General features: G+C 62.3%; 181 protein-coding genes and 8 pseudogenes (2 of these 189 running past the window's edge). 75 read left to right on the top strand and 114 right to left on the bottom strand.

Annotated features, from left to right (window positions below; translation table 11 throughout):
- The 3 genes in view from NR126_RS02245 to NR126_RS02235 are tightly spaced (at most 47 nt apart) and all read left to right on the top strand, a layout consistent with a single transcriptional unit that may run on beyond the window.
- Positions 1-192, top strand: partial view of an LLM class flavin-dependent oxidoreductase gene (locus NR126_RS02245; protein WP_256829592.1) — the end only. The gene continues 1140 nt to the left of window position 1, outside the view; only the last 192 of its 1332 coding nucleotides appear in the window; its start codon lies off the left edge, out of view; its stop codon occupies positions 190-192.
- A gap of 19 nt (positions 193-211) precedes the next feature.
- A complete protein-coding gene (gene mgrA, locus NR126_RS02240) occupies positions 212-1249 on the top strand; it encodes an L-glyceraldehyde 3-phosphate reductase (RefSeq protein ID WP_027620790.1) in 1038 nt (345 codons plus the stop codon).
- 47 nt (positions 1250-1296) lie between these two features.
- The gene (locus NR126_RS02235) at positions 1297-2235 is read left to right on the top strand and encodes an aliphatic sulfonate ABC transporter substrate-binding protein (protein WP_033866473.1); all 939 of its coding nucleotides are present in this window, start codon (positions 1297-1299) and stop codon (positions 2233-2235) included.
- Positions 2236-2251: 16 nt separating this feature from the next.
- Here the strand turns inward: NR126_RS02235 and ribBA are convergent, their stop codons facing one another.
- Positions 2252-3361: a bifunctional 3,4-dihydroxy-2-butanone-4-phosphate synthase/GTP cyclohydrolase II gene (ribBA, locus tag NR126_RS02230; protein WP_027620792.1), complete on the bottom strand. Its 1110-nt coding sequence runs from the start codon at positions 3359-3361 to the stop codon at positions 2252-2254.
- A gap of 69 nt (positions 3362-3430) precedes the next feature.
- On the opposite strand from ribBA, the gene NR126_RS02225 reads away from it, so the two are divergent.
- The gene (locus NR126_RS02225) at positions 3431-3727 is read left to right on the top strand and encodes a DUF1330 domain-containing protein (RefSeq protein ID WP_027620793.1); all 297 of its coding nucleotides are present in this window, start codon (positions 3431-3433) and stop codon (positions 3725-3727) included.
- A 119-nt stretch (positions 3728-3846) separates the two neighbouring features.
- Here NR126_RS02225 and NR126_RS02220 read toward each other — a convergent pair whose 3' ends face one another.
- The 8 genes from NR126_RS02220 to NR126_RS02185 form a co-directional block, all read right to left on the bottom strand.
- Complete coding sequence (locus tag NR126_RS02220) at positions 3847-4410, bottom strand: NUDIX hydrolase (RefSeq protein WP_027620794.1); 564 nt, start codon at positions 4408-4410, stop codon at positions 3847-3849.
- A 2-nt stretch (positions 4411-4412) separates the two neighbouring features.
- Complete coding sequence (locus NR126_RS02215; RefSeq protein WP_027620795.1) at positions 4413-5165, bottom strand: GntR family transcriptional regulator; 753 nt, start codon at positions 5163-5165, stop codon at positions 4413-4415.
- A gap of 74 nt (positions 5166-5239) precedes the next feature.
- The gene (locus tag NR126_RS02210; RefSeq protein WP_027620796.1) at positions 5240-5629 is read right to left on the bottom strand and encodes a carboxymuconolactone decarboxylase family protein; all 390 of its coding nucleotides are present in this window, start codon (positions 5627-5629) and stop codon (positions 5240-5242) included.
- Positions 5630-5688: 59 nt separating this feature from the next.
- On the bottom strand, positions 5689-7140 hold the full coding sequence (locus tag NR126_RS02205) for an NAD-dependent succinate-semialdehyde dehydrogenase (protein WP_256829591.1): 1452 nt from the start codon (positions 7138-7140) through the stop codon (positions 5689-5691).
- A 93-nt stretch (positions 7141-7233) separates the two neighbouring features.
- The gene (locus NR126_RS02200; protein WP_027620798.1) at positions 7234-7719 is read right to left on the bottom strand and encodes a flavin reductase family protein; all 486 of its coding nucleotides are present in this window, start codon (positions 7717-7719) and stop codon (positions 7234-7236) included.
- A 12-nt stretch (positions 7720-7731) separates the two neighbouring features.
- Positions 7732-9213, bottom strand: coding sequence for an aldehyde dehydrogenase (locus NR126_RS02195; RefSeq protein ID WP_027620799.1), 1482 nt, complete (start codon positions 9211-9213; stop codon positions 7732-7734).
- A complete protein-coding gene (locus NR126_RS02190; RefSeq protein WP_027620800.1) occupies positions 9210-10043 on the bottom strand; it encodes an alpha/beta fold hydrolase in 834 nt (277 codons plus the stop codon). The genes NR126_RS02195 and NR126_RS02190 overlap by 4 nt, the downstream gene beginning before the upstream one ends.
- 42 nt (positions 10044-10085) lie before the next feature.
- Positions 10086-10676, bottom strand: coding sequence for an amino acid synthesis family protein (locus tag NR126_RS02185; RefSeq protein WP_027620801.1), 591 nt, complete (start codon positions 10674-10676; stop codon positions 10086-10088).
- 310 nt (positions 10677-10986) lie between these two features.
- On the opposite strand from NR126_RS02185, the gene NR126_RS02180 reads away from it, so the two are divergent.
- The gene (locus NR126_RS02180) at positions 10987-13113 is read left to right on the top strand and encodes a TonB-dependent siderophore receptor (protein ID WP_256829590.1); all 2127 of its coding nucleotides are present in this window, start codon (positions 10987-10989) and stop codon (positions 13111-13113) included.
- Positions 13114-13254: 141 nt separating this feature from the next.
- On the opposite strand, the pseudogene NR126_RS02170 reads toward NR126_RS02180, so the two are convergent.
- Both NR126_RS02170 and NR126_RS02165 read right to left on the bottom strand, forming a co-directional pair.
- A pseudogene (locus NR126_RS02170) lies at positions 13255-13341 on the bottom strand (outer membrane lipoprotein carrier protein LolA); the annotation flags it as partial.
- A 56-nt stretch (positions 13342-13397) separates the two neighbouring features.
- Positions 13398-13484 (bottom strand): annotated as a pseudogene (locus NR126_RS02165) (outer membrane lipoprotein carrier protein LolA); the annotation flags it as partial.
- A gap of 245 nt (positions 13485-13729) precedes the next feature.
- On the opposite strand from NR126_RS02165, the gene NR126_RS02160 reads away from it, so the two are divergent.
- Positions 13730-14593, top strand: coding sequence for a DMT family transporter (locus NR126_RS02160; protein ID WP_256829589.1), 864 nt, complete (start codon positions 13730-13732; stop codon positions 14591-14593).
- Positions 14594-14642: 49 nt separating this feature from the next.
- Positions 14643-15185 (top strand): DinB family protein, encoded by a 543-nt coding sequence (locus tag NR126_RS02155; protein ID WP_105755197.1) that lies wholly within the window; start codon positions 14643-14645, stop codon positions 15183-15185.
- Here NR126_RS02155 and NR126_RS02150 read toward each other — a convergent pair.
- A complete protein-coding gene (locus tag NR126_RS02150) occupies positions 15182-15973 on the bottom strand; it encodes an SDR family NAD(P)-dependent oxidoreductase (protein WP_105755198.1) in 792 nt (263 codons plus the stop codon). The genes NR126_RS02155 and NR126_RS02150 overlap by 4 nt on opposite strands.
- Before the next feature lie 312 nt (positions 15974-16285).
- On the opposite strand from NR126_RS02150, the gene NR126_RS02145 reads away from it, so the two are divergent.
- From NR126_RS02145 to NR126_RS02125, 5 genes are all read left to right on the top strand, one after another.
- On the top strand, positions 16286-17536 hold the full coding sequence (locus NR126_RS02145; protein WP_256829588.1) for an OprD family outer membrane porin: 1251 nt from the start codon (positions 16286-16288) through the stop codon (positions 17534-17536).
- 55 nt (positions 17537-17591) lie between these two features.
- On the top strand, positions 17592-18947 hold the full coding sequence (locus tag NR126_RS02140; RefSeq protein ID WP_027620807.1) for an MFS transporter: 1356 nt from the start codon (positions 17592-17594) through the stop codon (positions 18945-18947).
- Positions 18948-19030: 83 nt separating this feature from the next.
- Entirely contained in the window at positions 19031-20005 is a 975-nt protein-coding gene (locus NR126_RS02135) for an AraC family transcriptional regulator (RefSeq protein WP_256829587.1), read from the top strand.
- A gap of 96 nt (positions 20006-20101) precedes the next feature.
- Positions 20102-21211: an NAD/NADP-dependent octopine/nopaline dehydrogenase family protein gene (locus NR126_RS02130; protein WP_256829586.1), complete on the top strand. Its 1110-nt coding sequence runs from the start codon at positions 20102-20104 to the stop codon at positions 21209-21211.
- The gene (locus tag NR126_RS02125) at positions 21208-22206 is read left to right on the top strand and encodes a 3-hydroxybutyryl-CoA dehydrogenase (RefSeq protein ID WP_256829585.1); all 999 of its coding nucleotides are present in this window, start codon (positions 21208-21210) and stop codon (positions 22204-22206) included. The genes NR126_RS02130 and NR126_RS02125 overlap by 4 nt, the downstream gene beginning before the upstream one ends.
- A 191-nt stretch (positions 22207-22397) precedes the next feature.
- Here NR126_RS02125 and NR126_RS02120 read toward each other — a convergent pair whose 3' ends face one another.
- Both NR126_RS02120 and NR126_RS02115 read right to left on the bottom strand, forming a co-directional pair.
- Positions 22398-23963: an arylsulfatase gene (locus tag NR126_RS02120; protein WP_105755202.1), complete on the bottom strand. Its 1566-nt coding sequence runs from the start codon at positions 23961-23963 to the stop codon at positions 22398-22400.
- A gap of 337 nt (positions 23964-24300) precedes the next feature.
- Entirely contained in the window at positions 24301-25440 is a 1140-nt protein-coding gene (locus NR126_RS02115) for a HAMP domain-containing sensor histidine kinase (protein ID WP_256829584.1), read from the bottom strand.
- 174 nt (positions 25441-25614) lie between these two features.
- Here NR126_RS02115 and NR126_RS02110 point away from each other — a divergent pair, with 174 nt between their 5' ends.
- Positions 25615-25992: a response regulator gene (locus NR126_RS02110; protein WP_256829583.1), complete on the top strand. Its 378-nt coding sequence runs from the start codon at positions 25615-25617 to the stop codon at positions 25990-25992.
- 320 nt (positions 25993-26312) lie between these two features.
- Here NR126_RS02110 and NR126_RS02105 read toward each other — a convergent pair whose 3' ends face one another.
- From NR126_RS02105 to NR126_RS02095, 3 genes are all read right to left on the bottom strand, one after another.
- Positions 26313-27038, bottom strand: a complete 726-nt coding sequence (locus NR126_RS02105) for a Crp/Fnr family transcriptional regulator (RefSeq protein ID WP_105755206.1) — start codon at positions 27036-27038, stop codon at positions 26313-26315.
- Between the two features lie 76 nt (positions 27039-27114).
- On the bottom strand, positions 27115-35769 hold the full coding sequence (locus NR126_RS02100) for a GH36-type glycosyl hydrolase domain-containing protein (RefSeq protein WP_372825563.1): 8655 nt from the start codon (positions 35767-35769) through the stop codon (positions 27115-27117).
- A gap of 245 nt (positions 35770-36014) precedes the next feature.
- Positions 36015-36860 (bottom strand): SDR family NAD(P)-dependent oxidoreductase, encoded by an 846-nt coding sequence (locus tag NR126_RS02095; RefSeq protein WP_256829582.1) that lies wholly within the window; start codon positions 36858-36860, stop codon positions 36015-36017.
- A 148-nt stretch (positions 36861-37008) separates the two neighbouring features.
- On the opposite strand from NR126_RS02095, the gene NR126_RS02090 reads away from it, so the two are divergent.
- Positions 37009-37923 carry a LysR substrate-binding domain-containing protein gene (locus NR126_RS02090; protein ID WP_256829581.1) on the top strand — a complete coding sequence of 305 codons (915 nt, stop codon included), beginning with the start codon at positions 37009-37011 and terminating at the stop codon, positions 37921-37923.
- A gap of 3 nt (positions 37924-37926) precedes the next feature.
- Here the strand turns inward: NR126_RS02090 and NR126_RS02085 are convergent, their stop codons facing one another.
- Entirely contained in the window at positions 37927-38094 is a 168-nt protein-coding gene (locus NR126_RS02085; RefSeq protein ID WP_256829580.1) for a DUF2986 domain-containing protein, read from the bottom strand.
- Positions 38095-38237: 143 nt separating this feature from the next.
- On the opposite strand from NR126_RS02085, the gene NR126_RS02080 reads away from it, so the two are divergent.
- The 10 genes from NR126_RS02080 (at position 38238) to NR126_RS02035 (ending at position 49889) form a co-directional block, all read left to right on the top strand.
- Positions 38238-39965, top strand: a complete 1728-nt coding sequence (locus NR126_RS02080) for a PAS domain-containing sensor histidine kinase (protein ID WP_256829579.1) — start codon at positions 38238-38240, stop codon at positions 39963-39965.
- 7 nt (positions 39966-39972) lie between these two features.
- Positions 39973-41319: a sigma-54 dependent transcriptional regulator gene (locus NR126_RS02075; RefSeq protein WP_256829578.1), complete on the top strand. Its 1347-nt coding sequence runs from the start codon at positions 39973-39975 to the stop codon at positions 41317-41319.
- A 229-nt stretch (positions 41320-41548) separates the two neighbouring features.
- Positions 41549-42865 carry an ABC transporter substrate-binding protein gene (locus NR126_RS02070; RefSeq protein WP_256829577.1) on the top strand — a complete coding sequence of 439 codons (1317 nt, stop codon included), beginning with the start codon at positions 41549-41551 and terminating at the stop codon, positions 42863-42865.
- 27 nt (positions 42866-42892) lie between these two features.
- On the top strand, positions 42893-44227 hold the full coding sequence (locus NR126_RS02065; RefSeq protein ID WP_105755212.1) for an ABC transporter substrate-binding protein: 1335 nt from the start codon (positions 42893-42895) through the stop codon (positions 44225-44227).
- A 67-nt stretch (positions 44228-44294) separates the two neighbouring features.
- Positions 44295-45194 (top strand): branched-chain amino acid ABC transporter permease, encoded by a 900-nt coding sequence (locus NR126_RS02060; RefSeq protein ID WP_027620818.1) that lies wholly within the window; start codon positions 44295-44297, stop codon positions 45192-45194.
- Complete coding sequence (locus NR126_RS02055) at positions 45194-46153, top strand: branched-chain amino acid ABC transporter permease (RefSeq protein WP_256829576.1); 960 nt, start codon at positions 45194-45196, stop codon at positions 46151-46153. The genes NR126_RS02060 and NR126_RS02055 overlap by 1 nt, the downstream gene beginning before the upstream one ends.
- A complete protein-coding gene (locus NR126_RS02050; RefSeq protein WP_256829575.1) occupies positions 46150-46920 on the top strand; it encodes an ABC transporter ATP-binding protein in 771 nt (256 codons plus the stop codon). The genes NR126_RS02055 and NR126_RS02050 overlap by 4 nt, the downstream gene beginning before the upstream one ends.
- A complete protein-coding gene (locus tag NR126_RS02045; protein ID WP_256829574.1) occupies positions 46917-47564 on the top strand; it encodes an ATP-binding cassette domain-containing protein in 648 nt (215 codons plus the stop codon). The genes NR126_RS02050 and NR126_RS02045 overlap by 4 nt, the downstream gene beginning before the upstream one ends.
- A 5-nt stretch (positions 47565-47569) precedes the next feature.
- Positions 47570-48724 carry an iron-containing alcohol dehydrogenase gene (locus NR126_RS02040; protein WP_256829572.1) on the top strand — a complete coding sequence of 385 codons (1155 nt, stop codon included), beginning with the start codon at positions 47570-47572 and terminating at the stop codon, positions 48722-48724.
- Positions 48725-48734: 10 nt separating this feature from the next.
- A complete protein-coding gene (locus NR126_RS02035) occupies positions 48735-49889 on the top strand; it encodes an iron-containing alcohol dehydrogenase (protein ID WP_256829571.1) in 1155 nt (384 codons plus the stop codon).
- A 58-nt stretch (positions 49890-49947) separates the two neighbouring features.
- Here NR126_RS02035 and NR126_RS02030 read toward each other — a convergent pair whose 3' ends face one another.
- The 3 genes from NR126_RS02030 to gfa form a co-directional block, all read right to left on the bottom strand.
- A complete protein-coding gene (locus tag NR126_RS02030; protein ID WP_256829568.1) occupies positions 49948-50394 on the bottom strand; it encodes an RES family NAD+ phosphorylase in 447 nt (148 codons plus the stop codon).
- Positions 50391-50840 carry an antitoxin Xre/MbcA/ParS toxin-binding domain-containing protein gene (locus NR126_RS02025; RefSeq protein ID WP_105755218.1) on the bottom strand — a complete coding sequence of 150 codons (450 nt, stop codon included), beginning with the start codon at positions 50838-50840 and terminating at the stop codon, positions 50391-50393. Before NR126_RS02025 ends, NR126_RS02030 begins: the two co-directional genes overlap by 4 nt.
- A gap of 106 nt (positions 50841-50946) precedes the next feature.
- A complete protein-coding gene (gfa, locus tag NR126_RS02020; protein WP_027620826.1) occupies positions 50947-51525 on the bottom strand; it encodes an S-(hydroxymethyl)glutathione synthase in 579 nt (192 codons plus the stop codon).
- A 278-nt stretch (positions 51526-51803) separates the two neighbouring features.
- On the opposite strand from gfa, the gene NR126_RS02015 reads away from it, so the two are divergent.
- Positions 51804-52535 (top strand): lytic transglycosylase domain-containing protein, encoded by a 732-nt coding sequence (locus NR126_RS02015; RefSeq protein WP_256829566.1) that lies wholly within the window; start codon positions 51804-51806, stop codon positions 52533-52535.
- A gap of 7 nt (positions 52536-52542) precedes the next feature.
- Here NR126_RS02015 and NR126_RS02010 read toward each other — a convergent pair whose 3' ends face one another.
- From NR126_RS02010 to NR126_RS02000, 3 genes are all read right to left on the bottom strand, one after another.
- On the bottom strand, positions 52543-53004 hold the full coding sequence (locus NR126_RS02010) for a hypothetical protein (protein ID WP_027620830.1): 462 nt from the start codon (positions 53002-53004) through the stop codon (positions 52543-52545).
- 74 nt (positions 53005-53078) lie between these two features.
- On the bottom strand, positions 53079-53642 hold the full coding sequence (locus NR126_RS02005; protein ID WP_027620831.1) for a hypothetical protein: 564 nt from the start codon (positions 53640-53642) through the stop codon (positions 53079-53081).
- 219 nt (positions 53643-53861) lie between these two features.
- Positions 53862-55088 (bottom strand): MFS transporter, encoded by a 1227-nt coding sequence (locus tag NR126_RS02000; protein WP_256829565.1) that lies wholly within the window; start codon positions 55086-55088, stop codon positions 53862-53864.
- Positions 55089-55327: 239 nt separating this feature from the next.
- Here NR126_RS02000 and NR126_RS01995 point away from each other — a divergent pair, with 239 nt between their 5' ends.
- Entirely contained in the window at positions 55328-56044 is a 717-nt protein-coding gene (locus NR126_RS01995; protein ID WP_256829564.1) for a cyclopropane-fatty-acyl-phospholipid synthase family protein, read from the top strand.
- 183 nt (positions 56045-56227) lie between these two features.
- Here NR126_RS01995 and NR126_RS01990 read toward each other — a convergent pair whose 3' ends face one another.
- Together NR126_RS01990 and NR126_RS01985 are read right to left on the bottom strand one after the other, a co-directional pair.
- The gene (locus NR126_RS01990; protein WP_256829563.1) at positions 56228-57256 is read right to left on the bottom strand and encodes an NADP-dependent oxidoreductase; all 1029 of its coding nucleotides are present in this window, start codon (positions 57254-57256) and stop codon (positions 56228-56230) included.
- 64 nt (positions 57257-57320) lie between these two features.
- Entirely contained in the window at positions 57321-58109 is a 789-nt protein-coding gene (locus NR126_RS01985) for an SDR family oxidoreductase (protein WP_256829561.1), read from the bottom strand.
- Between the two features lie 157 nt (positions 58110-58266).
- Between NR126_RS01985 and NR126_RS01980 the strand changes: the two genes are divergently transcribed.
- Positions 58267-58842 carry a TetR family transcriptional regulator gene (locus NR126_RS01980; protein ID WP_027620836.1) on the top strand — a complete coding sequence of 192 codons (576 nt, stop codon included), beginning with the start codon at positions 58267-58269 and terminating at the stop codon, positions 58840-58842.
- A gap of 18 nt (positions 58843-58860) precedes the next feature.
- Here NR126_RS01980 and NR126_RS01975 read toward each other — a convergent pair whose 3' ends face one another.
- On the bottom strand, positions 58861-59814 hold the full coding sequence (locus tag NR126_RS01975; RefSeq protein WP_027620837.1) for a LysR family transcriptional regulator: 954 nt from the start codon (positions 59812-59814) through the stop codon (positions 58861-58863).
- Positions 59815-59942: 128 nt separating this feature from the next.
- Between NR126_RS01975 and NR126_RS01970 the strand changes: the two genes are divergently transcribed.
- From NR126_RS01970 to NR126_RS01940, 7 genes are all read left to right on the top strand, one after another.
- A complete protein-coding gene (locus NR126_RS01970; protein ID WP_256829560.1) occupies positions 59943-61121 on the top strand; it encodes a M20 aminoacylase family protein in 1179 nt (392 codons plus the stop codon).
- A gap of 57 nt (positions 61122-61178) precedes the next feature.
- Positions 61179-62477 carry an MFS transporter gene (locus NR126_RS01965; protein WP_027620839.1) on the top strand — a complete coding sequence of 433 codons (1299 nt, stop codon included), beginning with the start codon at positions 61179-61181 and terminating at the stop codon, positions 62475-62477.
- An 83-nt stretch (positions 62478-62560) separates the two neighbouring features.
- Positions 62561-63883, top strand: coding sequence for an OprD family outer membrane porin (locus NR126_RS01960; RefSeq protein ID WP_256829559.1), 1323 nt, complete (start codon positions 62561-62563; stop codon positions 63881-63883).
- A gap of 42 nt (positions 63884-63925) precedes the next feature.
- Entirely contained in the window at positions 63926-65254 is a 1329-nt protein-coding gene (locus NR126_RS01955; protein WP_256829558.1) for an amidohydrolase, read from the top strand.
- A 268-nt stretch (positions 65255-65522) separates the two neighbouring features.
- Entirely contained in the window at positions 65523-66032 is a 510-nt protein-coding gene (locus NR126_RS01950) for a sigma-70 family RNA polymerase sigma factor (RefSeq protein ID WP_027620842.1), read from the top strand.
- Between the two features lie 16 nt (positions 66033-66048).
- The gene (locus NR126_RS01945; protein ID WP_256829642.1) at positions 66049-66984 is read left to right on the top strand and encodes a FecR domain-containing protein; all 936 of its coding nucleotides are present in this window, start codon (positions 66049-66051) and stop codon (positions 66982-66984) included.
- A gap of 115 nt (positions 66985-67099) precedes the next feature.
- On the top strand, positions 67100-69586 hold the full coding sequence (locus tag NR126_RS01940; RefSeq protein ID WP_081786422.1) for a TonB-dependent siderophore receptor: 2487 nt from the start codon (positions 67100-67102) through the stop codon (positions 69584-69586).
- A 51-nt stretch (positions 69587-69637) separates the two neighbouring features.
- On the opposite strand, the gene NR126_RS01935 is transcribed toward NR126_RS01940, so the two are convergent.
- The 5 genes and pseudogenes from NR126_RS01935 to NR126_RS01915 form a co-directional block, all read right to left on the bottom strand.
- Entirely contained in the window at positions 69638-71491 is a 1854-nt protein-coding gene (locus NR126_RS01935; RefSeq protein WP_105755228.1) for an ABC transporter ATP-binding protein, read from the bottom strand.
- 214 nt (positions 71492-71705) lie between these two features.
- Positions 71706-71894, bottom strand: coding sequence for a DUF1289 domain-containing protein (locus NR126_RS01930; RefSeq protein WP_027620846.1), 189 nt, complete (start codon positions 71892-71894; stop codon positions 71706-71708).
- A 2-nt stretch (positions 71895-71896) separates the two neighbouring features.
- Entirely contained in the window at positions 71897-72253 is a 357-nt protein-coding gene (locus NR126_RS01925; protein WP_105755230.1) for a hypothetical protein, read from the bottom strand.
- 52 nt (positions 72254-72305) lie between these two features.
- Positions 72306-72425 (bottom strand): annotated as a pseudogene (locus NR126_RS01920) (cation transporter); the annotation flags it as partial.
- Positions 72426-72458: 33 nt separating this feature from the next.
- Positions 72459-72971, bottom strand: a complete 513-nt coding sequence (locus tag NR126_RS01915) for a PaaI family thioesterase (protein WP_105755231.1) — start codon at positions 72969-72971, stop codon at positions 72459-72461.
- A gap of 171 nt (positions 72972-73142) precedes the next feature.
- Between NR126_RS01915 and NR126_RS01910 the strand changes: the two genes are divergently transcribed.
- Entirely contained in the window at positions 73143-73730 is a 588-nt protein-coding gene (locus NR126_RS01910; RefSeq protein WP_027620849.1) for a LysE family translocator, read from the top strand.
- A gap of 9 nt (positions 73731-73739) precedes the next feature.
- Here NR126_RS01910 and NR126_RS01905 read toward each other — a convergent pair whose 3' ends face one another.
- The 4 genes from NR126_RS01905 to NR126_RS01890 all read right to left on the bottom strand — a co-directional run bounded on the left by NR126_RS01905 (position 73740) and on the right by NR126_RS01890 (position 78819).
- A complete protein-coding gene (locus NR126_RS01905; protein WP_256829557.1) occupies positions 73740-74579 on the bottom strand; it encodes an AraC family transcriptional regulator in 840 nt (279 codons plus the stop codon).
- 124 nt (positions 74580-74703) lie between these two features.
- Positions 74704-77187: a TonB-dependent siderophore receptor gene (locus NR126_RS01900; RefSeq protein WP_027620851.1), complete on the bottom strand. Its 2484-nt coding sequence runs from the start codon at positions 77185-77187 to the stop codon at positions 74704-74706.
- A gap of 114 nt (positions 77188-77301) precedes the next feature.
- Entirely contained in the window at positions 77302-78288 is a 987-nt protein-coding gene (locus NR126_RS01895) for a FecR domain-containing protein (RefSeq protein ID WP_105755234.1), read from the bottom strand.
- A 6-nt stretch (positions 78289-78294) separates the two neighbouring features.
- Positions 78295-78819, bottom strand: a complete 525-nt coding sequence (locus NR126_RS01890; RefSeq protein WP_256829556.1) for a sigma-70 family RNA polymerase sigma factor — start codon at positions 78817-78819, stop codon at positions 78295-78297.
- A gap of 248 nt (positions 78820-79067) precedes the next feature.
- On the opposite strand from NR126_RS01890, the gene NR126_RS01885 reads away from it, so the two are divergent.
- The 3 genes from NR126_RS01885 to NR126_RS01875 are packed head-to-tail and all read left to right on the top strand — an operon-like array spanning position 79068 to position 82280.
- Entirely contained in the window at positions 79068-79529 is a 462-nt protein-coding gene (locus NR126_RS01885) for a (2Fe-2S)-binding protein (RefSeq protein ID WP_027620854.1), read from the top strand.
- A 2-nt stretch (positions 79530-79531) separates the two neighbouring features.
- A complete protein-coding gene (locus NR126_RS01880; RefSeq protein ID WP_256829554.1) occupies positions 79532-81700 on the top strand; it encodes a xanthine dehydrogenase family protein molybdopterin-binding subunit in 2169 nt (722 codons plus the stop codon).
- Between the two features lies 1 nt (position 81701).
- Positions 81702-82280: a hypothetical protein gene (locus tag NR126_RS01875; protein WP_256829553.1), complete on the top strand. Its 579-nt coding sequence runs from the start codon at positions 81702-81704 to the stop codon at positions 82278-82280.
- Positions 82281-82358: 78 nt separating this feature from the next.
- On the opposite strand, the gene NR126_RS01870 is transcribed toward NR126_RS01875, so the two are convergent.
- The 6 genes and pseudogenes from NR126_RS01870 to NR126_RS01845 all read right to left on the bottom strand — a co-directional run.
- Positions 82359-84311: a DNA topoisomerase III gene (locus tag NR126_RS01870; RefSeq protein WP_256829552.1), complete on the bottom strand. Its 1953-nt coding sequence runs from the start codon at positions 84309-84311 to the stop codon at positions 82359-82361.
- 66 nt (positions 84312-84377) lie between these two features.
- Positions 84378-84650, bottom strand: coding sequence for a hypothetical protein (locus NR126_RS01865; protein ID WP_027620858.1), 273 nt, complete (start codon positions 84648-84650; stop codon positions 84378-84380).
- An 81-nt stretch (positions 84651-84731) separates the two neighbouring features.
- A complete protein-coding gene (gene mgtA / locus NR126_RS01860; RefSeq protein WP_027620859.1) occupies positions 84732-87446 on the bottom strand; it encodes a magnesium-translocating P-type ATPase in 2715 nt (904 codons plus the stop codon).
- Positions 87447-87722: 276 nt separating this feature from the next.
- Positions 87723-88001, bottom strand: coding sequence for a hypothetical protein (locus NR126_RS01855; protein ID WP_081786423.1), 279 nt, complete (start codon positions 87999-88001; stop codon positions 87723-87725).
- A gap of 490 nt (positions 88002-88491) precedes the next feature.
- A complete protein-coding gene (locus tag NR126_RS01850) occupies positions 88492-90114 on the bottom strand; it encodes an MFS transporter (RefSeq protein ID WP_027620861.1) in 1623 nt (540 codons plus the stop codon).
- 181 nt (positions 90115-90295) lie between these two features.
- A pseudogene (locus NR126_RS01845) lies at positions 90296-91891 on the bottom strand (GMC family oxidoreductase); the annotation flags it as partial.
- Between the two features lie 133 nt (positions 91892-92024).
- On the opposite strand from NR126_RS01845, the gene NR126_RS01840 reads away from it, so the two are divergent.
- A complete protein-coding gene (locus tag NR126_RS01840; RefSeq protein WP_256829551.1) occupies positions 92025-92918 on the top strand; it encodes a LysR family transcriptional regulator in 894 nt (297 codons plus the stop codon).
- On the opposite strand, the gene NR126_RS01835 is transcribed toward NR126_RS01840, so the two are convergent.
- Together NR126_RS01835 and NR126_RS01830 are read right to left on the bottom strand one after the other, a co-directional pair.
- Entirely contained in the window at positions 92915-94015 is a 1101-nt protein-coding gene (locus tag NR126_RS01835) for a DNA alkylation repair protein (RefSeq protein ID WP_256829550.1), read from the bottom strand. The two genes, NR126_RS01840 and NR126_RS01835, sit on opposite strands and share 4 nt — an antisense overlap.
- A 25-nt stretch (positions 94016-94040) precedes the next feature.
- Complete coding sequence (locus tag NR126_RS01830) at positions 94041-95852, bottom strand: monovalent cation:proton antiporter-2 (CPA2) family protein (protein WP_027620864.1); 1812 nt, start codon at positions 95850-95852, stop codon at positions 94041-94043.
- Between the two features lie 147 nt (positions 95853-95999).
- Between NR126_RS01830 and NR126_RS01825 the strand changes: the two genes are divergently transcribed.
- Positions 96000-96338, top strand: coding sequence for an FKBP-type peptidyl-prolyl cis-trans isomerase (locus tag NR126_RS01825; protein WP_027620865.1), 339 nt, complete (start codon positions 96000-96002; stop codon positions 96336-96338).
- Between the two features lie 16 nt (positions 96339-96354).
- Here NR126_RS01825 and NR126_RS01820 read toward each other — a convergent pair whose 3' ends face one another.
- On the bottom strand, positions 96355-96963 hold the full coding sequence (locus NR126_RS01820) for a LysE family translocator (protein WP_027620866.1): 609 nt from the start codon (positions 96961-96963) through the stop codon (positions 96355-96357).
- A gap of 104 nt (positions 96964-97067) precedes the next feature.
- Between NR126_RS01820 and NR126_RS01815 the strand changes: the two genes are divergently transcribed.
- Positions 97068-97988 (top strand): LysR substrate-binding domain-containing protein, encoded by a 921-nt coding sequence (locus NR126_RS01815; RefSeq protein WP_256829549.1) that lies wholly within the window; start codon positions 97068-97070, stop codon positions 97986-97988.
- A gap of 56 nt (positions 97989-98044) precedes the next feature.
- On the opposite strand, the gene NR126_RS01810 is transcribed toward NR126_RS01815, so the two are convergent.
- The 5 genes from NR126_RS01810 to NR126_RS01790 all read right to left on the bottom strand — a co-directional run bounded on the left by NR126_RS01810 (position 98045) and on the right by NR126_RS01790 (position 104273).
- Positions 98045-99064 carry a branched-chain amino acid aminotransferase gene (locus tag NR126_RS01810; protein ID WP_027620868.1) on the bottom strand — a complete coding sequence of 340 codons (1020 nt, stop codon included), beginning with the start codon at positions 99062-99064 and terminating at the stop codon, positions 98045-98047.
- A 243-nt stretch (positions 99065-99307) separates the two neighbouring features.
- Positions 99308-100690, bottom strand: a complete 1383-nt coding sequence (gene lpdA, locus NR126_RS01805) for a dihydrolipoyl dehydrogenase (protein ID WP_027620869.1) — start codon at positions 100688-100690, stop codon at positions 99308-99310.
- A 3-nt stretch (positions 100691-100693) separates the two neighbouring features.
- Entirely contained in the window at positions 100694-101977 is a 1284-nt protein-coding gene (locus NR126_RS01800; protein ID WP_256829547.1) for a dihydrolipoamide acetyltransferase family protein, read from the bottom strand.
- Entirely contained in the window at positions 101978-103036 is a 1059-nt protein-coding gene (locus NR126_RS01795) for an alpha-ketoacid dehydrogenase subunit beta (protein ID WP_027620871.1), read from the bottom strand.
- 1 nt (position 103037) lies between these two features.
- Entirely contained in the window at positions 103038-104273 is a 1236-nt protein-coding gene (locus NR126_RS01790) for a 3-methyl-2-oxobutanoate dehydrogenase (2-methylpropanoyl-transferring) subunit alpha (RefSeq protein WP_027620872.1), read from the bottom strand.
- A gap of 186 nt (positions 104274-104459) precedes the next feature.
- Here NR126_RS01790 and bkdR point away from each other — a divergent pair, with 186 nt between their 5' ends.
- Positions 104460-104948: a Bkd operon transcriptional regulator BkdR gene (gene bkdR, locus NR126_RS01785; protein WP_027620873.1), complete on the top strand. Its 489-nt coding sequence runs from the start codon at positions 104460-104462 to the stop codon at positions 104946-104948.
- 7 nt (positions 104949-104955) lie between these two features.
- Here bkdR and NR126_RS01780 read toward each other — a convergent pair whose 3' ends face one another.
- Positions 104956-105819, bottom strand: a complete 864-nt coding sequence (locus NR126_RS01780) for an MBL fold metallo-hydrolase (RefSeq protein ID WP_256829546.1) — start codon at positions 105817-105819, stop codon at positions 104956-104958.
- 161 nt (positions 105820-105980) lie between these two features.
- On the opposite strand from NR126_RS01780, the gene NR126_RS01775 reads away from it, so the two are divergent.
- The 5 genes from NR126_RS01775 to NR126_RS01755 all read left to right on the top strand — a co-directional run bounded on the left by NR126_RS01775 (position 105981) and on the right by NR126_RS01755 (position 113020).
- Entirely contained in the window at positions 105981-106787 is an 807-nt protein-coding gene (locus tag NR126_RS01775) for a sulfite exporter TauE/SafE family protein (RefSeq protein WP_027620876.1), read from the top strand.
- 196 nt (positions 106788-106983) lie between these two features.
- The gene (locus tag NR126_RS01770; protein ID WP_027620877.1) at positions 106984-108168 is read left to right on the top strand and encodes a porin; all 1185 of its coding nucleotides are present in this window, start codon (positions 106984-106986) and stop codon (positions 108166-108168) included.
- A 270-nt stretch (positions 108169-108438) separates the two neighbouring features.
- On the top strand, positions 108439-109602 hold the full coding sequence (gene nosP, locus NR126_RS01765; RefSeq protein ID WP_027620878.1) for a nitric oxide-sensing protein NosP: 1164 nt from the start codon (positions 108439-108441) through the stop codon (positions 109600-109602).
- Positions 109532-112165: a hybrid sensor histidine kinase/response regulator NahK/ErcS' gene (nahK, locus tag NR126_RS01760; RefSeq protein WP_081786424.1), complete on the top strand. Its 2634-nt coding sequence runs from the start codon at positions 109532-109534 to the stop codon at positions 112163-112165. The genes nosP and nahK overlap by 71 nt, the downstream gene beginning before the upstream one ends.
- A gap of 108 nt (positions 112166-112273) precedes the next feature.
- A complete protein-coding gene (locus tag NR126_RS01755) occupies positions 112274-113020 on the top strand; it encodes an SDR family oxidoreductase (protein WP_027620880.1) in 747 nt (248 codons plus the stop codon).
- Here the strand turns inward: NR126_RS01755 and mapR are convergent.
- The 3 genes from mapR to NR126_RS01740 all read right to left on the bottom strand — a co-directional run bounded on the left by mapR (position 113017) and on the right by NR126_RS01740 (position 116388).
- Positions 113017-114426 carry a GntR family transcriptional regulator MpaR gene (gene mapR / locus NR126_RS01750; protein ID WP_027620881.1) on the bottom strand — a complete coding sequence of 470 codons (1410 nt, stop codon included), beginning with the start codon at positions 114424-114426 and terminating at the stop codon, positions 113017-113019. The two genes, NR126_RS01755 and mapR, sit on opposite strands and share 4 nt — an antisense overlap.
- Positions 114427-114546: 120 nt before the next feature.
- On the bottom strand, positions 114547-115959 hold the full coding sequence (gene ccoG / locus NR126_RS01745) for a cytochrome c oxidase accessory protein CcoG (RefSeq protein WP_105754143.1): 1413 nt from the start codon (positions 115957-115959) through the stop codon (positions 114547-114549).
- A gap of 195 nt (positions 115960-116154) precedes the next feature.
- Positions 116155-116388, bottom strand: coding sequence for a DUF3203 family protein (locus NR126_RS01740; protein ID WP_027620883.1), 234 nt, complete (start codon positions 116386-116388; stop codon positions 116155-116157).
- A 120-nt stretch (positions 116389-116508) separates the two neighbouring features.
- Here NR126_RS01740 and NR126_RS01735 point away from each other — a divergent pair, with 120 nt between their 5' ends.
- Entirely contained in the window at positions 116509-117006 is a 498-nt protein-coding gene (locus tag NR126_RS01735; RefSeq protein WP_027620884.1) for an MgtC/SapB family protein, read from the top strand.
- Positions 117007-117050: 44 nt separating this feature from the next.
- Here NR126_RS01735 and NR126_RS01730 read toward each other — a convergent pair whose 3' ends face one another.
- A complete protein-coding gene (locus tag NR126_RS01730) occupies positions 117051-117212 on the bottom strand; it encodes a hypothetical protein (protein WP_177327291.1) in 162 nt (53 codons plus the stop codon).
- 188 nt (positions 117213-117400) lie between these two features.
- Here NR126_RS01730 and NR126_RS01725 point away from each other — a divergent pair, with 188 nt between their 5' ends.
- The 3 genes from NR126_RS01725 (at position 117401) to glgB (ending at position 125183) form a co-directional block, all read left to right on the top strand.
- Positions 117401-119410: an alpha-1,4-glucan--maltose-1-phosphate maltosyltransferase gene (locus NR126_RS01725; protein WP_256829545.1), complete on the top strand. Its 2010-nt coding sequence runs from the start codon at positions 117401-117403 to the stop codon at positions 119408-119410.
- Positions 119411-119628: 218 nt separating this feature from the next.
- Positions 119629-122970, top strand: a complete 3342-nt coding sequence (treS, locus tag NR126_RS01720) for a maltose alpha-D-glucosyltransferase (RefSeq protein WP_027620886.1) — start codon at positions 119629-119631, stop codon at positions 122968-122970.
- Positions 122967-125183, top strand: a complete 2217-nt coding sequence (glgB, locus tag NR126_RS01715; protein ID WP_105754146.1) for a 1,4-alpha-glucan branching protein GlgB — start codon at positions 122967-122969, stop codon at positions 125181-125183. Before treS ends, glgB begins: the two co-directional genes overlap by 4 nt.
- An 88-nt stretch (positions 125184-125271) precedes the next feature.
- Here the strand turns inward: glgB and NR126_RS01710 are convergent, their stop codons facing one another.
- The 11 genes and pseudogenes from NR126_RS01710 to NR126_RS01660 form a co-directional block, all read right to left on the bottom strand.
- The gene (locus NR126_RS01710; RefSeq protein ID WP_105754147.1) at positions 125272-126342 is read right to left on the bottom strand and encodes an autotransporter outer membrane beta-barrel domain-containing protein; all 1071 of its coding nucleotides are present in this window, start codon (positions 126340-126342) and stop codon (positions 125272-125274) included.
- A gap of 329 nt (positions 126343-126671) precedes the next feature.
- Positions 126672-127472: an endonuclease/exonuclease/phosphatase family protein gene (locus NR126_RS01705; RefSeq protein WP_372825532.1), complete on the bottom strand. Its 801-nt coding sequence runs from the start codon at positions 127470-127472 to the stop codon at positions 126672-126674.
- A gap of 93 nt (positions 127473-127565) precedes the next feature.
- Positions 127566-129728 (bottom strand): glycogen debranching protein GlgX, encoded by a 2163-nt coding sequence (gene glgX / locus NR126_RS01700; protein ID WP_027620890.1) that lies wholly within the window; start codon positions 129726-129728, stop codon positions 127566-127568.
- Positions 129729-129788: 60 nt separating this feature from the next.
- Positions 129789-130091, bottom strand: coding sequence for a DUF2934 domain-containing protein (locus NR126_RS01695; RefSeq protein WP_027620891.1), 303 nt, complete (start codon positions 130089-130091; stop codon positions 129789-129791).
- Between the two features lie 21 nt (positions 130092-130112).
- Positions 130113-132887 (bottom strand): malto-oligosyltrehalose synthase, encoded by a 2775-nt coding sequence (locus NR126_RS01690; protein ID WP_256829544.1) that lies wholly within the window; start codon positions 132885-132887, stop codon positions 130113-130115.
- Positions 132884-134965, bottom strand: coding sequence for a 4-alpha-glucanotransferase (gene malQ, locus NR126_RS01685; protein WP_027620893.1), 2082 nt, complete (start codon positions 134963-134965; stop codon positions 132884-132886). The genes NR126_RS01690 and malQ overlap by 4 nt, the downstream gene beginning before the upstream one ends.
- On the bottom strand, positions 134958-136754 hold the full coding sequence (treZ, locus tag NR126_RS01680) for a malto-oligosyltrehalose trehalohydrolase (protein WP_256829543.1): 1797 nt from the start codon (positions 136752-136754) through the stop codon (positions 134958-134960). Before treZ ends, malQ begins: the two co-directional genes overlap by 8 nt.
- Before the next feature lie 10 nt (positions 136755-136764).
- Entirely contained in the window at positions 136765-138336 is a 1572-nt protein-coding gene (gene glgA, locus NR126_RS01675; protein ID WP_256829542.1) for a glycogen synthase GlgA, read from the bottom strand.
- 460 nt (positions 138337-138796) lie between these two features.
- Entirely contained in the window at positions 138797-139231 is a 435-nt protein-coding gene (locus NR126_RS01670) for a YqaA family protein (RefSeq protein WP_027620896.1), read from the bottom strand.
- Positions 139231-139680: a DUF411 domain-containing protein gene (locus NR126_RS01665; RefSeq protein WP_256829541.1), complete on the bottom strand. Its 450-nt coding sequence runs from the start codon at positions 139678-139680 to the stop codon at positions 139231-139233. The genes NR126_RS01670 and NR126_RS01665 overlap by 1 nt, the downstream gene beginning before the upstream one ends.
- 42 nt (positions 139681-139722) lie before the next feature.
- Positions 139723-140130 (bottom strand): annotated as a pseudogene (locus NR126_RS01660) (copper resistance protein B); the annotation flags it as partial.
- A gap of 88 nt (positions 140131-140218) precedes the next feature.
- Here NR126_RS01660 and NR126_RS01655 point away from each other — a divergent pair.
- Positions 140219-140407, top strand: coding sequence for a hypothetical protein (locus NR126_RS01655; protein WP_027620898.1), 189 nt, complete (start codon positions 140219-140221; stop codon positions 140405-140407).
- 16 nt (positions 140408-140423) lie between these two features.
- On the opposite strand, the gene NR126_RS01650 is transcribed toward NR126_RS01655, so the two are convergent.
- From NR126_RS01650 to NR126_RS01635, 4 genes are all read right to left on the bottom strand, one after another.
- Positions 140424-140804 carry a fe2+ zn2+ uptake regulation protein gene (locus NR126_RS01650; RefSeq protein WP_027620899.1) on the bottom strand — a complete coding sequence of 127 codons (381 nt, stop codon included), beginning with the start codon at positions 140802-140804 and terminating at the stop codon, positions 140424-140426.
- A 362-nt stretch (positions 140805-141166) separates the two neighbouring features.
- The gene (locus NR126_RS01645) at positions 141167-142153 is read right to left on the bottom strand and encodes a FecR family protein (protein WP_256829539.1); all 987 of its coding nucleotides are present in this window, start codon (positions 142151-142153) and stop codon (positions 141167-141169) included.
- Between the two features lie 151 nt (positions 142154-142304).
- Complete coding sequence (locus NR126_RS01640; protein WP_256829538.1) at positions 142305-146783, bottom strand: dermonecrotic toxin domain-containing protein; 4479 nt, start codon at positions 146781-146783, stop codon at positions 142305-142307.
- Between the two features lie 136 nt (positions 146784-146919).
- Positions 146920-147237 carry a YqjD family protein gene (locus NR126_RS01635; RefSeq protein ID WP_027620902.1) on the bottom strand — a complete coding sequence of 106 codons (318 nt, stop codon included), beginning with the start codon at positions 147235-147237 and terminating at the stop codon, positions 146920-146922.
- 164 nt (positions 147238-147401) lie between these two features.
- On the opposite strand from NR126_RS01635, the gene NR126_RS01630 reads away from it, so the two are divergent.
- A complete protein-coding gene (locus NR126_RS01630; protein WP_027620903.1) occupies positions 147402-147653 on the top strand; it encodes a hypothetical protein in 252 nt (83 codons plus the stop codon).
- A gap of 3 nt (positions 147654-147656) precedes the next feature.
- Here NR126_RS01630 and NR126_RS01625 read toward each other — a convergent pair whose 3' ends face one another.
- Complete coding sequence (locus NR126_RS01625; RefSeq protein ID WP_105754156.1) at positions 147657-148577, bottom strand: LysR family transcriptional regulator; 921 nt, start codon at positions 148575-148577, stop codon at positions 147657-147659.
- A gap of 84 nt (positions 148578-148661) precedes the next feature.
- Between NR126_RS01625 and NR126_RS01620 the strand changes: the two genes are divergently transcribed.
- Positions 148662-149582 (top strand): carbon-nitrogen hydrolase family protein, encoded by a 921-nt coding sequence (locus tag NR126_RS01620; RefSeq protein WP_256829537.1) that lies wholly within the window; start codon positions 148662-148664, stop codon positions 149580-149582.
- On the opposite strand, the gene NR126_RS01615 is transcribed toward NR126_RS01620, so the two are convergent.
- From NR126_RS01615 to NR126_RS01600, 4 genes are all read right to left on the bottom strand, one after another.
- Positions 149575-150120, bottom strand: coding sequence for a GNAT family N-acetyltransferase (locus NR126_RS01615; RefSeq protein ID WP_256829536.1), 546 nt, complete (start codon positions 150118-150120; stop codon positions 149575-149577). The genes NR126_RS01620 and NR126_RS01615 overlap by 8 nt on opposite strands.
- 25 nt (positions 150121-150145) lie before the next feature.
- On the bottom strand, positions 150146-150619 hold the full coding sequence (locus tag NR126_RS01610; protein ID WP_105754158.1) for an LEA type 2 family protein: 474 nt from the start codon (positions 150617-150619) through the stop codon (positions 150146-150148).
- A 61-nt stretch (positions 150620-150680) separates the two neighbouring features.
- Positions 150681-152123, bottom strand: a complete 1443-nt coding sequence (locus NR126_RS01605) for a nucleobase:cation symporter-2 family protein (protein WP_027620908.1) — start codon at positions 152121-152123, stop codon at positions 150681-150683.
- A gap of 119 nt (positions 152124-152242) precedes the next feature.
- A complete protein-coding gene (locus tag NR126_RS01600) occupies positions 152243-153139 on the bottom strand; it encodes a LysR family transcriptional regulator (protein WP_027620909.1) in 897 nt (298 codons plus the stop codon).
- A gap of 102 nt (positions 153140-153241) precedes the next feature.
- Here NR126_RS01600 and NR126_RS01595 point away from each other — a divergent pair, with 102 nt between their 5' ends.
- The 4 genes from NR126_RS01595 to NR126_RS01580 all read left to right on the top strand — a co-directional run bounded on the left by NR126_RS01595 (position 153242) and on the right by NR126_RS01580 (position 157079).
- Positions 153242-154327 (top strand): polyamine ABC transporter substrate-binding protein, encoded by a 1086-nt coding sequence (locus NR126_RS01595; RefSeq protein ID WP_256829535.1) that lies wholly within the window; start codon positions 153242-153244, stop codon positions 154325-154327.
- Between the two features lie 13 nt (positions 154328-154340).
- Positions 154341-155300 (top strand): agmatinase, encoded by a 960-nt coding sequence (gene speB / locus NR126_RS01590; RefSeq protein ID WP_027620911.1) that lies wholly within the window; start codon positions 154341-154343, stop codon positions 155298-155300.
- 77 nt (positions 155301-155377) lie between these two features.
- Entirely contained in the window at positions 155378-156487 is a 1110-nt protein-coding gene (gene zapE, locus NR126_RS01585; RefSeq protein ID WP_256829533.1) for a cell division protein ZapE, read from the top strand.
- A 100-nt stretch (positions 156488-156587) separates the two neighbouring features.
- Entirely contained in the window at positions 156588-157079 is a 492-nt protein-coding gene (locus NR126_RS01580; protein WP_027620913.1) for a GNAT family N-acetyltransferase, read from the top strand.
- Between the two features lie 135 nt (positions 157080-157214).
- On the opposite strand, the gene NR126_RS01575 is transcribed toward NR126_RS01580, so the two are convergent.
- Together NR126_RS01575 and NR126_RS01570 are read right to left on the bottom strand one after the other, a co-directional pair.
- Complete coding sequence (locus NR126_RS01575; RefSeq protein ID WP_027620914.1) at positions 157215-159461, bottom strand: TonB-dependent siderophore receptor; 2247 nt, start codon at positions 159459-159461, stop codon at positions 157215-157217.
- Positions 159462-159633: 172 nt separating this feature from the next.
- A complete protein-coding gene (locus NR126_RS01570) occupies positions 159634-161373 on the bottom strand; it encodes a phosphoethanolamine transferase CptA (protein WP_027620915.1) in 1740 nt (579 codons plus the stop codon).
- 240 nt (positions 161374-161613) lie between these two features.
- Between NR126_RS01570 and NR126_RS28930 the strand changes: the two are divergent.
- Positions 161614-163473: pseudogene (locus NR126_RS28930) on the top strand (dermonecrotic toxin domain-containing protein); the annotation flags it as partial.
- 3055 nt (positions 163474-166528) lie between these two features.
- Here NR126_RS28930 and NR126_RS01560 read toward each other — a convergent pair.
- On the bottom strand, positions 166529-166702 hold the full coding sequence (locus tag NR126_RS01560; protein WP_177327292.1) for a DUF6026 family protein: 174 nt from the start codon (positions 166700-166702) through the stop codon (positions 166529-166531).
- A gap of 245 nt (positions 166703-166947) precedes the next feature.
- On the opposite strand from NR126_RS01560, the gene gnd reads away from it, so the two are divergent.
- Positions 166948-167952: a phosphogluconate dehydrogenase (NAD(+)-dependent, decarboxylating) gene (gnd, locus tag NR126_RS01555; RefSeq protein ID WP_256351128.1), complete on the top strand. Its 1005-nt coding sequence runs from the start codon at positions 166948-166950 to the stop codon at positions 167950-167952.
- A complete protein-coding gene (gene zwf, locus NR126_RS01550) occupies positions 167949-169469 on the top strand; it encodes a glucose-6-phosphate dehydrogenase (protein ID WP_027620918.1) in 1521 nt (506 codons plus the stop codon). Before gnd ends, zwf begins: the two co-directional genes overlap by 4 nt.
- Positions 169470-169507: 38 nt before the next feature.
- Here zwf and nhaB read toward each other — a convergent pair whose 3' ends face one another.
- The 3 genes from nhaB to NR126_RS01535 all read right to left on the bottom strand — a co-directional run bounded on the left by nhaB (position 169508) and on the right by NR126_RS01535 (position 172903).
- On the bottom strand, positions 169508-171010 hold the full coding sequence (nhaB, locus tag NR126_RS01545; protein ID WP_256829530.1) for a sodium/proton antiporter NhaB: 1503 nt from the start codon (positions 171008-171010) through the stop codon (positions 169508-169510).
- Positions 171011-171105: 95 nt separating this feature from the next.
- The gene (locus NR126_RS01540) at positions 171106-172404 is read right to left on the bottom strand and encodes a hypothetical protein (protein ID WP_256829528.1); all 1299 of its coding nucleotides are present in this window, start codon (positions 172402-172404) and stop codon (positions 171106-171108) included.
- A 235-nt stretch (positions 172405-172639) separates the two neighbouring features.
- Entirely contained in the window at positions 172640-172903 is a 264-nt protein-coding gene (locus NR126_RS01535) for a hypothetical protein (protein WP_105754165.1), read from the bottom strand.
- A 456-nt stretch (positions 172904-173359) separates the two neighbouring features.
- Between NR126_RS01535 and NR126_RS01530 the strand changes: the two genes are divergently transcribed.
- Positions 173360-174685, top strand: a complete 1326-nt coding sequence (locus NR126_RS01530) for a sigma-54 dependent transcriptional regulator (protein WP_027620922.1) — start codon at positions 173360-173362, stop codon at positions 174683-174685.
- Between the two features lie 65 nt (positions 174686-174750).
- Here NR126_RS01530 and NR126_RS01525 read toward each other — a convergent pair whose 3' ends face one another.
- The 10 genes and pseudogenes from NR126_RS01525 to NR126_RS28920 all read right to left on the bottom strand — a co-directional run.
- Positions 174751-176064 carry a transporter gene (locus NR126_RS01525; protein ID WP_027620923.1) on the bottom strand — a complete coding sequence of 438 codons (1314 nt, stop codon included), beginning with the start codon at positions 176062-176064 and terminating at the stop codon, positions 174751-174753.
- Positions 176065-176110: 46 nt separating this feature from the next.
- On the bottom strand, positions 176111-176872 hold the full coding sequence (locus NR126_RS01520; protein WP_256829527.1) for a hypothetical protein: 762 nt from the start codon (positions 176870-176872) through the stop codon (positions 176111-176113).
- Positions 176873-176918: 46 nt separating this feature from the next.
- Positions 176919-177599: a C39 family peptidase gene (locus tag NR126_RS01515; RefSeq protein ID WP_027620925.1), complete on the bottom strand. Its 681-nt coding sequence runs from the start codon at positions 177597-177599 to the stop codon at positions 176919-176921.
- A gap of 64 nt (positions 177600-177663) precedes the next feature.
- A complete protein-coding gene (locus NR126_RS01510) occupies positions 177664-178638 on the bottom strand; it encodes a heme utilization protein (RefSeq protein WP_256829526.1) in 975 nt (324 codons plus the stop codon).
- Positions 178639-178704: 66 nt separating this feature from the next.
- Positions 178705-179283, bottom strand: a complete 579-nt coding sequence (locus tag NR126_RS01505; protein ID WP_256829525.1) for an adhesin — start codon at positions 179281-179283, stop codon at positions 178705-178707.
- 1 nt (position 179284) lies between these two features.
- Positions 179285-179731, bottom strand: a complete 447-nt coding sequence (locus tag NR126_RS01500) for a hypothetical protein (protein WP_105754167.1) — start codon at positions 179729-179731, stop codon at positions 179285-179287.
- A 369-nt stretch (positions 179732-180100) separates the two neighbouring features.
- Positions 180101-180625 (bottom strand): AAA family ATPase, encoded by a 525-nt coding sequence (locus tag NR126_RS01495; RefSeq protein WP_027620929.1) that lies wholly within the window; start codon positions 180623-180625, stop codon positions 180101-180103.
- Entirely contained in the window at positions 180622-181185 is a 564-nt protein-coding gene (pnuC, locus tag NR126_RS01490; RefSeq protein ID WP_027620930.1) for a nicotinamide riboside transporter PnuC, read from the bottom strand. The genes NR126_RS01495 and pnuC overlap by 4 nt, the downstream gene beginning before the upstream one ends.
- An 83-nt stretch (positions 181186-181268) precedes the next feature.
- Positions 181269-181853 (bottom strand): annotated as a pseudogene (locus tag NR126_RS28925) (methyl-accepting chemotaxis protein); the annotation flags it as partial.
- 321 nt (positions 181854-182174) lie between these two features.
- Positions 182175-182813: pseudogene (locus NR126_RS28920) on the bottom strand (cache domain-containing protein); the annotation flags it as partial.
- Positions 182814-183194: 381 nt separating this feature from the next.
- On the opposite strand from NR126_RS28920, the gene NR126_RS01480 reads away from it, so the two are divergent.
- Positions 183195-184025 carry an undecaprenyl-diphosphate phosphatase gene (locus NR126_RS01480; protein WP_027620932.1) on the top strand — a complete coding sequence of 277 codons (831 nt, stop codon included), beginning with the start codon at positions 183195-183197 and terminating at the stop codon, positions 184023-184025.
- Positions 184026-184027: 2 nt separating this feature from the next.
- Positions 184028-184411: a DUF1294 domain-containing protein gene (locus tag NR126_RS01475; protein ID WP_256829640.1), complete on the top strand. Its 384-nt coding sequence runs from the start codon at positions 184028-184030 to the stop codon at positions 184409-184411.
- On the opposite strand, the gene NR126_RS01470 is transcribed toward NR126_RS01475, so the two are convergent.
- The 8 genes from NR126_RS01470 to pstS all read right to left on the bottom strand — a co-directional run bounded on the left by NR126_RS01470 (position 184408) and on the right by pstS (position 190916).
- A complete protein-coding gene (locus NR126_RS01470; protein ID WP_372825609.1) occupies positions 184408-184752 on the bottom strand; it encodes an MmcQ/YjbR family DNA-binding protein in 345 nt (114 codons plus the stop codon). The genes NR126_RS01475 and NR126_RS01470 overlap by 4 nt on opposite strands.
- Before the next feature lie 11 nt (positions 184753-184763).
- Positions 184764-185693, bottom strand: a complete 930-nt coding sequence (locus NR126_RS01465) for a LysR substrate-binding domain-containing protein (RefSeq protein ID WP_033866481.1) — start codon at positions 185691-185693, stop codon at positions 184764-184766.
- A gap of 86 nt (positions 185694-185779) precedes the next feature.
- Positions 185780-186415 carry a hypothetical protein gene (locus NR126_RS01460; RefSeq protein WP_372825514.1) on the bottom strand — a complete coding sequence of 212 codons (636 nt, stop codon included), beginning with the start codon at positions 186413-186415 and terminating at the stop codon, positions 185780-185782.
- Entirely contained in the window at positions 186415-187113 is a 699-nt protein-coding gene (locus NR126_RS01455; RefSeq protein WP_027620937.1) for a hypothetical protein, read from the bottom strand. Before NR126_RS01455 ends, NR126_RS01460 begins: the two co-directional genes overlap by 1 nt.
- Entirely contained in the window at positions 187113-187874 is a 762-nt protein-coding gene (pstB, locus tag NR126_RS01450) for a phosphate ABC transporter ATP-binding protein PstB (protein WP_051550606.1), read from the bottom strand. The genes NR126_RS01455 and pstB overlap by 1 nt, the downstream gene beginning before the upstream one ends.
- A 79-nt stretch (positions 187875-187953) precedes the next feature.
- Positions 187954-188847 (bottom strand): phosphate ABC transporter permease PstA, encoded by an 894-nt coding sequence (pstA, locus tag NR126_RS01445; protein ID WP_027620939.1) that lies wholly within the window; start codon positions 188845-188847, stop codon positions 187954-187956.
- Positions 188847-189812: a phosphate ABC transporter permease subunit PstC gene (gene pstC, locus NR126_RS01440; RefSeq protein ID WP_027620940.1), complete on the bottom strand. Its 966-nt coding sequence runs from the start codon at positions 189810-189812 to the stop codon at positions 188847-188849. The genes pstA and pstC overlap by 1 nt, the downstream gene beginning before the upstream one ends.
- A gap of 75 nt (positions 189813-189887) precedes the next feature.
- Positions 189888-190916: a phosphate ABC transporter substrate-binding protein PstS gene (gene pstS / locus NR126_RS01435; RefSeq protein ID WP_105754169.1), complete on the bottom strand. Its 1029-nt coding sequence runs from the start codon at positions 190914-190916 to the stop codon at positions 189888-189890.
- A 280-nt stretch (positions 190917-191196) separates the two neighbouring features.
- Between pstS and NR126_RS01430 the strand changes: the two genes are divergently transcribed.
- The 6 genes from NR126_RS01430 to argE all read left to right on the top strand — a co-directional run bounded on the left by NR126_RS01430 (position 191197) and on the right by argE (position 196885).
- A complete protein-coding gene (locus tag NR126_RS01430; RefSeq protein ID WP_256829521.1) occupies positions 191197-191808 on the top strand; it encodes an FMN-dependent NADH-azoreductase in 612 nt (203 codons plus the stop codon).
- Positions 191809-192037: 229 nt separating this feature from the next.
- A complete protein-coding gene (locus tag NR126_RS01425; protein WP_027620943.1) occupies positions 192038-193075 on the top strand; it encodes a dienelactone hydrolase in 1038 nt (345 codons plus the stop codon).
- Positions 193076-193311: 236 nt separating this feature from the next.
- Complete coding sequence (locus tag NR126_RS01420; RefSeq protein WP_256829520.1) at positions 193312-194640, top strand: NAD(P)/FAD-dependent oxidoreductase; 1329 nt, start codon at positions 193312-193314, stop codon at positions 194638-194640.
- Positions 194640-195050 carry a RidA family protein gene (locus NR126_RS01415; RefSeq protein WP_003182257.1) on the top strand — a complete coding sequence of 137 codons (411 nt, stop codon included), beginning with the start codon at positions 194640-194642 and terminating at the stop codon, positions 195048-195050. The genes NR126_RS01420 and NR126_RS01415 overlap by 1 nt, the downstream gene beginning before the upstream one ends.
- 10 nt (positions 195051-195060) lie before the next feature.
- The gene (locus NR126_RS01410; RefSeq protein WP_027620945.1) at positions 195061-195735 is read left to right on the top strand and encodes a DUF1028 domain-containing protein; all 675 of its coding nucleotides are present in this window, start codon (positions 195061-195063) and stop codon (positions 195733-195735) included.
- Positions 195728-196885: an acetylornithine deacetylase gene (gene argE / locus NR126_RS01405; RefSeq protein ID WP_027620946.1), complete on the top strand. Its 1158-nt coding sequence runs from the start codon at positions 195728-195730 to the stop codon at positions 196883-196885. Before NR126_RS01410 ends, argE begins: the two co-directional genes overlap by 8 nt.
- A gap of 98 nt (positions 196886-196983) precedes the next feature.
- Here argE and NR126_RS01400 read toward each other — a convergent pair whose 3' ends face one another.
- Complete coding sequence (locus NR126_RS01400) at positions 196984-197928, bottom strand: transporter (RefSeq protein WP_033866483.1); 945 nt, start codon at positions 197926-197928, stop codon at positions 196984-196986.
- 182 nt (positions 197929-198110) lie between these two features.
- Positions 198111-199670, bottom strand: a complete 1560-nt coding sequence (locus NR126_RS01395) for a sensor domain-containing diguanylate cyclase (RefSeq protein WP_027620948.1) — start codon at positions 199668-199670, stop codon at positions 198111-198113.
- A gap of 113 nt (positions 199671-199783) precedes the next feature.
- Here NR126_RS01395 and yddG point away from each other — a divergent pair, with 113 nt between their 5' ends.
- Complete coding sequence (gene yddG / locus NR126_RS01390) at positions 199784-200689, top strand: aromatic amino acid DMT transporter YddG (protein ID WP_027620949.1); 906 nt, start codon at positions 199784-199786, stop codon at positions 200687-200689.
- Here yddG and NR126_RS01385 read toward each other — a convergent pair.
- From NR126_RS01385 to NR126_RS01375, 3 genes are read right to left on the bottom strand one after another with little or no spacing between them, the layout of a single operon-like run.
- Entirely contained in the window at positions 200675-200992 is a 318-nt protein-coding gene (locus tag NR126_RS01385) for a hypothetical protein (RefSeq protein WP_256829518.1), read from the bottom strand. The genes yddG and NR126_RS01385 overlap by 15 nt on opposite strands.
- 12 nt (positions 200993-201004) lie before the next feature.
- Positions 201005-201601: an NADPH-dependent FMN reductase gene (locus NR126_RS01380; protein ID WP_027620951.1), complete on the bottom strand. Its 597-nt coding sequence runs from the start codon at positions 201599-201601 to the stop codon at positions 201005-201007.
- Positions 201598-202452, bottom strand: a complete 855-nt coding sequence (locus tag NR126_RS01375) for a sterol desaturase family protein (RefSeq protein ID WP_256829516.1) — start codon at positions 202450-202452, stop codon at positions 201598-201600. The genes NR126_RS01380 and NR126_RS01375 overlap by 4 nt, the downstream gene beginning before the upstream one ends.
- A gap of 68 nt (positions 202453-202520) precedes the next feature.
- Between NR126_RS01375 and NR126_RS01370 the strand changes: the two genes are divergently transcribed.
- The gene (locus tag NR126_RS01370; protein WP_256829638.1) at positions 202521-203477 is read left to right on the top strand and encodes an AraC family transcriptional regulator ligand-binding domain-containing protein; all 957 of its coding nucleotides are present in this window, start codon (positions 202521-202523) and stop codon (positions 203475-203477) included.
- A gap of 5 nt (positions 203478-203482) precedes the next feature.
- Here the strand turns inward: NR126_RS01370 and NR126_RS01365 are convergent, their stop codons facing one another.
- The 3 genes from NR126_RS01365 to NR126_RS01355 form a co-directional block, all read right to left on the bottom strand.
- A complete protein-coding gene (locus NR126_RS01365) occupies positions 203483-204676 on the bottom strand; it encodes an MFS transporter (protein WP_256350776.1) in 1194 nt (397 codons plus the stop codon).
- 173 nt (positions 204677-204849) lie between these two features.
- Positions 204850-206265, bottom strand: a complete 1416-nt coding sequence (locus tag NR126_RS01360) for an amino acid permease (protein ID WP_027620955.1) — start codon at positions 206263-206265, stop codon at positions 204850-204852.
- A 94-nt stretch (positions 206266-206359) separates the two neighbouring features.
- Entirely contained in the window at positions 206360-207394 is a 1035-nt protein-coding gene (locus NR126_RS01355) for a histone deacetylase family protein (protein ID WP_256829515.1), read from the bottom strand.
- A gap of 119 nt (positions 207395-207513) precedes the next feature.
- Between NR126_RS01355 and NR126_RS01350 the strand changes: the two genes are divergently transcribed.
- On the top strand, positions 207514-208014 hold the full coding sequence (locus NR126_RS01350; protein ID WP_027620957.1) for an Lrp/AsnC family transcriptional regulator: 501 nt from the start codon (positions 207514-207516) through the stop codon (positions 208012-208014).
- A 78-nt stretch (positions 208015-208092) separates the two neighbouring features.
- On the opposite strand, the gene dapA is transcribed toward NR126_RS01350, so the two are convergent.
- On the bottom strand, positions 208093-208959 hold the full coding sequence (gene dapA / locus NR126_RS01345) for a 4-hydroxy-tetrahydrodipicolinate synthase (protein ID WP_256829514.1): 867 nt from the start codon (positions 208957-208959) through the stop codon (positions 208093-208095).
- A 564-nt stretch (positions 208960-209523) separates the two neighbouring features.
- Here dapA and NR126_RS01340 point away from each other — a divergent pair.
- Positions 209524-210924, top strand: a complete 1401-nt coding sequence (locus NR126_RS01340) for a DUF2252 domain-containing protein (protein WP_256829513.1) — start codon at positions 209524-209526, stop codon at positions 210922-210924.
- Positions 210925-210929: 5 nt separating this feature from the next.
- Positions 210930-212621, top strand: coding sequence for an aspartate-alanine antiporter (gene aspT, locus NR126_RS01335; RefSeq protein WP_256829512.1), 1692 nt, complete (start codon positions 210930-210932; stop codon positions 212619-212621).
- Positions 212622-212624: 3 nt separating this feature from the next.
- Here the strand turns inward: aspT and NR126_RS01330 are convergent, their stop codons facing one another.
- From NR126_RS01330 to NR126_RS01305, 6 genes are all read right to left on the bottom strand, one after another.
- The gene (locus NR126_RS01330; RefSeq protein WP_105754180.1) at positions 212625-214721 is read right to left on the bottom strand and encodes an HlyD family efflux transporter periplasmic adaptor subunit; all 2097 of its coding nucleotides are present in this window, start codon (positions 214719-214721) and stop codon (positions 212625-212627) included.
- Entirely contained in the window at positions 214721-216064 is a 1344-nt protein-coding gene (locus NR126_RS01325) for an efflux RND transporter periplasmic adaptor subunit (RefSeq protein ID WP_027620962.1), read from the bottom strand. Before NR126_RS01325 ends, NR126_RS01330 begins: the two co-directional genes overlap by 1 nt.
- Complete coding sequence (locus NR126_RS01320) at positions 216061-216849, bottom strand: efflux RND transporter periplasmic adaptor subunit (RefSeq protein ID WP_256829510.1); 789 nt, start codon at positions 216847-216849, stop codon at positions 216061-216063. Before NR126_RS01320 ends, NR126_RS01325 begins: the two co-directional genes overlap by 4 nt.
- Positions 216830-218365: a TolC family protein gene (locus NR126_RS01315; protein ID WP_027620964.1), complete on the bottom strand. Its 1536-nt coding sequence runs from the start codon at positions 218363-218365 to the stop codon at positions 216830-216832. Before NR126_RS01315 ends, NR126_RS01320 begins: the two co-directional genes overlap by 20 nt.
- A 43-nt stretch (positions 218366-218408) precedes the next feature.
- A complete protein-coding gene (locus tag NR126_RS01310; protein WP_256829509.1) occupies positions 218409-229712 on the bottom strand; it encodes a VCBS domain-containing protein in 11304 nt (3767 codons plus the stop codon).
- 239 nt (positions 229713-229951) lie between these two features.
- Positions 229952-230686, bottom strand: the 3' portion of a protein-coding gene (locus NR126_RS01305; RefSeq protein ID WP_256829508.1) for an OprD family porin. It continues 543 nt past the right edge of the window; 735 of the gene's 1278 nt are visible here — the last part of the coding sequence; its start codon lies off the right edge, out of view; it ends in the stop codon at positions 229952-229954.

The following is a 230686-nucleotide window of genomic DNA, read 5'->3' as shown; positions in this document are numbered from 1 at the left end:
GAACAGGGCGCGGCGGACGGCTTCAACGTGCTGGTGCCGCACCTGCCTGGCGGCCTCGAGGATTTCGCCAGCCAGGTGGTGCCTGAACTGCAGCGCCGCGGATTGTTCAGAACACAATACGAAGGCCGGACCCTGCGCGAGAACCTCGGCCTGGTTCGCCCCGCCAACCGATTTACCCAACCGTCGAACTGACGCGAGCAGAGGATTCAACATGACCTACACCGCCGCCGCAAACCGCTACCAATCTATCCCTTACCGTCGCGTCGGCCGCAGCGGCCTGGTGCTGCCAGCGCTGTCCCTGGGCCTGTGGCACAACTTTGGCGATAGCACGCCAATCGACACCCAGCGCGCGTTGTTGCGTACCGCGTTCGACCTTGGCATCAACCATTTCGACCTGGCCAACAACTACGGTCCGCCCTACGGCAGCGCCGAGATCAATTTCGGCCGATTGCTGCGTGAAGATTTCAAGCAGTACCGTGATGAGCTGATTATCTCCAGCAAGGCCGGCTGGGACATGTGGCCCGGCCCCTACGGCCAGGGCGGTGGCTCGCGCAAATACGTGCTGGCCAGCCTCGACCAGAGCCTGCAACGGTTGGGTCTGGATTACGTCGATATTTTCTACTCGCACCGTTTTGATCCAGACACCCCGCTGGAAGAAACCGCCAGCGCCCTGGCGACGGCGGTGCAGCAGGGCAAGGCGCTGTACATCGGCATTTCGTCCTATTCGGGGGTGAAGACCCGGGAGATCGCTGCGCTGCTCAAGGAATGGAAGGTGCCGCTGCTGATCCATCAACCGGCGTACAACCTGCTCAATCGCTGGGTGGAAAAAGACTTGCTGGACACCACCGAGGAGCTCGGCAGCGGGGTGATTGCCTTCACCCCGCTGGCCCAGGGGCTGCTCACTGATAAATACCTCAACGGCGTGCCGGCAGATGCGCGGGTCAATCGTCCGGGGGGCGGTTCGTTGCAGTCGTCGCACTTGAGCGAGGCCAATCTGGCCCATGTGCGGGCACTGAATCAGATCGCCCAGCGTCGCGGCCAGAGCCTGGCACAACTGGCGCTGGCCTGGACACTGCGCGATCCACGGGTGACCTCGGCATTGATCGGCGCAAGCCGGCCGGAGCAGATCATCGAGAACGTCGGCGCCTTGGCCAATCTGACTTTCAGCGACGAGGAACTGGCCGAGATTGATCGGTTTGCTCTGGAGGGCGGGATCAATCTTTGGGAAAAGCCGTCGACGGCTGAATGATTTTTTTATCCAGGACCCGCGAGCGGTCGTTGAACAGTGAGACAGCAATGAGATTGCGCAAAGCGTTGTATACCGGCCTGGCCCTGTTCAGCCTGAGTGGTGTGGTGCTGGCGGCTGATCCCGCCAGTTTGCGAATCGGCTATCAGAAAGGCTCCATTGCCTTGATCCTGGCCAAGGAACACGGGCTGCTGGAGAAGCGTTTTCCCCAGACGACCGTGCAGTGGATCGAGTTTCCCGCGGGGCCACAGATGCTCGAAGCGATCAACGTCAATGCCCTGGACGTCGGCTCGACCGGAGACATTCCTCCCTTGTTCGCGCAAGCGGCGGGTGCCGATCTCGTTTACATCGGCGCCGAGCCGCCGAAACCCGAAGCGGAAACCATCCTGGTTCGTGCCGATAGCCCGCTCAAGGACATTGCCGACCTGAAAGGCAAGAAAGTCGCCTTCCAACGCGGCTCCAGTTCCCACAACCTGATCCTGCGGGCACTGAACAAGGCCGGCTTGAATTATCAGGATATCCAGCCGGTCAACCTGCCACCGGCGAATGCGCGGGCCGCCTTCGAGCAGGGCAGCGTCGATGCCTGGGCAATCTGGGAGCCCTATGCCTCGCTGGCCATGAGCCAGGGCAACGTGCGGGTGTTGGCCAACGGCGCGGGGCTCCAGCTGTCCGGCCCGGTGTACACCGCACGTCGTGACTACGCGCAATCCAACCGGGCATTCATAGACGCCCTGCTGGAACAACTGACCGCCGCCGAAGCCCTGACTCGCAGCGAGCGGCAAGCCAGCCTCGACGTGGTGAAGAAATACATGGGCCTGCCCGATGAGGTGATCGTCCGCTATTTCGACAACCGCCCAGCGTCACCGATCCTGCCCATCGACGACAGCATCGTCCAGGCGCAGCAAACCACGGCAGACCTGTTCTATCAGAACAAGCTGCTGCCCAAGCCGATCGATGTCAGCAAGGCGGTGTGGCACAAGACGGATTGATTGGGGGCATCTGCGCTCAGCCAGTAAACGCAATACTCTCCACCACCTCCAGGTCATACCCGGTCAACCCCGCATACTTCAGCGGCGGCCCCAGGTGGCGCAGCTTGCCCACGCCGAGGTTCTGCAGAATTTGCGCGCCGGTGCCGACTTCCGAGTAGATCCGCGACTGCGAGCGGCTGAACTGGCGGGGCGCCTGGGTCAGTTGCGGCACGCGCTCGAGCAGGGCCTGGGATGATTCGTGGTTGGCCAGCACCACCACCACGCCGCGACCTTCTTCGGCCACCCGTTGCAACGCGGCCCACAGCGTCCAGTTCGACGGGCCGCTGTATTCGGCGCCGACCAGGTCACGTAGCGGGTCGATCACATGCACCCGCACCAGGGTCGGCTCATCGTGGCGCAGCTCACCCATGACCATTGCCATGTGGACACCGCCTTCGATGCGATCCTCATAGGTGATCAGACGAAAGGTGCCATGCACGGTAGGCAGCTCTCGTTCGCCGATGCGTTCGACCGTGTGTTCGTTGCTCAGACGGTAGTGGATCAGGTCGGCAATGGTGCCGATCTTGATCCCGTGTTTTTGCGCGAAGATTTCCAGGTCGGGGCGGCGGGCCATGGTGCCGTCGTCGTTCATCACCTCGACAATCACCGAGGCCGGGGTGAAGCCGGCCAGGCGCGCCAGGTCGCAGCCGGCTTCGGTGTGGCCGGCGCGGGTCAGCACGCCACCTTCGCGGGCGCGCAGCGGGAAGATGTGGCCGGGCTGGACGATATCGGCGGCTGTCGCACCGGGGGTAACGGCGGCGGCCACGGTGCGTGCGCGGTCGGCGGCGGAGATGCCGGTGGTGACCCCGGTGGCCGCTTCAATCGACACGGTGAAGGCGGTGCTGAACACGCTGCCATTGCTCGGCACCATCTGCTCCAGGCCGAGGCGCTGGCAGTGTTCGTCGGTCAGGGTCAGGCAGATCAGGCCCCGCGCCTCACGGGCCATGAAACTGATGGCAGCGGCGTCGCAGCAATCGGCGGCGAGCAGCAGGTCGCCTTCGTTTTCGCGGTCCTCGTCATCGACCAACAGGACCATTTTGCCGAGGCGGTAATCTTCGATGATTTCTTCGATGCTGTTGAAGGCCATGCTGGACTCCTGGTGTTTGTAGGAAATATAGTGTGGTATACCATAATACAAAATAACGAGGAGGTCACGATGAAGGCGTACTGGATTGCCCATGTGGATGTCAGCGACAGCGATCAATACAGCCAATACACCCAACGCGCGCCCAAGGCTTTTGCCGTCTATGGCGGACGCATGCTGGCCCGCGGCGGACGCAGTGAGGCCCTGGAAGGCCGGCCGACGCCGCAGCGCAGTGTGGTGATTGAATTTGACTCGTATGAACAGGCGCTGGCCTGTTATCACTCGGATTTGTATCAGGAGGCGAAGGGCCACCGGGAGGGTGTGGCGCGGGCGGAGGTGATTATTGTGGAGGGGGTTGCGCCGATTTGATAAGCACCATGCTGCGGCCCTCTGTAGGAGCGAGCCTGCTCGCGATGCGGTGTGACAGTCGACATTGATGGTGAATGTCAGTCAGCTATCGCGAGCAGGCTCGCTCCTACAGGAGACCGTCAGCGGATGAAGTGGATCTTCCCACTATCGTCATTGCCGATATAGATGCCGTAGACCCCTGCCTGGCGTTCGTCGATGTAACGTTCGAGGATCTGGCGGATGGCCGGGTAGTAGATGTCGTCCCAGGGAATATCCTCGGGGGCGAAGAATTGGTAGGCGAGGGTTTCCGGGCCGAACTGGCCGGTGATCTCCAGGGCGATGGCGCGGAAGATGATGTACACCTCGCTGATCTGCGGCACGCTGAAGATCGAGTAGGGCGAGAGGATTTCCCCGCGCACGCCGCTTTCTTCCCAGACCTCGCGCAACGCCGCCTGCTCGGTGGTTTCCCCGGCCTCCATGAAGCCCGCCGGCAGCGTCCAGGTGCCCGGACGTGGCGGTATGGCGCGTTGGCACAACAGGTATTTACCGTCCTGCTCGATGATGCAGCCGGCGATGATCTTCGGGTTGATGTAGTGGACGTAGCCGCAACCGCGGCACATCAGGCGCTCGTGCGTATCGCCCGGCGGTAACTGCGACTTGAGGTCAGGGCTACCGCATTTTGGGCAAAAGCTCGGGCTGAACATGATCAACGACCTATGCGAGGTTCTTTCAGGGCGATGGGTTGGGTGATCGCGGGGATCGCGCCGGTTTCTTCCTGCTTGCGCTTGAGGTATTCGAGGGCGACGTTGGCGGCGGCGCGAACGTGGTCGACACAGGCCTGGTGGGCGGCCAGGGCATCACCGCTCTTGATCGCCTCGACCATGCGTTCCATTTCCTGGTTGCTGGCGCCACGGCGGTTTTCCTGGGACACCGAGGTCGCCCGCAGGTAGCTGATGCGCGCCTGCAACTGACGCAACTGGGTGGCGGCGACGTGGTTGCCGGAGCCTTCCAGCAGCACGTCGTAGAAGCCCTGCACCGAGTCGATGACCTGCTGCAGTTCACCTTCCTTGAGCGCCTGGCGGTTTTCTTCCAGGGCTTTTTCCAGGGCCTTGATGTCCCGGGCCTTGGCACGCAGGGTGAATAGCTGGACGATCAGGCCTTCGAGCACGCAACGCAGCTCATAGATGTCGACGGCATCGGCCAGGGTGATGATCGCCACCCGTGGACCCTTGGCGTCGGCGAACTCTACCAGGCCTTCGGATTCCAGGTGACGCAAGGCTTCACGCACCGAAGTGCGGCTCACGCCCAGGCGATCGCACAGATCGCGCTCGACCAGGCGATCGCCTGGCAGAAGCTGGAAGTTCATGATGGCGCTTCGCAGTTTATCCAGCACGATTTCGCGCAGGGTAACGGGGTTGCGATTGACCTTGAAGCTGTCGTCGAGTGGCAGGCGTTTCATGGGGTACGCTCTAAAGTTGGCTGTCCCTGCACAACGGGCATCGTCCGTGGGCGTTTGGTTCAGACAGCCGAAGGTTAACTTGAGGCCTCGGCGTCGGCTTCGGCGAAGGCTTCACGGGCCAGCCGGAAACTGTCCACGGCCGCCGGGACGCCGCAATAAATGCCGACCTGAAGCAGAATTTCGCGTATTTGCTCACGACTCAGGCCGTTACGCAAGGCGCCGCGCACATGCAGCTTGAGTTCGTGCGGACGGTTGAGCGCCGAGATCATCGCCAGGTTGATCATGCTGCGCTCCTTGAGCGACAAGCCCTCGCGCCCCCAGACATGGCCCCAGCAGTACTCGGTGACCATTTCCTGCAGGGGACGGGTGAAGTCATCGGCGTTCTCGATGGAGCGATTGACATAGGCCTCGCCCAGTACCTGGGTGCGGATTTGCAGGCCTTTTTGGTATTTTTCGTTGCTCATTTCAATGTCTCCCATGAATTGCGGGGTGCAAACCCTTGCAGGCGCCGGCAAGCCAGCCCCTACAACCCACCCATCAAGGTGTATTTGATTTCCAGATAATCCTCGATCCCATACTTGGAACCTTCACGCCCCAGGCCCGAGGATTTGATCCCGCCAAACGGCGCGACTTCGGTTGAGATCAACCCTTCGTTGATCCCGACCATGCCGTACTCCAGCGCTTCGCTCATGCGCCAGGCGCGGCCGAGGTCGCGGGTGTAACAGTAGGCGGCGAGGCCGAATTCGGTGTCGTTGGCCATCTGCACGGCCTCGGCTTCGCTGCCGAAACGGAACACCGCCGCCAGTGGGCCGAAGGTTTCCTGGGTGGCGACCTGCATCCGCGCGGTCACGCCAGACAGCACCGTCGGCTGGAAGAAACCATGGCCGAGCGCATGCCGTTCGCCGCCACAAAGCAGCTCGGCGCCATGGGCGAGGGCGTCCTGCACGTGCTCCTCGACCTTGGCCACCGCGCGCTCGTTGATCAGCGGACCTTGAGTCACGCCGCTATCGAAACCGCTGCCGACCTGCAGTTGCGCGACCCGTTCCGCCAGCCGTGCTACGAACGCATCGTGGATGCCGTCCTGCACCAGGAAGCGGTTGACGCAGACGCAGGTCTGCCCGGCGTTGCGGAACTTGGCGATCAACGCGCCTTCCACCGCACGCTCGAGATCGGCATCGTCGAAGACGATAAAGGGCGCGTTACCACCCAACTCCAGCGAGACCTTTTTCAGGGTCGGTGCGCACTGCGCCATGAGCAGTTTGCCAATCGCCGTCGAACCGGTGAACGACAGCTTGCGCACCTTCGAGCTGGCGGTGAGTTCGCCGCCGATGGCAACGGCGTCGCCGGTGATCACGTTGAAAATCCCCGGCGCAATCCCTGCCTGTTCGGCCAGCGCCGCCATGGCCAGGGCCGAGAACGGGGTTTCCGGCGCCGGCTTGACGATGCACGGGCAACCGGCGGCGAGGGCCGGGCCAGCCTTGCGGGTGATCATCGCGGCAGGGAAGTTCCACGGGGTGATCGCCGCCACGACGCCGATCGGCTCCTTGCTGACGACGATGCGCGCATCGCCCTTGTGGCTGGGAATGGTGTCGCCATAGATGCGCTTGGCTTCTTCGGCGAACCACGCGATAAAACTCGCGGCGTAGAGGATTTCGCCCTTGGCCTCGGCCAGTGGCTTGCCTTGTTCGAGGGTGAGGATCGCGGCCAGGGCGTCGGCGTTTTCCAGCATCAGCCCGTGCCAGCGCTTGAGAATGTTGCTGCGTTCCTTGGCGGTCAGCCCACGCCAGGCCGGCCATGCCTTATTGGCCGCGTCGATGGCCAGGCGCGCGTGTTCGGCGCCGAGGTTGGGCACCCGGCCGATGAGTTCACCGTTGGCCGGATTGAAGATGTCCTGCTGCGCACCGTCGGGGGCGTCGAGCCATTGGCCGTTGATATAGGCCTGCTGGCGGAACAGGGGGGAGGCGGCTGGGTTCATGCGGGCTCCTGGCAAAAATAGTGAAATCTGCACGAGTCCCTGTGGGAGCGGCCCGGGCGGCGTTCCGCTCCCACAGGAGGTGGCGGGGCCGTGTCAGGCCAACGTGGGCAGCGGCCCGAGCTTGCCTTTGTGGTAGATCATCGGGGTCACCGGTTGCGCGGGCAGGATCAGGTTTTTCACCGCGCCGACGATGATCGCGTGATCGCCGCCGTCGTATTCGCGCCACAATTCGCATTCGATGATCGCCGTCGCCTTGCCGAGCAGCGGATTGCCCAGCTCGCTCAGGTGCCAGTCGATGCCGGCTGCCTTGTCCTTGCCCTTGCCGGCGAACGCATAGGCCTCGGCGGTCTGGTCGGCGGACAGCAGGTGAATCGCGAACTGCTTGCTGTCACGCAGGATCGGGTAGGTGTCGGAGCCGTAGTTGGGGCAGAACAGCACCAGCGCCGGGTCGATCGACAGGGCACTGAAGGCGCTGGCGGTGATGCCGACGATGGCGCCATCCGGGTCGAGGGTGGTGACCACCGTGACGCCGGACGGGAAGGAGCTCATGACGTCTTTGTAAATGCCGGGTTCGATCATTTTTTTGGACTCCTAGCGCATGACAAACGGATCAGGCATCGGTGCCTGGGACAGGTTGATCCACACCGTTTTCAGCTCGGTGTAGGCCAGCACCGAATCGATGCCGCTTTCGCGTCCATAGCCGCTGTTCTTGAAACCGCCGATCGGCGCCATGGCCGAGACCGCGCGGTAGGTGTTGACCCAGATGATCCCCGAACGCACGTCACGGGCCAGGCGGTGGGCGCGGCCCAGGTCGCGGGTCCAGATGCCGGCGGCGAGGCCGAACTGCGAGTCGTTGGCGATTGCCAGGGCTTCGGCTTCGTCCTTGAAACGGATCACCGACGCCACCGGGCCGAAGACTTCTTCCTGCATGATCTTCATCGAGTTGCGGTCGCACTCGAACAGCGTCGGCTCATAGAACCAGCCATCGCCGAGGCCCGCCGGACGCTTGCCGCCCAGGCGCAAGCGCGCACCTTCGGCTATCGCGTCGGCCACCAGGCCTTCGACCACCGCCAGTTGCTGCGCGGTGGCCATCGGGCCCATTTCGCTGCTGTCGTCCTGCGGGTTGCCGATGCGGATGCGCTCGGCGCGCTGCACCAGGCGGCTGACGAATTCGTCGTAAATCTCGTCTTGCACCAGCAGTCGCGAACCGGACACGCAGCTCTGTCCGGAGGCCGCGTAGATCCCGGCGATGGCGCCGTTGATCGCGCTGTCCAGGTCGGCGTCGGCGAAGATGATGTTCGGCGACTTGCCGCCCAGTTCCAGCGACAGCTTGGCGAAGTTCTCAGCGCTGCTGCGCACCACATGGCGAGCAGTGGCGGCGCCGCCGGTGAAGGCGATCTTGCGCACCAGCGGGTGACGGGTCAGGGCGGCACCGGTGCTCGGCCCGTAACCGGTGACCACGTTGACTACCCCCGGCGGGATCCCGGCTTCCAGCGCCAGGCGCGCCAGTTCAAGGATGGTTGCCGAGGCGTGCTCGGACGGCTTGATCACGATGGTGTTGCCCGCCGCGAGGGCTGGAGCCAGTTTGATCGCGGTCAGGTACAGCGGGCTGTTCCAGGGGATGATCGCGGCGACCACACCCATGGCTTCGTGCACGGTGTAGGCAAACAGGTCCGGCTTGTCCAGCGGCAGGGTGCCGCCTTCGAGTTTATCGGCAAGGCCGGCGGTGTAGTGGAAAAATTCCGGCAAATAGCTGACCTGGCCACGGGTCTCGCGGATCAGCTTGCCGTTGTCGCGGCTTTCCAGCTGCGCCAGGTGTTCCTTGTTCTCGGCGATCAGATCACCGAGGCGGCGCAGCAACTTGCCCCGGGCGGTGGCGGTGAGCCCGCGCCAGGCCGGGCTGTCGAAGGCGGTCTGCGCAGCCTGCACGGCGCGCTCGACATCGGCTTCGTCGGCGTCGGGCAACTGCGCCCAGGGCTCGGCCAGCGCCGGGTTGAGGCTGTCGAAAGTCTTGCCGGAGAGGGCATCGACCCATTCCCCGCCGATGCACATCTGGAAGCGTGCGAGTGTCATGCAACAATCCCCTTTATATGGTTTTGTCGGGAGTAGGCAAGGTCGAGGAACTCCAGCAGCATCTGGTTGACCAGGCGCGGCGACTCTACCGGCATCATATGCCGTTGCTCGTGCAGCACCGCAACCTTCGCGCCGGGTATGCAGCGAGCCAGTTGCTCGGCCATTTCCGGGGTCGAACCGGGGTCCAGTTCGCCGGTGGCGATCAGCGTCGGCACCTGGATACTCGCCAGGTCGTCGGCGCGGTACATGTCCTGGGTGGCGAACAGCTCGTAGGTGGTCAGGTAACCCTGGGGGTCGTTCTGCGCCAGGGTCTGGCGCAACGCGGCGATCTGCGCCGGATTGGCGGCCTGGTATTCGCGACTGAACCAGCGCGACAGTGCCGCTTCGGCGTTGGCATCCGGACCGTGTTCGGCGGCCTGAGCGGTGCGAGCAATCACCCCGGCGCGTTGTTCAGCGGTGCGATTGAACACGCTATTGAGCACCACCAGGCTCTGCAGGCGTTGCGGGTAATGCAGGGCGAAGGCCCGCGCCACCAGGCCTCCCATGGAAAAGCCGATCACCGTGGCCGCCGGCAATTGCAGGTGATCGAGCAGCTCCAGCAACTGCTCGGCATAACCGAGCAGGGGCGTGCCACTGGCCGGGCGCGGGCTGGCGCCGTGACCGAGCATGTCGTAGGCGATCACCCGGTATTTGGACGCCAGGCCAACGACCTGGCCGCCCCACATTTCTTTATTCAGGCCCACGCCGTGGATCAAAACCACGGGCTGGCCTTGGCCGGTCGCCAGGTAACTGGTTCCAGCCGGGGTGAGTTCAGCGGTGAGCCGAATCATGGAGCGCTCCTGCAGACCTTTTTGTTGGAGTGAACGACCGGCTTACTGGGCTTTTTCGGCGGCCAGTTCTTCCAGGTCGATGTAGCGGTTACCGATACGCGGATGCAGGCGGCCACCGTCGGCGCAGCCGAGGACGACGACGATTTCGTCGGCACGTGGCGCGTCTTCGATTTGCATTTCCAGGGTGATGTAGTGCGAGCGCAGGCCTTCGTCGTCCTTGTGCATCATCGGGATCTGGATCGAAGTGCCCGGACCACCGCGCTTGTTGGTGAAGCTCAGATAGCTCTTGGCCTTGACCGCTTCGCGATAGTGGTTGCCGAAGCGCAGGGTGTGGATCACCGCCGAGGCGTGTTCGATCTCGCCGTCAGCACCGACCACTGCTGCCTTGCCGTAAGCCTCGATTTTCTCGGCACCACCGATAATCCCCACCAGGCGCTCCACCATCAGCGCGCCGAGGTCGGAGCAGTTGGCACGGATCTGCGGCTTGAGGTCTTCGACAAAACCGTTGCCCAGCCATGGGTTCTTCATCACCACGGCGAGGCCGACCATGGTCACCGGCTTGTCGGTGGGCTTGCCGCCCTCGATGAAGGTTTCTTCGACATAGCTGACGATCTTGCGGATTTCGAAACTCATGAGCTGCTCCATACGAGAAGAAAAGTGTCTGTGCGTCTGATGGTATACCATAATACCGATCGTGCAAGCGCTTAATCCGGTTTCTCGTCGGGAGGCGATGAAAAGCAGGGGGGGAGGGATGACGCGGTTTGAACTGTGGGAGCGGGCTTGCTCCTACAGGGGGTATGGCGGCGATCCCAGGAAGATCGGAGGCAGAAGATCAAAGGCTTAACTGAGAATACGTATCAAAAACAAATGAGGTGCTATACCATGCGCCGCAATTTTCTGGCAGGTATGCCGCCCCATTTGGCTATTCAGCAAGGTTATCTCGATGCGTCGTACGCTGCTGTCGATCTGTGTGCTCCAGGCAATCTCTGCGTCATCCTGGGCCGACCAGGCCACAAACGATGAAAACGTCCTGCAACTGCAAGCGACCGACATCGTCGGCACCGCGGAGTATGAAAACCCGCTGGGCCCGGTGGACGGCTACCGCGCCACTCGCTCGGCCAGCGCCACCCGCACCGACACCGCGCTCCATGAAACGCCGCAGTCGATCAGCGTAGTGGGCAAGGACGTGGTCCAGGACCTCAGTGCCACGCGCCTGCAGGACGCCCTCGACTACGCCGGCGGCGTTGGCCGGGCCAATAATTTTGGCGGCCAGGGCCTGACCACCTTTACTGTGCGCGGTTTCACCACCGGTGAGTTCTATCGCAACGGCTTTCCGATTAACCGCGGTTATCCGAACATGCCGGATGCCAACACCATCGAACGCCTGGAAGTGCTGCGCGGGCCGGCGACCACGCTCTACGGTCGCGGCGATCCGGGTGGCACCTTCAACGTCGTCTCCAAGCAGCCGCTGGCCGAACCGACGGTGACCCTGGGCAGCCAGTTCGATGATCAGGGCATGCAGCGCGGTACCCTGGATGCCTCCGGTCCGCTCGATGAAGAAGGCCGTTTGGCTTATCGCCTGAATGTGGTGGGCGAGGGCGGCGACACCTTCCGCGACCATGTCGAGACCGAACGCTACGGCGTGACCCCGGTGCTGAGCTGGCAGGTCAACGATGAGACCAAGCTGATCTTCGAGGGGGACTTCATGCGCAACAATCACCCGCTCGATCGCGGCGTGACGCGCTACCCGAATCAGATCGGCACCGCCTCGCGCGAGACCTTCTTCGGCGAAAAAGACGTCGGCAAGTTGCACAACGACAACAGCATGGCGCAGTTGCGTTTCGAGCACATGTTGAGCGACGACTGGACCTTGGGCGGCGGCTTCCAGTGGCTGGACGGCAGCCTGCAGGGCAACGCGGTGGAAGCCAATGGCGTCGCGGCAGACGGCCGCACCCTGGGCCGCAACTTCAACTACCGCAAGCTGGAATGGACCGACAAGGACAGCCAACTCAACCTCACCGGGCATTTCAGCGCGGGCGGTTTCGATCACACCTTGCTGACCGGCGTCGAGTACGAGGATTACGACTACCAGTCGATCATCCAGCGCTCCAGCGGCGCGGTGAGCGCCTACCCGATCGACATCTTCAATCCGGTCTACGGCCAGCCACGCCCCGCCTTGACCCGCACCCCGACCGACGATCAGGAAAACCTCAAGACCTACGCCGCCTTCGTCCAGGACCAGGTAGCCCTGACCGAGCGCCTCAAAGTCCTGGCCGGCGCGCGTTTCGAGCGCTTCGAACACGACTACCAGACCTTCGTGCCAGGCGGGCGCAGTTGGCAGGCCAGCGACAACGCGGTGACCCCGCGCCTGGGCGTCACCTACGACCTGACCGACAACGTGGCGCTCTACGCCAACACTGCGCGCTCGTTCAAGCCCAACGCCGGCGCCAGCCGCGAGGGTGGCGGATTCGATCCGGAGAAGGGCAAGTCCTATGAGCTGGGCTTGAAGTGGGAGGCGCTGGACAATCAGTTGAGTGTCGACGCCGCGATCTACCAGATCGAAAAGCGCAACGTGCTGACCACCGACCCCGTGGACTCGACCTACAGCGTGGCCGCGGGCGAGGTGCGCAGCCGTGGCTTCGACCTGAACATCGCCGGCAACCTGACCCCGCAATGGCGGGTGATTGGCGGCTATGCCTACGTCGATGCCGAGGTGACCAAGGACAACGTGATCGATTCCGGCACCCGCCTGATGAACATTCCGCAGAACAGCTTCAGCCTGCTCAACGTCTACGAATTCCAGGACGGCGCGCTCAAGGGCCTGGGCCTTGGCACCGGCCTCAAGTACGTCGACGAGCGCGCCGGGCAGACCGCCAACACCGCGTTCTCCATGGCCAGCTACACCGTCGTCGATCTGCTCGGCTACTACAAGGTCAACGACAGGATCCGCCTCAACCTGGATGTGAAGAACCTGACCGATGAAGACTACGAAGAGGGCGCGTTCGGCAACGTCTACGCCTATCCGGGGGCACCGAGGACGGTACAGGTTGGGATTGCGTATACCCTTTGAACACTCCTGTAGGAGCGAGCCTGCCCGCGAAAAACCTGCGGGCGCCGCGGACATTCAGGCAGCCCGCGTCATCGTTGACGACCATCGCGAGCAGGCTCGCTCCTACAGAAACTGCGGCCGATCACACGATCTGCGGACACTGCAAATCACTGTGGGAGCAAGCCTGCTCGCGAAAAACCTGAGGGCGCCGCGTGCATTCAGGCAGCCCGCGTCATCGTTGACGACCATCGCGAGCAGGCTCGCTCCTACAGAAACTGGGGCCGATCACACGATCTGCGGACACTGCAAATCACTGTAGGAGCGAGCCTGCTCGCGAAAAACCTGCGGGCGCCGCGTGCATTCAGGCAGCCCGCGTCATCGTTGACGACCATCGCGAGCAGGCTCGCTCCTACAGGAACTGCGGCCGATTACACGATCTGCGAACACTGCAAATCACTGTGGGAGCGAGCCTGCTCGCGAAAAACCTGAGGGCGCCGCGTACATCCAGACAGTCAGCATAATCCGCGAAAGGTCTTATCTACATCTTGAGTAGTAGGCCCTCTGGCTCATTGCACGCCGGCTGTTTGTTCGTAGACACTGGACAACCCTCCATCTCCGCTGCCCATCCGAGCGCGCAATGACCGAAAACCGCGATTCACCGCAGTGGCTGTTGCTGGGCGGCACGCTGTTCAGCCTGGTGGCCTTTGCCGCCAACTCGATCTTCTGTCGCCTGGCCCTGAAAAGCGCCGCCATCGACCCCGAGTCCTTCACCGCCATTCGCCTGATCGGCGGCGCGCTGTTTTTGATGCTGCTGTTGCGCCTCGGCAACAAGGGTGAGGCGGCGGGCAGTTGGCGCGGCGGGCTCTATCTGTTTGTCTACGCCTACCTGTTTTCCCTGGCCTACATCCATCTCGACGCCGGGGTCGGCGCGTTGATTCTGTTCGGCGCCGTGCAAATCACCATGTTCGCCCTGGGCTGGAAAAACGGCGAGAAAGTGCGGCCGAAAACCGCTGTCGGGATGCTGCTGGCGTTCGGCGGCTTGATCGTCCTGCTTGCTCCCGGCGGCAACGCGCCGCCACTGCTCAGCGCCGTGGCCATGACCATCGCGGGGATCGCTTGGGGTATTTATTCGATCCTCGGCAGGCGCTCGACCAATCCGCTCAAGGATACCGCCGGCAATTTCCTGCGCAGCGTGCCGCTGGTGGTTCTCGCCGCCCTCGTAACCCTGGCGCAAGGCGCCATCTCCATCACCCCAACCGGCGCGCTCTATGCGGCCGCGTCCGGCGTGCTGGCCTCGGGCGCCGGCTATGCGGTGTGGTACGCGGTGCTCGGCAAAATGCGTGCGCAGACGGCAGCTACCTTGCAGTTGAGCGTGCCGGTGCTGGCGTCGGTGGCGGGGGTGGTGTTTTTGGGGGAGGGGTTGTCGACGCGGCTAATGATTGCTTCGGTGATAGTGCTGGGGGGGATTGGGTTGGCATTGCGAGGTGCCACGCGGCAGTGATAAAAGCCTTACAAGATCCGCTTGGCCCACCCGCAAGGACCACCCCCGCATGAACCGCACCCAGCACATCCACCTCATGGCAACCTACAACCAGTGGATGAACGCCAAGCTTTACCAGGCCGCCAGCAGCCTGCCCGATGAGGAACTCGCCGCCGACCGCAAAGCCTTCTTCGGTTCCATTCTCGGCACCCTGAATCACCTGGCGCTAGGCGACCGGGTCTGGCTGCAGCGTTTCGCCAGGCACCCGGCGAACTATCCGCTACTGGAGCCGATTCGCCAGTTGCCGGCACCGAGCAATCTCAAGGCATTGCAGTTCACCAACATCCGCGAGCTGTCCGCCCATCGCGCGTGGCTCGATCAACTGATTATCGAGTGGGCCGGCTCGATTACCGAGGCTGAGCTGGACCATCCTCTCGAGTACGCCAACATGAAAGGCGTACCGGCCCAGAAGGATTTCTTCGGCCTGATCATGCATTTCTTCAACCACCAGACCCATCACCGTGGCCAGGTGACGACCTTGCTCTCGCAGGCCGGTGTCGACCCGGGTGATACCGACCTGGTGATCCTGATTCCCTCCGAGCCTGTGGCCTAGAACGCGCTCTTGATCACTCCGCCATCGGCGCGCAACGCCGCCCCGGTGGTCGCCGACGACAGTGGACTGGCGACATAGGCGACCAGGGAGGCGATTTCCTGCGGTGAGCTGAAGCGCTTGATCAGCGAGGTGGGCCGGACCTTCTCGAAGAACTCCTTCTCGAAACCTTCAAAGGATTGGCCCTGCGCCTTGGCCAGGGTCTCGACGAACTCGCCGACGCCACGGGATTTGGTCGGCCCCGGCAGCACGCTGTTGACGGTAATGCCGGTGCCGGCCACGGCTTCTGCCAGGCCACGGGCGACCGCAAGCTGGGCGGTTTTGGTCACCCCGTAGTGGATCATTTCGACCGGAATCTGCACCCCGCTTTCGCTGGAAATAAAAATGATGCGGCCCCAGTTGGCCTGCTTCATCGCCGGCAGGAACAGTCGGGCCAGGCGTACGCCACTGAGCACGTTGACGTCGAAGAAGCGTTGCCAGTCTTCGTCGGGGATCTCTTCGAAGGGCTTGGGCTCGAAGATGCCGAGGTTATTCACCAGGATCTCCACCCCCGGAAAGCGTCGCGCGACCTCGTCGGCGGCGGCCGCCGTGCTCAGGTCGCCGGCAAATCCATGCACTTGAGCGCCGGTCTGCGCCTGCAGTTGCGCTACCACGCTGTCCACCGACGCCTGGGAGCGACCATTGACGATCACGCGAGCGCCTTCCTCGGCCAGGGTAGTGACGATCGCCAGGCCGATGCCGGCGGTGCTGCCGCTGACCAGGGCGAGTTTGCCTTGCAGGTTCAGGTCCATGAGCGAGTGCCTTCTTCGTGGGTGGAAAAAGCAGGCGACGGGGCCGCCAAGGGTGAGGAATCAGTCTAGTGCGGTTTTCCCGATTGAACGCCACGTTCGTCGTGTTCTGCGCGGCCACCGCGCTAAGGAAATCCCGTAGGCGCACTGGAGTTTTCCCCGCCCTCGATGCTGTTCGTCTCGATACCACCCCGGCCGCTACTGACTTACCTTGCACAAGCCTTATGCAGGCCGCCGGTTCGGCCGCCACTGCGTCTGGCTTGAATGCGCTCCTATAACAACAGTGCCAAGCACGTACAGAGGTGGAGAGGGTTGATGTCCAGGGATAAGCAAGCGTGCCGCGGGCTCGCAATTGCCAGCGTGATGGGGATGGTCTGTGCGCCATGGGGCGCCCAGGCGGATGTGATGGATGACAGTCACTTCAAGGTCGATACCCGCAACTTCTATTTGCACCGCAACTACACCAATACCAACGCACCGGTGTCCGAAGTGCACAGTTGGTCCCAGGGCTTCGATGCCCAGTTCACCTCCGGCTATACCGACACCGCATTGGCAGTTGGGCTGGATGTGGACGCACAGTACGCGCTGCGCCTGGACTCGTCGGGCAATGACGGTTCGTTACCCTTCAGCGTGCATGACCAGCAGACCGCCAACGACTACAGCCGTGCCGGCGCGACCCTGAAAATGCGCTACAGCAAGACCGAGCTCAAGGTCGGCGACCTGCGTCCGCAGTATCCGGTGGCTTTCGATGACCCCAGCCGGCAGCTGGATACCCTCTACCAGGGCGCGGTGGTTGAGTCGAAAGAGGTCGATGGTCTGACGCTCACCGGCGGGCGTTTCTGGTCGGCGGTGACTCGTGAATCGTCGAACCACGAGAAGCTCTACAAATTCGGTTCCACCGACAACCTCGACAGCGACGGCCTGGATTTTGGCGGCGCCACCTACGACATCACCAAGAACCTGCAAGCCAGTTATTTCTACGGCGTTCTCCACGACATCTACCAGCAGCACTACTTCGGCCTGATGCACATGGCCGAGCTGGGCAATGGCTACAAGCTCAAGACCGACCTGCGTTACTTCAACAACAACGAGGATGGCAACGCGCTCAACGGTGAAATCGACAACCGTTCCTGGGGCACGCTGTTCAGCCTGTTCAAGGGCGCGCACATGGTCGGCCTCAGCTACCAGCGCATGCTCGGTGACAGCGTGTTCCCGACCATGAACGGCTACATCCCGCAACCTTACCTGGTGCACTGGTCGTCCCTGGGCTTCGTGCGTCCGGGCGAACGTTCTTGGGCTGCACGCTACAGCTATGACTTCGCCGGGATGGGCCTGCCGGGGCTGAAGTTCGTCACCCGCTACACCAAGGGTACCCAATGGGACCGGGGCGCCAACCTCAGCGATAACCAGGAGAGCGAACGCTTCCTCGGCTTTAACTACGTGGTGCAAAGCGGGGCGCTGCAAGGCCTCGGTTTTGACCTGCGCAACATCGATGTGAAGCAGAAGTACGGCTACGACTACAACGAATTCCGCGTCGCCACGACCTACACCTGGAAGTTCTGGTAAGCCCCGTCGACCAGCGCCTTGCGTGCCCGGGCGCCCTCCAAGAGAAATAAAACCAATGAATACTCAAGTCGATACCGCGCTGTTGCAGAAGAAAAAGACCTACCTCTATGAGTGGTATGTGGTGGGTCTGTGCATGGTCGCCTACATCTTTTCCTTCGTGGACCGGCAGATCCTCGCGCTGATGATCGAGCCGATCAAGGCCGACCTGCAGCTCAGCGACACCCAGTTCAGCCTGCTGCACGGCCTGGCGTTCTCCCTGTTCTATGCGTTCATGGGCATGCCCATCGCCTACCTGGCGGACCGTTTTTCACGACCGAAAATCATCGCCGTCGGCGTGGTGTTCTGGAGCCTGACCACAGCGGCCTGCGGCCTGAGCAAGAACTTTCTGCACATGTTCCTCGCGCGGATTGGCGTCGGCGTGGGCGAGGCGGCCTTGTCGCCGTCGGCCTACTCGATGTTCAGCGACATGTTCCCCAAGGAAAAGCTCGGGCGCGCGGTGGGCATCTACTCCATCGGCTCGTTCATCGGCGGCGGTTTGGCGTTCCTGGTGGGCGGCTATGTGATTGCTCTGCTCAAGGACATGAACACCATCGAAGTCGCGGTGCTTGGTGCGGTCAAGGCCTGGCAGCTGGCGTTCTTTATTGTCGGTCTGCCGGGGATTCTTGTCGGCCTGCTGATCTGGCTGACCGTGCGTGACCCGGCGCGCAAGGGCCTGCAACTGGATGCCGAAGGCAAGCCACGCAAGGTCGGGCTGGGTGACGGTCTGCGCTTCCTCGGTCGCCATCGCGCCACCTTCAGCTTCCACTACCTGGGCTTTTCCTTCTACGCCATGGTGCTGTTCTGCATGATGAGCTGGAGCCCGGCGCTGTACATCCGCAAGTTCGGCCTGTCGCCGGTGGAGGCGGGCTACATGCTCGGCACCGTGCTGTTGCTGGCCAACACCGCCGGGGTGCTGTTTGGCGGCTGGCTCACCGACTACCTGGCCAAGCGCGGCCATCAGGATGCGGCGATGCGCACCGGGGTGATTGGCGCCCTGGGGATGATCGTGCCGGCGGTGCTGTTCCCGCAGGTCGATCAGCTGTGGCTGTCGGTGACCCTGCTGGTGCCGGCGATGTTCTTCGCCTCGTTCCCGATGCCGGCGTCCACCGCGGCCATGCAGATCCTCGCGCCAAACCAGGTGCGCGCCCAGGTCTCGGCGGTGTTCCTGCTGATCAGCAACCTGCTGGGCCTGGGGCTGGGTACAACGCTGGTGGCGCTGTTGACTGACCGTTACTTCGGCTCGCCGGCCGCCGTGGGTTCTTCGATGTCGCTGGTGATGATTGGCGCCTCGGCCCTCACCGTGCTGTTGCTGTGGCGCGGTTGCAAGTGCTTTCGCGAGAGCTATGCGCGGGAGTATCCGAATCGGCCGTGATACTCGAACTCGATGATTGACCCCTCGGCCTCGCCCCGTCTTACGGTGCGGGGCCTTGGCGTTGCAGAACCGGAGAAGTTTCTATGTTGAATGACATCCATCTGCTCGAGCGGCACAGCCTCCTGAGTTCCGCCGATCAACGCGAGATCCAGGCCAGGGTCAGCCATTACCTGTGCCCGCATCGCTTCACCGTGCTGCGCGACGCGCCGATCCACACCCGGCTCAACGGTGTGTTCTTCGGCGACTCGGCACTGCTCGACCTGCGTTACGGCGCACCGGTGGAAATCAGCATCGGCGACATCGCCGACCAGTACCTGTTTCGCATCACCTTGCAAGGCCACTGCGAGGTAGCTCACGGTCGGCGCAGTGCGGCGATGCAGGCCGGCTGCCTGAGCGTGTCGTCGCCATTCGCCAGGAGCCGGATCGTCACCGATGGCGAATGCCGCAACCTGATCCTGCGGGTCGACCGCGATGCCCTCGAAACCCAGTTGCAACGCCTGCTCGGGCGCAGCTTGCGGCAGCCGGTGATCTTCGAGGTCAGCGTCGACCGGCAGGGCGCCGGCGTTGTCAGCCTGTACCACACCCTCGATTACATCTGCCGGTTGTACGGCAGCGGCGTCGAGGGCCCGCATATCGCCGTCGGTCTCTCGGACTACCTGATGCAGCTGCTGCTGACCCAGTTGCCCCACAACTATTGCGCCGATTTGCTGCGCGATCCCCGCGCGCCGTTGCCCCACCATGTGCGCAAGGCGCGGGACTATATAGAAGAACATCTCGATCAAAGCATCAGCCTCAGCACCCTCAGCGAGCTGTGCGGCGTGTCGATCCGCACCCTGCAAAACGGCTTTCGGCAGTTCCTCCAGCAGCCACCGCTGGACTACATCCGCGACCGGCGTCTGGCGCTGATCCACGAGGCTTTGAAGCAGGCCAGGGACAACGACAGCGTGACCAGCATCCTGTTGCGCCACGGCATCAACAGCCTCGGGCATTTCTCCAGTCTCTATCGCCAGCGCTATGGCTGCCTGCCGTCGGACACGCTGCGCCGGCGGATGCATTGACGCGGCTGCGTGATCGGTCGCTTCGCTGCGCAATCGGATAAGCCTGTGGCGGCGCGCCTCGCTAGCATCGAGTCTCTAACAAGAGGAGTGTCTTAGATGAAGATCAGTGTGCTCGGTGGTGGTCATGGCTGTTACGCGGCGGCGGTGGAAATGGCCGAGAAGGGCCATCAGGTGCGCCTGTGGCGGCGGGACGGTGCGGCGCTCAAGGCGCTGCTGGAAATCGGCAGCCTGACGGTCCGCGATTACCGTGGTACGCGCCAGGTGTCGGTGGGTCAGGCGGGTGATCTGCTGACCCTGACCGACAACCTGGCCGAAGCCCTCGGCGATGCGCAACTGGTGATCGTGCCGCTGCCGTCGACCTCACACGACGACCTGGCCCAGCAGGTCGCACCGCACCTGCATGACGGCCAGGTGCTGTTCCTGCCACCGGGGACCTTTGGCAGCTATGTGTTCGCCAGGGCCATGGCGGATGCCGGCAATCACAGTCGGGTAGCCTTCGCTGAAACCGGCACCCTGCCGTATCTGGTACGCAAGCACGGTGCCAACCAACTGGTGATCAGTTGCTACGCGACCCGGCTGCCGACCGGGGTGTTTCCCGCCGAGTTGTCCGGGTCGGCCTTTGCGGTATTGCGCGAGGCTTATCCGAGTGTCGAGCCGATCGAAGACGCCCTCAGTGGTGCGCTGATGAATGCCGGGCCGATCATTCACCCGCCGTTGATCATGATGAACGCCGGGCCCCTGGAGCACTTCGAGACCTGGGACATTCACAACGAGGGTACTCAGCCGTCGATTCGCCGGGTGACCAACCAGCTCGACGCCGAGCGCATGGCCGTGCGTGAGGCATTGGGCTACGGCGCGCCGCACTTTCCATTGGCCGATCACTACAACAGCACGGAAGGCGAGGAGTGGATGTACGGCCGTGGTGCCCACGGCAAGTTGACCGACAGTGGCGACTGGCGTGAAGACATCAATCTGCAGACCCACCGTTACATGCTCGAAGACACGCGCCTTGGCCTGTCATTGCTGGTGTCTGTGGGGCGCTGGGCGGGTGTGCCGACCCCGGTCGCGCAAGGCCTGCTGAGCATCGCTTCGGCAGTGTCCGGGCGCAATCTCTACGCCGAAGGCCGGACCCTGGAAAACCTCGGTCTGGCCGGGCTCGACCGGGCACAGATGAGCGCGCTGCTGACCCAGGGTTGCCCACGATGAACGCTGTGCTGCCGAAGGTCTGCGTGGTCGGCGCCGGGCGGATGGGCGAGGGCATTGCCCTGGCGTTCATCCATGCCGGTCTGCCAGTGAGCCTGATCGATATCAAGGAACGCGCTGAGGACCAGCGCCGGGATTACTTCGAAAAGGTGCGCAACAACCTGCGCAGTGAATTGCAGATGCTGGTGCGCCTGGGGTTGCTTGAGGACGCGCAGGCGGACATTGCCCTGGCGCGCCTGACTCTGCAATCGCGGACCCAGGCAGCGGCAACCTTGGGCGAGTGCGACCTGGTTTTCGAGGCGGTGCCGGAAGTCATCGAGTTGAAGCAGGCGACTTTTGCCTGGGTGAGCCAGCAGGTGCCGGCATCGACCATTATTGCCTCGACCACCTCGACCTTCCTGGTTACCGAGCTGGCGGGGATGGTCGACGCGCCGCAGCGTTTCGTCAACGCCCATTGGCTCAATCCCGCCTACCTGATGCCGCTGGTGGAAGTCAGCCGCAGTGAGACGACGTGTGCGCAGGTGGTCGAGCGCCTGCTGCAGTTGCTCAAACGCATCGGCAAGGTGCCGGTGGTGTGCAACCCGGTGGCCGGCTACATCGTGCCGCGCATCCAGGCGCTGGCGATGAACGAGGCGGCGAGGATGGTCGAGGAGGGCGTGGCCAGCGCCGAGGATATCGACACGGCGGTTCGGGTCGGCTTTGGCTTGCGGTTTTCGGTGTTGGGGCTGCTGGAGTTTATCGATTGGGGCGGCGGCGACATTCTCTACTACGCCTCGCGCTACCTGAGCCGCGAACTGGACCCGCGCTTCGAGTCGCCGCAGGTCATTGCCGACAACATGCAGGGCGGTCGCAATGGCTTGCGCGATGGGCAGGGGTTCTACGATTACCGGGAACGGGATGTGGAGGCCTACAAGCAGCAACGGCTCGGGGAGTTCGTGCGCAAGTTGCAACTGAGCGGGCTGACGCCGGCGTTTGAGGGGGCCTTGCGGCAGGGTTGATGACCCGGGCCTGCCGCTTGGCTCTTGGTGCGATTGCTGTTGCTGTTGATTTTGTGGGAGCGAGCCTGCTCGCGAAAGAACGTTAGGGCGCCGCGTACATTCAGGATGCCCGAGTCATCGTTCTTCGCGAGCAGGCTCGCTCCCACAGGTTCATCACACAGGTTTCAGTTTCACAGGTTTTTTTGCAGCTGTTACTGCTGCTTCATTTTCTCCGCAATTTTCTTGTCTACATCCGCACGGATCTGGTCGATGCTGAAGCTCGCCGGACGCTGGCTAGGCGGGTAGTCGACAAAGGTCTGCAGGAAGGCCGCGGACCGGCGGACACCATCGAATATCAGGTAGTCGTTCTTGGTCAGCCAGTCATAGTATTGATCGGACACCACGTCGGCACGCTCGTACGGGTCCATGCGCAGGTTGAACATTTTGGGTACGCGCAGGCAGGTGAAAGGTTCGCTCCAGACCTTGAGGCCACCTGGCGCACGTTGCTCACAGAACACCAGTTTCCAGTCGTTAAAGCGCATGCTCACCAGATCGCCATCGTCGCTGAAATAGTAGAACTCGGTGCGCGCGCTCTTGTCGGTCTTGCCGGTCAGGTAGTCCAGCTGGTTGTAGCCGTCCAGATGCACCTTGAAGTTCTTCCCGCCGATGTCGGCACCCTTGAGCAGGCGGTCCTTGATGTCGGTATCGCCAACGGCGGCCAACAGGGTCGGGAACCAGTCCAGTCCGGAGAACATTTGCGTGGACACTTCACCCGGTTTGACCTTGCCCGGCCAGCGGATCATCGCCGGTACCCGGTAAGCGCCTTCCCAGTTGGAGTTTTTCTCGTTGCGGAACGGTGTGGTCGCCGCGTCCGGCCAGGACCACTGGTTCGGACCGTTGTCGGTGGTGTAGACGACGATGGTGTTGTCGGTCAGCTTGAGGTCGTCGAGGGTCTTCAACAACTTGCCGACATCACCATCGTGTTCGAGCATGCCATCGGCGTATTCATTGCCGATCATGCCGCTTTGCCCCTTCATCGACTCGCGCACGTGGGTGAAGGCGTGCATGCGGGTGGTGTTCATCCAGACGAAGAATGGCTTGTCAGCCTTGGCCTGCTTCTCGATGAACGCCTGGGCGGCAGCGGTGGTTTCGTCGTCGATGGTCTCCATGCGTTTTTTGTTCAGTGCGCCGGTGTCTTCGATCTTGCCGTCGGCGAAGCTGTGGATCACCCCGCGTGGCGAGGCGGCCTTGACGAACTCGGCATCATCCTTCGGCCAGTACGGACGTTCGGGCTCTTCTTCGGCGTTGAGGTGATAGAGGTTGCCGAAGAACTCGTCGAAGCCGTGATTGGTCGGCAGGTATTCGTCCTTGTCCCCCAGGTGGTTCTTGCCGAACTGACCGGTGGCATAACCCTTGGCCTTGAGTGCCTGGGCGATGGTCACGTCGCGGGCCTGCAGGCCAACCGGTACGCCGGGCATGCCGACTTTCGACAGGCCCGTACGCAATGGGGTCTGGCCAGTAATGAAGCTCGAGCGTCCCGCGGTGCAACTGTTCTCCGCGTAATAGTCGGTGAATATCATGCCCTCTTTGGCGATACGGTCGATGTTCGGTGTCTTGTAGCCAACCACGCCCATGGAATAAGCGCTGATATTGGTCTGGCCGATGTCATCGCCGAAAATCACCAGGATGTTCGGTTTGTCGGCGGCTGTGGCCGACAGCGCCAGTACGGAGGACGCCGCGAAGGCGACCCTGGGTAACCACTTGCCTATGCGAGTCATTCGACTTGCTCCCTTGCCGGTGGATCGCTCATTGCGACAGATTGTTGTGCAGTCCGGCACCACGCATCGAGAGATGCACCACATGGGAGCGGACAAATCGACAACCTTATCGACGATAGACCAGCTCAGAGATTTTGCTCTACCAAGGGATTAATCAGGTGAGAAATTTCTGTAGGGCGTTGGTTGCTTCACACTGTGGGGGTGGGGGGGACGGTGTACATATCTATTAAACAGCCATCCATCAGCGTCAGGGGGCCGCTGGAGTCAGTGGCGAACGGGTCATCATGAGCTGGACACTATCAATTACGGCGGATATGAGGAGGCGCCTTATAAAGACTCACGACTCTGGCCATCCACGATCCGGTAGATTTACACGAAAAATCGTACCCTGCTCCAGTTTGGACTCGACCTCTATAGAGCCGCCATGCCCTTCTACAATTTGAGCAGCTATGAATAAACCGAGGCCAAGACCAGAGGATGCGCCTGGTTTACCCTCTGAATATCTGGAATAGCGTCCCTCCGGATTAAAGAGCGTAGGCAAGAAGTTGGCTGGAATTGGCTCTCCGTGATTTTGCACGTGAAAGCAAGCACCGGTGCCATTTCTGGTCAGCATGACATTGATAGGACGCTTTGGATCTCCGTGCCGCACGGCGTTGCCAATAAGGTTTGAGAACACCTGTGCCATGCGTGGCGGGTCGTACTGGCCGGTTACTTTTCCCTCAGCGCTGGTAATGATCTTCGATTTCGGGTGGGCCGCAGTGAGTTCATTCACGACTGATGTACAAACAGCCGTTAGATCAACAACTTCTCGCCGTACCGGTATTCCTGTACCCAGGTTACAACGGGCCAAGTCTAGAAGGTCGGCAACCATCTGGTTCGCGCTTAAAACACTGGCGGAAATCTGAGAAATTATTTTTTTTCCACGGGGGCTTAATTCTTCCGTTTGTTTCAGCAAATCGGCACCCAGCGTTACAGCGCTTAATGGCGTGCGAAGATCGTGGCCCAATACGCCCAGTACCATTTTTCGGGTCGCCTCCACCGCTTGCCCGTAGGACGCAATCGATTCGATAAGCGCTTGGTCTATCGCTTCGTTGAATCGGATCACATCTTCCATTTGATGATCTTCCCCGGCGTATCCTTGGGCAAGCCACAGTCTGAGCACGCTTGACCTAAGCGCACGATACTCGGCAACCATCTGATCCATTGTGAAGCCCGCCATCAGGCGCGTTAATGCGTGGGTTACAGCCGCCGATTCGTCTTGCGTGCTAGGCCCGAGCCCCTGGGATTTGTCGATCTGTTGCTGCTCGGTTTGAGAGGTGCGCAAATCGCGAGCAACAGCCTGCAAAATATATTCAGAATGGTTTCTCAGACCTCGGGAATCCATGGTTGGCATCGGAGTGTTCACCGACCTGGCGAACGCTTCCCAAGCTTGCAAAATAGGCTCCATATTTTCGTCGATGAAATCTGAAAGCCTCATGGCGTCCCCATTAAAACGTTGTACGTTACGAAAGTGCCCAACGACGCAGTTTTACCGTTGAGTCAGTTTAGTTGAATGAAGGGCATAATTCCTCTGCCGGTGACCGTTCGTCAGTTGACCTAAACGGTTATAACTTTCGGAGCCCTAAACTTAAATAACTTAATGGATAGCATAATGCCTACCACCGTACTGGTCATCGATGATGATGAAACCTTACGCTCCTTGATGGCAGATGCGATTTCGCTTCTGGGGGTCCTCGTGATTGAATGCGCGTCTGCCGATGAGGCTCTGCCCAAGCTCGAAAGCCGTCCACCGATCGTTCTCGTGGTTACAGATATCTGCATGCCGGGCAGCATGGATGGATTGGAGCTGGCGCGAGTCATTTGGTCACGCTGGCCTAACCTCCCAGTTATCCTCACCTCGGGCAATGCCGTGATTCCAGAGGGTTTGCTGCCTGCCAACGCAACCTTCCTTCGCAAACCCTGGTCGCTATTGACTCTGCATCAAACGGTCAAAGCGTATCTCCCTATGTTAAGCATCAGCCGGTTCTAAAATGTTTTATCGTGAATTTTCCTTTCGATAATTGAGCTCAATTCTCTAAAAGGAAATTGGGCATAAATTCGTATGAATTTACAGTTGCGCTCATGACTGAACGCTGTGGCGTCGGCGAAATGCTGGACAAGTCCACAGTATCGGCAGCTCACCAACGGCCCCTCAAGCCGCCAATACTTGTTCCAGATCTGCAGTGGAAAGTAGATCGTCGGCATTGCGATGTCCGCCTGTGAATGAGTAGCACATTCCCTGTGTAGGAGCTCGGTAGACCGAACCTGTAATCTGGGACTTCCTAACGTTCTTAATGATTTATTTGGGGTTCATTTAGTGTGGCTGCAGGTGTAACGCAACAATCGGTCTGTCTCGGTCTTGACTACCAAGTAGCACTCACAGCTGAGCCGTTCGAGGCAAGGCCTATCCAGTACCGTTATCTGTCCTCGGCTGTATTCGATGACACCTAGGCGCTGCAGTTTTCCTGCTGCCTCGGTGACGCCTTCGCGACGTACGCCGAGCATGTTTGCAATCAGCTCCTGGGTCATATTTAGACGGTTGCCGTGCAGTCGGTCCAGCGACAACAGCAGCCATCGACATAATTGCTGATCGATCGAATGATGGCGATTGCACAGGGCAGTCTGTGACATTTGCGTGATCAGTGCCTGGGTGTAGCGCAGCATTAGAATGAGCAAATCACCGTGACGGTTGAACTCTTTCTTGAGCTTTTGCCCGGGCAGACGAAACGCAACGCCGGCACTCTGCACCACTGCTCGGCTGGAGGTACTTTCGCCTCCCATGAACAAAGCGATGCCGATCAAACCTTCGTTGCCGACTACAGCGATTTCCGCGGATGAGCCGTTTTCCGTGACATGTAGCAGCGAGATGATCGCATCCGTAGGGAAGTAAACGTGCCGTAGCGTATCCCCCGGTTCATACAATACATCCCCCAGCCCCAGGCTGACCTGTTCGAGATACGGAACAAGGCGCTGGAGGTCCTCAGCTGGCAAGGTCGCAAGCAGGTGATTGTCGGTTGGCTGGGGAATGACAGACATGGGTGGAGCACCGTTGCGCAGGAGGGGGGGAGCGTCTCAGGTTACTCCCATGCGCGTTAAGACGGCTTATCAATATCTACTCATCGACGGTCTCTGCGAATCCTGGCGTCTGAGGCATGGGTAATCGGGCGCGGCAATCTACTCGAATCCAACGCTGCAGGCCGTCGTCATTTAGAGTCAGGGCCATACCACTCAACGGCTCTCCGTCGAGAGTCATCAAGGTGAGGGGCGAACTGCCTTGATGCACATCGAAGTGGTAAAGCGTTTTACCGTAGCGGTAGTGCAGCTTGAAACCCGGCCAGTCGACGGGGATCAGCGGATCGATACTCAGCGTTCGACCGTTGCGTTGTACGCCGAGCAATGACTCGACAATCAGCCGATACATCCAGCCGGCCGAACCGGTGTACCAGGTCCAGCCGCCTCGCCCAGCATGGGGCGGGGCGCCATAGACGTCGGCGGCCATGACATACGGCTCGACCTTGTAGGTGTCGATGCGAGCAAGGTTGCCAGGGTCGGCAGGGTTGATCAGTTTGAGCAGCTCCCACGCTTTGTCGGCATCGCCCAATTGCGCGAATGCCATGCCGGCCCAGACGGCAGCATGGGTGTATTGCCCGCCATTCTCGCGCACGCCGGGCACATAGCCCTTGATATAGCCGGGGTCAAGCGCCCCCTTGTCAAAGGGCGGGTCAAGCAGCAGTACGGCGCGGATGTCTCGCCTGATCAAATGTTCATCCAGCGCCTGCATGGCCTTGGTCTGACGCCTGGTAGACCCGGCCCCGGAAAGCACCGACCAGCTTTGGGCGATCGAATCAATGCGACATTCTTGATTGCTTGCCGAGCCGAGCGGTTGCCCATCATCGAACCAGGCACGGCGATACCAGCCGCCGTCCCACGCATTTTGTTCGAGGTTGCGTTGCAGTGTCGCTGCAATGTCGCTGCAGCGTTTGGCGAAGGCGTGATCACCGTGCCAGCGCGCTGTCACGGCAAATTGCACCAACACCTGATAGCTGAAGAAGCCCAGCCAGACACTTTCACCTTCACCCAGATGGCCGACACGATTCATGCCGTCGTTCCAGTCGCCGGAGCCCATCAGCGGTAAATCGTGGCGACCGCGGCGCAGGCTATGTTCGATGGCACGCACGCAGTGTTGATATAGGGGCTCTTGCAGTGACGAGACCACCGGCAGGTCATAGTAAGACTCTTCGCCAGCCGCCAATAGGCGTCCTTCCAGATACCCGATCGGTTCTTCCAGCACCGCCACGTCCCCGGTCATTTCGACATAGCGGTTGGTGGCAGCCACCAGCCACAGAAAGTCATCCGAACAGGCCGTACGAACCCCTCGATTCATCGGCGGATGCCACCAGTGCTGCACATCTCCCTCCACATACTGATGGCCGGCACACAGGAGCAGATGCCTGCGTACGGCCGCAGGATCGGCATGGATCATGGCCATGCTGTCCTGCAACTGATCGCGAAAACCGATGGCGCCACCCGATTGGTAATAGCCGCTGCGGGCCTGGAATCGGCAGGCGATGACCTGATACATCAACCAGCCGTTGACCATGACATCTACCGCCGGCACGCCGGTTTCGATATGAATGACCCCGAGCAATGAGCGCCAGTGTTCCCGAACCTGTTGCAACTGCTCGGCCGCGGCGATGCTGCCGCGATATCGTTGTACCAGTCGGGTAGCGTCGTTGCTCGAGGCGGCTGCCCCCAGACGCAGGATGACCTCCTTGCTCTGGCCATCGGCGAGCTCGACCGACACTTGCAGGGCGGCACAAGGGTCCAGGCCGCCACCCATCCGTCCGGACAATCCGGCGTGCTGCATCGCTGCCGGCGAGGCCAGGGTGCCACTGCGGCCTATGAACTCGGTTCGATCCGCGCTGACACCGTGATCGACGGTATCGGTGTCGAAGAACGCCACCCGCTCGGAAAACTCCAGCGAGTAGGCATTACGGGCGAAAAGGGCGCCGGTGGCCGGGTCGGACTGGGTGACTACATGCATCGCCGATTTGCTGCGCAGATCGCCTAGCACCCATTCCACATAGCCGGTGACCGACAGTGAGCGACTGCGCCCCGAGCGGTTGCTCAGCAATAGTCGGGAGAATTTGATCGGTGCATCCAGCGCCACATAAATCCATAGCTCGCTGTAAATGCCGTCTTCCTCATGTTCGAATACGCTGTAACCGAAGCCGTGGCGGGTCTGGTAGGGGCCTTTTCCAGGGCAGGGGTGCGGGGCGGGAGACCAAAAGTGCCCGGTCTCTTCATCACGCAGATAAATCGCTTCGCCGCCGCGATCGGTGACCGGGTCGTTGTGCCAGGGCGTCAGGCGAAACTCATGGGCGTTTTCGGCCCAGGTATAGGCACTGCTGGTTTCCGAGACCACCGTGCCGAATTGCCCGTTGGCGATCACATTGACCCACGGCGCGGGCGTCGGTTGGGTCGCCAGCCCGCTGATGATGTACTCATTGCCATCGGCGCTGAAGCCTCCATACGCGTTGCCCAGCAGCAGTGCCGAAGGCTTCGGTCGAACCGCTCCGGCCCCGGCCTGATAGGGCCTTGTTGCAACGAATGGCGCTTGCACCGGCGATACCCCGCGCCGATGAATCTGTTCGGCGAGGCTGCCCGACCCTTCGTTCAGTACGAGCCTGGCCACCGAGAGCACCAGCACGCGATCTTCGTTGGACAGCTGTTGTACTGCGCGAACGAAAATTCCGCCCGGACGATCCAGCAGCGTGGCCTCGCTGCCCGAGGTAATCAGGCCCATGATTGCATCCTGCAGTTGTTGGCGATAACCGGCCTGGTCTTCGTTCCAGATCAACAGGTCGACCACCAGGCCTTTTTGCCGCCAGTAGGCGTGGGCCTGAATCAACTGCCGCACCAGAGCGATGTTGTCCAGGCTTTGGATTTGCAGCAGAACCACCGGCAGGTCGCCGGAGATGGCCTGCCCCCAGAGCCCCGACTGATTGCGCCGGTTGGCCATTAGTACGGCGTTGTCGGCGCGCAGCGAGGCGTTCGCATACAGCAGCGACGAGGCCATCTGTTCGAACAGACGGGCGTCGGACAGTGAGATATTGAGCTGGCGCAACAGCACCTGGCTGTGGGTCCAGGACAGGTCGAAAACTCGGTCGGCCAGGTGCCGGTCGCGATATTTGTTGATCAGGTTGAGGCAGTCATCACGGGTATCGGCGACACCGCTGGCCAGATCGATGGTGGCCTGTTGGCCCGGTTGCAGGGTAATCCTGCAGCGTATCGCGACCACCGGGTCGAGCACCGGACCGGCACTGCCTGACAATGTCAGGCACCCGGCATCGAGGGCGGCCGGTGCCACTAGGCTGCGGCCCCGGCCGATGAAGCGGGCGCGATCGGTTTCGTACGAGATCGCATCGATGTCGACGCCGTGCGCCGCCAGCAAATGGCACATCCACGGCGTCGGTTCATCGCTGGCCCGGGGACGGCGGCTGCAGACAATGGCCTGGAGCGCCGGCAGCAGTTCGGTTTGCACGAACAGTTTGCTGAACGCCGGGTGCATGGCATCGCTCGCCGGGGACGTCAGCACCACTTCGGCATAGGTGGTGATTTCCAGCGTCTTGGCCGATGACGCGAGGTTGGTGATACGCAGGCGGCGCAGTTCGACGTCGTCTTCGGGCGAGACCACAATCTCCATGTGGGTGTCAAAATCCAGGTTGCGCGCGCGGAACTCGGCCCGCGAATCGCTGAAGATCGCCTCATGGCTGTCGGGCTGTTGCAGCGTGGGCTGATGCGCAGCCGACCAGACCGTATTGGTCTGGACATCGCGCAGGTAGCAGAACGTGCCCCAGTTGTCTTGGGAAATGTCCTCCTGCCAGCGGGTCACGGCCATGTCATGGCGGCGGCTGTAACCACCGCCGCCGCTGGTGAGCATGACGTGGTAACGACCGTTGGACAGCAATTGCACGGCCGGCCGTTTGTGGCCTGGGTCAGCGAATACCCGAAGCCCGGGATCGTGGCCCAGGCCTCCATCGCCGAGCGCTGGCGGCTGTGCAGTCTGCAGGTACGGCGCGGTGGATTTGGGCACCCGTTCCTGCAACAACAGCAAGGCCGATTGCAGCGCTGGGTCGGCCTCGAACCGGCGCTGCATGGGTTGATTGAGCAAGTGGCTGGTCAAGGCCAGCAGGCTCATGCCCTGGTGGTGCGCCATGAACGAGCGGACCACCGCGTGGGTCTGGCCGCGCGGCAAGCGGGCCTCGGTGTAGTCCACCGCCTCATACAAACCGAAGCGCCCGGCAGAGCCTTGCTGGGCAAGCCGCTGCAGGTTTTCACAGGCCGCCTCGGCATCGACCAGCAACGCCAGGGCGCTGGCGTAGGGCGCGATCACTACATCATTGCTCAGTCCGCGTTGCAGCCCAAGGGCCTGGACACCGAAGGCGCGATATTGATAGTTGAAATGGGCGTCGAGGGCGTAATAGCCCGATTCCGAAACACCCCAGGGAATGTCCAGCAGGTTGCCGTGTTCAATCTGCACCGCCACGGCGGCGCGGCACGTCTTGTCCAGCAGGCTGCCGTCATAGTTGGGCATCACCAGCATGGGCATCAGGTATTCAAACATCGAGCCCGACCAGGACAGCAAGGTCGGTACCCCAGCGTTTTCGCCCAGCAGCCTTCCCAGTGTAAACCAGGCGCGTTGGGGGATTTGTCCCTGGGCGATGGCCAGGTAATTGGTCAGTCGCACCTCGGAGGCCAGCAGATCGTAGTAGCCGCTGTCGAGCCTCCGGTCTTCGGCGTTGTAACCGATGACGAACAGGTCTCGCTGCGGGTCGAACAACAACGAGAAATCCATCTGCGCCAGTGATCTGGATAACCGGGTCAGACGCTCCAGGGTTTGCAGGCTGTTGCTGGCAGCACGGCGCACGCGTTCGACCTGAGGTTGATGCTGTGCGGCCCAGTCGGCGAGGTTCAGGCCGGCCAGTTGACGCAAGCTGCATGCGGTCGATGGCTGGCTGAGCAAGGGCGCGGGGAGTCGATAGCGCTGCAGTTCGTCTGACCAGTCGCGGCATTGACGGTTGAACAGGTCGCGCCAGTAGAGGCTTTCATCATCAAGTCCCACGGGGCTGTCCGCAAGCTGCTTGCCAGCGGCGTGAAATAGTTCTGCCAGCGCCTCGGGGGACATCGCTGGTGGGGCCTGCTCAAGCATAGTTCGCAGTTCGTCGAGCGCCCGGTCATCTGCGCCCGCAGCACGTCGGGCCTGTGCAAGGACTTCCAGGGTGTCGCGCAGGCCCTTGATCAGTGCAGGACCGAACATCGGCGCGTCCGCCAGTTGCGTCAGGCCGGCACTCAGGGTCAGCAGCAGCCCGGCCAGGTTGCCGCTGTCTACGGTGGACACGTAATGCGGGTGTAGCGGCTCCCGGGTCTGCGTGTCGTACCAGTTGTAGAAGTGCTGCCGATAACGCTCCAGGCCGTCCATGCTGTCCAACGACGCGGCCAGCCGTGTCAGCAGCCGTCCGGTGCTCAAGTAGGCGAAGTCATGTGCGGCCAGGTGGGCGAGCAAGGACATGCCCATATTGGTGGGCGAGGTGCGATGGGCAATGGCTGGCCGGGGTTGCTCCTGCACGTTGTCCGGTGGCAACCAGTGATCCTCGGGTCCGACGTATTGATCGAAGAACGCCCAGGTCTTGCGCGTCAGCAACCGCAGGAAGCGCAATTGCTCGGCCGAGGGTTCGAACACCGACTGTTTAGGGGCTGCACTGAGTCGCCAAGCGATCCACGGACCGGCTAGCCACGACAGCAGCAGGGGCGTGGCAATGGCCAGTGTCTGCGGGTGGTTCACCAGCAAGGCCAGCGAGACCAGGGCCGATACCGGCTCGATCCACATCTGGCGATAGAGGCCGGACAGACAGTTTTGCGTGTTGCGCTCGACCTCGCGCGAGGGCTGCCATTGCAGCAGCCGGCGGCGGCTGAAGCCGATTCGCCAGAGCGAGCGCAAGATGGCATCGGCGCTGTAATACATCTCGAAGGGCAGCCAGGCCAGCGTCAGGCAAGCCCGGGCCAGGTCCTGCCCGAGATCGCCGAGCAGCACTCGCACGTACTGCCCATAGGGCACATCGGCGAGGGGCTGCAGTAGGTCGGTCAGGGTGCGCAACAACGGTTGAATCACCATCAAGCTAATGACGGTGAGCGTCCACCCGAGGGGCGCACTACTGGCAAACCACCCCCATGCAAGCATCAGCAACAGCGCCAGCGGTTCGAGGCTGCGGCGCAGGTTGTCGAGGATCTTCCATCGCGCCATGACGCTCAGCCGATTGCGCCACCAACGGCCATCGGCGTTGCGCACCCAGGGCAAGATCCACGGCAGCAATTGCCAGTCGCCGCGTATCCATCGATGTCGGCGTTTCACATCGGCACCGAAGCGCGAGGGGTATTGCTCGTAGAGCTGCACATCGCTGAGCAGTCCGGATCGCGCATAACAGCCTTCGATAAGGTCGTGGCTGAGGATCTGGTTATCCGGCAAGCAGCCCTCCAGCGCGCAGGTGAACGCATCCACGTCGTAGATGCCCTTGCCGATGAACGAGCCTTGCTGGAACAGATCCTGGTACACGTCCGACACCGCCCGGGTGTAGGGATCGACCCCGGCATCACTCCCGAACAGCCGCGCGTAGACCGAGCGCGTGGCACTGGTCAGGCTAATGCCCACCCGTGGCTGCAGCACCGCATAACCGCAAATGATCTGTTCGCCCGTGCTGTCGAACAGCGGGCGATTGAGCGGGTGCATCATGGTCGCCACGCATTGGCGGGCGACGTCGCGCGGCAGCAGGGTGTCGGTGTCCAGGGTGATCACATAACGCACCTCGCGCAACGGCGCGATGTCGCCGACGATGGTATCGAAACGGTCTAGCCCCTGGCCGCGCAACAGGGCGTTGAGCTCGATCAGCTTGCCGCGTTTTCGCTCATGGCCCATCCACACCTTTTCGCTTGGGTTCCAGCGACGCGGCCGGTGCAGCAGGAAGAAGCGATCGCCCAGGCCGTCCGCATACTTTTGGTTGAGCAGGCTGATTGCACGGCAAGCCTGGGTCAGCAGATCGGCGTCCTCGGGCTGGGACGCTTGCGCGGCATCGAGGAAATCACTGAGCAGGGCGAAATACAGGTTGCTGTCGCGGTTGGCCAGAAAGCGGACTTCCAGGCCTTCCACCAGTTCGTCAACATCGGCCAGGCTGGCGATCAGCGTCGGGATCACCACCAGGCTTCTCGCGTTATCGGGAATACCGCTGGCGTAATCCATTTTCGGCAACACCGCCGGTACCAGGCTGAAGGTCACCAACCAGTTGATCAGGCCGATTGCCAAGCGACTGGTCATGATCAGGCAAGGGATCGCCAGCACAAGCAGCGCCGCAGCCGCCATGCCGTCGCGATGTGCGGAGGCCAGCAGCGGCCAGGCGAAGATGAACGTGAGAAACGCCACCGGTGACAGATAAAAAATCAGCGGCGATTGTTGCAGTAAACGTTTCCAACGTGCATGGAATGGAACCCGGACCTCGAGTCGGCGCTCCAGCATCGGCAGGCCGGCACTGATCAGGTAATACCCGACATGACGGGCCAGCACTGGGCACGAGATAGTCGCCGTTGCGCTGCTGGCGAGATTGATTGCGGTGCGGGCGACCAGGACTTCCGAGTGTTGCGGGTTGCTTCGGGCAAGGCGTTCAATGACATGCCGGTAGCTGTCGCGAGTGCTGAAGTCCATCGCTGGATAAATGCCCGCCGGGTCTTCCCGAAGCAACTGGTCGACATGGCTCATCGACTCGACGAACTCGCGCCAGTCCGTGGCGGACAACAGGCGCAAGCTGCCAATACTGTTGCTGATGGACACCTGATCGGCGGTCTGTTGTTGCGCATCGAGCTGCACTTGGCGCTCGATGCTCGAACCACTCTCACCAAGCAATTGTTCGACCCAGTTCAGCGGCAGGGCCAGGGCCGCGCTCTGCCCCTGTAGGCGGCGAGTGAATTCCGCAACAAAGGCCGGGGTCATCGGCGGCGTGGAGCGGGCCATGTCGGCCACGGTCAACACCACATTCTTGATGTCACGCTCCGAAGTTTCGATCAGACGCTCGGCCCAGTCATTGGCCAGATTGCGATCATCCGCGTTGGCCATGACCCGCGAGGCCACTCGCCGTAGGTTTTCGATAAGTGCCAGACGCAACATGATCGGGATCGCCCACAGTTCCCCCAGCGCCAGCGGCATCACGGTCTGATAGGAAAAAATGAAGCGGCTCAGGCTTTGCTCATCGACTCGCCCGTCGCCATGGGAGATGGTCTCCAGCGCAATGTCATACACCCGTGGCAGTCCTGCGGACGGTCCGTTGACCAGGCGTGGCAATTCACGGCTGTAGCCTTTGGGCAGGTGGGTCTTGGCGGTGCGGATGTGATCCTCGACCAGATAAAAGTTGTCGAGCAACCATTCGGCTGCCGGCGTCACCCGTCTACTGGACATCTGCGCCTTGGTCAGCGCTGTGCAACTGCGTTTTAAAAGTTGCTCGTTGTCATCGAGCCTGCCCAGCATCGAGTCACGTGCGGACAATGCGGTAAGCCGGTGCTGCCGTGCTAGGGCAATACCGTGAGTGGCCATCTGGTCGGCACTGTAAAGCTCTGAGCGCAAGATGGGTTCGTAGGCGAATCGCGGGGGCGAAAATGGCCCGACTCGCCAAAAGCCGGGCGAGCGAGTGATCACCTCTCTTATGCGTGTCCATATGCTTTTCATAAGGTCCTGTGCCTTCAGCGCATGACTGATATCGCGCGCATTCTGAAAGATGCTCCGACGCATCGTGCCAGCGAGTTGGGACTTTTAGACCTGGCTGTTCAGCCTAGAGTGTGGGACTAGGCGCTGTTCGTCTGTTCGCTGGCGAACATAGTGGGGGTTTTGCAGTGAGCACCAAACGGGTGAACGACATGAAATCTGTGTGCCAGCCTACCGGCGATGAAGGTGATGCGGTGTGGCCGATGGCCTCAACACTCCCGAATCCAGTCCCAACGCTGGGCAATCTGTTCGGGGCTGTTGGCCTGCACACGGGTGAGGTCGACGGGGTAGTCAACGTCCGGGTGTTCGGTAAAACGGGTGGCAGTAAATTGGCCGTTGCTGGCGCGCAGGATATAGCCACTGTGACGGCATTGCGGCGAGGCCAGGAAAATCACCCCCGGCACCACCCACTCAGGCTTGAGGTTCTGCGGCTCGCCGGTCTCGCCCCACATCCGCGTCCTGGCCACCGGCGAAATGGCGTTGACCATGATGTTGTCCGCCGCACCTTCCATGCTCAGCGCATTCATGATCCCCAGTTGCGCCATCTTGCCCGCGGAATAGGCCACCAGCCCCGCCTGCGCATACTGCTGGTACATCGCCCGGTCCGAGGTGGTGAGGATCACCCGCGCGTCGCTGGCCTGGCGCAGATAGGGCCATGCATGTTTGCACAACCATATGGGGGCATGGACATTGATCTCCAGCGCGCGCCCGAGAAACGCTGCGTCAGTGCTTTCAATCCCTTGATAACCCACCCAGCCGGCATTGTGGATCAGGATATCCAACTGCCCGAACGCTTCGATGGCGGTCTCGACCAACTGCCGGCAGCCGGCTTCGCTGGACAGGTCGCCGTGATGGCCGACCACTTTGCAACCCTCGGCCTCCAGCATCTGCGCCGCCTGCAAGGCGATCGAGGTGTCGCTGCCGGCGCCGAGCGGATCGGCGCCGATATCGCTGATCACCACATTGGCCCCACGCCTGGCCAACTCCCGTGCGTAGCTCAAGCCCAGGCCGCGGCCCGCGCCGGTGACAATGGCGGTTTTTCCTGTGAAGTTCATTGCATGCCCCAGCCGAATATCTCCCCACCATAACAATGGCTATTCGGCTTGTTTAATACTAATCAGCGACGCACTTGATACCCTATGCATATCAGAGGCTTGTCTGCCGACCCAAGCCTCGACCCGCACAGCCGAAGGACCCCCTGCAATGATCGAAACCCGTCTGCTCCGGCAGTTTGTCGCCGTGGCCGAGGAGCTGCACTTCCACAAGGCCGCGCAGCGCCTGCACATGGCTCAGCCGCCGCTGAGCCAGGCCATCAGCCGCCTGGAAGGCAAGCTGGGTTTCAGCCTGTTCATCCGTGACAAGCGTGAGGTCAAGCTGACGCCGGCGGGCAACGCCTTCCTCAGCGCCGCCTACCGCACCCTCAAGGAACTGGAGCAGGGCGTCGAGCATGCGCGTCAGGTGGCGGCGGGTGTTGCCGGCAAGTTGACGATCACCTCGGTGTCGATTTCCGGCTATCCCTCATTGCTCAACAGCCTCAGGCAGTTCCGCCAGGAACTGCCCCAGGTGCAGTTGGTGATCAGGGAAATGCCCTCGGCCAAGCAGGCCGACGCGATTGTCGCGGGGGAGGCCGATATCGCGTTTCGCCGCCGCCTGCCGATGACCGCGGCGAATATCGAAACGCGCCTGGTGCTCGACGAGCAGATCGTCATTGCGCTGCCCGCTGATCATCCGAGGGCCGGGGGCGGGCCGGTGCAGTTGGCGGATTTCGCTGAGGATGACTTCGTGTTCACCCCACCGGGCCTGGGCATCGGCTATTACAGCCAGTTGATCGCCCTGTGCGACGCCGCAGGGTTTTTTCCGAAAGTGGTGCAGGAGGCGGCGCAGATGCAGACCCTGGTGGGGCTGGTGGCCTGCGGTTTTGGCGTGGCCCTGGTGCCGGAATCCATCGCCAACACGGTGGCGGGGGACAAGGTGGTGTTTCGCGCACTGGCCCCGGTCAGCGCCGCCGGCAACCCCGCCGTGGGGCTGTACATGAGCTGGCATGCGCACAACCCTTCACCGCTGATCGAGCGCTTCATGGCCCTGCTCGACTTCAGTCACGAGCCGCACATCGAGTGAGGCTCAGCTGTCGACGCTGGCGCTGATGCCGGCGTCGTCGACCGTCTCGGCCGCCAACTTCAGGCGGTCGGCCTTGCTGATGTACTTGGGCTTGTTCTTCGGCGCCAGCTTGGCACTGGCCTTCTTGGCGTGGCTTTCGAGTAACTGCTTGATTTTCTTGCGACGGTTCATGGTCTGCGGCTCGGCGGGTGAAGGGACGAATGATATCAGCTTTGTGGCGTTCGGCAGATGGCGCGGGCAACGGCGCCATGGACAACTGCGACCTGCGGTCCTTATGCTCCCCCGACATCACATGAACAACAATTACAAAGCCCATGGATATCCAACTCTCCGCGCGCCCGTTCTGGCGACGCCTGGCCCGGCCGCGCCGCAGCCTGGTGGCGCGCTATACCCTGCTGTCGATCGTGGTCATGGGCCTGGCGCTGATTGGCCTGGCGGTGCTCTATGAGCAACTGGCCAAGGACCTGCTCAACCGCCTGACCGGTGAACGCCTGGATGCCCAGGCGCTGTCCACGGCGAATCGCCTGTCGTCGTTTCTCGACGATCGTTTCTACCAGCTCTCGGCCTTGTCCAATCACCCCAACATGCCGGACTTCATCGCCGACCCGACGCACCCGGCCGGTGATGTCGATGCCTTGCTCAAGCTTGAAGGCGAGCTGCCGTTTCTCTACGGCGTGCTGTTTTTCGACGAGCAGGATCGCCTGCTCAAGGTCTTGCCCGGGCAGGCCGCATCGGGCGCGCCGTACTGGGGCCGCGAAGCCTGGTCGCTGGACGGCCTGGCGCGCCAGCGGGTCGGCGATGTCGAGGTGATCGGCCCGCTGCTGCCTCAGGCTGGGCGCTCGGGCTGGCTGCTGATCCGCAAGACTGTCCGTAACGGCCGCCAGGATCACCGCGTGAGCATCGGCCTGCATTTGCGGCTGGCTTCCCTCAGTGAACTGCTGGTCAGCAGCGGCCTGAACGGAGTGGTCACACCGTTGCTGCGGGTGCCGGGCGGGGCGTTTATCGATGCCACCGGACGCCAGGTCAAGGCACCTGGCGATTGGCGCGAAGGCCCGGTGATCCTGCCCGGCTGGCAAGTGGTGTTCAGCGTGCAACCGGGGGCGATCCTCAAGCCGCTGGACGATGCGCGCGGCTGGTTGTACCTGGTGGCCGTGGGTTTTATCGGCTTTATCCTGATTGTCTTCTTCACCCTGTCGCGGCAATTGCGTACGCGGGTCGGCTCGCTGGTGGAAGGGGCGCATCAGTTGTCTTCGGGGGATCTGCGCTATCGCCTGGCGGAACAGGCCCATGACGACGAAATCGGTCGGGTCACCCGCGCCTTCAATGTCATGGCCGGGCGTCTGGCGGATGTCATGGAGCGCACCGTGCGCGCGGAAAAACTCGCGGTGCTCGGCACCTTCGCCACCGGCGTCGCCCACGAGGTGCGCAACCCGCTGGCGACCATGAAAACCACGGTGCAGGCCTTGCTCCGCCGCGAACAGGAAAGCCAGCGCCGCGAACTGCTCAGCGACCTGTGCCAGGAAATCGACCGGCTGTCCCATGTCACCAGCGACCTGCTGGAATACGGCCGGCCTCACCCGGCAATTCCCCAGGCGGTGGACCTTGAAACCCTGATGGCGCGCACCGTGCGCCTGGTTACGCCCGAGGCCGAGGCCAAGGGCGTTGAGTTTTCCAGCCGCTGTCAGGCTGGCCTGCAACTGTGGGTCGACCCGGATCAGGCCCAGCAAGTCCTCCTCAACCTGTGCCTCAACGCCGTGGAAGCCAGCGAAGCCGGGCAGGCGGTAGTGCTCGCCGGCCAGGCCTGGGGCGAGCGGGTTTGGGTGACCGTGGTCGATCAGGGCTGCGGCATTCCCGCGACCGCGCTGGACCAGGTGCGGCAACCGTTTTTTACGCTCAAGGCCCGTGGCACCGGGTTGGGCCTGAGCATCTGCCAGCAATTGCTGGAAGCCAACGCCGCGCGCATGGAACTGGCAAGCACCCCGGGCGCCGGCACCGTGGTGACCCTGGATTTCCCCGCGCCCGCCGCGACTTATCTGAAGTGAGCGACCGATGTCCGAAACACATGTACTGATCGTCGATGACGAAGCGGCGCTGGTGCGCTCGTTGAGCTACGCCCTGAGCAGCGAAGGCATGTTGCCCCGCGCGGTGTACAGCGGCGAGGCGGCCCTGGAGCTGCTGGCCGACAGTAAGGTCGAGGTGGATATCGTCCTGCTCGACCTCGGCCTGCCGGGCATCGACGGCATCGCCACCCTCGACGGCCTGCGCAAATTGCGGCCAGACCTGCCGGTGATCATGATCTCGGCCCATGGCGACACCCGCGCCGCCGTGCAGGCAGTCAAGGGCGGCGCCACCGACTACCTGACCAAACCCTTCGAACTCGACGACCTGCTGGCGACCATTGGCGCGGCCCTCGAGCGGCCCGGCGCCGTCGCCAGCAGCACGGCAGAGCAGGGTGCCTTGCTCGGCCAGAGCCTGGTCATGGCCAACCTCAATGCGGCGCTGCAACGGATCGCCCGCAGCTCGGCGACGCGGATCCTGCTGCTCGGTGAATCCGGCACCGGCAAGACCCTGGTGGCCCAGGCACTGCACGCCAACAGCTCGCGGGCCGGCCAGGCGTTTATCGAGGTCAACTGCGCGGCGCTGCCGGAGCAATTGATCGAAGCCGAACTGTTCGGCTCGGAGAAGGGCTCCTACACCGGCGCTCACCAGAAGCGCATCGGCCTGGTGACTCAAGCGCACCAGGGCACGTTGTTCCTCGATGAAATCGGCGAGCTACCGCTGGCCTTGCAAGCCAAGCTGCTGCACTTCCTCGAGAACGGCAGCTACCGTGCGGTCGGTGCCGGCCAGGCCAGCAGTGCCGATGTGCGGGTAGTGGCAGCGACCAACCGTGACCTCGCCGAAGATGTGCGCCAGGGGCGTTTTCGTGAAGACCTGTTCTACCGCCTCAACGTCATCACCCTGGACATTCCGGCGCTGCGCGAGCGCGGCGACGACATCCTGTTGCTGGCCAGGCATTTCGCCGCGCATCAGGGCCGCGAGGAAAAAGTCGCGCCGATCGTCTTTGCCGCCGACAGCGCCGCCGCCCTGGTCCGCCATCGCTGGCCAGGCAACGTGCGCGAGCTGAAAAACCTGATCGAACGCCTGACTATCCTGCTGCCCGGGCAAATCATTGGCAGCGCCCAGTTGCCGGCCCATCTGCAATCCGCCGAGCCGGCGCCGGCCTCGCTGGCGGCGCTGGATCACCAACTGGAGCGGGCCGAGCGCGAGCTGGTCAGCGATGCCCTCAGCCGCAGCGCCGGGCACAAGGGCCTGGCCGCCGATCTGCTGGGGATTTCCCGGCATGCGCTGAAGCGTCGCCTGCAGCGCCTGGGCATCGAGCGCGGCGATGAGCGCTAACCGCTCAACCGCGCGCGCGGCTTGAGCGCCAGCCGCTCAACACTGCTCGCCATACGCCGCGTCGGTCATCGTCGCGGCGCCTCCCGATACTCGCCAAGTACCACGCAAAGCCTCGTCGCAGAGCGCTTTCGTGGTATTTCAGGGTGCCTGATGCAAAGGCTGGCACAGCCTTTGCGATAACCCTTTCGCTAACCGACAAGAGGCGTCCCCGAACGCCCCAAGGGATTTTATGCAACTGCCGTTTTCCCACCTGCCGATCGTTGTCGCCCTGAGCGGCCTGCTGCTGGCTTACGCCGGAGCGGTGCAGGCCGGTCGCGTCGAATTGGGCGCGCCTGCCGCGCAGGCCGAGCTGACCCTCGGTTGCCTGTACCCGATGACCGAGCGCGCAGCGATCTACGGCCAGGACAGCATCGCCGGGATCCAGGTAGCCCTGAGTGAATTGCAGGCCCAGCGCGACGCCGGTGAGGCGATTGCGCAGATGCGTGTGATCATCGACGACGACCAGTCCAAGGCGTCCTACGGTGTCAGCCTGGCCCGCTCCTTCATTCGCAAGGACGGCGTGCAGGTGCTGTGCGGCATGGTCTCTTCGGGTGTGGCGCTGGCGGTCAGCCAACTGGCCCGGGACGAAAAAGTGCTGATGATCGGCACCGATCACGCCTCGTCGCGCATGACCCTGGAAAGCGGCCATCGCTATTACTTTCGCGTGACCAACGACACCTGGACGTCGATGGCCGCCGGCGCTCATTACCTCAAGGCGCTGCAGGCGAAAACCGGCTGGAAGCGCCTGGCCTTTATCGGCCCCGACTACGAATACGGCCACGTTTCGCGGGACGACCTGCACGAAGCGTTGCGCCAACTCGGCGTACAGTTCGACGACGTCACCGAACTCTGGCCACGCCTGTACGAGCCGGATTACTCGGCCTACATCGCGGCCCTCGAGCAGGCGCGTCCGGACATCATCGTCTCGGCCCTGTGGGGCGGCGACTTCCACGCCTTCGTCAAGCAGGCGGCGGGCACTCGGCTGTTCGAGACCTCGCGCCTGGCCAACTTCGATACCGGCGGCAACTACGACTTCCTGGTCTCCTTGGGCGATAAGGCGCCGCCGGGGCTGATCCTTTCCGCGCGCCACCACAACAACTGGCCGCAGACCGCGCGCAATCGCTCCTTCGTCGAGCGCTTCCACAGCCTGACCGGGCGCTACCCAACCTACGCCGCCGAAGGCGCCTACACCGGAGTGATGGTGCTGGCCGCCGCCAGCCAGAAGGCCGGCGCCACTGACACCGAATCCCTGGTCACAGCCCTCGAAGGGCTGGAGATCGCCTTGCCGGAAGACCCGCCGGGCTTCGTCTCGCGGATCGATCCGCTGACCCACCAGATCCTGCAGACCCAGGCCGTCGGCACCCCGGTGCGCAACAGCGATTACCCGCCAGCGCAACTGATACTCGGCGAGTGGTCGGTGTATTCCGCCCAAGACCTGCTGCCCGATCCGGCCGTGCGCGCGCGTCGCCAGGCCGGGCCAACCCATCCCGAGGGGCACGCCCCTTAGCTTCAGTAACCCGTAATGGAAATGACCATGAACAACTATAAGAAAAGCGTCCCGCACACCCGCAAGGCACTGACCCTGGCCCTGGCATTGGCCACGGCAGGTCTCGCCACTGGCCTCAGCGGCAGCGCCGTGGCCGCCGAAAATGGCAAGTTCCGCATTGGCGTGGTGACCTTCCTTTCAGGTCCCGCCGCCGGCCCGTTCGGCGAGCCATCGGCGAATGCCGCCAGGCTGCTGGTGGAAAACCTGAACCAGGGCAAGCTGCCCGCACCCTACGACAAGCTGGGGATCAACGGCGCCGAGATCGAGATGGTGATCATCGATGAGGCCGGCGGTGCCGCCAAGCAGGTCGAAGAATTCCGCAACCTGGTGCAGCGCCAGAAGGTCGATGCGGTGGTCGGCTACATCTCCTCCGGCGATTGCCTGGCCATCGCGCCAGTGGCCGAGGAGTTGGGGGCAATGACCGTGTTCTATGACTGCGGCACCTCGCAACTGTTCAGCGAAGACAAGACTCCGCAATTCGTGTTCCGCACCAGCCTCGACGCTGCCGTCGACAACATCGGCGCCGCCCGTTACCTGGCCAAGACCCGTCCGGAGGCCGTGCGCGTCGGCGGCATCCAGCAGAACTACGCCTGGGGCCAGGACAGCTGGAGCGACTTCACCCTGTCGATGGCCCAGGTCATGCCCAAGACCCAGGTGGTCGAATCGCAAATGCCCAAAGTGTTCCAGGGCCAATATGGCGCGGAAATCTCGGCGCTGTCGGTCAAGCGTCCGGACATCATCCACTCCAGCTTCTGGGGCGGTGACATGGAGGCCCTGGTGCTGCAGGCCAACGCCCGTGGCCTGCTGGAAGAAGCCACTGCGGTGCTGACCTGCGGCGAATCGGCCCTGGCGCGCTACAAGGACCAGGCGCCCAACGGCATGATCATCGGCGGTCGCGGCCCGTTCGGCGCCTTTGCCCCGCAGAATCCGCTGAACAACTGGTTCACCGACGCCTATCAAGCGGCGTACAAAGCCGCGCCGACCTACCCGGCGAGCAAGATGGCGCAAGCCATCCTCGGCCTGAAATTCGCCGCGGAAAACGCCAAGGCCGAGGCCGGCAAGGTGCCGGCGCCGCTGGAAATGGCCAAGGCGTTCAAGGGCGCGACCTTCGAATCGGTGTCCGGCACCGTGCAGATGGCCCGCGCCGGCGGCCACCAGGCGATGCAGGGCATTGCCTACGGTGAGTACCACTACGACAAGGCCAGCAAGCAGGGCAGCGTGCAGAACGTCATCGCCTTCGCCGGCGAGTGCGTGACTCCGCCGGACGGCACCAGCGCCCACGACTGGATCAAGGCCGGTTTCCCGGGCGCGCAGTGCAACTGATCGTCTTGCACAGCTGACTGATCGTGGCGGCCGCCCATGGCCGCCACTCTTGCCAAGGTAGAACCTTATGCTGAGTCTTTATGCGGTGCTGATCGACGGCGCCATCTATGCCTCGTGGCTGTTTCTGGTCGCGGCGGGGCTCACCGTGATCTACGGTGTCATGCGCATTCTCAACATGGCCCATGGCAGTTTTTATGCCATTGGCGCCTATGCCGCCGCCTCGCTGGTGGGCTGGTATTTCAATAACGGTGTGGGCCCGGTGTGGGTCGGCTACCTGATGATGCTCGGTTGTGCGCTGGCCGCCGGGTTGGTGGTCGGGCTGCTGATCGAGCGCGGCCTGCTGCGTTTCATGTACGGCCGCGACGAAGTGCTGATGGTGATCATCACTTACGCCTTGCTGCTGATCCTCGAAGACGCGATGAAGATGATCTGGGGTGTCAACCCGTACTTTGCCTATCAGCCTTACGCCGAAATGGGGCGCAGTGTGCTCGCGGGGCTGAAAGTCTCCAACTACGACCTGATGCTGGTGGGGGTGTCGCTGGTGCTTGGCTTCGGTCTCTGGCTGTGGCTCGAGCGCACCCATCAGGGCAAGGTCCTGCGTGCGGTGATCCATGACCGCGAAGTGGCCCAGGCCATGGGCGTCAACGTGCGCAAGGTGTTCACCCTGGTGTTCGTCCTTGGCACCGTGCTCGGCACCCTGGCCGGGGCACTGACTGCGCCGGCGATTTCGGTGGCGCCGGGCATCGGCGTGGAAATCATCGTGCTGGCGTTCGCCGTGGTGGTGATCGGCGGCATGGGCAGCATCGAAGGCGCGGCCCTTGGCGCCTTGCTGGTGGGTCTGAGTCGCGCGGCTGCGGTGCACTACGCGCCGCAATTCGAACTCTTTGTGATCTATGGCGTGATGGCGCTGGTCCTCGCGGTGCGCCCGCAAGGCCTGTTCGGTCGCGTGCTTGCGAGGAAAATCTGATGCGCCTGGATAAAACCGAACTGATTCTGCTCGGCGTCGCCGTGCTGCTGGCCGCCGCCGGCCTGATCGCCCCGCAATGGCTGGTGTTCCTGCTGACCATGGCGCTGGCCAAGTCGATGGTGGTGCAAGGCGTGGTGATGCAAATGCGCGCCGGCCTGGTGACCTTCGGCCAGGGCCTGTACTTCTGCATCGGCGGCTACGCCGTGGGCATGAGCGGGCACTTTCTGTCCATCGGCGATCTGCCGACCCTGCTGCTGATCGGCGTGGGGGCAGCGGTCGCTTTGGCCATGCTTCTCGGCCTGCTGATGACCCGCTACCGCGAGATTTTCTTCGCCATGCTGTCGCTGGCGTTCTCGATGATCCTCTACGGCATGTTGGTGAAAAGCCCGGCCCTGGGCAGCACCGACGGCTTCAACGTCAAGCCCTGGACCCTGTTCGGCTGGAGCCCGGCTGCCGGCCAGGCTCCGCTGGCCTTGTTCGTCATCATCGTCGCGGTCACCGCGGTGCTCGCGGTGTTGCTGCACCGCTATGGGCGCAGCAGCGCCGGGGCGATGTGCGAGGCGATCCGCGAGAACGAAGTGCGGGTCGAGTACCTCGGCCAGTCGCCGCGCTGGGTGCTGTACATGAACTACGTCGCCGCAGCCGGGGTATCGGCGCTGGGCGGTGGCTTCATGGCCCTGGCCGCCGGGCATATCGACCCGGAAATGGCTTACTGGATCACCTCCGGCGAGTTCGTCTTCATCGCCTTGCTCGGCGGCACCGCTCACGTCGCAGCGCCGATCATCGCGGCAATCCTGTTCGCCGTGGTGCGCACCTACGCCATCGAACTGGTGCCCCACAGCTGGCAGATGATCCTCGGGATCACCTTGCTGGCCATCATCATCTTTCTGCCCAAGGGCCTGTGGAGCCTGTTCAGTGGTCAGGCCCGTGCGGCCAAGGCCGTGGAGGCCAAAGTATGAATTGCATTCTGGAAACCCGTGGACTGTACAAGGAGTTCGGCGCGGTGACTGCCGCCAAGGACGTCAACGTGCGCATCAGCAAGGGCGAAGTGGTGGGGGTGATCGGCTCCAACGGCGCCGGCAAGACCACCTTCATCAACATGGTCACCGGCTACCTCAAGCCCAGCCGAGGTGAAATCCTCTTCAACGGCCAGTCGATCATCGGCCGCACGCCACGGGCGATCACCCGTGCTGGCATGGCCCGTTCGTTCCAGGTCGCGCAGTTGTTCCCCGAACTGACCGTGCTCGACAACCTGCTGATTGCCCTGGCCGGCGCCGAGTCGCCGTTTCCCTCGTTGCTGCGGCCGTTGCGCAATGACGCGCGGATCGCCCGCGCCGAGGCAATTCTCGGCGAGTTCAGCATCCTCGCCTGGCGCGACAACAAGGTCACCGCCGTACCGCAAGGGGTGCGCAAGCTGATCGACATCGCCATGGCGCTGATCGGCGATCCGCAAATGCTGCTGCTCGACGAGCCCACCAGTGGCGTCAGCGCCGAAGAGAAAACCCAACTGATGGACACCGTGATGCAAGTGGTGACCCGGCATCAGGTGACGGTGCTGTTCGTCGAACATGATATGGACGTGGTGCGCCGTTACGTCTCGCGGATCCTCGCGTTCTACAGTGGAGAGGTGTTGGCTGACGGTCCGCCGCAAACCGTATTGGCCAACGCCCGGGTCCAGGAACTGGTGACCGGCGGCCAACGGGGCCACAAGGAGGCAACCGCATGAGCCTGGACATTCGCAACCTCAACGTCGCCATCGAATCGGTGCCGATCCTGCACGACGTCTCGCTGAGCGTCGGGGCCGGGCAGATGGTCGGTTTGATCGGCCACAACGGCGCCGGCAAGACCACCCTGATTCGCACCCTGATGGGCCTGCTCGATGCCAGCTCCGGCTCGATCCACTTCGCCGGCAACGACCTGCGCGCCCAGCCCGGTTATCAGCGAGCGGCGAGCGGCATCAGCTACCTGCCGGAAGACCGCCGGCTGATTCCGGCGCTGACGGTGCAGGAGAACATTCTGCTGCCGGTGTGGGCCAACAAGCTGCCGGGCAGCGCCGAGCGCCTGGAGTGGGTGTACAGCCTGATCCCGGAAATCGCCCAGTTCCGCGATCGCCGCGCCATGCAACTGTCCGGCGGCCAGCAAAAACTGGTGGCCCTGGCCCGGGCGTTGATGCCGGGTAACCGGCTGTTGATCCTCGACGAACCGTTCGAGGGCGTGGCGCCGGTGCTGTCGCGGCGGCTCTCCGAAGTAATCGCCCAGCTCGGACAGGAAGGCCTGTGCGTGCTGATCTCCGAATCCGATGACACCCATTCCGCTGACCTGGTTGATGCGCTGTACCGCATCGAGCGCGGCAGCGTGCGAGCAGGATAATCCGCATGTCGAACTTTACTTTTGAAACCACCCCACGGGTGATCTGCGAAATCGACGGCGCCTTGCGCCTTGGCGCGCTGTGCCGTGAACTCGGCGCCACCCGAGTGCTGCTGGTCAGCGACCCGGGGCTGCAACGCGCCGGCTTGCTCGATGCACCGCTGCAGGCGCTACGCGATGCCGGGGTCGACGTCACGCTGTACAGCGACGTACAGGCCGATCCGCCGCAAGACTCGGTGCTCGACGCGGTGGCGGCTGGGCGCAATTGCCAGGCCCAGGCGGTGATCGGCCTGGGTGGCGGCAGCTCGCTGGACACCGCCAAACTGGTGGCGCTGCTCTGCGGCCATGAGCAGGCACTCAGCGATATCTACGGCATCAACCTGGCCAAGGGGCCGCGCCTGCCGCTGATCCAGGTGCCGACCACCGCTGGCACCGGTTCCGAAGTCACGGCCGTGGCCATCGTCACCACCCCCAGCCACGAGAAGAAGGGGGTCGTCAGCCCCTTGCTGTACCCGGATATCGCCTTGCTCGATGCCCGTCTGACTGTCGGCCTGCCGCCGGCGGTCAGTGCGATGACCGGGGTTGATGCGATGGTCCATGCAATCGAGGCCTACACCAGTCAGCACAAGAAAAACGTGCTGTCCGACGGCCTCGCAGTGCAGGCCCTGCGCCTGCTGGGGGGCAACCTCGATCGGGTGCTGGCGCAGCCGGATGACCTCGAGGCGCGTTCCGCCATGCTCCTTGGTTCGATGCTCGCCGGCATGGCGTTCGCCAACGCGCCGGTGGCGGCGGTGCATGCACTGGCCTATCCGTTGGGCGGGCATTTCCATGTGCCCCATGGTCTGAGCAATGCGCTGGTGCTGGTGCCGGTGCTGAACTTCAACCGCAGCGCGGCGCAGGCGCTGTACGCCGAACTGGCGGCAAGCGTGCTGCCTGGCCAGCGTTTCGACGATCCGGCGCAAGCCTGCGAGGCCTTTATCGGCTTCATGACCGCACTGGTGCAGCGCATGCCGTTTGCCCAGCGCCTGGCCGAGGTCGGGGTCAGCGAGGCCGACCTCGATCGCCTGAGCGACGACGCGATGAAAGTCGAACGTCTGCTGATCAACAACCCGCGCCCGGTCAGCCGGGAAGACGCCCGGGCCATTTACGCTTCGGTGCTGTGAGGAGATGGCGATGAATCATGAGTTCAGAAGCGTGCCGCGGATCGTCTGCGCGGCGGGTGCCTTGCAAGGGATTGGCCAGGTGTTCGCCGGGCTGGCGGTGCGGCGGGTGCTGTTGGTGTGCGACCCGGGCATCGTCAAGCTCGGCTTCGCCGCCCGGGCCTGTGCCGCGTTGGAGGCGGCCGGTTGCAGCGTGGCAGTGTTCGATCAGGTCGTTGCCGACCCGCCGGCAGCGGTGGTCGAACAGGCGGTCAGCCAGGGCCGGGCATTTGCCGCCGATGGCGTGCTTGGCCTGGGTGGCGGCAGCTCGCTGGATGCGGCCAAGCTGGTGGCGTTGCTGATCAACAGCGAGCAAACGCTGCCGGAGCTGTACGGCAGCGACAAGGCTCACGGCCAGCGCCTGCCACTGGTACTGGTGCCGACCACGGCCGGCACCGGCTCGGAGGTGACCTGGGTTTCGGTGATCACCGACGCAGAGCAGCGCAAGCAGGCGGTGTATTCGGCGCAACTGATGCCGGACGTGGCGGTCCTCGATCCACTGCTGACCCTCGGCCTGCCCGCTGGCGTCACCGCCGCCACCGGCCTTGACGCCATGGTCCATGCGATCGAGGCCTACACCAGCCGCACCCGCAAGAACCCGATCGCCGATGGCCTCGCCACCACCGCCCTGCGCCTGCTTGGCGGCAACCTGCGCAAAGTGCTGGCCGACGGCAGCGACGTCGCCGCGCGTTCGGCCATGCTCCAGGGCTCGCTGATGGCCGGCATGGCCTTCGTCAACGCCTCGGTGGCGGCGATTCACGGCCTGGCCTATCCACTGGGCGCCCGCTTTCACATCCCTCACGGCCACGCCAACGCACTGGTGATGGCGCCGATGATTCGCTTCAACCTGCCAGCGGCGCAACGGCAGTACGCCGAACTGGCCGCGCACCTGCTGCCCGAAGCCCGCTTCGCCGACGAAGCCAGCGCCGCCCAGGCCTTTGTCGAGGCCATCGAGGCGTTGGTACGCGACAGCGGGCTGGAAACCCGGTTGTCGCGGTTGGGTATCGATGAGGACTCGATTGCGCCGATGGCCAAGGATGTGGTGACGGGGTTGCAGCGCCTGATCGCCAGTAATCCGAGGGACATGGACGAGGCGCAGGTGCAGGCGATTTATCGCGGGATCTACTGAGAATAGGGGGCAGCCAGCCAGGGTGGGTGGCTGCGCCTGGGGATCAGTTCTCGGCCTTTCAGGTTTTCTTGAACAGTCGATTATCGAACCTGAACGGTTCCGAGCGCAGCGTGACCTTGGCCGCGTCCGGGTGCAACGGGTTGTACAGGTAGTTGAGCGAGTAGGGCATGATCGCGCTCGGCACTGGCAGCAGCAGGGCAGGACCCTCCACCAGAAACGAATCACCCAGTGCCCGGCTGTGCCGCTGATCGGCGTCCCAGTCTGACTTTAATGTTGGCGCCGGGGCCATGCTGACATCGTCGGGCAGTTCAACCGTCAGCAACTGAAATGTCTCAGGCAGGTCCTCCTGATCAATCTCCATGTGCACCAGAATCTCCAGCATCGCCCCGGCCGGGGTGCCCGCCAGATAAACCACCGGCCGCCCGGCTGTGTGCCATCGCCCGCTGGCGAGGACGCCGCCACGCCCGGACAGGTCGGCGTACCCACTGATACGCCAGAGGATCAAAAGGCAAATCCCTCTGCCAGTTGAATCAGCATTTCTTCCACCTGCCGCGTGCCCTGGACCGTCGACAACATGGCCATGGGGGCAATGCCCTGGAACCGTTCCTTGGGTTTCGAGAGCCAGCGCTTGGCCTTTTCGTTGTTGCCAAACACAGCGTCTGCCATGGCGGTAATGTGGGCGGTGCGATACAAACGATCGCTCTCGTCGACCGTGAGTCGCTGGTCTTTGGCAATCCGCGTCTTCAGGGTTTTCAGCGGGATGATCAGATCGCGCTCAAACGGGGTCACCTCACCCAATTCAACCAGCTTCATCACGGTGTTGGCTGCAAAGCCGCCCTGGATAAGGATGTGAATTTCCAGATCGGAGGCATCGTCAGGGATCTGCAACAGGTCCTGTAACCGTGCGCGGTAGGCACCGTAGGCGGGTTCACGCATGATTTCGGCGAGCATGGCCATCTCCTGAGTGATTCGGCATATGCCGTATAATGAGCGGCATATGCCGAGTTTGCCAGCCCTTATCGACCACCGGTTGTTTCCGGACAGGCAGCCAACTCAATCAGGCGCCGGGAAGCAGACCTTTCTGTTTGGCGACATGGGTCGCCAGCGCGTCCATTAAATCCGGCGACAGGCAGTCATAGGGTTCCAGGCCAAGCGAGCGCAGGCGCTCGCGGATGGCCGCCATCTGCGCGGGAGGGGTGCCGGTCTCGATGATCGAGGAGACGAACGCCGCGAACCCCGGCGCCGCCCATCCGCTTTGCGGCGACAGCTCGGTGTGAACGAAGTCCAAGCCATAAAACGCGTGGTCCTTGTTCTCGATGCGTCCGAAAAGATGGGCGTGACACCGCGTGCAGGCGTGGCGCTGAATGGTTGCAGCTGGATCGACAATCGCCAGTTTTTCGCCGTGGGCAATCACGCTGACCTTATCTCGCGGCACCACGGCGATGACCGCGAACGTCGCGTTCTGCGGCTTCCAGCATTTGCTGCAACCGCAGGCATGGTTATGCAGGGTTTGCGCATCGATTCGGACCTCGACCTTGTCGGTCGCACACAGGCATTGCAGGGTGCCACCGCTGAAGTTCGCGGCGGCGGGCTGGATTTCGTTGTCCAGGGTTGGGTGGAGGGGAAAGGTGCTCATGCTGGCGTCTCCTTTGTAGAGGGGCAGACACCTAAGAATAGCCTGCGCCGGCAGCTGCCTATTGCCGCACAGTTATAGGGGCAGAGATTTGTGGGAGCGGGCTTGCCCGCGAAGAAGACGCTGCGTTATTTGATCTTTGCGCTTATCCCGCTTATCCAGAAGACCGGTTACAAGGGCCAGGACCAGGGGTATAACTGGCAGAACAACAGGCGGTCACCCGGCAGCGCCCGGGCCAGGCGCCCCAGGCCTGATCGGCGCCGGCGGCGCGGAGCAATGTGATGAGTTGCAGAGCGTGGCGATGGGCTCGCAAGGGCCTTCCTGGCTGCATCGCGCTGGCCTTGCTGGTCGCTCCGCTGTGCGCTCGCTGCACTCAGGTCAATGGCGCGGCGGATGCCGCTGCGAATCCCATGGCCGTGCCACAGCTTGTGCGGCCAGGCGACGCTGGTGCCATGCGGATTCGGGTGTATACGTTCCTCCACAAGGGCGTTCGGCAATACGTCAGCCGGCGCCCCGAAGGCATCTCCGCGCGGGTCGATGTCCTTGAGCTTTATTACATCAAGGGCTGTTATCTGTGCATGGCGCCGAAGGATTTCAAGGTCGCCTCACTGAGGCTGGACACCCAATCCTATCGTCGCGAGATCGAAGCCGCTGCCGGTCAATACGGTGTCGACAGGGCGCTGGTCCGCGCCGTGATCCATGCCGAATCGGCGTTTCGCCCCAACGCCATTTCCATCGCCGGTGCCCAGGGCCTGATGCAATTGATGCCCGCCACCGCCGAGCGCTTCGCCGTGGACAATCCGTTCGACCCTCGACAGAACATTCGCGGTGGCGTGCGCTATCTGGCCTGGCTGCTCAGGCGCTTCAACGGCAACGAGACGCTGGCGTTAGCGGGTTACAACGCTGGCGAAGCCTCGGTGGTCGAACACAACGGGGTGCCTCCGTACGCGGAGACCCAGTCCTACGTCACCCTTGTGCGGTCGTTGACCGAACGCTATCGCCGGCAGCGGTAGGGCTGAATCAAATGACGGAAAACTGCTTTGATGCGCTAATCAGGCGCTGGTACTGACGCAGCTGTCGGTTGGCGCTGCGGATGTCCAGAAAGAATATCTCGGCGCTGCGCCAAAGCAGCATCCACGCGGTGACGGTAACGACGCCCACGGGGATAGTGCCTTCGATACCCAGCGCCGTGCCTGCCAGCACCAAGGCCAGTGCCAGACCCAGGAGCGTCAGCGCTACCAGCCGCTGGGCACGAATATCCCCTTTGAGTTGTTCGCTCTTCTGCGCAAAGGTATTGCCGATGGCCTGCTGCAGGCGCTCTCGCTCAGCTTCCGGACAGCGAATCTGCAGCGTCAACTCAGGGTGGTACCAGGCGCTCTCCATGAGGTAATCCACCAGTTCGGCGCTCAGCTTGGGGGTGTCTGGCGAGGCGAACGGATTGAGGTAGTCAGCGCTGATGGTCAGATCGATTTTTTGACTCATAACGACCCTTTGGCTGTTGAGTGGTGGACGCAGGCTGCAGAGTTCGAAACAAGGCTACGTGGGACGTGTGATTGCTAGGTCAGCTTCAGTCGTTCAGCGGCATAATCCTTGCCCGCTGCAGTCAGCTCAAAGGTGGTGGAGCCGAACGTCCCGCGTGTCACATTCTGATTGAGCAGCCGCTTGGCCTGGAGTTGTTTGAGACCGAGTTCCACTTCTTGCGTACTGAGGGAAACCAGTTTGCAGACCGAGTGCAGGTTGGCGATTTTTCGGCAGTGCGCGTGATAGGCCAGCGCTTCGAGCAGCAGCGTTTGATTATCGGTCAGTTGCAGAGGTTGTGGGGCGGTGGCTTTCCTGGCTCTACGCGCTGTCCCATGGGGCTCGCCGTTCAAGGCGTAGGTGCTTCGAGCCTGGAAAATCGCTATGCAGAGCAGGCTGGTCAGGACCGCGATAATCAACAACAGCAACCAGTTCGGCACCGAGGTTTTCAACACCAGCCAATCGGCAAAACCTGCGAGCCAGCCCGTGGTCAGTTCGAAGTAATCGGCGAGCAGCATGACCGCCACCCCAGCCATCAGGAAAACTCCCGACGAGGCAATGGCCTTGAACCTGAGCGAGGAGTGCTTGCCTTGGGCTGCCATGGTGAGGGTCTCTGCTGCGCGAACAGAATCAAGCAAGCATAGCAGCGCAACAGCGGACTTCGAGCGCAGGAGGTGCCGACTCGAGGGCGCTTGCTTTGTTGTTGAGACGTTATGTCTCTGGCGACCAGGGTGCTTGGGCAAGGCTTACGGGACTGCGTACAGTCCCGTAAGCGGCATCGAGAGCATCCATCGCCTTTACAGCGGCAAGGCGCTCATGGCTCAGGCCGGCTGCACCGCCAGCCGGTTGCTGACATTGCGCCCCAGCACCAGCACCGTGACAAAGCCGCAGCCCACCAGGGCGGTGGCCAGGCTCAACAACACCGAGCTGCCCATCTGGTCGACGATCTGCCCGCCGAAGAACGAGCCGAGGGCGATGATCACCTGGAACAGCGCGACGAACAGCGGCATGCCGCGCTCGACGTCCTTGGGTGCGACGACGAACATCCAGATGCTGGCGCAGGCCGGGAAGGCGCCGAAGGCAAAACCCCAGAGGCCGATCAGCAGCGCGGCGCCGGTCATGCCGGTGGCGAAGTGCGGGAACAGCGCGGTGCTGACGCCGAGCATAATCGCGACCAGCATCAGGGTGTGACGCACGCTGCGGTTGGCGGCGAAGCCGGCGAAGATGTTGCCCAGCACCCCGGCCACGCCGTAGAGCAACAGCAGCGAGCCAATGGTCGGGCCGTCGAAGCCAGCGTTCTGTTTGAAGAACGGTGCGACGTAGGTGTAGGCGGCAAAGTGTGCGAGGCCGATCAGCAACACGGCGATCAAGCCCACCCGCGCTTGCGGATTGATAAACAGCGCCGGCAGGTCACTGATGCGAATCGCCTTGTCCGGCGCCAGCCGTGGCAGCAGGAACACCTGCGCCAGCAGCACTGGCACGCCCACCAGCGCGGTGACCAGGAAGGTCATGCGCCAGCCCATCAGGCCGCTGAGCCAGGTGCCGACCGGCACGCCGAGCACGGTGGCCAGGGTCACGCCGACCATGATGATCGAAGTCGCCTGCGCCACCCCCACGCCCTTGGGCGCCAGTCGGCTACTGAGGGCAATGGCCGTGGCCCAGAATCCGCCGATGCTGATGCCCAGCAGGACGCGACCGAACAGCAGGAGGCTGAAGTCGCTGGCGTAGGCCACCACCGCGTTGGCGATGATCATGATCAGCGTCAGGCCGATCAGCAGGTAGCGTCGGTCCATTGCACCGATGCCCACCGACAGCAGGGGCGCGGCGAGGGCGGCCATGATCCCGGGCAGGGTCACCATCAGCCCGGCCTGGCCGGCGCTGATACCGAGATCGCTGGCGACATCGTTGAGCACGCCGACCGGCAGGAACTCGCTGGTCACCAGTGCGAAGGCGCCGACGGCGACCGAGAGAATCGCCAGCCACTGCTGTTTGACGCTCTGTTGATTATGTTCGGGGACCTCGTGAGAGGTAGGGCTGATGCTGGGCATGGGCTTGATTTCCAAGGGGGATGGCGCCTGGAACAGGCGAAGGAGCGGGGGGAATTGCCGGCGATTATAGGGACCGATACTGACATGTCGACAGGCGGCGCTCTCGATATTAATCATCACTGGGATTGATTAGACGCGGGTCACCTCGCATTCCCGACGGGAATACACTGGATAAAATGATTGAATTTTTCATGGCGCCGGGTCTGGCGTAGGGTGGTTGGAGGACATGGAGAACTGCCTTGAACACACCCACAGTCAACGCTGCAGAAAAGTTTGATCGCTCGCGTGCTGACGAGTACGGACGCCAGAGTCGTATTGCCCTGGCCGGTTACGACGCCTGCCAGGATTTGGCGGCCTGCATGTTGGCCGCCAGCCTTGGGCCGGGTGGCGCGGCCAGGGTCTTGGTGGTCGGCGCAGGCGGCACGGCTCAGGAAATCATTGCCATGGCCCGGCTTGAGCCGGGTTGGCGCTTCACCGCCGTCGACCCCTCCGAGCCGATGCTCGACGCCGCCCGGCAGCAGCTGCAGGCCAACGAGTTGCTCGACAGAGTCGACCTGCACCTGGGCCAGGTCGAGGACCTGCCGGCGGATCAGCCATACGACGCGGCGACCTTGATCGGCGTGTTGCATCATCTTCCGGGCGACGCTGCCAAACAGCAAATATTGCGCGCCATCCAACTCCGTCTCAAACCCGGCGCCCCCTTGGTGGTGGCCGGTAATCAATACGCCTATGCCAGCCAACCGCTGCTGCTGGCCGCCTGGGGACAGCGCTGGCGGCAATATGGTGCGAGCGCGGATGAGGTCAAGGCCAAGCTCGGGAAAATCCTTCAGGGCGCTGATCCCCCGCATTCCGAAGCAGCGGTGCACAAGCTCATGCACGAGGCCGGCTTCGGCGATGCCACGCGGTTTTTCAGCAGCTTGTTTTGGAGTGCGTGGTTGACCTGCAAAACCCTTTGACACCCCCAGTAGGAGCCGGCTTGCCGGCGAAGGCGTCGGTTGTGGCGATGCAAGGCTTGTGGCCGCCTTCGTTGGCAAGCTGCCCGCGATCAGGCTGGCCCACAGTGGATTGCATCGAACTTCGCGAAAGGGCCTCGCAGGGCGACGGCAGCAACGATGCGCAAACAATGGTCGCGGATGTGGTCAAGACGCTGGCGCAGTTGACCCGTGTTCCTGGCTGAGGGTCACCACGACCTTGCCTTTGGCCCGGCCCTGTTCGACATAGCTCAGTGCGTCCGTTGTCCGTTCGAAAGGGAAGGTCTGATCGATGATCGGCTTGATCACGCCTGCTTCGATCAGTGAAGTGATCTCCCGCAGTTGCGCGCCATCGGCGCGCATGAACAGAAACCTGTAGCTGACCCCTTGCTTGCGCGCCTTGCGCCGAATCCCGCTGCTCAACAGGCGCATCACTTGCCGTAGCCCCCAGGACAAACCTTGCTCCTGGGCGAACTCTGCAGTCGGCGGTCCGGAGATAGAGATCAGCTGTCCGCCAGGCTTGAGCACCTTGATCGATTGTTCCAGGACGTCGGCGCCAAGGCTGTTCAGGACCACGTCATAGTCGCGCAACTCGCTGGCAAAATCCTCTCGCGTGTAATCGATCACCCGGTCCGCACCCAGTGCCTTCAGCCACTCGACGTTGGCGCTGCTGGTGGTGGTCGCGACGAAGGCGCCGAGGTGTTTGGCCAGTTGGATAGCCAGCGTGCCGACGCCGCCAGAGCCGGCATGGATCAACACCTTCTGGCCAGGCTTGAGTTGCGCGCTAGTCACCAGCACTTGCCAGGCCGTCAAGGCGCTCAAGGGAATGGACGCGGCTTCGGTCATGTCGAGGTTGGCGGGTTTCAGCGCCAGGGCGTCCTGGTGCACGGCAATCCGCTCGGCGAAGCTGCCGATGCGACTCTCGGGAGGGCGTGCGTAGACCTCATCGCCGGCCTTGAACCGCGTCACCGCCGCGCCAACCCGCAGGACGATTCCGGCGAGGTCATTGCCCAATACCAAGGGCAGCGCGTAGGGCAGAATCGGTTTGAAGGCGCCGCTGCGGATCTTCGAGTCCAGCGGATTGACGCTGGCGGCGTGCACCTGGATCAGCACGTCATGGGCGCCAACCGTAGGCTCGGGCACCTCGCCAATGGCTCCGGTTTGCTGACCGTACCGCTCGATAAAAAATGCTTTCATGCCAAGGCTGCTCTGGTCGGTTGCACCGGGAACAGGGCCGTTCGCCGGCCCCATACCGTTTCATTCACTCGGGCGACTGGTAGCGTTGCGCAACGCTGGACTGTTTGATCTGCGACATCAGCCCCAGACGCGCCGCTTGCAAAGCGTGCCAGCGCTCACCTTCCTGCAGCGGCGGGATGGTCACCGACTCACGGCGGTCGAAGCCGATCAGCGCGGCATCCACCAGATCACCCACTTCCATGATCTCAGGCAGGCTATTGATGTCGATCCCGGCGCGATCCCAGATTTCCGTACGCGTGGCGGCAGGCAGTACCGCCTGCACATAGACGCCCTTGGGGCCCAGCTCCAGGCTCAGGCCCTGGGAAAGGAACAGCGCAAACGCCTTGGTCGCACCATAGACCGACATGCCGAGCTCCGGCGCTAGGCCGACCACCGAGCCAATGTTGACGATAGCTCCGTTGCCCGCCGTGGCCAGGCGTGGCGCGATCGCACTGGCCAGACGCACCAGGGCCGTGGTGTTGAGCGCGACCAAGTGGGCCACGCTGTCGGTGCTCTGCTCGATGAAGCTGCCGGACTGCGCCGCGCCGGCGTTGTTGATCAGGATGCCGATGCTGGCGTCTTCCCGCAGGCGCGCTTCAACGATGGCCAGGTCGCCGAGTTGGGTCAGGTCGGCCTGCAGCACATCAATCGCAACCCCATGCTCGCCGCTCAACCGGGCGGCGAGGGTGTGCAGGCGCGCCAGGTCGCGGGCGACCAGCACCAGGTCATGCCCACGTTGGGCGAAACGCTCGGCGTAGACAGCGCCGATGCCGCTGGAGGCGCCAGTGATCAGAACAGTAGGGCGAGTGGTCATGGTCTTGTCTCTTGATCAAGGATGTCGGGAAGTTGGGTGACTGCGGTGTTGTGGGATTATGATGATGATCATAATCTAAGCTGTCAACATCATTTGATTACGATCGACATCTATGTATCATCGACCAACGATTCAACGCTTACGCAAGGTGATGCACATGAGAGTGACCAAGGCCCAGGCCGAGGCAAACCGGCAGCACATCGTCGAAACCGCCTCAGCGGTGTTTCGCCAACGCGGCTTTGACGGGGTCGGAGTGGCCGACTTGATGGCGGCCGCCGGGTTCACTCACGGCGGCTTCTACAAGCATTTCGGCTCCAAGGCCGACCTGATGGCCGAAGCCTCAGCCAATAGCCTGTGCCGATCGCTGGCCAGCGCCGAGAACCTGGATGTGCAGGGCTTCATCGATGTCTACGTGTCGCGGGATCACCGCGACCGCCGGGACAGCGGCTGCACCATGGCCGCCTTGTCGGGCGACGCGGCGCGCCAGTCCGACGAGGTCAAGGCGAGTTTTGCCAACGGCATCGAGGGCTTGCTGCAGACCCTGGGTCAAAAATTTCCGAGCGCCGCAGAGGCGCCGGCTGGGGAAGGGCGCGAGAAAATGCTTGCCCTGCTGGCACAGGCGGTGGGAGCGATCCTGTTGTCCCGTGCCTGTCCGGACGATTCGCCGCTTGCCGACGAAATCCTCGAGGTCTGCCACCGGCAGATGACGGCAGCGCTGGCTGCGCAGTCGTAGCGGTTCGAGCGGTCTGAATCAGATCAGCATTTGCAGGGTATCGAACAACCGGCGGTCGTCGGCCTTCGACGAGCGCGAGCGGCGTCGGACCACCTGCAGGATGCACTCGATAAAGCACTGCGCGGCGCTGCCTGGCTGGCTGTTGCGCGGGGTGACGATGCCGATGGTGTCGGTGGCGAAGGACTCGGCCAGGTTCAACCGGGTCACGCGCTCGGCGAAGACCGGCACGGTCAGCATCGGCTCCGGGCAATAACTGAGCATGTCGGTCTGCTCGGTCAGCGACAGCATCAGCTGCAATGACTGGGCACGCTGGACATGCTCCACGGCGATCAGCGCGCCGTGTTGCCCGAACAGTTCGTGCATGAAGCTGTCATGGTTAGCGTCCGGATAGTTGACCACCCAATCCTGATCCAGCAGGTCGTGGATCGAGCGACAGTCCTGTTTCGGATGGCCATGGCGAGCAATCACCGTCATTTCGTAGGCAAATAATGGGTCGCAGGAGAACTCCGGGCGCGGCATCAGCGCCGACACCAGGCCCACCGCCAGTTCCATGGTGCCGTCCCGCAGTCGCGGCAAGGCAACCGCCATCAAACCCTCGAAAATCTCCAGTCGAACCTGCGGCATGCGCTGGCGGAACAACTGCACTACCTCGGGCAGCAGGGTCATGCCCATCCACGGCGAAATGCCCAGGCGCAGGTGACCTTCGGTCTGGCCACGCAGGTGAGTCAGCTCCAGTTGTGCCTGTTCCAGTTGGCCGAGCATTTGCCGGGCGTGCAGCAGCAGCGAGTGCCCATAATGGGTGAGCAGCACGCCACTGGCGTTGCGCGTCAGCAGCGGCAGTTGCAGGTGGCTTTCGAGTTCTCGCAGCGACTTTGCCACGGCGGTCTGCGAGACCCCGATCTTACGGGCTGCAGCGCGGATGCTGCCGCAATCGGCGATGGCCACCAATGCCTGCAGCTGATGCAGTTTCATGTCGGATTCCTTGTTGTCAGGCGTAAACCTATGGTTTTCAGTCCAACCATTTTGCGACTGCCGGTGGCTGGGCCGGCTGCCTATTATCGGACCCGCAGCATGCCCGTTAATAACAACAAGGAAAACCCATGACCCAGCCGTGCGTCTTACCCGGTATCGCAGCGCTTGAAGAAGAGATGATTGCGTTGCGCCGACACTTGCATGCCCACCCGGAACTGAGCTTTGAAGAGTTTGCCACCAGTGATCTGGTTGCCGCCCGGCTTGAAGAGTGGGGCTACGAAGTGCACCGGGGCCTGGGGGGGACCGGCGTCGTCGGGCGCTTGCGCCTGGGTTCTGGCAATAAGGTCATCGGCCTGCGCGCCGACATGGACGCGTTGCCCATTGTTGAGCAGACCGGCTTGCCCTACGCCAGCCGCAATCAAGGCGTGATGCATGCCTGCGGCCACGACGGCCACACCGCCATCCTGCTGGCGGCGGCCAAGCACCTGGCCCGGAGCCGGGAGTTCGACGGCACCCTGGTGCTGATTTTCCAGCCGGCGGAAGAGGGCGATGGCGGCGCGCGGCGGATGCTCGAGGACGGTCTGTTCGAGCTATTCCCCTGTGACGCGATCTTTGCCCTGCACAACATGCCGGGCCTGCCGACCGGCAAGTTCGGTTTTCTACCCGGCCCGTTCATGGCGTCCACCGACACCCTGACCATCAGCGTCAAGGGCGTGGGCGGGCACGGGGCAATGCCCCATAAGGCCACCGACGCGATCCTCGCCGGCGCGGCGATTGTCCAGGCGCTGCAGAGTGTCGTCTCGCGCAACGTCAATCCGCTGGATTGCGCGGTGGTTTCGGTCGGCTCCTTCCATGCCGGGATCGCCCCCAATGTGATCCCTGATCACGCCGAGCTGCAGCTGAGTGTCAGGGCGCTCAAGCCCGAGGTTCGCGATTTGCTGATCGAGCGCATCAGCGCGGTGGCTCAGGCCCAGGCCGCGAGTTTCGGCGCCACGGCGACGGTCGAGGTCGATGAAGCGCAGCGTTTCCCGGCCTTGATCAACGACGCGAAAAGCACCGCGTTCGCCCGGCAGGTCGCCGAGGATTGGCTGGGCGCGGATGGCCTGGTCACCGACATGGCGCCACTCACCGGCAGCGAAGACTTCGCGGTGATGCTCGAGCAGTGCCCGGGTTGCTACCTGCTGATCGGCAATGGCGACGGCGAAGGCGGCTGCATGGTGCATAACCCCGGATACGACTTCAACGATGATTGCCTGGCCCTGGGCGCGAGTTACTGGGTACGCCTGGTCGAATCCTTCCTGGCCTGATCGGCCACTGTCTGTCTATCGGCCCGGGTAGTCGCTGCGCCGGGTGAAGGAGTTGTCATGTCCGCTACTGTTATTGCCCAGGGGAGCGAGGCTCGCGCTGCTCGTCCTGCCCTGAGTTCCCGTGCAATTGCCGCCATTACCTTCGGCTCGGCCCTGGAATTCTTCGAATTTTCGGTATTCAGTTTTTTTGCCACGGTGATCGGTCGGCAATATTTTCCCGCACAAAGCGAAGTCGGCCAGCTGTTGCTGGCGCTGGCGACCTTCGGCCTGGGCTTCGTCATGCGCCCGCTGGGCGGCTTGATTATTGGTGCCTACGCCGACCGCGTCGGACGCAAACCAGCGATGCTGCTGACCCTGTGCCTGATGGCGCTGGGTTCGACGGCTTTGGCGCTGACCCCAACCTACGCACAGATCGGCCTCGCGGCACCGCTGCTGATCGTTGCCGCGAGGCTGGTGCAAGGCTTTGCCATCGGCGGCGAAGTCGGTGCCTCGACCGCGATGCTCATGGAGTACGCCGAGGATCACAACCGTGGCTTCTACGGCAGTTGGCAGTTCTTCAGCCAGGGCCTGAGTTTTCTCATGGGCTCGCTGGTGAGCCTGGCCTTGAGTGCCAGCCTCAGCGACGCCGACCTGCAAAGCTGGGGCTGGCGCATCCCGTTCCTGGTGGGGGTGCTGGTGCTGCCGGTCGGCGTGTACATCCGCCGTCACCTGCAGGAAACCGCCGCCGAGCCCTGCGCGCATCAGGCGCCGCCGCTGCGGCAGATCTTCTCGGCCCATCGCCGGGTGCTGGGTGCCGGCGTCCTGCTGACCATCGGCGGCACCGCCAGCAGCTACATCGTCCTCGACTACATGACCAACTACGCCGTCGCGGTGTTGCACCTGCCGCTGCAGGTCGGCATCGGCGCGTCCTGCCTAGGTGCCCTGGTGCAGATCATTCTGTCGCTGTGGGCCGGCAGGCTCAGTGACCGGATCGGCCGGCGTCGCACCATCGTCCTGGGCAGCGTGCCGATGCTGATCCTGATTTACCCGGCCTTCCTGCTGATGACCCATTTCCCGACGCTGATGACGCTGATGCTGGTGTCGATTTTCAACACCTTCCTGCTGGTGATGATCACCGTGCCCTCGGTGGTGATGCTGACCGAGATGTTCCCTCGGGCCATTCGTGCCACCGGCCTTTCGCTGGTCTATTGCCTGGGCGTGTCGATCTTTGGTGGCTTCGCCCAGTTCTTTGCCACCGGCCTGATCAGCCTGACCGGGGACAATCATGCACCGGCGCTGTACGTGATGATCTGCATCTGCGCCACCCTGGTCGGCGTGGCCATGTCCAGGGAAACCGCAGGCAAGCGTCTCGACTGAGCAACCCCGACGGCCGTCGACCGATCGACGGCCGAATAATAAAAACAAGCGCTTAAGCGCTCTTCAAACTGATGGATTTGTGCATGTCCCATACCTCCAAGTTGTGGCCGCTGGCGCTTGCCTGCACCACGGTTTTTTCCGCAGCCTGCGTCGCCGATGAACAGGGTTTTCTGGCGGACAGCCACCTGACCCTGGTCAACCGTTTCAACGTCCTGAACACCCGGATCACCGGCGACGGCCATGATCAGCGCCGCAACAACCGACGCGATCCGCGCGATGTGTCCCTCGGCGAACGCTTGAGTTTCACCTCGGGTTTTACCCAGGGCCCGGTTGGTCTTGGCGTCGATGCGTTTGGCTACGCCGGGTTCAAGCTCGATGGCGGCGCCGGCCACGCCGGTTACGGCAATGTTCAGATCAATGACCAGGGCGAACCGCAGCGCGCCTACGGCCGAGCCGGCGGCCTGCTGAAGCTGCGCTACGAGCAAACCCAGTTGCGCTACGGGCAGATGGAAGTGCTGAATCCGGTGTTCGCCACTGCCGACGCGCGCATCCTGCCGAGCACGGCGACCGGCTTTCTCCTCAGCAGCAAGGACGTTCAAAACTTGCTGCTCGAAGGCGGGCATTTCACTGCAGGCACCGAGCCGGCCTCGACCAGCAGCCGGGGCGGGCTGTGGGCCAACTACGCCAATGTGCAGACCGCCGCCGTCGACTTCGTCGGTGGTCGTTATGCGCTGGGGGAGCAGGGGGCGATCAGTCTCTATGGTTCCGAGTTCGAGGACCTGTGGCACCAGCAGTACATCGGCAGCAGTTACTCCTGGAAGCCCAGCGCCGGCAGCCGCTTCGATCTCGAGGGCAACCTCTACCACTCACGGGACCAGGGTCAGGCCAATGCCGGCGCGATCGACACCACCGCCTGGTCGGGCTTGATGGCTTACTCGCTGCTCAACCATAAGTTCACCCTGGCGTTCGAACACGTCATCGGCGACACCCCGTTCGACTACATCGGCTTCGGCAACAACGGTTCCGGCGCCTTCGGCAACTCGATCTTCCTCAGCAACGCGGTGATGGCGTCGGACTTCAACGGCCCCAATGAAAAATCCTGGCAAGTGCGCTACGACCTCGACCTGGCGCCCTACGGTGTGCCCGGCTGGAGCTTGATGGGGCGCTATGTCTACGGCTACGACATTACCGACTCGCCGAACCCGCACTACGGCGCCTGGGCCAATGCCGACGGCGCCTCGCACAAGGAGCTGGACCTGGAAGCACGCTACGTGGTGCAGAGCGGTCCGGCCAAGGACATGCGCGTGCGCCTGCGCCGGGGCATGCACAACGCCATCGGCGGCCAGCCGGACGGCGACATCACCATGAACGTCGTGGTGGTCGAGTGGCCGCTGCGGATTTTCTAAGTGTTTCCAACAACAAAAACCAACCTGTAAGGATACCCACCGATGAAATTTCCAGCGCCACTTGGCCTAGCCGTACTCGCGGCTATTACTTCGACGCTGTGCAACGCCGCCGATGCCCCTTGGGTGAACCCGGCCGTCGCCGCAGCCAGTGCCCAGGTAATCGACCTGCGCCACGATATTCACCAGCATCCCGAACTGGGTAACACCGAGGTCAAGACCTCTGCGCTGGTCGCCCGGCAACTCAAGTCCTGGGGCATCGAAGTGCGCACCGGCGTCGGCAAGACCGGCGTGGTCGGGGTGCTGCGCGGCGGCAAGCCTGGCGCAGTGGTCGCCCTGCGTGCCGACATGGACGCCTTGCCGGTCAAGGAAATGACCGGCCTGCCATTCGCCAGCAAAGACGAGGGCGTGCGCCTGGGCAAAACCGTGCCGGTGATGCACGCCTGCGGCCATGATGCGCACACCGCCATGTTGCTTGGCGCTGCTCGGGTGCTGGCGGAGAACCGTGAAAATGTGCCCGGTACCGTGGTGTTCCTATTCCAGCCGGCGGAAGAGGGCGCGGCCGATGTCGACGACTTCGACACCCACGCGGTGATCGGCGCCAAGGCGATGATTCGCGACGGCGCGCTGGATTCACCGAAAGTCGAAGCGGTGTTCGGCGTGCACGTGATGTCCGGCTACCCGAGCGGACACCTGTATTTCAAACCGGGCACGGCGCTGAACAGTGCCGACGATTTCCGTATTACGGTCAACGGCAAGCAGACCCACGGCTCGGCACCCTGGACCGGGGTCGACCCGATTGTCGCCAGCGAGAAAATCGTCGACGGCCTGCAGACTTTGGTCAGCCGCCGCATCGATTTGACCAAGGGCATGGGCGTGATCAGCGTCGGCTCGATCAACGGCGGCACCGCCACCAACATCATCCCCGAAAGCGTGACCCTGTCTGGGACCATCCGCACCAACAGCGCCGACATCCGCGACACCATCCTGACGAAACTGCCGACCCTGGTCAGCGGCATCGCCAGCGCCTATGAGGTCAAGGCCGATCTTGAGGTGATGCACTACGCACCGGTCACCACCAACAACCCCGGCTTGACCGAGGCCATGGTCCCGGCGTTGGAGTTGGCGGCGCCAGGCAAAGTCGAACGCCTGCCGGCATCGTTGTCGCCGAGTGAAGACTTTTCGCTGTACGCGGAAAAAGTCCCGGGGCTGTTCGTGTTCCTTGGCGCGACGCCTGAAGGGCAGGACATGAACAAGGCGGCCCCCAACCACAGCCCGTATTTCACGGTGGACGATCAGACCCTGGCCACTGGGGTCAAGGCTCATGTGCAGTTTGTGCTGAACTATGCGGGGCGGGTTGCGGGTAAATCCTGAGGGGTTTCCTCCCTTGCGGGAGCGGGCTTGTCCGCGATGAGGCCATCAGCTACACCGCATCAACTTCATCGCCAGCAGGCTGGTTCCCGCAGGTTCTGTGTCCGATCACAAGATCTGCATCCACCGCAAACCCTGTGGGTGGCCTGCCCGCGATGAGGCCTTCAGCCACACCACATAAACATCATCACCATCCCACCTATTGCCAAATCCCCATGCGCTGGAAGAAAATGAGAGTCATTATCAAATATCTGCGTGTCGAGCCGTCTCCATGTCCTCTGTCGATCTCTCTCACCAACATGCCGTGCAGACGCTCTACGAAGACCATCACAGTTGGCTGTGCAGTTGGTTGCGTCGGCGCCTGGGTTGCAGCGACCACTCGGCGGACCTGGCCCAGGACACCTTCATCCGCGTCCTGACGCAACGCAAAACCCTTGAGCTGCGGGAACCTCGGGCCTATCTGAGCACCATCGCCCGCAGTCTGATGATCGACAGTTTCCGTCGCCGCTCCCTCGAGCAGGCCTACCTGGAAACACTGGCGCTCAGCCCTGAGCCGTTGGCGGTTTCGCCGGAAACCCGCGCGCTGATTCTCGAAACCCTGTTTGAAATCGACCGCCTGCTCGACGGCCTGGGCGAGCGCACCCGGGAAATTTTCCTGCTGGCCCAGCTCGACGGCCTGAGTTACGTAGAGATCGGCCGCCGTCTGAACGTCTCGGTCAACACCGTGAAGAAACACGCAGTGCGTGCGCTGACCCATTGCCTGCTGCTGGCGGAGGACTGAGGTGCGTCCGCCCGCCATGGACCACGCGACCCTGGAAGCCGCTGCGCGCTGGTACGTCGACTTGCGCACTGACACGCCCGACGCGGCGCTGCGTGAGGCGCACCGGCACTGGCTGGAGTGTGACCCGCGGCATGTCCAGGCCTGGGAGCGGCTGACGCGCCTGCAGGACAAATTCGGCCAGCTCGCACCGGGCATCGCCCGGCCGACCTTGACCAGCGCCCGGGCCAAGCGCCGTGATGTGCTCAAGGTGTTGTCGGTGTTGCTCGCAGCGGGCGGCGCCGGCACCCTGGCTTGGACCCGCACGCCCTTGCCAACCCTGATGGCCGACCAACGCACCGCCACCGGCGAACGCCGTCGGCTGCAACTGGACGACGGCAGCCTGCTGCAACTCAATACCGCCACCGCCGTGGACATTCGATACAGTGCCAGCGTGCGGGAAATTCGCCTGCTGAGCGGCGAGATACAGATCCAGACTGCCGCCGATCAGCAGGCCCGGCCCTTTATCGTGCATACCCCCTCTGGCAGCGTCCGCGCCCTCGGCACCCGTTTTGTGGTGCGCCATGACAGCGATCACAGCCAGGTCAGCGTGCAGGAACATGCGGTCGAAGTGCGCAGTGCCAGCGGTGTGAGTCCGGCGGTGCGCGTGGAAACCGGGCAGCAACTGAGTTTCTCCACGGATCAACTGGGGTCGGTGCAGCGGGCCAATCCGCAGGTCGACGCCTGGACCCGCGACATGCTGGTGATCGACAACTGGCGCCTGGCCGACTTCATCGCCGAGTTGCAGCGATATCGTCCGGGTCACCTGGGCTGTGCGCCGGCGGTGGCCAACCTGCGGATATCCGGGGCCTTTCACCTGGCCAGCAGCGACGCCATCCTCGACAACCTGACCTCGACCTTGCCCGTCCGCCTGAGGCGTTTCAGTCGTTACTGGACCCGCGTCGAGGCCGCCTGAGGTTTTTTTCAGATAATTATTCGAGGGTGTTGTCGATTTTGATTCTCGTTCGACTTTGTAGATAGAGGCGCACACAGACGCCGTCATTTACTGCCATCGGGCGCAAGGAAACAGCATGACCCCCCGTAACCTTCAATCGCAAAGACCCTTGAGCAAACCTGCAATCAAACCCCTGAGCCGTGCCGTGCATGTCGCGCTGCTGGGGATGGCGTTGGCCTTGCCGCTGGGCCTGGTGCTGCCCGCACAACCTGCCTGGGCCCAGACCAGCAACGAAAGCAGTTTCGACATCCCGGCCGGGCCCCTGGGTGCGGCGCTGACTCAGTTCGCCGCCACCGCCGGCGTCACCGTTTCGTTCGACCCGGCCAACGCCGCCGGGCAGACCACCACCGGCTTGCAGGGCCGCTACAGTACCGATGCCGGTCTGCAAAAACTGCTCGCCGGCAGCAGCCTGCAAGCGGTGCGCCTGGCCAGCGGCAGTTACTCGCTGTTGCCAAGGGTGGAGGGCGCCGCGCTGCAATTGGGCGCCACGACTATTTCCGGGCAGGCGGTCGAGTCGGCCTATGGTCCGGTCGACGGCTATGTCGCCTCGCGCAGTGCCAGCGCGACCAAGACCGACACGCCGATCCTCGAAATTCCCCAGGCAATCAACGTGGTCACGGCCGATCAGGTGGCGGTGCAGGGCGCCCGCAACCTGACCCAGGCCCTGCGCTACACCCCGGGCCTGAGCACCGGCGGTTTCACCGACCGCAACGTGATCGCCGACGAAATCACCAGCCGTGGTTTTGCCCCGACCCCGTTGTACCTGGATGGCGCCTACATGCCCTATGCCGGCAGCCTCGGCGGCGCGCCGCAGATTGATCCTTACACCCTGGAGCGCATCGAGGTGCTCAAGGGGCCGTCGTCGGTGCTGTTCGGGCAGAACCAGCCGGGCGGCCTGATCAACATGGTGTCCAAGCGCCCCACTAGCGAGCAGCGCAGCCAGGTCAAGCTGGGTGCCGGCAGCTACAACCGGGTCAATGGCGCCTTCGACACCAGCGGTCCGCTCGACGAGCAAAAAGCGTTCAGCTACCGCCTGGTGGGCCTGGCCAAGAAAGGCAATGAGCAGGTCGCCCACACCAACACCGAGCGCACGCTGCTGGCGCCGAGCCTGACCTGGACCGCCAACGACAGCACCTCCCTGACCCTGCTGGCGCAGATCCAGCGCGACGACGGCCTGGCCGATTACCAGGCGCTGCCACGGGTCGGCTCGCTGGATCGCGGGCCAAACGGGCAGCACATCAAGCGCGACTTTTTCACCGGTGACTCGCGCTACAACGACTACAAGCGCGACCAGTACATCCTCGGCTATGACTTTCGCCACGACTTCAGCGACGACCTGAGCTACCGCTCCACCGCGCGTTACACCGACGTGCGCGACCAGTACAAGGGTTTCTACCTGCGCAGCTTCGTCAGTGATGACGCCGGAGTGGTCGATCAAACCCGGGCCAATCGGGTCAAGCTCGACTGGCGCCAGCACAACACTGCCTACACCGTCGATAACAACCTCGAGTACAGGTTCAACACCGGCGCCCTGCAGCACACCACCCTGGCCGGCGTCGACTACCGGCATTTCAGCCGCAAGTACGACGGCTACAACGCCTATAACGTGTTGCCGATCGACCTGTATGGCAAGAACAACTACGACACCTCCAGCGTGACCCCGGTCCTCGACACCAAGTGGGACAACACCATTCGCCAGACCGGCGTTTACCTGCAAGACCAGATCCGGCTGGACCAGTGGATCCTCACCATCGGCGGCCGCCAGGACTGGGCCGAGATCGACAACAAGGACCTGCTGGCCCATACCGTCAGCTCGCAGCGGGACAACCAGTTCACCGGGCGCGTGGGCCTGACCTACGTCACCGACTTCGGCCTGGCGCCTTATGTCAGCTACTCCGAATCCTTCCTGCCGACCCTCGGCACCGCAGCGCCCGAGCGCGGTGGCAAGGCCTTCGATCCAACCGAAGGCGAGCAGTACGAAGTGGGGGTCAAGTACCAGCCGTTCGACAAGACCCTGATCACCGCTTCGGTGTTCCAGATCAAGCAGAAAAACGTCCTCACCGGCGACACCGAATACCCGCAGTACTCGGCGCAAAATGGCGAAGTGCGCTCGCGCGGCATCGAGCTGGAAGCCAAGTCCAGTCTGGATAACATCGACGTTTTGGCGGCGGCCACCTATATCGACTCGATCTACACCAAGAGCACCTACGGCGACCAGGGCAACCGCAGCGAAGCCACCGCCCCAGTGTCGGCGTCGCTGTGGGTCGACTATCACTTTACCCAGGCGACCATCGATGGCCTGACCTTCGGCGTCGGCGCCCGCTACACCGGACGCAAGCCAGGCGACTCGGCCAACTCCTTCGACGTACCGGCCTTCGTGGTCTATGACACCACCGTCAGCTATGACCTGGGCAAACTCGACAGCGGCCTGCGCGGTCTGCGCACCAGCCTCAACGTGCAGAACCTGTTCGACCGCGAGTACGTCTCCGACTGCAACTATTCGTTCGGTTGCTACTACGGCCAGGAGCGCGTGGCCTCGGTGGAAATGACTTACGACTGGTGATAACCGGCGGCACCTGGCACCTGGCGCGGGGCGCGCCAGGTGCCGCACGGCTTATTCCACTTCCTCAACCACCCCCTGATCCTCCCCCAGAAACCCGCCACTCTGGTGCTGCCACAACCGCGCATAAGTACCGTTTTTCGCCAGCAACTCGGCGTGGGTGCCTTGCTCGATGATCTGCCCGTTATCCATGACGATCAGCCGATCCATCGCGGCGATGGTGGACAGGCGGTGGGCGATGGCGATCACGGTCTTGCCCTGCATCATCTCGTCGAGGCTTTCCTGGATCGCCACTTCGACTTCCGAGTCGAGGGCGCTGGTGGCTTCGTCGAGCAGCAGGATCGGCGCGTTTTTCAGCATCACTCGGGCGATAGCAATGCGTTGCCGCTGGCCGCCGGACAGCTTGATCCCGCGTTCGCCCACCAGAGTGTCGTAACCGCTGTGGCCCTGGCGGTCGCTGAGCTGGCTGATGAAGCCGTCGGCCTGGGCGTTGGCGGCGGCGCGCTGGATCTGCTCATCGGTGGCATCCGGGCGACCGTAGGCGATGTTGTCGCGGATCGAACGGTGCAGCAGCGAGGTGTCCTGGGTGACCATGCCGATCGCACTGCGCAGGCTGTCCTGGGTCACGTTGGCAACGTTCTGCCCATCGATGCGAATCTCCCCGGCGTCGACATCGTAGAAGCGCAGCAGCAGGTTGATCAGGGTCGACTTGCCGGCACCGGAGCGACCCACCAGGCCGATTTTCTCTCCCGGACGGATGTCCAGGCTCAGGCCATCGAGCACCTGGCGCTCACCGTTATAGTTGAAGCTGACGTTGTCGAAACTCACCGCGCCGCCAATCGGTACCAGGGTTCCGGCATTCGGTGCGTCCTGGACCTTGGGGCCCAGGGTCAGGGTCGCCATGCCGTCCTGCACGGTGCCGAAGCTTTCGAACAGCGAAGTCATCTGCCACATGATCCAGTGCGACATGCCATTGATGCGCAAGGCCATGGCGGTGATCGCCGCCACCGCGCCAGTGCCGACTTGCCCCTGATGCCAGAGCCACAACGCGTAACCGCCAGCGCCCATGATCAGGCCGACCACCAGTGCCTGGTTGACGATCTCGAACTGGCTGACCAGGCGCATCTGGCGAAAGCCGGTGACCTTGAAATCTTCCATCGCCGCACGGGCAAAATGTGCCTCGCGCTTGGAGTGGGAGAACAGTTTGACCGTGGTGATGTTGGTGTAGGCATCGGAGACCCGACCGGTCATCGACGAGCGGGCGTGGGCCTGTTCCTGGCCGACCTTGCCCAGGCGCGGCACGAAGTACAGCATCGCCAGGCCGAACAACAGGAGCCATAGCACAAAGGGCAGCATCAGTTTTGGGGCGAAGCCGCCGGCGAGGGCGATGATCGCGATGAAGTAGACGCCGATCCCCGGCAGGATTTCGATCAGGGTGAACAACACCTCGCGCACCGCCAATGCGGTCTGCATGACCTTTGTAGTGACCCGCCCAGAGAACTCATCGGAAAAGAACGACAGGCTCTGGCGCAGCATCAGCCGGTGGAAATCCCAGCGCAGGCGCAGCGGCAGATTGATCGCCAACACCTGGTGCTGAACCATGGTGCGCAACGCCACCAGGCCGATACTGGTCACCAGCACGATGCCAATCCCCCACAACACCCGACGTTCCTCACCCGGCGCCGCGCCGCCGGCCTGCCAGCTGGCGAGCAGGTCGACCACCTGGCCAAGAAAGGCGAACAGCCAGGCTTCGTAGATCGACACCGCGGCACTTAGCAACGCCAGCGCCAGAATGTAACCGCGAGCGCCTCGGGTGCAGGCCCACAGAAAACGCACCATGCCCATCGGCGGTGGCGGCGCCTCGTCGGGCGGGAAGGGGTCGAGTCGGCGTTCGAATGCTCCGAGCATGGTGGTCTCCGTAGGGGTGAATTGAGGGAAGTCTGCCATCTAACGGATGTTTTGCGGGATTTGTCGGCAGCGGTCTCAGGTCTTTCGCTGCGATGCGGCGTCCCGACAAGCCAGCTCCTGCAGGTTTGCGCTGTTCACAGATTTGTGTGATTGGCCGCGACCCTTGTAGGAGCGAGCCCGCTCGCGATGGCGGTGTGACGGGTTCGCAGTGTTTTCAGGATTTGCGCGCGCTCGCCTTCAAGCTTTTCAAGCGCTGGGTCGCCCGTGCCACCGCAGCCATTTTTTCCGGGCGCTTCATGCGTTTCCACTGACGGATGTCGGCTTTGCTGCGCCCGCAACTGATGCACAGGTCTCCACTGAGTTGGCACACGGCGATGCAGGGGTTTTCGATTTCCTTGGCCATGCTCAACTACTCCTGGCCAGGCGCTTGCGCCAGTCGCCGGCGTGGCTGCGTTGGCATTCTTCTTCTGAGTCCAGGCGCAGGTTGCGTGAGGACAGCGCCAAGTCGATGTCGGCCTCGTGCAAGGCGATGGCGGTGAGTTCGACGATGCGTGCCTTGGCGCTGGCTTCGGCGGCTTGGCGGTCGACCTGGGTGTCGAACACCCAGGTGATCCGCAAAGTGTCAGTCAGGGCGTTGAGATTGACTGTATGGGTAAGCCAGGCAAAGCCGTGGATTTCAGCTTTGGCCGTTTCGCAGGCGTCGGTGAGGGTGGCGATCAACCGGCGCTCGATCCGTGCCAGTTCGCGTTTGCCTGGAGGCATGAAGGGTTCCTTGCAAAAAAATGGTCAATCAGGCCGGGCGAAATTCGACCGTCACATAGCGCCCGGCGAGGAGGGCGGCGATCGCCAGCACCGAGGTCAGCGCGTCAGCGATCACGTGGACGTAGGCCGATTTCAGGTTGTTGTCGTGGCCATGATGGGGGTGGTCATGGTCATCAACCAACCCCCCGCAGCAAAAGCCCCAACCTCACGACCCCTGCGTCGCCTCCCGCCCATGAGCCGCTGCTGCCAACCTTCCGGTATCCACCCGCACAAACACCGAATCCCCCACCGCCGTCAGCACATCCCCCGCATAAATCTCGCAGATCACCCGGGTCTTGCGTCCGACTTCGCCTTCAACCCGCGCCTTCAAGGTCAGCTTTACGCCCATCGGGGTCGGTTTGATGAATTTGATGCCGAGGTTGCCAGTGACGCAGTCGATGCGCGGCAGGCTGCCGGCTTCGCGTTGTTCGGCGCGGTAGTGGTAGGCCATGACCGTCCAGTTGGAGTGGCAATCCACCAGCATGGCGATCAGCCCGCCGTACACCAGGTCCGGCCAGCCGCAGTACTTTTCGTCCGGCAGATGCTCGGCGACGACCTGCGAGCCATCGTCATCCCAGCGGCTCTTGATGTGCAGGCCATGGGGGTTGCGGCCGCCACAGCCGTAGCAGACGCCTTCAGGGGCAGCGAGGTCTTGCAGGGGGGTGTCGAGCATGGGCATTTCCTGGGTCCTTCCTGGGTAAGAAAAATCCGAGATTAACGGATTTAAGGATTTATCAGAACCCGTGAAAGGGTTGTTGTCATACGGCTGCAGGGCGTTTTTCTTCAATACAGCAGGAACCCATCCCCCTACCTTGAGCGCCGGGATGTCCCCAAGTGTCTGGAGTACGCAATGAACCTGATGATTTCCATGGCCGCCTTTGCTTTGGTCGCTTCGATTACCCCGGGGCCGGTGAACATCGTCGCCCTCGGTTCGGGGGCGCAATACGGCTTTCGTGCCAGTCAGCGGCACGTCGCGGGGGCGACCCTGGGCTTTGTGCTGTTACTGGTGTTGATGGGGCTGGGACTGCATGAGTTGCTGCAAGCCTGGCCGGTGCTGACCCGTGTCGTGCAGTGGGCCGGGGTGGCGTTTCTTTTATTCATGGCCTGGAAGCTGGCCGCTGATGACGGTCGACTGGGCGGCGCCAATGAGGGCAAGGCGCCGAGTTTTTTGTATGGCGCCTTGATGCAGTGGCTCAATCCGAAAGCCTGGCTGGCCTGTGTCGCCGGAATGGGGGCCTTCGTCGCGGACGGCGAGGCACGGCTGGTCTGGCAGTTTGCGGCGATCTACCTGGTGATCTGCTACCTGTCGGTGGCGTGCTGGGCCTATGCCGGCACGTTCCTGCAGCACTACCTGAGCAACGCCGCCGGCATGCGCCTGTTCAATCGCCTGATGGCCGCCTTGCTGGCAGCGAGCGCCGGTTATCTGCTGTTGCCCTGAGGCCGCAACTCAGCCGCGATACTGCCCGGGTGTCGCCGCCAGGTGCTGCTTGAACGCCCGTTGGAAATGCGCCTGGTCGGCAAACCCGGCCTCCAGCGCGACGTCGGCAATCAGCCGACCCTGGCGCAGTTGCTGGCGGGCGAACTGAATGCGCCGATTGACCAGATAGGCGTGGGGCGTCATGCCGTAGCGCAGCTTGAAGGCACGGATCAGGTATGAGGCCGAGAGCCGCGCCGCCGCACAGATGTCCTCGAGTTTCAGCGCCTGGGTGCAGTGCTCCCGGATGTATTCGGCGGCCCGCTCCAGCTTGAAGTTGGGCTCGGCGACCTCGACCTCGACTTCGGCCGGATTGAGGCGGATCTGCACGTCGCTGAAAAAGGCCACCGCTGTGCTGTATTTGTGCAGGGTGCTGGCCTGTTCATCCACCAGCACCTCGTACAACTGATTGAGGCCTTTGAACAGCTCGATATCGGTGCTGTGGGTGCTACTGAAGGGGCGAAAATCCAGGTCAGCGGCAAAACCCAGTTGGTGCTGCAGATCGATCAGCCACGGCGTCTCGACATACAGCATGCGATAGGACCAGGGTTGATCGTCGATCGGATTGCAGGCGTGCACGTCGCCCGGATTCATCAGCACCACGGTGCCGGCAGACACTTCGAAGGACGACTGCTCGTGCAGATAGGTACTGCGCCCGGCGGTGATGGCACCGATGGAAAAATGCTCGTGGGAGTGGCGTGAGTAGCAGACTTCGCGACCATCGGCGATGGCCCGGGCCTCGATGAAAGGCAGGGCGTCGTCACGCCAGAAACGTGGGGCCTGATCGGCATTCCGGGGGCTGGCGTGGTTCATCGGTAGCGGTCCTTGAGCAGTGCAGAGGGGCAGTGTATGCGCTCTGGTGGCTAAAGGCTCGCGGCAACGCGCAGGAAAATCGCACGCCGCCCGGGGGAGTGGACGGCGTGCGGGTGTTACTGGTTTAGAAGTCCCACTTGGTGGTGAGCGTCAGGTTGCGTGGCTCGCCGTAGAAGGTGGTGTCGAAGTTGCCGAGGCCCGACAGGTACTTCTTGTCGAAGACGTTGTTGGCATTGGCGGTGAAGCTCAGGTGCTCGTTGAACTGATAGCGGGTCATCAGGTCGACCAGGGTGAAGCCGCCTTGCTTGATCCGCGTGTAGTCGCCCACGGTGGGGCTGTAGATGTTGCCATAGAACGCGCTCTGCCAGCTGACGCCGCCACCGACGGTGACCTTGTCCAGCGCGCCCGGCAGGCGGTAGGTGGTGAAGGTGCGGATCACGTGTTCCGGTTTCGAGGTGGTCAGCGGGTAGCCGAAGATCCGCTGCTCATCCTGGTCGCGGGTGCGGGCATAGGTGTAGCCGGCCATCAGGTTCCAGCCGTCCTGCAGTTCTCCGGCCAGTTCCAGTTCGATGCCCTGGGTGGTCGCGCCATCGATGGCCTTGTAGATGCCTTCGTTGGTCACCGGATTGGTGCCGACCGACTCGGCAACGTTGTCCTGCTCGATGCGGAACAGCGCCAGGCTGGCGTTCAAGCGGCCATCAAGGTAAGCAGCCTTGAGGCCGGTTTCGTAGCTGTCACCCTCGACCGGCGCCAAGGTCTTGCCGTCGATGTCCTTGTAGGTCTGCGGCTGGTAGATCGAGGTGTAGCTGGCGTAGACCGAGTAGGTATCGTCCAGGTCATAGACCACCCCGGCGTACGGCGTGACCACCCCGTGTTCCTTGTAGCTGGCGTGGGTCGGATCGAGGCCGGCGCCCGAGTAGTAGCTGTAGTCTTCGTTGTATTTGAAGGTACTGACGCGACCGCCGAGGATGAACGACAGGTCATCGGTAGGGCGCAGGCGCGTAGCCAGGTACACACCGTTCTGGCTCTGGGTGCGCTCGTACTTGCCGTTTTTCGGGAAGTTCTGATACGGCAGGTCGCCGTCCCAGTCGTAGATGCTCCCCGGCACCTGGGCGAAGGCGCTGGTGTCGTAGGTGGCGCCGGTCTGGCGCGAGTGCGAGGTCATCACGCCGGCCACCAGGTCATGCTCGCGACCGCCGAGGCTAAAGGGGCCCGAGACGTTCACGTCCGCGGTGTTCTGCACCCGATGACCTTCCCAGCGGCCCCAATACAGGAACATCCCTTCGCCGGTGGCGCGGTCCGGGTTGCCACCGCTGGCGGAGGCCAGGCGGGTGTCGTGGTCGGTGGTTTTCTGGTCGAGGCTGACCTTGAGTTTCCAGTCGTTGGCCAGTGCCTGCTCCAGGGAGGTGAAGTAGGTGATGTCGTCGAAGTCGCGACGGCTCCAGTCGGCGCCCGGGTTGAAATGCCGCGAGAAGTCGGTGCGCCCGCCGTCGGCGAAATAGGTCGGGTTGCCGGTCCAGGAGGTGCCGCGCGGTGTGACGCTGGACTTGTCGATGCCGAAGGTCAGCATTGTGTCGGGCGTCAGGTCGGCTTCGAGGATGCCATAGAACAGGTCTTTCTTCTGGCTGTAATGGTCCAGGTAGGAATTCTTGTCCTGATAGGCGCCGACAAAGCGCCCGCGCACGCTGCCGCTGTCGTTCAACGAACCGGAGATATCGCCTTCGGTGCGGTAGGCATCCCAGGAACCGACGGTGCCGCTGACCGAAGCCTTGAATTCCTTGGTCGGCTTTTTGCGCACCAGGTTGACCGTGGCGGACGGGTCGCCGGAACCGGTCATCAGGCCGGTGGCGCCCTTGATCACTTCGACGCGATCGAGGGTCGCAGCGTCGACGTTGGTCGCCGCTTCGCCGTAGACCCCGTCGTACGGACGGTTGATGCCGTCGTACTGGTAGTTGGTGATGGCGAAGCCGCGCGAGGAAAACTCCATGCGGTCGCTGTCATAGGCCTGCTGGGTGATACCCGGGGTATTGCGCAGCAGATCGCCGACGTCCTGGGCGCCGCGGTCGTCCATTTGCTGACGGGTAATCACGGTGACCGATTGCGGCGTCTCGCGCAGCGACAGCGGCAGGCCGGTGGCCGACGAGGTCGAGCCGGTGGTGTAGGAGTGGGTGTCTTCGGTGGTCGCGCCGAGGGCCTGGCTGCCAGAGATAGTCGTGGCGCCCAGCTCCAGGGTGCCGTCGCCCTTGGGCGCCGGTTGCAGGATGTAGCCGCCGTTGTCCAGCGCCTGCGCCTGCAGGCCGCTGCCCTGTAGCAAGCGTTGCAGGGCTTCCTGGGCAGTGAAGTTGCCGTTCAGCCCGGCACTGCGTTTGCCGCTGGCCAGGTCGTTGTGCCCGGCGAGAAACACACCGCTTTGTTCGGCAAAGCTGTTCAGCGCCGTCACCAGCGAGCCGGCCGCGATGGCGTACTGGTGCTTGCTGCTGGACTGTTCGCTGGCAGGGGTGTCAGCGGCGTGGGCGGCTGCCGGGGCGAGGCTCAGCAGAGCGGCCGGCAAGGCCAGGGCCAGGGGGCGCAAGGCAAATCGAAAACGGGCGGCGACGTGGTGCGGCATGGAGGTCCCTTTGGATCAAGTCGTTCGGCAATTGAAGTGCTTCTGTGGGGTTAACCGAACGAACGACGGAAAAGGGAACCACCTGCGGAAAAATAATGTGGTCAGGCTCGATGTTCAGCTTTTGGCACCGACATTGACCCACCACGGCAGCGGTGTTTCAACGCGGATCGGCAGCGCTGCCGCCAGCAGTCGCAGGGCCTGGTCAGTGTCCTTGAGGGGGAAGGAACCCATCACCGGCATTTGCGCCACGGCCGGGTCGCAGCCAAGGTGGCCATGGCGGTGGCGACCGAGTTCTTCGAGCAATTGCCCCAGGGGCAGGTTGTCCGCCAGCAGCACGCCACGGCGCCAGGCTTCGCGGGCGGGGGAGACGGGTTGCAGCGGGCCGAAGGCGTTTTGCGCGAAACTCAACTGCTGGCCAGCGTTTGCCACCTGCACCTGATCGTTGGCCAAACGCACTTCAACGGCACCGGCAAACACACTGAGCAAGGTTTGCCCGTGGCTTTCGCGGACGCCGAAGCGGGTGCCCAGGGCGCGCAGACGGCCTTGTGGGGTGTCCAGCAGAAACGGCCGCAGCGAATCGCGGGCGGTGTCCACCAGCACTTCGCCGAGGCGCAGTTCGAGCAGTCGCTGATGGCTGTCGAAGCGCACATCCACCGCGCTCAGGGCGTTGAGCCAAAGGCGGCTGCCATCACTGAGCCGATTTTCGCGGACCTCGGCGGTGCCGGTGGAAAGGTCGGCGGTCCAGCGGTTCAGGGTGTCCGGCAGCGGCGTCTGGCGCCACGCGCTCCAGCCCAGCAGGCTACCGCCGCTGAGTACCAGCAACGACTTCAGGGTCTGGCGCCGTGACACGCGGCTGCGCCCACCACCGCGCAAAGCCATGCTCGCCGCCTGTGATTCGCCGTCGCCGTGCAGCGGTGCGAAGCGCTCGCCGACCCGTTGCACATAGCGCCAAGCGTCCTGATGTTCGCCACTCTGGTCCAGCCAGGCTTGCCAACGCAGGCGCTCCTGTTCGCCGACCTGCTGGTCGTGCAACTGCACGTACCAATGGGCCGCCTGTTGCAGGCTGGCGTGACTGAGTTTGTTCAAGGCGGCGGCAGGCATGGGCGCTTACTCGATCAGCAGGCCGTCGAGTTCGGCCTCGAGCAGGGCGCAGTGCAGCAGGGCCTGGGCCAGGTATTTCTTGATCATCCGTTCGGACACGCCGATTTCCACGGCGATGTCCTTGTAGGGCATGCCATGCAGTTGCGCGAGGATGAACGCATCGCTGACCCGTTGCGGCAGGCGCTGCAGCATCGCGTCCACTTCGTGCAGGGTCTCGACAATGATCGCCCGTTGCTCGGGGGAGGGCTGCAGGGCCTGGGGTTGTTGGCTCAGGGCCTGCAACCAGGCCTGTTCCAGTTGCCGCCGGCGCCAGTGATCGATGCACAGGCCACGGGCAATGGTCGCCAGATAGGAACGGGCGTGCACTTCACAGTCGAACTGCTGTGGACGCTTGAGCACACGAATAAAGGTGTCATGGGCCAGGTCGGCCGCATCGAAGGCATTGCTCAGGCGACGACGCAACAATTCATACAGCCAGCGATGGTGGCTGGTGTAGAGGTGCTGCACGGGTGAGGTTTCGACGACCATCATAAAGAGCGCATGTCCATACGGCTGGGGCGGTGCAAATGGGAATTGGTCGCGATTAAAGCAAATGGCCGCTATTGGTGCAAATGATATTGGTTTGCTTTTAGGTGGTCGGCTGCAATACGGCTGGCTTGACCGGTGGTCGCGCCACCCCGGATGTGGGGGGAAAGTGCGCTTGACTCAACACACCAGACGAAGCGCGCGTAGGCCCTTGGCCACAGCGTCGCTCACCCGTGACCCTGCAGGAGATTGCTGTGCTGACCTTCAATATCAATGGCAACGATCAACCCCTGGATGTCCCCGGCGACATGCCGTTGTTGTGGGTACTGCGCGACGTTGCGCAACTGACCGGGACCAAGTTCGGCTGCGGCATGGCGCAATGTGGTGCCTGCACCGTGCATGTCGATGGCCGGCCGTTGCGCTCGTGTATCACCCCGGCCGCTGCGGTGGCCAGCGGACAGAAAATCCGCACCATCGAAGGCCTGTCCAGCGACGGCTCGCACCCGGTGCAGCGCGCCTGGGCCGAACTCGACGTGGTGCAGTGCGGCTACTGCCAGTCCGGGCAGATCATGGCCACGGTGGCCCTGCTGGAGAAAATTCCCTCGCCCAGCGACAGCGATATCGATCAGGCGCTGTCGGGCAATATCTGTCGCTGCGGCACCTACGTGCGGATTCGCGCGGCCGTGAAACGCGCCGCGCAGTTGCGGGAGGCCTGATCATGAAGGACCCCATCGACAGCTCAAGGCGCGCCTTTGTCAAAGGCGGTGCAGTGCTCGGCGCCGGCCTGGTGGTGGCGTTTGTCATCCCCGGCGGCAATCGATTTGCCCGGGCGGCCAGCACGGCGGACGGCATCTTCGCCCCCAACGCCTTTCTGCGCATTGCCCCTGACAGTAGTGTGACCATCCTGCTGGGGCACTCGGAAATGGGCCAGGGCATCTGGACCGGCCTGAGCATGCTGGTGGCCGAGGAATTGGATGCCGACTGGGCCAGTATTCGCGTCGAGCATGGCCCCGCGTCGGCGGCGGATTACGGCTTGCCGGGGTTTGGTGGGATGCAGATCACCGGTGGCTCGACCTCGACCTGGATGGAGTTCGATCGCTATCGCCTGGCCGGTGCCGCCGCACGGCTGATGTTGATCGAGGCGGCGGCCAAGCGCTTCAATGTCGCGCCGTCGCAAATCCGTACCGAGCCTGGTGTGGTGATTGCCGGCGAACAACGTGCCACCTACGGCGAGTTGGCCAACGATGCCGGGCAACTGCCTATGCCGGATGCGGCGACAATCACCCTCAAGCAGCCCAAGGACTGGACCCTGATCGGCAAGCCGACCCCACGCCTCGACACCCCGGAGAAAATCACCGGCCAGGCGCGCTTCGGCATCGATGTGCAATTCGACGGCTTGCTCACGGCCATGGTCGCCCGGCCGCCGATGTTCGGTGGCAGCGTCGCTTCGTTCGACGCCCAGCCCGCGCTGGCGATCCCTGGAGTGCGCAAGGTGCTGCAGGTCCCGACGGGTGTGGCCGTGGTGGCAGACCATTACTGGGCGGCCAAACTGGGCCGTGACGCGCTGAAAATCGACTGGAATCCCGGACCCAACGCCGGGCTCGACAGCGTCAGCTTGCTCCAGCGTTTCCGCCAGTTGGCGACCACTCCCGGTACGCCGGCGCGCCAGGCTGGTGATGTCGACGCCGGATTGGCCAAGGCGAGCAAAACCATCGACGTCGAGTACAGCGTGCCGTACCTGGCCCACGCGCCGATGGAACCGCTCAATTGCACGGTGAAAATCAGCGCCGAGCAGTGCGAGATCTGGACCGGCACCCAGTTCCAGACCCTCGATCAGATGGTCGCGGCGAAGATCACCGGGCTCAAGCCCGAGCAAGTGGTGATCCACACCGAGTTCCTCGGTGGTGGCTTCGGTCGCCGCGCCAATCCCACCTCGGACTTTGTCAGCGAGGCGGTACAGGTGGCCCACGCCGCTGGCGCTGCGGTGAAGACCATGTGGGCACGCGAGGACGACATTCGCGGCGGCTATTACCGTTCGGCCTTCCTCCATCATGCGCGGATTGGCCTCGGTGACGATGGCATGCCGGTGGCCTGGAAGCAGGTGATGGTCGGCCAGTCGATCATGGCCGGTACCTCGCTGGCGGCGACCATGGTCAAGGATGGCATCGACAAAACCTCGGTCGAGGGCGTGGTGGACAGTCCGTACCTGACGGGTCTGGCCGATCACCAGGTGCAACTGCATTCACCGCAGACCGGCATCAGCGTGCTGTGGCTGCGCTCGGTGGGGCACAGTCATACGGCTTTTGTCATGGAATCGTTGGTCGATGAATTGGCTGCAGCCGCTGGCAAGGATCCGGTGGAGTATCGCCGAACTCTGCTCAAGGCCCAGCCACGGCATCTCGGAGTGCTGAACCTGGCGGTGGAAAAGGCCAACTGGAAAGCGCCGTTACCGGCTGGGCATGCGTTGGGGGTGGCCGTGCATGAGTCTTTTGGCAGCTACGTGGCCCAGGTCAGCGAAGTGTCCCAGGACAACCTGAAGATTCGCGTGCACCGGGTGGTCTGCGCGGTGGATTGCGGGATTGCGGTGAACCCGCTGAGCATCGTTGCGCAGATGGAGTCGTGCATCACCTTCGGCCTCGGCTTCACCCTGCACAGCAAGTTGACGATCAAGGAGGGGCAGGTCGAGCAGTCCAACTACCACGACTATCAGGTGCTGCGGCTCAACGAGATGCCGCGGGTCGAAGTGCACATCCTGCCCAGCAGTGAAAAGCCCGGCGGGATTGGCGAGGCCGGTGTGCCGCCGACCGCGCCGGCCGTCGCCAATGCGGTCTATGCCCTGACCGGGCAGCGCCTGCGCGAGTTGCCGCTGCAATTGGAAGGAGTCTGAGATGAGCCGTCATCTGGTGTTGGGCACCTTGTTGTTGCTGGGGGTAGGCGGTTATCACTCTGAGCTGTTCGCTCAAGACCAGGCGGCGCTGGACGCCTTTGCCACGGTGCAGAAAGTGTTTCAGAGCCCGCGTTGTCAGAACTGTCATATTCCCGGTGATGCGCCCTTGCAGTTCGACGCCGGGCTGCCCCATGGAATGAACGTGGTTCGTGGTCCGGACGGCAAGGGGGCGGTTGGTTTGCCGTGCGCCAGTTGTCATGCGCAGAGCAATCCGCCGGCCAGCTACGGTCCCCATGCGCCTCCGGGAGCACCGCACTGGAGCCTGCCGCCGCCCGCGCACAAGATGGCCTGGATCGGGTTACCGGCCGATCAGTTGTGCCAAATGATCAAGGACCGGACGAGCAACGGCGACCGCGACTTCGCCGCGCTGATCAAGCACATCAGCGACGACAAACTGGTGCTCTGGGGGTGGAATCCGGGCGGCGATCGTGCGCCGGTGCCGGTGCCCCATGATGAGTTTGTCAGCCAGTTCAAGCGCTGGGCGGGGGCGGGTGGGCCTTGTCCGGTGGTGGGGGGGTAGGGCAGTCCCTCTGTAGGAGCCAGCTTGCTGGCGAAGAAGTTGATGCGGTGTGGCGGATGGCCTCACCGCTATCAGGCATCACTTAGCCGGTTTTGCCGCCCTGGGCTTGCCCTTGGCCGTCGGTGCCGCCTTGCCCCTGGTTGTTTTGCGTTTTTTCTTCCACGGCGTCGCACCTTTACCCGCTGGGCTCGCCGGCCCGCTGATGGTCAGGCGCAGACCGCTGCAGCGGCCGACCTGTTTGCTCATCCACGCCGCCTGTTTGGCGACGAATTCTTCCAGGCTCATTTCTCCGCTTTGCACCATGTCCAGTGCCTGCTCCCAGATCGCCGTGGTGCCAGGGTCGGCGATGGCCCGGGGTACGGCGTCGATCAGGCTGAAGGCCGCCGGGGTGGCAGCCAGGGCCTTGCCGTTCTTGATCAGGTAACCGCGATCAATCAAACCCTGGATGATCCCGGCACGGGTAGCCTCGGTGCCGATCCCGGTGGTGTCCTTGAGCTTCTGTTTGAGCAGCGGGTCTTGCACCAGTTTGGCGACGTTCTTCATCGCCTTGATCAGGTCACCCTCGGTGAAGGGTTTGGGTGGTTGGGTCCAGAGGTCCTTGAGGTTGACCCCGGCCACCGCATAGTCGCAGCCCTGGGTCAGCGGCGGCAGGTTTTGCGGGGCCGGGGCTTCGCGGCCCTTGGCCGGTGCCAGGGCTTCCGGCAAGGCGCGTTTCCAGCCCGGCTCCACCACTTGTTTACCCACGGCGCGCAAGGCCTGGCCGGCGCAGTCGAAGTCGGCCTGGGTGCGGTCGTATTCGTGGTTGGGCAGGAACTGCGCCAGATAGCGCGCGCGGATCAGGGTATAGACCGCACGATGCTTGCCGCTCAAACGCTCGAAGTTTTGCGCAGCGGCAGTGGGAATAATGCCGTGGTGGGCGCTGACCTTGGCGTCGTTCCAGGCTCGCGAGCGGCGTTGTGGTTCCAGGTGCTTGAGCAGGGGCGCGAGGCTCGGGTCAGCACGACCCAACGCATCGAGAATCGCGGGCGCTTCTGCGTGCTGGCTCAGCGGCAGGAAGCCGCAATCACTGCGCGGGTAGGTGATGACTTTGTAGGTTTCGTATAGCGCCTGGGCAACGTCGAGGGTTTCCTGAGCGCCAAGACCGAGTTTCTTCGAGCAGATCTCCTGCAGGGTGCCGAGGTCGAACGGCAACGGCGCCACTTCACGAACTCGCTCGGTGCGCAGTTTGACCAAACGTGCGCTGGCGGCGCTACGCATGGCCTCGGCAGCTTGCCGGGCGAGTTCCTGGTTCAGGCAGCGGTCATGTTCATCACAGACATCCGCTGCGGCCCGCCATTGCGCGGTGAACGGCGTGCCGTCGTGGAGCAGTTGCACATCGATCGCCCAGTACGGCACCGGCACGAAGTCGGCAATGCTGCGATCCCGGTCGACCACCAGGCGCAAGGTCGGGGTCTGCACCCGACCCACCGGCAATACCCCTTGATAACCGGACTGACGCCCGAGCAGGGTGAACAGACGACTCATGTTCATACCGATCAACCAGTCGGCCCGTGAGCGCCCCAGTGCCGAGTGATACAGGCTGAAGGTCTCGGCACCCGGCTTGAGCGCCGCCAGGGCCTTGCGGATTGACGCGTCGTCCAGCGCCGACAGCCACAGCCGCTGGATCGGCCCGCGATAGCGACAGTGTTCCACCAACTCGCGGGCAATCATTTCGCCCTCGCGGTCGGCGTCGGTGGCGATCACCAGCTCCTTGGCCTCGCCCAGCAGTCGCTTGACCGCCTTGAACTGGCTGGCGGTCTTGGGCTTGACCAGCATCTTCCATTGCTCGGGAATGATCGGCAGGTCTTCCAGCACCCAGCGTTTATAGCGCGCGTCGTAGGCATCCGGCGGCGCGGTTTCCAGCAGGTGGCCAATGCACCAGGTGACGGTGATCCCCGTGCCCAGCCAGCAACCGTCGCCACGCCGGCTGGCGCCGAGCACTGCGGCAATGTCCTTGGCCTGGGAGGGTTTTTCACACAGATACAGCCGCATAACCACCATCAGTCATAAGGGTCGGAAGGTGCACAGCATGCGCGGTCTGGCACTATCGATCAATGATTATCTGTATGAATGTACAGTGCCGGTGTTGCCGGTGATTGCAACGGCCTGGACCGGGGCAGCCGCATCGTCGCCGACATGTTGTTCCGCGCCCAGGTCATCCACCACGTAGGCATCGACCGCAGCATGGGCCCTGGAGATCAGTGTCAGGCAGCCGATGATGGTCAGGGTCAGTCCGGTGAACAGCAGGTTGCGCCGCAGACGGCGGCCATGGGTGGCGGGCAGGTCGCGGGTCAAGGCGTGCAGGTGGCGACTGAAATCGAACTTTGGCATATAGGGTCTTCCATGTTCTTCAGCGACGCAGCCACCACGCCCGAGCGTGGCGGCCTCGCATTGCAGGGTGGGCTCAGGCACTCAATACCATTGCTTGAAGCGGCGGATGTACAGGGTCTTCATCAGTTGCGCGACCACGCAGTAGCTGAGCAGGGTGCCCACCAGCCATGGAAAGTAGGTCCATGGCAGCGGCTCCAGGCCGACCAGGTTGCCCAGTGGCGAGAACGGGATGTAAATCCCCACGGCCATCACCAGGCCGGTCATCAGAATCACCGGCAAGGCTGCGGTGCTCTGGAAGAACGGGATCTTTTGGGTACGCAGCATGTGCACCACCAGGGTCTGCGACAGCAGCCCTTCGATAAACCAACCAGACTGGAACAGGGTCTGCATTTCCACGCTGTTGGCGGCAAACACGTACCACATCAGGGCAAAGGTGGTGATGTCGAAGATCGACGAGGTCGGGCCGATCCACAGCATGAAACGCCCGATGTTCTTCGCATCCCACTTGCGTGGTTTGCTCAGGTACTCCTTGTCCATCCGGTCCCACGGCAGGGCCAGTTGGGAGATGTCGTACATCAGGTTCTGCAGCAGCAGGTGGATCGCCAGCATCGGCAGGAACGGGATGAAGGCGCTGGCCACCAGTACCGAGAACACGTTGCCGAAGTTGGAACTGGCGGTCATGTTCAGGTACTTCATGATGTTGCCGAAGGTTTCGCGGCCTTTCAGCACGCCTTCTTCGAGCACCATCAGGCTCTTTTCCAGGAGGATGATGTCCGCCGATTCCTTAGCGATATCGGTGCCGCTGTCCACCGAGATACCCACGTCGGCATCGCGCAGGGCCGGGGCATCGTTGATCCCGTCGCCGAGGAAACCGACGGTGTGACCATTGGCTTGCAGTGCCTTGAGCACCCGCGACTTCTGCAGCGGGGTGAGTTTGGCGAACACGCTGCGTTCTTCGACCTCCTGGCGCAGCGTCTGCTCGTCCATGACCTCGATTTCCGGGCCCAGCAGGGGCGCGCCGGGCTCCAGGCCGACTTCACGGCAGATCTTGCTGGTGACCACGGCGTTGTCGCCGGTCAGCACCTTGACCTTGACTCCCATCTCACGCAGCGCGGCAATGGCCGGCCCGGCGGTTTCCTTCGGTGGATCAAGGAACGTCAGGAAGCCGCGGATGACCAGGTCATGCTCGTCGCTGGCGGTGTATTGCGCCTTGCTCTGGTTGCGTGGAATTTTGCGGGTGGCCACCAGCAACACGCGGAAGCCGTCTTCGTTGTATTGGCTGGCCAGGGTCAGCAGTTCGGCTCGGCGCTGCTCGTCGAGGGTCACGACCACGCCGTCCTCATAGATGTGGCTGGCAATGCCGAGCATCTCCTCGACCGCCCCCTTGCACACCAGCAAGTGGTCGTCGTGGCTGTCCTTGACGATGATCGACAAGCGCCGGCGGATGAAATCAAATGGCAACTCATCGACTTTGCTGTAGGCGAAGGGTTTCTTGAAGGTGCGGTTTTGCTCGGCAAACTGCACCACTGCCTGGTCCATCAGGTTTTTCATGCCGCTTTGGTGATAGCTGTTGAGCCAGGCCAGTTCGAGGACGCCCGCATCGCGCTTGCCGTCGACATCGATGTGATGTTCGAGAATGATTTTGTCCTGGGTCAGGGTGCCGGTCTTGTCGGTGCACAGCACATCCATCGAACCGAAGTTCTGGATCGCGTTCAGGCGTTTGACCACCACTTTGCGCTTGGCCATTGCTACCGCGCCTTTGGCCAGGTTGGCGCTGACGATCATCGGCAGCATTTCCGGGGTCAGGCCGACGGCTACCGCGAGGGCAAACATAAAGGCATCGCCCCAATCACCCTTGGTGAACCCGTTGATCAGCAGCACCACCGGCACCATCACCAGCATGAAGCGGATCAGCAACCAGCTGACGCTGTTGACCCCACGGTCGAAGGCGGTTTGCGTGCGTGAGCCGACGATCGCCTTGGCCAGCGAACCGAAGTAGGTCCGTGGGCCGGTGGCGACGACCACGGCACGCGCGGTGCCGCTGACCACGTTGGTGCCCATGAAGCAGATGTTGGAGAGGTCGAGCAGGTTCGACTGGTCGGCCGCCGCCGTGGACGCGGATTTCTGCGCGACATTGCCCAGGGTGTCGTACTTCTCAATCGGCAGCGCTTCGCCGGTGAGCACCGCCTGGCTGATGAACAGGTCGCGGGACTCGATCAGGCGAATATCGGCCGGGATCATGTCACCGGCGGACAGTTGCACGATGTCGCCGGCTACCAGTTCGCGCATCGGCACTTCGCGCAGGGTCGGGGTGCTGCCCGGTTGCTCGCGGCGCAGTACGGTGGCGGTAGTTCGAACCATGGTCTTCAGGGCTTCGGCGGATTTGCCGGAGCGGTATTCCTGCCAGAAACGCATCAGGCCGCTGGCCAGGACCATGACCAGCACAATGATCACGCCGGTGAGGTCGGTTTCTTCGCCTTTTTGCAGGGGCAACCAGAAGTCGGTGACGAAGCTGATCAGGGTCAGGGTCATCAGCACATAGATGAACGGGTTGTTGAAGGCTTTGAGTACCTGCACCAGGGCGTGCGGCGGCTTGTCATGCGCCACCTCGTTGGCGCCCTCGCGCAGCAGGCGACCTTCGGCATCGAGTTCGGTCAGGCCGTCGGTGGTGGCCTGGACGTTGGCCAGGGTTGCAGCCAGGCCATTGCGGGCTTCACGGGCAGCGCGCATCGACAGTTTGTGCTCGTCGGTGCTGGCGTCCCGCAGTGGTTTTTGGCGGTTTTTTACAGTGCTCATGCTGTGTGCTCCTGCCGCAGGCTTGCGGCACGACACAGCGACCACTCAGCTATTTAAAGGCGAGCGAAAGCATGTCGAAGCGCAAACCGACGATCGATAACGGAAGTTGTTGTTTTTTGGCGTTTAACGTTCGCTGCAACTCCACGGCAACAGGAGATGCAGCGAACCGTCTACTTGGGTCATCCATAGTGTTTCTCGCTTTTTACAGGCAATAAAAAGTTGTCGAATCCCTTAATAAGGAAAACGCTGGTTGAAATATTGAATATAACTTTCAGATCAACTGAAAGTGCGCGCCCCACGGCCCAGGCCCGGCGGTTGCAACAGGCGCGCGAAGTAGCGACTCGGGGGCTCAAGGCTGGCGGCATAGCCCCAGCGTTGCTGGCGTTGCCCGCTGACCGGGCAGACACGCCAATGGCCACGCAGACGAGGCTGCAGGCGCAAAGGAGAAGGGGGGCACAGTGGGCGCGCGATAAGCGTAGGCTCGCGGCATGGCTTGATCCGCAGCGCCTTGATAAAAGCGCGGGAACCAGGGATGAGTGTGCTGATAAGGTTCATGACATGCCTCGCGACCGGACAGACACCGGCGCGGCATGCCACGTTGGAGCTCAGGCTCTAGCGCAGCTTGCCTGACCGGGGCTGTCGAGTCCCGTCAGTTGCATTGTTGAATGCCCGGCCTTGCACATTGGCAATAGCCGGGCAGCGTCTAGATACTGTGTCCATTGAATTCTTTGTTGAGTTGAAAAAAGGTTGGGCTGGCCAACCCGCGCAATGTACTCAGGCGAGTTTGCCGAGTCAAACCATTAATGGGCTTTGTTTGGCTTTTAGACAGGTAACAACAGATTTCTGAAAGTTGTTCCGTACATATGACTGATATATGACGGATATATGACAGTGGTGGAGGTTAATTGTAAGAGCGAGCCTGCTCGCGGCGAACGTCAATGATAACGCGCGCAACCTGAAAGCCCACGGCGGTCTCAGGTCTTTCGCGAGCAGACGGATCGCCGCCCGGCTGCTCCTACAGTTCAGGCAACCTCAGTCAACGCGATCAGTTTTTCTCCAGATCGACATCCTTGGTTTCACGCAGGCACAACATGCCCACCACCAGGCTCACTGCCGTAATCAGCACCGGGTACCACAGGCCGTAGAAGATATCGCCGGTGTACACCACCAGGGCAAAGGACACGGTGGGCAGGAAGCCGCCGAACCAGCCGTTGCCGATGTGGTAAGGCAGGGACATTGAGGTGTAGCGGATGCGCGTCGGGAACAGTTCGACCATCAGCGCCGCCAGCGGGCCGTAGCACATGGCGGAAATGATGATCAGGGCGACGATCAGGGCGACGATCATTCCTTTGTTCACTTGCTGGGCGTCAGCCGCCTGCGGGTAGCCGGCCAGGGTTACCGCACCGCGCAAGGCGGCTTCGTCGTAGCCATCGATTTTGATCTCGCCGATGCTCACTTGCACGCCGCTGCCAGCTGGCGCGGCAACGCTGCTGTAAGGCAGGCCCTGCTTGACCAGGAAGGTCTTGACCTTGTCGCAAGGGCTATCGAAGCGCGCCTTGCCCACCGGGTCGAACTGGAAGGTGCAGGTGGCCGGATCGGCCAGTACGGTGATTGGCGCCTGTTGGCTGGCCCGGTCGATGGCCGGGTTGGCGTAGTGGGCCAGGGATTTGAAGATCGGGAAGTACAGCACGGTGGCCAGCAGCAGGCCGAGCATCAGGATCGGCTTGCGCCCGACCCGGTCGGACAGCCAGCCGAAGAAGATGAAAAATGGCGCGCCGATCACCACGCTGATAATCAGCAAGGTATTGGCAAGTGCCGGGTCCATCTTGAGGAACTGGGTCAGGAAAAACAGCACGTAGAACTGCGCCGCATAGAAGGTCACGGCTTGCCCGGCATTGATGCTGAACAGGGCAATCAGCACCACCTTGAGGTTCTGCCAGTTGCCGAACGACTCGCGGATCGGTGCCTTGCAGGACTTGCCTTCCTCTTTCATTTTCAGGAAGGCCGGCGACTCATGCAGGCTCAGGCGAATCCAGGTAGAAATGCCCAGCAGCACGATCGACAGCAGGAACGGGATGCGCCAGCCCCAGACTTCGAACTGGTCACCGGTGAAGTAACGGCAGCCGAGCACCACCAGCAATGACAGCAACAGCCCCAGGGTCGCGGTGGATTGAATCCAGCTGGTATGGAAACCGCGTTTGCCAATCGGTGCATGTTCGGCGACGTAGGTTGCGGCGCCGCCGTATTCGCCGCCCAGGGCCAAGCCCTGGAGCATGCGCAGCACCACCAGGATGATCGGTGCAGCGATGCCGATGCTGGCGTAGGTAGGGAGCAGACCGACGGCAAAGGTCGCCACGCCCATCAGGATGATGGTGGCGAGGAAGGTGTATTTACGCCCGATCATGTCGCCGAGGCGGCCGAACACCAGCGCGCCGAAGGGGCGCACGACAAAGCCGGCGGCGAACGCCATCAGCGCGAAAATGAAGGCCGTGGTGTCGTTGACCCCGGCAAAGAACTGCTTGCTGATCACCGCCGCGAGGGCGCCGTAGAGAAAGAAGTCATACCACTCAAACACCGTCCCCAGGGACGAGGCGAAGATGACTTTCTGGGTTTCCTTGCTGGTGCCGGTACTGAGCGTGCCGGCGACTGCTTGCGCTTGCTCTGACATATCGATCCCTCACAGTGTGTATTTATTGTTGTTTCACTGGTGTTGCGTGCTCTTTTTTTGTGGGAGCGAGCCTGCTCGCGAAGAACTCAAGGGCGCTGCGTTCCTTCAGAATGGCCGCGTTATCGTTGACGTTTTTCGCGAGCAGGCTCGCTCCTACAGAGGTGGTGGTTGCAGTCGATGTGGCGAGGATCAGTTGGGCAGCTTTTTCGGCGATCATCAGCGTCGGTGAGCAGGTGTTGCCCGAGGTGATGCGCGGCATGATCGAGGCGTCGGCGATGCGCAGGCCGGGAATCCCGTGCACTCGCAACTCGGCATCGACCACGGCATCGGCGTCCTGGCCCATGCGGCAGGTGCCCACTGGATGGAAGATAGTCGTGCCGATTCGTGCGGCGGCTTCGTGCAGTTGTTCCTCGGTCTGCAAGGCAGCGCCCGGCAGGTACTCCACCGGTTTGAACGGCTGTAGCGCGGGGGCGGCGACAATGCGCCGGGTCAGGCGGATGGCGTCGGCGGCGACACGCAGGTCCTCGGGATGGCTCAGGTAGTTGGGCTGGATCAGCGGCGCCTGCTGCGGGTCGGCCGAGCGGATGTCGATACGTCCACGGCTTTGCGGGCGCAGGTCGCAGACCGAGGCGGTGAACGCCGGGAAGGCATGCAAGGGCTCGCCAAAGCGCTCCAGGGACAGCGGTTGCACGTGGTATTCAAGGTTCGCCGATGTTTGTTCAGGGCCGGAGCGGGCAAAGGCGCCGAGTTGGCTGGGGGCCATCGACAGCGGACCGCTGCGGTTGTACAGGTAGCGCAAGCCCATGCCCATCTTGCCCCACAAACTGCCAGCGATCTGGTTCAGGGTGCGGGCATTTTCCAACTGGTAGATCAGCCGCAGTTGCAGGTGATCCTGCAGGTTGCCACCGACGCCGTTGAGTGGGTGTACGACATTGATCCCCAGGCGTTTGAGCAGGTCGACAGGGCCGATGCCGGAGCGCTGGAGAATCCCTGGCGAGCCGACGGAGCCAGCACTGAGAATGATTTCCCGGCGTGCGCTGAAGCTTTTCGACTGGCCCTGCCAGCGCGCAACCACCTTGCTCGCCCGGCCGTTTTCCAGCAGCACCCGGTCCACCTCGACCCCGGTCAGCACCGTCAGGTTGGGACGCTGGGCCGCCGGTTTGAGAAAGGCCTTGGCGGCATTCCAGCGCACCCCGGCTTTCTGGTTGACCTGGAAGTAGCCGCAGCCTTCATTGTCGCCCCGGTTGAAGTCGTCGATGCTGGCGATGCCGGTCTGTTCGGCGGCCGTGCGGAAAGCATCGAGGATCGGCCATGACAGGCGCTGGCGTTCGACTCGCCACTCGCCGCCGGCGCTGTGAAACTCCGAGTCACCGGCAAAATGGTTTTCGCTCTGGCGGAACAGTGGCAGTACCTCGTTCCAGCTCCAGCCCGGGTTGCCGTCAGCGGCCCAGCGATCATAGTCGCCGGCCTGGCCGCGCATGTAGATCATGCCGTTGATCGATGAGCTGCCACCGAGCACCTTGCCCCGAGGGTAGCTCAGGCTGCGGCCCTGCAGGCCGTCCTGCGCCTCGGTCTTGAAACACCAGTCGGTGCGCGGATTGCCGATGCAGAACAAGTAGCCGACCGGAATGTGAATCCACGGATAGTTATCGCGGCCACCGGCCTCGAGCAACAGGACCCGGTGCTGCGGGTTGGCGCTGAGCCGGTTGGCCAACAGGCAACCGGCGGGACCGGCGCCGACCACGATGTAATCGTATCCATCAACGGCAGGTTGCATCCCTGACCTCACTGCTTGTTGTTCTTATTGCGCTTGATCCTAGTTGTTAGCTTTCGACAAAAGAATGTTAGTTTTTACGCAGCCGCTGTGCGTTTATAAACAATCACCCTCAGACGTGACACAAGGACGGTCCATGTTCGACTGGAATGACTTACGGTTTTTTCTCGAATTGCAGCGCAGCGGGCGCCTGCTGACAGCGGCCAAGCGCCTGAAAACCACCCACGCCACGGTGGCACGGCACATCGAAGCGATCGAACAGAGCCTCGGTACCGCGTTGTTCGTCCAGCACGCCCAGGGTTACCAACTGACGCCGGCCGGCGAAGCCCTGCTTAAACACGCCGAGGCCATGGAAAACGTGGCCTTACAGGCCCAAGAGGAAATCACCCAGTCGAGCGCGCCCCTGGGCAAGATTCGCCTGGGGGTGACCGAAGGCCTGGGCATCATGTTCCTCGCCAGCCGTATGCAAGGACTGTTCGAACGTTACCCGGGGCTTGAGGTGGAGTTGGTGGCGGTGCCGCGCTTTGTCAGCATTCTCAACCGCGAAGCCGAGATCAGCATCCATCTGGAGCGCCCGGCGGCAGACATGCTGGTGACCCGCAAACTCACCGATTACCGTCTGGCGCTGTACGCCAGCCAGGACTATCTCGACCGTGCGCCGCCGCTGCGCAGTCGCGAAGACCTAGGCAAGCATGCCTGGATCGGTTATGTCGACGACCTGCTGTATAGCCAGGAATTGATGTTCCTCAACAGCTTCTGTCGTAACCCCCGGGTGGTGTTCCACAGCACCAGCGTGATCGCCCAACAACAGGCGGCACGCGCCGGCCTGGGCATCGCGGTGCTGCCGTGCTATCTGGCCAGCGGCGACCCGCAGTTGGTAGCGTTACTCCCTGCCGAGCGCATCCAGCGCAGTTACTGGATGAGTACCCGGCGCGAGTTGCACAAATCGGTACGCCTGCGCCTGCTCTGGGATTACGTCGTGCAACTGTGTGACTCGGAACAGGGCCTGTTGCTCGGGCCGGACCTTTAGTCGCGGATTTCGAAGGCGGTGCTCGCCAGTCGCTCACCATTGACCATGATGTGCACCGCATGGCTGCCGGCATAGTGCTTGCGGGTGGTCATGTCGCGAATCTGCTGGGCGCGGCTCAAAGTCTGGCGGGCGTGAGCGGGCAGGGCCAGGCCCTTGAGCTTGAACACCTTGGCCGAGGTCGCGCCGGAAGCCTTGACGTACTCGATGGCGTAATCCACCACCAGGCGCTGGTCCTGGTCGGCGGTGGATTGCAGTTCGAGCGACAGGGTGATGCCCTCGCCGAGGCTGATCACTGCTGGCTCGACCTTGAGCCTGTGAATCTTCACTTGCGGCTTGGCCCCGGCACCGATGACCGTCAGCGCCCGCAAATCACCCTGTTTGATCAGGCTGCGCAGGGCGTGTTTGGCGATCCAGGCGGTGCGTGGGTCTTCCAGTGACCAGCCTTCAATAACGTCGAGGGCCCAGGCCGGATGGTCCTTGGTGATGTCGTTGAGGTGGTTGGCCACCGATTTGCGCACGTACAGGCTGCTGTCGCGCTTGAGGTTGTCGAGAATCGACGCCGCCAGCGACGGATCAGCCTGCACCGCTTCGAGGCGAAACGACCAGGGCAGGCGTGGCCGGCTGCCTTCGCTGGCGAGGCGACGGACATGCTCGTTATCGTCCAGCGACCATTCATGCATTAGCGCCAAGCCGCGCTGCAAATCACTGCGCAGAAAATGCCGAACGGCAAACTCTGAAGAACCAAAACGGGTGAAATACTTCAGCGCCTCCATGGAGCGGGCGAAGTCATGGGCGCCGTAGGTTGCCACGTAGTCGGCGAGGAACATGCTGACGAAACCGCTGTTGAGTCGTGGAGCCAGCGCCTCGAGCACCTCCAGGGCCTGCTCGTAGTCCAGGCCCAGCACGGCATGCAGGCACTCGCTGGTGCGCGCCATGCGCTGCATCACCGAACGTTGCGCCAGACCGTCGTTGGCCATGTCGAGGAACGCTTTACAATCGAAACGCGGATACACGGCGCGCACTTCGTCGGCGATATGGGCGAAACGTTCGGCGTTGAAGATTTCCTTCAGTGCCGGTGCGGATTGGCTATCACTCATGTGGAGCTCCCTGGCAAATGGCGGATCACAGGCGTTTTCCGGCATCGTCCTGGATCTGGTCGGCCTCGAACAAGCGCGCCAACTCGGCGCGGGACTCCTGGGCGGTTTGCAGCACCTTGGCCGCGTCGTCGTAGATCGCGTGCTGGGCTTCCAGGACCTGTTCATCGTGATGGCTGAACAGCTTGATCCGCGCGTCGGCCTGGGCCTGGCTCAAACCCAAGCCGCGCAAGGTGCGGCGGCTCATTTCCAGGCTGGAGTAGTAGGTTTCGCGCACGGCGTCGGCACCGAGGTCCATCAGCCGGTGCACGTGCTGGCGGTTGCGGGCGCGGGCGATGATTTTCATGTGCGGGTAGAGCTTGCGCACCAGTTCGGCGGTCTTGATGTTGGTTTGCGGATCGTCGGTGGCGATGATGAAGAACTCCGCTTCGCCGACCTTGGCCGCGCTGAGGATTTCCGGGCGCATCGGGTCGCCGTAGAACACCGGCACGCCACCGAAGCTGCGCGACAACTCGATGGTCTCCACCGACGTGTCGAGGGCGACGAATTCGATTTTCTGCGCCCGCAGGATCCGCGCGACGATCTGCCCCATACGGCCCATACCGGCAATCACCACCCGCGGCGCGTCGGTGTCGATCTCGCGCAGGTGCGGCGGCACGGCCACCGGTTCGACCTTGGTTTTCGCCAGACGGGCGCACATCAGCATCAACAGCGGGGTGATCGCCATCGACAGGGTAATCGTCAGCACCTGCATGTCATACAGCCTTGCATCGAACAGATTATGGTCGCGGCCCATCTTGAACACCACGAAGGCGAACTCGCCGCCGGCAGCCAGCACCACCCCCAGGCGTACCGCGCTCAAGCGGTTGAGGCCGCCGGCGAGGCTGCCGACCAAGTACAGCAGCGGCAGTTTTACCGAAATCAGCAGCAGGGTCATGCCCAGCACGGCGAGCGGCGCGCTGAACAGCAAATCGAGGTTGGCACCCATGCCCACACTCATGAAGAACAGACCGAGCAGCAGGCCCTTGAACGGCTCGATCTGCGCTTCCAGTTCGTGACGGTACTCTGAGTCGGCCAGCAGCAAGCCGGCGAGAAATGCGCCGAGGGCCATCGACACGCCTACCTCGTCCATCAGCCAGGCGGTGCCGATCACCACCAGCAAGGCGGTGGCGGTTGAAACCTCCGGCAAGCCGCTTTTGGCGACGATGCGAAACACTGGGCGCAACAGGTAGCGCCCGCCGACCACCACCACGGCAATGCTGCCGAACACTTGCAGGGCATGGTTGATTTCTTCGGCGGTGGTCGTGGTGTCGCTGCGGCCGGCCAGGGCCGGGACCATGGCGATCAGCGGGATTGCCGCGATGTCCTGGAACAGCAGGATGGCAAAGGCCAGGCGCCCGTGGGGGCTGGTCAGCTCCTTGCGTTCGGCCAGGCTTTGCAGGCCCAGGGCCGTAGACGACAACGCCAGACCAAGACCGAGCACGATGGCACTGTTGAGTTTCTGGCCAAACACGTAGAACGCCAGCACGCCGATCAACGAGGCGGTCAGCAGCACCTGGGCCAGACCGACGCCGAACACCGCCTTGCGCATCACCCACAGACGTCGTGGCGACAACTCCAGGCCAATGATGAACAACAGCAACACCACGCCCAGTTCGGAAATGTGCATCACGCTTTGCGGGTTGCCGATCAAGCCGAGCACCGACGGCCCGATGATCAGACCGGCCAGAAGGTAACCGAGCACAGCGCCCAGTTGCAGGCGTTTGGCCAGCGGTACCGTGAGTACGGCGGCAAACAGAAAAACCACGGCGGCCTGCAACAGGCTTCCTTCCTCGTGCATCGATCACTCCTGGGGGGCTTGTATAGGCTGAGCACGGAACGGATTCCGTGTACTTCGAGGCGCAGTGTAACGGCGTGTTGCATTCACTGCATGGGTCGGTAAGTATCGCGGCTGATTAATTAAGGCGTATGACAGGCGAGAGCGGCAATGAACGAAGAATTACAGATCATCGACCTGGTAGTGGGTGAGGGTAAAAAGGCTGTCAAAGGCGCGTTGATCACCACCCAGTACCGCGGTTGGCTGGAGGACGGCAGCGAGTTCGATTCCTCCTGGAGTCGCGGCAAGCCGTTCCAGTGTGTGATCGGCACCGGACGGGTGATCAAGGGCTGGGACCAGGGCATCATCGGGATGCAGGTCGGTGGCAAGCGCGAGCTGCGGGTGCCGGCGCACCTGGGTTATGGCGAACGCAGCGTGGGCAGCATCCCGCCCAACTCGAACCTGAAGTTCGAGATTGAACTGCTGGAAGTGCTGACCCGCGACGATTGAGATTTACGCGGCGGGCTCAGCGACTGGCCGAGGCCATCAACAGACCAAATCCGGTGAAGGTCACGCCCGAGACTTTCGCCGCGATCCAGGCACCTTTTTCGCTCGACAGCCAGCCTTTGGCGGCATTCGCCAGCAGGGCGTAGCCGCTGTGTACCAGAATCACCACCACCGCGTATGAACCGACCAGGGCCAGGAACTGCGGGCGAAACGCCAGGCCCGGGTCGATGAATTGCGGAAACACGGCGAGGAAAAAGAAAATCGCCTTGGGATTGAGAAACTGGATCGACGCGGCTTCGAGGAACCGATAGCCCGGCCGGGAGGGGCGGGCATGCAGGCGCGCACTGAAGTTGCCGCCACGCCAGCTTTTGATACCCAGGTACAGCAGGTAAGCGGCGCCGGCGTACTTCAATACGGTAAAGGCCTGGGCCGAAGTGCTGAGGACCAGGCCGACGCTGGTGGCACTGATGGCCGCGACGACAAAGGCGCCTGAGGCAATGCCGAGGATTCCCGGCAACGCGCCCCAGAAACCATGGCGCAGGGCATTCGACAGGGTCAGCAGCACGCCTGGTCCCGGGCTGAGGACCGTCAGGGTGGCGAACAACAGAAACAATCCGTAGCTGTGCATGATGAGCTCCTTGATAAACGGCGAGTGGACGCAGGCACAGTGGCGTTACCCGCAAACGCTGACAAACGCTTTAAATGCACGGCATAGGTGACTAAATTAGACACATGAATCCATTACCCCCCTTAAATGCCGTTCGTGCCTTCGCCGTTGCCGCACGTCACCAGAGCTTCAGCCTGGCGGCCGAGGAGCTGCATGTCAGCCACAGCGCAGTCAGCCGTCATATCAAATTGCTGGAAGCGCACCTCGGTGTGCTGCTGTTCGAACGGCGCGTGCGTCAATCGCTGCTGACGCCCGCCGGCCAGCGCTTTTATGAGCAGGTCAGCGCCGGTCTTGAACAAATTGCCCAGGCGGCGGCTGCGTTGAAGCAGCAGGCCGCGAGGCCGACGGTGAAGATCAACGTCCGCCCATCCTTTGCCTTGCTGTGGCTGGAGCCCCGGTTGCACGACTTCACGGCACGCCATCCGCATATCACCCCGCAGGTGATCACCCAGACATTGGCCCCGGATCAGGCGCGCGATGAGTTTGACGTGGTGATTCGCCGCGGTCGCGATGACTGGGCCCCCGGGCTGGATGCCCAACCCTTGTTTACCGACGAACTGGTGCTGGTGGCAGCGCCTTCGCTGCTCGCCCGCCAGGGCCTGGCGGATTTCCATGCGCTGGCGCAGCACAGTTTGCTCACGGCCAAGGCGCGTCGTGAGGATTGGCACAACTGGGCGATGTACCTGGGGCAGGCCCGTCCGATCGGCCAACAAACGCGCCAGTTCGAGCACATGCACCGGGTGCTGGAAGCCACGGTCGAGGGGCAGGGCGTGGCCTTGTGTCCGACCTCATTGCTCGGCAGCCATCTGGCCAGCGGTCGCCTGGTCTGTCCGCTGCCGGCGTTGCGCATGCCGCTGCCGGACTATTACTACGCGGTTGCCGGTTCGGGATCGGCGCAGGCGCGGCTGTTTGTCGACTGGCTGGTGGCCCAGCCGGTCTGCCTGGAGCAGGTTGGGCAAGGGTCAATGCAACCAGCGCAGCCATAAAAAAGCCCGCCCGACGCAAACGCGAGGGGCGGGCTTTTCAGCGTTTCAAACGTTGCTTAGACCTTGACGATCCAGCCCGCTGGCGCTTCGACGTCGCCGGTTTGCACACCGGTCAGCTCTTTGTAGAGCTTCTGGGTGATCGGGCCGACTTCGGTTTCGCTATGGAACACGTGCAGGTGGTCTTTGTAGCTGATGCCGCCGATTGGCGTGATCACCGCAGCAGTACCGCAGGCGCCGGCTTCCTTGAAGTCCGACAGCTTGTCGATCAGCACGTCGCCTTCGACCACTTCCAGGCCCAGGCGCGATTTCGCCAGCTCGATCAACGACAGGCGGGTGATGCCCGGCAGGACCGATGGCGACTTCGGCGTCACGAACTTGTCGTCGTGGGTGATACCGAAGAAGTTGGCCGAACCGACTTCCTCGATTTTCGAGTGGGTCATCGGGTCGAGGTAGATGGCGTCGGCGAATTTCGCCTTCTTCGCTTCCGAACCTGGCATCAGGCTGGCGGCGTAGTTGCCACCGACCTTGGCCGCGCCGGTGCCCTGGGGAGCGGCACGGTCGAAGCTGGAGATCAGGAAGTTGTGCGGGGTCAGGCCGCCCTTGAAGTAGGCACCGACCGGGATGGCGAAGATCGAGAAGATGAACTCGGGTGCAGTGCGCACGCCGATGTTGTCACCGACGCCGATCACGAACGGACGCAGATACAGCGCGCCGCCAGTGCCGTAAGGCGGAATGAAACGCTCGTTGGCGCGAACCACGGCCTTGCAGGCTTCGATGAACTGTTCGGTTTCGACGAACGGCATCAGCAGGCGCGCACAGCTGCGTTGCATGCGCTGGGCGTTCTGGTCCGGGCGGAACAGGTTGATCGAGCCGTCTTTGCAACGATAGGCCTTCAGGCCTTCGAAGCATTGCTGGCCGTAGTGCAGAGCGGTGGAGCCTTCGCTGATGTGCAGCACATTGTCGTCGGTCAGGCTGCCTTTGTCCCACTCGCCATTGCGAAAGTGCGACAGATAGCGCTTGTCAGTCTTGATGTAGTCAAAACCCAGCGTGTCCCAATTGATGCTCTCGTTACCCATGACACCCTCTATCACTTAACAATCGCCTGAGTGGCTCAAGCTTCTGACGTTTTTCTGGATGGGCACAACAATACTTCATTCCGGGCCGGTTTCGCAGCCCGTACGATCGGATGACGGGCAGATAAATCGAGTTGCCTTCGAGAATTCGCGAGCGGGCTCGCTCCCACATTTGAAATGCATTCCTCCTGTGGGAGCGAGCCTGCTCGCGAAGAGGTCATCTCTGCCGCCATCAATCACCCTGAATTACAGGTGCAGTGCGTGGCCAAGTGCCCGCAACGCCGCTTCCTGCACCGCCTCACCCAGTGTCGGGTGGGCATGGATGGTGCCGGCGATGTCTTCCAGGCGTGCGCCCATTTCCAGGCTCTGGCCGAAGGCGGTGGACAACTCCGAAACCCCGACGCCTACCGCCTGCCAGCCGACAATCAGGTGATTGTCGCGGCGGGCGACCACGCGCACGAAGCCGCTTTTCGATTCCAGGGTCATCGCCCGGCCATTGGCGGCGAACGGGAAGTTCGCGACGATGCAGTCCAGGCCGGCGGCCTTGGCGTCGTCCGGGGTCTTGCCGACCACCACCAGTTCCGGATCGGTGAAGCACACCGCGGCAATCGCCGTCGGGTTGAACTCCCGGGATTTGCCGCTGATCAGCTCCGCGACCATCTCACCCTGAGCCATGGCGCGGTGCGCGAGCATCGGTTCGCCACTCAGGTCGCCAATGGCGTAGACATTGCGCATGCTGGTCTGGCAACGGTTATCGATCTGGATCGCCGCGCCATTCATTTGCAGGTTCAGCGCTTCCAGATTCCAGCCCTGGGTGTTGGGCTTGCGGCCCACCGCCACCAGCACCTGGTCGGTCTCCAGGTTCAAGGTGTGGCCATTCTGATCCAGAACTTGCAAGGTATTATCTTTTGAATCAAAGCCTTGAACGCTATGTTTCAAGTAAAGCTTCACGCCGAGCTTTTTCAGCTCTTCCTGTACCGGCTGGGTCAGTTCAGCGTCGTAAGCCGGCAGGATGCGCTCCTGGGCTTCGACCACGCTGACCTCGGCGCCCAGCTTGCGATAGGCAATTCCCAGCTCCAGGCCGATGTAGCCGCCGCCGACCACGATCAGGCGTTTTGGCAGGCTTTTGGGCGCCAGGGCTTCGGTAGAAGAGATGATCGGTCCACCGATTGGCAGCATCGGCAGATTGACAGATTTCGAGCCGGTAGCCAGCAGCAGGTGTTCGCACTGGATCCGCGTGTCGCCGACGTCGACGGTCTTGCCATCAACGATTTTGGCCCAGCCATGAATCACCTGGACCTTGTGTTTTTTCAGCAGGGCGGCGACGCCGGTGGTCAGGCGATCAACGATGCCGTCCTTCCACTCAACGCTCTTGCTGATGTCGAGGCTCGGCGCAGCGACAGTGATGCCCAGCGCCGAATACTGGTTGTGCTTTTGAGTCTGGTGAAACTGTTCGGCGACATGGATCAGCGCTTTCGAGGGAATGCAGCCGATGTTCAGGCAAGTGCCGCCCAGCGCCTGGCCTTCGACCAGGATCGTGTTGATCCCCAACTGGCCGGCGCGAATCGCCGCCACGTAACCGCCGGGACCGCCGCCGATGATCAGCAGCGTGGTGTTCAGAGTCTGCATGCCTTACTCCACAAACAGCGTAGCGGGTTGTTCGAGCAGGCCACGCAGGGCCTGGATGAAGAGCGCCGCGTCCATGCCATCGACCACCCGGTGATCGAAGGAGCTGGAGAGGTTCATCATCTTGCGAATGACGATCTGGCCTTTGATGACCATCGGCCGCTCGACAATCTTGTTGACCCCGATGATTGCCACTTCCGGCAGGTTCAGCACCGGCGTGCTGACGATGCCGCCGAGGGCGCCAAGGCTGGTCAGGGTGATGCTCGAACCCGACAGCTCGTCGCGGCTGGCTTTGCCGTTGCGCGCGGCGGTGGCCAGGCGGGTGATTTCCGCGGCGCTGTCCCACAGGCTGCGGGCTTCGGCGTGACGCACCACCGGCACCATCAGGCCGATGTCGGCTTGGGTGGCGATGCCCACGTGCACCGCGCCAAGGCGAGTGATGACTTGGGCTTCGTCGTCGTAGCGGGCGTTGATCTGCGGGAAGTCGCGCAGGGCGACGACCATGGCGCGCACCAGGAACGGCAGCAAGGTCAGCTTGCCGCGACTCGCACCGTGTTTTTCGTTGAGGTGCGCACGCAACTCTTCCACGGCAGTCACGTCGATTTCCTCGACATAACTGAAATGCGCCGCGCGCTGGGTAGCGTCCTGCATGCGCTGGGCAATCTTGCGGCGCATGCCGATCACCGGGATTTGTTCTTCGTTATGCCGTGCGCTGTAGCTCGCACCGCCCGTCGAAGTACTCACCGGGCCCTGCGCCAGATAGGCGTCGAGGTCTTCGTGAAGGATGCGACCAGCCGGGCCGCTGCCCTGTACCAGACGCAACTGGATACCGGCATCCAGGGCGTGCTTGCGCACCGCCGGGGAGGCCAGCGGACGTTCGTTGGCTTCCCGCGCCACCGGCGCCTGGGGCGCTGGGCGGCAGGCGGCAGCCGGCTTGCTGACGGCTGGCTCGACCTTGGGCGCCGGAGCGGCTTTAGGAGCCTCGACTTCGGCCTTGGCCGCTGGTGCTGCCACAGCCGGTTGCGCGGACTCCTTATAGTTGCCCGCACCTTCGACTTCGATGCTGATCAGGATGCTGCCCACGGCCATGACTTCACCGGGCACACCGCCCAGGGCGATCACCTTGCCATGCACCGGCGAGGGAATATCCACCATCGCCTTGTCGGTCATGACATCGGCCAGCACCTGGTCTTCCACCACCATGTCGCCGACCTTGACGTGCCAGACCGACAGTTCCACTTCTGCAATGCCTTCGCCAATGTCCGGCATTTTAATAACGTGCGTGCCCATTCAGACCTCCATGACCCGTTTCAACGCCGCGCCCACTCGGGACGGCCCTGGGAAATACGCCCACTCCTGCGCGTGCGGGTAGGGGGTGTCCCAACCGGTGACGCGCTCGATCGGCGCTTCCAGGTAGTGGAAGCAATGCTCCTGCACCAGTGCCACCAGCTCGGCACCGAAACCGCAGGTGCGGGTCGCTTCGTGGACGACTACGCAGCGGCCGGTCTTTTTCACCGACTTGACGATGGTCTCCAGGTCCAGCGGCCACAGGCTGCGCAGGTCGATGACTTCGGCATCGATGCCGGCTTCCTCGGCGGCCACTTGCGAGACATAAACGGTGGTGCCGTAGGTCAGGATGGTCACGGCTTTGCCCGGACGGGTAATCGCGGCGACGTCCAGCGGCACCGTGTAGTAACCGTCAGGGACCTGTGCGGCCGGGTGTTTCGACCACGGCGTTACCGGGCGGTCGTGGTGACCGTCGAACGGGCCGTTGTACAGGCGCTTGGGCTCAAGGAAGATCACCGGGTCATCGTTTTCGATGGAGGCGATCAGCAGGCCCTTGGCGTCATAGGGGTTGGACGGCATCACGGTGCGCAGGCCGCAGACCTGGGTGAACATCGCCTCGATGCTCTGGCTGTGGGTCTGGCCACCGTAGATGCCGCCGCCGCATGGCATGCGCAGGGTCATGGGCGCGGTGAATTCGCCGGCCGAGCGATAACGCAGGCGCGCGGCTTCGGAAATGATCTGGTCGGAAGCCGGGTAGACGTAGTCGGCGAACTGGATTTCCGCCACCGGACGCAGGCCGTAGGCACCCATGCCGACAGCAACGCCGACGATGCCGCTTTCCGAGATTGGCGCATCAAACACCCGCGAGGTGCCGTACTTATTCTGCAGGCCTTCGGTGCAGCGGAACACGCCACCGAAATAGCCGACATCCTGGCCGAACACCACGACGTTATCGTCTCGCTCAAGCATCACATCCATGGCCGAGCGCAGGGCCTGGATCATGGTCATGGTAGTGGTGGTCATGGCGGTTTCCAGCTCGATATGGTTGTTGTGATCGTTCATCTCAGATCCCCAACTCTTGACGCTGGCGCTTCAAGTGCTCCGGCATCTCTTTATAGACGTCCTCGAACATGGTCGCGGCGCTCGGAATCTGCCCGCCGGCGAGGGTGCCGTACTGCTCGGCCTGTTTCTGCGCGGCGATCACTTCGGCTTCCAGTTCGGCGCTGACGGTGCTGTGTTCCTCTTCGGACCACTGGCCGATTTTCACCAGGTGCTGCTTCAGGCGGGCAATCGGGTCACCCAGCGGGAAGTGGCTCCAGTCATCGGCCGGACGGTATTTCGAGGGATCGTCGGAGGTCGAGTGCGGACCAGCGCGGTAGGTGACCCATTCGATCATGGTCGGGCCGAGGTTGCGCCGTGCGCGCTCTGCCGCCCAGGCGGAAGCGGCATACACCGCGACAAAGTCGTTGCCGTCGACCCGCAGCGAGGCGATGCCGCAACCCACGCCACGTCCGGCAAAGGTGGTGGCTTCACCGCCAGCAATCGCCTGGAAGGTGGAAATGGCCCACTGGTTGTTGACCACGTTGAGGATCACCGGCGCGCGGTACACGTGGGCAAAGGTCAGGGCGGTGTGGAAGTCCGACTCGGCGGTGGCACCGTCGCCGATCCAGGCCGAGGCGATTTTGGTGTCGCCCTTGATCGCCGAGGCCATGCCCCAGCCCACGCCCTGGATGAATTGGGTGGCGAGGTTGCCCGAAATGGTAAAGAAGCCGAAGTCCTTGACCGAGTACATGATCGGCAACTGGCGACCCTTGAGCGGATCGCGCTCGTTGGACAGCAGTTGGCAGATCAGGTCCACCAGCGGCACCTCTCGGGCCATCAGGATGCTTTGCTGGCGATAGGTCGGGAAGCACATGTCATCGATGTTCAGGGCCAGGGCCTGAGCGCTGCCGATGGCTTCTTCGCCAAGGCTCTGCATATAGAACGACATTTTTTTCTGACGCTGGGCGACCACCATGCGGTTGTCGTAGATCCGCGTCTTGAGCATGGCGCGCATGCCCTTGCGAAGGATCTCGGACGGCACCCCTTCAGCCCACGGGCCCAGGGCGTTGCCCTGGTCATCGAGCACACGGATCAGGCCACGGGCCAGGTCGGCGGTGTCAGCCGGTTCTACGTCGATGGGGGGCTTGCGCACCGTGCCGGCATCGGTCAGGTGCAGGTAGGAGAAGTCGGTTTTGCATCCAGGACGGCCCGAGGGTTCAGGCACGTGAAGACGCAGCGGTTCATACGCTTGGGTCATGGCTTCTACGCTCGATCTTGTGAATTTCTTGTAGTGAGCTGACAGTTTTCGTCCGGGTCGGATGAATCTTGTCCTACAACAATCATAGGCCCGCCGCAGAAGAATATTTATCTCTGTTTCGTTGCATGAAAGATCATTTGAGGATAAAAAAACTGCATAAACATAAAAAACAGGTGATTTCGTCTCATGCGTAAACTGGACCGTACCGATATCGGCATTCTCAACAGCCTTCAGGAGAACGCACGCATCACCAATGCCGACCTGGCCCGCTCGGTCAACCTGTCGCCCACCCCCTGTTTCAACCGGGTCAAGGCCATGGAAGAACTGGGGCTGATTCGCGAGCAGGTGACTCTGCTGGATGCCGACCTGCTGGGTTTGCACGTTAATGTGTTCATCCACGTCAGCCTGGAAAAGCAGGTGGAAGAGGCGTTGCAGCACTTTGAAGAAGCCATCGCCGACCGCCCGGAGGTGATGGAGTGTTACCTGATGGCCGGCGACCCGGACTACCTGATCCGGGTGCTGGTGCCGACCATTCAGTCGCTGGAACGATTCATGATGGACTTCCTGACCAAGGTGCCGGGCGTCGCGAACATCCGCTCCAGCTTTGCCCTCAAGCAGGTGCGCTACAAGACCGCACTGCCGTTGCCGGCCAATGGCATGACCCTGGGCAATTGAGTTTCACTCAGAGCTGATTCAGCGGGATCTTCAGGTAGATCACACCGTTGTCTTCTGCCGGCGGCAAATGCCCCGCCCGCACATTCACCTGAATCGCCGGCAGCAACAGCGTCGGCATGCCCAGTCCGGCATCGCGCTGGGTGCGCATTTCGACGAAAGCCGCTTCATCGATCCCGTCATGCACATGAATGTTATGGGCTCGCTGTTCGGCCACGCTGCTCTGGCACTGCAGCTCGCGGCCGGTCGGTGGATAGTCGTGGCAAACGTACAGGCGGGTGGCGGGCGGGTAGGCCAGCAGGCGCTGGATCGAGGCGTATAGCTGCCGGGCATCACCGCCGGGGAAGTCGCAGCGGGCGGTGCCGACGTCGGGCATGAACAGCGTGTCGCCGACCAGGATCGAGTCATTGTCGATCAGGTAGGCCATGTCCGCCGGGGTATGGCCGGGTACATGCAGGGCTTTGGCTGTCATGTTGCCGATGGCGAATGGTTCATCGGCGGCGAACAGGTGATCGAACTGTGAGCCATCCACCGAAAACTCGGCTTCGAGGTTGAACAGCTGCTTGAACACCTTCTGCACCGTGCCAATGTGCTGGCCAATACCGATTCGTCCACCCAGTTCGCGGCGCAGGTATGGCGCCGCGGACAGGTGATCGGCATGGGCGTGGGTCTCCAGCAGCCATTGCACCTGCAAGCGATGCTCGTGCACGAAGCGGATCACTCGGTCAGCCTCGCCGGTACCCGTACGGCCCGAGGCCGGGTCGTAGTCGAGCACCGGATCGACGATCGCGCAGGCACCACCTTCCTGTTCGTAGACCACGTAGGTGCAGGTCTTGGAGGCGTCGTCGAAAAAAGCTTGGAACAAGGCGGGCATAAGGTCCGCTCCGGTCAGGTCAAGCCCAGAGGTTAGTAGGATTTTTACTCGATTGACCAGTTCGACGGCATATCCGCAGGTAAAACAGCAGAGCGGGATTTAGACTGTCGTGCATCGATACCGGGCGCTCCCGGCTTTTGTCCCTGAAAGACGAGTGTTTTATGTTGCTGGCAAGTCTGTTTGGCGTGGTGATGGGGTTGGTCCTGGGCTTGACCGGGGCCGGTGGCGGCATCCTCGCGGTGCCGGCGCTGGTACTCGGCCTTGGTTGGAGCATGACCGACGCAGCCCCGGTGGCGTTGTTCGCAGTGGGCAGCGCGGCGGCGGTGGGCGCCATCGACGGCCTGCGCCACGGCCTGGTGCGTTACCGCGCGGCGCTGTTGATTGCCCTGTTGGGCGCGCTGTTTTCGCCATTGGGCATCTATTTCGCGCATCAACTCTCGGAAAAGATCCTGATGATCCTGTTCAGTCTGCTGATGCTCCTGGTGGCCGCACGCATGCTCCGCCGTGAGCGGCTGGACGCCGGGCCGAACGATCATGGCCATGCCAACTGGGGCCAGAAGAACTGCATGCTCGACCAACACACCGGGCGCTTTTCCTGGACCGCCAAGTGCACCGCGACCCTGGCTACCCTGGGCGCGGTGACTGGCGTGGTCTCCGGATTGCTGGGGGTGGGAGGGGGCTTTCTGATTGTCCCGGCGTTCAAGCAACTGACCGATGTACAGATGCGCGGCATCGTCGCCACTTCGTTGATGGTTATCAGCCTGATCTCTGCGATTGGGGTGATCGGCGCCTTGCATGCCGGCGTGCGTATCGACCGGCTGGGGGTGGCTTTTATTGTCGCCAGCATCGTCGGCATGGTGCTGGGTCGCAGGCTTTGCGCCCGGGTTCCGGCCCGCGCCCTGCAACTGGGCTTTGCCAGCGTCTGTGTACTGGTGGCGGGGTACATGGCCTTCAAGGCCGCTTACTGAGTCGTGGGTCGCTGCCTTCCAGCGGCCTAAGCCCAAAGTCCCGGGCCCAGGCCCGGCCCGGTCTTGGGCCTAAGTTGCCGCGCACCACCGGCCCGTCCAAAGCACCCGCAAACTCCCTCCAAGGCAGCGTAGGCCGCCGTCTGTCCGCTTTCGATAATCGCCTCCGACACCAAGTCCCCCCGTCGCGGAGCGCGCCATGCACAACAATAAGAATTTCCAGCACCGTTTCTTGCCAGCCTTTATCGCCACCTTGTCCACCCTGGGCCTGAGCTCCGTCGTACAGGCCGAGATCATGCTGTACGACAAGGACCAGACCACATTCTCCACCGACGGTTACATCAACGCCTTCTATGTGAACAGCGACGTCGACCGTGAGGGTGACCAGTACGATCGCCGCCAATCGCGGGTGAAGATGGGCTTTTTGCCCAACTACCTGGGTTTCAACATGGGCAAGCAGGTCGACGACCTCAAACTGGGGGCACGGGCTTCGTTCTGGGTGACCATCAACGACAGCGAAACCAACGGCACCGACACCGCTATCGATGTGCGGCAGTTCTACGGCACGGTGGCCAATCCGGAGTGGGGCGAGGTGCTGATTGGTAAGGACTTTGGGTTGTTTGCCCGCTCCAACATCCTCCTCGATGAGTTGCTGGCCGGGTATGGCCAGGTCAGCGACACCCTGGGCCTGGTGGATGGTGGCGGCGTGTCGTTCGGCAACATCGGCACCGGCTATCCGTACCCGTTCCCGACGTCGCAGATCACTTACCGCACCCCGGTGCTGGACGGCTTGCGCGTGGCGGTGGGGATCATGGACCCGGTGGACACCAACGACAGCAGCCCGACCGGCAAGGCCTACCAGGAAAATCCACGGACCGAGACCGAGATCACCTATCAGTTCGACCTGGCCGGAGCGCAGATCTACAGCTGGGTCAACGGCAGCTACCAGACTTCGGACAATACCGATTCAACGGTCGATACCGTGACCTCCAAGGGGGTCGGTTATGGCGTGCAAGCCAAGATCGGCGGCCTGTCGCTGACGGGTTCCGGGTTCCAGGCCAAGGGCATCAATCCGTTTTACACCAACAACGCCGGCGAACCGACCCTGCGCAATGTCGACAGCGATGGTTATCTGCTGCAGGGCTCATATAAAGTCGGCAAGAACCGCGTAGCGCTGTCCTACGGCAAGACTAAGGATGACGGCAACGGCGTGGTTGGCAGCGGCGCGGACTACGAGACCCGCGGCATCGCGTTGTTCCATGACGTCAATGACAACCTCAAGCTGGTCGCCGAGTACAACCAGTTCGAACTCACCGGCCACGACTCCAGCGCGCAGAACGAAGACACCGATACCTTCGCCGTCGGCGCGGTACTGACCTGGTAAACCCTGCACAGCCCCCCGGATGGCGGTCGCGCATCGGCCGTTGTCTGGGGAGTGCTGTTCGGTCAGAGGGTGGATACAGATTGGCGACATACCACAGAACCTGAGGGAGCTAGCAGGCTAGCTCCCTCAGGTTCTGTGTTCAGTTTCCAGTGGCCTTGCATTGGCTTTTCATCCCATCGAAGCCCCCGACCGCTACCCAAGTAGCATAGGTCCAGCCTCGGCGCCTTCGTACACTTCACGCTCAATCATGCGCACCTGCCGGAGGCGACCATGCAGCAGGTTCCCAATGAAGGCGTTGTCAGTGCCATGTCCCAGGCCGGCGATGCCCAACAGGCCGCCCAGGAACTGGCGGGGCAGTTGTTGCATCCGCACCTGGGCTTCGTACTGTTCTTCTGTTCGGCCGAGTACGATCTGCAGGCGCTGGGCCAGGCCTTGCAGGAAAGTTTCGGCGGGATTCGCCTGGTGGGCTGCACCAGCGCCGGCGAAATCACCCCTCAGGGCTATGGCCGCAACTGCGTCAGCGCGGTGGGCTTTGACCATCGGCACTTCTCCATCTCGACCGAATTAATCGACGAAATGGAGCACTTCAGCCTGATCGACGCCCAGCAGATGGTCGAACGCCTGGTCAGTGGCTGTCGCAGCAACACACTGGCGCCGATCAAGGGCAACAGCTTCGCCCTGACCCTGCTCGATGGCCTGTCGAGCCGAGAGGAAATGGTTCTCGCGGCCCTCAGCGCGGCCCTCGGTGACATCCCGCATTTCGGCGGTTCAGCCGGCGACGACAACTACCTGACCCACACCCACGTCTATTTTGGTGGCGAATTCCACAGTGGTGCGGCGGTGGTGGTGCTGGTCAACACCTGGCTGGACTTCGAAGTTTTCACCACTCACCACATCCTCCCGCGAGAGGAAAAACTGGTGGTGACCGGTGCCGACAGTGCCTCTCGGCGGGTGTTTGAGCTTAACGCAGAGCCCGCCGCCGAGGAGTACGCGCGGCACATCGGCGTGCCGGTGAGCGAGCTGGATCACCGGATCTTCGCCGCGCATCCGTTGGCGGTGCGGATCAACCAGCAATATTACGTGCGCGCAATCCAGCAGGTGCATGCCGACCTGAGCCTGAGTTTTTACTGCGCCGTGGAAAACGGCATTGTCCTCACCGCCATGACCCCCGGGCCCATGCTGCCGAACCTGGAACAACTGTTCGATGGCCTGCAGGAACGCCTCGGCGAGCTGCTGCTGACCATTGGCTGCGACTGTTTTCTGCGCCGCCTGGAGTTGCAGGATGCGGGCAGCCTGGAACAGATCGGTGGCTTCCTGCGCGAGCAGCGGGTGATGGGCTTCAACACCTACGGAGAACAGTTCAATGGCATGCATATCAACCAGACGTTCACCGGGGTTGCCATTGCCCGTGGCCGCGCTCCCGGACACCGCTGAGCTGCAGGCGCAGATTGCCGAGCTGCAGCGTGACAAGGCGAAGCTGCAACGGATCAACAGTGCGCTGATCGAGCGCATCGAATCCGGCAGTACCCGTGGCAACGACCCCTACGCCGCGTTCCAGCATTCAGTGGTGCTGGCCGAACAGGTGCGTGAGCGAACCGATGCGCTGAACCAGGCGATGGCCGAGCTCAAGGCCGGCAACCACCTGCTCAGCGAAGCACGCCTGCGTGCCGAGACCGCGCACCAGCACCTGATCGATGCCATCGAAAGCATTTCCGACGCCTTTGTGCTGTTCGACTCGGACCAACGCATCGTGTTGTGCAACAGTCGCTTCAAGGCGTTCTGGAGCAACTGCCGGGTGCGTATTATTGCCGGCATGCGCCTGAGCGAGGTCAAGCGGTTGATGGCCGGCACTGGGCTGTTTACCGAGGAACCGCGCGGGCACGCCGACGAAAATCTTCTGTATCGCCTGCAAAATGGCCGCTGGCTGCAGGTCAGCGAGCGCCCGACCCAAGAGGGCGGGCGGGTGATCCTGTTCACCGACATTACCGACGTCAAACTCAATGAAACCCTGCGCCGCGAGCAGGCGGTGGCGCAGAAGTCCCACCTGTTACAGCGGGCGGTGGACAACCTCTCGCAAGGGGTGGCGATGGTCAATGCCGAGGGCATCCTCGAGCTGTGGAACCGGCGCTTTCTGGAACTCAGCGGGCTGGCGCCGGTGGCGGCCCATCGACCGTTCGCCGAGGTGATCGGCGACAGCGAGCTGCAACTGCTAACCCCGGCCAGCCGCGACCACAACGGCCGTCCGGTGCAGGAATGCGAACAGCGCCTGTACGATGGCCGGGTTCTGGAAATCCGCACCCATCCGTTGCCTACCGGCGGCTTCGTCAACACCTTTACCGACATCACCGAGCGCTACCAGCACGCCGAAGCCCTGGCTGAAAGCGAACGCTGGATCCGCCTGATCACCGACCATGTGCCGGCGCTGATTGCCTACCTCAACGCCGATCTGGTCTACGAGTTCACCAACAAGGTCTACGAGCAGTGGTACTGCTGGCCACGGGGCGTGATGCTCGGCCAGAGCCTGCGCGAAGTGCACAGCGAGCAGCACTACCAGCGCCTGGAGTCCTACGTGGCGCGGGCGCTGGCCGGGGAGAGTGTGACCTTCGAGTTCGCCGAGACCAACATCAACAACCAGGAGCGCTACATGCTGCGTTCCTACGTGCCCAATCGCTTGGCCACCGGCGAAGTGGTGGGGATTTTCGTCCTGATTCGCGACATCACCGAGCGTCGGCGCACCGCCGAGGCGCTGCACCAGGCGTATCAAAGCCTGGAATTGCGGGTGCGTGAACGCACGGCGGAACTGACCACCCTCAACGATCAACTGCGCAGCGAGATCGATGAGCGTCGCCGTGTCGAGTCGCGCCTGCGCGAGGCTAAGCTGGACGCCGAACGGGCCAATCTGTCGAAAACCAAATTTCTTGCGGCAGTCAGCCACGACTTGCTGCAACCGCTGAATGCCGCACGTCTGTTCACCAGTGCCTTGCTTGAACGCCGCGAGCCACTGGCCAATGAGAATCTGGTGCGCAATGTCAGCAATTCGCTGGAGGACGTGGAGAATCTGTTGGGCACCCTGGTGGATATTTCCAAGCTGGATGCCGGGGTGATCACCCCGGACATCGCACCCTTCGCCTTGAGCGAGCTGCTGGAGAACCTTGCCGCCGAGTACACCCAGGTCGCCCGCAGCGAAGGCCTGGCCCTGCATTTTGTCGGTTGCTCGGCGCTGGTGCGCAGCGACATCCAGTTACTGGCGCGGATCCTGCGCAATCTGCTGAGCAATGCCATCCGCTACACCTATAGTGGGCGTGTGGTGCTGGGCTGCCGGCGCAAGCACCAGCGTTTGTCGATCGAGGTCTGGGACAGCGGCATGGGCATCGCTGAGGATCGCCTGGAAGAAATTTTCCAGGAGTTCAAGCGCGGTGATGTACAGCGTCCCCATCAGGATCGGGGGCTGGGGTTGGGCCTGGCGATTGTCGAGAAAATCGCCGGGATTCTTGGCCACCGGATCCACGTGCGCTCGTGGCCGGGCAAGGGTTCGATGTTCGCCATCGAAGTCCCCCTCAGCGCGACCGCGCCCAAAGCTTTACCCAACCTGGTCATGAGCGAACCGATGCTCGAGCGTTTGCGCGGGGCACGGGTCTGGGTGCTGGATAACGACGCGGCGATTTGCGCCGGCATGCGCACCTTGCTCGAAGGCTGGGGCTGTCGGGTGGTGACCGCGCTGTCGGAACAGGACTTGGCACGGCAGGTCGATAACTACCACGCCGAAGCCGATTTGCTGATTGCCGACTATCATCTGGACGATGAGCAAAACGGGGTCGATGCCGTGGCCCGGATCAACGCCCGGCGCGGTTCGGCGATTCCGGCGATGATGATAACGGCCAATTACAGCAACGAACTCAAACAGCAGATCCGCGAGCTGGGCCATACCCTGATGCACAAACCGGTGCGGCCGATGAAGTTGAAGACGGCGATGAGTCATCTGTTGGGTAGGCCGTGAGGCGAAGCCATGCAAAACCTGGCGGTGGCGGGTATTCTTGCTCCTTGGTTCAGGCCTGACATAGAAACCTGTAGGCGGTATTGCGGAATTGGGGGGAGAGGTTCGAACATGGAAAAAGTCATCATCATCACCGGAGGCGGTCGCGGGATTGGCGCGGCCACGGCGCTGCTGGCCGCAGAGCAAGGCTATCGCATCTGCATCAACTATCAGGCCGATGAAGACTCCGCGCACAAGGTCCTGGAGCAAGTCCTGGCCCTCGGTGCCCAGGCGATCGCGGTGCGTGCCGATGTCAGCATCGAGGATGAAGTCATCAGCCTGTTCCAGCGCGTCGACCACGAACTGGGCCGGGTCACCGCGCTGGTGAACAATGCCGGCACGGTCGGGCACAAATCCCGGGTCGAGGAGATGTCCGAGCTCCGTATCCTCAAGATCATGAAAACCAATGTCCTGGGTCCGATCCTCTGTGCCAAGCATGCCGTGCTGCGCATGTCGCCCAAGCACGGCGGGCAGGGCGGCAGCATCGTCAACGTCTCGTCGGTGGCCGCACGTCTCGGCTCGCCGGGCGAATACGTCGACTACGCCGCCTCCAAGGGCGCGCTGGATACCTTCACCATCGGTCTGTCCAAGGAAGTCGCCGGCGAAGGCATTCGCGTCAACGCCGTGCGCCCGGGCTATATCTACACCGACTTCCACGCCCTGAGCGGCGATGCCGATCGGGTCAGCAAACTCGAATCGGCGATTCCCATGGCCCGTGGCGGACGCCCGGAAGAAGTGGCCGAGGCAATCATCTGGCTGCTGTCGGACAAGGCGTCGTACTCCACCGGGACTTTCATCGAACTCGGCGGCGGCCGCTAGAACGACCGCACGATGCGGCCGAGGGTTTCCATGGCCTTTTCGCTGTCCTCGGTCCACGGGCTGCCGTAGTTCAGGCGGATGCAGTTGCGAAAGCGCTGGGTCGGCGAAAAGATCGGCCCCGGCGCAATGCTGATGCCCTGGGCCAGGGCCATCTGGAACAACTTCAACGAATCCATCTGCGCCGGCAACTCCAGCCACAGGAAGTAGCCGCCGGCCGGCTGGCTGACCCGGGTCTGCGCTGGAAAGTAACGGGCAATCGCCGCCAACATCGCACTCTGTTGTTCTTCCAGGGCGTAGCGCAGCTTGCGCAGGTGGCGGTCGTAGCCGCCGTGTTGCAGGTAGTCGGCAATCGCCGCCTGGGCCGGCATCGAGGCGCAGAGCGAGGTCATCAGTTTCAGCCGTTCGATTTTCTGCGCATAACGACCGGCCGCCACCCAGCCGATCCGATAGCCGGGCGCCAGGCTCTTGGCGAACGAACCGCAATGCATTACCAGCCCTTCGGTGTCGAACGCCTTGGCCGGCTTGGGCGCCTGTTGCCCGTAATAGAGCTCAGCGTACACGTCGTCTTCAATCAGCGGCACCTGATGGCGACGCAGCAACTCCACCAGTTCCTGCTTCTTCGCCTCGGGCATGGTCGCGCCCATCGGGTTCTGGAAGCTGGTCATGCACCAGCAGGCCTTGATCGGATGGCGCTCGAGGGTTTGCGCCAGCACCCCGAGGTCGATGCCATCGCGCGGGTGCACGGGGATTTCCACGGCCTTGAGTTTCAGCCGTTCCAGCACTTGCAGGCTGGCATAGAACGCTGGGGCCTCAATGGCCACCAGGTCGCCGGGCTCGGTGACCGCCTGCAGGCACAGGTTCAGGGCTTCCAGCGCGCCGTTGGTGATCAGCAGTTCTTCCATGGGCAACATCAGCCCGCCGACCATGTAGCGCAGGGCGATTTGCCGGCGCAATTGTGGGTTGCCTGGCGACAGGTCGGTGACCACCATCCGTGGGTCCATCTCGCGGCTGGCGCTGGCCAGCGAGCGCGCCAGGCGTTGCAGCGGAAACAGAGCCGGGCTGGGGAATGCCGAGCCGAAGGGCACGGTGTGCGGGTCCTTGATCGAGTCGAGTACCGAGAACACCAGTTCGCTGACGTCGACTTCGGTGGACTCGTTGACCTCGCTGCTGATCACCGGCTCCGAGAACGGGCTGGGCGCGTGGGTGTTGACGAAGTAGCCGGAGCGCGGCCGGGCGCGGATCAGCCCACGGCGCTCCAACAGGTAATAGGCCTGGAACACCGTGGACGGGCTGACCCCGTAAGTCTGGCTGGCGTAGCGCACCGACGGCACGCGCTGGCCGGGGCCAAGCACACCGGAGCGGATCAGTTCGGCAATGTCGTCAGCGAATTTTTCGTAGCGTTTCATTGAGGGCCCGATGGGTGTCATTCAGGAAGATCGCGGTGCTTGTTTCGCCGAGCGGCGGAGTGCCGCCCGGTCAATGTGGGAGCGAGCCTGCTCGCGAATGCAGCACCGCAGTGTAATGGCTCAACGGTTGGTCGGCGCAACAAACCGGCTTTTCGCCACGCTGTTGACCTCGGGCTCGTCGCTGTCGGTCACCTTGAAGTACAGGGTCTGCGAGCTGCGGTCGGCCTTGTCGGCCAGCATCGCTACTGACACCGGCACATCGAGGATCTCGCCGGGCGCCAGGCTCAACTCGGTCTTACCCTGGAGCTGGAAGCCGTCGGCGTCCACCAGCGACAATTGATAGTCCTGGCGTTGCTGGGTCTTGTTGATGACCTTGAGACTGTAGATGTTCTCGATCTGGCCCTGACTGTTTTCACGGAACAGGCCGCGGTCCTTGCTGACGTCCAGCGACACCATCGGCCGTTCCATCAGCGCCAGCACCAGGGCGCCGATCATCACCACCAGCACCAGGGTGTAACCCACCAGTCGCGGGCGCAGCAGGTGGGTCTTGCCGCCCTGCAACTGGTGCTCCGAGGTGTAGCTGATCAGGCCACGGGCGTAGCCCATCTTGTCCATGATCGAGTCGCAGGCATCGATGCACGCCGCGCAGCCAATGCATTCCATCTGCAGGCCGTCGCGGATGTCGATACCGGTGGGGCAGACCTGCACGCACAGCTGGCAGTCGATGCAATCGCCGAGGCCGACAGCCGCCGGTTTCACCTCACGTTTGCGCGGGCCGCGATTTTCGCCACGGGCACTGTCGTAGGAGATGGTCAGGGTGTCCTTGTCGAACATCACGCTCTGGAATCGGGCGTACGGGCACATGTGCATGCAAACCGCTTCGCGCAGCCAGCCGGCGTTGATGTAGGTCGCGGCAGTGAAGAACAGCACCCAGAAAAGGCTGACGCCGGCCATTTGCAGGGTCAGCAGCTCTTCGGCCAACGGCCGGATCGGGGTGAAGTAGCCGACGAAGGTCAGGCCGGTCATGACGCTGATCGCCAGCCACATCGTGTGCTTGGCCGAACGCCGCAGCAGCTTGTTCAGGGTCCACGGCGCCGCTTGCAGCTTGATCCGCTGGTTGCGTTCGCCCTCGGTGACCTTTTCGCACCACATGAACAGCCAGGTGAACGAGCTTTGCGGGCAGGTGTAGCCACACCAGACCCGCCCGGCAAACACAGTGATAGCGAACAGGCCGAAGGCGCAGATGATCAGCAGCGCCGATAACAGGATGAAATCCTGAGGCCAGAAGGTGGCGCCGAAGATGTGGAATTTGCTTTCCGAGAGGTCCCAGAGCACGGCCTGGCGCCCACCCCAGTTCAGCCACACGGTGCCGAAGAAGGCTAAAAACAGAAAGCCCGCGCCGGCGACGCGCAGGTTGCGGAACAAACCGGTGAAGCTCCGGGTGTGGATCTGGTTGTCGCTGGATTTGGCCTTCATCTTTGGACGCGAAGGCTCGAATGTTTCTACTAATCGGACGGGGATTTTTTCGCTCATGGTCTTTCGCTCATCAGCCTCCATCAGGCCGATGCACTATGAGCGCGCAACTGTTTGCATAACAGACTCAGGTATTGGATAAAAAAGCGGATCAGATGCGTTGCACAAGCGCCCCTGCGACAACTTGATGCACCCCGCCAGGCGTGCCGCGAGCGCCTGACACAGGGCGTTCGCGGCGGTTGTGATCTGTATCAGTTAAATCACCGAATCACTGTCGGTGACCCGCAGGTGTCGGCGTCCATCGGTGGCGCCTGCTACGGTCAATGCGTCGGCTTCTGCTTCGGTGATGAACACGCGCCGGCCGTCGAGGTCGACCGCCGACATGGATTTCTCGCCGTCAGTGATCACCGTTACGTCGGCCGCCAGGCGAATTTCTTCGCCGTTCTCGGTGATGAAAAAACAGGTCTGGTTTTCGATGCGTACAGGCATGGGATTCTCCAGTTGGGCGGATCTATTCTTTAGGGGACAGGCCGCGCGCATCGTTCGCTGCAACCGATTAGCGGTCAGTGCTGTCCATCGACTATCCCTGCACCTTTCGAGGACTCCCCGATGGACGCCTGGTGGCACCAAGTCTGGATCACTCTGCAAGCCGAATTCGCCGATATCGGCGACGCCGCACAACTGACCCGCATCACCGTGCGCCTGCTGATCGCCGCGTTGCTGGGGGCGATCCTCGGCTTCGAACGGGAGCAGAAAGGCAAGGCCGCCGGCGTGCGTACCCACATGCTGGTGGCCATGGGGGCGGCGCTGTTCGTGTTGGTGCCGCAAGTTGCAGGCGCAGAGTCCGACGCCATGAGCCGGGTGGTCCAGGGCGTGATCGCCGGCATCGGCTTCCTCGGCGCCGGGACAATCCTGAAAAACAAGGACGGCGACGAAAGCCACGTCAAAGGCCTGACCACCGCCGCCGGGCTGTGGATGACCGCCGCCATCGGCGTCGCCGCCGGACTGGGGCGAGAGTCGACGGCGGTGCTGAGTACGTTGCTGGCGTTGGCGGTGTTCAGTGTGATGCCGGTGATTGTGCGGTGGCTGGATAAAGACGAGCAGTGACGACCGTCATGGGATCGTCAACTGTCTCGCGCAGGATCAGTGGTTTACACCCGAATCGGCGGTTCCTCCGGCGGTGGATCACCCACCGGCGGCATGGTGCCGGGTGGTACCGGGTCTTTTTCCGGGACGGGCTCGGGGTCGGTGGGCGGCAGGATCGGTTGGTCGATGTTTGGATCCGGCGTTTCTGGTGGGGTCGGTATGCTCATCGTGGTGGCCTCTTTTGTGCTTGGCTTAGTGCGATGGACCGCAGGCACGGTGAATTGATTCCACCGTCTGGCGGATTGCAGATCCGGCTGAACTTTTCCCGGGTCCTGGTGCTCGGAAACTTAAGTGGGTCACACAGGCACTGAAATCAGGCACAAGAGCGTCCATGGGGCGTAAGGGGTGATGCTCGATGACGACCGAACAACCGATCCAACTGCACGATGATTTGCAAAATTACCAACCACATTTGCCCCTGGCGCAGGCCTTGCTGCTGCCGCGCATTGCCATTGAGAGCACCCAGCCGGTGCTCGATGGTGGGCAGTTTGCGGTCAAGGCCGTTGCCGGACAGACGGTGACGGTGCGTAGCAAGGTGTTTGCCGACGGTCACGACAAGCTGGCCGTGCGGGTGCGTTGGTGTAACGAGGCGACCTCGATCTGGCACACCGACGTCATGAAAGATCTGGGCAACAACGCCTGGCAGGGCCAGTTCAAGGTTCTCGCGCCGGGTCGCTACCGCTATTGCATCGAGGCCTGGATCGATCAGTTCACCAGCTTCTGTTATGAGCTGGAGAAAAAACACGGCGCCGGGGTGCCGGTGAGTCTCGAGTTGCAGGAGGGACGTCAGCAGGTCCAGCACGCCGCCGAGCGCAGCGACGGGGCCTTGAGTGAGGAACTGGCGGCGCTGCGGCATCAGCTTGAGGGACTGCTGGAAACCGAGCAGGTGGCGTTGTTCCTGCACCCCCACAGCCGCTGGCTGATGGCGGCGGCCGATCACCGGCCTTATCTGAGCCTGAGTCCCGAGTATCCGCTGGATGTGGAGCGCGATCTGGCGCAGTTCGCCAGTTGGTACGAGCTGTTTCCCCGCTCGATCACCGACGATCCAGCGCGCCACGGCACCTTTAACGATGTCCATTCACGACTGGCGATGATCCAGGACATGGGTTTTGACGTGCTGTATTTCCCGCCGATCCACCCCATCGGCCGCAGCCACCGCAAAGGCCCGAACAATTCCCTGACCGCCGGCCCCGATGATCCGGGCAGTCCCTATGCGATTGGCAGCGAGGAGGGTGGGCACGAAGCGATTCACTCGCAACTGGGCACGCGCGAAGACTTTCGCCGCCTGGTGGCGGCGGCCAACGATCATGGCCTGGAAATCGCCCTCGACTTCGCCATCCAGTGCTCCCAGGACCACCCCTGGCTTGAACAGCATCCCGGCTGGTTCAACTGGCGGCCGGACGGCACGATCAAGTACGCGGAAAATCCACCGAAAAAGTACCAGGATATTGTCAACGTCGACTTCTACGCCGCCGACGCCATCCCCAGTCTCTGGCTGGAGTTGCGCGACATTGTGGTTGGCTGGGTCGAGGAAGGGGTGAAGATCTTCCGTGTCGACAACCCCCACACCAAACCCTTGCCGTTCTGGCAGTGGCTGATTGGCGACGTGCGCGCCAAGCACCCCGAAGTGATCTTCCTCGCCGAGGCCTTTACGACCCCGGCGATGATGGCGCGCCTGGGCAAGGTCGGTTATTCCCAGAGCTACACCTATTTCACCTGGCGCAACACCAAGCACGAGCTGGCGACCTACCTGACCGAACTGAACCAGTCGCCCTGGCGCGAGTGCTACCGGCCGAACTTTTTCGTCAACACCCCGGACATCAACCCGGGCTTCCTGCACCAGTCCGGCCGCGCCGGCTTCCTCATCCGCGCCGCGCTGGCGACCATGGGGTCGGGGCTATGGGGCATGTATTCGGGATTCGAGCTGTGCGAGTCGGCACCGGTACCGGGCAAGGAGGAATACCTGGATTCGGAGAAATACCAGATCCGCGTCCGCGACTTCACCGCACCGGGCAACATCATCGCCGAAATCGCCCAACTCAACCGAATCCGCCGACAAAACCCGGCACTGCATACCCACTTGGGCTTGCAGGTCTACAACGCCTGGAACGACAACATCCTGTACTTCGGCAAACGCACTGCCGATGGCAAAAACTTCATCCTGGTCGCCGTCAGCCTCGACCCCTTCAACGCCCAGGAGGCGCACTTCGAGTTGCCATTGTGGGAACTGGGCCTGCCCGATGACGCCGCGACCCAGGGCGAAGACTTAATGAACGGCCACCGTTGGACCTGGTATGGCAAAACCCAGTGGATGCGGATCGAGCCCTGGCATCAGCCGTTCGGGATATGGCGGATATCGGTTTGAGGGGGGCGCACCAGTCCCAAGTCAGAGAGGAGGTGTCAGCGAAGCCAACCGGAGGCGATGAGCCGCGGATGGATGCCGGAGCGAAGGTATGCCGTGCCTAGGCGAGTGTTTCGGCAGGGAGGGATATGTGCACCGTCAGGCAGCCTTCGCGAGCAGGCTCGCTCCCCCAAAGGACAGTAGCAACACCGCTCCACCCCCAATTCGAGCAGGAGATTTTCATGGCGAAGAAACCCAGGTCAGCCACCTTCAACAACGACCCGCTCTGGTACAAGGACGCGGTGATTTATCAGGTTCACGTCAAATCCTATTTCGACTCCAACAACGACGGCATCGGCGACTTTCCCGGCCTGATCAGCAAACTCGATTACATCGCCGACCTCGGCGTCAACACCATCTGGCTACTGCCGTTCTACCCCTCGCCACGGCGTGACGACGGCTATGACATCGCCGAGTACCGTGGCGTTCACAGCGACTACGGGACCATGGCCGACGCCCGACGGTTTATCGCCGAAGCGCACAAGCGCGGGCTGCGGGTGATCACCGAGCTGGTGATCAATCACACCTCCGACCAACACCCCTGGTTCCAGCGCGCGCGCAAAGCCAAGCCCGGTTCGGCAGCGCGGGACTTCTACGTATGGTCCGATGACGACCAGAAGTACGACGGCACACGAATCATCTTCCTCGACACCGAAAAATCCAACTGGACCTGGGACCCGCTGGCCGGCCAATACTTCTGGCACCGGTTCTACTCGCACCAGCCCGACCTCAATTTCGACAACCCGCAGGTCATGAAGGCGGTGCTGTCGGTGATGCGCTACTGGCTCGACATGGGCATCGACGGCCTGCGCCTTGACGCCATTCCGTATTTGATCGAGCGCGACGGCACCAACAACGAAAACCTGCCCGAAACCCATGACGTGCTCAAGCAGATTCGCGCCGAGATCGACGCCAACTACCCGGATCGGATGCTGCTGGCCGAGGCCAATCAATGGCCGGAAGACACCCAGCTGTACTTCGGCGATACCCATGGCGACAACGGTGACGAATGCCACATGGCCTTCCACTTCCCGCTGATGCCGCGCATGTACATGGCGCTGGCCCAGGAAGACCGCTTTCCGATCACCGACATCCTGCGTCAGACCCCGGAGATTCCGGCGAACTGCCAATGGGCGATTTTCCTGCGCAATCACGATGAGCTGACCCTGGAAATGGTCACCGACCGCGAGCGCGATTACCTGTGGAACTACTACGCCGCTGACCGCCGGGCGCGGATCAACCTGGGTATTCGCCGGCGCCTGGCGCCATTGATGGAGCGCGACCGGCGACGGGTCGAACTGCTGAACAGCCTGCTGCTGTCGATGCCCGGCACGCCGACCCTGTACTACGGGGACGAGATCGGCATGGGCGATAACATTTACCTGGGTGACCGCGATGGCGTACGCACACCGATGCAGTGGTCGATCGACCGTAACGGCGGCTTCTCCCGCGCCGATCCGGCCAGTCTGGTGTTGCCACCGATCATGGACCCGCAATACGGCTATCAGTCGGTCAATGTCGAAACCCAGGCCGGCGACCCGCATTCGCTGCTCAACTGGACTCGACGCATGCTCGCCGTGCGCAAACAATCCAAGGCGTTCGGCCGGGGCACCCTGAAAATGCTGTCGCCGAGCAATCGGCGGATCCTGGCCTACACCCGTGAGTTCACCGGTGAGGACGGCCGTCAGGAAATCATCCTGTGTGTGGCCAACGTCTCGCGCAGTGCCCAGGCCGCCGAACTGGACCTCTCGGCATTCGTCGGCATGGTCCCGGTGGAAATGCTCGGCGGCAATGCCTTCCCGCCCATCGGCCAGCTGAATTTCCTGCTGACCCTGGCGCCTTACGGTTTCTACTGGTTCGTCCTTGCTGCCGAAAACCAGATGCCGAGCTGGCATGCCGAGCCGGCGCAAAGCCTGCCGGACTTCATCACCCTGGTCCTGAAAAAGCGCATGGAGGAGCTGCTTGAGGCACCTTCGCGCACTTTGTTGGAGCAGACCGTGCTGCCGAGTTGGCTGACGAACCGTCGTTGGTTTGCCGGCAAGGACGCAGGCATCGATTCGGTGCACATGGCCTACGGCGTGCGCTTTGGTGATGCACAACACCCGGTGTTGCTCAGTGAGATCGAGGTCAGCAGCCAAGGCCAAGTCAGTCGCTATCAATTGCCGTTGGGTTTTCTGGCAGAAGACCAGGTGAGTGCGGCGCTGCCCCAGCAGCTTGCATTGTCCAGAGTGCGGCGTGGCCGGCAGGTCGGCCTGGTCACTGATGCCTTCAGTCTGGAAAGCTTTATCCGCGCGGTGTTACAGGGATTGCAGGCGCAAACCGTGCTCAGTTCCAGCGACGGCGAGATCCGCTTCGAACCCACACCGCGCCTGGCCGAACTGGGCCTGGGCGCCGAGTCCGAAGTGCGTTACCTGTCGGCGGAGCAGTCCAACAGTTCGGTGGTGATCGGTGGCAGCCTGGTGTTGAAGTTGATCCGTAAGGTCGCCAGCGGCGTGCACCCGGAACTGGAAATGGGCGCCTACCTGACGGCCGCCGGCTTCGAGCACATCTCGCCTCTGCTCGGCTCGGTGGTGCGGCGCGATGCCCAGGGTGATGACAATCTGCTGATGATCGCCCAAGGCTATCTGAGCAATCAGGGCGATGCCTGGGAGTGGACCCAGAACAACCTTGAGCGGGCGATTCGCGACGAACTGGCCGATGCCATGTCGGAACAGGACCAGCACTACAACGCCCTCGGCGAACTGCAGGATTTCGCCGCCATGCTCGGCCAGCGTCTGGCCGAAATGCACCAGTTGTTGGCGTTGCCCAGCGACGATCCGGCGTTCGGTTGCGAGGTCACCACCGCCAAGGATCAAAAGGCCGCGGGCAAGGCCATCGGCGCCCAGGTGGAGCATGCCTTGTTGCTGCTGGAGCAGCACCAGCAGCAACTGACTGCTGCCGATCAGGCACTGGTCACGCAATTAGTGAAACAACGCAAGTCCATACTCACCCAGGTGCAAGCCTTGGCCGAGGCCGCCACCGGTGATTTGCGCATGCGCGTTCACGGTGATTTACACCTCGGCCAGGTGCTGGTGATCAAGGGCGATGCCTACTTGATCGACTTCGAAGGTGAACCGGCGCGACCGTTGCATGAGCGTCGTGGCAAGCACAGTCCGTATAAGGATGTCAGTGGCGTGTTGCGTTCGTTCGATTACGCAGCGGCCATGGCTCGCAGTGGCCAGGGTGTCGACAGTACAGGACAAGGCGATGCGGCGCGGCAACGGGTCACCGAGCGCTATTTGCGTGAAGCCAGCCAGGCGTTTGTCCAGGCGTATCGGCTGGCAACGGCTAATCTTGGCCATGCGTGGCAGGAACCCGGGGCTGAAGACGCCGCGCTGATGTTGTTCAGTCTGGAGAAGGCGGCCTATGAAGTGGCGTACGAAGCCGAAAATCGTCCGGCCTGGTTACCGGTGCCATTGCATGGTTTGCACCGCTTGTTAAGCGAACTCAAACCCTTTTCCGAGTCAAGTGGAGAGCAGTCATGAAGGAACGGGGATTACAGGAGGCGCTGCTACCGGCAGCGCGTGATATCGAGGCGCTGGTACGCGCCGAACACCAGGATCCATTTGCGCTACTTGGCCCGCACGCCGATGGCGCGGGCGGCCAGTTCATCCGCGCTTTCCTGCCGGATGCCTTGAGCGTGCAGGTGATTGATCGCGACAGCGGCGAAGCACTCGGCAATCTCGAGAGCAGCGAGGTGCCGGGCCTGTTCGTCGGACATTTTTCGCGCACTGGGGCATACCTCTTGCGCACGCAGTGGGCCGGCGGCGAACAACTGAGCGAGGACCCCTACAGCTTTGGCCAATTGCTTGGGGAGATGGATTTATACCTGTTCGCCGAAGGCAATCACCGCGACCTCAGTGCCTGCCTCGGCGCGCAACTGCTCAACGTCGAAGGCGTCGATGGCGTGCGCTTTGCCGTGTGGGCGCCGAATGCCCGACGGGTATCGGTGGTGGGCGACTTCAACAATTGGGACGGACGTCGCCACCCCATGCGCCTGCGCCATCCTTCAGGCGTGTGGGAGCTGTTCATTCCGCGCCTGCAAGCCGGCGAGGCCTATAAGTACGAAATCCTTGGCGAGCACGGGATTTTGCCGCTCAAGGCTGATCCCATGGCCTTGGCCACTCAACTGCCACCGGACACCGCGTCGAAAGTTGCCGCGCCCTTGAGCATCGATTGGCAGGACCAGGACTGGATGCAAGCTCGCGGCGAGCGCCAGGATCCGCAGGCCGCCTTGTCGATCTATGAATTGCACGCCGGCTCCTGGCGCTGTGAAGTCGACGATGCGGGAGAGGTCGCACGTCAATACAGCTGGGCCGAGCTGGCCGAGCATCTGATTCCCTACGTCAAGGAATTGGGCTTCACCCATATCGAACTGATGCCGATCATGGAACACCCCTTTGGTGGCTCCTGGGGTTATCAACCGCTTTCGCAGTTTGCTCCTAGCGCACGTTACGGATCGCCATCCGACTTCGCCGCCTTCGTCAACGCCTGCCACCTGGCTGAAATTGGCGTGATCCTCGACTGGGTGCCGGCGCATTTCCCTACCGATGCCCACGGTCTGGCGCAGTTCGATGGCACTGCGTTGTACGAGTACGGTAATCCACTGGAAGGTTTTCATCAGGACTGGGACACACTGATCTACAACCTCGGGCGTACCGAAGTGCACGGCTTCATGCTGGCCTCGGCATTGCACTGGCTCAAGCATTTCCATGTCGACGGGCTGCGGGTGGATGCGGTGGCCTCGATGCTCTATCGCGACTATTCGCGCAAGGCTGGCGAGTGGGTGCCCAATCGGCATGGCGGGCGGGAGAACCTTGAAGCCATCGACTTCGTCCGCCACCTCAATGACGTGGTCGACCTCGAAGCTCCCGGCGCACTGGTGATTGCCGAAGAGTCCACGGCCTGGCCGGGCGTCAGCCAGGGCACTCAGCAAGGCGGCCTGGGTTTCGACTACAAATGGAACATGGGCTGGATGCACGACTCGCTGCATTACATCCAGCAGGATCCGGTGTACCGCGCCCATCACCACAACGAGCTGAGTTTCGGCCTGGTCTACGCCTGGTCCGAGCGCTTCATCCTGCCGATCTCCCACGATGAAGTGGTGCACGGCAAACACTCGCTGATCGACAAGATGCCCGGTGACCGCTGGCAAAAATTCGCCAACCTGCGCGCCTATTTGAGTTTCATGTGGGCCCACCCGGGCAAGAAGCTGCTGTTCATGGGCTGTGAGTTCGGCCAGTGGCGCGAATGGAACCATGACCAGCAGCTTGATTGGTATCTCTTGCAGTACCCGGAACACCGGGGCGTGCAAAAACTGGTGGGCGATTTGAACCGGCTCTACCGCGACGAGCCGGCGTTGCACGATCAGGACCATGTACCCCAGGGCTTCCAGTGGCTGATCGGTGACGATGCGATCAACAGCGTCTACGCCTGGTTGCGCTGGAGCAAGGACGGTAAACCGGTGCTGGTGGTGGCCAACTTCACTCCGGTGCCACGCGAGGCGTATCGCGTCGGCGTGCCCTTTGCCGGACAGTGGGAGGAGGTGCTCAATAGCGATTCGTCGATCTATGCCGGCTCCAACTACGGCAACAGTGGCGGGGTACTCGCCGAGGAAACGCCCAGCCACGGCCAGGCATTGTCGCTCTCGCTGAACCTGCCGCCGTTGGCGGTGCTTATATTGCGTCCGCAGGGCTAGGGGGCATGGCTCGGCGGGCTGGCGGGGAGTTGCCTCGCTCAGTCCGGCGAGCCTGTTGGCGGCCACCAACCCCCTGAATGCCGGGCGTTCACCAGCGCATGCGAACGCCGAGGCTGCCGATCAAGCCATTCAGGTCATTGTCATCGACATCACTGCTGTAGTCGGCGCTGACGTACAGGCTCACGGCCGGGGTGACTTTGGCCACCAGACCGAGACCCAGTTCGACGGTGGATGAGCTGCGGCTGCTGCTGATCTTGTCGACCTGGTCGAGGCTGACGGTAGCGCTGCTGTTGACGGTGTGCCACAGGTTGGTACGCACGTAGGGTTCGACCGGCAAGCCGTTGATGTCGTAACTGCCTTTCAGACGTGCACCGACACGCCCACTCCAGGAACTCATGTCGCTGGACTGGGCATTGCCGCTACTGGCGTTGGAGCTGTCCAGGGTGATGCGCTGATTGATCAATTGTGCCTGGGGCTCAATCACCCAGTTCTTGCTGATGCCAATGGGGAAACCGCCCTCGACCGACAGGGTCACGGCGTTGCCTTCGGCCGCTTGCCTTTCGCCCTGGTCGTTGCGGCTGTAACCGCTGACCCGGCCGCCGCTGGCGCTGAGGTCGACGTGCCATCCGGTGGCGCCGGTCAGGCTCCAGTAGGCGCCGAGGCTCTCACCCTGGACATTCAGGTTGTCGCTGCCTGGGTCGGCCAGTGCCCGGCCGACCAGCACGCCGTTGCTGTTGCCCTGGATTTGCTGGCTGCCGCCTATCAAGCCGAGTCGCTGGGTGCTGCCGCCATTGCCGTGCACGGTCAGTAGGGCGGGGCCTTTGAAGGCTGGGGCGGCGACAGCGGCGAAGGGGGAATTGAGGATGTCGTGTTCGGCCTGGGCAGCAGGTTGGCCGTAGACACGCTGCCAGGCCGAGGGCGCGGCTTGCTCGATGCTCAGCAGTTGATTGTCGAGGGCCGGTTGGCTGAGGAAACGGCCGGTTTGTAGCGGCTGCGGGGCAGGAAAGGTGAACGAAGGCACGTCTTGTCGAAACCAGGGTATGGCCTCCTCATCGGCGTCAGCGGCCAGGACCTCCATGGATGTGCACAGCACCAGCAGTGTGGTCGAAACGGTGTAGAGGGTGAGGCTCATCTCGTGGTGGAAAAGGGAGGTGTTCATGGCGGTTTACCTTACAAGCGGTGCACGTGTTGGCGTCTCTCCTACCCCGATTGAGGGGCGACCGATTTCATCGAGGCAAACCCCGGCGGCCCGCTGCGACGGGTATTCGAGGTCTGCCCCAGGTGTGTATGCGGGGGGTAGTAAGCTGTAGCTAAGAAGACCACAGGCATTGCGTCAAGAAATTGAACGATGAGCGGTATGCCAAAATCAGAGGGCGTAAATGACTGAAAATTGGCGATTCTCCAAGGTGTTGTTTCTGCGTGAAATCAATCGCGGATGACTCGCCACAACTGAGCATCATCAGCGACTGACACACCCTCAGGACTCGCTTACAAATGCACCTCAACCGCCAGCGGCAGGTGGTCGGAGAGGTGGGTCCAGGGTTTGTTGGCGAGGATTTTCGGTTCGTGGCTGCTGGCGTTGCGCAGGTAGACGCGGTCCAGGCGCAGCAGGGGGAAGCGGGCGGGGTAGGTTTTTGCCAGTTGGCCGTGGTGACGCTCAAATGCTTCGTGCAGGTCGTTGCGGCGGCCGAGGGTGAGGTTGCCTTGCATCTGCCAGTCGTTGAAGTCGCCGGCGATGATCACCGGCGCGTCCTCGGGCAGCGACTCGATCAATTGGCACAGCAGCGCCAGCTGCAACTGCCGATGGCTTTCCAGCAGGCTCAAGTGCACACAGATGGCGTGTACCTCGGCATGCCCGGGCACATCCAGCACGCAATGCAACAAGCCACGGCGCTCAGGACCGGTGATCGAGACATCCAGATTGCGATGATGGCGAATCGGGTACTTGGAAAGCAGGGCATTGCCGTGATGCCCGTCGGGATACACCGCGTTTCGCCCGTAGGCAAAATCACTCCACATGCTGTCGGCAAGGAATTCGTATTGCGAAGTGCTGGGCCAGTTACTGTGGCGGGTGGCGAGGCGGTCATGCTCGCCGAGCACTTCCTGGAGGAACACCAGGTCCGCCGACGTGCTGCGCACCGCCTCGCGTAACTCGGGGAGGATGAAGCGTCGATTGAGCGCGGTAAAACCCTTGTGGGTGTTGACCGTCAGGATCCGCAGGCGATGCACATGCGGCGCAGCGCCGACGGTGGTCGGCGCGGCCGGTTGGCGTTCTGAGTCGGGGTTCACAGTCTCTCCTCGAAAGTCGCAACGGGTTATTCATGCGACTCACGGGGTGTCCGGCAGTTCAGCCCGGTTTCGAATTTTCCGAGCGCGAAGACGTCATTCTTCCTCCACATGCTGCAACTCGAACAGCAACAGCGAGCGTCCGGTCACCGAGTACGTGTGATTGAAGTCAAAGCGTTCCTGATCCCGAATGGTCGGCTGATTCGTGTCGATCATGCAGGTCCAGAAGCCGCCGTCAGGAACCTCGGGCAACTGGAAATTGACGATGTCATGGTGGGCATTGACCACCAGCAACAAGGTTGCATCGGCACCCTTGCGGCGGATCCCGGTTTCCTGGGCGCGGCCGTCGAGCAGCATGCCCAGGCACCGCCCATGACTGTCCTGCCATTGCTCGGTGGACATCTCGTTGCCATCTGGCGCCAGCCAGGTGACGTCCTTGACCCCGATATCTTCGTTGTAGCTGCCGACCAGGAAGCGCCCACGGCGCAGGATCGGATACGCCAGGCGCAGCTTGATCAGGCGCTTGACGAATTTCAGCAGGGCCTTGCCGTCTTCGCTCAGGTCCCAGTTGACCCAGCCGATCTCGCTGTCCTGGCAGTAGGCATTGTTGTTACCGTGCTGGGTGCGGGCGAACTCGTCGCCAGCGACCAGCATCGGCGTGCCCTGGGCCAGCAGCAGGGTGGCGAAGAAATTGCGCATCTGCCGATGGCGCAACGCGTTGATCTCCGGGTCGTCGGTCGGACCTTCGACGCCATGGTTCCACGACAGGTTGTTGTTGCTGCCGTCCTGGTTGCCTTCGTCGTTGGCCTCGTTGTGCTTGTCGTTGTAGGACACCAGGTCATTGAGGGTGAAACCGTCATGGGCGGTGATGAAATTCACCGACGTATAGGGCCGGCGGCCACGCTGGTTGAACATTTCACCGGAGGCCGTCATGCGTCCGGCGAAGTCCGCCAGTTGTCCGTCATCACCTTTCCAGAACGCCCGCACGGTGTCGCGAAAACGATCGTTCCACTCCATCCAGCCCGGCGGGAAACCACCCACCTGATAGCCACCGGGACCGCAGTCCCAGGGTTCGGCGATCAACTTGACCTGACGCAGCACCGGGTCCTGGCGGCAGGCCACGAGGAAGCTGTGGCGCTCGTCGAAGCCGTCGTGATAGCGGCCAAGGATGGTTGCCAGGTCGAAGCGAAAACCGTCGACGTGCATCTCGCTGGCCCAGTAGCGCAACGAGTCGGTGACCATCTGCAGCACGCAGGGATGGCTCAGGTCGAGGGTATTACCGGTTCCGGAGTCGTTGATGTAGAAGCGCTTGTCGTCGGGCATCAGCCGATAGTAAGAAGCGTTGTCGATGCCGCGCATGGACAGGGTTGGCCCTTGTTCATTGCCTTCGGCGGTGTGGTTGTAGACCACGTCGAGGATGACTTCGAGGTTGGCTTCGTGCAGGTGCGCAACCATTTCCTTGAACTCGGCGATCTTGCCGCTGGCCAGGTAGCGCGGGTCGGGGGCGAAGAAAGCGATGCTGTTGTAGCCCCAGTAGTTGGTCATGCCTTTGTGCAGCAGGTGCTGGTCATTGACGAAGGCATGGATCGGCAGCAGCTCCACCGAGGACACCCCGAGCTTGCGGATGTGCTCCAGCAGGTCATCGACCATCAGCCCGGCAAAGGTCCCGCGTAACGCCTCGGGCACGGCCGGGTGGCGCATGCTGATGCCGCGCACGTGAGTCTCATAAATGATCGTCTTGTCCCAGGGCACATTGACCCGATGGTCGTGTCCCCAGGTGTGCGCCGGGTCGATCACTTTGCATTTGGGGACGAAGGGCGCACTGTCGCGCTCATCGAAGCTGAGGTCACCGTCCGGATGGCCGATGGTGTAGCCAAACAGCGCCTCGGACCACTTCAGTTCCCCCACCAGTTGCTTGGCGTAGGGGTCGATCAGCAGTTTGTGGTGATTGAAGCGATGACCGTTCTGCGGATCGTAAGGCCCATACACCCGATACCCGTAAATCAGCCCCGGATGGGCATCGGGTAAATAGCCGTGGAAAATTTCATCGGTGTATTCGGGCAGTTCGATACGCTCCAGTTCGACCTCGCCGGCGGCGTCGAACAGGCACAACTCAATTTTGGTGGCGTGGGCCGAGAAAATCGCGAAGTTGACCCCCAGCCCATCCCAGGTAGCGCCCAGCGGGAAGGGCAAGCCTTCGCGGATCCGGGTCGGGTCCGCGGCGTGGGGCTCTGCTGCAGTTTGCTTAAGCGTGGGCATGGAAACTCCTGTCGCGGAACATCGGTGTCAGTCGCCATCAGTGCCAGGGCAGTTCGCCGGTCAACTGCTCGGTTTGCGTGGGGCGCGAGGTTTTTTCACCGCGCTGCTCTGCTCGCCGGGCGGGGTAATCACCTGGGTGGCAGGGCTTTTGGTTTTGCTGGCGGGCTTGGCAGCGGGTTTCGCTGCGCTCGGTTTGGCGCTGGCCGCTTTGGTGGCCTTGGGCGGTTTGCTCGGGGCCAGGGCCTCGGCTTCCGCGAGTTTGCGTGCCATCTCCCAATGACGGGATTCCTGGCCTTCGGGTTTGCCCTCGGATTCCCAGATCTGGTAGGCGAATTCACGAATGCGTTTGTCGTCGTTGCTCATGGTAATGCTCCTGGGTTGAACTCAAGCCTGGATAAACACATTGACCGTAAAGTCTCCCAGCGCGGCGCTGATTGGCAGCTCTGTTGGGTGTGTGACTTCGACGGTGGAAAAAAGTCCCTTCAGTTTTTGATTGCGTGGGTTGAACGGCAAAACCACTCGCGTATCGCCCCAGCGCAGGGCAGGAACCTGGGGCTGGGCACTGCTTTCCAGCAGGCTGGCGACCCGCACCGGCACCAGCACCAGCGCCCATTGCCCCTGATATTCGCGGGCAAAGGCCAGGACCTTGTCGGCCTGGCTGCCAAGTACCGGCAGCGGCAGATAACGGCCGTGGCGGAACAATTCCGGGTGCGCGCCGCGCAGCGCCAGGGTGCGGGCAATCAGTGCCTGCTTGATGCGTCCGTCCTGCCACCGTTCGAGCATTTGCCCTGCCTCTGCAACCTCTTGCAGTGCCTGTTTGCGTGCCGGGTAGTCCACCGCTCGGCGGTTATCCGGGTCCACCAGGCTGAAGTCCCAGAACTCGTTGCCCTGGTACAGGTCGGGTACGCCCGGCACCGTCATGCGCAGCAAAGTTTGCGCCAAACCGTTGAGTGCGCCGCCACAGGCAATCGCCTGGGCCGTCTCGGCAATCCGACTGCGCAAGGCCAGACCTTCGGGCGCGAGCAACAAGCGCTCGGTGAATGTCCGACTGGCGTGCTCATAGGCTTCATTGGCGGCGCTCCAGTTGGTGTTGAGCTTGGCTTCGCGCAGGGCCTTTTGCTGCCACTGCCAGACACGCTCGAAATAATCCGCCATCGCCGCAGGATCATCACTGCGCAGGCCCAGCGGCCAACTGCCGATCAGGCTTTGGTAGAGGATCAGTTCGTCTCCCGTAGAGGGTGCCTGAGGGTCGTCGCGCAAGGCCTCGGCCAGCGTGCGCCAGGTATCCACCTGTTCGGCATACCAGGCGCTGCGTTCGCTGAGCAGCGCCAGGCGCGCACGGCTGTCTTCGCCGCGCTTGTGGTCATGGGTGGCGCTCGCCAGCAGGTTGTCCGGGAAGTGGGCCTGACGCTGGATATTGGCGTTATGGAAATCATCGAGGGGCGCACTGAAGCGTTCGGTGTTGAAGCCCACGTCATTGCGCGACAGCAGCACCCCGTGGCGATAGAACGCGGTGTCTTCGACGGCCTTGGCGGCGGCCGGCGACGTCAGTTGCTGGAAGCGCACACAGGCATGCTTGAGGATCTTGCGCGGGCGGCCCAGAGGACGCTGGCGCCACGGCTGGCCGCCGAGCCACAGGGCGATACTGTCCAGCACCGGCCAGTCGGCTTCGTTCAGGGTCAGGCGAGCACCCTGCAGTGCCTGCTGAAAAAACACCTCGTCAGCACGCGAACGGCCGCGGGCGCTGATGTACGTGCGGTACACCGAAAAGTTCACGATCAGCGCCTGCAACGCCCGGCGGATCGCGCCGAAGGTCAGGTCGCGGGTCATTACGTCGTCACGCGCCACCTGCAACAGGGCCTGGGCCACGCTTTCGAAATCGCTGCCCAGCGAGCCTTGCAGAATCTGCTCGCGGGCCAGCCGCGCCTCTTCGATGAACATCGGGCTGCGGCCGCTGTGGCGCTCCCAGAGTTCGGCCAATGCCGTTTGCCCTTTCGGGTCCTGTTGCAGCAGCGACAGTTGGTTCATGAATTCGTAGCCGGTGCTGCCATCGACCTGCCAGTCGCGGCGCAGGCTTTCGCCTTCACCGAGGATTTTCTCGACGTAAATCGGCAGGTGCCTGCCGGGCATCAGGGCATCTACCCGACGGCGCAGTTTGCGGCAGTAACCCCGGGGATCGGCAAGGCCGTCGACGTGGTCGACGCGCAAGCCATCCACCAGGCCAGCGGCAATTAGCTGAAAAATTTTCCGGTGGGTGGCCTCGAACACCGCAGGACGCTCGACCCGCAGCCCACCCAATTCGTTGACATCGAAAAAGCGCCGCCAGTTGATATCGTCGGCTGCCGTGCGCCAACTGGCCAGGCGATAGCTCTGCCGCTCCAGGAGGCTGTGCAGGCGGGCAAAACCTTCGGGCTGGCGGCCGTCGTGACGGGCCAGGTTGGCCGCGATGCAACGGCCGATTGCCGGGTTCTCGGCCAGGGCTTTCAGGGCCAGTTTCAAGGCCCCGGCCCGAGCGTAGGCGTCGCTTTGATCGTGCAGGGTGGTGAACTGATCGGCCAGGGCCTTGAGTGCTGCGGCCGAAGTGCTATCCAGCAGGTCGTCGCCCTGCAGCAGTAGCCCATAGTCGTTGGGGCAGATCGGAAAGTGATGCTCGTAATGCTCGGCGAAAAACACCCCGCGTCGAGCATCGAACTTGAGTGCCAGGCTGCCTTCCTGCAGCGCGGTGCCGTAGTCACTGCCAAGGAACGGCAGCAGTAACTGGCCTTCCAGCAGTGGGTCCGGCGAGTGCCACTGGATATCAAAGAATTCGCTGTAGGGACTCAGGCGACCCCACTCCAACAAATCGAGCCACCAGGGGTTATCGCTGCCACCGACGGCCATGTGATTGGACACGATATCCAGAATCAGGCCCATGCCTCTGGCGCGCAAGGCCTCCACCAGACGGCGCAAGGCCGGCTCGCCACCCAGTTCGGGATTGACCTGGCTGGGGTCGACCACATCGTAGCCATGCATCGAGCCGCGCCGGGCGCTGAGCAGCGGCGAGGCGTACAGGTGGCTGATGCCCAGTTCGGCGAAGTACGGCACCAGTGGCACCGCATCGCCCAGCGTGAAGCCCTGATGAAACTGCAACCTCAGGGTTGCGCGCAGCGTCTCGATCATCGGTCACGCTCGACCGCCTGCAGACGCGCGCAGGCGAGCATTTCCAGGCGCCGCGCCGCATCCTCGTCATCCAGCAGTTTGTCGCTGCTCATCGGCAGGCGTCGGCTCCAGTTGGGGTGACTGTCAATGGTGCCGGGCAGGTTGGCCTGTTCGTCCAGGCCCAGTGCATCCTCCAGCGGCAGCAACACCAGGGGCGCGCGTGTGTGGCCGAGGAAGCGCACGCTGGCATCGAGTATCTGGTCGGTTTCGTGGCGTTCCTCGCGGAAGTTCTGCGGGTCATGGCTCAGGGCATGGCGCAGCCCGTCGCGCTCGCGCTGGCGGTGCTCGCGCCAGTGTTGTTCGCCTTGTTCGTCGATCAGTTGCAGGCGCACGTTCCATTCGATGTCGCGGCCGTGCCACCAGCCGTTGAGCGTCGGCAGATCGTGGGTGCTGGTCGTGGCCAGGGCGTTGTCCGGCCAATCGAGAATCGGCCGGAAGCGGGTGTTGTGGTCCTGCTCGAAGAGCAACACACGCATGCCGAGGATCGAGCGCGCCACCAGCTTGTCGCGCAATCCGTCCGGGACAGTGCCGAGGTCTTCGCCGAGGACAATTGCCTGATGCCGATGGGATTCGAGGGTGAGCAGGCGCAGCAAGTCGTCGACCGGGTAGTACAGGTAGGCGCCATCGCTCGGCGGGGCGCCCAGGGGGATCACCCACAGGCGTTGCAGGCCCATCACATGATCGATGCGCAAGCCGCCGGCATGGGCGAAGTTGGCCCGAAGCATTTCGATGAACGCGCGGAAACCGTTGCGTATCAGGCCCTCCGGGGAGAACGCCGAAATGCCCCAGCCCTGGCCGCTGCGGTTGAGAATGTCCGGCGGCGCGCCGACCGTCAGTTCGGCAAGCAATTCGTCCTGGCGACTCCAGGCCTGGCTGCCGCCACCGTCCGCGCCCACTGCCAGGTCAGCTATCAGGCCGATGCCCATGCCGCTTGAGCGGGCGACGTTTTGCGCGCGTTGCAGGCAGCGTGCGATCAGCCACTGGCAAAAGGCGTAGTAACCAATGCGCCCACTGTTTTCCTCGGCGAAGGCCGCCAGTTCAGGGCTGCGCGGATTGCGCCAGTGTTCCGGCCAGTGGCGCCAGTCGAGGCTTTCGCCACGGGCGGCGCGGGCCTCCTGCAGGGCCTCGAATCGACAATGGTTTTCCAGGGCTTCACCGCCGCTGTGGCGAAAGCTGCTGAAATCGACATGCAGCGGATGGTCGCCCTGACTGAAGCTTTCATATAAAGCCTCGAATATCCGCTGTTTGGTCCTGGCGGCCGTTGGCCAATCCACCAGTGGCTGGTCTTCAAGGCGCTGCAATTCGTCGCCCAGTTCACACGCTTCGATCGCCAGGCGCAGGGCGCGTTCACCGAGAATTTCCCCGGGGGCGGCATACAGGTAATTGAGGAACAGCCGGCTGGACGGCGAATAGGGGCTGTAGCGTTGCGGATCGTTGCTGAACATCGCGTGCATCGGGCTGATCGCTAACGCCTCGGCGCCTCGCTCACCGGCCACCCGGGCCAGGGTTTCGAGGGCCTGGGTGTCACCGAAACCGCCATCGCCAGCGCGGCGCAAAGCATAGAGTTGCACGCTGAGGCCCCAGGCCCGAGGCACTTCACTGTCGACCGCCGCAGCGACGCTGTGACATTGCAGGGGCGCGACGGCCAGGGTGAAGTATTGGCCGGCGATGCTGACTTCCTGATAGCCCACCGGCAGTAGCCCGGGCAGGACCGCGTCATCGTCGAGTTTCAGGTTGAGGATCGCGCCGTCCTCGAGTTGGATTTCGCACGGTGTGTGTGCAGCGAAGTAGCGGCTCAGGTTCAGTCCGCTGCCGACATCCACGGTCAGCAGGGGCGGCAGCGGGTTGAGGGCCCGGCGCTGCTGCAGTTCCAACAGGCTGGCGTCGATTTCCTGGGCGCTGCCGGCCGGGTGACCGAGACCGGTGAGGATTGCGCGTAAAACAGCGGGTTGAACTTTTTGCGGCCGTCCGTTGGCATCGATCCAGTCCACCGCCAGGCCAGCCTGGCTGGCGAGTATTTCCAGTTGCGCATCACTCATTGGCACTCTCCGGCAGGGGTTGGGAGGACTTCGCGGGGGTCAGGCTGACAATTGCGCTATAGGCCGTCAGGCGGCCCTGATGCAATTGCGTACAGGCGTGCTGTGGGTATTCGACTAGCAGCCGCGACCCGGCTTGAGGTTTATGGGCAACGGCACCGGGGCCGAGGTTCAATTCAATGCATAACACGCTGCCATCGCCCAGTTGCCAGCGCGCACTCAGCGCCTGGGGCCCGAGGACGGTGGCGCCCAGGGCGCGGGTGCCGGGCAGGCGTTCGCTGAGTTCGCGCTGGCGCACCTGCAGCAGTTGCCGGTAGAGCGCGTGGGTGGGGTTTTCCTCGTCCCGCCATTGCGGACGCGAGGCTTCGAAGGTGACTCGGGCGTTGGGGTCGGGTATGCGCTGGCGCACGTGGGTATCGGCAAACGCCTTGAACGAGGCGAATTCATTGCGTCGACCTTCGCGCACGGCTTGCGCCAACTCGCCCTGGTGGCTGGTGAAAAATAGAAAGGGTTCGCTCGCGGCCACTTCGTCGCCCATGAACATCAAGGGGATCATCGGCGATAGCAGCAACAGCACTGTGGCGGCGTGTAAGGCTGCTGGCGGACACAATTTCTGCAGTCGCTCGCCAAAGGCCCGATTGCCGATCTGGTCATGGTTCTGCAGAAACAGGATGAAGGCCGTGGGCGGCAGATGCCCACTGGGTTCGCCGCGTGCTTTGCCATGGCGATCGGGATGCCCCTGGTAGACAAAACCCTGGCTCAGGCAGCGGGCCAGCAGGGCGCAGGGCTGTTGGCTGAAATCAGCGTAATAGGCTTCGGTCTCACCGGTCAGCAGCACATGCAAGGCATTGTGCCCGTCGTCATTCCATTGGCCATCGTAGCCCTGCTGCAGCAGGCTGGCCTGGTTGTGTTCGTTCTCCACGGTGAGCCAGACATGGCGGCCCGGATCCACCTGCTGGCGGACCCGTTTGGCCAGGTCCTGGAGAAAATCCTGGTCCTGGATGGCGTGGACGGCATCCAGGCGCAGGCCGTCGAAGCGGTATTCGAGCAACCACATCAGCGCATTGTCGATAAAAAAGTCACGGACCTCGCGCCGGCGAAAGTCGATGGCCGCCCCCCAGGGCGTCTGGTGGTCCTGACGAAAAAATGGACTGGCGTACTGGTGCTGGTAACTGCCGTCCGGGCCGAAGTGGTTGTAGACCACGTCGAGGATCACCGCCAGCCCCAGGCCGTGGGCCGCGTCAATCAACTGCTTGAGCTCGTCGGGTGAGCCATAGGAGGACTGCGGTGCGTAGGGCAGGACGCCGTCGTAGCCCCAATTGCGTTCGCCGGGGAACTGCGCCAGTGGCATCAGTTCGATTGCCGTGATCCCCAGCTCCACCAGGCGTGGCAGGTGGCCGCGAACTGCGCCGAAGCCCCCCAGCAAGCCAACGTGCAGCTCGTAGATCACCGCCTGATGCCAGGGCCGGCCTTGCCATGCGCTGTGTTGCCAGTGGTAGGTCAGTGGATCGACCACCATGCTGGCCGAATCGGGCCCCTCGACCTGGGCGCGGGACGCCGGGTCGGGGACATTGTGCTCGCCATCAATGCTGAAGCGGTAGCGGGTGCCGGCCGGACATCGAGCCTTGATGACAAACCAGCCATCGGGCTGGGGCAGCATCGGCAGCGACTGCCCATCGACCAATTCCAGACTGACGTAAAAGGCGTCGGGCGCCCACAACGCGAAGCGGGTGTGCTGTGCATCCAGCATGACGGCGCCGTGCGTCCAGGTTTCCAGCGTCCGTATCGGCATTCAGGCCTCCTTATTGATGCTTGATCGACCTGCCCAGTGCCTTGGCCACCAGTTGTTCGTAGAGTTCCGCGTAGGGTTCGACCGCCTTGCACCAGTTGAAGGGTGCGGCCATGGCCCGGCAGCGCATGGCGTTGAGCAGGTCGGGGTAGGCGAACACCTTGAAGGCCCGGCTCAGCGCTTCCTCATAGCTGGGCACGGTGGACTCGTCGAAGAGGAAGCCGGTCACGCCATTTTCGATGGTGTCGGCCAGACCGCCGGTATTGCGGGCCACCGGCAGCGAGCCGAAACGCTGGGCGTACATCTGGCTCAGGCCGCAGGGTTCATAACGCGATGGCATCAGCAAAAAGTCGCTGCCAGCAAACATGCGCCGGGCATCGGTCTCGTTGAAACCGATCCGCACGCCGATCTGCCCGGGGAAACGCAGGGCGAGGTCGCGCATGGCCTGTTCTTCTTCCGGTTCGCCACGACCGATGATTGCAATCTGCCCACCCGATTTGACGATGTACTCGGCCACCCCTTGGGTGAGGTCCAGGCCTTTCTGGTAGACCAGCCGCGAGACCACCGCAAACAACGGGCCGCTGCTGTCGACCAGGCCGAACAGAGTGCGCACCTGGGCGGTGTTGGCGGCCTTGCCGTCCCAGTCGCCAATGCTGAATGGGCACGACAGGTGCGGATCGGTGGCCGCATCCCAGCTTTCATCGATGCCATTGGGAATGCCGCTGAGCAGGCCTTGCTGGGTCTTGCTCGCGAGAAAGCCATCAAGGCCGCAACCGAACGCCGGGGTGGTGATTTCCTGGGCGTAGGTCGCGCTAACCGTGGTGATATGGCTGGAATACGCCATGCCGGCCTTCAGGAACGACAGCTTGCCGTAGAACTCCATGCCTTCCTGCTGCAGGGCGTGTTCCGGAATCCCCAGCTCCGGGCACGAGGCCAGGCTGACCACGCCCTGGTAAGCGAGGTTGTGGATGGTGAACAAGGTCGGGGTGCGCTGGCCACGCCAGTGCATGTAGGCCGGTGCCAGGCCCGCAGGCCAGTCGTGGGCGTGCACCAGATCCGGGCACCAGTGGATTTGTGCCAGGTTGGCGGCGATGTCGGCGGCGGCCAGGCCGAGGCGGGCGAAGCGAATATGGTTATCAGGCCAGTCACGACCGTTGTTGGCGCCGTAGGGCGAACCTTCACGCTCGTACAGTTCCGGGCAAATCAACACATAGATCACCAGCCCGTCGGGCATGTCCATGCGGCCGATCTTGCACGGGGGCAGGGCGGCATGCCCGCCCAGTTCACCAATAATGTGGATCGGGTTGTCGCTGTGTATCACTTGCGGGTAGCCCGGGATCAACACCCGGACGTCGTGCAGATGGGCCATGGCCCTGGGCAGCGCAGCGGAAACGTCCCCCAGGCCGCCGGTCTTGACCAGATCGGCGATCTCCGACGTCACAAACAGAACTTTTTTCTTGTTCGGATTCTGACGTGGGGTAGGCAGTACCGTCTTTGCACCCGGGGCCAGGATGGCCATGGACGTCGATTCGTCCCTGACCGGGTGGCTCAGCTCTCCCTGGATTTCTAAGGCGGCACTGTTCATGTGTTTCTCCCGTGTTATTGATCTGATTCAGGCATCTCATCGGAACTGCGGGTGGTCATTCCCTGTGACCGGGCGCTAAATCGCCACACGCCGCTGCGCAAAGGCGCCGCGACGTGGTGAACTACCCAGGCTGTGGTGAACTATTGCAAGGATTGCACCAGTGACTCTGACCCCTCCTGTCACCTGACCTGTCACGGTTACGGAAAGTTTCGATTATTTCCTCGCAATATGACTGATCGGTCGCACCGTGCGAAAAGCAGTCTAGGCCAGAAGCTAGAGCGGGGTACGGCGGTTTTTCGATTGTTCGACAATCGGTTTTGTTTCACTGAACTCAACCGGATATTTGTGACAATTGCACCGACGAAGGGCAGTTTTTCAGGGCGCCGTGAGCAAAAAAAGGCAGGCGCATGCCAGCGCGGGGAGCGCGTCAGAAGGGGGTGTGCACCGAATCAGTGCTTGCTCAGGGCTGCCAGCCCAGGGTGGCCCAGGCCAGCACGGCATAGCGCGCACCCTTGGCCAGGGTCACGATCAGGAGAAAACGGGCGAGGGGTTCACGCATCACGCCGGCGACCAGGGTCAGGGGGTCCCCAACGATCGGCAGCCAGCTCAGCAGCAACGACCAGTGGCCGTAGCGCCGGTAGTGCTGGCCGGCCTGCTCCAGGCGCGCAGGGCTGACTGGAAACCAACGTCGATCCTTGAAGCGTTCAATGCGCCGTCCCAGCCACCAGTTGACCAGCGAGCCGAGCACATTGCCTACGGTGGCCACGGCCAACAGCAGCCACATCCCGTACTGGCCATTGAGCAATAACCCTACCAGCACGGCCTCGGACTGCAGGGGCAGCAGCGTCGCGGCGCCAAAGGCGGCGACAAACAGCCCGAAGTAACCGACCGGCATTATTGGGCAGGGTAGTCAGCGATCACTTCATCGCTGCCGCTTTGACTCACGCCAATGACTTGATAGGCATCGACCCGGTCGCCCATTTCCATGCCGGGCGAGCCGGTGACCATGCCCGGCACCGCCATGCCTTTGAGGTCGGCGCGTTTGCTCAATGCCAGTACCTGCTCGGCAGGGACGTGGCCCTCGACGAATTTGCCGTCGATCACGGCGGTATGGCAGGACGCCATGCGTGGCTCAACGCCCAGCCGTTGCTTGACTGCACTCATGTCGGTCTCGACATGGTCAGTGACCTTGAAGCCGTTTTGCTCCATATGGCTGATCCAGGCTTTGCAGCATCCGCAATTGGCATCGCGGTGGACGTCGATGGGAATCAGTTCGGCGGCCAGGGCCTGGGAACCGAAGAGCAGCGCGCCGAGGGCGGCCAGACGCAGGGAGGAAGTGAGCATAACGGGTCTCTTTGTCGATTCAGCGTTCAGGGAGGCTCAGAACTACAGTCGCACGCCGGTGACGAAGCGCGCTTCACTGCGCGGATCACCGTCCGCGCCAGTGTAGTCGGCGGTAGTGCCGTAGGCATTGCTCCAGGTCACGCCAAGGTAGGGGGCGAATTCAGGGACGATTTCGTAACGCAAACGCAGGCCGGCTTCAAGGTTGGCCAGGCCTGATCCAATGCGCCGCCCGGGATCGTTTCGGCTGTAGAAATTGGCCTCGGCGCTGGGCTGCAGAATCAAGCGGTTGGTCAGCAAAATGTCGTATTCGCCCTCAAGGCGGAGGGCATTCTGACCGTTTTCGCCGAAGAACGCCGTGGCTTGTGTTTCAAAATTATACAGCGCCAGACCCTGCAGGCCGAAGGCGGCGCGGCGGTCGGCATCGGTCGGCCTGCACAGTGTGCGCGAGCCAAATGCCACTGTGGCCTGTACCATGTGCGCGCGCCGTGCATTGCACTGCGCACTCCACCGGATTCAACTTTTGGTTCAGGAACCCGCAATGACCCAGTCGCAACGCTTGAAATACTCGATTCTGATTTCCCTGGTGGTCCTGGCGACCATGTTCGGGCTGTCGTATCTGCAGAACGCCGGGATGATCAGCGAGAAGACATTCCAGTACATCGCCATCGCCGTGGCGGTGACGGTGGTGGTGATCAACGGCGTGATGCGTCGCAAGGTCAAGCCCTGAGCGACGCCTCCGGCGTTCAGTCGAAGCGCTGCAGCGTGCCAATGGCCTCGGGGTGCAGGCTGTAGCTCTTGTCCGTATTGAGGACGATGACGCCCTCGCTGCACAGGCGCTTGAGTACTTCGCGCACGCTGAGAAAGGACAGCGGAATGTCCAGCTCCAGCAGGTGACTGTGAATCCCGCGGACACCGACCGGATGTCCGCTATCGGCGGCAGCCAGCAGAGCGTCTATGACTTTCAGGCGAATCAGGCTGGTGCGCAGGCCGAAGTGCTTGAGCAACTGTCGAATTCGCTCATTGCCGTGACGCTCGGTGCTTTTACCGAATACCGCCATGTCCTGACCCAGGGAAACACCTTGCGGCATTGATTTACCGTCCGTTGGTAATTGCGAGTTGTACATGCAAAAACTCCTTTTCAGAGCCTGATCAGGAAGAGGTGATGAGTGCTCTCTGTCATTAAGACGAATGAGCTGCACGAATCATGAAGGCTTGAATGTAGAAATTTTGTCGAAAGTACGTGAGCGCAGGGTTAGGCGCCGGTATTTCGGGCCGATGGCAGGCCATTTATTTTCCGCTGATTCGTTTCCATGGCAAGCCACATGGCGACGAAACCTTAATCGGAGCGAGCCTACTCACGAAAGACGTGAACGATGGCAACGCGGCGCTCTCCGGTTTTTCGCGGGCAAGCCCGCTCCCACAGTGGTTTAGTGGTCGATCACAGAGGCTGTGGCGCGCATAAAATCTGTAGGAGCGAGCAACGCTCCTACAACGGCCGCGAGTTGAGGATCGGATTGCCCTCGGCATTGCGGCTCAGGTAAACCGGCAGCACCTGGGGCAGCGAGGGCACCAGGCTGTCGATCTGACTGATGTTGTAGACACCACCGATTCGGATCATTCCGGTTTCGTGATCAGCCAGCATCACCGGGGTTTTCAAGTAGCGATTGATCAGCGGCAGGGCATCGCTGAGGGTCAGATTGTCCAGCACCAGCCGGCCGTCGCGCCAAGCCAGGGAGCTGTCATTGGCGTAGGTCTGATTGATCTGTGGCTGGTAGTCGCCGCCCTTGTAACGCGCCTGCATGCCCGGCGCCAGGCGTAAGCCGTCGCCGCGCAGGGCGTCATTGCTGGTGACCAGCACCGACCCCTGCACCAGGGTGACGCGTACCTGATCCTGGTATTTCCAGACGTTGAATTGCGTGCCGGTGACGCGAATCTGGCCTTCGGCCGCCTTGACCACAAAAGGGTGCGTGGCGTCATGGCTGACCTTGAAGAAGGCTTCGCCCTGTTTCAGGGTGACCCGCCGCTGATCCTTGTAATTGCGGTAGGTCAGCACCGTGCCGATGTTCAGTTCGACCTGGCTGCCATCGGCCAGGGTCACCTGACGCAGCGCCCCCTGTGCTTCGAAACGCTCGTAGGAATCCGGCAGCCAGCCCATTTGCCAGCCGCTGTAGGCGGCCAGCGGCAAGGCCATGGCGCAGATCGCCGCGGCGATTGCCAAGCGCTGCCAGCTTGGGCGCGCCAGGGGTTTGCCAACAGCGGACGGCGGCGTCGGATGCGGCAAGTACTCGCTGACCTCCCAGATCTCCAGCATTGCCTCATATTCGGCAGCATGCTGCGGGTGAGCATCGCGCCATTGGCTGAACGCCAGGCGCTCGGCATCCGTGCAGTCACTGGCATGCAAACGCATGCACCAATGCGCGGCGGCGGTGGTTACGGCGTCGAACTCTGCGGGCGTTAGGGGGTTTTGGCTCATTGACTCTTCCTGATTTCCTGCATTCTAACCTTCGCGCCGAGCTCGCGAGAACCGCCATCATGGCGTTTACATATCAGTGAACGCTTTTTTCGTTAATCGCCCCCCGATGGAGGACTGCGGTTGCAGTACCCCGATCGGAGGGTAACAAGCGTCAAGCAGTGGTCTGGTAATCGTTGCTCGGTGACGGCGTTGACTCAGGATCAAGGCGTCGACCCATCTCACAGATCAGGCGCGCGAGCGAGTCGGCGTTGCGCAGAATGGTGTTGATCCGCGCCTGCGCCGAGGTGCTGTCGAGGAATGCCGTGCGCGCGGCAGCCATGTCGATTGCGCCAGTGGTTTTCCTGACCACACTGCGCAAGCGATGGACGCCCGGGGTCTCATCGAAGTCTTCCCATCGATTCTCTTCGTGGTTCCAGAACGCAAACAGCTCCTCGGCGGGCGTGGCCAGGGACAAGGCTTCGCGCTGAAAACTTTCCAACTGTCCCTTGAGTTCGAGGTGCTGCGGCTCGACGCTGGAGATCAAGTCGCTGAACGGGCGCCGGGCTTCCAGGGTGGCGATGTCCCAGGTGTCCGAAAACAGGTGGGAGAACTCGTGAATCAGCGTGGCAGCCTGGGCGTGACCGAGGATATCAAAGTCTTCCGTCAGCGCCCCCTCGTAGATGTCCAGCCCCTGTTTGAAAAAATGTTCGGTGAAATGCACGGACTGCAACTCGTCTTCAGTGACGACAAAGGCAATAACGCCGATGGCCGGGTAATGACTGGAGCCCACGACAAAACGTTTGTGATCGAGTTGGTCGAGGCTCGGATCCACCAGCGCCTTGCACAGCGGCACGATGGTGTGTTTGATCCTTTTGATGAGGCTCTCATCGACGTTGTCGACATCGAAAAAGGTTTTGATGAAGGCTTCAAGGCGGCTGTTGCTCTGGCCGGAGCCGAGTTGCCCGAGGTTGTACAGGCTATTGAAGGCGTAGTAGCGCGCCAGTTCCAGTGACTGCACGATTTGCTTGGCCCGATCCGGATAGAGCTGGCGAATCGCGTCCATGCCCCGGGCTTCGACATTAATCAAGTGGCGTACCTCGACCTGGGTTTTGTACTTGTTGTGCAGCCTGGACATGGCCTTGCCGAAATGCACGCTGTGCTCGTCCGGGTCCAGGCTCCACTGGCTGCCATCGCGTTGCAGATAAGGGCCTGCCTGTTCGGCATTGACGATTTGCGGCACCACGGCGCGGTCTTCGATTTGATAGACCTTGCCCTGCACCGGGACGTAGCGTCGTCCGGTGTCGATGGCGGTATAGCGTCCCTCGGCGTCTGCCGCGCCGATTTGATTCAGCTCGACGTCGCCGGCCTCGTAACTTTGCAACTGAGTGCGGGCGGGGGCGGTGACGTCAATAGGCTCACGGGTGTCGGCGGACGCCGAGGGCGTTGGACCGCTGGCGGAATCCGGCATGACCTTGCCCAGCGCCACCAACTGCGACGCACCGTTGATGAAGCTGGAGAGCGCGGTTTTCCAATGGTGGTCCTGCAGCGCTTCGGCCGATTGCTCAAAAGCGCGGTAGCTCTGCCAAAGGGACAAAGGAACGGCCAGTTTCCCCGGCACAAAGCGCCCGGCAAAGCGCAGCCCTTTGGCCACCAGGGCGCCGAGGGCCTGCCAGTCGGTCAGTGATTCGGGTTTTGACGGGCTGCCCAGCAACTGCGGCAGCAACCTGTGGTTATCGTCGAACAGACGCCGCAAAACGTTGCCCTGAATGGGCTGGTTAGCCAGGTGCACGGTTCGCGTGGTGTGACTGGCCAATAGGTTCCTGCAGGTGGTCTTGTTGGGCTCCTGCAACCGCTCCAGCAGCAACGACTGCAGCGGGCCGGCCAACGCCAGGGCAGCGAGGAGGGCAGCTTCATCGGCGTACTCGGTCAGCGCCAGTTCCTTCTCATAAGGCGCGTAGAGGACTTGTATGCCGCTGCTGCCCTCACCAATCAGATACAACCCCGGCACTTCAATCACCGCATCGCCAGGGCCCGCGACCAATCCCAGTGGGCGAATCGTTGCCCTGGCGCCGACGACGCTGGCTCGGGCAACGGCGTCGGGCATGTCCATGACATGCTGCAGCAACAGGTAGCCGGTGTTGCTGAGTTTGCCTTGCAGCTTGAGCATGTGGGCGTACAACAGCACTTGCCAGGGCAGTTGGCGGATAAAACGTTGTCGACGCGTGGCCAGCAGCGGCGTGTCATCCAGATAGTCCTTGCCCTCCTCAGTGCTGCGCCGTACTTGTTCCAACAACTCGATGTGGTGCTGGAGATCATCGTTGTTGGCGGTTCTCAACCACAGCGGCAGCCCTTGTCGGGTGACGATGGCCCGGGCTATCTCGGTGGCGCGCTGCAGACTCAGTGCAGTTGCCACCTGTGGATAGTGCTCCTGTTCCGGCACCGTCACCCCGGCAGCCCGTTGCAACAAGCGGGCGTGGGCGTTTGCCGCGAGCAGCCAGTCAATGGCTGACTGCTGTCGATCTTCTAGCACATTGCGCGCAATCAGGCGCAACGAGCCCAGGTGGTAGCTGCAATGAGGGTGGTACTGGGTGCGCGAAATATTCTCCAGTAGCATCAGGCGCTTGACCGGGTCTCGCAGACGTTGGCGCAACGCCTCTTTTGCCTTGTCGAGTGAGCTGAAGCTTTCCAGCCCCAGCGCTGGCGTCCACAGGATGGCGCGACCGGACGTTGATGAATCCTGGCCACCGCGCTCGGTCAACAACAGGCAGTTGGCCAAGGGAATCAGGTTGGGCTCTTGCGCGCACTCCAGGGTCAGGGACAAGGCGTCCGGGCGGAAGCCGTTGAGGTTGTTGCGCTGGGCGGGGACCGGTTTGTCGGGATTGAGCACGGTATCGACGATGGCTTTTTCGTCGTTGCCCAGGGTTTTGTCGAGTACGCGCAGGCGTGCCTCGGTGCGAATGCCCACGGCCATGGCCTGGGCCAGGTCTGGCTTGATCGACTGCAGGAATAGCCGTTGCTGCGCCTGGGTGCTGGCGGGTTGCGCAGCGGCCTTGAGGTCCAGCGCGGCTTGCACGCTGTGCAGTTTCTTGATTGCCAAGGCTGCCTGCATGGCCAGGACAATCGAGGATCTATGATCATTGGCATTGCCGGTTGGGACTGGCCAGCGCCCGTTGCCGGCAACGTCGAGCAATTGGCTGTCGATCATGCCGCGCACGTCCTGCGCCTGGTCGAACAGCGCCTGCAAGTCAAAGGCGCCTCCACTGTTACGCCAGGTCTGCACGGCATAGCGGATGTTGTCTTGTTGCTTGGCAATGATCGCGTCGATCAGCCCCGTGAATGCGGGGCCTGACAGGCTGGCCTGTGAGGTATCAAATTGATCGAAGCCAAGCAGCAAGTCTCTTTCGGCCAGGGTCAGCAGGTTGCACAGCGGGTCGTCGAGACCACCGTAGGTCTTCAGGGCACTCAGGTTCGATTTGAGGTCGGCAAGGCTGTTGATCACCTGCAAACCCTTGGGCTGGGTGTACAGGTAGGCGACCTGGTAATCGATCAGCAACATGCTGCCCGCCAGTTCTGCGTAGTGCTCGCGGGTTTCCCACAGGCGGATTTTCTGCGCCTGGCCCAGGGAGTCCGGCGCTGAGCCAGATGCGCCGCGCAATCCCAGGCGTGCATGCAACCCCTGGCTTTGCTCGGGACTGATGATCGCCTGCTGGCGCTTGAGCAGCAGGTCAGTCCTGGCTTTGTCGGCCATGGCCTGGGCGAAAAACTCTCGGCGGCTGACACCGCTGCTGACTTCCGTGCGCCAATAGGATTGCATCGGGCTCTCGAGCATGGCCGGCAGATCCGCGCAGATCTGCGTCAGCGCAAGCGCCCAGTAGCGTTGCTGCTCCGGGCCAGCGTTGGGCAGTTGCGGGTTGGAAAAGTGCCGCAGCCGGGTCGCGGGCCGAGGCTGGTGCAAATAACTGCGCAGCAGGGCGTCACTCAAAGGCTCGCGGGTCAGCGATGTCTGGCCGTTGGCAGGCGCGGAACCGTAGCTGACTTGGGTTCGGGCTTGCGCCACGCCAGGCATTTGCCGCCTCAGCATGCTGTCGGCCACTTCGTTGAGCATCGCGGCCAGGGTCGGTATGTGCTCCAACTGTTCCAGCATGACGCGCAGGTTGGCGCGGTGACTGCGCACCAATATCTCGGCCTGGGCCTGGAAGACCGAACCGTCGATCACTTCGCCGGTGAGCGTCAGCACGGTATCGACCTTGAGCGCTGCGCGTCGGGAAATCGGCAGGAACGCCAGGAGATCGTTGCGGGTGGCGGGGGCCTTGAGCCGGGTCGAGAGGGTAGTGAGCAGCGTCTGCCGGTCATCGAACTTCTCCAGCCCGCCATAGGGTGTGTACAGGACGGCCTGGTTGCCGCCGGGCGCGGGGTGCATCAGGAAGCTGCCCGCCAGAGGAATGGGGTCTTCATTCGGTACCTTGAGCAAGATGTTCTCGACCGTCATGGGCGGTGTTTGGCTCGAGCGTTGCGGGTGGCTTGGCAGATCAACGGTACGTAACCAGGCCAGGTCGGCGAGGGACCATGACGTTGCGCTCAGGCGCGGAGTGAGGGCGCTGTAGTCTCGCAGGGCCTCAGGGAAAAACAGCGGCAGGGTGTGTTCGGGCATAGCGTGGTCTCAGTATCGAGCGACGACAGGGCATCGCGCTCAGGAGCCATAACGCTAAAGGCCGAACGGCAGGTGCGGGCGGTAGATAATTAAAAGCGGCGTGGCGAGTCTCGCCACGCCTCAGGCAATGGGTCGTTCAACGGCGTCCGAGCAGCAACCCGACCACCAGGCCAAAACCGGCGGAGATTGCTACGGTTTGCCATGGATGCCCACCGATGTAGGTTTCGGTGGCCTCAACCACTGGCTGGGTGCGCTCGCGCACGCTGGTCACGGAGTCGCGGGCCTGTTGCAGTTTCAGGGAGATCTGCCCACGCAGGCTCTCGGCTTCCTCGCCCACCAGGGAGGCGCTGCTCTTGAGCAGTTTTTCCGATTCTTCGATCAGCGCTTGCAGCTCGCTGAAGGCCTGGTCCTTGATTTGCTCATCCTGGGCTTGTCTGGCGGTTCTACGGGCCATCGGGTGACTCCTTGCTGGTATGTGAAGATGAACAATGGAGTGTAGGCAAATGGAAAAAGTTGCAGCTTTTTTGCGTTGAATCCTCAGTGCACTGGAAATCCGTCTCTGGAGATTTCTGCCTACAGTGTAAGATGTCACCTATTTATGCAGCAGGTAATGCCCCGATGAGTTTCAATCTGGCCAACAAATCCCTCGCCGAGCGCGCCGCGCTTGAAGATGAAAAGTCACGCCTGTTCGACCTCTGGCAGAGCAACCTCGGTAAATCCAAGGGCGAAGCCGCGCGCCTGTTCGGTGAGCGCGCCAAGCGCAAGGGCAAGTGGGCCGAGTGGGTGCGTGCCGAACTGGACGGCATGTCGCCGCCGGAGTTCGCCAACATGGTGCGCAGTGAAGTCAATCGCCTGATGGCGGCCAAGTAGGATTCACGGTGTTTGGCGGCTGAAACTGGCGACAATCGCCTCGCGCACTTTCAGCAGTAACGGTTCCAGTTGGCTGCTGGTGCGCCAGCCCAGTTCGATCGGATAACGCGGCAGCTCAAGCGGGCAGGGCAGCAGTGCCAGGCCGCTCAGTTGTGCAATAGCCTGTGCGGCATGCCCGGGGATGGTCGCCACTGCCTGGCTGCCCTTGAGCAGAAACGGCAGTGCGGCAAAGTGGCTGGTGGAGGCACAGACCCTGCGCCCGAGGCCAAGGCTGGCCAGGCCTTCATCGGTAATACCAATGAACCCGCCTGACGACACCAGAATGTGCTCGCGCCGAACGAACTCCTCTAATGCCAGAGCTTGCTGCCCCGGCGTCAGGCTTGCAGCATCCACCAGGCACCGATAGTCGCCTTCCCCCAATACCTGCCGGCTCAGTAGCCGCTCGCTGAAACCACCGGCACTGATCGCCAGGTCAAGGCTGCGCTCCATCAGCGCCTGAGCGACGATCTGACTGTGGCTCTGACGGATAATCAGGCGCAACTTCGGCGCCCGGCGGGCAATTTCTTCGATCAGCCGCCGCCCGTAGGCAATCTCGAAATCATCCGACATGCCGACGATTACCGAACGGCCGTCGTAGTCCTCGGCCGCCGGGTCGACCATGGCCAGGCTTTGCCGGCATTTGTTCAGGGCATCACTGAGCACCGGCTTCAATTGGTTGGCCCGCAAGGTCGGCGCCAGGCCACGGCCGGTGCGCACAAACAATTGATCGCCATAGACCTCGCGCAAACGCCGCAACGCCGCGCTCACCGCTGACTGGGTGACCCCCAGGCGCAGCGCCGCCCGGCTGGCGCTGGACTCGTCGTGCAGGGCTTCAAAAACTTTCAGCAGGTTGAGGTCAATGTCGGTGATATTCATTTGGCTCATATCATTTAGCAGCGAATGGGACTTTATTGATGATCCATGGCCGCCTGAGAATGAGCAATACCTCATTCTCAGGGAGTCACCGTCATGCCCAAGTCCATCGTTGCCGCGCTGCAGATCGGTTCTTTGCCAGGTGGCAAGGGCGAAACCCTGGAACAGATCCTTTCCTACGAACAGGCAATCATCGACGCTGGTGCCGAGCTGGTGGTAATGCCCGAAGCGCTGCTCGGTGGTTACCCCAAGGGCGAGGGTTTTGGCACGCAACTGGGCTATCGCCTGCCGGAAGGTCGCGACGCCTATGCCCGCTATTTTGCCAACGCCATCGACGTGCCAGGTGCGGAAACCGAGGCCCTGGCGGGGTTGAGTGCGCGCACCGGCGCTTATTTGGTGCTCGGCGTGATCGAGCGGGACGCCAGCACCCTGTACTGCACCGCGCTGTACTTCGACCCGCAGCGCGGGCTAGTGGCCAAACACCGCAAATTGATGCCCACCGGCACCGAACGGCTGATCTGGGGCAAGGGCGACGGCTCGACCCTGCCGGTGCTCGACAGCCCGCTGGGGCGGATTGGCGCCGCGGTATGCTGGGAGAACATGATGCCGTTGCTGCGCACCGCGATGTACGCCAAGGGCGTGGAACTGTGGTGTGCGCCGACGGTGGACGAGCGCGAAATGTGGCAAGTGAGCATGCGCCACATTGCCCATGAGGGACGCTGCTTTGTGGTCAGTGCCTGCCAGGTCCAGGCCTCGCCCGAAAAACTGGGAATCGAGGTTAGCAATTGGCCGGCAGAGCGGCCATTGATTGCCGGCGGCAGCGTGATCATCGGGCCGATGGGCGATGTGCTGGCCGGTCCGCTGCGCGATGGTCCGGGCCTGCTCTGCGCAGAAATCGACACCGAGGAACTGGTCCGCGCCCGCTATGACTTTGACGTGGTCGGGCACTACGCGCGCCCGGACGTGTTTGAATTAAGTGTCGATCAGCGGGCCAAACCAGGCGTGCGCTTCATTTGAACCGGCGCCATTCCTTGCGGGTGATTTCCCAGGTCTCGCGGGCATAACGCCCACCGACAAATTCATCGTCGTCGATCCGGATCAGGCGCATGCCGTTGCGTTCCGACAAGCGCCGCGAGGCCAGATTGGGTGAGGCCTTGGGCACTCGCAGGCAATCGCGGCCAAGGTCCTCGAACCAGTAGCGAGTGACCTGCGCACAGGCTTCGGCCATCAGCCCCTGGCCTTGCCAGGGCAGGCCCATCCAGAAACCCCGGTTGTTGTCCTGTTCGTCCATCAGGCTGATGTTGCCGATCAGTTGATCGGGCGCGGACTTCAGGCGAAGCGACCAGTGCCATTCTTCGCCCCGGGCAATGGCCGGCAGGGCGATGTCTTGCAGGTAGTGCAGGGCGCCATCCACCGGGTACGGCCAGGGCACCCTTGCATTGAGGTAGCGCACCACCTCCCAGTGGGCGAACTGTTGCTGGATCGCCTCGGCGTCCGCCAGTTCCAGCGGCTTGAGGATCAGGCGCTCGGTGTACAGCGTCGGGTAATCGGCCATGCTGCAAAGCTCTTCCTTGAGACGGTTAACGGGCGCCCGCCAGCGGGCTGGCCAGGCTCAACTGACCGCTGTCGACAAAGCGCTGGGTGCCGAACAGGCCGCCCGCCAGCTTGCCACGCAGCACATAGGGCAGGTTGTCGAGGGATTGGGTCTGGCTCAGGCCGAGGGTCTGGCGCATCACTGAAAACGCCGAAATGCTCACCGGCACTGTGACCACCGCTTCGGAGAACCGGCCGATGCTGCCCCGTTGATCGCTGACCCCCGACGCCAGCGGCTGGCCGTTGACCTCGAGGTTCAAGGCCACGCCGTTGTAGTCGATCGGATTGTCGTTGGGGTTCTGCACGCGGATCTTCACCGCGAAGCGCACTTCCATGCCCTGGCTTGTGAGCGGTTCCAGGCCCACCACGTTGATGTTCAGCGGATCGCGGTCGGGAAACAGCGCGCAACCGCCAAGGCTGAGGAGCAACAGGCACAGGCCTGAAAAAAACAATCGAAGCATGAACAGGCTCTCGTCAGTAAGGGTCGACCCTTCGCGGTTCGACCCACCTGGCGGCAGTCGTTCAGGGGCGCGATCCGTGAGGGGCAACGTCCGGATTTTCCATGACCTGCAGGACCGACGCTTCGGGGTCGAAGTCGTCTTCTTGCAGTTCGATGAATTCTTCCGGGAGGAACATGTTCAGCACGATAGCGCACAACGCGCCGACGGTGATCGGCGATTCGAAGATGTTGTGCAGCGCCTTGGGCAATTCGCGCAGTACTTCCGGCACCGCCGCCACACCGAGGCCCATGCCCAGGGAGATGGCCACGATCAGCATATTGCGCCGGTGCAGCCCGGCTTCGGCGAGGATCTTCACCCCGGCCACTGCCACCGTGCCGAACATCACCAGTTCAGCGCCACCGAGCACCGGCTTGGGCATCAGTTGCAGCACCGCGCCGATCATCGGGAACAACCCCAGCAGCACCAGCAGGCCGGCAATGAAAAACGCCACGTAGCGACTGGCGACGCCGGTCAGTTGGATCACGCCGTTGTTCTGCGCGAAGGTCACCATCGGCATGCTGTTGAACACGGCGGCCATGGCCGAGTTGAGGCCATCGGCCAACAGCCCGGACTTGATCCGGCGGATGTACACCGGGCCCTTGACCGGCTGCTGGGAAATCATCGAGTTGGCGGTCAGGTCACCGGCGGCTTCCAGCGGCGAAACCAGGAAAATCACCGCCACCGGAATGAACGCTACCCAGTCGAAGTTGAAGCCGTATTTGAACGGTACCGGCACGCTCATCAGCGGCACGTCGGTCATGTTCGCGAAGTCGACGTCGCCCATCAGCCAGGCCACCAGATAACCCAGGGTCAGGCCAATCACAATCGCCCCCAGGCGCAGGAAGGGCACGTCGACCCGGTTCAGCACGACGATGGTGCCCAGCACCAGCGCCGCCAGGGCCAGGTGATGGGCGCCGCCCAGGTCGGTGGCGCCAAAGCCGCCGGCAATGTCGGTCATCGCCACCTTGATCAGCGACAGGCCCATCAGGGTAATGATGGTGCCGGTGACTACCGGCGTGATCAGCATGCGCAATTTGCCGATGAACTGGCTCAGCACCACTTCGATAAAGGCGGCGAAGAAGCACACGCCGAAAATCGTCGACAGGATCTCGTCGGTGCCGCCGCCCCGGGCCTTGACCATGAAGCCGGCACTGAGAATCACGCTGATGAACGAAAAACTGGTGCCTTGCAGGCACAGCAGTCCCGAGCCGATGGGGCCGAAACGCCGAGCCTGGACGAAGGTGCCCAAGCCCGAGACGAACAACGCCATGCTGATCAGGTAGGGAATTTCACTGTGCAGGCCCAGGGCGCTGCCCATGATCAGGGTCGGGGTGATGATCCCGACGAAACTCGCCAGCACGTGTTGCAGCGCGGCGAAAATGGTCGCGGTGAAGTGTGGGCGGTCGTAGAGGCCGTAGATCAGGTCGGAATGTGGGGCAGTTTTTGCGTGGTCGGATGAGGTCACGGGAAAGGTGCCGGTAGGGTCTGGTCGGAAAAAGGAGGCGCAGGATGCCAGAAAGGTGCACTCATCTACAGCGACAACCGACTAAAGCATTGAAAGTTATCCATGTTTGGGTCAATGGCCTACTGTTCGAAGGCCGCCAACAGATCCTCCTCGAACGCCACCTGCGCATCCCCCGGCACTTGGGCGCGATGCCGAGCGAGGTGGAAGGCCACCTCGAAACTGTGCTGCGGCTGGCCGATGGCTTTCAGCAGGCCCTGGTCCTGCCAACTGCGGGCAAAGTGCTCGGGCAGATGGCCGACATGTTGGCCACTGAGGATAAACGCCAGCGTGCCTTCGACCTGCTCCGAACGCGCTGAACCTACCCGGTTGTGCAGGGGCAGGTCATTGCGCAGGAAGCGGTAGGGGTGCTCCACCAGGTCGCCGGCCGCCAGCGCCGTGGCGTCGGGCTCAGGCAGGCTGAACAGCGGATGCCCGGCGGCGCAGTACAGGTGTTGGGTTTCACTGAACAGTGGGCGGTAGTCAAACGCGCTTTGCGCTTGGGAGAAGTAACCGATGGCCAGGTCCAGGCGTTGTTGCAACAGCAGGCGCTCCATTTCCCCGGGCATGGCGCTGATCAGTTCCAGGCGCACTGACTCGTCGCGCTGGCGAAAGTGGCTGATTGCCCGCGCCACGCGTTGCAGCACCGAGGGGTCGAGCGCTTCGGAGAGTCCCAGGCGCACTTCACCCATCAGGCGTCCGGCGACCCCATTGGACTGATGGCGAAAAGTCTCGATGGACTCGAACAGACCACGGGTCGCCAGCAACAACTGTTCGCCCTTGGCCGTGAGTTTGAAGCCGCCTTTGCCACGGCTGCACAGGCGATAGCCAAGGCGGGTCTCGAGCCGGGCCATGTGCTGGCTGATGCTCGACTGACTCAGCCCCAGTTCTCCCTGGGCCGCACTGAATCCGCCGCATTCCACCACGCTCACAAACAGGCGTAGCAACTGCAGGTCGAGGTCATGGAGTTGGCCGAGCATCAAACATTACTCCAGCATAAAGTCAGGGTGATTAACTTGAGATTTTAACGATGTATCTTGCCCTGCATCCTGCAAGCACTTCAATGGCTCCAGGTGCTGGTCATGGCTCTTAAACATGCGTTTCCCGCATTGCTGCTCGCGGCAGCGGTCTCGGCCCAGGCTGAAGACCAGGTGCTGAATCTCTACAGTTGGGCCGATTACGTCGCCCCGCAGACCCTGCAGCGCTTCGAGCAGGAAACCGGGATCAAGGTGCGCTACGACACCTTCGACAGCTCGGAAGTCCTGGAAACCAAGCTGCTCACGGGTGGCAGCGGCTATGACGTGGTGGTGCCGTCGTCCAGCGTGCTGGCCCGTGGCCTGGCGGCGGGCGCACTGCAGGCCATTCCCCACGATTCCCTAAAGGGCTACGCCAACCTTGATCCGGACTTGCTGGAAAAGCTCGCCGCCGTCGACCCCGGCAACCGCTACGGCGTGCCCTACACCTGGGGCACCCTGGGGCTGGGGATGAACGTTGAGGCGGTTCAGCAGCGCCTGCCTGGCGTGCCATTGAACAGCCTCGACATCCTGTTCAAGCCGGAATACGCCAGCAAGCTCAAGGATTGCGGAATTGCCATTATCGACTCGCCGCAAGAGGTGATCGGTCTGACCCTGCATTACCTGGGTAAAGATCCCTACAGCACCGACAAGGACGATCTGGCTGCGGCTCAGGTCTTGCTCCTGCAATTGCAGCCGTCGGTGCTGTATGTCGCCAGCGGGCGGCAAATCAGTGACCTGGCCAATGGCAGCGTGTGCCTGGCCCTGACCTATAACGGCGACGCAAGCATGGCGGCCGATCAGGCGCGCAAGGCTAACAAGCCCTTTGAGGTCGCGTATCGGATTCCCACCCAGGGCACTCTGGTTTGGCAGGACAACCTGGCGATCCCCAAGGACGCGCCGCACCCTGAAGTCGCCCGCACGTTTATCGAATTCATGCTGCGCCCCGACTCCGTGGCAGCACTGACCAACACGCTGTTTTTCGCCACGGCCAACCAGGCGGCGACGCCGCTGGTGGATGCGGCCGTGCGCAATGATCCCGATATCTATCCACCGCCCGCCGTGCGTGAGCGTCTGTACGCCGACCGCAGCATGAGCCTCAAGGACCTGCGCCAGCGTACTCGCCTGTGGACCACTTTCCGTAGCCGCCAATAACAAGGATTGCCTGATGGACATTTCCGAGCACAACGACCAGGCCATAACCCGCGACAGCCTGTACGGCACCGCCGCCGAAAGCACCTACGCCGGCATCACCAGTTTCATGCGCCGACGTTACAGTCGCGATCTGCGCGGGGTGGATGTGGTGGTCAGTGGCGTGCCATTCGACACCGCCACCAGCAACCGTCCCGGCGCTCGTTTCGGGCCACGGGGAATTCGTGCCGCTTCGTCGGTGATGGCCTGGGAACGGCATTGGCCGTGGACCTTTGACCCGTTCGATCACTTGGCGGTGATCGATTATGGCGACTGCAACTTCGACTATGGTTCGCCCCAGGACACACCGGCCTACATTGAGGCCCACGCCGATAAAATCCTCGACGCCGGTTGCGCGATGCTGACCATGGGCGGTGATCACTTCATCAGCTATCCGTTGCTCAAGGCCCATGCGCGCAAACACGGCGCGCTGTCGCTGATCCATTTCGACGCCCACAGCGATACCTGGGCGGACGAAGAGGGTGGCCGCATCGATCACGGCACCATGTTCTGGCACGCCGCCAGGGAAGGCCTGGTCGACCCGTCTCGCTCGGTGCAGATCGGCTTGCGCACCACCAACGACGATCACCAGGGCTTCGCCGTGCTGGATGCGCGGCAAGTGCACCAGCGCGGCTGCACGGCGATCGTCGAGGCGATCCGCGCGCGGGTCGGCGATAACCCGGTGTACCTGACCTTCGACATCGACTGCCTCGACCCGGCCTTCGCCCCCGGCACCGGCACCCCGGTGTGCGGCGGTCTGAGCACCGCCCAGGCCCTGGAAATCCTCGGCGGATTGCGCGGGATCAATCTGGTGGGGATGGATGTGGTGGAGGTGGCGCCGGCCTATGATCATGCCGACATCACCTCATTGGCAGCGGCGACCCTGGCCATGGAGATGCTGTGCCTGTATGCGGCAAGGCATAAGGTGGATCGGTAATCCCTGTAGGAGCAGTCCGCGCTGCTCAGGGTTGGGTGTAATATTGTCTATTTTGAGCCAATCACCCAAGGGCCAGCATGACCTTCGACTCGCCCCTCAGCGCCTACCAACACGCCATTAACCAACAGGGTTTCGTCACTGACGCCGCGCAAGAGCGTGCGGTGCTGGCCTTGCAGCAGTGCCATCAGGCGCTTCATCAAGGCCAATCGCCGATCACCGGCGTTTATCTGTGGGGGCCGGTGGGGCGGGGCAAGACGTGGTTGATGGATCAGTTCTACCAGACCCTGCAAATACCGGCGCGACGCCAGCACTTTCATCACTTCATGGGCTGGGTGCACCAGCGCTCCTTTCAATTGACCGGCACCGCCGACCCCCTGCGTGCGCTGGCCCGGGAGCTGAGCGCCGAGGTGCGAGTGCTGTGTTTCGACGAACTATTCGTCAATGACATTGGCGATGCGCTGATTCTCGGCCGGCTGTTCCAGGTGATGTTCGATGAAGGCGTGGTGATGGTTTGCACCTCCAATCAACCGCCGCAGCAGCTCTACGGCGACGGCTTCAACCGCGAACGCTTCCTCCCGGCGATTGCTGCGATCGAAGCGCATATGCAGGTGGTGGCGGTGGACGGTGGCGAGGATCATCGCTTGCACCCCGGGGTCAATGTGCAGCGGTACTGGGTCAACCAGCCCGAAGCCATCGCACAGGCGTTCGCCGAATTGACCGAGGGCCAGCCGGTGTCCAGCGAGCCGCTGGCAATCGGCTATCGAACCGTGCAGGTCATCCACGCCAGCGAGCATGTGCTCTGGTGTCGATACGCCGATTTGTGCGAGCAACCCTTTGCGGCGATGGACTTCATGGCCTTGTGTGACCGCTTGCGCGCCATCCTGCTCAGCGAAGTGCCGTGCCTCAGTGCCAGCCAACGTCCGGGGCGCATCGCCCGGGGCACCGAAGATGCCAGTGCGCAGGTCGAGGCCGGCGATCGGGAGTTGCCTCAGCTGTCTGTTCACGATGACAGCGTGCGGCGTTTCATCGCCTTGGTCGATGAGTGCTACGACCGCAAAGTCCCGCTCTATCTCGAAGCACAAGTGCCAATGGACGAGCTGTATACCCAGGGCTATCTGGAGTTTGCGTTCCGCCGCACCCTGAGCCGCTTGAAGGAAATGCAAATGCAGCGCTTCGCCGACGTCTGAAGCAATGGGGGCGGGGTTGTGGGCAGGCGTGGCGCACGTTAATGTCGGTGGCCCCGGGCGAAACCCGCAGGGATGCACACTTATTGATCGAGGGAACGCAATGGACTCCGCAGACATCCTGATACTCCAGGCCAGCTACAGCAACCCGATCCACGCCGAGGCGATCTGCCTGGTGCTGGACCACTACGCGCAAGACCCGATGGGCGGTGGTCACCCCCTGACAGCCGACGTCTTGCAGCAACTGCCAGGCGAACTGGCCAAACGCCCTCACGCGTTCAGCGTGCTGGCTTTCGTCAATGGCGAGCCGGCGGGGCTGGTCAACTGTTTCGAAGGTTTTTCGACATTTGCCTGCCGACCGCTGGTCAACGTGCATGACGTCGCGGTGGTCGACAAGTTTCGTGGTTTGGGCCTGAGCCAGAAGATGTTGCACAAGGTCGAGGAGATCGCCCGTCAGCGTGGTTGCTGCAAGATCACCCTGGAAGTGCTGGAAGGCAACGACGTGGCGCAGGCGGCCTACGCCAAGTTCGGTTTTAGCGCCGGGATGTTCGACCCGGCCCATGGGCGGATGATGTTCTGGACCAAGGGGCTTTGAGGTCTGGCCGGTGACATGATGATGCGGTGATAACTCTGTGGGAGCGAGCCTGCTCGCGATTGCGGTGTGCCAGTCGCTGCAAATGTTGCAGATAGACCGCCATCGCGAGCAGGCTCGCTCCTACAGTTATCTACGTTACATCCGGTAATCCAGGCTCAACGTCACCGTCCGCGGATCGCCCCAGAACACGCCGTTGTAGAAACCAACGTTGTCGTAATACCGCTCATCAAACAGGTTATCGACGTTCAACGAGGCGCTGAGGTTTTTGTCGATCTCATAGCGCGACATCAGTTTCACCACCGAGTAGCTGCCCTGATTGATCCGGCTGCGCTCGGTGACAATTCTTCCATTGGCGTTACGCCCCACCGGACGGCTGGCAGTGCCGTAAATGTCGCTCTGCCAGTTCACCGCGCCGCCTACCGTCAACGCACTCCATTCCCCCGGCAAGCGATAGGCCGTGGACACCCGCAGCATGTTCAGCGGTTGCGCGGTGTTATTGCGTTTGTCTTCACCATTCACCGAGTGGGTGTAGGTGTAGCCGGCAGTCATGTTCCAGCCTGACGACACTTCGCCGGACACCTCGGCCTCAAAACCATTGACTTTGTTGCCCTTGCCGCCGGATTTGAAGAACTCTTCGCCGGTCAGCGGATCCGGTGGCACCGAGTCGTCGAGTTCGGCGACGTTATCCTGCTTGCTCCAGAACACTGCGGTGGCGATGTTCAGGCGCTCGTCCAGCAAACTGCCCTTGAGGCCCACTTCATAGTTCTGACCGACGATCGGCTCCAGGTATTTGCGGCTGGAATCGCGTTCGGTCTGCGGCTTGAAGATGTCGGTGTAGCTGACGTAGGCGGTGTACTCCGGGGTGATGTCGTACAACAGGCCGGCGTATGGGGTGAAGACGTCGTTTTCCACCTGGCTGCTGTGGTCGTTACCGGTGCGTTCATTCTGATCATTGAATGAGTAGTAGTTGCTGCTGGTTTTCCAGCTGCCATAACGACTGCCCAATACCGCGTGCCATTGATCGGTGAGGCTCAGGCGGGTGGCCAGGTAACCGGCTTTCTGCCGGGTGCTGTCGTTGGAGCCCTCGATGCCGGTATCGGTGTCGCGGAACTTGGCAATGTTGCCCATGTATTTCCAGTCGGGAATATTGTCGTAGCCCGGCGGCGTCGGCGCCTCCACCAGATACGGGCTGGAGGCGCTACGTTCGGCTTCGCCGTAGCCCACCATCAACTCGTGCTCGCGACCGAGCAATTGATAAGGCCCGGCAAAGTTGAAGTCATAAACCTCCATCTTTTGCTCGCCCTTCATATGGCTGCGATACGCCACCATGCCGCTGCGGTCGTCGTTGGGGTAACCGCCACCGCCGTAGTAGACCTTGCCGTCGGTGTCGCTTTCGCGATGGGTGTAGGCGGCTTTCATGTGCCAGCCGTTGCCCAGGTTCTGATCGAGGTTGGCAAAGGCGGTCTTGTCCTTCAGCGGCCAGGAACTCCAACTGGTCGCCATGTTGGTCGAGCGTGGCAGATTGGCCTTGTCGCCATTGGAATTCCAGTACGGCACGGTGCCCCAGGAGGTGCCCTGGACCTGTTTGTCCTGATAGTCGTAACCCACCGCCAGCACGGTGTCGTCGGTCAGATCGGCTTCGAGGATGCCGTAGCCGACCTCACGCTGCAGTTGATAGTGATCGCGGAACGATTTGCTGTCGCGGTAGGCCAGTACACTGCGACCCCGCAGGCGACCATCGAAGGCCAGCGGTCCGCCGACGTCGACGTAGCTGTAGTAATCGTCGTAACTGCCACCACTGACACCGGTTTTGGCTGCCCATTCGTGGGTCGGGCGCTTGCGCACCATGTTGATGGTCGCGGACGGATCGCCGGCGCCGGTAGTCAGGCCGGTCGCGCCGCGTACCACTTCGATGCGGTCGTAAATGATGGTGTCGGAATCGGACTTCATGCGCCCGAAGGTATTGAGCATGCCATCGATCTGGAAATTGTTGATCGAGTAGCCGCGAGACGAATAGCTGACTCGGTCGGAATCGTTGTGCTGGACGACGATGCCGGTGGTCTGACTCATGGCTTCTGACAGGGTCGACAGCTTGAAGTCGTCCATCTGCTGGCGGGTGACCACGGAAACCGACTGCGGCGTTTCCTTGATCGAAAGATTCAACCGAGTCGCGGTGCTCATCGCTCCAGTGGTGTAGGAATCGGTATTTTCGGTGGTGCTGCCAAGGGCGGCAGCATTGACGTTGGTGGTGTCCAACTCGAGTGCCTTGGCGGCAGGCTCCTGCTGTTTATCAGTCTCGCTGTCCGCATGGGCGGTAGGGCACAGGGCAACACTGCACAGGCCCAGGGTCAGGGTCATGGAACGGGTAATGGGCGCGAACATCGCAGCCGACTCCTTGTCTTCGGGTGGAAAAATTCCGTTTGCTCAAAGACGAAGGGCGATCAGAGAATTTAGGCTTATTGCGAATAATTATTAATATTCTTTGCGTTGGGCTAGCAGGGCTGCAAGCCCAACGCTAGAAAAGGGGGCTGTTACCCACCCCCGAGGTACCCATCTATTGCTTGACGACGGCCGCTGCAGGCGCCTTCGGCTTCATCAGGCTGAAGTCGATCAGGGCTTTCTGTTCGACCTCGTAGGGATTGCCGATCAGCAGCGGGCGTGGCTTGAAGCTGTCGCTGACCAGGCTCTTGCTGCGGTCCAGTTCGTCGAAGCTCAACCCGGCGAGGTCGGCCCAGGTGTGGATCAGGTGCGAACTGCTGTAGGGCCGCTGCAAGTCACCGGCGAAGTTCCAGTCGTGGTTCGCACGCCATTTCGGCGAGGCCCAGGCCATGAACGGAATGGTGTACATCGGCGCGGTCGGCTTGGCTTCGTTACGGCCCAGGGTGTTATGGCCGGCCGAATCGAACACGTCTTCGCCGTGGTCGGAAAGGTACAGCAGGAAGCCGTTCGGATCGGTCTTGGCGTAGTCCTTGATCAGGCTGGAGACCACGAAGTCGTTGTAGCGCACCGCGTTGTCGTAGCTGTTGTAGGTCGGCAACTGGTCATCGCTGACCCCGGGCGGTACACCCTGGCGATCCTGGAAGGTGTCGAAGGTCGGCGGGTAGCGGTACTGGTAGCTCATGTGCGTGCCCAGCAGGTGCACCACAATGAACTTGCGTGGCGCGCTGTCGGACAGGGCCTTGGCAAAGGGTTCCAGCACATCGCCATCGTATTGACGGGCATTCTGGTTGCGGTTGTTGTTCAGGTACACCTGTTCATCGGCCTGTTCGGAGAAGGTCGTGAGCATGGTGTTTCGCTTGGTCATGGTCTGCTGGTTGGTGATCCAGTAGGTCTTGTAGCCGGCCTGTTTCATCATGCTGACCAGCGACGGGGTCTTGAGGTACAGGTCCGGGTTCTCTTCATCGGCAAAGGTCAGGACCTGTTGCAGCGCTTCGATGGTGTAAGGACGCGGGGTGATGACGTTATCGAATACCGCCAGTTGATCCTTGAGCTTGTCCAGTTCAGGCGTGGTCTCGCGCGGATAACCGTACAGGCTCATGCGCTGACGGTTGGTCGATTCGCCGATCACCAGCACCAGGGTCGCCGGCTGGTTGGCCATGGCGTCCTTGAAATTGTGCAGCGGCGGGACCTGGCTGGCGTTGTCGAGCATGCCTTGCATGCTGGCGAGGGTCTCACCATAGCGACGGTAGGCCACCAGCATCTGCCAAGGCACGGCCGGTTCGATACGGGTTTCGAATTTCTCGTAGCCGGCGGCCAGGCTGCCGGTGCGCGCCGTCTGCTTGACCAGCGGGTAACCAACCACCGCCACCACAATCGCCGTGGCTGCCAGCAGCGCCTTGCCACGGGACAGGTACACCGGGCGCAGGCGGCTCCAGAGGAACAGCGCCACCAGGGTATGGGCGAGGAACGCGGCGACCATCCACCAGGCAAAGTACTGCGTCATGTACTCGCCAGCTTCCGAGATGTTCGACTCGAACATGATGAAGATGACGCTTTGCGAGAACTCTTGCTGGTAGATGAAGAAGTAGCCCAGGCTGGCCATCGAGCAGGCCCAGAGGACGACGCCAATCACCGCCGCCAGCACCCGCGTACGTGCCGGAAACAGCAGCATCGGGGCCAGCCAGATGGCGCTCATCACGAAAGCCTGGCGGAAACCGCTGAAGCCCGCGGTGCCGGTCAGCAGGATCAGCAGTTGGGTGATTCCGGAAAAATACCAGAAAAACAGGAACAGCCAGCCCAGGCCAGCCCAATCAAAGCCTTTTGCAGGCGTACTGCTGCGTTCTAACGTCGCCATCCAGCGCTCCAGCATGATTCATGACTTCCAGCACCGGACGAGTCAGGGCGCTGATCAAAAAAAACGCTCGAAAAACGAGCGTCAACAGTGCCTTACAGTATCTGTAACGGCATGTGAAAAGTTCGTGAAGTACGCCACCGAAGGTACCGGGTTACCGCACCCGGGGCCCGCCAATGGCATTACATGGGGGGCTGCAGGCGAGGGCGCCTGCATGCGAACTGACGACAACAGGACGTTGCAATGACAGACACCGAGCTACCTTTCGAACACTACTCCGACACTCTGGCCCAAGCGGTCCAGGCAGAATTCAAGGGCCGGCCCATCGTGGTGACGGCGGCCCTGAAGCAATTCACCCGTGCACTCAATAACCGTTTCCCGGGGCAGACTATCGATGTGTTGAGCACCTCCCTCAATTCGCCCAACTGGGTGCAGGGCTCCGGCCCGGAGACCGGGAAAATCGACGGCCATACCACGACACCGTTGCTGGAAGTCATGACTCATGCCATCACCGGCCGCGCGCAATTGCTCTTCAGCAATGAGCATTACCTGACCGATGGGCGCGACCGCCGTCTTGCGCTGGACATGCGTGAAGTCGAAGACCTCTTGCGCCGTCTGCCCAGGGTGCTGGTTGCCGCCATGCAGGAGGCTCTGACGGATTATTGGAATGAACCGGCGCTTGATGGCACGCAACGCTGGCAATGGCTCAGCGACGTGCTCAGGAGCGCTGCGCTGGTGAGCATGGGGCCGGCGGGCAGTGCCGCGTCCCTTGACGAAGCCCAGGCCGATAGCGTGCTGCAGGTCCTGCGTTGCCCGGTCAAGGAGGATCGGGCCCAACTGTTCGGCGCCGATTGCACCCGGGTTTATCTGATCGATTACCACGCTCGCGCCGGCACTGCCGAAAACGCCCACTTGGCGGTTGACCTGTTGCTCGTGCGCAAGTTGGCTCAGCGCGAACTGGTGCTGAGCCTGAACACCGCCGGGAACATAGAAAGCTATGGCAGCCTGCAGGCATTTGCCGATGCCGAGGGCGACAAATGGGGGCGCAGGCGGGCGATCGATACCCTCCAATTGCAGCCCTATGAGTCGATTGGCGATGCTTTTGTGACTCAGGCCCAGGCGTTGCTGAATAACCAGTTGGAGGGCTTGAACTTCTTCGGCGCCGTTGCAGGCCAGGACTTGAGCGTCCTTGAAGATCGGTTGGCGCGCCTCACCGACCTGGCCCCCCACCTGCTGAAAAACAACCCTGGCGCTTATGAGCACGTCCTCTACCAGGAAGTCAGCAACCAGCTTCCCGACTGGCTGATTCAGGCCTCGCCCCGTCAGGCGCAGGCCTACAGCCGCTATTTATTCAGGCTCGGCGCGTTGCAGCAGGCCACCAAAGGCCAGGCCTACAGCCACGATATTCCGAGTGCAGAACAATTCGCCCGGCAGGCCTTGCGCAGTGCCATGACCCGTTTTGGTGAAGGGGTCGACCCGGACCTGATCGAAATCACCCAATACCGCAACGAGGATGGATTGCTGGTGATCGTCGGGCCGGCGACCGGGCGCTTCACCGGCGAGACCCTGAGCCTGACCCGGCGCGCCCTGAATAATCTGGCGGGGATTCCATTCCTGGCGTCCGAATTCAAGTGCAAGGACGGCTCGCCGGCCCCGGCCTGGATGACCCTGGACAGGGTCAGGGCGCTGATAACGGCCGCCGACATCGGCAAAGCCTATCCGGCGCTGGTCAAGCGCCTGCTGCTGGATGAGCCGCTGGAACGGGCACCCCGGGAAAGGTTGTTCAGCGAACAATTGCGCATTCAGTTACCGATGTTGGCCTTGGAAAACAGCATCCGCGGCCGCTCGGGTTGCAGCGAAGCCGGCTATCGCTGCCTGGCCGCCGCGCTGCAGGCGGATCCCCAGGCCCGGCGCGTCAGTGGCCAGGTGATGGTGACCAAAACCCTGGCCTTCAAGGCCGATGTATCGAACGACAGCCACAGCGTGAGCAACATGTTCATCTTCGGCCCCGAGGATGCGCAAGCCGGGCCGCACATTCTCTACCGACCGCTGTACCCCGAGGCGCTGATCGAATTTGCCTCCCTGGACGCCTTGCTGGCAGAAATCGTCAGCGACAGGCCGCGGCCGGACAACCCGCAAGCGCCATCACTGCAGAAAACCGTCCTCGCCTGGATGAGCCCCGAGGCGCAGAGAATCTACGGTAACGGCGGCTTCCTTGAGCCCCATCCGGTGGGTGTGCTGTTTGGCGCCGACCTGCTGCCCTCACATCCCGCCAGATTGGCCTTGTCCACCCTTGAGGGGGATGTCGTGGCGCAGTTGTATGTCGCCAACGCCAACGTCCTGGCTCAACTGGCGGACGAGCAAACCGTGTCTAACGCCGAGCAGCGCTGGAACACCCTGCAGCAACTGGGCGAGGCCGTATTCAATGGCCTGCTCAACGCGGTGCTGCCTTTTCTCAGCGGTCCGGCGGCGACGGTGGGCTGGCTATTGACTATGGAAATCTCGACGCTGCAAGCCCTTGAGCCGCTGACCCAGGACGATGCAGAACCGTTGAAAGCATTTACCTTCAACCTGCTGATCAATCTGGCAGTGAGCTTGCTGGTCCAGCGCCTGTCGTCGGTGATCAGTGCGCCGGTCAAACCCTTCGATCATCACTCGACGCTGCCGCGCCGCGGGGCGGTGCAGGTCAGCGCCACCCTCAAACATCCGATCGGGCCTGGCGCGGCCAGTGCCATCAGCGACAGTGCGCTGGATTTCTCGACCCCGGTCAGCGCCGACTCGCGACAGTTACTCGAACGTTTCCTGAACACCGCCCAGGTCGGTCGCGGGGCGGTCATCGACACGCCGGCGCCGCCAGACGTGGCGGTGGTGAACGGGCGCTGGTATGTCCAGGTGCCGGCTCGACTCAGGGGCTATGGCTGGGCCAATGTCGAGCCGGCGGAAAACGGCAATCTGCTGGTTCTTGATCATTTGGGTCGGCGAATTAACGGACTGGAGCTTAGCCCCCATGGGCAGGGCTTCTGGGACATCGCCCCGCAAATGCGTGTGCGCGGTGGCGGGCCGGGTATGAGTCGCTATCTGTCGGACGTCTTCGCCGATTCGGCGTTGCGCGCGCGGCGTGCCGAGACGGCGATGAAAGTCAGAAAGTTGAAAGAGCGTATCGGCGAACTGGATGCCAGCATTGCCCAGGCAGAGGAGATAAGTCAGGCGGCTCAGCACAATGCTCAGGCTCTGGCCGATGAAATCGCGCGGATTAACCAGCAAATCGAGACGGCCAGCGACGACCGGCAGAATCGATTGAAGGACGAGCGTGCGACCTTGCGCAAAAAGCTGCACGGTGCCGATATCGACTACAAGAAAAAGGCCAGGGTGTTTATTAACGGCTATCTGGACCGAATCAAGTTGGGCGAGGAGGTCGCTGCGTTGCTGGCAAAAGATCCGGATTACCAGCGCGAGGCCATTTTCGCCAACCTGCTCGACCTGGTGACCTGCTACGGCGCGGTCGATGAAAACCTGATCAGGGTCACGGCCGTATGGTGGGAGTTGGGGCTGTCGGTGCGCAGCGTGTTTCCGCTGGCATTCGAACAGCGGACCGTGCAGACCGACGTGCCCTACAGCGTATTGCTGGAAACCCGCAAGCGCGTGCTCAACGGTTTCCCGGAGCGCATCCGCATCAGTGCCGCGCTGGAGCAGTCCATGACCGAGCTGGAAGCGCTGGATCGCAGTCTGCGCAAAGGCTATCTGCAAAGAACCGGCTACCTTTCGCCGGAAACCCAACGACTCAAAGCGCTGGTCGACAAGCGAGACAAGAATACCGACTGGCTGATCCTGCATGAGCTGATGTGCCTGCGCGGTGCTCTGGCCGGTGATGCGGCGCTGGAACCGAGCCTGGCAGAACTGGCCGGGCTGGAGGGCCTGGCCAAGGCCCGGCTGGGAGCGGTCACCGATGGCGTGCTGCGGGTGCGCGCGACCCAGGGTTTTGATCCACGGCAGCGGGTGGAGTTTCTCCAGGAAGCGATCAGCGTCTATAACGATGCGCAGTTACTGGCGGCCAACCTGCGCAAGGTCGGTGATCGACCCAGCTACGTCGCGCAGTTGTTCCTGGAGAAGTTCCTCGAGGCCCTGGCACGGATGCGTGCCATTGCCGAAGCCGAACTGGGTGAGTCGATCAATGAAGACGTCGAGCAGGCGCCGGAACAGCCAGAGCAGGAACCGGCGGTCACACCTGCACTGAAAAAAAGCCGCAAGCGCACCCGGCGGCCCAATGAACGACTGATCAAGACGGCAGAAGGCTTTCGCGTCGGCGATGTGCGCGAGTCCAGTGACAGTGAGCCGGACGAAACGGTGGTGGTGCATGACCAGGCCACCGAGCAACAGATCATTTTCTACAAGGACAAGGAACAGGACATTTACCGCCAGCGCCCAAATGCGCCGGTCGAGCCGCCGCTGCCCGTCAGGCCCACTCAGGCTCTGAAAACACTGATGGACAGGGGTAATGCAATGCTCAGCGGGCTGGACCTGCTGATTGCCAACTACAGAAAGGACGCCTTTCGCTACCGCGAGCCCGCCAGCCTGGAGGATCGCTTTTTGTCGCAGACGAACAAGTTCAACGAGTTGGCAACTCAGGTCCGACAGGCCATGCAAAACAAGAAGGGTGAGGAGTGGGCCAGCGCAGTCAAGGTCTTTCAGGAACTGAAAAACGCCGGTGAACAGTTGGCCAAAGAGGGTCGCAGGCTGCGCATCGAATTGACCAAACAACTGCCGCCGACCGCCGGAAGCTTCGAATACCTGCTGCGTGAGGGGGTGGTGCGGATCGAGAATCCGTCCTGGACCGACAAGTCCACGCCCGCCCAAGCGGACTTTTTGCTGGAGTACGAGATCATCGACAACAGCAGTCGCGGTCGCCGCCAGGTGTTGTGGTATGCCCACTTCCATGGCTCCGCTCGTTCGGTTCAGCGGTTGACCGAGGGCCACTTGAAACTGGCGCGCCTACGCTTTGTCACCGTGCGCGATCAGGTGCAGCATCCTGAACTCTATGCCGATGTGGTGTATCCGGGCGGTATGCGGATGGCGTTCGCCAGGCAGCACTTTTTCGATCTGCTGCCTGCGGCGTGACGATGGGCGATGCGCCTGCTGCAACGGCAGGCGCATCCGAGGGTCAATCCAGAGGGCGTAGCAGTGCTGGCTGTGCGCTATCAACGCGTAACTGTTGGCGCAGTTGCGCGACTTCCTGGAGCAAGCGCTCACGGTCGGCCTTGAGTTGTTGCAGTTCGTCACGGCGAATGGTGACGTACAGGGTCTGTGGCGGCAGTGCGTTGACGACGGTGCCCATTGATTACCTCGCTGTTTTGACACGGTGGTTCGAGCGCCAAGGCGCATTCGAGACCACTTTCGGCGCCGATTCTGATTTCTTTTGCCTGTCAATGGAACTTTTTTATTTTACGTTGTCCTTGTGTCTTCGTCATCGTTTGGGACGTTATCCCTAGAGTTCAGGCAAAATGCCCGGAAACTATGTAGCAGCGCACTGGACTAAGCTTGACTGAGTCCGGGGTACTATTGACCTTTTGACACACATTTATTCGCAGTAAGGAGCATCAGCACATGCAATTGGGGATCATTGGACTGGGCCGCATGGGCGGCAACATTGCACGGCGCCTGATGCTCAACGGGCATAGCACTGTGGTCTATGACCGCAACACCGCGTTCGTTGACACTCTGGCCAAAGAAGGCGCTACCGGCGTTGCCGACCTGCCGGCATTGGTTGCCGCCCTCGAGCAGCCGCGCGCGGTCTGGGTGATGTTGCCCGCCGGCGCACCGACCGAAGACACCATCGACGCCCTGAGCGAATTGCTCGACGCCGGTGACGTGATCATCGACGGCGGTAACACCTTCTACAAAGACGACATCCGCCGGGCGAAAACCCTCGCCGAAAAAGGCCTGGTGTACATCGACGTCGGTACCTCCGGCGGCGTCTGGGGCCTGGAACGTGGCTACTGCATGATGATTGGCGGTGATGCCGAGCAGGTGTTGCGTCTGGACCCGCTGTTTGCCGCACTGGCGCCGGGCATGGGCGATATTCCTCGGACCAAGGATCGGGTCTCCAGCGATGACCGTGCCGAGCGTGGCTACATCCATGCCGGCCCAGCCGGTGCCGGGCACTTCGTGAAAATGATTCACAACGGGATCGAATACGGAATGATGCAGGCCTTCGCCGAGGGCTTCGACATTCTCAAGACCAAATCCTCGGAAATCCTCCCGGAAGATCAGCGCTTCGACCTGAACGTCGCCGACATCGCCGAAGTCTGGCGCCGTGGCAGCGTGGTTTCCTCGTGGTTGCTCGACCTGACGGCCGACGCCCTGGCCAGCGATCCGAAGCTCGACGGTTTCTCCGGCTCCGTGGCCGACAGCGGTGAAGGTCGCTGGACCATCGAAGCCGCCATGGAGCAGGCCGTACCGGTGCCGGTATTGTCCAGTTCGCTGTTCTCGCGTTACCGCTCGCGCCAGCAGGGCGCTTACGGTGACAAGATCCTGTCGGCCATGCGCTTCGGCTTTGGCGGCCACGTCGAGACCCCGAAAAAATGACCGCGATCCGCAAGAAGTCCAAGGTTCAACCCGCTCCACCGACCACGCTGTTTCTGTTCGGTGCCCATGGCGACCTGGTCAAGCGCTTGCTGATGCCGGCGCTGTACAACCTCAGTCGCGACGGATTGCTGGGGGACGGCTTGCGGATCATTGGCGTTGACCATAACGCCAGCACTGACGGTGAGTTCGCCGGCAAGCTCGAAGCGTTCATTCGCACCGAGGCGGCCAACAAGGTCGGCAACGGCCATGATTCCCTGGATCCGGCGCTCTGGGCCCAGTTGGCCAAGGGCATCAGCTATGTCCAGGGCGATTTTCTCGACGACAGCACTTACCAGGCGCTGGCGGCGAGCATCGCAGCCAGCGGCACCGGCAACGCGGTGTTCTACCTGGCGACAGCGCCGCGCTTCTTCAGTGAAGTGGTGCGCCGGCTCGGTGCCAATGGCTTGCTGGAGGAGGGTCCCGAAGCCTTCCGCCGGGTAGTGATCGAGAAACCCTTCGGCTCCGACCTGCAGACCGCCGAGGCCTTGAACGCCTGTCTGCTCAAGGTCATGTCCGAGAAACAGATCTACCGGATCGACCATTACCTGGGCAAGGAAACCGTGCAGAACATTCTGGTCAGCCGGTTTTCCAACAGCCTGTTCGAAGCCTTCTGGAACAACCACTACATCGACCACGTGCAGATCACCGCTGCCGAAACCGTTGGCGTGGAAACCCGGGGCAACTTCTACGAACACACCGGCGCCCTGCGGGACATGGTGCCCAATCACCTGTTCCAGTTGCTGGCCATGGTGGCGATGGAGCCGCCCGCGGCCTTTGGTGCCGATGCGGTGCGTGGCGAAAAGGCCAAGGTGGTCGGGGCGATCCGCCCGTGGTCGACCGAAGAGGCCCGGGCCAATTCGGTGCGAGGTCAGTACACATCCGGCGAAATTGCCGGCAAACCGGTGGACGGTTATCGCGATGAACCCAAGGTGGCTGCGGACAGCAGCACGGAAACGTTCGTCGCCTTGAAAGTGATGATCGACAACTGGCGCTGGGTCGGAGTGCCGTTTTACCTGCGTACGGGCAAGCGCATGAGTGTGCGTGACACCGAAATCGCCATCTGCTTCAAACCTGCGCCCTATGCGCAGTTTCGCGACACCGAAGTCGACGAGTTGCAACCGACTTACCTGAGAATTCAGATTCAACCCAATGAAGGCATGTGGTTCGACCTGCTGGCCAAGCGCCCAGGCCAGGCTTTGGACATGGCCAACATCGAACTGGGCTTTGCCTACAAGGATTTTTTCGAGATGCAGCCCTCGACGGGCTACGAGACGCTGATCTATGACTGCCTGACCGGCGATCAGACCCTGTTCCAGCGCGCCGACAATATTGAAAACGGTTGGCGCGCGGTGCAACCCTTCCTCGATGCATGGCAGGAAGACGCCAGCGTGCAGTCCTACGCTGCCGGCGAAGACGGCCCAAGTGCCGCCGACGAGCTGCTGACCCGTGACGGTCGGGCCTGGCATCGCCTGGGTTGAATCACCCAAACCCCGGCGCGAACGCCGGGGTTTGTCGTTTACAGCCAGTAACTCACCGCGTACCAGCCCAGCACGCCCATGACGCAGGTGTAGGGCAGTGCCATCCAGACCATGCGCCCGTACGACAGGCGAATCAGCGGGGCAATGGCCGAGGTCAGCAGGAACAGGAATGCGGCCTGGCCATTCGGAGTCGCAACGCTGGGCAGGTTGGTGCCGGTATTGATGGCGATCGCCAGGGTCTCGAAATGCTCGCGGCTCATGTGCCCGGCGGCAAACGCCTGCTTGACCTCGGTGATGTAGATCGTCGCGACGAACACGTTATCGCTGATTGCCGACAACAGGCCGTTGGCAATAAACAACATGCCTGGCTGCTGCTCAGCCGGCAGGGCCAGCACCCACTCGATCAATGGCCGGAACAGTTGCTGGTCGTGAATCACCGCGACCACGGCGAAGAAGGTCACCAACAGTGCGGTAAAGGGCATGGCGTCCTTGAATGCGCTGCCGATCCGGTGCTCGTCAGTGATCCCGGTGAAACTGGCGATTAGCACGATGACCATCAGGCCGATCAGCCCGACTTCGGCGATATGCAAGGCCAGACCGACAATCAGGATCAGCGCCGCCATGCCTTGCACCAGCAGCGCCGCGCGTTGCCGGGCGGTGCGTTCGGCATTGTCCTGGGCCGCATAGTCGGCCAGCACGGCGCGCACGTTGTCCGGCAACAGGGTGCCGTAGCCGAACCAGCGGAGTTTTTCCAACAGCACGCAGGTCACCAGGCCTGCGGCAAACACCGGCAGAGAGACGGGCGCGACCTTGTGGAAAAACTCGGCAAAGTGCCAGCCCATCTCATGGCCGATCAGCAGGTTCTGTGGCTCGCCCACCAGGGTGCAGACACCGCCCAGGGCTGTGCCCACGGCGCCGTGCATCAACAGGCTGCGCAGGAACGAGCGGAACTGTTCGAGGTCGGCGTGGTGCAATTGCGGCAGGTGCTGGTCATCGCTGAACTCACTGTCCTGACGCGGATCTTTGCCCGACGCCACCCGGTGATAAACCGAGTAGAAACCCACGGCCGCACTGATGATCACCGCCGTTACGGTCAACGCATCGAGAAATGCTGAAAGAAACGCCGAGAGAAAGCAGAACATCAGCGCCAGTAAGGCCTTGGAACGCACCCCCAGCAGTAGCCGGGAAAACAGGAACAGCAGCAGGTCCTTCATGAAGTAAATCCCTGCCACCATGAACATCAGCAGCAGGATCACCGGAAAGTTGTGTTGCAGCTCGTCGTACAGCGCCTGGGGCGTGGTCATGCCGAGCAGCAGGGCCTGGATCATCAACAGTCCGCCGGGCAGCAGCGGGTAGCATTTGAGGGCCATCGCCAGGGTGTAGATAAACTCGGCCACCAGCAGCCAGCCAGCGGCCACTGGCCCTGCCGTCCACAACAGCAGCGGATTGATTATCAGAAAAGCGAGAATGCTCGCCTTGTACCAGCGCGGTGAATGCCCGAGGAAATTATGTGCAAACGCCTGGGCCATTGAACCGGACATCGGCGACTCCTTTGTTTAAGAAGCGCGCAACTTGCCGTAACACTCGGGGAAGATCAAGTTCTTGAGTTTTATTGCTGTTCATGAGCGCCAGACATTTACGCCCGGTAGCGCACCAGCACCGCGCGATAGTGGCCGTCCAGCGAATAGCCGGCGACCACAACGCGCTGGCTATCCTGCAGCGCTATCGCCGTGGCGGTATCCAGGCTGCGGCCCAGGCGCGTGCGGACCCAGCCGTTACCCTCAGCGAACTCCAGGTCCGGGCGGCCATCCGGCAGGTGGCGGGCGAGAATGAAGTCGGCCTCCACGCCGCCAACGGTTGCTCCCACGCTGTACACGCGGCCATCAGCGCTCGCCGTGGCGGCGGTCCATTGGCTTGGGCTGTGGCCGATAATGGTCAGACGCGGCAGCCCGGCATTGCTGCGGCTGTCCGCACGACCATCGCGGCGAACCGTCAATGACAGGCAGTGCATGGGATCGCGACTGCTGCCAAAACACAGCAGGTTGCCATTGGCCTGCTCAATCACCTGACTGACCTGGGCGCTGCGTCCATCAATGCTGAAACCGAGAAAACCGTGTTCACCGAAGCGGCCGTCCAGTTGTCCGTCCGAGTCAAAGCGTGCCAGCAACCCTTGTTGCGGTGTGTCGATGGATCCGGCGACGACAATCGCCCCGTCTTTCTGCACCAGCAAGCTGGACAGCCAAGTGTTGAGCAATAGATGGCGCACCATCACAAAGCCCCGGCCATTGAACGATGGGTCCAGATCACCTTGCGCAGTCAGGCGAATAACAATGCCGACGTGGTCGGAGAATTCGTATTGGTGGTTGGCCAGCAACAGCATCCGCCCGTCGGCCTGCACCTGTACATCACACGCCTCGGCGCCCGGCACACCGGGCGGCAGCCAGGGATCCCGCACGCCCTGGGACAGATTGCCGGGCAGGCGTACGACCTTAATGCCCTGATCGCAAAAGGACCGGTCCAGGTTGCCGTGCTGATCAAACAGCGCGAGGGCGGGCAGGGTGCATTGGGGATTTTCATACATGAGGCCGGACAGCAGGATGCGGCCGTCGGCCAATAACTGGATTTTGCCAGCGGTCGACTCGCACCCCGGTTCGAATTGCCCTACCAGGCTGCCCCCGGCGGCGAAACTCTGGTCCAGCGAACCGTCCGCCTGCAGACGGGTCAGGCCATATTGGCAACCGTGCTCACCCGCGACCTTGGCGGCGACCACCAACCGGCCTTGCTGGTCGACGACGACATCATTGGCCATGCTCCAGAGGCTGCCTGGAAAGTCGAGCCAGGCTTTGCCATTGGAAGCAAAGGCCGTGTCGAGTTGCCCTGACGCATCAAAGGGGAGACGGAATGCAATGGTGTCGTGGATGGAGTGGACTGACATGACGCTTCTCCTTGCGAGTCGACCAGATCCAGTACCGAGGAGGTGGTTTCACATTGGAGTTATTCAAGCGCTGAATGAAATAGTGCACAACTGTCTGAAATCACCGACGGTGCGGCGTTATGTGCCAGAACAGTGTCTTTGTAACCCGAAGTTGCAAGTTAAGGTAAAAACAGTCGTTTATTGTTGATGGGCAATAAAACAGCGGACCACCGAGCAGTGATCCGCTGTTGTTTACTTAGTGCGGCATGGACCAGCCCTGCAACTGATAACCTTTTTCTTTAAGTTCGCTGCGGGCTTCGTTGAGCAGTTTTTCAAGCTGTGCCGGATCGATGTTGCTGCTGGACAATTGCTTGTCGAGGAGGCGATTACTTGTACGGTCGATAACGGTCAGTGTCACCGGGCCGGTGCCGTCCTGCAGCGCCCAGGCTACGCATTGGAAAGGAGTAAATGCGCGGTCGGCAATCAAAAGAGCTTCGTTCATACGGAGCGGAGCGTTCATGGGGTCTTCTCTCTCAAGTGCCCAATCAAGATCTTCGAGGTGCCGGCGGTTGGGCGTACCGTGCGGCGGGTTACTTGTACTGATGCACGCAAGCAGGGGGCAGGTCACACATATTCCGAATAAATTTCATCTTTCTTTCAAAGTCACTTGAATGGCGGCTAGTTTGAAAGCCTGGTGAAAGGTTGGCCGCCTTTGCCGTTGATTCTTGTGGGAGCGAGCTTGCTCGCGAAAAGAACCATCGGCACCGCGTACTCGTTGAACATCTTCGCGAGCAGGCTCGCTCCCACAGGGATGCCTGTTGCATAGCAGGCTAAGTAAAGTTCTTATAGCTAAAAGCTCATTAGCCTTATAGTTAAACGATACAAGCCAGTGTCAAGTTCTTGCTAATGTTACACCCAGGCCTGCCAAACGACTGTTTCTAATAACTTTTCCATAATTTGGCGCCAAGGAACAGTCATGATTGAAACGCCTGCTACGCGACGTCTATTGGTGGTCGATCCCTGCGAGGATTGCCATCAGTTGCTGCCAGGATTGCGTGCCATCGGCTGGGATGTCGACAGTTGCAGCCTGGAAAATGCCGGGGACCGCAGCTGCGATGTGGGGCTCTTGCGATTGCAGCCCTTTCACCTGGAACGTCCCGAAGCGGTCAAGGACATGATCAGCCGCAGCGGCACCGAATGGATTGCCGTGCTCAGCCCGGAGGTCCTGCGCCTGCAGAAGGTGGGCGACTTCGTTTGCGAATGGTTTTTCGATTTTCACACCTTGCCTTTCGATGTTTCCCGGGTCCAGGTCACCCTGGGTAGGGCCTTCGGCATGGCGCGTCTGCGCGGTCAGGGCACCATCCATGTCGATCAGCCCGAGCACGAACTGCTGGGTGACAGCAAACCGATTCGCGAGCTACGCAAGTTGCTGAGCAAACTGGCGCCCACCGAATCCCCGGTGCTGATCCGCGGCGAAAGCGGTACCGGCAAGGAACTGGTGGCGAGAACCCTGCACCGGCAGTCGCAACGCCACAGCAAACCCTTTGTCGCGATCAATTGCGGGGCGATCCCGGAGCACTTGATCCAGTCCGAGTTGTTCGGCCATGAAAAGGGCGCGTTTACCGGCGCCCATCAACGCAAGGTCGGGCGTATCGAGGCGGCCAACGGTGGCACCTTGTTTCTCGATGAAATCGGCGATCTGCCGCTGGAACTGCAGGCCAACCTGCTGCGTTTTCTCCAGGAAAAACACATTGAACGGGTCGGCGGCAGCCAGCCCATTCCGGTGGACGTGCGGGTGCTCGCCGCGACCCACGTCGACCTTGAGGCGGCGATTACCGTCAAACGCTTTCGCGAAGACCTGTATTACCGGCTCAACGTGCTGCAGGTGGTGACCGCGCCCCTGCGCGAGCGCCATGGCGACCTGGCGATGCTGGCCAGCCATTTTTCCCACTTCTACAGCCTGGAAACCGGGCGCCGGCCACGCAGCTTCAGCGAGGATGCGCTGGTGGCCATGGGCAAGCATGACTGGCCGGGTAACGTCCGCGAACTGGCCAACCGGGTGCGACGTGGCCTGGTGCTGGCCGAGGGCCGGCAGATCGAGGCGCGTGACCTGGGCTTGCTCAGCCAGCAGGCCGTGGCGGCGCCCATGGGCACCCTCGAAGACTACAAGACCCGCGCCGAACGCCAGGCGTTGTGCGATGTATTGAACCGACACAGCGACAACCTCAGTGTCGCCGCCCGGGTACTCGGCGTGTCCCGGCCAACGTTCTACCGATTGCTGCACAAGCACCAGATCCGCTAGGGCGCGGAAAAGTGAAAGGCCCGCTGCGAGAGGATCGCAGCGGGCCTTTTGCTGTGTGAAGCGGGTTAGAAGTAGTACGGGAATTTCAGGCTGAAGGTGAAATCCGGGGCGTCGTCCGTCAGACCAATCGACAGGTTGGGCACGATGGTCAGGTTGTCGCTGGCGGCCACCGTCATGCCAACGTTGAAGTAGCCGGCGTTGGCATCGCTGGAGGTAACCGATTGCCAGTCGCCGCCGTCGGCCTTGAGCTTGCTCTTGCGTTGCACCAGGTCGGAGACCGAGAACGACATACTCATTTTTTCGTTCAGGGCAAAGGCGACACCCGCGCCGATCTGGAAGCTGTCGCCCAGACGAACCTTGCCGGGGGTATCGACGTTGACCGTGGAACTGATGTCATCAAACGATTCCTCCAGGTTGTGGGTATAGGACAGAGAGCCGAACAGCACGGCCGGGTCGAAGGTCTTGACCAGGGAAATCCCCGGGGTAATCGACCAGACGCCGTTACCGGTGGGCAGGTCATCCGGGACGAACAGGTTGCTGTTGCTGTCAACCTGGCGCAGCTTGATGCCAAAGGGCTCCTTGCCGGTCGGCGCCTTGACCCGCAGGGTAAACACCGCATCCGGGGAACTGACCGACTCGTCGAGGAACTTGTAGGCGACACCGAAGTTGACGTCGCCGATGGTCGGATCCTGGGTCACGGTCTCTTCGGAGGTCACGTTCGCCGCGCCGCCGGACGCGCCGCCGGACTGGTAAGTCGACTCGCGATAGACCACCGGCACGTTGAGGTCGAACTGCCAGCGATTATTCAGGTTGTAGCGGCCAGTGATGTCAAAGGTCCAGTTGTCAGCCTTGATCCGATCCAGGTTGATGTTGCCGAGGAAAATCGAGTCCAGGGCCAGGAAGCCGTTGAGAATCAGGGTGCGGGTGTCGTAACGGGCGTAAGTCACGCCGGTTTCGAGGCTGAATTTGCCGCCGCCGAAGAAACCGCTGGCCTCGTCATACAGGTTGGACACGCTTTGTGCCGGCTGGCTGTCATCCGACAGCGATTGGCCGTACGAACTGCCGGTAGCCCCGGCGCCCCCTGCTGCACCCCCCGATGCCGCTGCTGCCCCAGTCCCCGCAACCTGGGTATTGCCGCGCATGTCGGCAGGTGATTTGGCAAGACGCTTGGGTGGTGGTTCGGCGGGTTGTTCTTCTACCTGGCGGACTCGTTGTTCCAATACCGCCAGGGCCTTTTGCTGGACTTCGTAGCGTTGCTTCAGCTCCAGGAGTTCTTGTTTTAGGGCCTCTACTGCCGGATCGGGCGCTGCCTGCACCAGTGCCGCGGGAAGTAGAGTACTCAGACATACAACCGTGCGAAGTGACACCGATCGATACATGAATCAAGCCGTCCCTTTGAGCCCAATGGTCGAAAGTCAGCGTAGTTCAATATCCCATATTGCGTAGGCCTTTGAGTTGACTCAGGTTGCAATCCAAAGCGCCGGGGCTTGGGCCGTTGTTATTGAGTACCACGTTGAGCTGAGTCAGGTTGTTCACCATGTTGCTGTCGCCAAGCAGGCGAGTGTTTTGCAGCAAGCCACCCTGAGCAACCTGTTGCAGGGTACTGCCCTGGTTGTTATTGGCCGCGATGGCCATCTGGATACCGCCACTGTTGGCCGAAATGGCAATGGAACCGGCGGCGTTGCTGGCATTGATGGTGTTACCGGCGGTCAACACCTGGCTGCCAGGAGGCGGGGCGAGTGGTGCGGGGGCGCTGGACGCTTCTTTCACGTCAATCGCGACATTGTTGTAGGCGGTGTTGCCGTCGCCGGCGGCGCGCACGCTTTGCGTAACGCCCTGGGTACTGCTCAGCGCTGCACCGCCATAGATGTTGCCGGTGCCTTGGGATTGCGAGTGTCCTTTGTTACCTGAACCTGGCTCATTCACGGTCGAGACGTAAAACTGCGGTTTGACCGTGGAAGCCTGAATCTGCATTGAGGTCGACGCCCCAATCATGTCACCGCTGGCGTTGCGCCAGGTGCTGCTCATGACCACGCCAAAGCTGATGATCCGTCCTGGCATGACATAGCGACCGTGCAACTCGGAGAGCTCCGAGTCCTTGATCTCGATGGGCTTGAATCCTGCGTGGGCAAGCGTCGGCAAACTCGCAGCCAAGCATGCGGCGACCACCCAATGTGAAGTTTTCATCTTCGGCTCCTGGAGCGTCCAACTGCTCCTTTGTTTTTGTGAGCGCCTAGAAGAAATCGCTCTGAATAAAACCGAAATCCATCAACTCGGCATCTTTGACCGGATTGAAGTTATCCAGCTTGTTCTTGGCAGTCAGCGGCATCGGAGGATCGATCAAGGCATTGGCCTTGTCGTAACCGGGACCGATGATGGCAAACACAATGCCGTTCCAACCTTTCACAAAGTCATCGTGGGAGTAGCGTTTATGGCCCAGGACCGGATCACCGATGTACACCCAGTCTTTATCGGCCCGCTGCAACACCACGAAGTGCTTGTAGCCGCGAACATCCATCAGAACCACCACCGGGATCGTCACCGCTTGCAGTTTCTCAGGCGGAATACGATAGCCCCGCGCACGCATGCCGATGCTTTCGATGTAGCGCTTCATGTCGAGCATGGAAAACCCCTGGGTACGAACCAGGTCCTGGTCAGCACTGACCAGCATGCCCTTGATGATGTGCTCTTCATCGACATCCAGCCAATAAGCCTGGCGCAGGATGGTAGCCAGTGTGGCAGCACCGCAGCTGAAGTCGGTTTTCTGTTCGACCAAGTCGGCAAACTTGCGCTCACGCAGGCTTTGCACTTCCTTGTAGACCATGACACCGCCGGGTAGGGCGGCCACGGGCATCTGTGCAGCCTGAGTCAGGCCAGACAGGCAAAGCAGGAGGGAGAGGGCAGCAACTCGCATGGTCGTTACGCCTTGTGAGGTCAGAAGAAAAGCCCCGTTTCCGGGGCTTTCAGGTGCGTCGCAGTTAGAAGGTGTTGCCGCCTTGGCAAGCCTTGCAACCTGCAGCGATGGACAGCGAGTTGCTTTGTTGGTTACCCACGCCAGCTGCGACGTTGGTACCACCATTACCCGAGAAGCCGTTCATCGAGTTGGTCATCGAAGCATTGTTAACCACTGGGTTTTTCCAGCCATCTTTGGTCAGCACTTGCTGAGTCCAGTAGCCAGCCAGCTCAACACTTCCTTGTTCCTTGAAGGTGAACTTCTGATCTTTGTCCTTACCACCACCGTATTTGTAGTCATCATGACCTTTTTTGTCACCTTCGATGGTGCCATAGCCGGTGCCTTTGTAGCTGCCGGTAGCTTTGAAGCTGCCTTTGAGGTCAACCACTTTGTTCACACGGTCAGCTTTGTTGTCTACATCCAGGCCAGAGGAGGTCTGGTTGGCTGCAGCGGCTGCGGTGGCTACGCGACCGGCCGATACAGCAATGGCCAGGTTGTTTTTCTGTTGGTTGAAGTTGCCGGCGGCAGAGTTGACGCCGATGTTGCCGGAGCTGCCATTGCCAACGTTGTTGACGGTGGCGAGGTTTTGCGTGGAGCGGTTGGTCACAGAGTTATCAGTGCTGTTTTGAGTGGCACTGGACAGGGCAACAGCGCTACCGAAGATGAATTTTTCATCGGCGGTGGCGATGGCTGCGACGTTGTCTTGTTGGTTGCCGTCGCCGGCTGCAACGTTGGCGCCCATGTTACCGCTGGAGCCGTTGAGCGAGCTGTCAGCCTTGGCGGTGTTTTTGGTGCCTTGGTTGAGCACGCTGTTGCCGGAGCTGTCCTGTTGATCAAGGACCGCTGCGCCTGCACCGGCAGTGATCGAGAGAATCTGATCCAGGGTTGGACCTTGTGGTTTTGAAGGATGATGACGTTTGCCGCCATCGGCCTGAGCCGCAATTGCCATGACCGCTGCCAGAGCGAAAACCAGTGGTTTCAGAGCTGTTGTAGGTTTCATGGTGTTTCTCCGTGCTTATTAGTTGGTTAAGTGTTGGTACTTTCTAATTGCACTGCGGGATTTGGGTCAGTCTGCGACCCGGATGCTCAGGGTGTTAGCCATGCGGTTCCCCACCCCAGCACTCTGGTTCACCTGAATCACTCCTCGGCTGCCGGTGAAGGCCTGGTCGCTTGTCACGACCTGGCGACTGCCTTGCGAAGTGCCAGTTGCTCCTGAGCTCGGTAACAACGCCACGTTCTGTTGCGACAGGGCGCTGTCATCAATGCTCTGCGGCGCGGCGCTGACGCTGATCCGCATGGCATTGATCATTTGGTTGTTGGCCCCGGCGGACTGGTTCACGCCCAGTGCGCCGTTGCCGTTGCTGAAAGAATTGCCACCGATGGAACTGGTTGCGTTCATCGAACGATCGGCAGGCGTGGTGATTTTCTGCGTGATGCTGCCGGTGGCCGACGCCTCGGAGCCGATGGCGATGGCCCGGTTGTTGATCTGTTGCTGCTGGTCGCCGGCGGCCTGGTTCATCATCAGGTTGCCTTTGTAGTTGGCGCCGGAGTTATCCAGGGTTGCGTCGTTCACCGTGTTGACAGCCGAGTCAGCCATGGCCGAGGTGCTGCTCAACAGGGCGAGGAAAATCAGCGTCCGATTCATCTCATTTCCCCATATTGGTCAAAGGCGAAAGACCAATGTTGATGGAGCGGGTGATGGTGCCGGAGATCGCGCTGCCGCTACCGCCGCCGTGGCCGGACTGCATGCCTGGCAGACCATTGGGATTGGTCACCACGTTAATCCCGGCGCCGCTGTTGGAATTGGGCACGATGTTGCGATTGATGATGCTGGCGCCGCTGCTGATGCCCGCAAAGTCACCGTCGTTGAGTTCCGAATTGGTGACCTGGACGATCCGTTCGGATGGATTGGCATTGACCGTGGTCGGGTAAGGATCTTTGGCGAACGGCTGGCGGCCGATGGCGCGAGGTTGCACATCGCGTTGCAGAACAATCACCCCGTTGCCTTCGGCCTGCACCGGCAGGCTGAGCACAGAGCTGAGCGCGCATCCGAGCATCAGGAGGCGGGTAGTGCCTTTTTCGATAGTCCCCATGTCTGCACTCCTTCTCAAATTTGCCGCTGGCCCTGTCAGCGTTGTGAGGGAGAGAGCAGGAGCTGTGCCGCTTTTGATTTTTACTTGGAATTCAGAGGGTTGGATTTAGTGGGGGAAATTGGCCGATTAAATCTGTTTCAGCCGTGAGACAGGCGCGAGGGCAGCTTGACCGCTATTGGCCGGCTATCAGCGTCGGGATGCTCTGGATCAAGGGTTGGGGCGAGACTGTTTCAGTGGCTTAACACTGTATGTGTCAAGCCGATGAACCCCTTGTACGCAGGCCGTTACACCCTTGCGCAGTGTTTCAGGAACGGACACTTGCACCCCCAAAACAGGGGGAAAGTGGGGGTAAAGCGTTGTTTTGAGGGGCTAAAACTTGAGCAATTGCTCTACCGCAAGCAGTGCCTGACGGCGTCTTTCGCTCCAGTCGCCCTCAATAATCTGCAGCGCACGCCGGTGGTTGCGCAGCCATTCGCAGGTTGCCTCGAAGAATGCCTGGCGCTGGCTCAGTTCAGGCTGGCAACGTTGACCATCGTCGGTCCACTCCACCATTTGCGGGGAAAGCACCAAGTGCAGGTCGTAGTGGCGGGCCAGCAGTTGTTCTTCGATCCAGGCCGGACAGTCGCCAAACAAGGTCTGGCTCCAGAGCATGTTACTTAGCAGATGGGTATCGAGGATCAGCAGGGCTGGCTGCTGCGCGCGGGCACTGTCTTCCCAGGCCAGTTGCCCGCGGGCGATGGCCGGGATGTCCGCCAGGCAGGTGTCGCGCGGATTCTGCTCGATGAAATAGCGCACGTATTCGCCCACCAGCAGCCCGCCGAACTGCTGCTGCAACTCGGCCGACAGCCAGCTCTTGCCGCTGGATTCAGGACCGCTGAGCACCAGTACTTTCATGTGCGCAGTGCCGGGTCAGCACGCCACTCACGCAGGCCCTGGACCGCCAGCGCGGTGAACACCGCGTACAAGCCGGCCGTCAGGTACAGGCCCTTGTAGACGAACAGGCCGACGAAGATCACATCCACGGCAATCCACAGCGACCAGCATTGCACGCGTTTTTGCGCCATCCACCACTGGGCGACCAGACTGAAGCCGGTCAGGGCAGCGTCCAGCCACGGCTGCGCGGCATCGGTCCAATGGGCCATGGCCGCGCCCAACAGCAGGCTGCCGATGGCGCCCAGGGCCAGGTCGCGAGTGACTGTGCCAGCGCCCAGGCGGGTGACCTCGCGGCCATGATGGGTGGCGCCCCCGCGCGTCCATTGCCACCAGCCATACAACTGCAGGCCGGCGTAGACCACCTGCAGCAACATGTCCGAGTAGAGTTTGACGTCGAAGAAAATCCAGCTGTAGAGCAGCACCATCACCAGGCCGATCGGCCAGCACCAGGGGTTCTGCTTGACCGTCAACCAGACAGCGATCACGCCGAGCGTGGCGGCAAACAGTTCAAGCCCGGACATGCAGATTCCTTGGTCAAGTCGAAGAGGGCGCCGATTGTACCCAGAGTGGGCGGCCAGGCGTTAGTGCCCTCAGTGTTGGCGAGTTACACCCGGAACTGCTTGAGCGAGGCATTGAGCTGTTCACTCAACGCCCGCAGGTGTTCGCTCGCCGTGCTCGATTGTTCGGCCGCCAGCGCGGTGCTGTGGGACAGCCCGGCCGCCTGGGTGACGTTCTGGTTGATGTCCTCGACCACCTGCGCCTGTTGCAACGTGGCGCTGGCGATGGAGGCGTTGAGACCATTGAGGTTGTGCAGCGCCTGGCCAATGGCGCTCAGGCTGGCACCGGCGAGGCCGGCTTGTTCGATGGTCAGTTGCGAGGCACGGCTGCTGTCGCCGATGACTTTGACGGCGGCCTCGGAGTGGTTCTGCAGGCGTTCGATCATGCCCTGGATCTCGGCGGTGGACTTCTGCGTGCGCTGGGCCAGCAAGCGCACCTCGTCCGCTACCACGGCAAAACCACGGCCCTGCTCACCGGCCCGCGCCGCTTCGATCGCGGCATTCAGGGCCAGCAGGTTGGTCTGCTCGGCAATCGAACGGATCACCTCCAGCACACTGCCGATCTGCGTGCTCTCAGTGGCCAGGGTGCGAATCACCTGCACCGCCTGGTCGATGGTCGAGGACAATTGGTCGATCTGTTGCAGACTGGCATCGATGTTGACCTGGCCTTGTTGGGCCTGGACCTGTGCATCGCGCATTTCGCTGGCGGCATGCTCGGCATTTTTTGCCACGTCCTGCACGCCGTAGGTCACTTCATTGATCGCGGTCGCTACCTGTTCCATTTGCTGTGACTGCTGCTGACTGCGCGCCTGGGCCTGGGCGGCGTTATCGCCCAGATCGCTGGAGGACTGCCCCAGGGCGCTGGCTGACGCTTGCAGTTCGCCGATGACCCCGCGCAACTTGGCGGTGAAGGCGTTGAAGTGACGGGCCAGTTGAGTCACTTCGTCCTGGCCGTGGGTATCGAGGCTGCGGGTCAGGTCGCTTTCGCCGCTGGCGATATTGGCCATGGCGTCGACGGTTTCCTGCAACGGTCGAACGATGCTGCGGGCAATGACCATCACCAGCAGTGCCATCAGCACGGCAATGCTCAGGCCAACCAGCGAGGCCTGGCGGACCTGGCTCTGGAACTCGACCTGCATGTCGTCGATGTACACGCCCGAGCCGATGACCCAGCCCCAGGGTTCGAACAGTTTGACGTAGGAAGTCTTCTGCACCGGCTCGCTGGCGCCCGGCTTGGGCCAGCGATAATCGACCATGCCGGCGCCCTTGGCCTTGGCGATGGCGACCATCTCGTTAAACAGCGCAAAGCCATCCGGGTCCTTGATCGCCGAGAGGTTCTGCCCGTCGAGCTTGGGATTGGTCGGGTGCATGACCATGACCGGCGTCAGGTCATTGATCCAGAAGTAGTCGTTCTGTTCATAGCGCAAGCCGCGAACCACACTCAGCGCCTGCTGTTGCGCGGCGTCGCGGGTGAGGGTGCCGGCGGTTTCCAGTCGATGGTAATAGTCCAGCACGCCGCTGGCAGCCTGGACCACATGCCGGGTTTTTTCCGCCTTGGCCAGGTACAGGTCCTGGTGAATCTGCTTGAGCATCAGCAGGCCCAGGGTTAATAGCATCAGCACAGCCACCACCAGGATCAGCCACAACCGCCGGCTGATCGACATACTGCGCAAGCTATTCATAGCGTGTCACTCCCGTTTCTTGTTCTTGTCATAAAGCGTTGCCAGCATTCAGGCATGCTTTGGCCACTACGCCAATGCGACTGAAGTCCTATAACGGCGCAGCGTTGTCAGGGCATGTCTGATAGGATTTCGGCCGCACACGGGAGAACCTGAGCCCGTGTTGATTTTTCACAGGATTTTTACCTTTTTCGGTAGATTCTGTGCGCCTTGTCCTTCAGCTACGCTGATCGCAGTGAACACTCAAAAAATATTAACGGGGCATGCCTGGGGGCATCGCTTCATGGGGGATTGATGGATCTTTGGACGGCCGCACAGGCTTTGATTCTTGGAGTTGTAGAAGGGCTGACGGAGTTTTTGCCCATTTCCAGTACCGGGCACCAGATCATCGTCGCCGACTTGCTCGACTTCGGTGGCGAACGGGCCATGGCGTTCAACATCATCATCCAGCTCGGCGCGATTCTCGCCGTGGTCTGGGAGTTTCGCCGCAAGATCCTCGATGTGGTCATCGGCCTGCCGACCCAGAAAAACGCCCAGCGTTTCACCGCCAACCTGCTGATCGCCTTTCTGCCGGCGGTGGTGCTTGGGGTGATCTTTGCCGATCTGATCCACCACTACCTGTTCAACCCGATCACGGTGGCGACCGCGTTGGTGATTGGCGGGATCATCATGTTGTGGGCCGAACGCCGGGTGCATACCGTGCGCGCCGAAACGGTCGATGACATGGTCTGGACCGATGCCCTGAAAATCGGCTTCACCCAGTGCCTGGCGATGATTCCGGGGACCTCGCGTTCCGGCTCGACGATCATCGGTGGCCTGTTGTTCGGCCTGTCGCGCAAAGCCGCCACCGAGTTTTCATTCTTCCTCGCCATGCCAACCATGGTCGGTGCCGCGGTGTACTCGGGCTACAAGTACCGTGACCTGTTCCAGGCCTCCGACCTGCCGGTGTTCGCCATCGGCTTCGTCACCGCATTCGTTTTCGCGATGATCGCGGTCAAGGGCCTGCTCAAGTTCATCGCCAGCCACAGCTACGCCGCGTTTGCCTGGTACCGGATCGCCTTCGGCCTGCTGATTTTGGCGACTTGGCAGTTCGGCTGGATCGATTGGGCAGCGGCCAAGCCGTGAGCCTGGAGATCCAGCATCCACGGCTCAAGGGCCTGATCTTCGTCGCGCTGTGTGCGCTGCCGGGGATCGGCTCGACCCTGATGTGGTTGCGTGGCGTCTCGCTGATCCCGCTGACGGCCTACGGGCTGATGAGCCTGGTGGCGTTCCTGCTGTACTGGAGCGACAAACGCAAGGCGCGCGCCGAGCAGTGGCGTACCCCGGAGAAAGTTCTGCACGCGCTGGAACTGGCGGGTGGCTGGCCGGGAGCGCTGCTGGCCCAGCAGGTGTTCCGGCACAAGACCCGCAAGGTTTCGTTCCAGTTGGTGTTCTGGCTGATCGTGCTGGCGCATCAGGTGTTCTGGATCGACCAATTGTTCCTCGACGCCGGCTTGTTCAGCCTGTTCTAAAGCAACAAACCAACTTGCACGCGTTTGGGCAACTTACTCACTACCAGTTGATGGGAACGTTGCAGCAAGCCTTGCAGCTCGTCGGCGCCCAGCGGGTAGGGCAGTTGCATGATGACCCACTGGGCCCGCGCCAGATACGGCGCCGGGCTTATGCCGGGACGGTCGACATGGCCCAGGAACAGATCCTTGTCGACCTTGAACGCCAGAGAGTCGCCCCGCAGGTTTTGCAGGGCGAACATCTTGGTGCCGGCCACCGAAAACACCCGCACACCGCCCCATTTATAGTCTTCCCGGGCACCCGGCAGTGCCAGGCAGAACTGCGCCACGGCGTCCTCGGTCATGGTTGCAGCCTTCATATCAGACGATCCCCGCAGCTGTTGAACGACTCGGCCAAATGCTCGATCCAGGCGCGTACCGCCGGCAGTACACCCCGACGATGAGGGTAGACCGCCTGCAGCCAACCGCCGGGCAATGACCATTGGGGCAGTAATTGCACCAGCGAGCCGTTGGCCAGCTCCTCCTCGCAGTACATCATCGGCAGGATGGTGAAGCCCAGCCCCGCCAGGGTGCAGGCCTTGCGCACCAGAAAGTCGTCGATACCCAGACGCGCTTCCAGGCTCAGGTCACAGGTCTGTCCCTGTTCGCCAATCATGCGCAAATGCACCAGGCGGTCGGCTTCCAGGGCGCCAAGCACTGGCACCTGTTTCAGGTCGTCCGGGGTGTTGATCTGGCGTTCGCGGACAAAGCTCGGAGCGGCGACTATCACGGTCTGCGCCTGGCGTAGGCGGCGGGTCACCAGCAAAGGGTCTTCATCGCCGAGCTCACGCACCCGCAGGGCGACATCGATGCCCTCTGTCACCAAATCAACGCGACGATTGAGCAACTGCATTTCCAGCTGCACCTGGGGGAAACGCTGGAGAAAGCTGCTGATCACCCCTGGCAGAAATTCATGAGCCAAGCCCACCGGGCACGATACCCGCAGTCGTCCCCGTGGCTCGCTGGTCATGCTCGCCACGGCTTCGTCGGCCATCTCGGCTTCCAGCAGCATCGCCTGGCAATGGCGCAGGTAGCGTTCGCCGACGGCGGTCAGATTGAGCTGGCGGGTGGTGCGCTGCAGCAAGCGCGCACCGAGACGTTCTTCGAGCTCGGCGATGCGCCGTGACAGGCGTGACTTGGGAATACCCAGCAGGCGCCCGGCGGCAGCGAAACCACCGGCTTCGACCACCTTGGCGAAGTAATAGAGGTCGGACAGATTTCGGGCGGTGCCCTCTGTCAATGTCATGAAAGCTCGCCTGTTTATTGGAAAGGATAGGGGGCCGATCAAACGGCCCGGCGCTAATGATCCAACAAATTCAGGCGAGACGACACTCAGGAGTAAACGGCGCGTGCACCTTGTGCCACGGCTGGCGAGTGATCCAGCGAATGTTGCCGCGCAACCTGTGCCTGGACCACGGCAACCGCATCGAGCACCTTCTGCGCCCAGTGCTCGTCCTGCGGATCGACTACGACCACGCGAAAGCCGTAGTCATGGCCTTCCATGCGCACACCTTCGGAATCATCGACGTGCAAGTCGATATCGAAAGCCGGCGGCAGCTTCGATGGCGAGTTCGATAAGCCACGGGCCGCCAGGGCTTCGTTATGCAAGACACTGTTGACCACGCCGTCGACGCGAATGCCGTACAGCAACAACCAGCGGCGAATGTAGGAAGGCGTGCGACCGGACGAGGTGTAGACCCAGATGCTGCAGCCCTGGCGACGCAACTCGCGGGTCAAGGCGCGAGTGCCGATGCGCAGCGGTTCAGTCAGCGAGCTGTGCAGACGCTCCGCCAGCCAGTTCGGCTCGACGTCGCTGTGCTCGGGTTGGCAGGCCAGGGTGTCATCGATATCGAAGGAAATGCGGATGCGCGGGGCCTTATCCGCTGCGCCAGGGACGGCACGCTGCATCGCTTCCCAGCCACGGGAGGCAGACATGCGGCATTTTTCGAGCAGTGGATAGCCGTTCATCAACGTCCCCCCTGAGAGATCGGCAAGGGCTTGTCCTTTAGAAAAAACGTCTTCGGATCAGGCGCCTGATCTTCCAGGAAAGCGGCGTACTTTTTCTTGATCTTGGGCAACTCGTACAACGCCTTGACTCCATGTTTGGCAGAATTTCGGATAACCGACGACGGGTTGAAGTAACCCATCGCGTTTTCCAGCGACAGCACGAACGGTGGCAGGCCGTCGCGCATCAGCAAATAGCTGACGATCAGCGAACCGCTGCGGTTGTTGCCCTCGATAAACAGTTGCGGCTTGCTGAGGATGCGCACGTAGACCCCCGCAGCGCGCTTCCACACTGATTCGCTGTGGTGCTTGCAATACCAGGCGTGGAGATCCTTGATGCCACCCTCGACGTTGTTGAAGAAGTGCTCTTCGGTTGCCGTCAGGTGCTGGGCGAATTCCAGGCGGCGCGCCGGGTCGTTGCCGCAGAGCACGGTGGCGTTGATTTCCAGCATTAAGTCCAGGTGCTGCAGGTCGAACAGGTCAACGCCACGGGCCACATACTCGTCAACCAGGGCGTAGCCTGCGATCACATTTTCCAGCACCTCGTCGGTCATGGGATCGCGCTGCTCAGTGAAGTGCAGGCTCAACTCGTCGAAACGGGCCTGGACTTCACGCAGGGCGCGCTCAACCGCGACTAAATCAAGACGACGCTGGGTTGGCATTAGCTGAACTTGCCGCTGATGTAGTCGCTGGTCATTTGCTCGCGCGGATTGTCGAAAATCTGCGTGGTCGGGCCCATTTCCACCAGATAACCGGTGCGCGTACCCTGGGAAATATCAACCGAGAAGAACGCCGTGGTGTCGGCCACCCGAATCGCCTGCTGCATGTTGTGGGTGACCAGGGCGATGGTGTAGTCCTTCTTCAGCTCGACCATCAACTCTTCGACCCGGCGGGTAGCGATCGGGTCAAGCGCCGAGCATGGCTCATCGAGCAATAGCACTTCCGGCTCGGTAGCGATGGCGCGGGCAATGCACAGGCGTTGCTGCTGGCCGCCGGACAGCGACAGGCCGCTGACCTTGAGCTTGTCCTTGACTTCATCCCACAGCGCCGCGCCCTGCAGCGCGTGCTTGACGCGATCACCCAGGTCGCCCTTGTAGCGATTCAGGCGCAGGCCAAAGGCGACGTTGTCGAAAATGCTCATGGAGAACGGGTTGGGCTGCTGGAACACCATGCCGATGTAGCGGCGCACCACCACTGGGTCCACACCCTTGCCGTAGACATCCTGGCCGAGGAAGTGCACGTGGCCTTCAAAGCGGAAGCCTTTGACCAGATCGTTCATCCGGTTGAGGCTGCGCAGTACCGTACTCTTGCCGCAGCCGGAAGGTCCGATGAAACCGGTGATCTTGTTCTTTTCGATCGGCACATGGCTGTCACGGACCGCCAGGAAGTTGCCGTAGAAAATTTTGTCCAGCTTGCAGTCCATGACCACAGGCGCCGGGGTAACGATAGGAGCGGCATTCAGTTGTGCAGTTGAAAGGTTCAAAATTCAGGTGCTCCCGTTCTCAATACTTGGGCTTGCCGAAAATACGGCTGACGATATTCACGACCAGTACGATCATTACCAGCACCAGCGAGGCCGCCCAGGCGAGCTCCAGCTGGTTGTCGAATGGCATGCCGGAGAAGTTGTAAATCAGCACGGCAAGGGATGCCGTTGGATTCATCACTGCCAGGTCGCCGTCGTGGAAGATCCAGTAGTTGCTGAACAGCGCGGTAAACAGCAGAGGGGCGGTTTCGCCGGCGGCACGTGCCACCGCGAGCATCACGCCGGTGAGGATCGCCGGCAGGCCGGTTGGCAGGACGATTTTCCAGATCACTTGCGAGCGGGTGCAGCCCATGCCGTAGGCCGCGTCCTTCATGATCTTGGGCACCATCTTCATCGACTCTTCGGCGGTCAGCACGACGATCGGCAGCATCAGCACCGCCAGCGCCACACCACCGGCCGGGGCCGAGTAGGTGCCGGTGGTCATCACCACCAAGGCATAGGCAAACACACCGGCCAGGATCGACGGCAGGCCCGTGAGCATTTTTGCGGCAAAGCGCGCGGCATTGGCCAGGCGGCTGTGCGGACCCAGCTCGGCCAGGAACACCGCCGCCATAATGCCCACCGGCACGGCGATGGCGGCGGCGATGCCGACCATGACGAACGTACCGGCCATGGCGTTACCGAAGCCGCCACCGGTTTCAAAACCGGTGGGTGGCAGCTCGGTGAAGACTTCCAGGCTCAGGCGCGCACCGCCACGGGTGATCAGCATGTACAGCACGGAGATCAGCGGCACGCTGGCCAGCAGCGCACCGGCCCAGACCAGGGTGGTCAGCACCAGACTGCGCAGGGCGCGGCCTTCGAACTTGCGCTGCAGGCTCGGCAGGGCGGCTACAGGGGTAGAGAGGTCCGTCATCATTTATTACCCCGCTGGGCGTAGAGCATGATCATCGAGCCGAGGACGTTCACCAGCAGGGTGATCATCATCAGCACCAGTGCGGCGTACATCAGCACTTCGATTTCGTTCGGCCCGGCTTCCGGGAAGTTCAGCGCCAGCAAGGCCGCGAGGGTGTTGGCCGGGGCGAACAGCGACAGGGAAATGTTGTTGGCGTTGCCCACCAGCATGGCCAGGGCCATGGTTTCGCCCAGCGCCCGGCCCAAACCGAGAACCAGCGAGCCAAAGATGCCGGTAGCAGCAGAAGGCACCATGACCTTGAGAATCGCTTCCCAATGGGTGGTCCCCATGCCGTAAGCGGCCTGTTTGGTTTTCATCGGCACGGCGGTCAGGGCGTCCTGGGACACCGCGGCAATGGTCGGCAGGATCATGATGGCCAGCACCAGTGCTGCGGGAAGCAGTCCGGGGCCACTCAGTGATGTGCCGAAAAAAGGTACCCAACTGAGCTCGGTGTGCAACCAGGTGGTCAGCGGGCGGATCGCCGGAATGACCACGTAGATGCCCCACAGGCCGTAGACGACGCTGGGGATCGCGGCGAGCAATTCGACGATGGTGCGAAATACGGCGGCGAGTTTCGCCGGGAGGAAATCCTGGGTCAGGAAAATCGCCATGCTCACGCCGAAGAAGCCGGCGATCAGCAACGCGATAAAGGCGCTGTACAGCGTGCCCCAGATGGCCGGGAGGATGCCGTACTTGCCTTGGTTAACGTCCCAGACACTGCCAAAGAGCACGTCAAAGCCATGCTTTTCCATGCCCGGCAATGCCTTGCGACCGACTTCGAAGACCAGCGCGAAGACTAACGCCAGCACCAGCACCACACCGACGCGCGCGAACGCACGGAAGGTACGATCAACAAGGAAGTCTTTGGTCGAGGGCGGCTGGCAGGCGGAGTCCGGATTAACCGGTACGCTAAAGGGTCTGTTCATTGGCTGATTCCGGAACAAGAGAGGGGAAGCGCTCCCGGTGTGGCGGGTAGCGCACACCGAGAAGCCTCACGTGCCTTACTGAATGTTGGCGGAAGCTTTGCGAACCTGATCGATCACCGACGGCGGCAGCGGGATGTAACCCATCGAGTCGGCGATCTTCTGACCTTCGGTCAGGCTGTACTCGACCATGTCGCGCATGGCCTTGGCTTTGGCCGGGTTGCCGTTGTCCTTGCGGAAGATCATCCAGGTGTAGGAGGTGATCGGGTAGGACTTGGCACCGTCCGGATCCGGCAGCCAGGCCACCAGGTTCTCTGGCATTTTCACCGCGGCCAGTGCTTCGGCGCCGCTTTCGGCATTCGGCACTACGTACTGACCGGCCTTGTTCTGCAGTTGGGCGAAGTCAACCTTGGCCAACTTGGCGAAGCCGTACTCGATGTAGCCGACAGCACCCGGGGTCTGGCGCACGGTAGCGGTCACGCCATCGTTCTTCGGCGACTTGATGAATTTGTCGCTGGCCGGCCAGTTGACCGTGTTGCCTTCACCCAGAGTGGTGTTGAACTCGGTGTTGATGGCTGCCAAATGCTTGGTGAACACGGCGGTAGTACCGCTGGAGTCTGCACGCACGACCACGGTGATCGGCATGTCAGGCAGTTTCAGTTCCGGGTTGGCTGCAGCGATCTGTGGATCGTTCCACTTGGTGATCTTGCCCAGGAAGATGTTGGAGTACACCTCGCGTGGCAGTTTCAGGCCTTTAGGATTGCCTGGCAGGTTGTAGGCCAGAACGATTTCGCCGGCGGTCATCGGCAGCAACTGGGCGCCTTCGGCTACTTTGGCAATGTCTTCGTCTTTCATTGCCGAGTCGCTGGCGGCGAAGTCGACGGTCTTGTTCAGGAAGTCCTGTACACCTGCACCGCTGCCTTTGGATTGGTAGTCGACGGTGACGCCTTCGGTCTTCTTGCTGAAGTCCTTGAACCAGGTGAGGTAGATCGGCGCAGGGAAGCTGGCGCCGGAACCGGTCAGGCGAACATTATCGGCAGCGAATACGGAGCCGGCACAAAGAGTGGCTGTAACGGCGAGGGCAACGGACTTCATCAAGCTTTTCATCGAAAGGACTCCTTGTGATATCGGGCTCGCGCACTTTGCAGCAGTTTTGTTACGGTTTTATGAATGGCGTTTATGGCGCGGCGAAATGCCACCTTCGTAGAGACCTCGTAAGCCAGTCGCTAGCCGAGTCGTACGGCACTGTCCTACAGAAGAAGCGAAAATCATTGTCCTATCAGTAGGACGAACCATCACATTATTGCTGACTTATCACTGATTAATCGCATCTGTAGGATTGTCCCTACTTGATCGCCCAGTGGCGGTCCTCACTTGGAGATCCCACATGAAACTGCTGCACATCGATTCCAGCATCCTCGGCGACAACTCGGCCTCCCGTCAGTTGAGCCACGACGTGGTCCAGGCCTGGACTGCCGCAGAACCTGAAGCTGTGGTCACCTACCGCGACCTGGCCAGCGATGCCATCAGCCACTTCAGTGCAGCGACCCTGGTGGCAGCGGGCACCAGTGCCGAGTTGCGCAACGCCGCGCAACAGCACGAAGCCGACCTCAGCGCCTCGACCCTGGCCGAATTCCTCGCCGCCGATGCCGTAGTGATCGCCGCGCCGATGTACAACTTTTCGATCCCGACTCAGCTCAAGGCCTGGATCGACCGTATCGCCGTCGCCGGCCAGACGTTCCGCTACACCGAAGCCGGTCCTGAAGGCCTGTGTGGCAACAAGAAAGTCGTGGTGGTGTCGACCGCCGGTGGCCTGCATCAAGACCAACCGACCGCTGTCGGCCATGAGGAGTACCTGAAAGTCATGCTCGGGTTTATCGGTATCACCGACATCGAGTTCGTCCGTGCCCACGGCTTGGCCTACGGTGATGACGTACGCAGCAAAGCCATGAGCGATGCGAAAGCCCGGATCAGCGATCAGTTGTTCGTCGCTGCCTGATTCTGCCGGTAAAAGGTTCAGCCGCAGCGGCTGTAACCACTGGACTCCGCGCCCGGATCGAGAGTAAAACGATTCGAGCGCGGAGTTTTTTCATGAGTGCCATTTTCACGCCATCCCGGACATTGGCCCGGCTTATGCAGCACTGGCGGATGGCACCGTTGTCATCTCGGCTGAACCCCGCGATTGTGGACACACGGTTAATCACTCGGGTATTACGCTGGGGCTTCCCATGTCACGTCTGTGGGCGTTGTTACTGTTCTGCCTACTCGGCAGCCTGAATTCGGTGCACGCCGCGCCCGCACCGCACCCGCACTGGAGTGTCGGCTACCACCACCTGAGCTTTCTTGACCCATTGGACCTGCAACCAATGGGGGCGATTGCCTTTTATCCCTCTACCGGTATCGAGCACTCGAGCACGCTTGAGGGCTATCAGGTCGAGGCCACGCAAGATGCGCGTGTCGCCATCGGCCGCTTCCCGATGCTGATGCTGTCCCACGGCAACACCGGCACGCCGCTCGCCCTGCATGACCTGGCCACCTCGCTGGCGCGCAAGGGCTTCGTGGTGGTGGCGGTAATTCACCCCGGCGACAATTCCACCGACCACAGCCGTCTTGGCACCTTGAGTAACCTTTACGGACGGCCGATCCAGATTTCCGAAGCCATCACCGCGACCCTCGCCGACCCGATGCTGGCGCCATTCGTCAATCCCGAGCAGGTCGGGGTGATCGGCTACTCCGCCGGCGGCGAAACTGCGCTGATTCTGTCTGGCGCCACCCCTGACCTGGACCGCTTGCGCCGCTACTGCCAGGAGCGCCCGGCCGATCACGACGCCTGCAATACCCAAGGCGAACTCATTGCCGACCGCGACGACCTGCAACCGGTGGCCGACCCCAGGGTTCATGCACTCATGCTCATGGCACCGCTGAGCCTGAAATTCGGCCGCCAGACCCTGTCCGGGGTCCACGTCCCGGTACTGCTCTACAGCGGCGACGGCGACCAACTGGTCGCCGTCGACAAAAACGCCGCCGCCCTGGCGCGCAAACTCCCCACCGCCCCCAACTTCAAACTCCTGGCCGGCGCCGGCCACTTCATCTTCATGGCCCCCTGCAACGAAGCCCAAACCCAAAGCATGCCGGCCCTGTGCACCGACCCCGACGGCGTCGACCGCGCCGACATCCACCGCAACCTCATCACCGAAGCCGGCCACTTCTTCACCCATGCCCTGGCACGACCAAGCCGGGCGGGGATGCAGACGGCGGATCAGTAGGAACAAGCCGACCGCCAGGTCGCTGTGCTTTGGCTCTTGATCTGGTTCTTGATCTTGATCCACCGCCCCCGTTACCGCAGGAATGGATGCGTACACGCTTAGGCCGCTATCGCCCGATGCAGCAAACACCCCCCAGCTTTTTCCTTGCCCGCAACTACATAAATCATCATTTCGCTAAACCCCCGCCCCGAACAGAATGCGCCCAACACCCCACCAACTTTCAGAAGTGCGCAGACATGACAGTTGAAAAAATCCAAATCGATACCCTCGTTGTCGGTGCCGGCCAGGCCGGCGTGGCCATGAGTGAGCACCTGGGCAAGCTCGGCGTGCCGCACCTGGTGGTGGAGCGCAAGCGCATTGCCGAGGCCTGGCGCACGGCGCGCTGGGATTCGCTGGTGGCCAATGGTCCGGCCTGGCACGACCGGTTCCCGGGCATGGAATTTCCCGGCCTCGATCCGGATGCCTTCGCTTCGAAAGAGCAGGTGGCCGAGTACTTCGAAGCCTATGCGCGGAAAATCAACGCGCCGATTCGCACCGGGGTCGAGGTGCAAAACGTCCAGCGCAACGCCGCGCGTCCAGGCTTTACCGTGCAGACCAGCATTGGGGTGATCGAAGCCCGGCATCTGGTGGTGGCTACCGGGCCATTCCAGTGCCCGGTGATTCCGCCGATTGCTGGCGAAATCACCGGGGTCACGCAGATCCATTCAGCCCAATACCGCAACCCCGGGCAACTGGCCGACGGCGCGGTACTGGTGGTAGGTGCCGGTTCGTCGGGGGTGCAGATTGCCGATGAACTGCAGCGCGCCGGCAAGCAGGTGTATCTCTCGGTAGGTGCCCACGATCGCCCGCCGCGCAGCTATCGCAACCGCGATTTCTGCTGGTGGCTGGGTGTACTCGGCGACTGGGACGCCGAGGCCATGCAACCGGGCAAGGAACACGTGACCATCGCCGTCAGCGGTGCCCGTGGCGGCGAGACCATTGATTTCCGCCGGCTGGCCCAGCAGGGCATGACCCTGGTCGGCCTGACCCGCGCCATTGACGGCGGCGTGGTCAGCTTCGCGGAGAATCTGGCGGAGAACATCGCTCGCGGCGACGAAAACTACCTGGCGCTGCTCGACGCCGCCGATGCCTACATCGCCCGCAACGGCCTCGACCTGCCGCTGGAGCCGGAAGCGCGGCAGATGTTGCCCGATCCCGTGTGTGTGACCCAGCCGATCCTCGAGCTCGACCTGCACGCGGCTGGCGTCAGCACGATTATCTGGGCCACCGGATACTCGGTCGATTACAGCTGGCTGCAAGTCGATGCCTTCAAGGACAACGGCAAACCGCAGCACCAGCGTGGCGTGTCGAGCGAGCCGGGGGTCTACTTTGTCGGCCTGCCGTGGCAGTCACGCCGGGGTTCGGCCTTCATCTGGGGTGTCTGGCACGACGCCAAGCACATCGCCGATCACATCGTGAAGCAGCGCAGCTATCTGGCCTACCGCGATGCCGGACAACGCCAGGCCGACGCCGAGCAATCAATCATTTCACTGATTCAGCCTGCCAGCCTCATGGGAGTCCGTTGATGCCTACTCACACCCGCATCCGCATGTTCAATACCAAAGATACCTACCCCAACCAGACCCTGGACAACGACCTGTGCCAGGCGGTGCGCGCCGGCAACACGGTGTACGTGCGCGGTCAGGTCGGCACCGATTTCGACGGGCAACTGGTGGGTCTTGGTGACCCCCGGGCCCAGGCCGAACAGGCGATGCGCAACGTCAAGCAGTTGCTGGAGGAGGCGGGCAGCGACCTCAGTCATATCGTCAAGACCACCACTTACCTGATCGACCCGCGCTACCGCGAGCCGGTCTATCAGGAAGTCGGCAAGTGGCTCAAGGGCGTGTTCCCGATTTCCACCGGGCTGGTGGTCAGCGCCCTCGGACAGCCGCAGTGGCTGATGGAAATCGATGTGATCGCTGTCATCCCCGAATAAGGAGAGTGTCATGACCTTTTCCATCGTCGGCCGCTGTGCTGAAACCGGGCAACTGGGGATTGCCATCAGTTCCTCGAGCATTGCCGTCGGCGCCCGTTGCCCCTGGCTTCGGGCCGGGGTAGGGGCGGTGTCGAGCCAGAACATTACCCTGCCGGCGCTCGGTCCGCAGATCCTTGACGGCCTGGCTTCGGGTTCGGCGCCGGCCCAGGCGCTGGATCACGCACTCACGCGCAATGGCTACAGCCAGTACCGGCAGGTCGCGGTGATTGATGCTCAGGGCCGCACCGCGCTGTTCAGCGGCAGCCAGGCACTGGGCACCTACCATGCACTGGCTGGCGAGCAGTGTGTGGCGGCCGGCAATCTGCTGTCCGATCGTGCGGTGATCGAGGCCATGGTGGCGGCGTTCGAGCAAAGCGAAGGCTGTCTCGCCGCACGGCTGCTAAGCGCCTTGCAAGCCGGGCAAGCGGCCGGTGGCGAAGCCGGCAGTGTGCATTCGGCGGCGTTGTCGGTGGTCGAGGACCTGACCTGGCCAATCGTGGATTTGCGGGTCGATTGGGCCGACGAAGATCCCATCGGACAATTGGCTGAGCTGTGGCGCGCTTATCAGCCGCAACTGCAGGACTACTTGACCCGTGCCCTCAACCCGACCCTGGCACCCAGCTACGGGGTGCCCGGTGATGAGTGAGCTGCGCAGTCGCGCGCTGCTCGCAAAACTGGTTGGCTTCGCCACGGTCAGCCGTGATTCCAACCTGGGGCTGATCGAGTTCGTGGGTGACCACCTGCACAGCCTGGGCGTGGCGTGCGAGTTAATCTATAACCGCGAGCGGACCAAGGCCAATCTGCTCGCTTCGATTGGCCCGGCGGTAGCCGGCGGGGTGGTGTTGTCCGGGCACACCGACGTGGTGCCGGTGGACGGCCAGGCCTGGACGGTCGAGCCGTTTTGCCTGAGCGAGGCCGACGGCAAGTTGTTCGGCCGTGGTACCGCCGACATGAAAGGCTTCATCGCCTCGGTGTTGGCCGCTGTGCCCATGTTTCTCGCCGCCGACCTGCGTCGCCCGGTGCATCTGGCATTGTCCTATGACGAGGAGGTGGGGTGCCTGGGTGTGCGCAGTTTGCTCGAGGTTTTGCCGCAGCGAATCGTCGCGCCGGCGCTGTGCCTGATTGGCGAGCCCACCGAACTCACGCCGGTGCTCGGGCACAAGGGCAAACTGGCGATGCGGTGCCATGTGCGCGGCGCTGCCTGTCATTCGGCCTACGCGCCTTCTGGGGTGAACGCCATCGCCCAGGCTGCGAGGCTGATTGGCCGGCTCGATGAGATTGGCGCCACCCTGGCCGAACCTTCGTTGCGCGACGAGCGATTCGACCCGGCGTACTCCACGGTGCAGGTCGGGGTGATAGAGGGCGGCACGGCGTTGAACATCGTGCCTGCCGATTGCCGTTTCGATTTTGAGATCCGCGCCTTGCCGGATTTTGCGCCGCAAGCGGTGGTCGACGAATTACAGCAGTACGCCCAAAGCTCATTGTTGCCCGCGATGCAGGCCGTGCAGCCCGACACCTCGATTCAATTCGAGCCGCTGTCGGCCTATCCGGGCCTGGCGACTTCCGCCGACAGCCCGGCGGCGCGGCTGTTGGCTCAGCTATGTGGCAGTGATGCCTTCAGCACTGTGGCCTTTGGCACCGAGGGTGGGTTGTTTGACCAGGCAGGAATCCCGGCGGTGGTCTGTGGGCCCGGGAGTATGGAGCAGGGGCATAAGCCCGATGAATTTGTCAGTGTCGAGCAGATGGCCGCTTGTGATCGGTTGATGGATCGGCTGGCTGATTGGCTGTGTGAATGAGACCCGGCTTACCGGCGATGGCGGTCCATCAGACAGATTGCCATCGCGGGCAAGCCCGCTCCCACAGGGGATCGCGGTGATGCAACAAGAAATACCGCTTAATCCCCCAACGGCACCACCAGCGTCACCCAACTGTTCCAACCATCCGGCCGGTTCTGCGCGTCGAACTCGTAATAACCCTTGAGGTTGACGTACCACATATCCTTGCCAACCTTGAAAAAATGCCCGGCCTGGGGACCGATGGCGCTGACCCGGGATTTGAAATCACCGAGGGTCGCGCCGCTGCCACTGTCGCCGGTGACCTGATGGAACACATAGCCCACCAGCCCTAGTTGGGTCTGGTCGGTGATGAAGTGCGAGGCGCTGAGATCGAGGTGCGCGTCGATGCCGTTCTGGTAATGGGTGTCGGAATTCTCCCAGTTGTAGGTCATACCCATGACCGCGGAGAACTCGTTTTCCTTGTCGAAATAGGTGTAGCCGCCACCGGCATCCAGCGCTGCGTGCCCCAAGCCGATGTTCACCAGGCGATCAGGATCGTAGGCGCCCACCGGCAGGTTGCCCATGCTGTAAACCATCAGGTTGTGCACGCCGTAGTTCCACTTCAGCGTGCCCAGGCCATATATGTCGCTGCCGCCCTTGAGCGCATCGTCGGTGCCGCCGGAGAAACCCCGTCCGGCGGGGCCGGTGCGGGTCAGGTCGACGCTGGCTTCACTGCGACCCACGGCAGCAATCACCGAGATCGCGGCCTGGGCACCGAGTAGCGGTTCGGCAAAGGTGTAGGTGGGGCTGGCGAACAACAGGTCAGCGCTGGCATCCAGGCCAAAGGTGGTGCGGCCGCCCCGTGGCGCGGCCTTGTTGCGGTCGTCGCTGGCACTGACGTGGTAATAGATCAGCGGCAGGCTCCAGCCCGGCGTGGTCGGCACTGCGGCAAGCGCACCGAATTGCCCGGGCAGCCAGAAGCTGATGCCTCCGTCATCCGCCAACGCGGGCATGCTTGCCAGCACAATCGCCAACGCTGGCAAGATCCTTGTATTTACTGTCATCGAGTCCTCGTTCCTCGGCGGGCCAACGGTCGGCTTAGAACTTATAGCTTAGTTACTGTAGGAATACATAGCGCATTAGGCAGCGAGGCGATCCAAGCCTCGCACCGTCAGTACCCACGCCTTGGCGAGCAGGTTCGCTCCTACAAGGGGGGGGCGGCGCTCTCTCTGGGTTTGTGTCAACTTCAGGCGGCATCCACACAACAACGATTACGCCCGGCGCGTTTCGCTGCGTACAGGCAGGCATCCGCCGCTTTCAACAGGGAGGCGGGGCTGACGCTCTCGCGGCTCGGCTGGCAGGTGGTGACGCCGGCGCTGGCGGTGACCTTGCCCAAGGGGTGCGCCGAGTGTTCGATTTCCAGGGCGCGAATTGCCTGCAAGATATCCTCGGCGACCTGCAGGGCGCCGCTGCTGTCGGTGTTGGGCAGCAGCACGGTGAATTCTTCGCCGCCGTAGCGCGCGGCCAGGTCGCTCGGGCGCCTGATCGCCTCATGGATCGCGCCACCTACCGCGCTCAAACAGTCGTCGCCGGCGGCATGCCCGTAGCGGTCGTTGTAGCGTTTGAAGTGATCGACATCGAGCATGATCAATGACAGCGCCGAGCCCTGGCGTTGCGCCAGGCGAATTTCATCCTCCAGTGCACTGTCGAGCCAGCGTCGGTTGCCCAGGCCGGTGAGGCTGTCAGTCAGCGCCATGTCGTGCAGGGTCTGGTGGGCGCGACGCAACTCCCGGGCAATGCGCATTCTTTGGCGCAACTGGCTGAGCACGATCAGGCCGAAAATGCCGAACGCGGTAATCAGCGACAGCAGCACGATTCCGGTCTTCAGCAGATCTGCGCGCCAGGGCGCAATGATCGACTCACGCGACAGTCCGGCCTCGATCACCAGCGGATAGGACTGCAGGGCGCGGTAGGCGTAAAGGCGCTCAGTGTCGTCCACCACCGCCTTGACCTCGGCGAAACCCTGATCCGCCAGCGGCAGGTAGCGCTGAAAGATCTCGCTCTGCGCCAGACTCTTGCCCACCACATCGGCAAGGAAGGGCCGCCGTACCAGAATCGTGCCGTCGCGCAGCGCCAAGACCAACGCGCCCTTGTCATCAATCTTGAAATCGCCGTAGTAGTCGACGAAATAACTGACCTTGACCGTGCCCAGCAACACACCGGCGAAGGAGCCATCGGGATTGTTCAGGCGCCGCGAGATTGGAATGATCAGGTCCTCGGTGGAGCGGCTCTTGACCACCTGGCCGATGCGCATGCTGCGGTCGTCATGGCTGCGGTGGTACTGGAAATAATCGCGGTCGGCGTTGTTCGCTGGATCGGGAATCGCCTCTTTGTCGGTGACTATCCATTGCCCGTCCGGGCCGTAGATAAACAGCCCATGCAACTGCGGCATGATGGTCGATTGCAACACCAGCAACTTGTGGATGCGTTGCACATTGATGCTCTGCAAACCGTCGCCTTCGACCCGCTCGGCCAGGGCGGCAGTCAGCACATCCATCTGGCGAATGGTGTCTTCGGCGTGCTGGGCGGTGGCCCGCGCCAGGTTGGTCACCGAATCCCGGGCAGTGGCGAAGGCGGCGCGGTAGTCGCGCCAGGTGCGCCAGCCCTCGACGGCGAGAAAGGCGATGATCACCGCCAGCATGAAACTGACAATCAGGCGAAAGGTGGCTCGGCCCCTGATGGGTTTGCCCGCAGTCGGTACGCTGAGAGGATCGATAATGAGCGCTGGCGGCTTGCGACCGGGCATTCGGGTGTCCTTGGTTAAGTCAGGTCACTGCAGTCTAGAACAGGCGGGTGGAAAGTCCGCGAAATGCCGCCTCCCGCTTTGTTAGACTCGGCATCTTTTGCCCTGAGGGCGCTATGCAGATCAAAGGTGAACGCGCCGCCACGGCTTGTGGGTTGGTGGCAATTCTTTTATGGAGCACGGCTTCCGGATTAATCAGGAGCGTCAGCGAAATATTCGGCCCCTTGGGCGGGGCGGCGTTGATCTATAGCCTCGGCGCGATAATGCTGGTGATGTTCCTGGGACGCCCGCGCCTGCGTTCCACTTCATCCTTCTACCTGATCATCGGCACGGCGTTGTTCGTTGCCTATGAGGTGTGCCTGTCCCTGGCCTTGGGCTATGCGAGCAACAGCAATCAGGCGATCGAGCTGGGGGTGGTGAATTACCTCTGGCCGTGCCTGACGGTGTTGCTGGCGATTGTCATGAATGGGCAGAAGGCGCGCTGGATCATCGTACCCGGCACCGTGCTGGCGCTGTTCGGGATTGTCTGGGTGGTCAGTGGCAATGGCCTGTCATTGCCCGCAATCATGGCCAACGTTGCATCCAACCCGCTGAGCTACAGCCTGGCGCTGGCCTGCGCGATCACCTTCGCCCTTTACTGCAACGTCACCCGGCGCTATGCCGGCGGGCAAAGCCTGGTGGGGCTGTTCTTTATCGTCACTGCCGCGCTGTTGTGGATCAAGTACGGCTTCAGCAGCGAAGTGCTGCCGGCCTTCACCTTGGGCGGCGGCCTGCAGCTACTGGCCGCCGGGATTGCCATGGCCGGCGGGTATGCGCTGTGGAATATCGGCATCATTCGCGGCAACCTGACCTTGCTGGCGACCGCGTCCTATTCGGCGCCGGTGCTGTCGTCGGCTTTTGCTGCCGTGTGGCTGGGCGCCAGTTTGACCCTGCAATTCTGGCAGGGGGCGGTGCTGGTGACGGTGGGTTCGCTGATCTGCTGGCTGGCCACTCGCGAACGCAGCGCTTCACAGACCAAGTGACTGGTACCAATCCGCGTAAGGCGTGTGGCGGACCTGGCGTTGATTGAAGTCAGGGCTGCCATCGTCCCACCACACCGGCCCGCGCTCCCCCAGCGCGACCTTGGCCTGATCCACTGCGGCGCGTGCCCCCGCCAGCTGTTCGGGATCCTCCGATTTTTTCGCCGCCTTCACCGCCCGCCGTGCGTCCATCAACTGATTGACCAGTTGTTGGCGCAGCGCTTCATCCAGCGCCGGATTGGAACAGCGCCAGAGCTGGCCCTTGACCACGAAGTAACGACCGTCAGGGGTGCAGGGGTAGTTCATCAGTGCGCCTGTTCACATGCCATTGGCAAACTCCGGATCGTCCGGCCTGAGCCGTTGATTCAGCCCGGCCATTGCCCCCGCATACTCGGCCAGGACCTTGAGCGACCAGTCGGCACGGTGGCGGATCCTCCTGTCTTCGACATCGATGGCGTCGGCGCCGTTCATCACCGATTCCACCTGACGCACGATCAGTTGCTCGGGCAGGTAGCAAATGCGGCAATTCTTGTAGCTCGACGCGCGCAACTCGGACAGTGGGTAGGTGCCGCCCTGGCCCGCGGAAATCCCCACCAGCAGCGCCGGTTTATGGCCAAGCTCGCGGTAGCCGGCGTGGACGAACAGGTTCTTCAGCGCCGGACAGGCCATGCCGTGCCATTCCGGGCTTAGCACCACCAGTGCATCGGCTTCGCGCAGCAGGGCACCATGGTCGGCCCAGATGCCCTGGTCGTCCTTGGCCGGCCATAACGGTAGGGGCGCGCGGCCTAGGTCGATGATCTTTGGTGTGGCGCATAGCTGCAGGGCTTGCAGGCGTCCGGCGAGGTAGTCGGCGACTTTTGCCGATTGGCTTTCAACCTGGCTGGAGCCGGCAATCAACACGATGTTCAGGCTCATTTGGCGAACTCCCCGGTGGTGGCTTGAGGCACTTTGGTTTTTTTCCGGCGGGCCAGCGGCCAGAACAGTTCTTCCTGCCAGGTCACCGGGCGCATGTTTTCAATGCCGTACTGCTCGGGACGGCGGCGAGTGATTTTCGCCGAGCCGAACAGCACGTCCCAGAAGAACAGCAAGTTGCCGAAATTGCCTTTGTAGTGGGTGACCCCGTCGTCGGCGTTCAGGCCGTGGTGGGCGGAGTGGGTAGCGGGAGTGGAGAAGGTCCGTTCCAGCAGCCACATCAACGGGCGCAGGAGGCGGATGCGGTACAGCTTGTCGTCCCAGGGCACGCTGCTGTGGGCGGCAAAAATCACCAGCATCTTGACGATCAGGTAGCCGAAATACACGGGGGCCAGGCCCATGTACAGCAGCATGCCGGAGAACCACAGGCCGGGCATCAACAGGTAGTAGAAGCTGTTGTTGCGGTAAACGATGCGGATGCTCATATAGGGCGCCGAGTGGTGGGCGCGGTGCAGCGAATAAAGGAAGGGCACCTTGTGGCTGAGACGATGCCACCAGTACTGGGTCATGTCGTCGAGCACCAGGAACAGGGCGAGGCCAAGCGTCCAGTGCAGGCCGCTGAGGCTGCCTTTCAGTTGCGGGGCGAAATAGCCGAGCAGGGCGCTGCTAAGGAAGGTCACCAGCGGCAGGGTCACGCCCATCAGCAAGCCGGAGCCGAGGATTTCGATGATCACATCACGCCGCTGGCCACGGGGTTGGCGAAAGCAGGCGCAGGTGATTTCGAGGAGGATGAAAGCGATCAGGATGGCGGCGATGATCGGGATCGGACTGTTGGTTATTGTTGTTGTATTCATGGCACTCTCTGGTTGCGACCGATAATGGCAATGCCCCCCAATAAGAAACCATGAGTCCTGCACCTGCTATGCGCGAAACGGACAGAATCCCCCGAGAACCGGCCAACCCCGCGCCGGAACACTTTCACCGTGGTCCGCTGGGTCGGGTGCTCGAGCGCTACCTGCAAAGCCGCAGCGCGCAACTGCGCAGCAACTACAGCATGGTCGCGCTGGAGCAACTCTGGGCCAGGGCCGCCGTCCACGATCCGGCAATCGGCCTGCACCTGTTCGGCCATTTCAGCCGCCAGGATTGGCATGTGCTGGCCCACGCTTGCCTGTACAGCACCGACCTAGAGGAGGCGATTCATTTCTGGGCGCGCTATGCGCCATTGGCCTCGGACATGGACAGCATCGTGCTGATCGAGGAGGGCGATGAATTGGGGGTGGAACTGCGCATCGACGCGCCACCCAACCTGGTGCGTTATGTGGTCGAGCACTACTGCGTGATGTCCCTCAGCGTGCAGCGCTTGGGTACCGGCGTGACGCTGGTGCCTGCACGCGCCTGTTTCGCCCATCCGCGTCCGGCTTATCACGCGCAATACACACAATGGTTCGGCGACACTGTCCAGTTCGATTGCGGGTACAACCGCCTGTATTACCCGCGCTCGAGTCTGAAGATTGAGCTGCAGACCCACAATGCCGGGATGATGGAGGTACTGCGCCAGGAGCTTGACCGGCGCCTGGCCCAGCAGCAGCGCCTCAGCGGCTGGGCGGGCAGGGTGGCGCAGGGCATCCGCCAGCAATTGCTGGCCGGCCAGGCACCCAGCCTGGAGACTCAGGCGCAGATTCTGCACCAGAGCCCACGGACCTTGCGCCGCCGCCTGGAAGAGCAAGGTTTGACCTTCCGCCATCTGCTGGACCAGGTGCGCGCCGAGTTGGAGCAGTACCTGGAGTTGCAGGGCAATAGTCGTACGCAGATTGCCGAGCAGTTGGGCTACAGCGATCTGGCGGCTTACCTGCATGCGCGTAAGCGTTGGCGAGGGTAAGTCGGCTACACCGCATTGACTTCATCGCTAGCAGGCGAGCTCCCACTCGCCAGCACTGCCAGTCCCGCCGCGATCAGCAGCAACAGCGCACTCACTTCAAAGGTCGCGCGGTAGCCGCTGAAATCGAACAGCAACCCACCCACGGTGGCGCCGGCTGCAATCGCCAACTGGATGATCGCCACCATCAGTCCGCCACCCGCTTCGGCGTCATCCGGCAGAGTGCGGGCCAGCCATGTCCACCAGCCGACCGGCGCGGCCGTGGCCACCAGGCCCCAGAGTCCAAGCAGCAGCGTGGTGCCCAATGCCGAGCTGCCAAACGAAATCAGTGCGAGGGCAATCACCGCCATCAGCAGCGGAATAACCGCCAGGGTGCGGAACAGGCTGGTTTTCACGAAAGCTTCAATCAGGAAGGTTCCCGCCAGGCCTGCAACCCCGAGCACCAGCAACATCAGCGAGAGCATCGAGACGCTGACCTGGGTGACGCTTTCCAGGAACGGGCGCAGGTAGGTAAAGAGCATGAACTGGCCCATGAAGAACACACTGACGGCGAGCATGCCCAAGGCCACCGGCAGACGTTTCATCAGCCGCAACAGGTTGCCGCTGGCTGCCACGGTCGGGGTTTTGATCGCCGGCATGCTGACCAGCAGCCACAGGCTGGCAAGCAGGGCAACCGGGACTACGCACAGAAACGCCCCACGCCAGCCGATCAACGCACCGAGGTAGCTGCCCAGCGGCGCGGCGATCACTGTCGCCAGGGCGTTGCCGCCGTTGACGATGGCCAGGGCCCGGGTCACTTCGCCGGCCGGGACCAGGCGCATGGCGGTGGCTGCCGACAACGACCAGAAGCCGCCGATGGCGATCCCGATCAACGCGCGGCCAAGCATGAAGGTCGTGTAGTTGGGGGCGAAGGCAACGACGCTGCCGGAAACGATCATCAACAGAGTGAGGGACAGTAGCAGCTTCTTGCGATCGACCCGTGCCGCCACCGAGGCGATCAGCAAGCTGGTGATCAGGGCGAACAATCCGGACACGGCAATGCCCTGGCCGGCCTGTCCTTCGCTGACCTGCAGATCGGCGGCAATCGGGGTCAACAGGCTGACCGGCATGAACTCCGAGGCGACCAGGGCAAAGGCGGCGAGCGACATGGCGGACACCGCGCCCCAGGAGGACTGGGGGCTGGATTGAGGGTTTTGCGACATGGTTTGAGTCCTGTGAAGCGGGGCGTTTGACTGACGCCCATTGTCCAGAACCTTCCCTGTGCGCTGAAGTGCATTGCGCTGGAATACTTGCCTGATTCTCTGACTGTCCATGCCTGCTGGCGATGAACCCTGGACCACTGCGTGCATCCAGACAGCACGCAGTACCTCGGGTTTCAGCTGAACTGCCCAGCTGAACCTGTCGCCGTTTTCGAGCGCTTGAAATGGCTTAACTGATAGGCAATCGCCAACCACACAAACCAGCCCGGCATCACCATCAACGCAATCCGCGTATCGGGTCGCAACGCCAGCAGGCACAGGACGAAGCCGAGGAACGCCAGGGTGAACCAGGCCATCGGCACGCCGCCGGGCATTTTGTAGATCGACTGCGCGTGCAGGTCGGGCCTGCGTTTGCGGTAGGCGATGTACGAGGCGAGGATGGTCGACCAGGTGAAGATCACCAGGATCGCCGACACGGTGGAGACGATGGTGAACGCGGTCATGACTTCCGGGACGATGAACAGCAACAGCACGCCAATCAGCATCAACACCGTGGTGAACGCCAGGCTCAGCAGCGGCACGCTGTTGCCCGACAGACGCCGGAAAATCCGTGGCGCGTTGTTTTGACTGGCCAGGCCGAACAGCATGCGGCTTGAAGAGAACACCCCGCTATTGGCCGAGGACGCCGCCGAGGTCAGCACCACGAAGTTGACGATGCCGGCGGCGGCGGGAAAACCGGCGACCAGAAACAGCTCAACGAACGGGCTCTTGCTCGGTGACACCTGCTGCCAGGAGGTCACGGCGATGATGCAGCCCAGGGCCAACACGTAGAACAGGATGATCCGCAGCGGAATCGAGTTGATCGCCTTGGGCAGGGTTTTCTCCGGGGCGCGGGTTTCCGCGGCGGCGGTACCGATCAGCTCGGTGCCGGCGAACGAGAAGATCGCCATCTGGAAGCCGGCGAAGAAGCCGAACAGGCCATTGGGGAAGGCCGCCTGTTTATCCAGCAAGTGGTTGAGCGAGGCGGTGACACCCGTCGGCGAGACGAACGAACTGGCGATCAGTACCAGGCTGACGCCGATCAGGGTCAACACGGCAATGATCTTGATGATCGCAAACCAGAACTCCACTTCGCCGAACAGCCGTACGGTGAGCACGTTGAGAGCGAACAGGGTAAGCAGCATGCCAATCGCGGGGATCCACGCCGGCACGTCCGGAAACCAGTACTGGAAGAAACCGCCGACCACCACTGCATCGCCGATTACCGCGACGCTCCAGCTCAGCCAGTACGACCAGCCGAGAAAAAACGCTGCGCGAGGCCCGAGGTAAGCGCCGGCAAAGTCGGCGAAGGTCTTGAACTTGAGGTTGGACAGCAGCAGTTCGCCCATGGCGCGCATGACGAAATACACGAACAGGCCGATGATCATGTAGATCAGGATGATCGAGGTGCCGGAGAGCGCGATGATCTTCCCGGAGCCCATGAACAGGCCGGTGCCGATGGCGCCACCCATGGCCATTAACTGGATATGACGATTGCTCAGCGTACGCTGCAGCGCAGGCTGTTCAGCCCGTCCTGAGGAATGTGTGTTCATTGCAAAACCTCTTGATTTTATGATTTTGAGTTTTGGCAGTAGAGGGGTTGAAGCGCTTTATTGTTGGAATGGCTGATCACACAGACGGCCAGGATCAGCCGCGTTTGCTCTCGTAGCCATGCAGCACGTTGACCGCGTTGATGCCGATCTCATCGACCATGTAGCCGCCTTCCATGACGAACAAAGCCGGGCAGCCAACGCCGGCAATCAGCTCGCCGATGCCGATGAAGTCTTCGCTTTCGAGGAGGAAGTGGCTGATGGGATCGTCCTTGAAGGTGTCGACGCCCAGGGAAATCACCAGCACTTCAGGAGCAAACGCCTGCAGTTTGCGGCAGGCATCGACCAGCGCTTCACGGTAGGCGGCGCCGCTGGTGTTTTTCGCCAAAGGGTAGTTGAGGTTGAAACCTTCGCCCTTGCCGCTGCCACGCTCATCGCGGTAGCCCGAGTAGTAGGGGTAGGACACCGCCGGTTCGCCGTGTAGCGAGACGAACAGCACGTCATTGCGTCCGTAGAAAATGTTCTGCGTGCCGTTGCCGTGGTGGAAGTCGACGTCCAACACCGCGACCTTTTGCGCCCCGCGGGTGATCGCCTGCTGGGCGGCGATGGCGGCGTTATTCAGGTAGCAATAGCCGCCCATGTACTCGCGGGCGGCGTGGTGGCCGGGTGGGCGGCACAGGGCGAAGGCGCTGTCATGGCCTTCGTCGAGCAACGCCAGGCCGGTGAGGGCGATATCGGCGCTGGTGCGCACCGCTTGCCAGGTGGTGGCGGTGATCGGCGAACCCGCGTCCATGGCATAGAAGCCCAGCTTGCCGTCGATGAATTCCGGTACATGCTCGTTGGCGAGGTCGCGCACCGGCCACACCAGCGGCAGGGCATCGTGGGTGCGACCGGTGGCGGTCCATTCGGTCCAGGCGTTTTCGAGGAAGGTTACGTAGCGCTCGCTATGGGCGTTCACATAGCAGGCACGGTCGAACGCGCGCGGCTCGATGATCTGCCCCAGCCCGACCTGCTTGACCCGGGCATGCACGGTGTCGGCGCGGCTGGGCTGTTCGAAGGAGGGCTTGAGCACGCCGTCTTTCAGTTCGGTGCCGTGGTGCAAGCGGTGGGAATCGCTGAAAACTGTAAACATCGTGCGCATCCATTGTTGTGAGCCAGTGCAACTATTTTGTTCTGCTCGGGGTGCGCTTTCTTTGCTTTATCTTTAGGCTATTGCAGGAATTCAGGGCAATATTTCTAACGGATAGGGTCATGCAGAAAAGAAATTCCAAACGCATCAGCCTCGACGAAACTGATCTGGCGATTCTTGAACTGCTGCAGGAAGACGCCAGTATCTCCAATGCCGAACTCAGCGAGCGTCTGTCCCTGAGCCTTACGCCGTGCTGGCGCCGGCGCAAACGAATGGAGGAGGCGGGGGTGATCAAGGGCTATCAGGCTAACCTCGATCGACGCATGCTCGGGCTGGATATCATGGCCTTCGTGCATATCCGCTTTTCCACCCACGCCGACCATGCCCCCGATGCCTTTGAAGCGGTGATCAAGCAACTGCCGCAAGTGCTGGCCTGCCACAAAATCACCGGCGATTCCGACTACGTCCTGCAAGTGTTGGCCGAAGACCTCGATAGCTACAGCGATTTCATCGAACAAGTGCTACGGCGCCAGGTCGGCATCGCCTCGATCCAGTCGAGCCTGGCCCTGCGCGAGGTCAAGGCCGGGAGCCGGATGGCGATACCGAAGGCCAGTTCGGATTGAGCGCCACGGCATTTGTACCTGGCCCAAGACCGGTGGGAGCTGGCTTGTCGAATCGTCGCAGCGCAGCGATGGGGCACATCAAACCACCAACCCCTGCAACACCGGCCGCAAGCGCTCCAGAGTCATCGCCCCACACACCTGCATCGGCTCGCGCAGTTCGTTGGCCATGAAGCCCTGGACACTCAGGGCAGCCTTGACCACCGCAGGATTAGGCTCGGCGAAGGCGATCTGGATCCACGGTAACAATTGCCGGAAGCTGGCACGCGCCGCAGCCAGTTCACCGTGCTCCATCTGTTGCATCAACTGCACATACAGATTCGCGTGAACATTGGCCGACGCCGAAATCGCCCCGGCGCCGCCCAGGGCCAGGTGGCCGAGAATCTGGATGTCCTCGCCCGTCAGCACCTCGACCTGACCGTCGGCGATCAACGCCAGGGTCGTCTCGATATCGCCGCCGCAGTCCTTCACCGCCGCAATGTTCGGATGGCGCACGATTCGCCGCAGCGTGTCGCGCTCGATCCGCGCACCGGTGCGATAAGGAATGTCGTAGAGCACCAGCGGCACCGACGACGCATCCGCCACACGCTTGAAAAAGGCCTCCAGACCTTGCTGCGAAGGGCGGATGTAATAGGGCGCCGGCACCAGCAGGCCTGCCAGCTCACGGCGCTGGATCTGCTCCTGGAAAGCGAGGATGTCCTGCAGATTGTTGCCACTCAAGCCCATGATCACCTGGCTGGAAGGCGCCCATTGCAGCACTGCATCCAGCACCGCCAGTTGCTCGTCCTCGCTCATGGCCGCCGCTTCACCGGTGGTGCCACACACCACCAGGCCCCTGACGCCGTCCGCGAGAAGCTTGTTGACCAAGCCCTGCAGCGCCTCGAAATCGACCTGCCCGCAACGAAACGGCGTGGCCAGCGCTACCCAAATCCCGCGAAAATCAGACATGCATGTACTCCCAAGTCAGACCGATGAGTCGTCGTCAGAGGAGTGATAGGAATCAAGCAGGGGGAGGGGTCGCCGGGTGCCTTGTGTCCTGTCAGCTCATCTGACGGGACAGCGCCCCGGTCAAATGAGCGACTGTTTCTTCGATTTATTGGCAACCGACACGCATGCGACAGCCTGGGCGATAAAGCCCGGGTCGGTCAGCAGGGAGTCGGTGATGCGGATCATGGAGGATCGCTTGCCAAAATGTGTTGCCGGATAATGCGTGGGCTCGATGAGGGATGTCAACGAGGATTTTCGCCCTGATCGAACAGGGCGCTTGCACGCTATTGACCAACCGAAGAACAAACCTACCCGGCTTGTCCGCCAATTCAGTTACCTGAGCGAGCCACCGCTGTGTCTGAAATCGATACCGGCAGGCGCTGTATTCACCCGAAAAACCATTGGATTAACGCCAGCAGCAGGCTGGTGAAAACACCAGTTTCAGCTAGCGTGAAGAAACCAGCAATTCGGCCTGCGCCCAATCAGGGCGGGCCACAAACGCCGCGCATCGGAGACGACTGCATCATGGCATCCACCCGCAAATCTTCACGCAAGCCGGAGCAGGAAAACCAAGCTCACCCGACATTCCGTTCCCGGGAAGAACGGCTCGATGACGGTAAACGTATGCGCAGTCAAATCCCGCGGGAGGCGCATGCCAAGTGGCAAGCGCCCGGTCGACAGCGTGACGTCGTGGCCATCCTCGAACAATCCAATCGTGACCGCCTGCAGGAGTTGGTGCCGATTCGCTACGGGCGAATGTTGCGCAGTCCCTTTACTTTCCTGCGGGGCTCGGCAGCGCTGATGGCCCATGACTTGTCCAAAGGGCCGAATATCGGCGTGACGGTGCAGGCCTGCGGCGACTGTCACCTGCTGAATTTCGGCCTGTTCGCCACCCCCGAGCGCAACCTGGTCTTCGACCTCAATGATTTCGACGAAACCCTTCCGGCGCCTTGGGAATGGGACATCAAGCGCCTGGTGGTGAGTTTTGCCGTGGCCGCCCGTGACGGTGGGGCGACTGACGCCCGTGCGCGCAAGATCGCGATTGCCTGTGCGCGCGCCTACCGCGAACACCTGCGGCGCTTCTCGAAAATGAAACCGCTGGAGGTCTGGTATTCCCGACTCGATGCCCAGGAGTTGCTCGATACCGCACCCGACGCCAAGGCCCTGAAATTCCGCCAGCAACTGTTCGAGCGTGCCCGCGAGCGGGTCATGGAAAGCGTCTTTCCGAAAATCGCCGGGCAGGTCGCCGGCCAACCGCGCATCGTCGACCAGCCGCCGGTGATCCAGCACGTCGCGGACCCCGAGTTCATGGTGCGGGTGCATCAGGGCATGGCGGCGTATCGGCAAAGTCTCAGCGACGAGCGCCGGGTCCTGCTCGATCGCTATCGCCTGGTCGACGCCGCACTCAAGGTAGTCGGCATCGGCAGCGTCGGTACACGCTGCTACATCATGTTGTTGTTTTCCGAGGAAAACCACCCGCTGATCCTGCAGTTCAAGGAATCCTGCCGCTCGGTGCTGGAGCCCTATGCAGGCAAAAGCCAGTTTGACAATCAAGGCCAGCGGGTGGTGATGGGGCAGCGCCTGATGCAGTCCTCCAGCGACATTTTCCTCGGCTGGGTGCGCGGCCCCGGGGGCTATGACTTCTTCGTGCGGCAGTTACGCGACATGAAGATGTCAGTGCCACTGCAGAACATCAGCGCCACCCAGCTGGAACGCTACGCCGAGCTCTGTGCCCTGACCCTGGCACGGGCCCATGCCAAGTCCGGCGACGCGGCGACCATCTCCGGCTACCTGGGTAAAAGCGAGGTGTTCGACGAAGCGGTGGGCGACTTTGCCTTGCTCTATGCCGACCAGACCGAACGTGACCATGCGCAACTGCTCAAGGCTGCGCGCAGTGGTCGGGTGAATGTATTGCATGAGGAGTGACACGGATGCTCGATTTTTTCCTCCACGCCCTGCGTGCAAATCCAGAAATTGCGGTATTCCTGGCCATCGCCTTGGGCGTGCTGATCGGCCGAATCCAGATCGGCAGCTTCCATCTGGGCTCGGTGGCCGGCGCCTTGCTCATGGGCCTGCTGATCGGCCAGATCGGCCTTGAGGTGCCGGCGGGTCTGAAGTCGGTGTTCTTCGTGATGTTCATCTACGCGGTCGGTTTCAAGAGCGGGCCGGAGTTTTTTGGCAGCCTCAATCGCGGCACCCTGAAGCTGGTGGCGTTGTCGTTTGTGCTTTGCGCAACGGCACTGGGCGCGATCCTGTTGATGAACGCGATCTTCGACTTTGACGCCGGGTTCACCGCCGGCCTTGGCGCTGGCGCGCTGACCGATACGGCGATCATGGGCACCGCCACCAGCGCTATCAATCAACTGACTATCGATGAGGCAGCCAAGGCGCAACTCAACAGCCATATGGCAATCGCCTACGCCATCACCTACCTGTTCGGCACCATCGGCCTGATTGTGTTTGTCGGCAGCATTGCGCCGAAGTTGCTCGGGGTTGACCTCAAGGCCTCGGCGCGAGAGCTGGAACTGGAGTTGGGCATCGCCAAGGACGAAGAAGCGATCAGCATTCCTTACACGCGGATCGTGGTGCGCGCCCATCAGGTCTCGGTCGAGGGCCAGGCCAACGGCCAACGCATTGCCGATCTCGAGCGCCAACACGAATCCCTGAGCATCGAGCGGGTGGTGCGGGCCGGGCAGGTGATCGAACGCGACGAGGGCTTCGTGCTCATGGCCGGGGATATCGTCGGTGTGTACGCGCTGCGCGAGGCAGTCGGCACCCTCGGAGAGTGGGTGGGGCCGGAAATCGACCACGCCGAGTCGTTGTCGTTTGCCACCCGCCAGGCGGACATCGTCCTGACGTCCAAGGAGTTTGCCGGCAAGACCATCCATCAAGCGCGGGAACACCTGGAAAACTCCCGGCGCCTCGGTTGCTTCCTGATTTCCATCACCCGCCAGGGCTATGACCTGCCGCTGTTGCCCAACACCGTGCTGCGCCGTGGCGACGTGATCAGCGTCACCGGGCGCACTGCCAGTGTCGATGCGTTGGCCAAGCGTCTGGGCCGGGTGCGCGAGAGCAACTACAAAAGTGACATCGCCATGCACACCCTGGGCATGGTGATCGGCTCGTTGCTCGGGCTGCTGTCGACCCATATCGGCATGATCCCGGTGGAGCTCGGCGTGGGCGGCGGGGTGTTGATCGCCGCACTGGTGATCGGCTGGTACAACTCGCGGCATCCGGAAATCGGCGCCTTGCCGCCAGCGGCACAGTGGGCGTTTTCCGAGTTCGGCCTGACCGCCTTCGGCGCAGTGGTCGGCCTGCTGGCCGGTCCTGCAGCTTTTGCGGCGATGCAGGAACAGGGCCTGGCGCTGTTGGTGTCGGGCGCGGTGGTGACTATCCTGCCACCGTTGGTGGCCCTGTATTTCGGTCGCTATGTGCTGCGCCTGCACCCGATGGTCCTGTTTGGCGGCCTGGCCGGGGCACAGACCGAGGCGGCGTCGATGAACAAGATCATCGAACAGTCCGGCAGCAATACCCCGGTAATCGGCTTTACCGTGTGCTATGCGATCTCCAACGTGCTGTTGGCGGTGTGCGGGCCGATCATTGTGTTCATGGTGGCGGGATGATGTTCAGAAGCCGCTCTCGCGCATGAACACCGCCGCCAGGTGAGTGGCACCGTCGGCCAGCAGGCTGCGCCGTTCGCCTTCGATCTTCAGATGCCCCCGAGTTTCGCGCAGGCTCGGCAAGGGCTCATCCAGTTGAACCAACACCTGGAACAGCGCGCTGCCCGGCACCAGCGCGTGCTCGGCGTCGGTGGTCACCACCGGGCCACCGAAACGCGACGACAGCATGCGATGGGACAGTTGCCCGGCGCGGGTGCTGCCGATCTGCAGGACGTGACCGCGCAGCGGACTGGCCTGGCCGTCCGGGTAGAAGCGCACCGGGTCACCGACCGCCATACGATGGACCTGGTCTTGCGCGACATAGGCATCGACCTGCCAGCTGCGCGGGTCGATCAGGATCCCCAGCGGCTCCTGGCGACCGATCCACTGGCCGGGTTTCCAGTCTGGATTGACGTCCATCCAGATTCCGGCAAACGGCGTTTGCAGGTTCAGCCGAGCCATCTCCGAACGAGCGGCGCGAGCCTCTTCGAATTGCACGTTGAGGCGCTGGCGGGTCACCGCATCCTCGGCCAGACCACCGGGATCGGCCAACAACCCCGATAACCGCGCCGCATAGCTGCGGGCATTGGCTTCGCTGCTGCGCAGGCGCGAGGCGATGTCCGGCTCGTCGAGTATCACCAGATTCTCCCCGGCCTGGACCGGGCCGCCCGTGCGGATCGACTGCAACCGGGCCGGGTAGGGTGCATAGACCCGCAGTTGCTGCTCAGCGCGGGCGACGCCCACCCCATCGATCTGGCTATGCCAGGGAATCGCCAAAACCCCGAGCAGCAGTATCAGCGCTGCGTAGAACAGCAGCTTGCGTTTACCCGGCACGGCGGCGCGTTGTTGCCACCAGTGCTTCAACTCGCGCAGCACCGGCATGGCGATAAACCAGGACAGTTCGACCATGAACAGGATGATCCCCAGCAGTTTGAAAAAGAACAGGTACACCGCCAGGGCGATCCCGAGGAACAGCACCAGCCGGTATAGCCAGGTGACGATGGCAAAAGCCACCAGCAGCCGGCGTTGTCGTGGCGGGAAGGCCTCCGGCCAGGCTTCCTGCAAGCCCAACAGATTGCGCCGCAGAGTGACCCGAGCCAGCGCCGACGAGCGTTCATGCAGGTTGGGAAAATCCAGCAGGTCGGAGAGGATGAAGTAACCGTCGAAGCGCATGAACGGACTGGCATTCAGCGCCAGCGACAGCAGCCAACTGGTGGTCGCCAGATACAGCAGGGCATTGCGCAGCGCGCCAGGATCACAGAGTGCCCAGCCCAGTGTGGAGAGTCCGGCCAGCGACAGCTCGGTGATGATCCCCGCCGAAGCAATCGCCAGGCGTTGGCGTGAGCGGCTGAGCTTCCAGCTTTCGCCGGTGTCGGTGTAGAGCATTGGCCACAGCACCACGAAGGCAATGCCCATGTGCCCGACACGCAATCCCAGTCGGGTCGCCACCAACGCATGCCCCAGTTCATGAAGGGTCTTGGCGACGATCAGCGCCAAGGCAAAACTCAACAGGCCCTCGGTGGAAAATGACTCGACCACGGCATGGGTGAACACGTCCCACTGCTGCAGCACGAGGATGATCCCCAGCAGGCTCAGGCCGAGCACCAATAGCCCGGTCAGCGGGTGAAACAACCAGCCCAGGGCGCGAGCCAAGTGCTGCAACGGCTGTTGCGGACGCAGCAGCGGAATGCGGAAAAACAGGTAATGGTGCAGCCACCAGCGCCAGCTCAACCAACTGCCTTCTTCGCCTTTGGCTTGCAATTTCGCCAGGGCGGCAGGACCGGCCCGCAGCAACTGGTGCTGCTCGAGAAATTGGCGGAAGTCGAGGACCTGTTCAACGTCCGGCTTGAGCGCGGTGCCTTCGCCGATCTGCTGGCTAATCTGCCGGGGCGATTGACCCCAGCGCAGCAGGCATTCGAACTCCAGCCAACCGATGCGGTAGAAGCGATTGATCACCGTGTCCTGGATCACCCAGGCCGGTTCGCCATTGCTGCCATGGGCGGCTTCGCTCAGGCGCAGGTCCTCGCGCAACGGTGGCACCGGCAGATCGGCGGGATCGAGCATCACCAACCGCTCCAGGCGCGCAGCGTCGCCAGTGGCCGACGCAGCAGGTAATAGCCGAGCATCACCCGGCCGCCATACAGCTTGGCGGTGCCGTGCAAGCCGAGACGCGCGTGTTCCGGCGTGCCGTCGATGCTTGCCAGCAAACGGTAGGCGACCACGCCCTCATCGCTGGGCCGGGCCTGGTAGCTGGTCTCAAGGATTGTGCCCTTGAGCGGGCTCAATGGATACGCGGTGAGAAACAGCGTGACCTCGGCCCCGGGTTCGAGGGCGATGGCATCGGCCACCGCCAACTGGATTTGCATCGCCGGCTGGCTCGGGTCAGCCACCTGCATGATGCGCTCGCCGGTGACCACCGGCTTGCCCAGCCAGTCGTTGGGGTCGCTGAATACGGCGACCCCGGCACGCGGCGCCACGACCTGGGTGCGCTTGAGCTGCGCCTGCACCGCCGCCAGTTCGGCCCGGCGTTGCTGGACACGGCCCTGGAGCAGGGTCAGTTCGCTTTTGCTTTGCGGGTTGTCAAAGGCGCGCTGGCTGGCGGCGAGCAGTTCGGCGTCGGCCACCGCGACTTCCTTGCCGAGCACTTCGGCGCGGCTGCGCAAAGTGGTTTCGTCGAGGGAGAACAGCGGCGTGCCGAGTTCCACCGGCTGGTTGGGGCGGACTTTGATCTGTTCGATGACGCCGTCGATGGGCGAGCTGATGATCTGCGCCTGACGGGAGACGATTTCGGTCGGCGCCAAGGCGGTTTGCCGCACAGGCAGAAACAGCAGCGCGCCAAACAGCAGCAGGGTCACGAGCGCCTGTCGGCGACTGGGGCGCCAGCGACTCAGGCGGCGTTGACGAGTCAGCGCCGCCCAGCAGTAACCCCAGGTCCCCACCAGGCCCTTGAGGTGCTGCCACAACACGGGCGGCGGTTCGCGGTCGAGCAACAACAGCAACAGCCCCAGGCGCTGACCCTGCTGATTGGCAATCGGAATGCACCACAGGCCGGTCGGCCACCACTCACTCCAGCCGTCGCTGATGTCCGCCGGCGGGGCCTTGCTGTCCTGGGTCAACCACAGTGGCTCCTCCATCACTTGAGCAGCAACCCAGCGGCTGGCCCGGCGCAGCCAGACCAGGTAGGGCGAGTCCTCGCTGGGCCGCGACAGCCCGGAAACGTTAAGCAGTTCCAGCGACCTGTCACGCTCGGCGAACACCAGCGCCTGATGGAATTTGAGCAACGGGTACAGGTCATTGGCCATGCTGAACGCCAGCGCATTCAGGGTATCAGCGGCCAGCGCCTTGTCCCGCAGGGCATCAAGCTCGAGCAGCAGGTGAGGGTGGGGCAACGACTCGTTCATGGTCATGGCTGGGAACTGTCGTGCTGGGCCGTTTCCTCGGTGAAGCGCGCGGTGCCGCTCATGCCGGCCATCAGTTCCGGGTATTTGTTGTCGAGGCGCGCTTCCAGCTCGACGGTTTGCGCCACCGCATCGACCCGCGAGTTGATCGCGCTGATTGTGGCCGTATAGCTCTTGCCGGTCTCATGGATGTTGACCTGTAACGGCAGGCCGGGCTTGAGGGTTTTCAGCAGGGTCGACGGCACATTCAAGCGCACCTTCAGTGCGCCGTCGCTGACCAGGTCGAACAGCGGCGTACCCGCGGTGACGGTCTGGAAGGGTTTGACGTAGACCTTGGCGATGCGCCCGGAAAACGGCGCCAGCACCTGGCAGTAACCGCTCTGGGCCTGGCCCATCGCGCGGGCGCCGTCGGCCTTTTGCACTTCGGTGTTGGCCATCGACACTTCAATGTCGCCCACAGCATTGAGCTTGCGCAGTTGCTTCTTGGCTTCCAGATTCTGCCGGGCCATGGTCAGCTCGGCGGCGGCGACCTTGCTGCGGGCGTCGGCTTCGCTGCAGTTGAAACGGGCCAGTAATTCGGCCTTCTTGACCTGCTCGCCAAACCCGGCCGGCAACTCCGCCAAGGTGCCGCTCATCTGGCTGGACAGGGTGGTTTCCAGTTCGGCGGCCAGCAACACGCGAATGGCGCTGGCGCTGGCGCTTTCCGGCGCGGGTGTGTCGTCGGCATGCACCGACAACAGTGGACAGACCAACAACAGAGCCCCGGCGAGGGACTCAAGGGCGGTTTTGCGCATTCGACGTTCCTTGCTGGGTGATGAGCAGGCGTTGCTGCTCCTGTTCATTCAATGTGCGCTGGATTTCCCGGGACAGGGTCTTTATGTCGTGCTTGTCGATTTCGCTCGGCAGCACGTCCAGGCCAATCGAGTTATACAGCCGGCCCCAGGCCGCCTGGGCACTGGAGAACGCCGCCTCGCGCTGGTAACGCGAAAGCAGGTAACGGCCTTCGGAACGAATCACCTCCAGTTCCGAACCCAGGGCGCCAGTTTTCGCCGCCTGGGCGTAGTCGAGCAGGCTGCGGTCGACCCGCAGGCTTTCCTCGGTGAACTCGACCTCCTGACGCGCCAACTGATAACGCAGGGTGCCGACCCGCACCTGAGTCAGGATCGCCATCGACAGCGCGACACGCCGGGTATCGTCGGTCTCGCTCTGGGACTGTTGCGCGGCGTTGAGGGACGGCAATTGCAGCAGGCGCAGCAGGTTCATCGACACCTGCACGCCGGTGTTCATCCAGTCGCTGTTGTACAGGTACTTGTTGGAATCATAGCGATAACCGAAGTCCACGCTGACGTTGGGCCAGAGTTGCGCCTTGGCAATGTCCAGGTCTTTCTGGTTGACCCGTTTGCGGTACCACTCTTCCATGATTTCCGGACGGTGCTCCAACGACAGCTGTTCGAGCTGAGCCATGCTCTGCCGGACCTCCGGCAGGCGCGGATCCGTGGTGTCGGCGAGGACCATCTTCGAGCCCGGCGGCAGCGACATCAGGGCTGCCAGTTCGGCCTGGGCGAATTCCAGATCCTGGCGACGCACGGTCAGCAGGTAGATCGAATCAAGCAGGGCCCGCTGGTAGGCGAGAATTTCCTGCTGCGGCAACAGGCCCCGTTGCTCGGCCTCGCGGGCTGAGGTCAGTGCGGTGTGGGTGCGCATCAGCAGCTTGTCGACTTCCGGCATCAGCCGTTGCGCGCCCAGGGCCCGCCAGTAAGCATTGCGCACGTCCTGCAAGACGTTCTGCGCGACTTTGCGCCGGCGCTCTTCGGCCATCAGGATCTGGTCGGATTTCTGCTGGGTACGGTAGTAGGCCACGCCGAAGTCCAGCAGGCTCCAGCTCAGGCCCAGTCCATAGAGCTGGCGATAACGCTCTTCGGAGGTCGAGGGCCGCAAGCTGACTTGGCGGTCTTCGATGCCGATCGAGGTACCGCCGGAGTCATTGTTGCGCCCGGCGTAACCGGCCGAGGCCACCAGTCGCGGGAGCATTTCGTGGCTGGAGACGTCGCGCAAGTCCGAGGCCAGGGCGCTTTCCATCAGTTTCAAGCGGTAGTCGAGGTTGTATTTCAGGGCCCGGGCGGCCGCATCGTAGAAGGTCAGGGGCGCGGTCACCGGTTCCTGGGCGGAATACATGCGCGACTGGTCGGCAAGAATGCGTTGACGGTTTTCCTCCTCGGTACTCGGCTTGGGCTCCAGTGAAGAACAGGCACTGAGCAGCAGGGTCGAGACGAGGGCGCTACTGAGAATCCGATGGGCTTTTTTCTGCATGTGCATTCCTTTGTGTGCTTGGAAAATGGTGGGCCAGTTCACGTCAGTTGCCCTTATTGGTCGGGTGCAGGCGCTGGCCGGCGTTGCGCAGTTGCGCGCTGAAGCCGCGTCCCTGCTGCTGTTCGTGGCGGGCCTCGACCTGCGCCGAGCCACGCAGCATGTCCGGTGCACCATTGGCAAACAGCGACGGGTCGCCGAGCAAGCCGTCGGCGGTCAGATCGGTGCGGCCCTGGCGACCGAGGATCCACAGCAGGTCGAGCTCGCTTTCGATGCGGCTTTCGCGTACCGCTGCGGCGACGAACTGACCGGGCACCACGCCCAGGCCATCGCCCAGCGAGTCGCTGCGCAGTTCGCCGGTCAAGACCAGCGCCATGTTGCTGCCGCCGGTATCCCAGGAGGAGAGTTCATTGAGCCGGGCATTTCGCTCGACCACCGGGGTGATGAACACCGCCGGCTGCGGGTCGGGGGGCAGCAGGTTGCGGTTCTGGTTGTTCGGGTCCCGGGCGAAGACATTGATGGCCGGTGCCGGTATGAAGGGTGTGGCGATGTCCAGGGTGATCTGCAGTTCAGCCTGGTCGCTGGCACCGCTGAGGTCATTGACGGTGTAGGTGAACACGTCCTGCAGGACCTGGCCGAGACCGGCAGCGGCAAGAACCTGCGGGTTGCTCTGGTCGATGGTGTAGGTGTAGCTGCCATCGGCATTGAGCACCAGGGTGCCGTAGAGCCCTGCAATCGGCTGGCCGATCACCCCGGCAGTGCCGCTGCCAGACTCGGCGCCGCTGCGCACCGCAACCACGTGCAGGCGGTCGTTGCCGTCGACGTCGCCATCGTTGGGCAGTACGTTGCCGGTGGCTTGCGGCGCGGGCGTCTGGTCGCTGGCGGTGTTGCTGTCGTTCTGCGCTACCGGGGCATCGTTGGCACCCTGGATGACCACCGTCAGCCGTGCATCGGCGGTAGCCCCGGCCGTGTCGCGCATGCGGTAGGTGAAGGTTTCGCTGAGGGTTTCGCCGGCGGTGCGCAATGCCTGCACGGTGGGATTGCTGTTGTCGATCAGGTAGCTGTAGCTGCCATCGGCATTCAGGGTCAATTGGCCGTAACGGCCGATCAGCACCTGGCCGGCCGCGGCGGACTGGCCGGTTTCGCTGCTGACCTGCAGCACCTGCTTGCTCTCGCCATTGGCCACGCTATCGACATCGCTGTCGTTGCTCAGCACATTGCCGATACCGTTGCTGCCGGGGGTGCCGTTGGCCACGCCGCCGGCTTCGACGGCGATGGTGCCGTCGTCCACGGCGACCGGGGTGTCGTTGCGGCCGTCGACAGTGATCTGCAACTGTGCCTGGCTGGTGGCACCAAAGATGTCGACCACCGTGTAGCTGAACACTTCGCTGAGGGTCTGGCCGCTTTGGCGCAAGGCTTGTACGACCGCGAGGCTGTTATCAACGGTATAGGTGTAGCTGCCGTCGGCATTGATCAGCAGGTCGCCATATTGCCCGCGCAGTGGCGTGCCCAGGCTGCCGACGGTGCCGATGTCGGTAATGGGACCGGTATGGATGCCGATCAAGTGCAGGGCGTCGTTCTCGTTATCGCGGTCGTTGTCCAGTACGTTGCCGCTCGGGTCGATACCGGGCTGGCTGTTGTCGATTCCACCGGCCTCGATCGCGGTGGCGGCATCGTCGGCGGGAATCGGCGCGGTGTTGCGGCCACGGATGATGATATGGATTTCGGCCAGATCGTTCTGCCCACCACGGTCGGTCACCTGGTAGGTGAAGTGTTCGTCGAGGAACTGCAGCGGCCCCAACGCCAGTACCGTTGGATTGAGGGAGTCGAGGTCATAGGTGTAGTTGCCGTCGGCACCGATGATCAATTGCCCGTAGAGCCCATTGACCAGAGTGCCATTGCTGTTGTCTGTGCCTGAATTTACGCCTGCCAGGCTGCCGCCCGCCGTTTCAGTGCCGAAACGAATGCCGGTGACCAGCAAGCTGTCACCCTGGTCGACATCGGTGTCATTGGGCAAGACATTGCGCGTCGGGTTGACCCCGTTGCCGGAACCGTCATCGGCCACCGCCAGGGCGAGGTCGTTGTTCGCCACCGGGGCATCCCAGGCGCCGTCGATGCGGATGCTCAGCTGCGCGTCGTCGGTGGCGCCGGCGGTGTCACGCATGCGGTAGGTAAAGGTTTCTACCAGGGTGTCACCGACTTTCAGCGCCTGCACGGCGTCGAGGTTGTTGTTGACGACATAGCTGTAGGTGCCATTGGCGTTGATCGTCAGGGTGCCGTACAGGCCTGTGAGGCTGTGGCTGATGCCGACTGTGTCAAACGCACCGCCGGCGGCTTCCGTGCCGGTGCGGATGCCGTTGACCAGCTTGAGGTCGCCGGCATCGACGTCGGTGTCGTTGCTCAGCACATTGCCGGAAGGATCGAGCCCCGGCGTGCCATTGAAGGTGCCGCCGGCCTCAATGGCGACGATGCTGTCGTCGACGGCCACCGGGTTGTCGTTGGCCCCTCGAATGGTGATGGTCAGGGTCGCGGTGCTGGTAGCGCCGGCGAGGTCGCGGATGCGGTAGGTGAAGGTTTCCGTCAGGGTCTGGGCGTTGGTGCGCAGGGCCTGCACTTGCGGGTTGGTGTTATCGACCACGTAGCTGTAATTGCCGTCGCCCCCCAGGGTCAGGGTGCCGAAAGCCCCAGCGAAAGCACTGCCGATCACGCCTACTGACGCGCCCTGGTTGAGCCCGACCACTGTCAGGGCTTCGCCGTTGCCGTCGACGTCGTTGTCGTTGGCCAACACGTTGCCGCTAGGGTTGACGCCGGGAGTGGCGTTGGCCAGACCACCGGCCTCGATGGCAGTGTTGCTGTCGTTCTGCGCAATCGGCGTGTCGTTGCTTCCCTGAATGCTGATGTTAAGGGTGGCGACATCGGTGGCGCCGCTGGCGTCGATCACCGTGTAGTTGAAGGCATCGGCCAGGCTGTCGCCGGCGCGCAGTGCCTGAACTTCAGCCATGGCGTTGTCGAGGCGATAGCTGTAGCTGCCGTCAGCATTCAAGGTCAGCCAGCCATAGGTGCCGCGCAGTTCACTGCCCAGGGTGCCGGTGGTGCCGGCGCTGTTTTCGATGCCGGTGCGCACCGAATCAACGGCGCGGGTTTCGCCATAGTCATGGGCGGGCAGGTCGCTCGGCACTTCGCCGCCGTCGACGTCGGTGTCGTTGGTCAGCACATTGCCGACCGGGTCGACCCCAGGTTGGTTGTTGTTCAAACCGCCGGCTTCGATGGCCGTCGCACTGTCGTCGGTGGCGACCGGGTTGTCGTTCTGGCCGCGAATCAGCACGAAGATATTGGCAGAATCGGTTTCCGGGGTTGGCCCGACTTCATCGCTGATGGTGAAGATAAAACGTTCCAGCAGCAGATCGCCGCCGGTGCGCAAGGCTTCTACATCGGCATTGCCGTTATCGACTTCGTAGGTGTAGCTGCCGTCGGGGAAGATGGTCAGTCGGCCATACAGGCCCGTGACGGTGGTACCGCCGGCGAGGACGGCGACGGGTGGCCCGCCGTCAACCTGGATGAACGTCACGGCCAGCGGGTCGCCGTCCGGGTCGGTGGAGTTCACCGTGGCGTCGCCGGACGGATTGACCCCCGGCGTGCCGTTGGCCACGCCACCTGCTTCGGTAGCAATAGCGATCACGTTCTGCGCCACGGGAGGATCGTTGACCCCATGCACGGTGATCACCAGTTGTGCGGTGTCAGTCAGGCCGTTGGTGTCGGTGATCCGGTAGGTAAAGAACTCGGTCAGGGTTTGCCCGGCCGAGAGTGCCCGGACATCGGCATTGGTGCTGTCGACGTCGTAGATGAATGAGCCATCGGCGCCGAGGGTGAGGGTGCCGTACAAGCCGCCAACCGCCGTGCCATTGGCCGAAGTGGTGCCGGTGGCGACGTCATTGAGGATGTCGGTCAGCGGGTCGTAGCTGGCTTCGCTTTTATTGATCACGCCGTTGACCAGCAACTGGCTGCTGGGGCGGTCGGCGGCATCAACATCGGTGTCGATGCCATTGCCGCCCGTCTGGTCGATGGGGCCTGGCCGACTGGGGAACAGGATGACGTTGCCGGTCGGATTGACCTCGGAATTGATGCTGTTGGTGGGTTCGGCTTGCGCCAGGGCCGCGTCGTCGCTGGCCACCGGGTTGTCGTTGGCACCCTGGACAACGATCCGCAGTTGCGCGACATCATCCAGGCCGCCGGTGTCGGTCAGCCGATAGCTGAAGAACTCGACCAACTGTTGACCGGAACTCAGGCGCTGCACGGTGAGGTTGTCGTTGTCGACGACGTAGCTGTAGCTGCCGTCGGGGTTGATGGTCAGGCTGCCGTACAGGCCGACCACCGTGGTCGCGCCGGTCACCGGGGTGAAGGTGCCGGTGCCAGCCTCGGCAACCGGGCGCACGCCGGTCACGGTACGGGTTTCACCATTGGCCACGCTGTCGACGTCGGAATCGTTGTCCAGCACGTTACCCGTGGCGTCGCTGCCCGGCGTGCTATTGGACACCCCGCCGGCCTCGATGGCTACGCCGTCGTCGTCGACGCCTTGCGGGGTGTCGTTGGCGCCCTGCAGGGTCACGGTCAAGATGGCGCCGGACTGCGCATTGGCCAGGTCGGCGACCACGTAGCTGAAACTCTCGACCAGGGTCTGGCCTGCCAGACGCAGGGCCTGCACTGCTGGATTGTTGTTATCGACCACGTATTCATAGGCACCGTTGCTGCCGATCAGCAAGCGCCCGTATTGCCCGGTGATGACCACCACGCCCGAGGTTGGCACGGCGGTACCGCCGACCGAGACCAGATGCAGGCGGTCGGCGTTGGTGGCGATGTCGACGTCAATGTCGTTGCTCAACACGTTGCCACGGGGGTCGATGCCGACCGTGCCGTTGTCAGTGCCGCCGGCCTCAAGGGCTGTCGCAACGTCATTGACCGCAATCGGCGTGTCGTTGACCGGGGCGAGGATGATCTGCAGGGCGTCGGTGTCGCTTAGCGCATCGCCTGCGCCGCCCGGAATGCCGTCGCCATCGGCGTCGCCAAAGTTGCCTTGATCGTTAGTGACCACGGTCAGGGTGTCGGTGCCGTTGAAGTCCTGGTTGCCCAGGTAGCGCAGGCTGGCCAGGGCGAGGTTGAGATTGGCCTGGGTGCCGCTGAGGGTCAGGATGGCGCTGTTGGCTCCGCTGACGCTGACGCCCGGCACCGTCGCGCCGAGGAACAGCGTGCCGTTGGTCACGCTCAGGGTGACGCTGAGGTTGCGGTCGTTGATGTTCGGATCACGGTCGGCGTCGATGTCGGCGACGCTGATGCCGGTGATGTCCAGTACCACGTCTTCCTGACCGTTCTGGGTGCCGGGGAGGGTGTTGACCGGCGCGTCGTTCTGTTCGACATACCCGGCATTGGCCGCCTGGCTGTCGGCATCGCCGAGGGTCAGGGTGACCTGGCCGAGGCTGCCGGCATCGCTGTCGACCCGCACCCGCAGGTCGCCCAGCGGTTGCGGGTAGTTGATCAGGCCGGCCGGCACGTCGATGCGGAACACCCCCAGGGGCAGCACGCCGAAATGGTACTGGCCGTTGGCGTCGGTCAGGGTGCTGAAGGTCAGGTTGTCGCCGGTGGTGTCGAGCAAGCCGTCGGCACCGGCCCAGGTCAGGGTCACGGTCTGTCCAGCCAAACCGGCGCCATCGGGCGTGGCGCTGGCGGTCGGCGAGGCGGTGTCGTTCCACAGGGTGCCGCTGATGATCCCGAGGCCGGCGTTGTCGCGCAGGATGTACTGGTTCGGCCCGACGCTGCTGCCGTCACGCTCGCCGTCCACCGTACCGTCGACGCCGACGCTGTTGCCGCCCCAACTGGTGAAGTCTTCCGGCAGGCTGCTCCAGGTCAGGGTCGCATTGCTGCTGGCGACGATGGCCGAGTTGGGCACCGTCACTTGGTAGCATACTTGCACCTGGGCGCCGACATCCAGTTGGTCGAAATTGACACTGATCCCGCCGGTGGTGCTGAACGTCACGCCGGTCGGCAGGTTACCCGGGCCAAAGCTGACGCCGTTGATGCTGACACTGAGCAGGGTGTAGTTGCTGCCGCCGGCGAAGCTGTCGACGATCTGCGCATCGAACGCCGCGAGGCCACCGTTCTGGGTGAAGCTCAATTGCACCGTGGCGTTGCCGGTGGTGCCGGTGGGGTTGGGATCGAAGGCGACGATGCTCTTGTCCAGGCCGCTGAAGCTTGGCTCGACCAGGGTTTCAAACACCGTATCGCTGTTGGCACGCCCGACGCCGTTGACGAGCTCCCGCGCGGACACACCGAGTTGAGCGCCGCTGACATTGCTCGCGATATTGCTCACGCGCACGTTGAATTCGATGGAAATGCCTTCCAGGTCGTCGTCGGCGCCATTGCCGTTGACCACGTTGCCCAGGTCAAAGGTCACGGTCTGGCTGCCATCGGGGTTGGTCACGATGTTCAGGCGGCTGGGGTCGAAGATGCCGGTGGGCGCCAGGCCTGAGAGGTCCGGGGTGATCGGCAGCGCTTCCGGGCTGTTCTCGTTGCCGTCGACATCGAGGATACCGCCGACGATCAGGTTGGCATCGCTGGTCAGCCCGCCGCCGGAAATAAAGGCAATGCGCAAGGCGTTGACCAGCGCATCCGGGGCAATGAATTCGAGGCCGTTGGCCAGGGTGATCTGGATCTGGTAGTTGGGGTTGTTGCCCTCGGGCACCAGCACCACCACCCGGTAGCGGATGACTTCGCCGACCGTCACCTGCTCGACCAGGCCATTGGTCGGGTTGGTCGCAGCGGTGTCCGGCAGCCCGCCGACCCGCGACACCTCGATTGCCTGGGCCACCGGAATGACCAGGGTCGAGGCATTGCGATAATCGTTGAGCGTGCCGTCGTTTATCAAACCATCGACGCCGCTGCGCTCGCCGGCCACTGTGCCATCGAGACTGGTCCATTGCACCGCCGCGACGTTGGCAAAATTGGACTGTGACGCTGCGCTAGCGTTGACCACGCCGGTGATGCTGAGGACGATGCTGCCGCCCTTGGCGATGTCGATATTGGCGCCGTTTACCGTGCGCAACTGTCCGCCGACCAGCTCGAAATCGACGCCGCCGTTGTTGGTTGCGCCGTTCTGGTACAGAACCCCGGTCAATGTCAGGCCGTCGAGCTGGCTGGGCAAGTTGTCGAGGAAACTGATGTCGAAGGCGCTGAAATCGTTGCCGGTGTTGCCATTGCTGATGGTGATGGTGAAGCTGACGGTATCGCCCTGGTCATAACCGCCCAGGCCGGCGGTCGAGGTCAGCACCTGAGTCACCTGCAAGGTCGGTTCGCGCACGGTCACCGTCGGCAGCCCTCCGCTCAGGGCCACGTTGCGATCCACCGGCACAGTGCCGTTGGGCGTGTCGCTGTCAGGGTCGCTGAAGGTCAGCTGCGCATTGTTCTGCAGGGAGACGTTGGCCTGGTTGGGCAGGACGTTGTCGGCCACCAGTTGCAGGCGAATCACGAAGGTGTTGTTGCCGGTCTGGTTGTCGGCCGCCACGCTGGACACACTGAAGGTCCAGCGCGCATCCACGCCATCGCCACCCAGCGCGCCGCCCACACCGGCAAAGCCACTGACTACCACGCTGCCGGCGAAGTCCGCGCCGAGGGCGCCGCTGCCGGCGCGGGTGGTGATGATCTGGTAACCGAGGCCATTGTTGAACGTGGTGTCCAGGCGCATGCCCGGTGGGATCAGGTCGTCGATGCGCAGGGTCTGGGTGCTGCCTTCGGGCAGGGTGACGACGATGTCATAGCGCATGCTTTCGCCGATCACCAGGTCACTGCCGCTGGTATGGCTGGCGCTGGAGTCACCGTTGTCGAGGCTGCCATCGGCAAACACCTTGCTGATGACCGGCGCGGCGATTTGCTGGTTGGCCAGGTCGCTCAAGTCGACCGGGGTAAAGTCGGTGCCACCGTTGACGCTGGCGTAATTGCTCAGGGTCGCCGTCGATTGCAGGGAGCGACTGGCTTCGATGGTATTGCTGACCAGCACGTCATAACTGATCACCACCAGGTTGGCGCCGCTGCTGTCGGCGTCGGTGCCGCTGCGCCCGGCGAGCAGAGATGCCTGGCCGCCGGCGTCGAGGAAGGTGATCTGGTTGCCGGTCACGCTGTAATCCGTGCCGAGCACCAGCACGCTACCATCGCCCCGGTAGATCTGCAGGTTGGCAGCGGCCAGGCTCCCGCCAACGAAACTCAGGCCGCTGGGCAGGGTAATGCTGGTGGTGACATCAAAGGCGCCGCCACCGCCGGTGTTTTCGATGGCGGTCACCAGGCGCAGGCTGTCGCCACCGTCGATATTGACGATGTTGCCGTCCACGGCGGCGAGGTCGGTGATGTTGCCGTTGAACGGCACGCCGCCGCTGCCTGGCGGATTCCAGCTGCCGGTGGTGTTGCTCACCGTGCCGTTGGAGCCGGACACCACGCCGTGCTTGATATTCAGCACCGGCTCAGCCACCGAGACAATCGCCACCACGTCCGAGGAAATCAGCGTGCGGTCGGTGAGGGTGGTTTGCTGGCTGGATTGCGCCAGGACGTCGAGGGAACGCTGATCGGCGAAGGGCTGGTCACCGACCCTAACGGTAAAGCGAACGACGATGCGACTGCCGGTGGTGTCGGCGGTGACAAAGCTGCCGAAGTCGAACACCAGCGAGTTACCGACGCCACTGCTGACGCTAAGCACGGCCCCGGCATTGGTATTGCCGGGGCCGATCTGCCATTGCCCGACATCGCTGCCGGTGGTCCAGGTCACGCCGTTGACATCGAACAACGGCAGCGGCAGATAGGCGGTGAGCTGGAACTGTTCGTAGTCGCCGGTGACCAGGTCGTAGCTGAGTTCAAAGGTCACTTCATCGCCGGGCCGCAGTTCGCCGTTGCCCGGCGGGGTGCCGTTGTTGACCTCCACCAGGCTGATGTCGACGGTGCTGGTGGGAATGGTGCTGGTGGTGGCGGAGTCGTCGGTTTCGCTTTCGCCGGTGAGGTTGAACGGGTCGAGCAATAGCGTGCCGTCGACCACCGCGCTGTTACCCAGGTCATCGCCTTCGTTGATCTCCGAATGCGGGTCACCCGATGGCGGCTTATAGGTCTGGCCGACAATCGCCGAATAGCTGAGCACCGCCAGCACTGCACCTTCCAGGGTGTCGTCGAAGGCCAGGTCACCGTTGAGCCAGCCACGAATATTGAAAAAGGCATTGCGCAGCGACTGGCCAATATCGAACGCCATGGAGGTACTGCCGTCGGCGTTGATCACGGTGCTGGTGACCAGGGCGATCGACTGCGCCACGCCATTGATGGTCACCGTGAGGGTCGGCGTTCCGGTCAGGGTCTGGCCGTCACTGAGTTGGTCACGCACGATCAACTGGCCTTCGTTGAAGAAGTCCTTGCCGAAGGCGAAGTAGTCGGAAATCGCCAGGTTCAGGCTGTACTGCAGGGTGTCGCCTGGGGTGATACCGGCATGGCCGACATCGACTTGGATGGTGGCGGTCTTGAGCAAGGTGATGGATTTAGCGATGAACTGCACCGGATCGCCGCTGCCACTGAAATCGATGGTGGTGTTCGGCGCGGTGACGTCCCGTGGGTCCAGCGGCACCCATTGGCCGGAGGCGGTCGGGGCGGGCAGGGTGATGGTCACGGCATCGCCGGACACCGGATTGATGATGGGTTGGCCGTCGGCATCGACTTCCGGCACGTAGAACGCGACAACGGTATCGGTCTGCGCCGCGAGGTTGTCGTATTGCACGGTGAAGGCATCGATGAACACATCGTTGGCGGCGATCAGCAGGGCGATTTCCGCAGGAGTGCTGACCACGGTGCCGTCGTGCAGGGTAATCGAGGTCAGGCGCCCGCCGGGGCCCGGGGTGATGGCGGTGACCTGGATGTTGTCCGGCAGCGGTTGTGTGACGATCACATTGGTCAGGGTCTGGCCCGGTGCGGGGGTGACTGTGACGGTCAAGGTGCGGCCATAGTTGGGGCCGGTGGCGGTTTCACCTTCAGGGGTGTTCAGCGTCTGATCGAAGGTGATCACCGTCGGATGGACGACGAAGGCCGCAGTTGCCGCTTCAATCAGGCTGGGGTCGTTGAGCGGGTTGTCCAGCGCGTCGTTGCCGAACTCGAAGCCGCCGCTGGCGCGGAGGGTCAGGTCCGGGCTGCCATCGGAGAAACTGGTGTCGGCCAGATTGCTCAAACTGGCGGTGATCTGCACCGGGATCACCGGTTGCAGGTTGCTGACACTGGCGAACGGCAGTTCGATGACCACCAGGGTGTCGCCGGCGCGCATGCCATAGGCCGCGGCGTTGATCACGATGAAGTTGCCGCTGGCGTCCTTGGCCAGGGGGTGGGTGGCGTTGCCGGCGGCATCGAAGGTCATCGAATGGGTGATCAGGTTTTGCCCCAGGTAGCTGGCGGAGATAAAGCTCACGCCATCATCGCCATCCCTGCCGGTGGCCGGCAGCGCCAGGTTGATAAAAGATGCAAAACCGACTTGGGTCGAGGTGTTGCTGAAGTTCACGGTGAAAGTGAAGGTGTCGCCGAGCAACACGTCGCTGCCGCTGGTATCCAGGGTTGCACTGGGCGCGGCATCGGCCAGCAGACCGTCGAAGTTGGCCATGGCGAGGCCGCTCAGGGCGATGCTTTTGTCGATATCGCCGACCCGGGTTTCCAGGGTCCAGTCACCACCTGCGGCGGCGCTGCCGGTGTCATTGCTGGAGGCGGCGACGTCGGCGCCGGTCCAGCGCGCGAGTTCGGTCACCAGGGTCTTGCCAGCGGCGCCGGCGCCTACGTCACAGCCATAAAGCTGGATGTCGGCACCCTGGTTGAGGTTGTTGCGCCATTGCTCGAGGGTGTGTCCCAGTTGGCCAATATAGTCCGCAGTGACCGTACGATTGCCCAGGGTGAATTGCCCGGCGGCGCCATGGGACATGACCTGGATCGAGTCGACCTTGCCCAATTGCGCCAACGCCGCGGAAATCGCCGCCAGGCCATCTTCACCGCTATTCACCACAATGGCGGTGACGTTGCCCGGCAGTTGCGCCAACAGTTGATCGCGGTTTTCGATGCGGCTGTCGAGCACCAGCAAGCTGCGGGCAGCTGACGGCGCTTGCTCCGTGGCGGCACGAGCTTCGGTCGCCGTGGCTTGGGGAATATGGGCGTCGGTCGGGGCCTGTGCGCTGGGGTCAGTGTGGGTTTGTTCAGTCGCCGCCGAGGCCGCCGCACCGTCGAACAGAATTCGCGGTTCCAGGGCCAGTGCCTGGCGCTGTGGACGCAAATGGGCGGCGAAAACTGGACGCTCTGACTTTTGCATCGTGTGGCCCTCAAACTGCGCGGTAAACCATTCCATTGATAGACAAGCCCGCTATCGGATAGAAGGAGCGTAGGAGTTTTCCGACGGTTTACAACGTGGCTGCGAACTCATCGCAGTGAGGGTGACGACCTCAAACAGTTGGCGGGATGTGCGTCTGAAAGAAGTAGCGGCGACAAGGTGTTGATTGCCTTGTCGCCGGGTCTAGGTTCAGCGTGCGCCAGACGCAGGCAGAACCTGGGTCACCAGATTTTAAAGGTGTAGTCGATGTTCACCCGCGTTTCGTTGTCACTCCTGAAGGTTGACGCGGGCCCTTGCTGGTTTCGGTAGAACGCTTCTCTGAGCCGAAAGCCCAGGCCTTTCGCCGGGCCGGACTGGATCACATAGGCCAGTTCGAGATCTTTCGATGACTCGGTGAGATCATTGCCGCCCAGCGCGGGCAACTTGATGTTGTCTCCGTGCAGGTAGCGCAGCATGCCCGTCAGGCCGGGAACTCCAACGGCGGCGAAGTCGTAGTCGTACTTGACCACCCACGTTCGCTCCTTGGGGTTGACGAAGTCGGCGCTCATGGTGCCGTCGCTCAGCACCACAGGCTCGCCGCCGGCGATGTAGGGAAAAGCGCTGTCGCCAGACTGCTGCATGTAGCCGAGCCCCAGGCTGTGACCGCTCCAGAGATAGCTGAACATGCCACCGATATTCAGGTTATCGACCTTGCCGGCCCTGGCCTGACCATCGTCTCGACTGTTGAACAGGCGAATATCCGATTTCAACTTGCCCGCTCCCAGTGGCAGTGAATGCAGCACGCCAAAGAAATCCTGGGTATAGATGTCCCGCAACTGCGCATGGATAAGCCGCAGGGTCAGGTTGTCGGTCCAGCGGTAGTCACCGCCATAGAAGTCGAACCGTTCAGAGCTCGCTCCCGCTCTGAAACGACCATTGGGCGAGGCCAGGGCAATCGGCTGGTAGTCCGTGGAGTC

It is taken from the genome of Pseudomonas sp. Pse1 (genome assembly GCF_024519635.1).
Classification (GTDB): Bacteria; Pseudomonadota; Gammaproteobacteria; order Pseudomonadales; family Pseudomonadaceae; genus Aquipseudomonas.
Note: the sequence above shows the minus strand (reverse complement) of the source record. Positions and strands in the feature narration are given on the sequence as shown.

What these genes read in the sequence shown, in the direction of transcription:
- mgrA (WP_027620790.1), top strand. Translation starts at nt 212, where the DNA reads ATGACCTACACCGCCGCCGCAAACCGCTACCAATCTATCCCTTACCGT.
- NR126_RS02235 (WP_033866473.1), top strand. Translation starts at nt 1,297, where the DNA reads ATGAGATTGCGCAAAGCGTTGTATACCGGCCTGGCCCTGTTCAGCCTG.
- ribBA (WP_027620792.1), bottom strand. Translation starts at nt 3,361, where the DNA reads ATGGCCTTCAACAGCATCGAAGAAATCATCGAAGATTACCGCCTCGGC.
- NR126_RS02225 (WP_027620793.1), top strand. Translation starts at nt 3,431, where the DNA reads ATGAAGGCGTACTGGATTGCCCATGTGGATGTCAGCGACAGCGATCAA.
- NR126_RS02220 (WP_027620794.1), bottom strand. Translation starts at nt 4,410, where the DNA reads ATGTTCAGCCCGAGCTTTTGCCCAAAATGCGGTAGCCCTGACCTCAAG.
- NR126_RS02215 (WP_027620795.1), bottom strand. Translation starts at nt 5,165, where the DNA reads ATGAAACGCCTGCCACTCGACGACAGCTTCAAGGTCAATCGCAACCCC.
- NR126_RS02210 (WP_027620796.1), bottom strand. Translation starts at nt 5,629, where the DNA reads ATGAGCAACGAAAAATACCAAAAAGGCCTGCAAATCCGCACCCAGGTA.
- NR126_RS02205 (WP_256829591.1), bottom strand. Translation starts at nt 7,140, where the DNA reads ATGAACCCAGCCGCCTCCCCCCTGTTCCGCCAGCAGGCCTATATCAAC.
- NR126_RS02200 (WP_027620798.1), bottom strand. Translation starts at nt 7,719, where the DNA reads ATGATCGAACCCGGCATTTACAAAGACGTCATGAGCTCCTTCCCGTCC.
- NR126_RS02195 (WP_027620799.1), bottom strand. Translation starts at nt 9,213, where the DNA reads ATGACACTCGCACGCTTCCAGATGTGCATCGGCGGGGAATGGGTCGAT.
- NR126_RS02190 (WP_027620800.1), bottom strand. Translation starts at nt 10,043, where the DNA reads ATGATTCGGCTCACCGCTGAACTCACCCCGGCTGGAACCAGTTACCTG.
- NR126_RS02185 (WP_027620801.1), bottom strand. Translation starts at nt 10,676, where the DNA reads ATGAGTTTCGAAATCCGCAAGATCGTCAGCTATGTCGAAGAAACCTTC.
- NR126_RS02180 (WP_256829590.1), top strand. Translation starts at nt 10,987, where the DNA reads ATGCGTCGTACGCTGCTGTCGATCTGTGTGCTCCAGGCAATCTCTGCG.
- NR126_RS02160 (WP_256829589.1), top strand. Translation starts at nt 13,730, where the DNA reads ATGACCGAAAACCGCGATTCACCGCAGTGGCTGTTGCTGGGCGGCACG.
- NR126_RS02155 (WP_105755197.1), top strand. Translation starts at nt 14,643, where the DNA reads ATGAACCGCACCCAGCACATCCACCTCATGGCAACCTACAACCAGTGG.
- NR126_RS02150 (WP_105755198.1), bottom strand. Translation starts at nt 15,973, where the DNA reads ATGGACCTGAACCTGCAAGGCAAACTCGCCCTGGTCAGCGGCAGCACC.
- NR126_RS02145 (WP_256829588.1), top strand. Translation starts at nt 16,286, where the DNA reads ATGTCCAGGGATAAGCAAGCGTGCCGCGGGCTCGCAATTGCCAGCGTG.
- NR126_RS02140 (WP_027620807.1), top strand. Translation starts at nt 17,592, where the DNA reads ATGAATACTCAAGTCGATACCGCGCTGTTGCAGAAGAAAAAGACCTAC.
- NR126_RS02135 (WP_256829587.1), top strand. Translation starts at nt 19,031, where the DNA reads ATGTTGAATGACATCCATCTGCTCGAGCGGCACAGCCTCCTGAGTTCC.
- NR126_RS02130 (WP_256829586.1), top strand. Translation starts at nt 20,102, where the DNA reads ATGAAGATCAGTGTGCTCGGTGGTGGTCATGGCTGTTACGCGGCGGCG.
- NR126_RS02125 (WP_256829585.1), top strand. Translation starts at nt 21,208, where the DNA reads ATGAACGCTGTGCTGCCGAAGGTCTGCGTGGTCGGCGCCGGGCGGATG.
- NR126_RS02120 (WP_105755202.1), bottom strand. Translation starts at nt 23,963, where the DNA reads ATGACTCGCATAGGCAAGTGGTTACCCAGGGTCGCCTTCGCGGCGTCC.
- NR126_RS02115 (WP_256829584.1), bottom strand. Translation starts at nt 25,440, where the DNA reads ATGAGGCTTTCAGATTTCATCGACGAAAATATGGAGCCTATTTTGCAA.
- NR126_RS02110 (WP_256829583.1), top strand. Translation starts at nt 25,615, where the DNA reads ATGCCTACCACCGTACTGGTCATCGATGATGATGAAACCTTACGCTCC.
- NR126_RS02105 (WP_105755206.1), bottom strand. Translation starts at nt 27,038, where the DNA reads ATGTCTGTCATTCCCCAGCCAACCGACAATCACCTGCTTGCGACCTTG.
- NR126_RS02100 (WP_372825563.1), bottom strand. Translation starts at nt 35,769, where the DNA reads ATGAAAAGCATATGGACACGCATAAGAGAGGTGATCACTCGCTCGCCC.
- NR126_RS02095 (WP_256829582.1), bottom strand. Translation starts at nt 36,860, where the DNA reads ATGAACTTCACAGGAAAAACCGCCATTGTCACCGGCGCGGGCCGCGGC.
- NR126_RS02090 (WP_256829581.1), top strand. Translation starts at nt 37,009, where the DNA reads ATGATCGAAACCCGTCTGCTCCGGCAGTTTGTCGCCGTGGCCGAGGAG.
- NR126_RS02085 (WP_256829580.1), bottom strand. Translation starts at nt 38,094, where the DNA reads ATGAACCGTCGCAAGAAAATCAAGCAGTTACTCGAAAGCCACGCCAAG.
- NR126_RS02080 (WP_256829579.1), top strand. Translation starts at nt 38,238, where the DNA reads ATGGATATCCAACTCTCCGCGCGCCCGTTCTGGCGACGCCTGGCCCGG.
- NR126_RS02075 (WP_256829578.1), top strand. Translation starts at nt 39,973, where the DNA reads ATGTCCGAAACACATGTACTGATCGTCGATGACGAAGCGGCGCTGGTG.
- NR126_RS02070 (WP_256829577.1), top strand. Translation starts at nt 41,549, where the DNA reads ATGCAACTGCCGTTTTCCCACCTGCCGATCGTTGTCGCCCTGAGCGGC.
- NR126_RS02065 (WP_105755212.1), top strand. Translation starts at nt 42,893, where the DNA reads ATGAACAACTATAAGAAAAGCGTCCCGCACACCCGCAAGGCACTGACC.
- NR126_RS02060 (WP_027620818.1), top strand. Translation starts at nt 44,295, where the DNA reads ATGCTGAGTCTTTATGCGGTGCTGATCGACGGCGCCATCTATGCCTCG.
- NR126_RS02055 (WP_256829576.1), top strand. Translation starts at nt 45,194, where the DNA reads ATGCGCCTGGATAAAACCGAACTGATTCTGCTCGGCGTCGCCGTGCTG.
- NR126_RS02050 (WP_256829575.1), top strand. Translation starts at nt 46,150, where the DNA reads ATGAATTGCATTCTGGAAACCCGTGGACTGTACAAGGAGTTCGGCGCG.
- NR126_RS02045 (WP_256829574.1), top strand. Translation starts at nt 46,917, where the DNA reads ATGAGCCTGGACATTCGCAACCTCAACGTCGCCATCGAATCGGTGCCG.
- NR126_RS02040 (WP_256829572.1), top strand. Translation starts at nt 47,570, where the DNA reads ATGTCGAACTTTACTTTTGAAACCACCCCACGGGTGATCTGCGAAATC.
- NR126_RS02035 (WP_256829571.1), top strand. Translation starts at nt 48,735, where the DNA reads ATGAATCATGAGTTCAGAAGCGTGCCGCGGATCGTCTGCGCGGCGGGT.
- NR126_RS02025 (WP_105755218.1), bottom strand. Translation starts at nt 50,840, where the DNA reads ATGCTCGCCGAAATCATGCGTGAACCCGCCTACGGTGCCTACCGCGCA.
- gfa (WP_027620826.1), bottom strand. Translation starts at nt 51,525, where the DNA reads ATGAGCACCTTTCCCCTCCACCCAACCCTGGACAACGAAATCCAGCCC.
- NR126_RS02015 (WP_256829566.1), top strand. Translation starts at nt 51,804, where the DNA reads ATGAGTTGCAGAGCGTGGCGATGGGCTCGCAAGGGCCTTCCTGGCTGC.
- NR126_RS02010 (WP_027620830.1), bottom strand. Translation starts at nt 53,004, where the DNA reads ATGAGTCAAAAAATCGATCTGACCATCAGCGCTGACTACCTCAATCCG.
- NR126_RS02005 (WP_027620831.1), bottom strand. Translation starts at nt 53,642, where the DNA reads ATGGCAGCCCAAGGCAAGCACTCCTCGCTCAGGTTCAAGGCCATTGCC.
- NR126_RS02000 (WP_256829565.1), bottom strand. Translation starts at nt 55,088, where the DNA reads ATGCCCAGCATCAGCCCTACCTCTCACGAGGTCCCCGAACATAATCAA.
- NR126_RS01990 (WP_256829563.1), bottom strand. Translation starts at nt 57,256, where the DNA reads ATGAAAGCATTTTTTATCGAGCGGTACGGTCAGCAAACCGGAGCCATT.
- NR126_RS01985 (WP_256829561.1), bottom strand. Translation starts at nt 58,109, where the DNA reads ATGACCACTCGCCCTACTGTTCTGATCACTGGCGCCTCCAGCGGCATC.
- NR126_RS01980 (WP_027620836.1), top strand. Translation starts at nt 58,267, where the DNA reads ATGAGAGTGACCAAGGCCCAGGCCGAGGCAAACCGGCAGCACATCGTC.
- NR126_RS01975 (WP_027620837.1), bottom strand. Translation starts at nt 59,814, where the DNA reads ATGAAACTGCATCAGCTGCAGGCATTGGTGGCCATCGCCGATTGCGGC.
- NR126_RS01970 (WP_256829560.1), top strand. Translation starts at nt 59,943, where the DNA reads ATGACCCAGCCGTGCGTCTTACCCGGTATCGCAGCGCTTGAAGAAGAG.
- NR126_RS01965 (WP_027620839.1), top strand. Translation starts at nt 61,179, where the DNA reads ATGTCCGCTACTGTTATTGCCCAGGGGAGCGAGGCTCGCGCTGCTCGT.
- NR126_RS01960 (WP_256829559.1), top strand. Translation starts at nt 62,561, where the DNA reads ATGTCCCATACCTCCAAGTTGTGGCCGCTGGCGCTTGCCTGCACCACG.
- NR126_RS01955 (WP_256829558.1), top strand. Translation starts at nt 63,926, where the DNA reads ATGAAATTTCCAGCGCCACTTGGCCTAGCCGTACTCGCGGCTATTACT.
- NR126_RS01950 (WP_027620842.1), top strand. Translation starts at nt 65,523, where the DNA reads ATGTCCTCTGTCGATCTCTCTCACCAACATGCCGTGCAGACGCTCTAC.
- NR126_RS01945 (WP_256829642.1), top strand. Translation starts at nt 66,049, where the DNA reads ATGGACCACGCGACCCTGGAAGCCGCTGCGCGCTGGTACGTCGACTTG.
- NR126_RS01940 (WP_081786422.1), top strand. Translation starts at nt 67,100, where the DNA reads ATGACCCCCCGTAACCTTCAATCGCAAAGACCCTTGAGCAAACCTGCA.
- NR126_RS01935 (WP_105755228.1), bottom strand. Translation starts at nt 71,491, where the DNA reads ATGCTCGGAGCATTCGAACGCCGACTCGACCCCTTCCCGCCCGACGAG.
- NR126_RS01930 (WP_027620846.1), bottom strand. Translation starts at nt 71,894, where the DNA reads ATGGCCAAGGAAATCGAAAACCCCTGCATCGCCGTGTGCCAACTCAGT.
- NR126_RS01925 (WP_105755230.1), bottom strand. Translation starts at nt 72,253, where the DNA reads ATGCCTCCAGGCAAACGCGAACTGGCACGGATCGAGCGCCGGTTGATC.
- NR126_RS01915 (WP_105755231.1), bottom strand. Translation starts at nt 72,971, where the DNA reads ATGCCCATGCTCGACACCCCCCTGCAAGACCTCGCTGCCCCTGAAGGC.
- NR126_RS01910 (WP_027620849.1), top strand. Translation starts at nt 73,143, where the DNA reads ATGAACCTGATGATTTCCATGGCCGCCTTTGCTTTGGTCGCTTCGATT.
- NR126_RS01905 (WP_256829557.1), bottom strand. Translation starts at nt 74,579, where the DNA reads ATGAACCACGCCAGCCCCCGGAATGCCGATCAGGCCCCACGTTTCTGG.
- NR126_RS01900 (WP_027620851.1), bottom strand. Translation starts at nt 77,187, where the DNA reads ATGCCGCACCACGTCGCCGCCCGTTTTCGATTTGCCTTGCGCCCCCTG.
- NR126_RS01895 (WP_105755234.1), bottom strand. Translation starts at nt 78,288, where the DNA reads ATGCCTGCCGCCGCCTTGAACAAACTCAGTCACGCCAGCCTGCAACAG.
- NR126_RS01890 (WP_256829556.1), bottom strand. Translation starts at nt 78,819, where the DNA reads ATGATGGTCGTCGAAACCTCACCCGTGCAGCACCTCTACACCAGCCAC.
- NR126_RS01880 (WP_256829554.1), top strand. Translation starts at nt 79,532, where the DNA reads ATGAAGGACCCCATCGACAGCTCAAGGCGCGCCTTTGTCAAAGGCGGT.
- NR126_RS01875 (WP_256829553.1), top strand. Translation starts at nt 81,702, where the DNA reads ATGAGCCGTCATCTGGTGTTGGGCACCTTGTTGTTGCTGGGGGTAGGC.
- NR126_RS01870 (WP_256829552.1), bottom strand. Translation starts at nt 84,311, where the DNA reads ATGCGGCTGTATCTGTGTGAAAAACCCTCCCAGGCCAAGGACATTGCC.
- NR126_RS01865 (WP_027620858.1), bottom strand. Translation starts at nt 84,650, where the DNA reads ATGCCAAAGTTCGATTTCAGTCGCCACCTGCACGCCTTGACCCGCGAC.
- mgtA (WP_027620859.1), bottom strand. Translation starts at nt 87,446, where the DNA reads ATGAGCACTGTAAAAAACCGCCAAAAACCACTGCGGGACGCCAGCACC.
- NR126_RS01855 (WP_081786423.1), bottom strand. Translation starts at nt 88,001, where the DNA reads ATGAACCTTATCAGCACACTCATCCCTGGTTCCCGCGCTTTTATCAAG.
- NR126_RS01850 (WP_027620861.1), bottom strand. Translation starts at nt 90,114, where the DNA reads ATGTCAGAGCAAGCGCAAGCAGTCGCCGGCACGCTCAGTACCGGCACC.
- NR126_RS01840 (WP_256829551.1), top strand. Translation starts at nt 92,025, where the DNA reads ATGTTCGACTGGAATGACTTACGGTTTTTTCTCGAATTGCAGCGCAGC.
- NR126_RS01835 (WP_256829550.1), bottom strand. Translation starts at nt 94,015, where the DNA reads ATGAGTGATAGCCAATCCGCACCGGCACTGAAGGAAATCTTCAACGCC.
- NR126_RS01830 (WP_027620864.1), bottom strand. Translation starts at nt 95,852, where the DNA reads ATGCACGAGGAAGGAAGCCTGTTGCAGGCCGCCGTGGTTTTTCTGTTT.
- NR126_RS01825 (WP_027620865.1), top strand. Translation starts at nt 96,000, where the DNA reads ATGAACGAAGAATTACAGATCATCGACCTGGTAGTGGGTGAGGGTAAA.
- NR126_RS01820 (WP_027620866.1), bottom strand. Translation starts at nt 96,963, where the DNA reads ATGCACAGCTACGGATTGTTTCTGTTGTTCGCCACCCTGACGGTCCTC.
- NR126_RS01815 (WP_256829549.1), top strand. Translation starts at nt 97,068, where the DNA reads ATGAATCCATTACCCCCCTTAAATGCCGTTCGTGCCTTCGCCGTTGCC.
- NR126_RS01810 (WP_027620868.1), bottom strand. Translation starts at nt 99,064, where the DNA reads ATGGGTAACGAGAGCATCAATTGGGACACGCTGGGTTTTGACTACATC.
- lpdA (WP_027620869.1), bottom strand. Translation starts at nt 100,690, where the DNA reads ATGCAGACTCTGAACACCACGCTGCTGATCATCGGCGGCGGTCCCGGC.
- NR126_RS01800 (WP_256829547.1), bottom strand. Translation starts at nt 101,977, where the DNA reads ATGGGCACGCACGTTATTAAAATGCCGGACATTGGCGAAGGCATTGCA.
- NR126_RS01795 (WP_027620871.1), bottom strand. Translation starts at nt 103,036, where the DNA reads ATGAACGATCACAACAACCATATCGAGCTGGAAACCGCCATGACCACC.
- NR126_RS01790 (WP_027620872.1), bottom strand. Translation starts at nt 104,273, where the DNA reads ATGACCCAAGCGTATGAACCGCTGCGTCTTCACGTGCCTGAACCCTCG.
- bkdR (WP_027620873.1), top strand. Translation starts at nt 104,460, where the DNA reads ATGCGTAAACTGGACCGTACCGATATCGGCATTCTCAACAGCCTTCAG.
- NR126_RS01780 (WP_256829546.1), bottom strand. Translation starts at nt 105,819, where the DNA reads ATGCCCGCCTTGTTCCAAGCTTTTTTCGACGACGCCTCCAAGACCTGC.
- NR126_RS01775 (WP_027620876.1), top strand. Translation starts at nt 105,981, where the DNA reads ATGTTGCTGGCAAGTCTGTTTGGCGTGGTGATGGGGTTGGTCCTGGGC.
- NR126_RS01770 (WP_027620877.1), top strand. Translation starts at nt 106,984, where the DNA reads ATGCACAACAATAAGAATTTCCAGCACCGTTTCTTGCCAGCCTTTATC.
- nosP (WP_027620878.1), top strand. Translation starts at nt 108,439, where the DNA reads ATGCAGCAGGTTCCCAATGAAGGCGTTGTCAGTGCCATGTCCCAGGCC.
- nahK (WP_081786424.1), top strand. Translation starts at nt 109,532, where the DNA reads ATGGCATGCATATCAACCAGACGTTCACCGGGGTTGCCATTGCCCGTG.
- NR126_RS01755 (WP_027620880.1), top strand. Translation starts at nt 112,274, where the DNA reads ATGGAAAAAGTCATCATCATCACCGGAGGCGGTCGCGGGATTGGCGCG.
- mapR (WP_027620881.1), bottom strand. Translation starts at nt 114,426, where the DNA reads ATGAAACGCTACGAAAAATTCGCTGACGACATTGCCGAACTGATCCGC.
- ccoG (WP_105754143.1), bottom strand. Translation starts at nt 115,959, where the DNA reads ATGAGCGAAAAAATCCCCGTCCGATTAGTAGAAACATTCGAGCCTTCG.
- NR126_RS01740 (WP_027620883.1), bottom strand. Translation starts at nt 116,388, where the DNA reads ATGCCTGTACGCATCGAAAACCAGACCTGTTTTTTCATCACCGAGAAC.
- NR126_RS01735 (WP_027620884.1), top strand. Translation starts at nt 116,509, where the DNA reads ATGGACGCCTGGTGGCACCAAGTCTGGATCACTCTGCAAGCCGAATTC.
- NR126_RS01730 (WP_177327291.1), bottom strand. Translation starts at nt 117,212, where the DNA reads ATGAGCATACCGACCCCACCAGAAACGCCGGATCCAAACATCGACCAA.
- NR126_RS01725 (WP_256829545.1), top strand. Translation starts at nt 117,401, where the DNA reads ATGACGACCGAACAACCGATCCAACTGCACGATGATTTGCAAAATTAC.
- treS (WP_027620886.1), top strand. Translation starts at nt 119,629, where the DNA reads ATGGCGAAGAAACCCAGGTCAGCCACCTTCAACAACGACCCGCTCTGG.
- glgB (WP_105754146.1), top strand. Translation starts at nt 122,967, where the DNA reads ATGAAGGAACGGGGATTACAGGAGGCGCTGCTACCGGCAGCGCGTGAT.
- NR126_RS01710 (WP_105754147.1), bottom strand. Translation starts at nt 126,342, where the DNA reads ATGAACACCTCCCTTTTCCACCACGAGATGAGCCTCACCCTCTACACC.
- glgX (WP_027620890.1), bottom strand. Translation starts at nt 129,728, where the DNA reads ATGCCCACGCTTAAGCAAACTGCAGCAGAGCCCCACGCCGCGGACCCG.
- NR126_RS01695 (WP_027620891.1), bottom strand. Translation starts at nt 130,091, where the DNA reads ATGAGCAACGACGACAAACGCATTCGTGAATTCGCCTACCAGATCTGG.
- NR126_RS01690 (WP_256829544.1), bottom strand. Translation starts at nt 132,887, where the DNA reads ATGATCGAGACGCTGCGCGCAACCCTGAGGTTGCAGTTTCATCAGGGC.
- malQ (WP_027620893.1), bottom strand. Translation starts at nt 134,965, where the DNA reads ATGAGTGATGCGCAACTGGAAATACTCGCCAGCCAGGCTGGCCTGGCG.
- treZ (WP_256829543.1), bottom strand. Translation starts at nt 136,754, where the DNA reads ATGCCGATACGGACGCTGGAAACCTGGACGCACGGCGCCGTCATGCTG.
- glgA (WP_256829542.1), bottom strand. Translation starts at nt 138,336, where the DNA reads ATGAACAGTGCCGCCTTAGAAATCCAGGGAGAGCTGAGCCACCCGGTC.
- NR126_RS01670 (WP_027620896.1), bottom strand. Translation starts at nt 139,231, where the DNA reads ATGCCGGTCGGTTACTTCGGGCTGTTTGTCGCCGCCTTTGGCGCCGCG.
- NR126_RS01665 (WP_256829541.1), bottom strand. Translation starts at nt 139,680, where the DNA reads ATGCTCACTTCCTCCCTGCGTCTGGCCGCCCTCGGCGCGCTGCTCTTC.
- NR126_RS01655 (WP_027620898.1), top strand. Translation starts at nt 140,219, where the DNA reads ATGACCCAGTCGCAACGCTTGAAATACTCGATTCTGATTTCCCTGGTG.
- NR126_RS01650 (WP_027620899.1), bottom strand. Translation starts at nt 140,804, where the DNA reads ATGTACAACTCGCAATTACCAACGGACGGTAAATCAATGCCGCAAGGT.
- NR126_RS01645 (WP_256829539.1), bottom strand. Translation starts at nt 142,153, where the DNA reads ATGAGCCAAAACCCCCTAACGCCCGCAGAGTTCGACGCCGTAACCACC.
- NR126_RS01640 (WP_256829538.1), bottom strand. Translation starts at nt 146,783, where the DNA reads ATGCCCGAACACACCCTGCCGCTGTTTTTCCCTGAGGCCCTGCGAGAC.
- NR126_RS01635 (WP_027620902.1), bottom strand. Translation starts at nt 147,237, where the DNA reads ATGGCCCGTAGAACCGCCAGACAAGCCCAGGATGAGCAAATCAAGGAC.
- NR126_RS01630 (WP_027620903.1), top strand. Translation starts at nt 147,402, where the DNA reads ATGAGTTTCAATCTGGCCAACAAATCCCTCGCCGAGCGCGCCGCGCTT.
- NR126_RS01625 (WP_105754156.1), bottom strand. Translation starts at nt 148,577, where the DNA reads ATGAGCCAAATGAATATCACCGACATTGACCTCAACCTGCTGAAAGTT.
- NR126_RS01620 (WP_256829537.1), top strand. Translation starts at nt 148,662, where the DNA reads ATGCCCAAGTCCATCGTTGCCGCGCTGCAGATCGGTTCTTTGCCAGGT.
- NR126_RS01615 (WP_256829536.1), bottom strand. Translation starts at nt 150,120, where the DNA reads ATGGCCGATTACCCGACGCTGTACACCGAGCGCCTGATCCTCAAGCCG.
- NR126_RS01610 (WP_105754158.1), bottom strand. Translation starts at nt 150,619, where the DNA reads ATGCTTCGATTGTTTTTTTCAGGCCTGTGCCTGTTGCTCCTCAGCCTT.
- NR126_RS01600 (WP_027620909.1), bottom strand. Translation starts at nt 153,139, where the DNA reads ATGCTCGGCCAACTCCATGACCTCGACCTGCAGTTGCTACGCCTGTTT.
- NR126_RS01595 (WP_256829535.1), top strand. Translation starts at nt 153,242, where the DNA reads ATGGCTCTTAAACATGCGTTTCCCGCATTGCTGCTCGCGGCAGCGGTC.
- speB (WP_027620911.1), top strand. Translation starts at nt 154,341, where the DNA reads ATGGACATTTCCGAGCACAACGACCAGGCCATAACCCGCGACAGCCTG.
- zapE (WP_256829533.1), top strand. Translation starts at nt 155,378, where the DNA reads ATGACCTTCGACTCGCCCCTCAGCGCCTACCAACACGCCATTAACCAA.
- NR126_RS01580 (WP_027620913.1), top strand. Translation starts at nt 156,588, where the DNA reads ATGGACTCCGCAGACATCCTGATACTCCAGGCCAGCTACAGCAACCCG.
- NR126_RS01575 (WP_027620914.1), bottom strand. Translation starts at nt 159,461, where the DNA reads ATGTTCGCGCCCATTACCCGTTCCATGACCCTGACCCTGGGCCTGTGC.
- NR126_RS01570 (WP_027620915.1), bottom strand. Translation starts at nt 161,373, where the DNA reads ATGGCGACGTTAGAACGCAGCAGTACGCCTGCAAAAGGCTTTGATTGG.
- NR126_RS01560 (WP_177327292.1), bottom strand. Translation starts at nt 166,702, where the DNA reads ATGGGCACCGTCGTCAACGCACTGCCGCCACAGACCCTGTACGTCACC.
- zwf (WP_027620918.1), top strand. Translation starts at nt 167,949, where the DNA reads ATGACCGCGATCCGCAAGAAGTCCAAGGTTCAACCCGCTCCACCGACC.
- nhaB (WP_256829530.1), bottom strand. Translation starts at nt 171,010, where the DNA reads ATGTCCGGTTCAATGGCCCAGGCGTTTGCACATAATTTCCTCGGGCAT.
- NR126_RS01540 (WP_256829528.1), bottom strand. Translation starts at nt 172,404, where the DNA reads ATGTCAGTCCACTCCATCCACGACACCATTGCATTCCGTCTCCCCTTT.
- NR126_RS01535 (WP_105754165.1), bottom strand. Translation starts at nt 172,903, where the DNA reads ATGAACGCTCCGCTCCGTATGAACGAAGCTCTTTTGATTGCCGACCGC.
- NR126_RS01530 (WP_027620922.1), top strand. Translation starts at nt 173,360, where the DNA reads ATGATTGAAACGCCTGCTACGCGACGTCTATTGGTGGTCGATCCCTGC.
- NR126_RS01525 (WP_027620923.1), bottom strand. Translation starts at nt 176,064, where the DNA reads ATGTATCGATCGGTGTCACTTCGCACGGTTGTATGTCTGAGTACTCTA.
- NR126_RS01520 (WP_256829527.1), bottom strand. Translation starts at nt 176,872, where the DNA reads ATGAAAACTTCACATTGGGTGGTCGCCGCATGCTTGGCTGCGAGTTTG.
- NR126_RS01515 (WP_027620925.1), bottom strand. Translation starts at nt 177,599, where the DNA reads ATGCGAGTTGCTGCCCTCTCCCTCCTGCTTTGCCTGTCTGGCCTGACT.
- NR126_RS01510 (WP_256829526.1), bottom strand. Translation starts at nt 178,638, where the DNA reads ATGAAACCTACAACAGCTCTGAAACCACTGGTTTTCGCTCTGGCAGCG.
- NR126_RS01505 (WP_256829525.1), bottom strand. Translation starts at nt 179,283, where the DNA reads ATGAATCGGACGCTGATTTTCCTCGCCCTGTTGAGCAGCACCTCGGCC.
- NR126_RS01500 (WP_105754167.1), bottom strand. Translation starts at nt 179,731, where the DNA reads ATGGGGACTATCGAAAAAGGCACTACCCGCCTCCTGATGCTCGGATGC.
- NR126_RS01495 (WP_027620929.1), bottom strand. Translation starts at nt 180,625, where the DNA reads ATGAAAGTACTGGTGCTCAGCGGTCCTGAATCCAGCGGCAAGAGCTGG.
- pnuC (WP_027620930.1), bottom strand. Translation starts at nt 181,185, where the DNA reads ATGTCCGGGCTTGAACTGTTTGCCGCCACGCTCGGCGTGATCGCTGTC.
- NR126_RS01480 (WP_027620932.1), top strand. Translation starts at nt 183,195, where the DNA reads ATGGATCTTTGGACGGCCGCACAGGCTTTGATTCTTGGAGTTGTAGAA.
- NR126_RS01470 (WP_372825609.1), bottom strand. Translation starts at nt 184,752, where the DNA reads ATGACCGAGGACGCCGTGGCGCAGTTCTGCCTGGCACTGCCGGGTGCC.
- NR126_RS01465 (WP_033866481.1), bottom strand. Translation starts at nt 185,693, where the DNA reads ATGACATTGACAGAGGGCACCGCCCGAAATCTGTCCGACCTCTATTAC.
- NR126_RS01460 (WP_372825514.1), bottom strand. Translation starts at nt 186,415, where the DNA reads ATGAACGGCTATCCACTGCTCGAAAAATGCCGCATGTCTGCCTCCCGT.
- NR126_RS01455 (WP_027620937.1), bottom strand. Translation starts at nt 187,113, where the DNA reads ATGCCAACCCAGCGTCGTCTTGATTTAGTCGCGGTTGAGCGCGCCCTG.
- pstB (WP_051550606.1), bottom strand. Translation starts at nt 187,874, where the DNA reads ATGGACTGCAAGCTGGACAAAATTTTCTACGGCAACTTCCTGGCGGTC.
- pstA (WP_027620939.1), bottom strand. Translation starts at nt 188,847, where the DNA reads ATGACGGACCTCTCTACCCCTGTAGCCGCCCTGCCGAGCCTGCAGCGC.
- pstC (WP_027620940.1), bottom strand. Translation starts at nt 189,812, where the DNA reads ATGAACAGACCCTTTAGCGTACCGGTTAATCCGGACTCCGCCTGCCAG.
- pstS (WP_105754169.1), bottom strand. Translation starts at nt 190,916, where the DNA reads ATGAAAAGCTTGATGAAGTCCGTTGCCCTCGCCGTTACAGCCACTCTT.
- NR126_RS01430 (WP_256829521.1), top strand. Translation starts at nt 191,197, where the DNA reads ATGAAACTGCTGCACATCGATTCCAGCATCCTCGGCGACAACTCGGCC.
- NR126_RS01425 (WP_027620943.1), top strand. Translation starts at nt 192,038, where the DNA reads ATGTCACGTCTGTGGGCGTTGTTACTGTTCTGCCTACTCGGCAGCCTG.
- NR126_RS01420 (WP_256829520.1), top strand. Translation starts at nt 193,312, where the DNA reads ATGACAGTTGAAAAAATCCAAATCGATACCCTCGTTGTCGGTGCCGGC.
- NR126_RS01415 (WP_003182257.1), top strand. Translation starts at nt 194,640, where the DNA reads ATGCCTACTCACACCCGCATCCGCATGTTCAATACCAAAGATACCTAC.
- NR126_RS01410 (WP_027620945.1), top strand. Translation starts at nt 195,061, where the DNA reads ATGACCTTTTCCATCGTCGGCCGCTGTGCTGAAACCGGGCAACTGGGG.
- argE (WP_027620946.1), top strand. Translation starts at nt 195,728, where the DNA reads ATGAGTGAGCTGCGCAGTCGCGCGCTGCTCGCAAAACTGGTTGGCTTC.
- NR126_RS01400 (WP_033866483.1), bottom strand. Translation starts at nt 197,928, where the DNA reads ATGACAGTAAATACAAGGATCTTGCCAGCGTTGGCGATTGTGCTGGCA.
- NR126_RS01395 (WP_027620948.1), bottom strand. Translation starts at nt 199,670, where the DNA reads ATGCCCGGTCGCAAGCCGCCAGCGCTCATTATCGATCCTCTCAGCGTA.
- yddG (WP_027620949.1), top strand. Translation starts at nt 199,784, where the DNA reads ATGCAGATCAAAGGTGAACGCGCCGCCACGGCTTGTGGGTTGGTGGCA.
- NR126_RS01385 (WP_256829518.1), bottom strand. Translation starts at nt 200,992, where the DNA reads ATGAACTACCCCTGCACCCCTGACGGTCGTTACTTCGTGGTCAAGGGC.
- NR126_RS01380 (WP_027620951.1), bottom strand. Translation starts at nt 201,601, where the DNA reads ATGAGCCTGAACATCGTGTTGATTGCCGGCTCCAGCCAGGTTGAAAGC.
- NR126_RS01375 (WP_256829516.1), bottom strand. Translation starts at nt 202,452, where the DNA reads ATGAATACAACAACAATAACCAACAGTCCGATCCCGATCATCGCCGCC.
- NR126_RS01370 (WP_256829638.1), top strand. Translation starts at nt 202,521, where the DNA reads ATGCGCGAAACGGACAGAATCCCCCGAGAACCGGCCAACCCCGCGCCG.
- NR126_RS01365 (WP_256350776.1), bottom strand. Translation starts at nt 204,676, where the DNA reads ATGTCGCAAAACCCTCAATCCAGCCCCCAGTCCTCCTGGGGCGCGGTG.
- NR126_RS01360 (WP_027620955.1), bottom strand. Translation starts at nt 206,265, where the DNA reads ATGAACACACATTCCTCAGGACGGGCTGAACAGCCTGCGCTGCAGCGT.
- NR126_RS01355 (WP_256829515.1), bottom strand. Translation starts at nt 207,394, where the DNA reads ATGTTTACAGTTTTCAGCGATTCCCACCGCTTGCACCACGGCACCGAA.
- NR126_RS01350 (WP_027620957.1), top strand. Translation starts at nt 207,514, where the DNA reads ATGCAGAAAAGAAATTCCAAACGCATCAGCCTCGACGAAACTGATCTG.
- dapA (WP_256829514.1), bottom strand. Translation starts at nt 208,959, where the DNA reads ATGTCTGATTTTCGCGGGATTTGGGTAGCGCTGGCCACGCCGTTTCGT.
- NR126_RS01340 (WP_256829513.1), top strand. Translation starts at nt 209,524, where the DNA reads ATGGCATCCACCCGCAAATCTTCACGCAAGCCGGAGCAGGAAAACCAA.
- aspT (WP_256829512.1), top strand. Translation starts at nt 210,930, where the DNA reads ATGCTCGATTTTTTCCTCCACGCCCTGCGTGCAAATCCAGAAATTGCG.
- NR126_RS01330 (WP_105754180.1), bottom strand. Translation starts at nt 214,721, where the DNA reads ATGCTCGATCCCGCCGATCTGCCGGTGCCACCGTTGCGCGAGGACCTG.
- NR126_RS01325 (WP_027620962.1), bottom strand. Translation starts at nt 216,064, where the DNA reads ATGACCATGAACGAGTCGTTGCCCCACCCTCACCTGCTGCTCGAGCTT.
- NR126_RS01320 (WP_256829510.1), bottom strand. Translation starts at nt 216,849, where the DNA reads ATGCGCAAAACCGCCCTTGAGTCCCTCGCCGGGGCTCTGTTGTTGGTC.
- NR126_RS01315 (WP_027620964.1), bottom strand. Translation starts at nt 218,365, where the DNA reads ATGCAGAAAAAAGCCCATCGGATTCTCAGTAGCGCCCTCGTCTCGACC.
- NR126_RS01310 (WP_256829509.1), bottom strand. Translation starts at nt 229,712, where the DNA reads ATGCAAAAGTCAGAGCGTCCAGTTTTCGCCGCCCATTTGCGTCCACAG.